The 193,923-nt window shown below is 43.4% G+C and carries 160 protein-coding genes, 2 tRNA genes, 3 pseudogenes and 1 riboswitch (1 of these 166 only partly in view); of the genes and pseudogenes, 113 read left to right on the top strand and 52 right to left on the bottom strand.

Annotated elements, in window-relative coordinates; translation table 11 throughout:
- Nucleotides 1–351: 351 nt before the first annotated feature.
- Together CGC64_RS18715 and CGC64_RS18710 are read right to left on the bottom strand one after the other, a co-directional pair.
- Nucleotides 352–1,245, bottom strand: a complete 894-nt coding sequence (locus CGC64_RS18715; RefSeq protein WP_005678739.1) for an MlaD family protein — start codon at nucleotides 1,243–1,245, stop codon at nucleotides 352–354.
- A gap of 9 nt (nucleotides 1,246–1,254) precedes the next feature.
- Nucleotides 1,255–2,463: an N-acetylmuramoyl-L-alanine amidase family protein gene (locus CGC64_RS18710; RefSeq protein ID WP_005678740.1), complete on the bottom strand. Its 1,209-nt coding sequence runs from the start codon at nucleotides 2,461–2,463 to the stop codon at nucleotides 1,255–1,257.
- 141 nt (nucleotides 2,464–2,604) lie between these two features.
- Between CGC64_RS18710 and CGC64_RS18705 the strand changes: the two genes are divergently transcribed.
- The 4 genes and pseudogenes from CGC64_RS18705 to CGC64_RS18695 all read left to right on the top strand — a co-directional run bounded on the left by CGC64_RS18705 (nucleotide 2,605) and on the right by CGC64_RS18695 (nucleotide 4,964).
- Entirely contained in the window at nucleotides 2,605–3,501 is an 897-nt protein-coding gene (locus CGC64_RS18705) for a transporter (protein WP_032855394.1), read from the top strand.
- A 31-nt stretch (nucleotides 3,502–3,532) separates the two neighbouring features.
- Nucleotides 3,533–3,676: pseudogene (locus CGC64_RS19320) on the top strand (site-specific integrase); the annotation flags it as partial.
- Nucleotides 3,667–3,759: pseudogene (locus CGC64_RS19385) on the top strand (toprim domain-containing protein); the annotation flags it as partial. The pseudogenes CGC64_RS19320 and CGC64_RS19385, both read left to right, overlap by 10 nt.
- 101 nt (nucleotides 3,760–3,860) lie before the next feature.
- On the top strand, nucleotides 3,861–4,964 hold the full coding sequence (locus CGC64_RS18695) for a PDDEXK nuclease domain-containing protein (RefSeq protein ID WP_005678743.1): 1,104 nt from the start codon (nucleotides 3,861–3,863) through the stop codon (nucleotides 4,962–4,964).
- Between the two features lie 485 nt (nucleotides 4,965–5,449).
- On the opposite strand, the gene CGC64_RS18690 is transcribed toward CGC64_RS18695, so the two are convergent.
- Nucleotides 5,450–6,058, bottom strand: a complete 609-nt coding sequence (locus CGC64_RS18690; RefSeq protein ID WP_032855432.1) for an HU family DNA-binding protein — start codon at nucleotides 6,056–6,058, stop codon at nucleotides 5,450–5,452.
- A 399-nt stretch (nucleotides 6,059–6,457) separates the two neighbouring features.
- Between CGC64_RS18690 and CGC64_RS18680 the strand changes: the two genes are divergently transcribed.
- Nucleotides 6,458–8,542, top strand: a complete 2,085-nt coding sequence (locus CGC64_RS18680) for a BT4734/BF3469 family protein (protein ID WP_005678747.1) — start codon at nucleotides 6,458–6,460, stop codon at nucleotides 8,540–8,542.
- A 116-nt stretch (nucleotides 8,543–8,658) separates the two neighbouring features.
- Here CGC64_RS18680 and CGC64_RS18675 read toward each other — a convergent pair whose 3' ends face one another.
- Nucleotides 8,659–9,825 carry an exo-beta-N-acetylmuramidase NamZ family protein gene (locus tag CGC64_RS18675; protein WP_005678748.1) on the bottom strand — a complete coding sequence of 389 codons (1,167 nt, stop codon included), beginning with the start codon at nucleotides 9,823–9,825 and terminating at the stop codon, nucleotides 8,659–8,661.
- A 68-nt stretch (nucleotides 9,826–9,893) separates the two neighbouring features.
- Between CGC64_RS18675 and CGC64_RS18670 the strand changes: the two genes are divergently transcribed.
- The gene (locus CGC64_RS18670; protein WP_005678749.1) at nucleotides 9,894–10,430 is read left to right on the top strand and encodes an HDIG domain-containing metalloprotein; all 537 of its coding nucleotides are present in this window, start codon (nucleotides 9,894–9,896) and stop codon (nucleotides 10,428–10,430) included.
- 89 nt (nucleotides 10,431–10,519) lie between these two features.
- Nucleotides 10,520–13,228, top strand: coding sequence for a putative LPS assembly protein LptD (locus tag CGC64_RS18665; RefSeq protein ID WP_005678750.1), 2,709 nt, complete (start codon nucleotides 10,520–10,522; stop codon nucleotides 13,226–13,228).
- 125 nt (nucleotides 13,229–13,353) lie between these two features.
- Here CGC64_RS18665 and ung read toward each other — a convergent pair whose 3' ends face one another.
- The gene (gene ung, locus CGC64_RS18660; RefSeq protein ID WP_005678751.1) at nucleotides 13,354–14,016 is read right to left on the bottom strand and encodes a uracil-DNA glycosylase; all 663 of its coding nucleotides are present in this window, start codon (nucleotides 14,014–14,016) and stop codon (nucleotides 13,354–13,356) included.
- A 5-nt stretch (nucleotides 14,017–14,021) separates the two neighbouring features.
- The gene (asnA, locus tag CGC64_RS18655) at nucleotides 14,022–15,059 is read right to left on the bottom strand and encodes an aspartate--ammonia ligase (protein ID WP_005678753.1); all 1,038 of its coding nucleotides are present in this window, start codon (nucleotides 15,057–15,059) and stop codon (nucleotides 14,022–14,024) included.
- 219 nt (nucleotides 15,060–15,278) lie between these two features.
- Here asnA and CGC64_RS18650 point away from each other — a divergent pair.
- The 42 genes and pseudogenes from CGC64_RS18650 to CGC64_RS18440 all read left to right on the top strand — a co-directional run bounded on the left by CGC64_RS18650 (nucleotide 15,279) and on the right by CGC64_RS18440 (nucleotide 56,430).
- Nucleotides 15,279–15,351, top strand: a tRNA-Arg gene (locus tag CGC64_RS18650).
- A 286-nt stretch (nucleotides 15,352–15,637) separates the two neighbouring features.
- Nucleotides 15,638–16,846, top strand: a complete 1,209-nt coding sequence (locus CGC64_RS18645; RefSeq protein WP_005678757.1) for a tyrosine-type recombinase/integrase — start codon at nucleotides 15,638–15,640, stop codon at nucleotides 16,844–16,846.
- A 650-nt stretch (nucleotides 16,847–17,496) separates the two neighbouring features.
- On the top strand, nucleotides 17,497–18,045 hold the full coding sequence (locus CGC64_RS18640) for a UpxY family transcription antiterminator (RefSeq protein ID WP_005678761.1): 549 nt from the start codon (nucleotides 17,497–17,499) through the stop codon (nucleotides 18,043–18,045).
- Between the two features lie 84 nt (nucleotides 18,046–18,129).
- On the top strand, nucleotides 18,130–20,055 hold the full coding sequence (locus CGC64_RS18635; RefSeq protein WP_005678762.1) for a polysaccharide biosynthesis protein: 1,926 nt from the start codon (nucleotides 18,130–18,132) through the stop codon (nucleotides 20,053–20,055).
- 34 nt (nucleotides 20,056–20,089) lie between these two features.
- Nucleotides 20,090–21,406 carry a nucleotide sugar dehydrogenase gene (locus tag CGC64_RS18630; protein WP_005678763.1) on the top strand — a complete coding sequence of 439 codons (1,317 nt, stop codon included), beginning with the start codon at nucleotides 20,090–20,092 and terminating at the stop codon, nucleotides 21,404–21,406.
- 4 nt (nucleotides 21,407–21,410) lie between these two features.
- Nucleotides 21,411–22,478: an NAD-dependent epimerase/dehydratase family protein gene (locus CGC64_RS18625; RefSeq protein WP_005678764.1), complete on the top strand. Its 1,068-nt coding sequence runs from the start codon at nucleotides 21,411–21,413 to the stop codon at nucleotides 22,476–22,478.
- A gap of 530 nt (nucleotides 22,479–23,008) precedes the next feature.
- On the top strand, nucleotides 23,009–23,281 hold the full coding sequence (locus tag CGC64_RS18620; protein ID WP_412096087.1) for an IS66 family transposase: 273 nt from the start codon (nucleotides 23,009–23,011) through the stop codon (nucleotides 23,279–23,281).
- Between the two features lie 262 nt (nucleotides 23,282–23,543).
- Nucleotides 23,544–23,945 (top strand): IS66 family transposase, encoded by a 402-nt coding sequence (locus CGC64_RS18615; RefSeq protein WP_032855398.1) that lies wholly within the window; start codon nucleotides 23,544–23,546, stop codon nucleotides 23,943–23,945.
- Between the two features lie 53 nt (nucleotides 23,946–23,998).
- A complete protein-coding gene (locus CGC64_RS18610) occupies nucleotides 23,999–24,214 on the top strand; it encodes a transposase domain-containing protein (RefSeq protein ID WP_005678768.1) in 216 nt (71 codons plus the stop codon).
- A gap of 215 nt (nucleotides 24,215–24,429) precedes the next feature.
- A complete protein-coding gene (locus CGC64_RS18605) occupies nucleotides 24,430–25,281 on the top strand; it encodes an acyltransferase family protein (RefSeq protein WP_005678770.1) in 852 nt (283 codons plus the stop codon).
- A 124-nt stretch (nucleotides 25,282–25,405) separates the two neighbouring features.
- Nucleotides 25,406–26,854 carry a lipopolysaccharide biosynthesis protein gene (locus CGC64_RS18600; RefSeq protein ID WP_032855401.1) on the top strand — a complete coding sequence of 483 codons (1,449 nt, stop codon included), beginning with the start codon at nucleotides 25,406–25,408 and terminating at the stop codon, nucleotides 26,852–26,854.
- Nucleotide 26,855: 1 nt separating this feature from the next.
- Complete coding sequence (locus CGC64_RS18595) at nucleotides 26,856–28,028, top strand: O-antigen ligase family protein (protein WP_005678772.1); 1,173 nt, start codon at nucleotides 26,856–26,858, stop codon at nucleotides 28,026–28,028.
- Between the two features lie 5 nt (nucleotides 28,029–28,033).
- Entirely contained in the window at nucleotides 28,034–29,047 is a 1,014-nt protein-coding gene (locus CGC64_RS18590; protein ID WP_005678773.1) for a glycosyltransferase family protein, read from the top strand.
- Nucleotides 29,047–29,874, top strand: coding sequence for a glucose-1-phosphate cytidylyltransferase (gene rfbF, locus CGC64_RS18585; RefSeq protein WP_032855406.1), 828 nt, complete (start codon nucleotides 29,047–29,049; stop codon nucleotides 29,872–29,874). The genes CGC64_RS18590 and rfbF overlap by 1 nt, the downstream gene beginning before the upstream one ends.
- A gap of 1 nt (nucleotide 29,875) precedes the next feature.
- Entirely contained in the window at nucleotides 29,876–30,280 is a 405-nt protein-coding gene (locus CGC64_RS18580) for a polysaccharide biosynthesis C-terminal domain-containing protein (protein WP_005678775.1), read from the top strand.
- 11 nt (nucleotides 30,281–30,291) lie between these two features.
- Nucleotides 30,292–31,368, top strand: a complete 1,077-nt coding sequence (gene rfbG, locus CGC64_RS18575) for a CDP-glucose 4,6-dehydratase (RefSeq protein WP_005678776.1) — start codon at nucleotides 30,292–30,294, stop codon at nucleotides 31,366–31,368.
- Between the two features lie 190 nt (nucleotides 31,369–31,558).
- On the top strand, nucleotides 31,559–32,365 hold the full coding sequence (locus CGC64_RS18565) for an acyltransferase family protein (RefSeq protein WP_317045756.1): 807 nt from the start codon (nucleotides 31,559–31,561) through the stop codon (nucleotides 32,363–32,365).
- Nucleotides 32,362–33,279, top strand: a complete 918-nt coding sequence (locus CGC64_RS18560) for an NAD-dependent epimerase/dehydratase family protein (protein WP_005678779.1) — start codon at nucleotides 32,362–32,364, stop codon at nucleotides 33,277–33,279. The genes CGC64_RS18565 and CGC64_RS18560 overlap by 4 nt, the downstream gene beginning before the upstream one ends.
- A gap of 5 nt (nucleotides 33,280–33,284) precedes the next feature.
- The gene (locus tag CGC64_RS18555) at nucleotides 33,285–34,187 is read left to right on the top strand and encodes a hypothetical protein (protein ID WP_146109160.1); all 903 of its coding nucleotides are present in this window, start codon (nucleotides 33,285–33,287) and stop codon (nucleotides 34,185–34,187) included.
- On the top strand, nucleotides 34,171–35,379 hold the full coding sequence (locus CGC64_RS18550; protein ID WP_005678782.1) for a UDP-N-acetylglucosamine 4,6-dehydratase: 1,209 nt from the start codon (nucleotides 34,171–34,173) through the stop codon (nucleotides 35,377–35,379). The genes CGC64_RS18555 and CGC64_RS18550 overlap by 17 nt, the downstream gene beginning before the upstream one ends.
- The gene (locus CGC64_RS18545; RefSeq protein ID WP_005678783.1) at nucleotides 35,379–35,957 is read left to right on the top strand and encodes an NUDIX hydrolase; all 579 of its coding nucleotides are present in this window, start codon (nucleotides 35,379–35,381) and stop codon (nucleotides 35,955–35,957) included. Before CGC64_RS18550 ends, CGC64_RS18545 begins: the two co-directional genes overlap by 1 nt.
- Nucleotides 35,932–37,074, top strand: coding sequence for a DegT/DnrJ/EryC1/StrS family aminotransferase (locus tag CGC64_RS18540; protein ID WP_005678784.1), 1,143 nt, complete (start codon nucleotides 35,932–35,934; stop codon nucleotides 37,072–37,074). Before CGC64_RS18545 ends, CGC64_RS18540 begins: the two co-directional genes overlap by 26 nt.
- 83 nt (nucleotides 37,075–37,157) lie before the next feature.
- Nucleotides 37,158–38,222, top strand: coding sequence for a sugar phosphate nucleotidyltransferase (locus tag CGC64_RS18535; RefSeq protein WP_005678785.1), 1,065 nt, complete (start codon nucleotides 37,158–37,160; stop codon nucleotides 38,220–38,222).
- Between the two features lie 7 nt (nucleotides 38,223–38,229).
- Complete coding sequence (locus tag CGC64_RS18530) at nucleotides 38,230–39,483, top strand: glycosyltransferase family 4 protein (RefSeq protein ID WP_005678786.1); 1,254 nt, start codon at nucleotides 38,230–38,232, stop codon at nucleotides 39,481–39,483.
- Nucleotides 39,476–40,396: an ATP-grasp fold amidoligase family protein gene (locus CGC64_RS18525; RefSeq protein ID WP_105094970.1), complete on the top strand. Its 921-nt coding sequence runs from the start codon at nucleotides 39,476–39,478 to the stop codon at nucleotides 40,394–40,396. Before CGC64_RS18530 ends, CGC64_RS18525 begins: the two co-directional genes overlap by 8 nt.
- Before the next feature lie 170 nt (nucleotides 40,397–40,566).
- Nucleotides 40,567–40,897, top strand: a pseudogene (locus CGC64_RS19220) (hypothetical protein); the annotation flags it as partial.
- A gap of 253 nt (nucleotides 40,898–41,150) precedes the next feature.
- On the top strand, nucleotides 41,151–41,795 hold the full coding sequence (locus tag CGC64_RS18515) for a WecB/TagA/CpsF family glycosyltransferase (protein ID WP_157448288.1): 645 nt from the start codon (nucleotides 41,151–41,153) through the stop codon (nucleotides 41,793–41,795).
- Nucleotides 41,788–42,927: a CapA family protein gene (locus CGC64_RS18510; RefSeq protein WP_005678790.1), complete on the top strand. Its 1,140-nt coding sequence runs from the start codon at nucleotides 41,788–41,790 to the stop codon at nucleotides 42,925–42,927. The genes CGC64_RS18515 and CGC64_RS18510 overlap by 8 nt, the downstream gene beginning before the upstream one ends.
- Before the next feature lie 12 nt (nucleotides 42,928–42,939).
- Nucleotides 42,940–43,521, top strand: coding sequence for an acyltransferase (locus tag CGC64_RS19315; protein WP_005678792.1), 582 nt, complete (start codon nucleotides 42,940–42,942; stop codon nucleotides 43,519–43,521).
- 30 nt (nucleotides 43,522–43,551) lie between these two features.
- The gene (locus tag CGC64_RS18500; protein WP_005678794.1) at nucleotides 43,552–44,718 is read left to right on the top strand and encodes a carboxylate--amine ligase; all 1,167 of its coding nucleotides are present in this window, start codon (nucleotides 43,552–43,554) and stop codon (nucleotides 44,716–44,718) included.
- Nucleotides 44,719–44,724: 6 nt separating this feature from the next.
- Nucleotides 44,725–45,600 (top strand): NAD-dependent epimerase/dehydratase family protein, encoded by an 876-nt coding sequence (locus CGC64_RS18495; RefSeq protein ID WP_005678795.1) that lies wholly within the window; start codon nucleotides 44,725–44,727, stop codon nucleotides 45,598–45,600.
- A 467-nt stretch (nucleotides 45,601–46,067) separates the two neighbouring features.
- Nucleotides 46,068–46,301, top strand: coding sequence for an endonuclease/exonuclease/phosphatase family protein (locus tag CGC64_RS19380; RefSeq protein ID WP_349897958.1), 234 nt, complete (start codon nucleotides 46,068–46,070; stop codon nucleotides 46,299–46,301).
- Nucleotides 46,302–46,452: 151 nt separating this feature from the next.
- A complete protein-coding gene (locus CGC64_RS18490) occupies nucleotides 46,453–47,130 on the top strand; it encodes a PIG-L deacetylase family protein (RefSeq protein ID WP_005678797.1) in 678 nt (225 codons plus the stop codon).
- A gap of 1 nt (nucleotide 47,131) precedes the next feature.
- Nucleotides 47,132–47,785 carry a sugar transferase gene (locus CGC64_RS18485; protein ID WP_005678798.1) on the top strand — a complete coding sequence of 218 codons (654 nt, stop codon included), beginning with the start codon at nucleotides 47,132–47,134 and terminating at the stop codon, nucleotides 47,783–47,785.
- Nucleotides 47,786–47,791: 6 nt separating this feature from the next.
- Nucleotides 47,792–48,469, top strand: coding sequence for a PIG-L deacetylase family protein (locus CGC64_RS18480; protein WP_005678799.1), 678 nt, complete (start codon nucleotides 47,792–47,794; stop codon nucleotides 48,467–48,469).
- Between the two features lie 103 nt (nucleotides 48,470–48,572).
- Nucleotides 48,573–49,193, top strand: coding sequence for a WbuC family cupin fold metalloprotein (locus CGC64_RS18475; protein ID WP_005678800.1), 621 nt, complete (start codon nucleotides 48,573–48,575; stop codon nucleotides 49,191–49,193).
- 409 nt (nucleotides 49,194–49,602) lie between these two features.
- Nucleotides 49,603–49,947 carry a hypothetical protein gene (locus CGC64_RS18470; protein WP_005678801.1) on the top strand — a complete coding sequence of 115 codons (345 nt, stop codon included), beginning with the start codon at nucleotides 49,603–49,605 and terminating at the stop codon, nucleotides 49,945–49,947.
- A gap of 409 nt (nucleotides 49,948–50,356) precedes the next feature.
- Nucleotides 50,357–51,448, top strand: a complete 1,092-nt coding sequence (gene gmd, locus CGC64_RS18460) for a GDP-mannose 4,6-dehydratase (RefSeq protein WP_032855439.1) — start codon at nucleotides 50,357–50,359, stop codon at nucleotides 51,446–51,448.
- A gap of 2 nt (nucleotides 51,449–51,450) precedes the next feature.
- Complete coding sequence (locus CGC64_RS18455; RefSeq protein WP_005678805.1) at nucleotides 51,451–52,527, top strand: GDP-L-fucose synthase family protein; 1,077 nt, start codon at nucleotides 51,451–51,453, stop codon at nucleotides 52,525–52,527.
- Between the two features lie 18 nt (nucleotides 52,528–52,545).
- Complete coding sequence (locus tag CGC64_RS18450; RefSeq protein WP_005678806.1) at nucleotides 52,546–53,343, top strand: polysaccharide biosynthesis/export family protein; 798 nt, start codon at nucleotides 52,546–52,548, stop codon at nucleotides 53,341–53,343.
- 12 nt (nucleotides 53,344–53,355) lie between these two features.
- Nucleotides 53,356–55,785 (top strand): GumC family protein, encoded by a 2,430-nt coding sequence (locus tag CGC64_RS18445; protein ID WP_005678807.1) that lies wholly within the window; start codon nucleotides 53,356–53,358, stop codon nucleotides 55,783–55,785.
- Nucleotides 55,786–55,803: 18 nt separating this feature from the next.
- Entirely contained in the window at nucleotides 55,804–56,430 is a 627-nt protein-coding gene (locus tag CGC64_RS18440; RefSeq protein ID WP_005678808.1) for a hypothetical protein, read from the top strand.
- Nucleotides 56,431–56,733: 303 nt separating this feature from the next.
- Here CGC64_RS18440 and CGC64_RS18435 read toward each other — a convergent pair whose 3' ends face one another.
- A complete protein-coding gene (locus CGC64_RS18435) occupies nucleotides 56,734–59,586 on the bottom strand; it encodes a bifunctional fucokinase/fucose-1-phosphate guanylyltransferase (protein WP_005678809.1) in 2,853 nt (950 codons plus the stop codon).
- A gap of 30 nt (nucleotides 59,587–59,616) precedes the next feature.
- On the bottom strand, nucleotides 59,617–60,291 hold the full coding sequence (locus CGC64_RS18430; protein WP_005678810.1) for an HAD family hydrolase: 675 nt from the start codon (nucleotides 60,289–60,291) through the stop codon (nucleotides 59,617–59,619).
- Nucleotides 60,292–60,497: 206 nt separating this feature from the next.
- On the opposite strand from CGC64_RS18430, the gene CGC64_RS18425 reads away from it, so the two are divergent.
- Nucleotides 60,498–61,001, top strand: a complete 504-nt coding sequence (locus CGC64_RS18425) for a DUF5035 domain-containing protein (RefSeq protein ID WP_005678811.1) — start codon at nucleotides 60,498–60,500, stop codon at nucleotides 60,999–61,001.
- A 75-nt stretch (nucleotides 61,002–61,076) separates the two neighbouring features.
- Here CGC64_RS18425 and CGC64_RS18420 read toward each other — a convergent pair whose 3' ends face one another.
- Genes CGC64_RS18420 through lysS form a run of 3 tightly spaced genes read right to left on the bottom strand, consistent with a single transcriptional unit; the run spans nucleotide 61,077 to nucleotide 65,182 of the window.
- Entirely contained in the window at nucleotides 61,077–62,414 is a 1,338-nt protein-coding gene (locus CGC64_RS18420; RefSeq protein ID WP_005678812.1) for a glucose-6-phosphate isomerase, read from the bottom strand.
- A gap of 18 nt (nucleotides 62,415–62,432) precedes the next feature.
- A complete protein-coding gene (locus CGC64_RS18415) occupies nucleotides 62,433–63,428 on the bottom strand; it encodes an NAD(P)H-dependent glycerol-3-phosphate dehydrogenase (protein WP_005678814.1) in 996 nt (331 codons plus the stop codon).
- Between the two features lie 23 nt (nucleotides 63,429–63,451).
- Nucleotides 63,452–65,182 (bottom strand): lysine--tRNA ligase, encoded by a 1,731-nt coding sequence (gene lysS, locus CGC64_RS18410; protein ID WP_005678816.1) that lies wholly within the window; start codon nucleotides 65,180–65,182, stop codon nucleotides 63,452–63,454.
- A gap of 75 nt (nucleotides 65,183–65,257) precedes the next feature.
- Here lysS and CGC64_RS18405 point away from each other — a divergent pair, with 75 nt between their 5' ends.
- The 4 genes from CGC64_RS18405 to CGC64_RS18390 all read left to right on the top strand — a co-directional run bounded on the left by CGC64_RS18405 (nucleotide 65,258) and on the right by CGC64_RS18390 (nucleotide 72,515).
- A complete protein-coding gene (locus CGC64_RS18405; protein WP_032855413.1) occupies nucleotides 65,258–66,640 on the top strand; it encodes an MATE family efflux transporter in 1,383 nt (460 codons plus the stop codon).
- 288 nt (nucleotides 66,641–66,928) lie between these two features.
- Entirely contained in the window at nucleotides 66,929–67,999 is a 1,071-nt protein-coding gene (locus CGC64_RS18400) for an efflux RND transporter periplasmic adaptor subunit (protein WP_005678819.1), read from the top strand.
- Nucleotides 67,996–71,136 carry an efflux RND transporter permease subunit gene (locus tag CGC64_RS18395; protein ID WP_005678821.1) on the top strand — a complete coding sequence of 1,047 codons (3,141 nt, stop codon included), beginning with the start codon at nucleotides 67,996–67,998 and terminating at the stop codon, nucleotides 71,134–71,136. The genes CGC64_RS18400 and CGC64_RS18395 overlap by 4 nt, the downstream gene beginning before the upstream one ends.
- On the top strand, nucleotides 71,133–72,515 hold the full coding sequence (locus CGC64_RS18390) for a TolC family protein (RefSeq protein WP_005678822.1): 1,383 nt from the start codon (nucleotides 71,133–71,135) through the stop codon (nucleotides 72,513–72,515). Before CGC64_RS18395 ends, CGC64_RS18390 begins: the two co-directional genes overlap by 4 nt.
- Before the next feature lie 156 nt (nucleotides 72,516–72,671).
- Here the strand turns inward: CGC64_RS18390 and CGC64_RS18385 are convergent, their stop codons facing one another.
- The 4 genes from CGC64_RS18385 to CGC64_RS18370 form a co-directional block, all read right to left on the bottom strand.
- The gene (locus tag CGC64_RS18385) at nucleotides 72,672–73,106 is read right to left on the bottom strand and encodes a DUF6078 family protein (protein WP_005678823.1); all 435 of its coding nucleotides are present in this window, start codon (nucleotides 73,104–73,106) and stop codon (nucleotides 72,672–72,674) included.
- Between the two features lie 184 nt (nucleotides 73,107–73,290).
- A complete protein-coding gene (locus CGC64_RS18380; RefSeq protein ID WP_005678824.1) occupies nucleotides 73,291–74,052 on the bottom strand; it encodes an ABC transporter ATP-binding protein in 762 nt (253 codons plus the stop codon).
- On the bottom strand, nucleotides 74,049–75,065 hold the full coding sequence (locus CGC64_RS18375; protein ID WP_005678825.1) for a FecCD family ABC transporter permease: 1,017 nt from the start codon (nucleotides 75,063–75,065) through the stop codon (nucleotides 74,049–74,051). Before CGC64_RS18375 ends, CGC64_RS18380 begins: the two co-directional genes overlap by 4 nt.
- Nucleotides 75,062–76,195 (bottom strand): ABC transporter substrate-binding protein, encoded by a 1,134-nt coding sequence (locus tag CGC64_RS18370; protein WP_005682716.1) that lies wholly within the window; start codon nucleotides 76,193–76,195, stop codon nucleotides 75,062–75,064. Before CGC64_RS18370 ends, CGC64_RS18375 begins: the two co-directional genes overlap by 4 nt.
- A gap of 127 nt (nucleotides 76,196–76,322) precedes the next feature.
- Nucleotides 76,323–76,534, top strand: a riboswitch (cobalamin riboswitch).
- Between the two features lie 210 nt (nucleotides 76,535–76,744).
- Here CGC64_RS18370 and CGC64_RS18365 point away from each other — a divergent pair.
- From CGC64_RS18365 to CGC64_RS18340, 6 genes are all read left to right on the top strand, one after another.
- Nucleotides 76,745–78,751 (top strand): TonB-dependent receptor plug domain-containing protein, encoded by a 2,007-nt coding sequence (locus tag CGC64_RS18365; RefSeq protein ID WP_005678828.1) that lies wholly within the window; start codon nucleotides 76,745–76,747, stop codon nucleotides 78,749–78,751.
- Nucleotides 78,748–79,908, top strand: coding sequence for a YncE family protein (locus CGC64_RS18360; RefSeq protein ID WP_005678829.1), 1,161 nt, complete (start codon nucleotides 78,748–78,750; stop codon nucleotides 79,906–79,908). Before CGC64_RS18365 ends, CGC64_RS18360 begins: the two co-directional genes overlap by 4 nt.
- Nucleotides 79,909–79,924: 16 nt before the next feature.
- On the top strand, nucleotides 79,925–81,241 hold the full coding sequence (locus CGC64_RS18355; protein WP_005678830.1) for a PKD-like domain-containing protein: 1,317 nt from the start codon (nucleotides 79,925–79,927) through the stop codon (nucleotides 81,239–81,241).
- 31 nt (nucleotides 81,242–81,272) lie between these two features.
- Nucleotides 81,273–82,577 (top strand): DUF5074 domain-containing protein, encoded by a 1,305-nt coding sequence (locus CGC64_RS18350; RefSeq protein ID WP_005678831.1) that lies wholly within the window; start codon nucleotides 81,273–81,275, stop codon nucleotides 82,575–82,577.
- 251 nt (nucleotides 82,578–82,828) lie between these two features.
- Nucleotides 82,829–85,585: an outer membrane beta-barrel protein gene (locus CGC64_RS18345; protein WP_032855415.1), complete on the top strand. Its 2,757-nt coding sequence runs from the start codon at nucleotides 82,829–82,831 to the stop codon at nucleotides 85,583–85,585.
- A gap of 52 nt (nucleotides 85,586–85,637) precedes the next feature.
- Nucleotides 85,638–86,273 carry a cytidylate kinase-like family protein gene (locus tag CGC64_RS18340; RefSeq protein WP_005678833.1) on the top strand — a complete coding sequence of 212 codons (636 nt, stop codon included), beginning with the start codon at nucleotides 85,638–85,640 and terminating at the stop codon, nucleotides 86,271–86,273.
- A 94-nt stretch (nucleotides 86,274–86,367) separates the two neighbouring features.
- Here CGC64_RS18340 and CGC64_RS18335 read toward each other — a convergent pair whose 3' ends face one another.
- Nucleotides 86,368–88,032 (bottom strand): putative transporter, encoded by a 1,665-nt coding sequence (locus CGC64_RS18335; RefSeq protein ID WP_005678834.1) that lies wholly within the window; start codon nucleotides 88,030–88,032, stop codon nucleotides 86,368–86,370.
- 269 nt (nucleotides 88,033–88,301) lie between these two features.
- On the opposite strand from CGC64_RS18335, the gene mutA reads away from it, so the two are divergent.
- The 7 genes from mutA to CGC64_RS18295 all read left to right on the top strand — a co-directional run bounded on the left by mutA (nucleotide 88,302) and on the right by CGC64_RS18295 (nucleotide 103,131).
- Nucleotides 88,302–90,203, top strand: coding sequence for a methylmalonyl-CoA mutase small subunit (gene mutA, locus CGC64_RS18330; RefSeq protein WP_005678835.1), 1,902 nt, complete (start codon nucleotides 88,302–88,304; stop codon nucleotides 90,201–90,203).
- Nucleotide 90,204: 1 nt separating this feature from the next.
- Nucleotides 90,205–92,352 (top strand): methylmalonyl-CoA mutase, encoded by a 2,148-nt coding sequence (gene scpA / locus CGC64_RS18325; protein ID WP_005678836.1) that lies wholly within the window; start codon nucleotides 90,205–90,207, stop codon nucleotides 92,350–92,352.
- 164 nt (nucleotides 92,353–92,516) lie between these two features.
- Nucleotides 92,517–94,691 carry a DNA topoisomerase 3 gene (locus CGC64_RS18320; RefSeq protein ID WP_005678837.1) on the top strand — a complete coding sequence of 725 codons (2,175 nt, stop codon included), beginning with the start codon at nucleotides 92,517–92,519 and terminating at the stop codon, nucleotides 94,689–94,691.
- A 985-nt stretch (nucleotides 94,692–95,676) separates the two neighbouring features.
- Nucleotides 95,677–96,957, top strand: a complete 1,281-nt coding sequence (locus CGC64_RS18310) for an IPT/TIG domain-containing protein (RefSeq protein ID WP_005678839.1) — start codon at nucleotides 95,677–95,679, stop codon at nucleotides 96,955–96,957.
- 21 nt (nucleotides 96,958–96,978) lie between these two features.
- Nucleotides 96,979–100,059 carry a SusC/RagA family TonB-linked outer membrane protein gene (locus tag CGC64_RS18305; protein ID WP_005682725.1) on the top strand — a complete coding sequence of 1,027 codons (3,081 nt, stop codon included), beginning with the start codon at nucleotides 96,979–96,981 and terminating at the stop codon, nucleotides 100,057–100,059.
- A gap of 11 nt (nucleotides 100,060–100,070) precedes the next feature.
- Entirely contained in the window at nucleotides 100,071–102,086 is a 2,016-nt protein-coding gene (locus CGC64_RS18300) for a RagB/SusD family nutrient uptake outer membrane protein (protein WP_032855444.1), read from the top strand.
- A 31-nt stretch (nucleotides 102,087–102,117) separates the two neighbouring features.
- Entirely contained in the window at nucleotides 102,118–103,131 is a 1,014-nt protein-coding gene (locus CGC64_RS18295) for a BT_3987 domain-containing protein (RefSeq protein WP_005678842.1), read from the top strand.
- Between the two features lie 132 nt (nucleotides 103,132–103,263).
- Here CGC64_RS18295 and CGC64_RS18290 read toward each other — a convergent pair whose 3' ends face one another.
- Entirely contained in the window at nucleotides 103,264–104,163 is a 900-nt protein-coding gene (locus CGC64_RS18290) for a formylglycine-generating enzyme family protein (protein WP_050396696.1), read from the bottom strand.
- A 199-nt stretch (nucleotides 104,164–104,362) separates the two neighbouring features.
- On the opposite strand from CGC64_RS18290, the gene CGC64_RS18285 reads away from it, so the two are divergent.
- On the top strand, nucleotides 104,363–105,421 hold the full coding sequence (locus CGC64_RS18285) for a linear amide C-N hydrolase (protein ID WP_005678845.1): 1,059 nt from the start codon (nucleotides 104,363–104,365) through the stop codon (nucleotides 105,419–105,421).
- A gap of 104 nt (nucleotides 105,422–105,525) precedes the next feature.
- Here the strand turns inward: CGC64_RS18285 and CGC64_RS18280 are convergent, their stop codons facing one another.
- Nucleotides 105,526–106,890 carry a dipeptidase gene (locus CGC64_RS18280; protein WP_005678846.1) on the bottom strand — a complete coding sequence of 455 codons (1,365 nt, stop codon included), beginning with the start codon at nucleotides 106,888–106,890 and terminating at the stop codon, nucleotides 105,526–105,528.
- Between the two features lie 13 nt (nucleotides 106,891–106,903).
- Nucleotides 106,904–107,980, bottom strand: a complete 1,077-nt coding sequence (gene aroC / locus CGC64_RS18275) for a chorismate synthase (RefSeq protein ID WP_005678848.1) — start codon at nucleotides 107,978–107,980, stop codon at nucleotides 106,904–106,906.
- Between the two features lie 158 nt (nucleotides 107,981–108,138).
- Here aroC and CGC64_RS18270 point away from each other — a divergent pair, with 158 nt between their 5' ends.
- Nucleotides 108,139–108,699, top strand: coding sequence for a calycin-like domain-containing protein (locus tag CGC64_RS18270; protein ID WP_005678849.1), 561 nt, complete (start codon nucleotides 108,139–108,141; stop codon nucleotides 108,697–108,699).
- A gap of 2 nt (nucleotides 108,700–108,701) precedes the next feature.
- Here CGC64_RS18270 and CGC64_RS18265 read toward each other — a convergent pair whose 3' ends face one another.
- The 3 genes from CGC64_RS18265 to CGC64_RS18255 are packed head-to-tail and all read right to left on the bottom strand — an operon-like array spanning nucleotide 108,702 to nucleotide 110,843.
- Complete coding sequence (locus tag CGC64_RS18265) at nucleotides 108,702–108,947, bottom strand: hypothetical protein (protein WP_005678850.1); 246 nt, start codon at nucleotides 108,945–108,947, stop codon at nucleotides 108,702–108,704.
- Nucleotides 108,937–109,722, bottom strand: coding sequence for a porin family protein (locus tag CGC64_RS18260; protein ID WP_032855445.1), 786 nt, complete (start codon nucleotides 109,720–109,722; stop codon nucleotides 108,937–108,939). The genes CGC64_RS18265 and CGC64_RS18260 overlap by 11 nt, the downstream gene beginning before the upstream one ends.
- 29 nt (nucleotides 109,723–109,751) lie before the next feature.
- Nucleotides 109,752–110,843: a PCMD domain-containing protein gene (locus CGC64_RS18255; RefSeq protein WP_005678852.1), complete on the bottom strand. Its 1,092-nt coding sequence runs from the start codon at nucleotides 110,841–110,843 to the stop codon at nucleotides 109,752–109,754.
- A 134-nt stretch (nucleotides 110,844–110,977) separates the two neighbouring features.
- Here CGC64_RS18255 and CGC64_RS18250 point away from each other — a divergent pair, with 134 nt between their 5' ends.
- A complete protein-coding gene (locus CGC64_RS18250) occupies nucleotides 110,978–112,264 on the top strand; it encodes an L-cysteine desulfidase family protein (protein WP_032855447.1) in 1,287 nt (428 codons plus the stop codon).
- Nucleotides 112,265–112,365: 101 nt separating this feature from the next.
- On the opposite strand, the gene CGC64_RS18245 is transcribed toward CGC64_RS18250, so the two are convergent.
- Nucleotides 112,366–112,956, bottom strand: a complete 591-nt coding sequence (locus CGC64_RS18245) for an FKBP-type peptidyl-prolyl cis-trans isomerase (RefSeq protein WP_005678854.1) — start codon at nucleotides 112,954–112,956, stop codon at nucleotides 112,366–112,368.
- Between the two features lie 481 nt (nucleotides 112,957–113,437).
- Between CGC64_RS18245 and ilvD the strand changes: the two genes are divergently transcribed.
- The 5 genes from ilvD to ilvC all read left to right on the top strand — a co-directional run bounded on the left by ilvD (nucleotide 113,438) and on the right by ilvC (nucleotide 119,414).
- Nucleotides 113,438–115,240 carry a dihydroxy-acid dehydratase gene (ilvD, locus tag CGC64_RS18240; RefSeq protein WP_032855417.1) on the top strand — a complete coding sequence of 601 codons (1,803 nt, stop codon included), beginning with the start codon at nucleotides 113,438–113,440 and terminating at the stop codon, nucleotides 115,238–115,240.
- Between the two features lie 25 nt (nucleotides 115,241–115,265).
- A complete protein-coding gene (ilvB, locus tag CGC64_RS18235; protein WP_005678856.1) occupies nucleotides 115,266–116,963 on the top strand; it encodes a biosynthetic-type acetolactate synthase large subunit in 1,698 nt (565 codons plus the stop codon).
- Nucleotides 116,964–116,998: 35 nt separating this feature from the next.
- Nucleotides 116,999–117,562: an acetolactate synthase small subunit gene (ilvN, locus tag CGC64_RS18230; protein ID WP_005682742.1), complete on the top strand. Its 564-nt coding sequence runs from the start codon at nucleotides 116,999–117,001 to the stop codon at nucleotides 117,560–117,562.
- The gene (locus tag CGC64_RS18225) at nucleotides 117,562–118,305 is read left to right on the top strand and encodes an acyl-[acyl-carrier-protein] thioesterase (RefSeq protein WP_005678859.1); all 744 of its coding nucleotides are present in this window, start codon (nucleotides 117,562–117,564) and stop codon (nucleotides 118,303–118,305) included. Before ilvN ends, CGC64_RS18225 begins: the two co-directional genes overlap by 1 nt.
- A gap of 65 nt (nucleotides 118,306–118,370) precedes the next feature.
- Entirely contained in the window at nucleotides 118,371–119,414 is a 1,044-nt protein-coding gene (ilvC, locus tag CGC64_RS18220) for a ketol-acid reductoisomerase (RefSeq protein ID WP_005678860.1), read from the top strand.
- Between the two features lie 414 nt (nucleotides 119,415–119,828).
- Here ilvC and CGC64_RS18215 read toward each other — a convergent pair whose 3' ends face one another.
- Complete coding sequence (locus CGC64_RS18215) at nucleotides 119,829–121,772, bottom strand: AAA domain-containing protein (RefSeq protein WP_005678861.1); 1,944 nt, start codon at nucleotides 121,770–121,772, stop codon at nucleotides 119,829–119,831.
- Between the two features lie 66 nt (nucleotides 121,773–121,838).
- On the opposite strand from CGC64_RS18215, the gene CGC64_RS18210 reads away from it, so the two are divergent.
- The 9 genes from CGC64_RS18210 (at nucleotide 121,839) to CGC64_RS18170 (ending at nucleotide 135,111) form a co-directional block, all read left to right on the top strand.
- Entirely contained in the window at nucleotides 121,839–124,082 is a 2,244-nt protein-coding gene (locus CGC64_RS18210; protein ID WP_005678862.1) for an aconitate hydratase, read from the top strand.
- 47 nt (nucleotides 124,083–124,129) lie between these two features.
- Nucleotides 124,130–125,320, top strand: coding sequence for an NADP-dependent isocitrate dehydrogenase (icd, locus tag CGC64_RS18205; protein WP_005678863.1), 1,191 nt, complete (start codon nucleotides 124,130–124,132; stop codon nucleotides 125,318–125,320).
- A gap of 25 nt (nucleotides 125,321–125,345) precedes the next feature.
- Entirely contained in the window at nucleotides 125,346–126,689 is a 1,344-nt protein-coding gene (locus tag CGC64_RS18200) for a citrate/2-methylcitrate synthase (protein ID WP_005678864.1), read from the top strand.
- 194 nt (nucleotides 126,690–126,883) lie between these two features.
- The gene (locus CGC64_RS18195; protein WP_005678865.1) at nucleotides 126,884–127,645 is read left to right on the top strand and encodes a DUF1295 domain-containing protein; all 762 of its coding nucleotides are present in this window, start codon (nucleotides 126,884–126,886) and stop codon (nucleotides 127,643–127,645) included.
- 32 nt (nucleotides 127,646–127,677) lie between these two features.
- Nucleotides 127,678–128,901 carry an NADH:flavin oxidoreductase gene (locus CGC64_RS18190; RefSeq protein WP_005678866.1) on the top strand — a complete coding sequence of 408 codons (1,224 nt, stop codon included), beginning with the start codon at nucleotides 127,678–127,680 and terminating at the stop codon, nucleotides 128,899–128,901.
- Nucleotides 128,898–129,749: an SDR family oxidoreductase gene (locus CGC64_RS18185; RefSeq protein ID WP_005678867.1), complete on the top strand. Its 852-nt coding sequence runs from the start codon at nucleotides 128,898–128,900 to the stop codon at nucleotides 129,747–129,749. The genes CGC64_RS18190 and CGC64_RS18185 overlap by 4 nt, the downstream gene beginning before the upstream one ends.
- A gap of 183 nt (nucleotides 129,750–129,932) precedes the next feature.
- Nucleotides 129,933–132,347, top strand: coding sequence for a TonB-dependent receptor (locus CGC64_RS18180; RefSeq protein ID WP_089421599.1), 2,415 nt, complete (start codon nucleotides 129,933–129,935; stop codon nucleotides 132,345–132,347).
- A 40-nt stretch (nucleotides 132,348–132,387) separates the two neighbouring features.
- Entirely contained in the window at nucleotides 132,388–133,779 is a 1,392-nt protein-coding gene (locus CGC64_RS18175) for a DUF4374 domain-containing protein (RefSeq protein ID WP_005678869.1), read from the top strand.
- Between the two features lie 99 nt (nucleotides 133,780–133,878).
- Complete coding sequence (locus CGC64_RS18170; protein WP_005678871.1) at nucleotides 133,879–135,111, top strand: PepSY-associated TM helix domain-containing protein; 1,233 nt, start codon at nucleotides 133,879–133,881, stop codon at nucleotides 135,109–135,111.
- Between the two features lie 124 nt (nucleotides 135,112–135,235).
- Here CGC64_RS18170 and pfkA read toward each other — a convergent pair whose 3' ends face one another.
- The 3 genes from pfkA to cmk form a co-directional block, all read right to left on the bottom strand.
- Nucleotides 135,236–136,216 carry a 6-phosphofructokinase gene (gene pfkA / locus CGC64_RS18165; RefSeq protein WP_005678872.1) on the bottom strand — a complete coding sequence of 327 codons (981 nt, stop codon included), beginning with the start codon at nucleotides 136,214–136,216 and terminating at the stop codon, nucleotides 135,236–135,238.
- A 210-nt stretch (nucleotides 136,217–136,426) separates the two neighbouring features.
- Nucleotides 136,427–137,293: a 4-hydroxy-3-methylbut-2-enyl diphosphate reductase gene (locus CGC64_RS18160; protein ID WP_005678873.1), complete on the bottom strand. Its 867-nt coding sequence runs from the start codon at nucleotides 137,291–137,293 to the stop codon at nucleotides 136,427–136,429.
- Between the two features lie 41 nt (nucleotides 137,294–137,334).
- On the bottom strand, nucleotides 137,335–138,018 hold the full coding sequence (gene cmk, locus CGC64_RS18155) for a (d)CMP kinase (protein WP_005678874.1): 684 nt from the start codon (nucleotides 138,016–138,018) through the stop codon (nucleotides 137,335–137,337).
- Nucleotides 138,019–138,239: 221 nt separating this feature from the next.
- Here cmk and CGC64_RS18150 point away from each other — a divergent pair, with 221 nt between their 5' ends.
- The 9 genes from CGC64_RS18150 to CGC64_RS18110 all read left to right on the top strand — a co-directional run bounded on the left by CGC64_RS18150 (nucleotide 138,240) and on the right by CGC64_RS18110 (nucleotide 144,152).
- Entirely contained in the window at nucleotides 138,240–138,923 is a 684-nt protein-coding gene (locus tag CGC64_RS18150) for an energy transducer TonB (protein ID WP_005678875.1), read from the top strand.
- Between the two features lie 71 nt (nucleotides 138,924–138,994).
- Complete coding sequence (locus CGC64_RS18145) at nucleotides 138,995–139,969, top strand: polyprenyl synthetase family protein (protein ID WP_005678876.1); 975 nt, start codon at nucleotides 138,995–138,997, stop codon at nucleotides 139,967–139,969.
- Nucleotides 139,970–139,986: 17 nt separating this feature from the next.
- Nucleotides 139,987–140,703 carry a hypothetical protein gene (locus tag CGC64_RS18140; RefSeq protein WP_005678877.1) on the top strand — a complete coding sequence of 239 codons (717 nt, stop codon included), beginning with the start codon at nucleotides 139,987–139,989 and terminating at the stop codon, nucleotides 140,701–140,703.
- Nucleotides 140,697–141,473 carry a TatD family hydrolase gene (locus tag CGC64_RS18135; RefSeq protein WP_005678878.1) on the top strand — a complete coding sequence of 259 codons (777 nt, stop codon included), beginning with the start codon at nucleotides 140,697–140,699 and terminating at the stop codon, nucleotides 141,471–141,473. The genes CGC64_RS18140 and CGC64_RS18135 overlap by 7 nt, the downstream gene beginning before the upstream one ends.
- 120 nt (nucleotides 141,474–141,593) lie before the next feature.
- Nucleotides 141,594–141,681, top strand: a tRNA-Ser gene (locus tag CGC64_RS18130).
- 75 nt (nucleotides 141,682–141,756) lie between these two features.
- Nucleotides 141,757–142,557 (top strand): MotA/TolQ/ExbB proton channel family protein, encoded by an 801-nt coding sequence (locus CGC64_RS18125; RefSeq protein ID WP_005678882.1) that lies wholly within the window; start codon nucleotides 141,757–141,759, stop codon nucleotides 142,555–142,557.
- A 6-nt stretch (nucleotides 142,558–142,563) separates the two neighbouring features.
- Nucleotides 142,564–143,049, top strand: a complete 486-nt coding sequence (locus CGC64_RS18120) for a hypothetical protein (RefSeq protein WP_005678884.1) — start codon at nucleotides 142,564–142,566, stop codon at nucleotides 143,047–143,049.
- 35 nt (nucleotides 143,050–143,084) lie between these two features.
- Nucleotides 143,085–143,675, top strand: a complete 591-nt coding sequence (locus tag CGC64_RS18115) for an ExbD/TolR family protein (protein WP_005678885.1) — start codon at nucleotides 143,085–143,087, stop codon at nucleotides 143,673–143,675.
- Nucleotides 143,676–143,681: 6 nt separating this feature from the next.
- Nucleotides 143,682–144,152 carry an ExbD/TolR family protein gene (locus CGC64_RS18110; protein ID WP_005678886.1) on the top strand — a complete coding sequence of 157 codons (471 nt, stop codon included), beginning with the start codon at nucleotides 143,682–143,684 and terminating at the stop codon, nucleotides 144,150–144,152.
- 105 nt (nucleotides 144,153–144,257) lie between these two features.
- On the opposite strand, the gene CGC64_RS19280 is transcribed toward CGC64_RS18110, so the two are convergent.
- The 3 genes from CGC64_RS19280 to CGC64_RS18095 all read right to left on the bottom strand — a co-directional run bounded on the left by CGC64_RS19280 (nucleotide 144,258) and on the right by CGC64_RS18095 (nucleotide 146,446).
- Nucleotides 144,258–144,380, bottom strand: coding sequence for a hypothetical protein (locus CGC64_RS19280; RefSeq protein WP_259301323.1), 123 nt, complete (start codon nucleotides 144,378–144,380; stop codon nucleotides 144,258–144,260).
- Nucleotides 144,381–144,593: 213 nt separating this feature from the next.
- Nucleotides 144,594–145,130, bottom strand: coding sequence for a GNAT family N-acetyltransferase (locus CGC64_RS18100; RefSeq protein WP_032855422.1), 537 nt, complete (start codon nucleotides 145,128–145,130; stop codon nucleotides 144,594–144,596).
- A 38-nt stretch (nucleotides 145,131–145,168) separates the two neighbouring features.
- Entirely contained in the window at nucleotides 145,169–146,446 is a 1,278-nt protein-coding gene (locus CGC64_RS18095; RefSeq protein WP_005678889.1) for an IgA Peptidase M64, read from the bottom strand.
- A 152-nt stretch (nucleotides 146,447–146,598) separates the two neighbouring features.
- Between CGC64_RS18095 and CGC64_RS18090 the strand changes: the two genes are divergently transcribed.
- A complete protein-coding gene (locus tag CGC64_RS18090; RefSeq protein ID WP_005678890.1) occupies nucleotides 146,599–147,078 on the top strand; it encodes an Lrp/AsnC family transcriptional regulator in 480 nt (159 codons plus the stop codon).
- 20 nt (nucleotides 147,079–147,098) lie between these two features.
- Here the strand turns inward: CGC64_RS18090 and CGC64_RS18085 are convergent, their stop codons facing one another.
- From CGC64_RS18085 to CGC64_RS18060, 6 genes are all read right to left on the bottom strand, one after another.
- The gene (locus tag CGC64_RS18085) at nucleotides 147,099–147,593 is read right to left on the bottom strand and encodes a dihydrofolate reductase (RefSeq protein ID WP_005682757.1); all 495 of its coding nucleotides are present in this window, start codon (nucleotides 147,591–147,593) and stop codon (nucleotides 147,099–147,101) included.
- 46 nt (nucleotides 147,594–147,639) lie between these two features.
- On the bottom strand, nucleotides 147,640–148,434 hold the full coding sequence (locus CGC64_RS18080; protein WP_005678892.1) for a thymidylate synthase: 795 nt from the start codon (nucleotides 148,432–148,434) through the stop codon (nucleotides 147,640–147,642).
- A gap of 135 nt (nucleotides 148,435–148,569) precedes the next feature.
- A complete protein-coding gene (gene cls, locus CGC64_RS18075) occupies nucleotides 148,570–149,832 on the bottom strand; it encodes a cardiolipin synthase (RefSeq protein ID WP_032855424.1) in 1,263 nt (420 codons plus the stop codon).
- 190 nt (nucleotides 149,833–150,022) lie between these two features.
- On the bottom strand, nucleotides 150,023–150,352 hold the full coding sequence (locus CGC64_RS18070; RefSeq protein ID WP_005678896.1) for a DUF5056 domain-containing protein: 330 nt from the start codon (nucleotides 150,350–150,352) through the stop codon (nucleotides 150,023–150,025).
- Nucleotides 150,333–150,884 carry an RNA polymerase sigma factor gene (locus CGC64_RS18065; RefSeq protein ID WP_005678897.1) on the bottom strand — a complete coding sequence of 184 codons (552 nt, stop codon included), beginning with the start codon at nucleotides 150,882–150,884 and terminating at the stop codon, nucleotides 150,333–150,335. The genes CGC64_RS18070 and CGC64_RS18065 overlap by 20 nt, the downstream gene beginning before the upstream one ends.
- Complete coding sequence (locus tag CGC64_RS18060; protein ID WP_005678898.1) at nucleotides 150,881–151,708, bottom strand: DUF6249 domain-containing protein; 828 nt, start codon at nucleotides 151,706–151,708, stop codon at nucleotides 150,881–150,883. Before CGC64_RS18060 ends, CGC64_RS18065 begins: the two co-directional genes overlap by 4 nt.
- A gap of 108 nt (nucleotides 151,709–151,816) precedes the next feature.
- On the opposite strand from CGC64_RS18060, the gene CGC64_RS18055 reads away from it, so the two are divergent.
- Entirely contained in the window at nucleotides 151,817–153,271 is a 1,455-nt protein-coding gene (locus CGC64_RS18055) for a methyltransferase RsmF C-terminal domain-like protein (protein WP_032855449.1), read from the top strand.
- A gap of 14 nt (nucleotides 153,272–153,285) precedes the next feature.
- On the opposite strand, the gene CGC64_RS18050 is transcribed toward CGC64_RS18055, so the two are convergent.
- The 5 genes from CGC64_RS18050 to CGC64_RS18025 all read right to left on the bottom strand — a co-directional run bounded on the left by CGC64_RS18050 (nucleotide 153,286) and on the right by CGC64_RS18025 (nucleotide 161,546).
- The gene (locus CGC64_RS18050) at nucleotides 153,286–154,479 is read right to left on the bottom strand and encodes a TolC family protein (protein WP_005678900.1); all 1,194 of its coding nucleotides are present in this window, start codon (nucleotides 154,477–154,479) and stop codon (nucleotides 153,286–153,288) included.
- Nucleotides 154,480–154,522: 43 nt separating this feature from the next.
- Nucleotides 154,523–157,648: an efflux RND transporter permease subunit gene (locus tag CGC64_RS18045; protein ID WP_005678901.1), complete on the bottom strand. Its 3,126-nt coding sequence runs from the start codon at nucleotides 157,646–157,648 to the stop codon at nucleotides 154,523–154,525.
- Between the two features lie 74 nt (nucleotides 157,649–157,722).
- Nucleotides 157,723–159,015: an efflux RND transporter periplasmic adaptor subunit gene (locus tag CGC64_RS18040; RefSeq protein WP_005678902.1), complete on the bottom strand. Its 1,293-nt coding sequence runs from the start codon at nucleotides 159,013–159,015 to the stop codon at nucleotides 157,723–157,725.
- Nucleotides 159,016–159,102: 87 nt separating this feature from the next.
- A complete protein-coding gene (locus CGC64_RS18035) occupies nucleotides 159,103–159,513 on the bottom strand; it encodes a DUF6769 family protein (protein ID WP_005678904.1) in 411 nt (136 codons plus the stop codon).
- Nucleotides 159,514–159,908: 395 nt separating this feature from the next.
- Nucleotides 159,909–161,546 carry an ABC-F family ATP-binding cassette domain-containing protein gene (locus tag CGC64_RS18025; protein WP_005679753.1) on the bottom strand — a complete coding sequence of 546 codons (1,638 nt, stop codon included), beginning with the start codon at nucleotides 161,544–161,546 and terminating at the stop codon, nucleotides 159,909–159,911.
- 119 nt (nucleotides 161,547–161,665) lie between these two features.
- Between CGC64_RS18025 and CGC64_RS18020 the strand changes: the two genes are divergently transcribed.
- Nucleotides 161,666–162,064 carry a response regulator gene (locus CGC64_RS18020; protein ID WP_005679754.1) on the top strand — a complete coding sequence of 133 codons (399 nt, stop codon included), beginning with the start codon at nucleotides 161,666–161,668 and terminating at the stop codon, nucleotides 162,062–162,064.
- A gap of 631 nt (nucleotides 162,065–162,695) precedes the next feature.
- On the opposite strand, the gene CGC64_RS18010 is transcribed toward CGC64_RS18020, so the two are convergent.
- The 4 genes from CGC64_RS18010 to CGC64_RS17990 all read right to left on the bottom strand — a co-directional run bounded on the left by CGC64_RS18010 (nucleotide 162,696) and on the right by CGC64_RS17990 (nucleotide 165,810).
- Nucleotides 162,696–163,901, bottom strand: a complete 1,206-nt coding sequence (locus CGC64_RS18010; RefSeq protein WP_005679755.1) for a DUF4373 domain-containing protein — start codon at nucleotides 163,899–163,901, stop codon at nucleotides 162,696–162,698.
- Between the two features lie 93 nt (nucleotides 163,902–163,994).
- Nucleotides 163,995–164,435: an N-acetylmuramoyl-L-alanine amidase gene (locus CGC64_RS18005; protein ID WP_005679756.1), complete on the bottom strand. Its 441-nt coding sequence runs from the start codon at nucleotides 164,433–164,435 to the stop codon at nucleotides 163,995–163,997.
- Nucleotides 164,436–164,458: 23 nt separating this feature from the next.
- Nucleotides 164,459–165,133, bottom strand: coding sequence for an NUMOD4 domain-containing protein (locus CGC64_RS18000; protein ID WP_005679757.1), 675 nt, complete (start codon nucleotides 165,131–165,133; stop codon nucleotides 164,459–164,461).
- Nucleotides 165,134–165,471: 338 nt separating this feature from the next.
- Nucleotides 165,472–165,810 carry an SH3 beta-barrel fold-containing protein gene (locus CGC64_RS17990; RefSeq protein ID WP_005679763.1) on the bottom strand — a complete coding sequence of 113 codons (339 nt, stop codon included), beginning with the start codon at nucleotides 165,808–165,810 and terminating at the stop codon, nucleotides 165,472–165,474.
- Nucleotides 165,811–165,981: 171 nt separating this feature from the next.
- Between CGC64_RS17990 and CGC64_RS17985 the strand changes: the two genes are divergently transcribed.
- The gene (locus CGC64_RS17985; RefSeq protein ID WP_005679764.1) at nucleotides 165,982–166,548 is read left to right on the top strand and encodes a hypothetical protein; all 567 of its coding nucleotides are present in this window, start codon (nucleotides 165,982–165,984) and stop codon (nucleotides 166,546–166,548) included.
- A 286-nt stretch (nucleotides 166,549–166,834) separates the two neighbouring features.
- Here the strand turns inward: CGC64_RS17985 and CGC64_RS17980 are convergent, their stop codons facing one another.
- Nucleotides 166,835–167,095 carry a DUF4248 domain-containing protein gene (locus CGC64_RS17980; protein WP_022042224.1) on the bottom strand — a complete coding sequence of 87 codons (261 nt, stop codon included), beginning with the start codon at nucleotides 167,093–167,095 and terminating at the stop codon, nucleotides 166,835–166,837.
- Between the two features lie 248 nt (nucleotides 167,096–167,343).
- Between CGC64_RS17980 and CGC64_RS17975 the strand changes: the two genes are divergently transcribed.
- A complete protein-coding gene (locus CGC64_RS17975; protein ID WP_005679767.1) occupies nucleotides 167,344–167,865 on the top strand; it encodes an HU family DNA-binding protein in 522 nt (173 codons plus the stop codon).
- 458 nt (nucleotides 167,866–168,323) lie between these two features.
- Here the strand turns inward: CGC64_RS17975 and CGC64_RS17970 are convergent, their stop codons facing one another.
- A complete protein-coding gene (locus tag CGC64_RS17970) occupies nucleotides 168,324–170,573 on the bottom strand; it encodes an inorganic phosphate transporter (protein ID WP_005679768.1) in 2,250 nt (749 codons plus the stop codon).
- 250 nt (nucleotides 170,574–170,823) lie between these two features.
- Between CGC64_RS17970 and CGC64_RS19275 the strand changes: the two genes are divergently transcribed.
- Entirely contained in the window at nucleotides 170,824–170,946 is a 123-nt protein-coding gene (locus tag CGC64_RS19275; protein ID WP_259888152.1) for a hypothetical protein, read from the top strand.
- A 131-nt stretch (nucleotides 170,947–171,077) separates the two neighbouring features.
- Here CGC64_RS19275 and CGC64_RS17960 read toward each other — a convergent pair whose 3' ends face one another.
- Nucleotides 171,078–173,165, bottom strand: a complete 2,088-nt coding sequence (locus CGC64_RS17960; protein ID WP_005679629.1) for an RNA degradosome polyphosphate kinase — start codon at nucleotides 173,163–173,165, stop codon at nucleotides 171,078–171,080.
- 55 nt (nucleotides 173,166–173,220) lie between these two features.
- Between CGC64_RS17960 and CGC64_RS17955 the strand changes: the two genes are divergently transcribed.
- From CGC64_RS17955 to rfbB, 3 genes are all read left to right on the top strand, one after another.
- Nucleotides 173,221–173,715 (top strand): metallophosphoesterase family protein, encoded by a 495-nt coding sequence (locus CGC64_RS17955; protein ID WP_005679628.1) that lies wholly within the window; start codon nucleotides 173,221–173,223, stop codon nucleotides 173,713–173,715.
- A gap of 72 nt (nucleotides 173,716–173,787) precedes the next feature.
- Nucleotides 173,788–174,657 carry a glucose-1-phosphate thymidylyltransferase RfbA gene (rfbA, locus tag CGC64_RS17950; RefSeq protein ID WP_005679627.1) on the top strand — a complete coding sequence of 290 codons (870 nt, stop codon included), beginning with the start codon at nucleotides 173,788–173,790 and terminating at the stop codon, nucleotides 174,655–174,657.
- 21 nt (nucleotides 174,658–174,678) lie between these two features.
- Complete coding sequence (gene rfbB, locus CGC64_RS17945; protein WP_005679626.1) at nucleotides 174,679–175,815, top strand: dTDP-glucose 4,6-dehydratase; 1,137 nt, start codon at nucleotides 174,679–174,681, stop codon at nucleotides 175,813–175,815.
- A gap of 640 nt (nucleotides 175,816–176,455) precedes the next feature.
- Here rfbB and CGC64_RS17935 read toward each other — a convergent pair.
- Nucleotides 176,456–177,349, bottom strand: a complete 894-nt coding sequence (locus tag CGC64_RS17935) for a 1,4-dihydroxy-2-naphthoate polyprenyltransferase (protein WP_005679625.1) — start codon at nucleotides 177,347–177,349, stop codon at nucleotides 176,456–176,458.
- A 99-nt stretch (nucleotides 177,350–177,448) separates the two neighbouring features.
- On the opposite strand from CGC64_RS17935, the gene CGC64_RS17930 reads away from it, so the two are divergent.
- On the top strand, nucleotides 177,449–178,507 hold the full coding sequence (locus tag CGC64_RS17930; protein ID WP_005679624.1) for a metallophosphoesterase: 1,059 nt from the start codon (nucleotides 177,449–177,451) through the stop codon (nucleotides 178,505–178,507).
- Here CGC64_RS17930 and nadD read toward each other — a convergent pair.
- From nadD to CGC64_RS17915, 3 genes are read right to left on the bottom strand one after another with little or no spacing between them, the layout of a single operon-like run.
- Nucleotides 178,489–179,082, bottom strand: coding sequence for a nicotinate (nicotinamide) nucleotide adenylyltransferase (gene nadD, locus CGC64_RS17925; protein WP_005679623.1), 594 nt, complete (start codon nucleotides 179,080–179,082; stop codon nucleotides 178,489–178,491). The two genes, CGC64_RS17930 and nadD, sit on opposite strands and share 19 nt — an antisense overlap.
- A gap of 32 nt (nucleotides 179,083–179,114) precedes the next feature.
- On the bottom strand, nucleotides 179,115–179,681 hold the full coding sequence (gmk, locus tag CGC64_RS17920) for a guanylate kinase (protein ID WP_005679622.1): 567 nt from the start codon (nucleotides 179,679–179,681) through the stop codon (nucleotides 179,115–179,117).
- A gap of 20 nt (nucleotides 179,682–179,701) precedes the next feature.
- Nucleotides 179,702–180,580, bottom strand: a complete 879-nt coding sequence (locus CGC64_RS17915) for a YicC/YloC family endoribonuclease (RefSeq protein WP_005679620.1) — start codon at nucleotides 180,578–180,580, stop codon at nucleotides 179,702–179,704.
- 334 nt (nucleotides 180,581–180,914) lie between these two features.
- Between CGC64_RS17915 and CGC64_RS17910 the strand changes: the two genes are divergently transcribed.
- The 10 genes from CGC64_RS17910 to CGC64_RS17865 form a co-directional block, all read left to right on the top strand.
- Complete coding sequence (locus CGC64_RS17910; protein ID WP_005679619.1) at nucleotides 180,915–181,769, top strand: helix-turn-helix domain-containing protein; 855 nt, start codon at nucleotides 180,915–180,917, stop codon at nucleotides 181,767–181,769.
- A 44-nt stretch (nucleotides 181,770–181,813) separates the two neighbouring features.
- A complete protein-coding gene (locus tag CGC64_RS17905; protein ID WP_005679618.1) occupies nucleotides 181,814–182,476 on the top strand; it encodes a hypothetical protein in 663 nt (220 codons plus the stop codon).
- Nucleotides 182,477–182,704: 228 nt separating this feature from the next.
- Entirely contained in the window at nucleotides 182,705–183,301 is a 597-nt protein-coding gene (locus tag CGC64_RS17900; protein ID WP_005682777.1) for a DUF3575 domain-containing protein, read from the top strand.
- 48 nt (nucleotides 183,302–183,349) lie between these two features.
- Complete coding sequence (locus tag CGC64_RS17895) at nucleotides 183,350–184,834, top strand: DUF3868 domain-containing protein (protein ID WP_005679616.1); 1,485 nt, start codon at nucleotides 183,350–183,352, stop codon at nucleotides 184,832–184,834.
- Between the two features lie 68 nt (nucleotides 184,835–184,902).
- On the top strand, nucleotides 184,903–186,327 hold the full coding sequence (locus tag CGC64_RS17890) for a hypothetical protein (protein WP_005679615.1): 1,425 nt from the start codon (nucleotides 184,903–184,905) through the stop codon (nucleotides 186,325–186,327).
- A 193-nt stretch (nucleotides 186,328–186,520) separates the two neighbouring features.
- Complete coding sequence (locus CGC64_RS17885; RefSeq protein WP_005679614.1) at nucleotides 186,521–187,438, top strand: FimB/Mfa2 family fimbrial subunit; 918 nt, start codon at nucleotides 186,521–186,523, stop codon at nucleotides 187,436–187,438.
- An 8-nt stretch (nucleotides 187,439–187,446) separates the two neighbouring features.
- On the top strand, nucleotides 187,447–188,853 hold the full coding sequence (locus CGC64_RS17880; protein WP_005679613.1) for a DUF5042 domain-containing protein: 1,407 nt from the start codon (nucleotides 187,447–187,449) through the stop codon (nucleotides 188,851–188,853).
- Nucleotides 188,854–188,890: 37 nt separating this feature from the next.
- Nucleotides 188,891–192,151 carry a fimbrial protein gene (locus tag CGC64_RS17875; RefSeq protein ID WP_005679612.1) on the top strand — a complete coding sequence of 1,087 codons (3,261 nt, stop codon included), beginning with the start codon at nucleotides 188,891–188,893 and terminating at the stop codon, nucleotides 192,149–192,151.
- Between the two features lie 406 nt (nucleotides 192,152–192,557).
- Entirely contained in the window at nucleotides 192,558–193,247 is a 690-nt protein-coding gene (gene tsaB, locus CGC64_RS17870; RefSeq protein WP_005679609.1) for a tRNA (adenosine(37)-N6)-threonylcarbamoyltransferase complex dimerization subunit type 1 TsaB, read from the top strand.
- Nucleotides 193,248–193,304: 57 nt separating this feature from the next.
- On the top strand, nucleotides 193,305–193,923 hold the 5' portion of the coding sequence (locus tag CGC64_RS17865; RefSeq protein WP_032855592.1) for a DUF4290 domain-containing protein. 17 nt of this gene lie beyond the right edge of the window; the window shows 619 of its 636 coding nt (coding positions 1–619); it begins with the start codon at nucleotides 193,305–193,307; its stop codon lies off the right edge, out of view.

Raw genomic sequence — 193,923 nt, 5'->3', positions numbered from 1 at the left:
AGTAACTTTTAATACATTTATTAATTAAGCAAAACTTCTACGCTTGCAAAATTCGGAATCTTATTTGGAAAAAACAAATCTATTTTTTCTTGTTTATTTCATGAAAACAATAATGTGTTTACTTTCAGTGACTTATACATTTCTATAAAAACATGATGCCTCTGAAGGCTATTGCATTTTTATAAGTATCTGTATAGTAGCTTTTTATATCCCTAAATTATGTAGCTTTTCTTTCATTTATCTGTTTGTACGGGAATATTATTTCGGTTTGTAGATAGACATTTGCAGAGTGATCCACATTCTTTTTACGCTCTCTCGTTATTTAGATAAAATCTATATAACGATGAAAACTTACTTATCTTTTTTACCGAATAATGAGAAGTGAACATAACGCTTCGGATGTGCTTTCAGGTCTTCAAGCAAACTGGCGGCATTCTCTGTCGTTGCGTTCAGATTATTGTATAATGACGGATCGTTGAAAAGCAACCCAAGCGTGTTGTCTTTGCTGTTCAATTTCTCTGTAAGTATTTTTACGTTAGCCAAAGTTTCGTCTATTTTTTTGAAAGTAGCTGCATAGTCTATTTCCTTTAAATTACCGCTAATGGCTATGAAGTTGTCTCCGATTGTATTAAGTTTCCCGGTGAGCTGGGGGATGTCTTTGCTCATTAGTCCTTTCATCTGTGAGCTGACTACTGCGAGGTTGGCGGTGGTAGTCTCCATTGAATGCAGGGTGGCGGGGATGCTCTTGTCTCCCAGAATATTGTTCAGGGAGATCAGAATTGAATCCAGCTTGGGCAACATCTCCTGCACTTTAGGCATGAGCTGTGCCACGCTTTCCATCATTCCGTTATTCAGTTTGCCGGGAATCGTATCTCCTACGGCATATTTTTCGCGCGGATTGTTGGCGAGAAGGATGTTCATGCGCACACCTCCCATTAACTCGGATACCAGTTCGGCGCTACTTCCTTTGGGGATACGCAGTTCCGTATCCAGTTCAACTTCGACGATCACATTTCCCGGGTTCACGTAGTCATAATAGATGTCACGTACAATACCTACGCGGACACCGTCTGCAAATACCGGACTTGATTTGGTCAGTCCGTTTACGTTTTGAAATTTGGCATAGAAATAACTGGAAGGCTGGAACATGTGTATACCTTTCAGCCAATTAATTCCATAAATCAGTACGCATAGTGCTATTATACCTGCAATACCTATTCTGACTTCTTTTGTAATGTACTTCATTTTATATTTTTATTTATTTTTTCTTTTCTTGAATTCGGTGATCGCTTCGTTGACGTTCATTTTCTCGCCGTTCCGGAAAGCGATGATAAAGGCATCCTTGAATTGTGCCGTGATGCTACGTTTCGTACGCAATACCTTATTATAGTCGGCAGAGGCACCATACGTATATTTATAGATTCCTTTTTCTTTATAATAGTCCACTCCTTTCAGTCCTTTCAACCTTTTGTCATTTTTAGTGAGAGGCTTGGAAGAGGTGAGTATCTGTATCTTAAACGTAATTTCACTGTCATTGGTTGCACTTTCTACTACAATAGGACGTTTGGGCGTTGTTTTCGCTGTTACGGCAGGCTGGGGAGAAGCTTGTGCGATTACCGGAGCATTTTTCTCCTCCTGTTCTTCAGCAGGAATAATCGTCTTGCTGACTCCTGTCAGGCGCAGTTCATGTTCTCTCTTGTAATTCAGAAAAGCACGGTAAATTCCGTTCGCCATTGTATTGGCACCTGCTTCCGAGTTCAGGTAACGTTCTTCCTCGGGAGTGGAGATAAATCCTAGTTCCACCAGAATGCTGGGCATGGCACTTGCTTTTAATACAAGGAATCCGGCTTGGTGCACGCCCCGGTCCACTCGTTTGCAAGTATGTCGGAATTGTTTCTGTACCAGTGAAGCCAGATGCACGCTCTGCTCCATATATTTATCCTGCATAAATTCGAATATGATATAAGATTCTGCAGAATTCGGATTAAAACCGGCATATCTTGTTTCGTAGTCGCTCTCGTAGAGAATTACGGCATTCTCTCGTTTGGCAACTTCCAGGTTGGCTTCTGATTTGGCCAGACCCAGGGTCCAGGTAGAAGCACCTTTTGCTGTACGGTTGTTTGCCAGTGCGTTGGTGTGAATGGAGATGAAAAGATCGGCTTTCGCGTTGTTTGCGATTTCCGCCCGTCGTGCCAGAGGAATGAACACATCTTTGCTGCGCGTATAAATCAGTTTGACATCATCACAGTTCTTTTTTATCAGATTTCCTACTTTCAGGGCAACGTTCAGGTTGATATTCTTCTCTTTAGAGATTTTGCCGATAGCTCCCGGGTCGTGTCCGCCGTGTCCGGCATCAATGACTACGACAAAATCTTTCCCCCATAAACGGTTGGTGCATGAGGGCAGGAAAAGTAGCCAGAGGCAAATGCATATATATAATATGTATGGTCTATTCAGTTTCATATCTGTAATACGCTGCAAATGTAGTAGAATTTTGTAGAAAACTCATTATTTGCCATTAAGTTTTGTGTTTTTTTCGGTTTAAAGGTAGCTTTTCTCCTGAAATCTCCGTTACTTTGCACCCCGAAGTTAAAATGTACGCCGATGCTTAAGTTTTTAAAGAATTGGACATTACCTATCGCTATGTTGGTAGGCGCTGTGGGGTATCCTTTGTTCATCAGTCTATCTTTCCTGACTCCTTATCTCATATTCACGATGCTGCTGCTCACTTTTTGTAAAGTATCTCCGCATGATTTGAAACCAAAGCCACTTCATGCATGGCTGTTGTTGATCCAGATTGTGGGGGCGCTGGCTGCTTACTTGCTGCTTTATCGTTTCAATAAAATTGTGGCGGAAGGGGTCATGGTTTGCATTATCTGCCCTACGGCTACTGCTGCGGCAGTGATTACTTCCAAATTGGGAGGGAGTGCGGCGAGTCTGACTACTTACACATTGCTGGGGAATATTGGAGCAGCTATTGCCGTCCCTATTTTTTTCCCTTTGGTGGAGGTACATCCCGATGTTAGTTTTTGGGGAGCGTTCTTTGTTATATTGAGTAAAGTATTTCCATTATTGATCTGTCCTTTTCTGGCTGCGTGGCTGTTGGGCAAATGTCTGCCGAAAGTGCATCAGAAGCTGTTGGGCTATCATGAACTTGCTTTCTATTTGTGGGCAGTCTCTCTGGCTATTGTTACAGCCCAAACGTTGTATTCGCTGTTGAATGACCCTGCGGACGGCTTTACCGAAATAATGATTGCAGTCGGGGCTTTGGTTGCTTGTTGTTTACAGTTTTTCTTAGGGAAAACAATCGGCTCTGTCTATAATGACCGTATCAGTGGCGGTCAGGCATTGGGGCAGAAGAATACAATTCTGGCTATTTGGATGGCACATACCTATCTCAATCCGTTGTCTTCTGTTGCTCCGGGATCGTATGTGCTGTGGCAAAACATTATCAATAGCTATCAGCTTTGGAAAAAGAGAAAGAATGAGATGAAAAATTAAATATAAATAACTGAAATATAGTGATTTATAGAATGATGCGCACGGATTTCAGAATACCAATAAATCCAAAGCAAACGTACTTGACTATTTGTTGGATATGAGAGCGCAATCTAAAGAGCGTGGCAGTCTGAATTATGAAAAGATTATTGGCAACACTATCCGTGAATTGAAATTGTGACTTTACGGCAGAAAAGTTGTCCCGATTATCCCGACCTTGACAAGCAAGACTATCTTGTTTTGAACTCTGTTTCCAATCTCCCAGCTTGTGAAAGTCGGGGCTTTGTGCATAAAAAAAAAGAGGTGTGCATTTTGACACACCTCCTTATTTTTGTACTTTTGTCACATATAACAAAACGCAAATGGATATAAATCAGAATTATAGAGAAGCAGTAAAGACCATAAAAGAAGCTATTCTGCGCAGCCAGTACCGTGCAGCCACATCGGTGAACAAAGAACAGCTATCTCTTTATTACGGCATCGGACGTTACGTGTCGAAAAATTCCCGTATAGGCTTTTGGGGTAAAGGAGCAATAGAGCAAATATCTTCTCTGTTGCAAAAAGAATTGCCGGGGCTAAGGGGATTTTCAACTTCGAATATAAAGAATATGCGAGTTTTCTATGAAGAATGGGAACCTGTTCTAAATCGCCAGCCATTGGCTGGCGATTTGGTATTAGATGAAAAATTGCTGTTGAGCGTAATTCGCCAGCCACTGGCTGATGAATTCAATTGGGCTGATTTCCTTTCAATCGGTTTTAGTCATCATACCGAAATAATATCCAAAGCTAAGACTTTGGAAGCAAGGCTATTTTATATACATGAGTGCGCTACTCGCTATTGGAGTAAATACACTTTAAGGGATTATTTAAAAGCAGACCTCTACAGCCATCGGGGAACTTTGCCTAACAATTTCGCACAAACATTGCCTGATACTAAGCAAGCTCTAAAAGCTGTTTGTTCATTTAAAGATGAATACTTGCTTGATTTCATCAATGTGGAGGAACTGGATGAACAAGAAGAGGATTTAGACGAAAAGATAGTAGAAAAGGCGATTGTTGCCAACGTAAAGAAGTTCATTATGACCTTTGGGCAAGATTTCAGCTTTATAGGCAATCAATATCGCATGGAAGTTGCAGGAGAAGAAATGTTCATTGATTTGCTCTTTTTCAATCGGGAGCTTAATTCCTTGGTCGCAGTCGAGCTGAAATCCGGAAAATTCCGTACATCTTATTTGGGGCAGTTGAATACTTATCTATCCGCCTTAGATACATATATCAGAAAGCCGCACGAAAACCCTTCTATCGGAATAATACTTTGTAGAGAGATGAATCAAACCTTTGTAGAGTTTGCCGTTCGTGATTATAACAAGCCGATGGGGGTTGCTACTTACCGTGCATCTAAAGATATGCCGGAACGACTTCGTAACGCTCTGCCGGACGTTGAGGACTTGAAAAAGCTATTGTAAGGCAAAAGCCTTGTTTCTTTTTTGGCAGGTAATTGCCTTTTGTTACCTTTGCACATGAAGTCCACCACTAAGCGAATTTCTTCGTTTTTTTGTTGCTATTTTGTTACCCATTGTTAGTGATAGGTGGGATTCTTCTTTGATAATCAGACTAATATGCTATTTGGTATATAATATGTGGCAGAATATTATTAATTCGTGGCAACTGTGGAAGAAGAGAAAGAAGGAAATGGAATAATGATTGCAGGACATTGTAGTTGCGTCGGTGAATAACTGATATGTAGGAGCTACTGTCACGATTTTCGCCGCTATTTTCCAACTGTACCGTTTCTCAAGGCAAAAAATAACTTTCATGACTCTCATCCTTTTTGCTAATATGCTGGTATACTGATAAATAAGTATGATAGATCATTCCGAACTCCGGTATCTATCATGCTTTCTTCATGAAAAATGAGCATCTGTCATTCCTGTTTTACTGCTTTTATTGCTTAATCTTTCCCAGTATTTGCCCGCACATAAATTATATGGCTACCGCTTCCAATGGTGTCGAGTACCCCTTCTTTCACCCAACCGTTCAACTCATTCAGTGCTTTGTTCTTCAGGAGTCCCGTCAGTTGTGTATATTCCTTGCGTCGTATCATCGGACGTTCATCCAGAAATTTCTCCAACCTGCGACGACGTTCTTCCACCGGAATTTCGGCAGAATGTGCAAATCCCGACTTCGCTTTTTCTACAAATCCGCGAACCTTCTTTCGGAAAGAAGATGAAGGACGAAAATTTACATTGTCGAAATAGATGGACTGCGCATGTATCTCTTTGGCATCCATTACCGGACGTGCTTTCAACTTGGCTGAAAAATATCCGAGGTCGCCCAATTGAACGTGATAACCACTGATTAAATATTCAGATATTTTATTTTCAATAGCCAGCTGAACTCCTTCGATGTCTGCCGGGGTAAAACTGGAAGCCTGGGCGATCTCTTTTACAATGCGTTGAAAGTCGATAGTCCCGTTCGATACGATGCGGGGATACAACGGCTGTTTATCTTCATCTTCTTTTGAAGACGGCTTTTTGCGAAAATCATACTTTGCGTACATCTCTTTTCTTTTATTGGTTAATGTGGGTGAAATGCCTTTCCAAAGGCGCTCTAATGCTTGTTTTGCAGTAAGATAACCTACCTCTGCTGCCTGAATAATCAGCTTGGAGCAGCTGCTTTTTTCGGGCACACATTTGTGGGCTGTACAGCCCGCGAATGTAAACTGCACAGCCCGCATACATGGGCTGTACGGCACACGTATGCGGGCTGAAGTCTTACTGCCTGCAAAGATACATTATCCCGGCTTTATTTGCAAATTTAGTAAGTATTATTTCTGTAAAATAAAGCCGTATGATGCGGCAAATAAAGATACGGAAATTTGTTTGGACGAAGTGCTTGTTGTATCTTTGTATAGTTATAGTGCAGCTTTCCCTTTTACTAGAATGAATAATAAAAAAAGATGAAAATAACATTAGTCAGAGACGATGGCAAGGTAAATACCTTACGGACGTTGAAAATAGAGCTCCTTCTGGAGCAGATGAAAACGGAAGTCAAGGCGCAACCTGTCTCCAAAATGAGGGAAGCTTTGAGATATACTCTTCCGGGAAATTCGATTGAAGGGGTGCGTAAGGTTCCCAAAGTGATTCCTGCCGCAGCTTTTGTCCGTAAAGAAGGAGTGATGACTTTGAACGAATATAACGGCATAGTGATGATGGAAGTCAATCATCTTTCGGGAAGGACGGAAGCCGACGAGATAAAGGAATTAGTCAAAGAGTTTCCGCAAACGTTCCTCGCTTTCACAGGCTCCTCCGGTAAATCAGTCAAAATATGGGTACGGTTCACTTATCCGGACGATCGCTTGCCGGTCTCACGCGAGCAGGTAGAGCTTTTTCATGCGCATGCTTATCAGACGGCCGTGAAATATTATCAGCCGCAACTGCCTTTTGATATTGAACTGAAAGAACCGTTGCTCGAACAATATTGTCGGTTGACGTATGATCCCGAACTTTATTTCAATCCGGAAGCGATGCCCATTTATATGAAGCAGCCCGTCAGTCTTCCCTCCGAAACGGCTTTCATCAGGCGAACGCGGGAAACCGATTCTCCTTTGCAACGAATGGCGCCCGGATATGAGAACTATGAAGCGTTGTCGGTGCTTTTCTCCGCTGCATTCAACAGGGCGCTTGAGGAACTGGACGGATATCGGGAGGGAGACGATATACAACCGTTGCTGGTGTGTCTGGCGGAGCATTGCTTCCGGGCGGGTATTCCCGAAGAAGATACCGTGCGGTGGACGAAGGCGCATTACAGGCTCCCTTCGGACGAGTTGCTGATTCGCGAAACGGTGAAAAGTGTATACCGGACCGCCAAAGGATTCGGAAAGAAGAGCAGTTTGACGGCCGAACAGCTTTTCGCCATGCAGATGGATGAATTTATGAAGCGTCGTTATGAATTCCGATACAATGCGTTGACCACGGAGGTGGAATATCGCGAACGGCATAGTTTCAACTTCTATTTTCGCCCGGTAGACAAGCGGGTATTGGCGAGTATTACGATGAACGCCATGTGTGAAGGAGTGAAAATGTGGGACAGGGATGTCATCCGTTATCTGGATTCCGACCATGTGCCTATCTATCATCCTGTGGAGGATTTCTTGTACCACTTGCCTCGCTGGGATGGTAAAGACCGGATTCTGGAACTGGCTAACCGCGTTCCCTGTGATAATCCGCACTGGGCACCGTTGTTCCGGCGATGGTTCCTGAGCATGACTGCCCATTGGATAGGGATGGATAAAAGACATGCGAACAGCACTTCGCCTTTGCTGATTGGTCCGCAGGCATACCGGAAGTCCACTTTTTGCAGAATGCTTCTTCCTCCTGCTTTACAGGCGTACTATACGGACAGCATTGATTTCAGTCGGAAGCGGGATGCGGAGTTGTATCTGAATCGCTTTTTGCTTATTAATATGGATGAATTCGACCAGATAAGTCCCACCCAGCAGGCTTTTCTGAAGCATATTCTGCAAAAACCGGTGGTGAACACGCGCCGTCCGAATGCTTCGGCGGTGGAAGAACTTCGCCGGTATGCTTCGTTCATCGCTACGAGCAATCATCGGGATTTGTTGACAGATACTTCCGGTAGCCGTCGTTTCATCGGCATTTACATGACGGGAGGCATAGATGTGTCGCGTCCCATTGATTATGAACAATTGTATGCACAGGCGTTGGAACTGCTTTATCATAACGAACGTTATTGGTTTGACTCCGAAGAAGAGGCTATCATGACGGAAAGCAATCGTGAGTTTGAACAATCACCCGCTATTGAACAGCTGTTTATGGTTTATTATCGTGGGGCAGAAGAAGAGGAGGAAGGTGAATGGCTGTTGGCTATCGACATCCTGCGACGGATTCAGAAAGCAAGTAAGATGACATTCTCTGCCAGACAGGCTTCTTATTTCGGACGTATCTTGCAACGGCTTGGGGTGAAATCCAGACGGAAAACGTATGGTACGTATTATCATGTCGTACCTTTGGAGGTAAAATAGATACTTCATTTTAATAGTATAAGTATGATAGATACCGGAGATAATAGTTATCTATCATACTTATAGCTTTAGTTATAAGGGATTTATGAAAAAGAATGAAAGTATGATACTTGTTTTTACTCATAAAGAAGATATTTGTTTCTCATCTTCTTGTAATCCTGTAACTCCTTTTGCCAACTATTCCGGATAGTCTCTTCCGAATCACCTCTGAGGATAGCTTTGCGTACACTATCCGTGCCCATGAGCAAGTCAAACCACCGGGCACGGGAGAAGAAAGCGGCACCTTCGCCGGATAAACGGTAGAAATGCAGGAAATAGCGGAGTGTAAATCCGTTCACATCGTCTGCGTTCCGGAGGTCTTCACCGTAGCAGACTACATTTTTGTGCATCGGATTCTTGTCAAAACCGGGGAGAGAGCGGGGAGTGAAAGTAAAATCTCCGTATTTCTTGTTGGGTGCGCCCAATACTTGGAAAGGAAATGTCGTTCCCCGCCCTACGCTGACGCTGGTAGCCTCAAACGGGCAGAGTGACGCATACAGGCGAATGGACTGATCGTTCGGCAGGTTGGGAGAGGGCTTTATGGGAAGCGAATAGGGTTCTCCGTGTATCCAACCCGTGGCTGGAATTACTTTTAATGAACAAGGATTTTTCTTGTGGGCAATCCAGCCTTCTCCGTTAATCATTCGTGCCAGTTCGCCGATAGTGCATCCGTGGAGTACCGGGATAGGAAGCATACCGACAAAACTCCGGTAGGCCGGTTTGAGTATCGGACCCTCTACGTAGTCGCACGGATTGGGCCGGTCTAGTACAATCATTTCCTTATTGTTTTCTGCACAGGCTTCCATTACGTAGTACATTGTGCTGATATAGGTATAGAAACGTGCTCCCACATCCTGAATATCGAATAAAATAACGTCGATGTCTTTCAGTTGGGCGGCAGTCGGCTTTTTGTTGTTTCCATAAAGAGAGACGATACTGACTCCGGTACGGGAGTCTTTGCCGTCTTTCACAGTCTCCCCCGCGTCTGCATTTCCACGGAAACCATGTTCGGGGGCAAATACCTTGACTACGTTGATATGCTGTTTCAACAGAGTGTCGAGCAAATGAGTCTGCCCCGTTCCTACAACAGAGGTATGATTGACCACCATTCCGACACGTTTGCCTTGAATGAACGGCAGATATTGTTCGAAGCGTCCGGCGCCTGCGACAACTTTGCCGCTAATGCATTCGGGAAAGACTGTAACAAACAGAAAAAAAAGAATGAGGGAAGTTCTATTTCTCATGTCGGTGATTTTTTGTAATATTGCACAAAAATATTAATTTCTCATCAAGAGAACAAAAAATAGAGCACATGAATCCATACGAAATCATTGATAAGTATTATCCGGAAAATACGGAGCAGCGGCAAATCTTAGTAATACACAGTCTTTCTGTGGCCGGAAAGGCCATGAAAATACTGGATGCGCATCCCGAACTACGTTTGAACCGGAGTTTCGTGAAAGAAGCCGCCCTATTACATGATATCGGTATTTTTCAGACCAATGCGCCTACGATTCAGTGTTTCGGTTCGCATCCTTATATAGCTCACGGTTATTTGGGAGCTGAAATCTTGCGTGAAGAAGGTTTCCCGCAGCATGCACTGGTTTGCGAACGCCATACAGGGGCCGGATTATCCTTGCAGGACATTGTCGACCAACAGCTTCCTGTACCCCATCGCGAGATGTTGCCCATAACTCTGGAAGAACAGTTAATCTGCTTTGCCGATAAATTCTTTTCTAAGACTCACCTGGACGAAGAAAAGTCGGTAGAGAAAGCCCGTCATAGTATTGCTAAATATGGTGAAGAAGGCCTAAGCCGTTTTGACAGATGGTGCTCTCTCTTTTTATAGCACTAAAAAATAATTAAATAACGAAGATTCTAACTCATAATTGGTGAAGTTTATGTACTTTTGCCACTTCAAGCGTAAACTATTAGTTAATGGCGCCATTGAAAGCAAAAATACTTATATCATCTATACTGCTGATTGTCTTACTGATGCTTCCCGATGAGGCTACGTCTCAACGTCGAAGAAGAGGAATGATTGCCCCCAATACTGCACAGAATGATTCCCTCCACGGAAATGATTCATTGAAAGCAGATACGGTTACGGTACGCATGGACTCTATCGCACCGGCTAAGAAGAAACAACCGCTCGACGCACCGGTTATTTATGAATCTAACGACTCCACAGTTTTTACTTTGGGCGGAGCCGCTACGTTGTATGGTAGCGGAAAAGTTAATTACCAGAATATAGAGTTGGCAGCGGAAGTTATTTCAATGAATCTGGATAGCAGTACGGTGCACGCCTACGGTATCAAAGACTCTTTGGGAGTGGAAAAAGGTAAACCTGTATTTAAAGAGGGAGATACCGCTTATGATACGGAAACTATCCGGTATAACTTCAAAACTAAAAAAGCGGGAATCACCGAAATCGTAACTCAACAGGGGGAAGGATACGTGACCGGAAGCAAAGCCAAGAAGGGGTCCAATGATGAAATTTTTATGGAGCATGGGCGCTATACGACTTGTGACCACCATGACCATCCTCACTTCTATATGCAGTTGACAAGGGCCAAGGTGCGTCCTAAAAAGAATGTAGTGACGGGACCTGCCTATCTGGTGGTGGAAGATGTACCTTTGCCGTTGGCTGTTCCGTTCTTTTTCTTCCCGTTCTCCAGCAGCTATTCTTCCGGTTTCATCATGCCGACTTATATGGACGACTCCAGTCGCGGTTTCGGTCTGGCAGAAGGCGGATATTATTTTGCTATCAGTGACATCATGGACCTGAAAATGACGGGAGATATCTTTACCAAAGGTTCGTGGAGACTTTCCGGATTGACCAACTATAATAAACGATATAAATACTCCGGTACGCTGCAAGCGGATTATCAGGTCACTAAGACGGGGGACAAAGGGATGCCGGATTATGCAGTTGCCAAGGACTTTAAGATTGTCTGGAATCATCGCCAGGATGCCAAGGCGAGTCCGAACAGTACTTTCTCTGCCAGTGTAAACTTCTCGACCAGTAGCTACGAACGTTCAAATATCAACAACCTTTATAATTCACAGTTGTTGACTCAGAATACCAAAACATCAAGTATCAGTTATTCACGCAGTTTCCCTGATATCGGTCTGACGCTTTCCGGAACGACCAATATCGCACAGACCATGCGTGACTCTTCCATTGCGGTGACGTTGCCCGACTTGAATATATCGTTGAGCCGTCTCTTCCCGTTCAAACGCAAGAAAGCGGCCGGGGAAGAACGCTGGTATGAAAAGATTTCTCTTAGCTATACAGGACGTCTGACAAACAGTATCCGTACGAAAGACGACCGTCTGTTCAAAGCCGGACTGAGCGAATGGGAAAATGCGATGAATCATAATATCCCTATCAGCGCTACTTTTACTCTGTTCAAATATTTGCAGGTTAATCCTTCGGTGAATTATACGGAACGTTGGTATACCCGCAAGGTAAATCAGCAATATAATGAGGAAACACATAGACTGGAAGCATTGCCGGGCGATACGATTAACGGTTTCTACCGGGTATCCAACTATTCGGCAAGTTTGAGTCTGAGCACCAAATTGTATGGTATGTACAAACCTCTTTTCATGAAGAAAAAGGAAATACAGATTCGTCATGTGTTTACGCCACAAGTTAGCCTGAGCGGTGCTCCGGGATTTAGCAAGTATTGGGAGGAGTATACTGATTATAATGGTGATACACAATATTATTCTCCTTTTACCGGACAGCCTTATGGCGTTCCTTCCCGTGAAGGTTCGGGAACAGTCAGTTTCTCGATAGCCAATAACTTGGAAATGAAGTATTACGATGCAAAAGAAGATACGGTCAAGAAAGTGAGCCTTATTGATGACTTGAGTGCAAATATGTCTTATAATATGGCGGCAAAGGAACGGCCGTGGAGTGATTTGAGCATAAATCTTCGTTTGAAGTTGACCAAGAGTTATACCTTTAATATGAATGCGTCATTTGCTACGTATGCTTATACTTTTGATAAAAGCGGTAATGTAGTTACCGGTAACCGGACGGAGTGGTCGTATGGTCGCTTCGGACGTTTCCAGGGATATGGTTCTTCATTTAACTATACTTTCAATAATGATACTTGGAAGAAGTGGTTCGGACCGAAAGAGGATGAAGATAAGGATAAGAAGAAGCCGGAAGGTGATGATGAAGATTCGGAAGGCTCGGAGGAAGACGGAACTGTCACTAAGAAGGTCGAGAATGCGCAAGCGGACTCGGACGGTTATCAGGTATTCAAAATGCCTTGGTCTTTGAGTTTTAGTTATTCGTTCAATATCCGTGAAGATAGAACGAAGCCTATTAACCGCCATTCTATGAGATATCCTTATACGTATACACATAATATCAACGCGAATGGAAACGTGAAAATATCCAATAACTGGTCGCTTTCATTCAACTCCGGTTACGACTTTCAGGCAAAGGAGATCACACAAACTTCTTGTACGATTTCCCGCGATTTGCACTGTTTCAACTTGTCCGCCAGTCTTTCACCTTTCGGACGGTGGAGATATTATAATGTTACTATCCGGGCAAATGCAAGCATTCTTCAGGATTTGAAGTATGAACAGAGAAGCCAGACGCAAAGTAATATCCAGTGGTACTAGGATAAGCGTAGAGTTGAAAGATATATAATTGCATTGTTGCAATATTATGGAAAAAGAAAATGGCTGTGCTATTCATTGGGTAATAGCGCAGCCATTTTCTTTTTCAACTCTCAACCTGTATTCAACTACCAGTTGATTTCCGTTTCTCCATGTGCCTTTAAATAATCATTTGTCCGGCTGAAATGCTTGTTGCCGAAGAAACCGTTATAGGCGGATAGGGGAGAAGGGTGTGCAGAGGTAAGCACTAAATGCTTGTTCCGGTCAATGAAAGCTCCCTTCTTTTGAGCGTACGAGCCCCATAAGATAAACACCAGGTGCTCCTTGCTTTCTGCCAGGGCACGAATAGCGGCGTCGGTAAATGTCTCCCAACCGCGGTTTTGATGAGAACCGGCTTGGTGTGCACGTACAGTCAGTGTTGCGTTGAGCAGCAGTACACCTTGTTCGGCCCAGCGGGTTAAGTTTCCTGTGGTAGGAGCATCTGTTCCTATATCTGCTTTGATCTCTTTGAATATATTCACCAGTGAAGGCGGGAATTGTACTCCGTCGTTAACGGAGAAACAAAGTCCGTGTGCCTGACCCGGTCCGTGATACGGATCCTGTCCGATGATTACGACTTTTACCTTATCGAAAGGACAAAGGTTGAAAGCATTGAATATCAACCTTCCGGGAGGAAATATCTGATATTGGCTATATTCGCTTCTTACAAATTCTGTAAGTGTGCGGAAGTAGTCCTTGTCAAATTCCGGTTGCAAATGTGTTTTCCAACTTTCTTCTATCTGTACGTTCATAGCAATTATATAAGGTGTATATCAAGTTCTTCGCATTCTTTACGCATATCTTCGGGCCAGATGCTGGCCTGTATTTCTCCGATATGTGCTTTCCGAAGGTAGAACATACACAAACGTGACTGTCCGATACCTCCACCGATAGATAACGGGAGAGTGTCATTCATCAGGCGCTTGTGGAAATAGAGTTCCAGTCTTTTTTCTTCGTGCTCCTCTTTCAACTGACGTTGCAGGGCCTCTTTGTCTACACGTATACCCATAGACGAAAGTTCGATAGAACGTTGCAGTACATCGTCCCAAAGCAACAGGTCGCCGTTTAGTCCGGGTAGGCCGTTCAAGCCGTTTGTTGTGTAGTCGTCGTAGTCCGGAGCACGGCCGTCATGTTTCTTGCCGTCGCTCAGTTTGCAGCCTATGCCGATAATGAATACGGCACCGTATTTCTGGCAGATAGCGTGCTCACGACATTTAGGTTCCAGATTCGGATAGAGTTGGCGTAACTCCTCGGAGTGGATGAAATGTAACTTTTGAGGCAGGCACGGCTTGATTTGAGGATACATTTCGTATACCATATATTCTGTGCGAATCATGGCTGCATAAATGCGGTTAACGATTTCTTTCAGGAAGTTTACGTTTCTGTCTTCGTCGGTAATAACACGCTCCCAGTCCCATTGGTCTACATAGAGTGAATGTAGATTACCCAGTTCCTCGTCGGAGCGGATTGCGTTCATGTCGGTATAGATACCGTATCCCGGTTCAATGTGATAATCGGCTAAGGTCAGTCTTTTCCATTTAGCCAGTGAATGAACTACTTCTGCTTGTGCGTCGCCCAAATCTTTTATCGGGAAAGAAACAGGTCGTTCTATTCCATTCAAATCATCGTTGATACCCATGCCTTTCAACACAAACAGGGGGGCTGTCACACGTCGCAGGCGTAGTTCGGATGATAAGTTTAATTGGAAGAACTCTTTTATTTGCTTGATTCCCAGCTCGGTCTGTTTCAGGTCGAGAAGCGGTTTGTAGTTCTTAGGTTTTATCAAGTAACTCATAGGTTTGTTAAATGTTAATTGTCGGCAAAGATAGGAATAAAAATGATATATGTATTGAGATTTCTCTAAAAGATTGTCAAATTGATAAAGTATGTGCTATAAAGCATTTCAAAATAACAGAGTGTTAACAGGTGTGGGTACTTTAATAACTATAAAAAAAGAAGAATCATTAGGAAGATGAGAAGATTTTTTATACTTTTGTCCTCGCATAAAAAGAATGGCCCCGTAGCTTAGTGAATAGAGCGTCAGATTCCGGTTCTGAAGGTCGTGCGTTTGAATCGCACCGGGGTCACATGGATATCCCTTGATAATCAGTAGATTATTGAGGGATTTTTGCATTTAGTGGTGTTGTTTTAAGGGCTGATAGTGTTACATATTGCGTAAAAAATAAGAATTAGTTATTAAAATAAGGTAAAGCGGCAAGTTATTTCGATAATTGTATGTTCTGTAGTGAAGAAATAGTGGAATGTGAATTATGGAGAGTGGTTATTGTAAAATTCGGATAAAACGTTTTATTCGGATCATTCAATATCTATAAGTTTACGTTTGGTTATATTTGTTTTGAGAAATAATTTTGTATGGCAACAGTAAAAGTAAAATTCCGTGCATCTTCCGTCGCTACGAAAGAAGGTACACTTTTCTATCAAGTGATTCATAAGCGTATAGTAAGACAAATACATACCGGATACAAGTTGTTTCCTGCGGAATGGGACGCGGTACATTCGGAGGTTGTTCTGTCTTCGGTAACCAGTGAAAGTCGGAGAGATTATTTGCTTTCTTTGAAAAATTCTCTGTTGGAGGATAGTGTAAGGCTGAAGAATATTATTACCCGTCTTGAGCGTTCAGGCATTGCTTATACTTCAGATAGTTTGGTAGAACTTTATTGTGCATCCACAGAGCATAGTGGTTTCATATCCTTTACTCTTCATCTTATCAAGGAGTTAAATCAAATTGGCAAACACCGTACCGCTGAAACTTATATGACTACATTAAACAGCTTCGTACGTTTCCGGAAAGGGAAAGATGTCCTGCTGGAAGAAGTTGATTCCAGTTTGATGATGAAATATGAGAGTTATTTGAAGTCTACCGGTATTTGTCCGAATACCACCTCTTATTATATGCGGAATCTTCGGGCTATTTATAATCGTGCTGTGGAGAAGGGCTTGACGGTTCAGCGAAGTCCTTTTAAATATGTTTATACAGGGATAGATAAGACGGTCAAACGTGCTATTCCGTTAGAGGAGATTCGCCGTTTAAAGGAACTTGATCTGACAAAGAGTCCTTCTTTGGCTTATGCGAGAGATATTTTCATGTTTTCATTTTATACCCGTGGTATGTCATTCATTGATATGGCTTTTTTGAGAAAGAAAGATTTGCAGAACGGAATTCTGTCTTATCGCCGGCAGAAGACGGGGCAACAATTATTTATCAAATGGGAGAAGCCAATGCAAGAAATAATTGACAGGTATGATACTCAGGGGAGCCCTTACCTGTTACCTATTATACGAGATATGGAGGTAGACGGAAGGAAACAGTACAAGAAAACTGCCCATTTGGTGAATCAAAAACTGAAAAAACTTGGGATGCGGTTGGGGGTATCTATACCTTTAACTACGTATGTTGCCCGCCATGCCTGGGCTAGCATTGCCAAGAGTAAAAATATTTCCTTGTCTGTTATCAGTGAAGCTATGGGACACGACTCGGAGAACACTACCCGCATTTATCTCGCCTCATTGGATACTTCTTTGGTAGATAAGGCAAATAGTCTTATTCTTAAATCATTGTAGAGATAAGATAATCTACCATATAGCCATGAAACTGTAAATCGGAAATATGTATCAAAGGATATGTATGATTTACTGTTACTTTTTTTTGCACATTAAAACTTTCCTAAAGTAAGGATATAACAAAGTAAAACAGGATCCGGATACGATTTAATAGTCATTATGCATCATTCTTAATTCTATAATGATATCGTACTGGTTATTAAAGAGAAATAACTACAAGAAGGGATAATATTGATATAAGCTAAATTTGTTTAGCAAAATATAGTTCTCTCTATAAGAGAAATACTAACGGGCACAAAGGTACGTAATTTATTGGAAATAACAGCATAAAACAGATGTAATTTTGGGTAATTGCTTCTTCTAGAGAAGGATTTACTTAACAAATGTTTAATTATTATTAATTATATAATGATTGTAATTGCTTGATATCTAAATTGTTAAATTAAAACTTACACCCTGTTATTTATCTTATAGAGAGAAATAAGAAGTAAGGTTGTAAATAGACCTTGAATGCATCTTGTATGGTGAAGATGAAACAGTCTGATAATAACGGGGAGGAATCTCTTATTTTTGTGGAATTTGATTGTAACTGCTTGATATATAGTTTTATATATGATCGGGCAGGACTAGGATAATTGTCTTGAGGTTTTATGGCGCTTCTGAAGAATGAACAACGGATGCATTGGTATGTAATGCGTGACCTCAAACGTCCCAATGCTAAATTGCCTGCTTATAAGCAGCTCAGTGATGAACATCTAGAAGTATTTACTCCTATGCAATGGCGGTTAAAGTTGAAAAATGGCAAACGAATTCGTGAAGAAGTACCGTTTATGCAGGACCTGCTTTTTATCCACGATACAAGAGAAGTTCTAGATCTGTTTGTTCGTAAAATACCGACCCTTCAATATCGTTACCAGAAAGGTGGCGGTTATTGTCAGCCTATGATGGTTGCCGATTTGGATATGGAGCGTTTTATACGTGCTGTCCGAGGTTCGGAAAATCCTAAATATTATTTACCTGAAGAGATAAGCGATACAATGTATGGTCGTATGATCCGTATTATTGGAGGTCCTTTTGAAGGTTATGAAGGCCGTCTGCTTACTACCCGTGGCTCTAAAGTCAAACGTCTTCTTGTCGAACTGCCTAATTTCTTTTCGGTGGGTGTAGAAGTAAATCCTGATTTGATAGAAATAATATAATTATGTACGATTATATACTATTATTCTAGTTGTTTATAATCAGCGTTGTAAGAATATATGATAATTAATTGGGGGATTTAAATTATGAAACACGCATTTGACCGTTTTATTCATTATTTACAGAAAAACTACTTTAGCTATTGGGTTGTATTGGGAATCGATACATTCATAGCTTTACTGTGTACTTGGGTGTCATTTATTGGCATTCATTATATTACGGAAACTTCCAAAGAAATAGTTTCACTTTTCCATATCTTGGCGGTTTCAGTTATATCGAGTGTTTTGGGGGCTACTCTATTTCATACTTATCGTAATACGATTCGTTTTTCTCAGTTGAAGGAATTATGGAGGTTGGCGGGAAGTGTGCTCATAAAGGCTGTCTGCATAGCCATTGTCATTTGGTTTCTTCTGCCACAGACGGGATTACATAACAGTCAGAAAATAATTTTTGTACTGTTTGACGCTATGCTTACTTTTATTGTTATGGTCGGGTTTCGTATGCAGTTGATTATTGTTTATGAATTCTTACTGAATGTACTGAATAAAAAGAATATGCGTATTCTGATTTATGGTATTGATGATAAGAGTGTGGCATTGAAAGTCCGGTTACTGAACAGTTCTCATTATAAAGTTGTAGGTTTTTGCATTTATGGAACAGGTAATTCTATTCGGCGTGTGGCTGATCTTCCTGTTTATTCTTTTAAAGATGAAGAGTGCTTCAATAAACTGATTCATAAGAAATGTATCGGAGGTATCTTGTTTGCCCGCTATGAGAATACCCGTGAAGAGGAAGGACGTTTGCTTCAGTATTGTAAAAGAAACGGGTTGAAAACATTGATAGCTCCGAGTATTAGTGAGGCTGACGAAAACGGAAGTTTCCACCAGTGGGTACGTCCTATCAAGATTGAGGATTTGCTGGGTCGCTCAGAAATTCATATTAATATGGAGGAGGTGATGACTGAGTTTTGTGGCAAGGTTGTGTTGGTGACAGGAGCTGCCGGTAGTATTGGTAGCGAGCTTTGCCGGCAATTGGCTCAGATGAATATCAAGAAACTGATCATGTTTGACTCTGCCGAGTCACCTCTGCATAATGTCCGTCTGGAATTTGAGAAGAATTATCCCGGTCTTGATTTTGTTCCTGTCATTGGAGATGTCCGCGTGAAAGAGCGTCTTCGTATGGTGTTCGATATCTATCACCCTCAGGTAATCTTCCATGCTGCTGCTTATAAGCATGTTCCGTTAATGGAGGAAAATCCCTGTGAAGCTGTGCTGGTCAATGTGGTCGGTTCGCGTCAGGTTGCTGATATGGCTGTGGAATACGGAGCTGAGAAAATGATCATGGTTTCTACCGATAAGGCGGTGAATCCGACCAATGTAATGGGATGCTCGAAACGTCTGGCAGAAATCTATGTACAGAGTCTGGGATGTGCTATTCGTGAGGGAAAAGTGAAAGGTCATACCAAATTTATCACTACCCGCTTTGGAAATGTCTTGGGTAGTAACGGCTCTGTAATTCCCCGTTTTAAGGAACAAATCGAGAATGGTGGTCCTGTCACAGTGACTCATCCCGATATCATCCGTTTCTTTATGACTATTCCCGAAGCTTGTCGCCTGGTAATGGAGGCCGCTACTATGGGTGAGGGCAATGAGATTTTTGTCTTTGAGATGGGCAAGGCTGTGAAGATTGTTGACTTGGCTACTCGTATGATCGAACTGGCCGGTTATCGTCCGGGTGAAGATATTGAAATAAAGTTTACGGGATTACGTCCGGGTGAGAAACTTTATGAGGAAGTCCTGAGTGATAAGGAGAATACGATTCCTACAGAGAATAAGAAAATTATGATAGCTAAGGTACGTCATTATGAATATGCTGATATTCTTGACACTTATGCGGAGTTTGAGAAGTTGTCGCGTACAGTAAAAATCATGGATACGGTGAGGTTGATGAAGAAAGTGGTACCGGAGTTTAAATCGAAGAACTCACCGCGGTTTGAGGTTCTGGATAAATAATTAGAATAATCTATAACACTAACATAAATCAACAATGGATATGAAAGATTTAAAGATTGCTGTTGCAGGTACCGGATATGTTGGTCTTAGTATAGCAACGCTTTTGTCGCAACATCATCAGGTGACGGCAGTCGATGTGATTCCCGAGAAAGTAGATATGCTTAATCGTAAACAATCACCTATTCAGGATGAGTATATAGAGAAGTATTTGTCCGAAAAGGCATTGAATCTAACTGCTACGCTTGACGGTGCTCAAGCATACAGTGATGCGGATTTTGTAGTCATAGCAGCTCCTACTAATTATGATCCGGTGAAGAATTATTTTGATACTCATCATATAGAAGATGTCATAGATCTTGTTTTAAGTGTCAATCCTGATGCTGTGATGGTAATCAAGTCTACTATTCCTGTAGGATATTGTCGGGGACTTTATTTGAAATATGCCCGTAAAGGAGTAAAGAAGTTTAATTTGCTTTTTTCTCCGGAGTTTCTTCGTGAGAGTATGGCTCTTTATGATAATTTATATCCAAGTCGTATTATTGTTGGTTATCCAAAATTTATAGAGAGCGAACAATTTAAAGAGGAAAATGAAGCAATCAAGGCTGTTGCGGATATTCCTGCCCTAGAGAAGTCTGCACGTACTTTTGCCGCTTTGCTTCAGGAAGGAGCAATTAAGGAAGATATTCCTACTCTTTTTATGGGTTTGAAGGAGGCGGAAGCTGTTAAATTGTTTGCTAATACCTATCTTGCTTTACGTGTCAGCTATTTTAATGAACTTGATACTTATGCGGAGATGAAGGGGCTAGATTCTCAGTCTATAATACAGGGTGTTGGTTTGGATCCTCGTATTGGCACACATTATAATAATCCTAGTTTTGGTTATGGTGGTTATTGTTTGCCGAAAGACACGAAACAACTATTGGCTAATTATCAGGATGTACCTCAAAACATGATGAGCGCTATTGTAGAGAGTAATCGCACAAGAAAAGACTTCATAGCTGATCAGGTTTTGTCTAAAGCTGGTTATTACACTGCGTCCAGTCAATGGGATGTTCACAAAGAACAAAATATAGTGATCGGTGTATATCGTCTGACCATGAAGTCAAATTCAGATAATTTCCGTCAAAGTGCCATTCAGGGGATTATGAAGCGTATTAAGGCGAAAGGTGCAGAGGTTATTATTTACGAACCAACATTGCAAGACGATGAATCATTCTTTGGTTCAAAAGTAGTAAATAACCTGACTAAGTTCAAGGAGATCAGTCGGGCCATCATCGCTAACCGTTACGACGCATGCCTTGACGATGTGAAGGATAAGGTATATACTCGTGACATTTTCCAAAGGGATTAATTTTATGGTAACATACAACGTCAGTCTGGAGAATAAAGTGGTTTTAGTGACCGGTGCAGCCGGTTTTATTGGAGCCAATCTGGTGAAACGTTTGCTGGCTGAGTTTGACAGCATAAAGGTCATCGGTATTGATAGTATAACCGAATACTATGATGTACGTTTAAAGTATGAACGCTTGGAGGAGTTGTCGGTTTATGGTGACAGATTTGTTTTCATAAAAGACAATATTGCCAAGAAAGAAATCGTAGAGTCAGCCTTCACTAATTACCGTCCGCAAGTAGTGGTGAATCTTGCAGCACAAGCTGGTGTACGCTATAGTATCACTAACCCTGATGCTTATATTGAAAGTAATCTTATTGGTTTTTATAACATTCTAGAGGCTTGTCGTCATTATGGTGTGGAGCACTTAGTATATGCTTCTTCAAGCAGTGTATATGGAAGCAATAAGAAAGTGCCTTATAGCACTGATGATAAGGTAGACAATCCTGTATCACTTTACGCTGCTACTAAAAAAAGCAATGAGTTAATGGCTCATGCATACAGTAAGCTCTACAATATACCAAGTACTGGTTTGCGATTTTTCACTGTCTATGGTCCCTGTGGACGTCCCGATATGGCTTACTTTAGTTTTACTAACAAACTGTTGAAGGGCGAGACCATTCAGGTTTTCAATTATGGTAATTGTAAACGTGACTTCACCTATGTGGATGACATTGTAGAGGGCGTTGTCCGTATCATGCAGCATGCTCCTGAAAAGAAAAATGGTGATGATGGATTACCAATTCCTCCTTATAAAGTATATAATATCGGCAATAATTCTCCAGAAAATCTTTTAGACTTTGTAACAATCCTTCAGGATGAACTTATTCGTGCAGGTGTACTTCCCAACGACTATGACTTTGAATCCCACAAAAAACTAGTACCGATGCAACCCGGAGATGTACCTGTGACATATGCTGATACGACTCCTTTGGAACAAGATTTTGGATTTAAACCGTCAACATCACTACGTGTGGGATTGAGAAAGTTTGCAGAGTGGTATGCTAAGTACTACGGGAATATGAAAAAATAGTGTATGTATTTTATTCTAAACTGTTTATTTTTTTTGCACTACTTTAACGGGCCAGTTGTGGTACTTCATGATAATAACTATATAAAGCAACACAAAAGATAGACTGTCAAAGTCAACATTATATCCATGCATACAAGAATTCTCGCTAAGTAATTCAAATTGGCTATTGTAAAGATCTTTCTGCCCTCAATGGTACGCAGTTTGAGGACCTCTGTAGGGCTATTATGGAGTTACTATTGGACGAGAAGACTCTACATTAAAGGATGTAATCTTAACGGTAAGCCTGTTCCCTATGCAGTTGATATCAAGACGGAGGATTGTCGGTCAAAGTGGTACAGATGAAGACTATTTTACAAAAAATGATCTGGAAAAGCCAATCCATGATATTAATGGACCCCCAAAAAAATAATCCGTTATGTGAAGTACTTCCCCAATATGAGTTAATTCTCTGTTGGGTGCATGTGCGCAATAAGTTTGCTATGACCTAGGAGGTAAACAAGGATGCGAATGCCGAATAGTTTGTCCAGAAAATAGGTGAATTGTATATGGTAGAAGCTGAATGCATCCTGAAACGGTTAAAGCCTCACGAGATAAAGAAACGACGAAGTCAGGATGATGTGACTCGCATTTTAACTTCCATATATGAAAGGGCGATGAAACTGTTGAACAGTAAACGGAAACATTATGGTGAGATGATGAGGAAGTCACTCAGTTATATGATCAACGGCTGGGAAGAGCTTCAAAATTACAGGAAGGATGGTCGGTATACCATAGATAATATGCTTGTTGAAAGAACCATCTGACCTTTTACAATACATCGAAAAAATTCATTGTTTTTTAGTATTGAAGAGGGCGTTGAAACAGCACTGACATTTTTCACTCTTATTGAAACCTGCAAGAATGTAGGTCTTAATGCCCGTGGCTATATCGCAACAACAATTAAGCTTTTGCTGGACGGGAATGAGAATTATGACGACCTTGTTCCTATGTCAATGGCTGTGTAATACATTATAAATTGTTAACTTTTTAATTGCTCAAAAGTTCATCTTCTTGATTTTTAAGAGGGTGGATGCTATTGAGTGCTTACGGAGGGGAAACCTGATTTTATGTGACGGCTGCCAGAGCTATGACTGGATAGCCAAGACAGGCAGAGTGGTGTGTCGCTGCTCCGCCCATGCTAGTCGTGAATTCGAACGGGCAAAGACTGAAAATGTACTTTTATCAAATTTAGGTCTTGCTTCTCTTTCCAGAAGCATTTATGGGGTGGAAGACCAAATCAAGGAATTGTGCCTTATCGGTGCGGATAAGATTGTCTACTGGAAATCGAATGCAGAAATAGTCTGGCAGTCTTTGTTAGCTTGGTGTGTTTTCACTGTAAATGATGTGCCCCCCAACAGCCAGATGCATAAGGCTTGTAATTATATAATCCGTCACTATGATGAACTGACAGCTTATATGGATTATTGATATGGTTCCAGTGGACAATAAACACTACGGAATCGTCTATTCGTGCTTTAGTCATGGGAAAACAGAATCATCTGTCTTGTCAGAACGACGAGCCATGCCATTATGCTGCAGTGATGTACACATTCTTTGCAGCCTGCAAGGTACTTGGTATTAATCCGGAGAAATGGTTATCTGATGTCCTCGATAAGATATCTTTAACTCCAAAAGAAAAATTGAGTGAATTGCTTCCCCAGAACTGGATAAAAAGCAATTCTCAGGCGAAAGTTTAATCAATCAAAATTATAATTTTTCAAATGCATCGGTGTTTTTCAGAGTCGATGCTGTTTGGTGGACCTTATCACCGAACGGTTATTAAGAAAAGTTGCATTGCTAGTGATGCAGGTCTTCTTTTGAATATCATAGAAGGTGCGTGGAACTCTGGTTTAATGATTACTCCGCACATTAACATAAAATCTTGGTAAAGCACATCTTAATATATAGAAAAATGGCAACAGAAAAGAAAATTTTACAGGATGTGGTATTATTAAGACCGTTAGCAATCTTGCTGATAGTCATTTACCATTCCTTTATTATTTATATGCACGAATGGGATGCCCCAGTTGCCTTTCAAGACATAAAGGCTTATTGGTGGATTGCCAAATTTGCTATTAGCTTCTCTCTGGAGCTATTTGTATTCTTTTCCGGATACATATATTATTTACAATGCAGTTCTAAGGGCAACAATACACTAAGCCTAATTAAGAATAAGTTTCGGAGACTATATATTCCGGCGATAGTTTTTAGTGTTGCATATATGTTGTTATTTTACAGAGACAAGTCTTTATCCTGCTTGGAAATTATTCAGTATTTGATCACAGGTGCAGGACATCTATGGTATCTACCGATGTTGTTTGGTGTATTTCTTTTTGCTTCATTACTTCTAAAGCTTCCCGATACCTTATTCAAATGTATGTTTATTGCTTTAGCATGTCTTGCTGCAATAATACAAACTATACACTTACCGCTTAACTTATCTTTTGTTCTATATTATACCCCCTTCTTTTTATTGGGTTACGAAATTAACAAATATAGACATATTGTCCTTAGGAAATGTGTAAACACTCAAAACATTGTGATTACTGTTATCATGTATTTCCTGCTATTTATTATTTGTAATTACACTAAAGAATATATAGACAATAATGAAGTCGAGATGTTTCAATTTGTACTTCCTATTGTGAAGGTCATGGTGAAAGTTGTCCATCTAATAGTTGCTTTTCTTGGCATTATTGTATGCTATATTGTTGTTAATAAATATCTTATAGGGGGGGAGTGCCAGCGTGTTTCAAAAACTTAAACGAAAATTGCTTTGGAGTTACCTCTCATCGCATTGTTAATTACAATTACTAGTTCTTATTTACTAACCTTTTTATTTAGGAAGAGTAAAGTTGGACGTTTATTAATCGGATAAAAAACAGACCGTGGCTCAAGTTGATTCAAATAAGGTAAAGAATGCGACTAAATGGTCGTCAATAACTGAGATTGTAGCTAAGCTAATCAATCCAATTACTTCCATGGTGTTAGCGCGACTGCTAACTCCAGAGGCTTTTGGCGTTGTAGCTACAATTAGTATTGTTATTTCCTTCTCGGAGATATTTGCCGATGCCGGATTTCAAAAATATCTTATTCAACATGAATTTAAAGATGAGAGAGAACATTCTCAGCATACAACTGTTGCATTTTGGTCTAATCTTTTTGTTTCATGTCTTATATGGTTATCAATCGCATTATTCCGTAATGACTTAGCAGAAGTCGTTGGTTGCTCAGGATTAGGTAATGTGTTGATGATAGCATGCATTTCCATACCTCTTACAGGGTTCTCTAGCATTCAGTCTGCATTATTCAAAAGGGACTTCGACTTTAAAACACTGTTCTATGTAAGAATGGCAGCTTTGATGGTACCGCTCTTGATTACCATTCCGCTAGCAGTTATTTACAAAAATTATTGGGCTCTTATTATTGGTACTATCAGTTCCAATATTGTAAATGCGGTAATCTTAACTTCGAAATCCAAATGGAAACCGACTTTATATTATAGCTTCCAACAGCTTAAGGAGATGCTGTCCTTTACAATATGGACTATTGCTGAATCAATATTGGTATGGCTAACCCTGTACTTAGATTTATTTATTGTAGGAAAGGCGCTTGATTCGTACTATTTAGGATTATACAGAACATCAATATCTATAGTAAACCAAGTTACAAACATTGTAGTAGGCATATTGGTACCAGTGCTTTTTTCCGCATTATCACGTTACCAGAATGATAAGCAAAATTTTGATAACACTTACTTCAAATTTCAAAAATCGGCAGCACTCCTAATTTTTCCCATGAGTGTTGGTATTTATGTGTATAGCGATTTAATTACAAGCATAATGTTAGGTGGCCAATGGGGTGAAGCCGCAGGTTTTGTTGGCCTTTGGGGCTTACTTAATGCACCTGTTTTGGTATTTTCTCAGTTCGCGGGTGAAGCATATAGAGCCAAAGGAAAACCCAATATAGCATCATTATCGCAGATACTTCACCTTATTGCAGTCGTACCTGTAGTAATAGTATGTATCAGATATGGCTTTGAAACATTATACATTGGCAGATCTCTTGTCAGAATTGAAGCAGTTTTTGTAAATATAATATTGTTGGCCGTTTATATAGAGATCTCCCCATTAAAGATGCTGAAGAATTTAATGTCTATAACAATAGCATCTCTTCTTATGGGACTTGTAGGTTATTACATTAGAACACTATCTGATGGAGTGGCTTGGCAGTTCGTTTCAATTTTCATCTGCATTGTATTATATTTTGGATTTATATATTTAGTGCCTTCAGAACGAGAAAATCTCTTGGACTTAAAATCAATCATAAAAAAGTAAAATGACTACACCATTACAATATACAAACCAAGATGTGACATTGATGAAGATACTGTGCTTCTTAATTCTAGTTGCACCTTTTTCGCATTTTATTTTTAATTATGGAATACTGCTATTCTTTGCAATAGTTGGTATATCTATATATTATCTCTTCAGATTGATAGGTAGTGGTAATCTCCCAAAATATTCTCATCTATTATGGGTATTTGTTGCCATCTGGTTTCTTGCTTGGTTTTTCAGTCGCAAACAGGTTTTTCAAGAGTCTTCATATTCAACCAGAAATACGACAGAGCTATTAACTCCTGCTATTGTGTTTTTTTTGCTCTTTTATCCGTTCTATTTTTGGTCTCGTTCAGGGTGCTTAACATATAAAAGACTCAAAGTGTTTTTTATAATACTGCTCATTGTTAACTTCATTAACTTTTTAAGTTCATATATTGGATTTTCATTTGATACGGTTCATGGATCTTCTGTAAATGCGGCATATCCCCTAGTTTGCTTAATGCCGCTTGTTGGTGTTGTTTGGGATAGAAAAAATACATTGTTCTACTTATTATTGGCACTTGTCGCAATCTCCTTTTTGTCCGCTAAAAGGGGAGCGATGCTCTCTGCACTCGCATCTTTTTTAATAATGTTATATTATTATTCTAAAGACAAGAACACAGGAAAGATAAAAATCATTCCAATTCTTCTGATGTTGTTAGCCGCAGCTGGTGTGCTATACTATATATACTCAACCAATGTTAATTTGCAGATAAAAATCGACAATACAAGTGAGGGCAATTATTCCGGCCGCGAGAATATATACCTTATTCTTTGGGAGTACTGGCTTTCTCTGGACTTTCATGCTCAACTATTTGGTGAGGAATTCATGAAAGCAGTCGATCTTGTTGGATTTGATGCACACAACGATTGGTTAGAGATATTATTGGATGCAGGTTTAGTTGAAGCTGCTGTTTACTTATTAATTCTTTTGACCTTTTTAAGAAAATCATTGTCGAAACAAACCTGTTTGACTCCTTGTGAAAGATACATGCTATCTAGTGCGATTATTATTTGGATTACACGTTCTTGTATTTCTGATGGATTTACAGGAGCAGATTGTAGGTATTATATGATTGCGATAGCATTTGTACTCGGCCGAGAGGAATATAATAAAATATACTCAATTTAATAAATATGAAAATAATTGTAGCGGGAATATACTTATACCCGATGTACCAAGAGGCACTGGCAAGTGGTCTTGAATCAATCAATCAGGATGCACATAGAGTTGTGTTGCTTAATGGACATTCTTGGGATCAATGCGTTGCATATAAGAATAGTAAAATAGTAAAACAGGCTGTGGATGACATTAAGCCAGATTGTTTGTTCCTGTATCGAGTTGAAATCATATTTGCGGGGGTACTTCGGTACTTAAAACATAAGTACCCTCAAATGAAGATTTTTATCTACCACAACGATGATCCTTTCCGTAAAACTCTTCATAGGAGATTAAAAAGCTTCCATTATTTGCGGTGCGTGAAATATGCTGACATTACATACGTATATCGTCCTGTTAATATTGAAGAGGCAAAGCAATGGGGTGCGAAAGAAGCCAAATTATACATGTCGCACTATTATTCAAAGACAGATTTAAAGGAATATACACAAGATCAACTTAGTAAAAAGAATGGTCAAGTTGTATTTTTAGGCCATTATGAAGACGATCAGAGAATAACTTATTTTAACGAGTTATTTAAGAGGGGTATAAATTTCCACATATATGGACCTGATAACTGGAAGGAAATTTTTATTGCAAATAATTGGCCGATAGAAAAATTACATAATATTATAAGGGGTGAGGAATACGTAAATACCATAAAGTCTGCCTCTATAGCATTAGCATTCTTCTCTACAGCCAACAGAGATGAATATACCAGACGATGTTTTGAAATACCTATCTCTGGAACAGCCTTATTACAGCAAAGGACGAAGATAACATCATCGTTGTTTAGGGATAATGAAAACGCGTTGTTATTCGACACTATTGATGAGTTTATTGAGAAAATTGAGTACTATCTCGGGCATGAAACAGAATTATGCAATATTGCATGGAATGGGTATCAGTATGTGAAGAATGGCCAGTTTTCCGAGATATCAAGAGCTCATATGGTTCTAGAAGATTATGAACAATTAATAAAGACAATATAGTGAAAGTAGTTCTCCTTGCCGGTGGCTTCGGCTCCCGCATCTCTGAGGAATCTCAGTTCAAACCAAAGCCAATGATTGAGATTGGCGGTATGCCTATTCTTTGGCACATAATGAAGGAGTATGCCTACTATGGACATACTGAGTTTATCATCTGCGCTGGTTACAAGCAGGAGTATATCAAGGAGTGGTTTGCTAACTACTTCCTTCATAACTCTGATATCACCTTTGATTACCGAAATGGAAAGAATGAGATGACTGTTCACCAGACAAACATGGATCCATGGAAGGTGACTGTAGTTGATACTGGTTACAACACAATGACAGGTGGTCGTATCAAGCGTATCCAGAAGTATGTAGGTAATGAGTCATTCCTGATGACCTATGGCGACGGTGTGTGCGATGTGGAGATTGACAAGTTGATCGAATTTCACAAGAGCCATGGCAAGCTTGCTACCCTTACAGCCGTCAAGATGGCTCAGGACAAAGGTGTGTTGGACATTGAGGAGGGTGCTGTAAAGTCTTTCCGAGAGAAAAATGCTGCTGATGGTGCTCCTATCAACGCGGGTTATATGGTGCTTGAACCTCAAATTTTTGATTTGCTTGAGGGCGGAGATGCTTGCGTATTTGAGAAGACTGCTCTTGTGAAACTGGCAGAGCAAGGTGAACTGATGTCATATGTCCATACTGGTTTTTGGCAGTGCATGGACAATATTCGTGAGAAGAATATACTTGAGAAATTGCTTGCAGAGGATAAAGCTACATGGAAGCGTTGGGACAGAACTGTTCCTAATCTTGAGTACCGTAATCGTATGACAAAGGGAGAATAATATGAGCCAAATAGATAAAGTACATGTCATCCAGCGTAGATTGATTGCTGATGATAGAGGTTGGTTCTTGAAGGCTATTACAGGAACCGAGGAAGGCATTCCTTTACATACCGGTGAGGTCTATCTTACTATGGGAAAACCAGGACAAGCAAAGGGTGGACACTATCATCCAGAGGCTGTTGAGTGGTTTACTATTATTGGGGGAAGTGCTATCCTCAAACTGGAGGATATGGAGACCCATGAGCGCAAGGACATTGAGATGTCTCTTGAAAAGGCAATTACTGTTTTCATCCCCAATAATGTGGCTCATATTGTGGTGAACAATAGCGATAAGGATTTCATTCTTTTGGCTTACACAGACAAACTTTATAATCCAAAGGATACAATAGCATATACAATAGAATAAATAAGAAAGTTATGATTGACATATATAATGGCCTCTTTAAAGGTAAGAAAGTACTTGTAACAGGTCACACTGGCTTCAAAGGTTCTTGGCTTTGTATCTGGCTTCACGAACTTGGAGCTGAGGTAGTAGGTGTAGGTCTCGACCCATTCTCAGAGCGTGACAACTTTGTTCTTTCGGGCATCGGTAACAAGATCAAGGCAGACATTCGTACAGACATTCGTGATGGCAAGCGCATGAAGGAAATCTTTGCAGAATATCAGCCAGACATTGTCTTCCATTTAGCTGCTCAACCGCTCGTACGCCTATCGTACGAGATTCCAGTGGAGACCTACGAGGTGAACGTCATGGGTACCATCAACATCATGGAGGCTATTCGTGCCACCAAGAGCGTGAAGGTTGGTGTGATGATCACTACCGACAAGTGTTATGACAACTGCGAGCAGTTGGAGGGTTATGTTGAGACCGATCCATTCGGAGGTTACGATCCATATTCTTCTTCAAAGGGTGCTTGTGAGGTGGCAATCCAATCTTGGCGTCGTTCGTTCTTCAATCCTGTAGATTATGGCAAGAAGCATACCGTCAGCCTTGCATCAGTACGGGCTGGTAATGTAATTGGTGGTGGCGATTGGGCTAAGGATCGTATCATTCCAGATTGTATTCGTGCCCTCGAAACGACCAAAGTTATCGACATCCGCTCACCTGAGGCTGTTCGCCCATGGGAGCATGTTCTTGAACCTCTCTCTGGCTACATGTTGCTGGCTCAGAAGATGTGGGAAAACCCAACTGAATATTGCGAAGGTTGGAACTTCGGTCCAGAACAGGAGAGCGTATTAACTGTTTGGGAGATTGCTTCTGCTATCATTGAAAACTTCGGATTTGGTGAACTCAAAGATATATCAGATCCTAACGCGCTCCATGAGGCAAACCTCTTGATGCTGAACATTAACAAGGCAAAGACCCGCCTCGGTTGGTACCCTCGCTTAAATGCCAAGCAGACTGCTGTACTGACCTCAGATTGGTACAAGCGCTATAAGACAGAAAATGTATATGACCTCTGTGTAGAGGAGATTAACAAATTTATTGGTTAATGGCTGATTTCAGACTATCATACGTAGATACGGCAAAGTTTTTAGCAATATGGTTTGTGATTATCTCCCATAGTTGCATGAAATCAGGAATATGTTTCTTTTTGTTTGCTTTCCATGTGCAACTTTTCTTTATGTTGTATGGCTATGTACATAAAACAAAGAGAGAACAGAGTCTGATTCAATATCTAATGTGGGGGGTAAATTACTGGTTTACAGAGTGTTAGTTCCTTATTTTTTACTTGCATTTATATTCGGTGTTCAAATTTCCCCAAATTCCATTGTTCATATAGCGTATGGAAGTATTCAATCATTGGGTTTTATAACATCAACTCATCTTTGGTTTCTTCCTTGCTATTTTGTGGCAGTTTTATTATACAATTCGTTATCGATAGTTGGAGAGAAGGTCAAATGGTTAATGCCTGTAGGAGTTGTAACATTGACAATAATCTCTGTCTATTTCAGCAATGAAAGAGTACCCAAAATGGGAATGCCATTCGGGTTTAATGTAGCGTGTTCTGGTATTACCTTAATGTATATAGGTCATCTGATTCGAGTAATATTAGATAAATCCCACAAACTTATTGGGAATAAAATAGTATTATTAGGAAATACTGTTTTACTCATGTTATTTGGGATGCTTTTCTTTAATCTAAATGGTGGATGCAACCATTTAACTGCTATGTCTTATGGAAATTATGGTAACTATATTTATTTCATCTTGTCATCAGTCTTTCTTGGAAGTGCGACTTTGCTTATAGCAAAAATGATAGATAATTCGTTGTTTGCTAAGTATGGCAAGCTAACATTACCTATTTATGCATTCCACCTCCTTGTGGTAGGTGTAGTTAATATGACATATAATTATATCATAGCGCCTTATTTAGAGTCATATAATCTTCAAGCCATTGTCGTAGGAACCGTTTCTCTGATAGTCACTTGTGCAATAATTCCTGCTATTCGTACGATAGATTCAAATTTAATTGGTGAACATAAATGAAAATTTCTATCATTGGTGCTAACGGAATGCTTTCCGTTGCGCTCACAAAATATTATTATGCCAAAGAGGGCGTTACTGTAGATGTCTATGGTCTTGATGTACCAAAAGGCTACGAGTGTGATAATTTCTATCAAGTGAACCTCTTGAAGGATATACTTGACTACGATACACTTATCGCATCTGATGTAATCGTATATGCATCAGGTGCTGGCGTGCAGGCAGCCTTGCAGACAGACTCGTCTTTGATGTACTCTCTCAACGTGAGTGCGCCTATTGAGATCACACTGCAACTTAAGAAGCATGACTACAAGGGAATCTATGTATCCTTTGGTTCATACATGGAAATTGGTCTAAATAGCGAAGATGGTAAGGTCTTTTCTGAAGATGAGGTAATCTGCTCTACACTTCCTGTAACCAACGACTATGGTTTGAGTAAACGTCTCTATGGACGTTACATGAAGGATTTTTCCGCAGACTATACTTTCTATCACTTCATTCTTCCAAACATGTTCTCTGAGGATGATCTGAAACCAGGAACACGCCTTGTTCCTTATACCCTTCAGTATCTTCAGGATTACAATGCCGATAAGAACCCTCAGTCACCAAACTTTAGTGCAGGTCTCCAGACACGTCAGTTCATTACCCTTGAAGAGATGATAGAGACTGTAGATAAAGCTATCTGCAAACATATTGCTTCAGGTGTTTATAACATGGGTGGTGGTGAGTTTCTGAGCATCCGAAACCTTATCGAGCGACTCTTTGCCATCTATAACGTTCCTTGTAAAGATGAGTTCTTTGGTCAGGAAGTCCGCAGAGATGGTGACATCAAGAGCCTTTACATCGATGGCGGTAAGTTAATGAATGAATTGGGCTCTTTACCTAATTTAAAAATCGAGGACATTTTCAAAATATGATGAATATGGTAGAAACTCCGGTACTATATATCACATTTGCTCGTCCAGAATATGCGAGTCAATCTTTTGCAGCAATCAAAGCAGCAAAACCAAAGAAACTGTATTTCTACAGCAATAAAGCTCGAGATGATAAACCTGATGAAGTGAAGCGAAACCTCGAAATCCGCTCCTATATTAGTCAAATAAACTGGGAATGTGAGGTAATAACATGGTTCCGAGAAGAGTATGTTGATGTTTATACATCCTTATGGGGTGCGATAGACTGGTTATTTGATAATGAGGAGAGAGGAATAGTTATCGAAGAAGATTGTAAAGCTTCTCGTGCTTTTTTCGATTATGTTGATAAACTACTACCCAAATATGAGTGTAATCAACGTGTTTGGTTGATTAGTGGAGATAATTTTACACCTCAATATAACCCTTCTAATTTGGATTATTTCTTTTCTAAGAACATTCATATTTATGGCTGGGGTTCATGGAGAGATAGATGGAAAAGTATGGATAGAGAAATGAAAGATTGGCCTACTATAAAAAATACTGTATTAAAGAAATACTATGCTAATCCTATAGAATACATCTGGAGAAAGAAACTATTAAACAGAGTCTTTTGTAAGATGGACAAGTTCTATCCTTGGGATTTTGTATTTGAATATAATGTAATAGTCAATAATGGTCTTGCTGTCATACCTTGTATAAATATGGTTGAGGATATTGGTGTATCTGGAGTTCATCATACGGTACAATTGTCTATGAGCAATCCTGTAGATTTTGATAAAAAAGAGTTCCCAATTAATAAAGAGCCAATCGCAGTAGAAGCATGTTCAAAGTATGACTTCCTCCATTTCTTTTCGCATATAATGTTTCCGACAATAAAACGTAGATTGAAGAAATATGTTCAATTTAAATAAATTTATAGGTGACCATGTCACCTTCCGTTCAACCTCCATGTTCGAGGTGGACATTCAGGCAAATGCCGAGACTCTCACCCGCGAGATCAAGGGCAAGAAAGTGTGTGTAATTGGTGGTGCCGGCTCCATCGGTTCCAGTTTCATCAAGGCAGTTCTGCGTTTCGAACCAGCTTCGGTTGTTGTCGTTGACCTTAACGAGAACGGTCTTGCAGAACTCGTGCGTGACGTGCGTTCTACCGAAGGTCTCTTTGTTCCGGACGAGTTCCGTTGCTACACCCTCAATTTTGCCGACCCAATCTTCGAGCGCATCTTCCGTGAGGAGAAGGGCTTCGACATCGTTGCCAACTTCTCAGCTCACAAGCACGTTCGTTCCGAGAAGGACAAGTATTCCGTTCAGGCTCTCATCGAGAACAACGATATTAAGGCAAAGAAGCTGATGGACCTCTTGACCGTCTATCCTCCAAAGCACTTCTTCTGTGTTTCAACCGACAAGGCCGCAAATCCAGTCAACATCATGGGAGCCAGCAAGCGCATCATGGAGGATCTCGTGATGGCATACAATACTCACTTCAAGGTTACTACCGCACGTTTCGCCAATGTGGCTTTCTCTAACGGTTCGCTTCCTGACGGATGGATTCATCGTCTCCAGAAGAAGCAGCCACTTGCTGCTCCATCAGACGTAAAGCGCTATTTTGTTTCGCCTGAGGAGAGCGGCCAAATCTGTATGCTCGCATGTATCCTTGGCAATGGTGGCGAAGTCTTCTTCCCAAAACTTGGTGAAGACCAGATGCTCACTTTCTCTGCTATCTGTGATGATTTCGTAAAGGCAGAAGGCCTCACCAAGGTAGAGTGCGGCAACGATCCTGAAGCAAAGAAATATGCTGCCGAGATGGACTATGATACCGAGAACTATCCAGTCGTATACTTCAAGTCGGACACCACTGGAGAAAAGGCATACGAGGAGTTCTATGTCCCTGGCGAGAAGATCAACATGGAGCGGTTCTCTGCACTTGGTGTAGTAGAGCAAACCACCCGCAGAAACATGGAAGAGGTCAATACCTTCTTCACAGAGCTTGAGGGAATCTTCCAGTCAGCAAACTTCACGAAAGCCCAGGTGGTAGAGGCAATAAAGACCTTCATCCCTAACTTCGAACATGAGGAAAAGGGAAAGAACTTAGATCAGAAAATGTAATGAACTGGACCTTACTTAAAAGTGCTTACGCTTTTGTTTGTCCATGGCTCAAGGTTCGAAAAGATCATGTTATAATGCCTTCTGGAGTTGAGATGGATGATTTCTATGTTGTTGAAGCCAATGATTGGGTTAATGTTATTGCAATAACAGATGATGGTAATTTTATCATTGAAGAACAATATAGACATGGGGTACAAAAGGTCTGCTTTGAGCTACCTGCAAGAAATGTATCTGAAAGAGAACAACCTATTGATGCAGCAAAGAGGGAACTCCTTGAAGAGTCTGGATATGCAGGAGGCGAATGGACATATTTCGGTCAATTTATACCCAATACAAGTGGTATGAATAATACTTGCCATTCATTTATTGCAAAAGGTGTCAAGAAGGTTCAAGAAAAACAATTAGAAGAAACTGAAGATATTAAGATTCATTTAGTGACTCTTACAGAATTGAAAGAACTACTTGGTGACGAAAAGATAGTAGAAGCAGTTATGCAAGCGCCACTATACAAGTATTTATTAGAAATATCAACAGATTTAAATAATTACAATTATGGCTTATCAAATTCCTTTATTTAATCTGAACTTCGACGAGCGCGAAGCTCAGGCAGCTTACGACACTATCAAGTCTGGTTGGATCTCTACCGGTCCTAAGAACGCAGAACTCGAACAGATGTTCATCGACATGTGGAAGGTGAAGTATGCTGTCAGCATGTCCAACTGTACTGATTCACTCCATGTCTGCTGTATGGTTTGTGGCTTCGGCCCTGGCGATGAAGTTATCTGCCCATCACTCACTTTTGCTGCCAGCTGCAACTGCATCCGTTATGTAGGTGCAACTCCTATATTTGCTGACATCGTTGGTCCTAACCATATCAACATCGATCCTAAGGATATCGAGGCAAAGATCACTCCTCGCACCAAGGGTATCGTTGTTGTTCACATGGCTGGATTTCCTGCAGATATGGACGCTATCATGGAGATTGCTCGCAAGCACAACCTCAAAGTCATCGAGGATGCTTGCCATGGCCCTCTCTCTGAGTATAAAGGCAAGAAGCTTGGAACTATTGGCGATTGCGCTTCGTTCTCGTTCTTCTCAAACAAGAACATCTCTACCGGTGAGGGTGGTATGTTTATCACCAACAATGAGAAGATGGCAGCTAAGGCCCGTCTTATCCGTTCTCACGGCATGAGCACTATGTCTTACCAGCGAGCATCAGGTCACGCTACTGAGTACGATATCACTTGCCTCGGCTACAACTTCCGTATGGATGATATTCGTGCTGCCATCGCTATAGAGCAGCTCAAAAAGCTCCCGTGCGACTTAGAGACTCGTATTTCTGTCCGTAAGCGCTATGTAGAGCGTCTTACTAAGAATCCACGCATCGCTGTTCCATTTGCTGATTGCGAAGAGTTCACCTCTAACTACATCTTCCCAATCGTAATTCTCAATTCTACCAAAGAGAAGCGTAATACCCTTCGTGAGTATATTCATGCGGCAGGTATCCAAACTTCTGTTCACTATCCTGCAGCACACCACTTCTCTATTTACAAGGAGTTCGGCGCAGTCCTTCCACAGACCGATTACTGTACCGATAACGAGATAACTCTCCCAATGTATGCAGCTCTCACAATGGAGCAGGTTGACTTTATCTGTGATACAGTTGAGAAGGGCATTGTGGAAATCTACGGATAAATTCTATTTAATGTGTTCGAAGCGTTCGAGGGATTTGTGAGTATAACCTTTTGAACCTTCGAATCATTCATGGCAATAATATAATGAGCAATCTCAGAAAAATACAAGACTGGATCATTAGTGCTGACATCACAATGATTTCTGCTCTTAGGAAGATGGATGAGTGCCATACCAAACTCTTGTTTGTTTTTGATGGAGGCAGATTTGATTGTATCCTTACTATTGGCGACATCCAGCGTGCCATCATCAAGAATGTATTGATGACCACCAAAGTGAACAACATCCTTGATCGTGATAAGATTTATGCAAACGAAAGGGATGATATTGAAAACATCAAAGCAATTATGTTCAAGGAGCAGATTGACTGCATGCCTATCCTCAACGATAATGGAGAGATCATCCAGGTTCTCTTTTGGACAGATGTGTTTGAGGGTACTACTCAAGCTGAGGTTCGCGAAAAAATAGACTTGCCTGTAGTTATCATGGCAGGAGGTAAGGGTACTCGTTTAAAGCCAATCACCAACGTAATCCCTAAACCACTTGTACCAGTGGGCGACAAGACTATCCTTGAGGTTATTATGGATCAGTTTGAGGGTATTGGCTGTCATAAGTTCTATATGTCTGTCAACTACAAGGCAGATATGATGGAGTATTACCTTTCTCAGCTTGATCATAAGTACGATATTGAATTCTTCATGGAGGACAAGCCTCTTGGAACTATCGGTAGTGTATCGCTTTTGAAGGGAAAGATAACTACTCCATTCTTCGTGAGCAACTGTGATAGCATCAACGAACAGGACTATCGTGATGTGTACGACTATCATACCAACAACCATAATGATATGACTATTGTAACAATGGTTAAAAGTTTCAAGATTCCTTATGGTGTTATCGAAACAGGTGAAGACGGCTTGATGGTTAATTTGAAGGAAAAGCCAGAACATACCTATATGGTAAACTCTGGTGTATATATTCTCAATCCTGAATTGATTGATGAGATCCCCGAGGGAGAGTTCTTCCACATCACCCATTTGATGGAGAAAGTTAAGGCTTGTGGAGGTCGTGTCGGTTGCTTCCCTGTTAGTGAAGATTCATGGAAAGATATGGGTGAATGGCCCGAATATTTAAAAATGATAAAGGTATTGTAGTAAAATTATGGGAAAGAAGAAAGTCGTACTTTTGAGTATGTATTGGAGTTCGGATACCAAAGAGATGCTAGGGAGTAAACACTATTTCCGAGAACTTCAACCATGGGTTCAAGAAACAATAAATTTGTTTAAAAATAAGAATGATGTTGAATTGCATGTTGTAGCACCAAATTTTGCATCTAATACAGATGTAGATACCCAAAAAGATGGTATTTATTTCCACTTTTTTAATTATGCTCCAAAGTTCTTGTGTAGTTGCGTATTTCCGTTTGTAAGATTGTTCATAAAACACGATGAACCTCACAAAGTGGCAGAACGTACAGTTAACTTATTTACAGATTTTGCATTACCTAAAAAGAAGATTCCTGCAATTATTAACACAATAAATCCTGACTTAATCCATCTGTATGGATCTGAAAACCCAGACTATTCTGTTGGTATTCTTCCATATTTGGACTCAAAAATACCGGTTCTATTAAGTGTTCAAGGATATGCTTATTTGTTGAAGATGTCAACCAGCTATTTTTTAAACCAAAATGCTCGATATCGTATTAGGTATGAGAAAATGATTAATACTAAGGTTAAATATGTCACTAACTATGGTTTGGATTATGGTTTTGAGCCATTTGAAAACGGACAAAAAAAATATGTCCTGTCGGCTATAACCAAGATCCCACCTTTTGATTGCCATCAGATGGACAAGAAATATGATGTAGTATTCTATGCACGAATAAACAAAGACAAGGGTATTGAAGATCTTATTCAAGCTATATCATATCTAAAAAAGCAAGGAAGACACTTAAAAACAATTGTTGTCGGACGAGCTGTCGAAGAATATAAAGAACGTCTTGATAGACTTATAACCAAAGAAGATGTTGCAGATTTAATAGAGTTTACGGGATTCCTAGATAATCATGATGATGTATATAAAATTGCAGCAAGTTCAAAAGTGTTAGCATTTCCTTCACATAATGATGTTTCGCCCAACACAATACGCGAATCAATGTTTATGCATCTTCCAATAGTAGCGTATAGAGTTGGAGGTGTTCCATATTTCAATATCCGGAAAGAATGTCTTGATTTAGTTGAAGATGGCAATGTTGAAGCATTTGCAAATGAACTTGTGAAAATTATTGATAACGAAGAGTATAGAAAACAATTAACGGATAATGCCTACGAAGAAGCGGTAAACAATTATAACCCTGAAAGTATATACAATCAGGCTATCAACATATATAATGATATTTGGCAAAATGAATAATCCCTTTCATAAATATACAGAGAACTTTGGTTATAAAGTGCTTTGGGAACTAATAACAAGGACACATGTTGGCAGGTTACTGTCAGATAAACTGTATCTTAAAATCCAATATAGGCGTATATTGAGAGAGAAATTGAATCTGGATAATCCTCAAAAGTATAACGAGAAGCTTCAGTGGCTTAAACTATATAACAGAAGACCAGAATATACAGCACTGGTTGATAAGTACGAAGTAAAGCCAATAATAGCAAAACAGATAGGCGAAGAGCATATTATCAAAACTCTTGGTGTCTGGGATAATTTTGACGATATTGATTTCAATACGCTTCCAAATCAATTTGTGTTAAAATGCACTCACGATAGTGGAGGACTTGTTATATGCAAGGATAAATCTCAGTTGAATAAAATAGAAGCCAAAAGAAAAATAGAGGCTTCTTTAAAATCAAATTTCTTTTATTTCTCTAGAGAGTGGCCATATAAGGATGTCAAGCCTAGAATCATTGCAGAGGAATATATGGAAGATGAGACTGGAGAGTTGAAGGATTTTAAGTTCTTCTGTTTCAATGGTGAACCAAAGGCTTTATTTATTGCTTCTGATCGACAGGATAAAAACGAAGAGACAAAATTTGATTTCTTCGATATGGATTTCAAACATCTTCCATTCAGAGGAGGACACCCTAATGCAACTAAGCCGATACCATGTCCTAATGGTTTCGAAGAAATGAAAAGACTAGCTAAGATATTGTCTGCCGGCATGCCTCATGTCAGAGTCGACTTTTATGATATAGATGGTCATATTTATTTTGGAGAGATGACATTTTTTCATTGGAGTGGAATGGCTCCATTTGATCCTCAAGATTGGAACTGCAAATTTGGTGAATGGCTGAAACTCCCAGAAAAGTATAATTCATAAAGAATCTATCTAGATAGTATCTTAGATTATTAGATAAAATAATTTTCTTTATTTCGTAGGGTATGTGATAAAGTCCTACAAAACAGAGGATGAGGGCGTGAAGATATATTGACTGAATTGGTCAGCCGGATTTACCTACGCCTCAGAAAGCACTGGATGTGTTGAAGAAAGTGAATCGCATTCAAGGCTGTTATACTCCTATACCAATGAGAGTATTCTATACCGTTGCCAAATTTCCTGTAGATGATGTTGAGAAGTTCTGTGCTTGGTGTTTGTCTGATTTCTGTTATGTAGATGAGAAGACATTTAGTATAAAATCTTCGGGTATCAAAAAGTTACCTATAATGGGGGAGGTAATTATGATGGCTCCTACTAGGTTTCTATGCCAATCCGGAATTAGGAAAGAATCAGATACGACTTGTTTATGTGCTTTGCAAGGAGGACTTGCAGAGGACATTGATGATTTTGGAGAAAGCTATTGAAGAGTACAATAAACTATAATGGATAAGCAGGTATGATTGAATAGAGGAATCCGTCCTTCGGTCCTTCTGCTTGCTCAGGACAGGGGAAACTTAGGATGTATGGAGTGAAATCACTACCTAATTACAATAAACAATTATTAGATATGAATAATCAACAAGATTTCTTTAGAATTGGTTCTACTAAGATTTCAGTAACGAATCCTAAGGAGACCATAAACAAGATAACTGATGCTGTAGTTACAGGTAAAAGTGGTTATATCTGTGTATCTAACATGCGTATGATCCGTTTTGCCGGTAAGGATTACCAATACAAGAAATTGATGGATGGTAGTTTTATGAATCTGCCAGACGGTACTCCTTTGACTTGGCTTGGAAAAATGTGGGGATTGAAGAATATCGAGTGCACTAATGGTCCTGCTTTATTCATGAGTATGCTGAGTGAAGCTAATCCAAAGTGTAAGCATTATTTGCTTGGTGATACGGAGGATGTGATTGCAGATATCCTGAGGCTGAACAATGAGCAGTATCATGCCAACATAGTAGGTGCAGAGGCATTGCCATTCTGTGCAGTTGAGGAATTTGACTACAATGGGATTGCAAAGAGACTTGAAGGGTCCGGAGCTAATATCGTATGGACAGCTATGAGAGCACCTAAACAGGACCAGTTTGATCAGATACTATGCACTCATACCAATAAGGTGGTTGCTATTGGTGTGGGGCGTGCTTTCCGTTTGCTTACTGGTTCTGTACAAGGGGCTCCAAAGTGGGCTCAGAAGATGGGAATTGCTGGTGTTTTTACAAGAAAGGTAAGCTTAGGTAGTGCCCTTTGGTGGTATCTAGAAACATTCTTCTTCCTTGGTGCTTACGTAGTTCAGATTATGTTCAGAAGATTAACCGGCAAGAAGTATTATGAATAAAATATCGTTCATTGGTGATGTAATGTTAGGTCGTGTGATAGGACAACGCTATGGTAAGCAGAAGAATCCTATTGTAGAATCAACATTGCGTGACAAGATAAAAGAAGGAGCTGATTGGGTGTTTGCCAATCTGGAATCGCCTGTTGTTTATAAGTCACAAACCGAGGGAGATCACTTACAGTTTAGGGGTAATCCGGATACATTGGATGAGTTGAAGTGGATTGATGCTTTCATTCTTTCGAATAACCATATTACTGACTGTGGTACAGAGGGAATAACAGAGACTATTGAAATATTGGAGCAGAAAGGCTTCAAACACAATGGTATTTTCAATAGAGAATACGAGCCTTTTGTATTTGAGCAGAATGGTGAGAAGATTGCCGTTGTTGTAGCTACTGATATGCTGAATATCCCATTTGCCGAGGATTGTGAATGGAAAACTCTTCGTGTAGGCGATCAGGCGGTTATGGATGTGCTCCAGAAATATCATAACGAGGATTATTGTGTGATACTGTATGTCCATATAGGTATGTTGTTCACTCGTTACCCGAATCCGTTCACAAAGAATTATTTGCATGAGTGTGTGGATAATGGTGCTGACATTGTGGTAACAGTTCATTCACATTGCCTTGGTGGTATGGAGGTATATAAGGATAAACCAATATTCTACAGTCTGGGTGACTTCGTGATGGACGGTAATTCATTCAGAAGACGACAGTCGGCAGCATTGAAGCTGGAGATTGAAGGAAGAAAGGTTAAGGCATGGGACATCATACCGGCTATGATAGATATGAACTACTTGACTGTTTCCCCTGATTCCAAAACAGATGCAGAGATGCGTAAGAGTTTCGAAAAGGTGTCTGCTGATCTTAAAGTGCATGCTACAGATTATCAGAAGTTCTTCAAGATTCAGTATAAGAAAGAGATGCTCAGCCACACCATGAGTACTCTACATTTCCTGATGAAGCAGAGAGGTGTGAGTGGCATGTTGAAGATGGTGGGAATGCGTTTCGAGGAAGTATTGCGTATGTTTACATGGGTGTCGAAAGACCGCTCTAAAGACAGGCGTGATGATGATGCCATTAAAGCAGACAGAAAGAAATTCAAAGACGAAGATTTATTCAAACAGTAAACAATATACTATATGTTTGAACCACAGAGATATAAATATGTAAAACCATCAAGGGGCGAGCGTGTAAAAGAAATAATTTACACGTTGCTTTCGTCTACTTTCTGGAAATGGCGACTGAACCTTTGGGCTTACCAAGTGATAAACATGGCAAGTGACAGAAGGTATATGAAGGTGGGTAAGAATACCAATGTTCATCCAACGGCTATTATCCGTTACGGTCAGAATGTGAAGATAGGTGATAACTGTCTGATCAACCATAACAACCTGCTTCAGCCAGGAAAAGGTCCCAATGGTAGTATTACCATCGGTAACTATGTGCATACAGGTGTGAACGTGATGTTCATGGCTTTTAATCATGGGCTCTACACAACAGATGTTCCGACCAAGGAGCAGGACTATATGGATGCTCCTATTGTAGTGGAAGATGATGTGTGGGTTGGTGGTGGTAGTATTATACTCTCTGGTGTAACCATCGGTAAAGGTGCTGTCATAGCTGCTGGTGCTGTGGTAAATAAGGATGTGCCTCCATATGCTATTGTTGGTGGTGTGCCTGCAAAAGTGCTGAAGTATAGAGATGGTGCTGATGCAAAGTAAGGAATGTATAGAAAGTAAGAAAGGTTCTATATGAAGAAAGTTTTGATATTAGACGGAGGTGCTGCTCATGCTATGGCGATAGCAGAATGCCTGAAGAAAAGTGGGTATGAGGTAGCAGTAATCTGTGACGATAAGAATGAATATGGTTATCACACGAAGTTTGCCGATGAACGATATCTGGGTGTGAATAGCAACAAGAAGGAATATGCGGAGTTTATGCTCAAGTTTCTAAAGGAACATAAGTTTGATGTGTTGATTCCGACTAGTGATACTTCGGCAGAGTTTATGAGTTTCCATAAAGAGGAACTACAGAAATTGACGGGGGTAATGATGCCTTCGAGGGAGATTTTTGAGAAGGGTTATGATAAGAATAACCTGATGCATGTGTGTCAGAAGAATGGTTTTCCGTGTCCGAAAACTGTTGACTTGAAGGGATGGGATTGTTGTTCGGAAGATATTTTGAAAGATTTTTTTTATCCCGGACTATTGAAGCCAAACTTGACGAGTGGTGGCAGAGGAATGATCTTGGTGAATAACTTTGAGGAACTGAAGAATGTATATCCCGAGATACATGCTGGTTATGGAAACTGTCATCTGCAACAGTTTATAAAGGAGGGGGGCAGACAGGTGAAGGTGCAGATTATGACTGATATAAAAGGTGATGTGGCATATTCATCTGTGATTTGGAAGCAAAGGTATTATCCTGTAAATGGTGGATCGAGTTGCTGTAACGTGACAATTGACGATCCGGAGATTGCTACTATTTGTGGTAAAGTCTTGAAAACGATTGGTTGGGTTGGGTTTGCTGACTTTGACCTGATTGAGGACCCGCAGACGAAGCAGTTACTAATCATGGAAATCAACCCTCGAATTCCGGCATGTGTACGTTCGGCTTTTAAGAGCGGAATGGACTATGCAACTATGATTGCGGATATGACTGTAGGCAAACCATTACGTGAGTATAAGTATGAGAGTGGCAAGAGGTTACGTCATTTGGGCTTTGATGTGCTTTGGTTTCTCAAAAGTCATAACCGTTTCAGAACAACACCATCTTGGTTCAAGTTTTTTGGTAAAGATTTGTATTATCAAGATTGGATTTGTGGTGACTTTAAGGCTTTCCTTATGGGAAGTTGGGGGAACTTCAAGAAGCAGATGGATTCGGAGTTTCGTAAGGCAAAATCGGGTGTAAAAAGATAAACGAATATGAAAAAAGTATTGATTACTGGAGCCAACAGTTTTGTTGGTACTAGTATAGAAAAGTGGTTGATGAAAACACCTGAGGAATTTCAGGTGGATACTGTTGACACGATGAATGGTGTATGGAAGACTACTGATTTTACGAAGTATGATGCAGTTTTTCATGTAGCTGGTATTGCTCACGTTGATCCAAAACCAGAGATGAAGTCTCTTTACTATAGGGTGAATACTGACCTTACAGTAGAGATCGCAATATGGGCAAAAGAACATGGTGTTAAGCAGTTTATCTTTATGAGTAGCGGTATTGTGTATAAGGCTTCTAAATCGCTGAAAGGTGATATAAAAACTATGGACACAAAGCCATGCCCTAATGACTTCTATGGTGACAGCAAGCTGCAAGCTGAAATCGGTTTGAATAAGTTGGATTGTTCCACTTTCAAAGTGTGCATCTTGCGTCCACCAATGATTTATGGTGTTGGAAACAAGGGAAATCTTCCTCGTCTCGGATGGTTGGCTACAAAGACCCCTATCTTCCCAGCTTGGCACAATAAGCGTTCTATGTTGTATGTGGATAATCTTGCAGAATTTGTAAAGCAATGTGTCTTGCGTGAAATGGTAGGAACATTCTTTCCCCAAAATGCGGAATACTCAGATACAGTCGAGATTGTGCGTCAGTTTGCCAAGGAACATGGTCATAAAATTTGGATTAGCCGAATCTTCAATCCATTGGTATGGTTGAGTGCTATGTTCTTAAAGCCGATATGCAAGATGTTCGCAGATTCGTATTACGTTCAAGAAATGAGCAAGTATGATTTCGATTATCAGTTGGTTTCTTTTGAAGAATCAATCAAGGGACTGGATATTAGGAAAACTATGAAGTAACCTCCATGACAAAAATGGATCACATATTTTTACATTACTTAGGCCGTTATTAGTGCTGATGAGGGTACTACGTAGTTACTATGTTTTAGTTGCATATTTGAAAGGAGTGAGAGGGGGATTATGCGGAGAAATGATATGTTTGCTCTTATCTACTGTTGTGCTATTACCTTTTTTCGGTATATCTGAATGCCCATAATGAGGTAATTGCTTTTATCTATTTGCTAGTAATAACGATTATAATCTTAGAGTTCAGACTTTTAATATCCACTCTTTGGTTGGAGTTTGATACACAGATGTGAGATAAAAATTGGAAGTGGGTATGTACGGTTGTTTATGTGCCATTTAGTAAGCAGTAATAAGGTGGACAAAGGTATTGAGGAAACTGAAGAAGAGAGCTCAGAAGATGGAGAAGATATTAGTCAGGATATAAATAAAGCCAAGAGAAAAGTCTGCGAGAGATAAAACTGATGTGTAGCCAACTGGATATAATAAAATTCCCCCCTATTGTAATGGGTGACATGAATGACTTCTTGCACTCGCATATCTTTCTTGGTGGGGAGAATGGCTGTGGTTATGGTGTTACCTACAAGTATAAATGGCTGAGGCTCTGTATAGATCACATCTTCTATTGTTCTGAAACGATTATGACTTCAGAAGAATTACACCTACATCAATTAAGGTTGTGGATAGTAGAAAATTAAGTGGTCATAAAGTGTTGGTAGCTGAGTTCGAAATAAAGAATTTATATGCGGGTATGATGAGCTTTTTGTGAATAAATCCTACCTGCTACAAACTGTAAAAGTCAAAAATGGATGTGTTTGGCTAATTGTTTTTAGTAAATCCAATAAATTTATGAAATATCTTTTAGTAGTAGCTCATTCTGATGATGAAACATTGGGTGCTGGTGCATCTATGTATAAGTGGTCCCATAATGGTAATACTGTTGACGTGTGTATTATGTGCACGGAGGCGAAGGCGCGTGTCTTCCGTCCGGAGGACAATGAGTTGGAAGACGATATGAATACATCGAACAAGTTCCTAGGAGTGAATAAAATTTACAAAGAAACGTTCCCTAATATTGAGATGAATACTGTACCACATCTCAAGTTGGTGCAGTTCATTGAGTCGGCTATTAAAGAGAGTGAGCCAGATATCATTATTACACATCATCCTGCTGATACCAATAATGATCATCTTCAGATTTCTATGGCATGTCAGGAGGCAATCCGTTTATTTCAACGCAGACCTGAGGTTAAGAGGGTTAAAGAGTTTTGGTACATGGAGGTTCCGAGTTGTACAGAGTGGAAGATAAACAATGCTATGAACTCGTTCCGTCCAAATATATACGTTGAGGTAGGCTTGGAAGGTGCTGAGGCTAAGTGCAAGGCATTAAGCATGTATCGTGGTGTGATGCGTCCTTATCCGCATCCTCGTAGCAATGAGTATATTATTGGACTGGCTGCTATCCGTGGGTCGGAATGGGGCTGCAATTATGCTGAGGCGTTTGAAACTGTAGTAAGACTTTATTGATATGGTGTACAGAATTGTTAAGCGCGTGTTCGACTTCACGTGTGCATTGATTGGTATCATCGGTACTTCACCCATTTGGCTGTTCTCGATTATTGCTACATTGATTAGCGATTGGGGACCGCTGTTCTATTTCGCTAACCGTGTGGGTAAGGACAATAAGAAGTTCAAGATGTGGAAGTTCCGATCGATGCGTGTGGCTCGTGGGGCAAATGAGGCTTCACTTCGTCCAGATCAGGATCGAATCTTCTGGTGGGGTAAGATCATGCGCAGGTTGAAGATTGATGAGTTGCCTCAGTTGATGAACATCCTGAATGGAACGATGTCAATTGTGGGCCCTCGTCCTGCAGCTGTTGATCAGGTGGACATTACCCGTGGTGGCGCGAATGCGATTGCTGCTACCGTTCCATGCGGTCTGACTTCTCAGTCTAGTCTGTGGGATTACATCTATGGCGATCAGTTCCCCGATGAGGAGGAATATAACGAGAAGGTGCTGCCTATCCGTCTGAAGTTGGATATGTATTACGTGAAGCACGCTTCGTTCTTTGGTGACATCAAGTTGATTATCTGGACTATATTGGCTATCCTCTATACTGCATGTGGCAAGTATCCACAGTGGATGCATGAAAAATTGGTTGATTATTCAAAAACGGTATAAAATAATATGAAATACTTACTTGTAGTAGCTCATCCTGATGATGAGACTCTTGGCGCTGGCGCGTCGATGTGGAAGTGGGCACGTGAGGGCCATACTGTGGATGTGTGCATCATGTGTACCGAAGCGAAGGCTCGTGCTTTTCGTCCGGAGGATAATGAACTGGAGGATGATACTAATGCCTCTAACAAGTTCCTTGGTGTGAACAGAATCTATGAGGGAACGTTCCCTAACATCCAGATGAATACGGTGCCTCATCTGAAGCTGGTGCAGTTCATCGAGGCTGCCATCAAGGAGAGTGAGCCGGATGTGATCATCACTCACCATCCTGCGGACACGAACAACGACCATCTGCAGACCTCGATGGCATGTCAGGAGGCTATCCGCCTCTTCCAGCGTCGTCCAGAGGTGAAGCGCGTGAAGGAGTTCTGGTATATGGAGGTGCCTTCATGTACGGAATGGAAGATAAACAACGCGATGAATACCTTCAACCCTAACTGTTATGTAGAGGTGGGTAAGGAGGGTGTCGAGGCAAAGATTAAGGCGCTCTCGATGTACCGTGGCGTGATGCGTCCATATCCACATCCTCGTTCGGCTGAGTACATCACTGGTCTCGCTGCTATGCGTGGTGGTCAGTGGGGCATGAACTATGCCGAGGCGTTTGAAGTCGTACTCCGAGCATATTAATTTTCTGAAAACTAACTTTATTTTACCATGAAGATTTTCTTCGGGTCTATTTGGAAATTTGTAAGCTACTTGTTCTGGCCACAAAAGACCGACAAGACAAGATATGACAGAAATTAACAAAGATTTGCTTGATTATCTTTTTATTCAAGCGGAGTCAAGCGAACGCAAGCGCATGAACTATGACTTGCGTACAAGCCCAAATGATGGAGGGCAGCGTATGCTTAATGCTATGTTGCCAGGAACAGTTGTACCTATTCACCGTCATCCAATGAGTAATGAGAATGTTCTCTTACTCGTTGGAAAATTAGACGAGATCTTCTATGACGACCAAGGAAACGAGACTGAACGTACTCATCTTGATCCAACAAAGGGAAATTTCGGTTGCGTAGTTCCTCAGGGTGCTTGGCATACTGTAGAAGTGGTTGAGCCTTGTGTCATTTACGAGGCGAAAGACGGCAAATATGGAGAAGATGGAAGTGAAACTCTTGAAGAGTACCAGACAAGGCAGGCTTCATCCTCATTAGATCAACTTGAATTGGCTTCTTCTAATTCTTCGGCTCCTTTTATCTCAATCGGTGACTTGAAGAAAAATATCGAGTACTTGATTGGCATGGAGCGCCAGTCGGGTTCCATGGATGCTTTCTCCCCTCTGTATGTCTCACGTATGCTCAATGTACCTATTGAGGATGTAGAGAGAGTAATGAAAGAACAGCAAATAATTTAACAATCGTATTATAATCCTTTTAATCAATAGTTTATTATGATCACAGAAGAATTGAAAAAACGTGTCGCAGATTTCGTAGAAATGTAACAACGTTCAGGTTCAATACAGTTAATGACATCAGAGTATGCCGCTCGCTGTATGCAGATTGCAAAGGAAGATGCTGCTGAAGCTCTTGGGGTATTGAAGAAGTAATGTTTATCTGTCAGTATAAGTCGTGCTAATGCCTGCGGTTTTACAGAAGTCTGTTAATATCAGCCCCAATGAATTTCTCCTATATTTCCCATAAAAAGACGATGAGCATAACATCGTTTACATACCGTAGCAATCTGAATCTTGTCTATAAGGAGTCACTTTTCCGGATTTCCGCCTTCCTTAGTGTACCCGTCAGTAAATCAGCGGGTAGCCTGCCATGATTGAGAAGATCGATTCCTACGTCAGGTCAAATCCGGTAGAGGTCTTGGAAAAGTTTTGCGTGAAGGAACTGGAACTGGTCCGTGAGTTCGTCAAGGTGGGGCCCGATACCCCCGTGATAAAAGCTCCCCGCCGGATCTATGATACCCTGAAGATGCTTCTCCTAGTTTCTGTGTGTTATGATAAGAAGACGCGGAAGGAGCATCTGCTGATAGCCGATGAACTGCGGGATTTGTTTGTATTTCACCTCGATTTCGTCCTGAAAAAATCTTGGAAGGAGGAGAGAGATTTGGCGGTAATAGGATATGTCGGTCGTTCAACTCTTAAAAATAGATGGAGATGACTTTGACGGAATGACACCGGATGATATGTTCCAACACTTTTTTGAGCATATCTTGGATGATGACCTGCTGACTGCCGGTTACTTTGATGACGATGAGCCTGACGATCTAGATGATAACCTAAAGCTTTCTCAAATGATAAAATATTCAATGACCTCTGATTCTGATGAAGGCTGTTCGCGACCTTCATTACAATTCCTAAGTTAAAGTGTTTAGGGCTTCTATAAATTCATTAAGAAGGAAGATATGTTCTTGAAGCGTTCTGAGGAGAGTTATGGTAATGTTCGCCTTAATGGTGAGAAAGTTGACTTTTGACTCTTTTGAATGGGACTATTTGCTGTATTAGCTAGGAAAATGGGGGTATGTCTGATAAAATATGTATATACTATAAATGAAATATTAATAAATAAAATGAAAAAGATAGCTTTAATATCAGGAATCACCGGTCAGGATGGTTCATTTTTAGCAGAGCTCTTAATTGAAAAAGGATATGAAGTCCATGGTATTCTTCGTCGTTCTTCTTCTTTTAACACCGCACGCATCGAGCATCTTTATTTGGATGAATGGGTACGTGACATGAAAAAGGAGCGTTTGGTTAATCTTCATTATGGAGATATGACAGATTCCAGTTCTTTGCTCCGTATTATTCAGCAAGTGCAACCGGATGAAATTTATAACCTGGCCGCACAAAGCCATGTGAAAGTTTCTTTTGATGTACCGGAATATACAGCCGAAGCGGATGCTATCGGCACACTTCGCATGCTGGAAGCTGTCCGCATCCTTGGAATGGAGAAGAAGACAAGGATTTATCAGGCTTCTACTTCTGAACTATTCGGTCTGGTACAGGAAGTTCCACAGAAGGAAACTACACCTTTCTATCCTCGTTCCCCGTATGGAGTAGCTAAACAATACGGTTTTTGGATTACCAAGAACTATCGTGAAAGCTATGGAATGTATGCAGTGAACGGAATCCTGTTTAACCATGAAAGTGAACGTAGAGGCGAGACTTTTGTAACCCGTAAGATAACATTAGCTGCTGCCCGTATCGCACAAGGGCTCCAGGATAAACTTTATTTGGGAAACCTGAACTCACTTCGTGACTGGGGATATGCCAAGGACTATGTTGAATGTATGTGGCTGATCCTTCAGCATGATACTCCTGAAGACTTTGTAATTGCTACGGGGGAATATCATACCGTACGTGAGTTTACTACATTAGCTTTTAAAGAGGTTGGCATTGAACTTCGTTGGGAAGGTGAAGGAGTGAATGAAAAAGGTATTGATGTTGCTAGCGGTAAAGTACTGGTTGAAGTCGATTCTAAATATTTTCGTCCTGCTGAAGTTGAACAGTTACTGGGTGATCCCACGAAAGCGCGTACGTTACTTGGCTGGAATTCTACCAAGACTTCTTTCCCCGAACTGGTAAAAATCATGGTATCGCATGATATGAAGTTTGTGAAGAAGCTTCACATGAAAGAACTGATGAATAGAGAAGAAGGATAAGAATGGATAAGAATACGAAAATCTATGTAGCGGGACACCATGGTTTGGTGGGTTCCGCTATTTGGAATAATTTGCAGAGTCGTGGTTACACGAATCTCGTAGGGCGCTCTCATAAAGAGCTGGACCTTCTTGATGGTGTGGCCGTAAAACAATTCTTTGATGAAGAACTGCCTGATGCTGTTGTCCTTGCCGCTGCGCATGTCGGTGGAATTATGGCTAATTTGCAGTATCGTGCTGATTTTATCTATCAGAACCTTCAAATTCAGCAGAATGTGATAGGGGAGAGTTTTCGCCATAATGTAAAGAAGTTGCTTTTTCTGGGTAGTACTTGTATCTATCCCCGTGATGTCGCACAGCCGATGAAGGAAGACGCTTTGCTGACTTCTCCTTTGGAATATACGAACGAACCTTATGCCATTGCCAAGATTGCGGGTTTGAAGATGTGTGAGAGCTTCAATCTTCAGTATGGTACGAACTATATTGCCGTAATGCCTACTAACCTTTATGGTCCGAATGACAATTTCCATTTGGAAAACAGTCATGTTCTTCCTGCCATGATTCGCAAGATTCATTTGGCTAAATGTTTAAACGAAGGTGATTGGAAGGCAGTTCGCAGAGACCTTGACTTGCGTCCTGTGGAAGGTGTGACCGGCAGTAATTCTGATGCTGAAATATTGGATAAATTGGCAAAATTTGGTATTACTCCTGAATTGGTAACTCTTTGGGGTACCGGTACACCTATGCGTGAGTTTTTATGGAGTGAAGAGATGGCTGATGCGAGTGTGCATGTATTATTGAATGTTGATTTCAAGGATACTTATATGGAAGGTAGTAAAGACATTCGTAACTGTCATATCAATGTTGGTACAGGTAAGGAAGTCAGTATTTGTGAAGTTGCCGGGATGATCATGAAAGAAGTTCAATTTAAGGGTGACTTACGTTGGGATAGTTCTAAGCCTGATGGTACGATGCGTAAGTTGACGGATGTATCGAAGTTACACAGTTTAGGCTGGCATCATAAGGTTGAGATTGATGAAGGTATTGAGCGCCTTTATGAATGGTATTTGAAGGGTGTCTAAATTTATAATTTATATGTTATGGAAAAATTAAACGGAAAGAATGTCTTAATATTGTTGTTGCCTCTGCTTCTTACAGCTTGTCAGGCTTATAAGAAAGTACCTTACTTGCAGGATGCTGAAGTTGTATTGTACAATACCCGAGATACAAAGCTTTATGATGCTAAAATCATGCCCAAGGACCTACTAACGATAGTGGTGTCATGTACGAGTCCCGAACTGGCAGCGCCTTTTAATTTGACAGTGGCCACACAGCACAATGCCGCTTTGAACTATACAACTAGCCAGCCTGTATTGCAACAATATCTAGTGGATAATGACGGTAATATCAACTTCCCCGTATTGGGTGAACTTCATGTGGGTGGTCTAACCAAGAAGGCAACCGAACAAATGATCGTTGAAAAACTGAAACCTTATATTACGGAAACTCCTATTGTAACAGTACGTATGGTAAATTATAAGATTTCTGTGATCGGAGAAGTTGCCCGTCCCGGTACATTCACGATTTCCAATGAAAAAGTGAACATTCTGGAAGCTTTGGCTATGGCAGGTGATATGACCGTATATGGTTTGCGTGATGATGTAAAACTAATACGGGAGAATGCTAATGGCAAGCAGGAAATAATTCCATTGGATCTGAATAAGGCTGAGACTATTCTTTCCCCATATTACTATCTGCAGCAGAATGATATCATATACGTTACTCCGAATAAGGCGAAAGCACGAAACTCAGATATCGGAACTAGTACAAGCTTATGGTTCTCTGCTACTTCTATCCTTGTTTCTATTGCCAGCTTGTTGTTTAACATCTTGAAATAAAAAGAAAGAGTCATGAAAGAAGAAAATCAAAACGGGAAGGAACGCCAAATGGCTGAAGAACAAATAGATTTCCGGACATTGCTTTTTAAATATATTATTCATTGGCCTTGGTTTGTAGGGGCAGTGTTGCTCTGCCTTGTTGGTGCATGGTTTTATCTGCATTGGGCTACCCCCATTTATAATATTTCAGCCACCGTTCTAATAAAAGATGAGAAGAAGGGCGGAGGTTCGGGAGTTTCTTCGGAATTGGAGGATATGGGATTAAGTGGTCTGATGACTTCTTCTAAGAATATTGATAACGAGTTGGAAGTCCTACGCTCAAAAACGCTTGTAAAAGAAGTTGTTAATCAATTGAACTTGTATATAACTTATAAAGACGAGGATGAGTTTCCGGCTAAAAGTTTATACAAGACATCTCCGGTACAAGTAAGTTTGACACCTCAGGAGGCTGAGAAACTAAGTTCTCCGATGGTAGTGGAAATGATACTACAGCCTAAAGGAAGTATAGATGTGAATGTGACTGTTGGTGAGAAAGGATATCAGAAGCATTTTGAGAAACTGCCTGCTATCTTCCCGACTGATGAAGGTACATTGGCTTTCTTTCAAGATGTTGACTCGGTAACTTTGCAGGATGGCACGAAAGTACCTCGGTTAGAGAAGAACGTACGTCATATAACTGCGACTATCAACAAACCGATGAGAGTGGCAAAGGGGTATTGTAGCAACTTGTCTATTGCGCCAACCTCCAAGACTACTTCTGTGGCTGTGATATCATTAAAAAATTCCAGTTTGCAGTGTGGACAGGATTTTATCAACCAATTACTGGAGATGTATAATCGTAATACGAATAATGATAAAAACGAAATCGCCCAGAAGACTGCTGAGTTTATTGATGAACGTATTAGTATTATTTCAAAAGAACTGGGAAGTACAGAAGCGGATTTGGAAACCTTTAAGCGTGACGCAGGTATCACGGACTTGACGAGTGAAGCTCAGATAGCCTTAGCCGGTAATGCTGAATATGAAAAGAAGAGTGTGGAGAACCGTACTCAAATCAGTCTGGTGAATGACTTACGTAAATACTTGAAAGGTAATGAATATGAAGTATTACCAAGTAATGTTGGTTTACAGGATGCTGCCTTGATTGGTGCGATTGAACGTTATAATGAAATGTTGGTGGAACGTAAACGTCTGCTACGTACATCAACAGAGAATAACCCGACTATTGTGAATCTGGATACGAGTATCCGTGCTATGAAAGCTAATGTACAGGCTACTCTTGAAGGAACTTTGCAGGGGTTGATGATAACCAAGTCAAATCTGGACCGTGAGGCAAGCCGCTACTCTCGTCGTATCAGTAACGCTCCGGGGCAGGAACGTGCTTATGTAAGCATTGCCCGCCAGCAAGAAATTAAAGCAGGGTTGTATCTGATGTTGTTGCAGAAACGTGAAGAGAATGCAATTGCGTTAGCTGCTACTGCAAATAATGCGAAGATTATTGATGAAGCGATAGCTGATGATACTCCGGTATCTCCCAAACGCTCTATGATTTATTTAATTGCATTGGTGTTGGGTGTTGGGATTCCTGTTGGTATCATTTACCTGATTGAACTGACGAAATTCAAGATAGAAGGTCGTGCCGACGTAGAAAAATTGACGAGTGTTCCTATTATAGGTGATATTCCATTGACTGACGAAAAGAATGATAAGAATGGTTCTATTGCTGTCTTCGAGAACAAGAATAATCTGATGAGTGAAACCTTCCGTAATATTCGTACCAATCTTCAGTTTATGCTCGATAATGATCAGAAGGTTATCCTTGTAACCTCAACAGTCAGTGGAGAAGGAAAATCGTTTGTTTCGGCAAACCTGGCTATCAGTCTTTCTCTTTTGGGAAAGAAGGTCGTGATTGTCGGACTCGATATTCGCAAGCCGGGACTGAATAAAGTATTCCATCTCTCCAATAAAGAGAAAGGCATTACTCAGTATCTTTCTAATCCTGAAACGGATCTAATGGAACTTGTTCAACCTTCTGATATCAATAAGAATCTGTTTATTCTTCCGGGTGGTTCTGTGCCTCCTAATCCAACGGAGTTGTTAGCTCGTAACGGTCTGGATAAAGCCATAGAAATCTTGAAGCAGAACTTCGACTATGTGATAATGGATACTGCCCCTATCGGTATGGTAACCGATACTTTATTGGTAGGTCGTGTGGCTGATTTGTCAGTATACGTATGTCGTGCCGACTATACTCATAAAGCCGAATATACATTGATCAATGAGTTGGCTATTGAGAAGAAGTTGTCTAAGCTTTGTACCGTAATCAACGGTGTGGACTTGAAAAAGAGAAAATACGGTTATTACTACGGCTACGGCAAGTACGGTAAGTACTACGGTTATGGTAAACGTTATGGCTACGGCTATGGATATGGAGAAAAGTGACAGATAAATCTGTGATATATGAAAAAGACGGTAGTCGAATATATCACCAATACGCTTGAAGATATTCCCAAGCAATCTCTTCAAACCAATAAAAGGCGTTTACATGCTTTTTTCTCAGAACAGGAAACAATAGAGAAGCGGGGGGCACATTTTGTATTCAGGTATGCTTTCTATTCTGTTGAAAAATTACGAAGACCTACGAAACAAAGCCTCTTTAAAGAATATAATATGTTGTGTTCTGACTTGAAAAGCACTCCTTCTGGGGAAATATCGGATATGGAATATAAAGATGTTGTTTTATATGGTAATACTTCCTCTCCTATAGTACAAGAACGATTGACTGAATATTTGGAACGGAATAATTCGTTAAAGATTCAATTGTCTTTTTGTGATGAAGAAACCTCAGAATGTAAAACAGGAGAAAATATTGCCTATGCAGAACTGCAGAAAGCATTGTTTTATTGTAAAAGGAAGAAGTATTTGCTTCTGTTCATTTCAGTTCGTGAGTTGATACAGGATATTCGCTTTTACGATCTGCTTAATGAATATCGTGTTGATTTCCGTTGTGTTGACTTTCCTTGGTTTTGCAGGGAGAATCTACAGTTGATAAAAGCAGTTATGTTATATGAGAAGCTATCTTCTTAAATAGTCCTTAAATAGCATATTGATCTGAATATTAGTATTATATGTTACATTTTATATTGAATTGCTATATGTAGGTCCCTAACTTCATACTACAAGATGAAGAACCCTACATTTTTCGTTGGTTAAGAAGAATACAGCGGTATATCTTAACCGACACTTTCATATCGGTTTGATTTCCGATATGCTTTTTTTACCCCATATATCAACTGTCTGTGAAGATCGTTGATATATTTCTTATAAAATAATTACATTTAAAAGAATAGAGGTTGTGTCAAAAATACTGACACAACCTCTATTCTTTTATTAGCTTCGTGAAACTTGCAGCCCTTTGTCGGAAAGAGTCATATCAACAAAACGTGCTCGTGGATTAGGAGCATGCTCTGTCAGTATCCGTCGTATCTGTCCTGCGGCTTGCGGGTCTTTAGCTACCATATACAAATAACCGCCGCCTCCTGCACCGGGCAATTTATATCCTAATGTATAGTCTTTGATTGTCTCGATAATGGCTGCTACCGCCGGAGGGTTTGTACCGCTGTCCAGCGCCTGGTTTTGTGCCCAGGTTTTATTAATCAGACTGGCGAAGTTCTCGAAATTACCACGTAGAATAGCCTCGCTCATGTCCGTTGCGTGTACTTTCATCTCGGCTAATAAGCTGAGGTGCGGACCGGAATTGAGGAACATGGAGCTGACGATTTCGGCTAATATTCCTTTCGCTGTACGGGTGATGCCTGTGTAGTAAAGCAAATGGCAGTCGCGATAGTCGGGATGGGTGAATAGTTGGTCGGGCAGCCAGCGTACTAAAGGATTCTGTTCGAAACCGGCTTCGGACTGAAGCAACTTGACACCGGGAAAAACACCGCCATATTGATCCTGCCAACCACCGCCGGTGGTCAGCAACTGCTCTAATGCCAATGTATAACTGCAAATATCGTTTCTATCCCATGCCAGTCCGCAGAAATCATTGATAGCTCCGAGAACGGTGGAAGCCAGAATGGAACTGGTTCCTAACCCCGAACCCGCAGGAATTGCCGCTAATAAGGTAATTTCGAGTCCTGCACCGAAGGCTTTCAGATGTTCTTCCAGCGAAGCGTAGTTCTCGGCGGAAAATTCCGGTGCAAATCCGGCTAAAGTAAGGGCCGCTTTGGGAATAGAGAAAGGAGAACCGACTTTCTTGTAGTCTTGCAGTTCCTCATAGTTTTCTATGATTTCCACAGCACCCATATCAATGGAGCGAAGTACGATGTGATACTCTTTGCATGGTTTCACATATACTTGCAAGGGTGGCTGTCCGTTCAATTCGATAGCCAGGTTGACAACACTTCCTCCCGAATAGAGAGAGTAGGGAGGGGTATCTGTCCACCCTCCTGCCAGGTCGATGCGGACGGGGCTACGTCCCCATACAATCTGGTCTGAATATACATCGAGACGGGGCTGGTTCTTCCGGCTGGGCATAGCTCCCAATAATCCGTCGCGAAGAAGTTGGAATGCCGATTGTTCTTCTTCTTTATAGTTGCTGTCGCCGTGTAGCTTCATGATACGTCCCCGTAGCATCCGGTTGTGGATTCTGACCATTGGCGCGGCGTCTTCTTTTAATATGTCAGGCGTGGCTAAATCAAAGCGGACAAATTCTTTGGCAGCATCCTGCAAATCGAGTTGATAGAATACGCTCTTTTCGTAATTGTCGGCCAGCCCTTTCCAGTTGCTCCGGCGATAAGCGCTACGCTGCTCATACAGTCGTTTCAGATTCGCGCGTGCGGATATTTCGTCGGCAGAGACTTTTTCTGCTTTTAGCCAAAGTTGTTTTCCTTCTTCCAGTTGGGGTTCGGAGATCATCCAACGTATCAATATACCCAAATCTTCTACGGAAGCTGTTACCGGGAAAATGGAAGCAGACTGTAAATCGTCCGTGCGTCCATTTATGTCTTCCCAAGTAAGGGCTCTTTCCTGCATCCACTGTGAAAAAGGGATATTGAGATATGTGGTCGTTTCATTTTTCAATGCTCCTTTGAATACATCATCCAATCCGTAAGGACGTGCAACGAATGCGTTGTCGCCAAAAGGAACCACGTCAATACAGATACCGTCCGGCAGATTTATATTCCATTGGTTTTCGGGAACACCTGTGATTATCTGGCGTGATCCGAGATGCCAGCCTTCCCCTACATGGCTGTTTTCAATCCATAGGTTAGCGTTATCTGCACAGAGGGAGACTTGTGTACTGGAGTTCTGGATAAAGATTGCCGGATTCGGTTTTACTTTCCGGTGCATGATCTTTCTTTGGTCACGTACCTTGTCCTGTATGGCTAGCGTAGAAGAAATCAGTTCATGACTTGTACCGAAATGGTAAAATTCGCCGCCGGGTAACGGTAATATGGCTACGGATAGTTGGTTGACTTCTTCATCTTCCGTCTTGGGATGTTCTCCCAAAGCCAGCCCATAGTCGGAATATAAGTCATAGTAATTGATGTCATTCGTTCCTTCCTTGAGCGAGCGCTTCATTAAGACCTCTACGGCACGGTCACTTAAAATCCAGATGCCGATGTCCATTAGGAAAAGGTGAGTCTTGGATAAACCTTCCAATTCTTCCAGAGAGGGCTTCTGTAACATGAAGTCGAGTACTTCAGGGCTTTCCCGGTCGGAGACAAAAACTCCGTGATGAGTGGCCAGAGAAGGATTTACCCATAAGCCGTAGCATACGACGTCCACATTGGGAATGTCCTGCAAAGGTTTTTCCGAACGGATATATACATCTCCACTGGCTATCAATGTATTCATGCCGGCCGGCGCTTGCTGCATGATTCTTTCGTATAACGGGAGTTGCAAAGACAGCAGGTTCTGTCCCAGTCTTTGTCCTCTTTCCCAACTGAAGATCGGGATAGGGGTCAGTATCTTACCGGAAGGTCCGTAACTGGGTAAGCGGCGGCTTTGTCCTCCTGCATGAAGTAATATCCTTTTTTCGCGTCCTATCCAATCATTGAAAGACTCTTGTGGGGCAAATGCCTGGTGGCAGGCTTGCAAGAGCCAGGTTGTTCCGCCTCCGGAGCCAAGCTTGCTGCCTATGGGATCGGATGTACAAAACCATTCGTTATGATTAACTTCTTCCAGTTCGTGAAAACAGTGGATCAGGTTTGGGGGTAAAGATAATAACTTTTGCATGATAGAATCGTCGTTTGTTGGTTAGAATTTCTATAGATCAAGTCCATCCCAAGCTTCACAGAGCGCTTGCATGGACGGTAGTAATAAATCGGCTCCGGAGTCCAGCAATACCTGTCCGTCCAGAGGTCCCGTGTTCACAGCGATTGTGAAAATGCCGGCTTTGTGTCCGGCTTCCACCCCGAGAGGTGCGTTCTCCACTACCACCGCTTCATCGGCTTTCAGACCACCTTTTTTCAGGGCCATAAGATACGGTTCCGGGTTTGGCTTTCCGTATTTGACATCGAATGCCGTAACCATTAGTTCTTTGTGAAACATTCCCGGAAAGTTATGCTCCAACCGTTCGAGTAATGAAAGTTGTCCGGAACCTGTTACCACCATTGGAGTGAGTCCTTCACCTTTTACTTTTTGCAACAGTTCCCATGCGCCGGGCATACGTTCAGCTTCTGCATACGAGTTGAATAAGACACTTTTCTCCTGATATATACTTTCTATTTCTTCCTGCGTGGCCTCCCTTCCCAGTTCACGCTGAAATACGATATTAATAGTGGCAGCCCCTGTCCGTCCTTCGTGCATATAGGCTTCTTCACGGCTAAGAGTAAGCCCGTGTGATTTCATCACCTTATGCCAGGCTTCGGAATGATAGGGCATGGAATTAAAAAGCACGCCGTCCATATCGAACAGGACGGCTTTCAGTTTTTTCTTCATACTTTATAAATAGTGAACCATTATCTGTTTAGAGTTTAATCTTCTTATTTCGAAACATATACGAGGCAAAGATAACTATAAAAAATGAGAGATAAGACAAAACGGACGGATAGTTGCAAGCGGGCTCTTTGAGCAATAAAGTATCCAATTATTTGTCATTTAGAAGATTATGTGTATTTTTGTAGCATTATAAACTCAATGATAGCATGAAAAAGAGAGTATTATTGTTGCTACCTTTGTTTTTAGGTGCTTGTTCCGATAGTGGGGAGAGTCCTGTTATCACGATAGAAAGACTGTATGTAAATACTGGTCCGGACAGTGAGGATTCTAAAGGGGAAGACTATACTAATCAGAAAGATAATCTGCCGGCTTTAAAGGTAGGGGATAAGGTGAATGCTTTTTTGCTCTTGGATGGGAATGGAGCTGAACTTAAAACCTTTAAACTTCAGAATGACGAAGCGGTGAAAGCCGAACTTCGTTATGAAAAAGCCGAAGTCTCTACCGAAGGAAACCTGACGGATGAGGAAAAAGGTCAGTTACGTTTTAAGGACGGTGTGACGCAAACCAGGGTCATGGTGAAAGCTACTATTGAACATGTAGATAAGAACGGTGATGTGAAGTTGGCTTTCTATCTTTCCTCCAAGGCTGAATGTGAAGGCGCACAAGAGGAAATCGGCTTGAAAACCAAAGAGGTAGAGGAGGAAGATTAAGAACGGAATGTCGATAGACAACATAAAAAAGAAGCGGTCTTATTAAGACCGCTTCTTTTTTATGTATAGATTCTATTACAATCTTGATTGGATCGCTTTGGATTCTTCCTCGTAACCCGGTTTGTTCAGCAACGCAAACATGTTCTTCTTGTATGCTTCTACACCCGGCTGGTTGAAAGGATTCACGCCCAGCAGATAACCGCTGATACCGCAAGCCTTTTCGAAGAAATAAAGCAGGCTACCGATATTGTATTCGCTCAATGAAGGAAGAACAATACGCATATTAGGTACGCCACCGTCTACGTGAGCCAATTGAGTTCCCAGTTCCGCCATTTTGTTCACTTCATCCACACGTTTGCCGGCTAGGAAATTCAGACCATCCAGGTTGGCTTCGTCAGAAGGAACTTCCAGTTTATGGTCTACCTTATCCAGTGAGATGACAGTTTCGAAGATAGAACGTTCACCTTCCTGAATCCATTGTCCCATAGAGTGAAGGTCGGTAGAGAAGTCTACTGATGCGGGGAAAATACCTTTGTTGTCCTTACCTTCTGATTCTCCGTAAAGCTGTTTCCACCATTCGCTTACATAATGCAGTTTCGGACAGAAGTTGACGAGGATTTCGATCTTCTTTCCATTTCTGTACAGTTCATTACGGGTAGCAGCATAGATAGCAGCAGGGTTTTCTGCAAACGGAACGTCTGCGCCACATGCTTTTTCCATGTCGGCAGCGCCGGCAACCAGTTGCTCAATGTCGAATCCGGCAACAGCAATCGGCAGCAAACCGACCGGAGTCAGTACAGAAAAACGTCCGCCTACATTATCGGGGATGATGAATGTTTTGTAACCTTCCTTGTCGGCAGTAACACGTGCTGCACCTTTCTTGGCGTCTGTTACAGCTACGATTACCTGTTTTGCAGTTTCTTTGCCGCGTTGGTCTTCGCATTGTTTCTTCAACAGGCGGAAGGCAAGCGCAGTTTCGGTAGTAGTTCCCGATTTGGAGATATTGATAACACCGAATTTCTTGTCTTTCAGATACTCAGTCAGTTCGAATAGATAATCTTCGCTGATATTGTGTCCGGCATAAATCATGATCGGAGCTGTCTTTTTTTCTTGCAACCAAGTGAAGCTATTAGATAACGCCTCGATTACGGCACGTGCGCCCAGATAGCTACCGCCGATACCTGCAATGATCACTACTTCACAGTTGTCTCTCAAGACCTTTGCGGTAGCGTTCAAGTCAGCCAAGTGTTCTTTGCTGATAGAAGAAGGCAAGTGCAGCCAGCCTAAAAAGTCGTTCCCTTTTCCAGTTCCTTTTTCCAGCATTTCCTGTGCGGCTTTTACCTCTGCTTCGTAGGCAGAAACCTTTTCTTTGGAGATAAATCCAAAAGTCTTTTCAATGTTCAAGCTAATCATATCTTTCTTGTTTAAAGGTTATCTAAAAGAATCAGTTAGTAATTTAATCTCGATCATAGGCGAGATACGTTCGTATAGAATGTTGTACACAGCGTCCAGTATCGGCATATTGACATGATGATGCTTGTTGATTTCCTTGATACACTTCGTACCGTAGTAACCTTCAGCGATCATTTCCATTTCAATCTGTGCGCTCTTTACGGAATATCCCTTACCGATCATTGTGCCGAATGTCCGGTTACGGCTGAAATTCGAATAGCCGGTCACCAGCAAGTCACCCAGATAAACAGATTCATCTACGTTTCTGTTCAACGGATGTACCGTATTCAGGAAACGGTTCATCTCCTGGATAGCGTTGGAAATCAGTACGGCCTGAAAGTTGTCGCCGTATTTCAGTCCGCTGCAAATACCGGCGGCGATAGCATATACGTTTTTGAGTACCGAACTGTACTCGATACCTGATACGTCGTCACTAACAGATGTTTTGATAAAGCTGCTTCCCAGTCGGCGCGCGAAGATACGTGCTTTGTCTTTGTCCGGGCAGGCGATGGTCAGATAAGAAAGGCGTTCCAAAGCTACTTCTTCTGCGTGGCAGGGACCTGCCAGTACAGCGATATTTTCGGGAGGAACACCGTATTCCTTGGTAAAGTATTCTGATACGATAACGTTGTCGTCGGGTACGATTCCTTTGATAGCGGTGATGATGAACTTATCCTTTATCTTGGTTTTCAGCTTTTTCAGGTGAGCTTTCAGATAAGGGGAAGGAGTGACGAAAATCAGCGTATCCGATTCTTTCACAACATCGTTGATGTTGGAACTGAAAGAGATACGCTTGGTATCGAATTTCACTCCTGTCAGATAAGCCGGATTGTGCCCCAATCTCTTGAAATCAGCGATGCGGTCATCGCGTCGCATATACCAATTGATAGAGTCTTCTTGAGCCAGACACATCTTCGCAATAGCTGTGGCCCAACTTCCACCGCCCATTATCGCTATCTTACCGGGTAATTTCATTTGTATGGATTTGGATGAAGAACTTATTTAATTTTCTGTATCCAATCAGTTACGTCGTTTACCGACGGGTTGGCCAGTTCTAATTTGTATTTCTTATTGATGCCGCAGATGTCCTGGTGTAGCTTCTGCGCATTGACATCTTTCATGTCTTCTACGGTGTTGTAGCCGGCTTTCTGAATAACAGGCACCCAGTCTTCTGCGATACCCAGTTCCATATATTTGGCGGCTGCGTCTTTCTTCACCACCTTTTCCGGGCGCATTTGCGGGAAGAATAACACTTCCTGAATGGTAGTCTGACCGGTCATTAACATAACCAGACGGTCGATACCGATGCCGATACCCGATGTAGGAGGCATACCATATTGTAAAGAACGCAGGAAGTCCTGGTCGATAATCATTGCTTCATCGTCACCCTTGTCAGCCAGACGCATCTGTTCTTTGAAGCGTTCTTCCTGGTCGATCGGGTCGTTCAATTCCGAGTAGGCGTTGGCAAGTTCCTTGCCGTTTACCATTAATTCGAAACGTTCGGTCAGTCCCGGTTTGGAACGGTGCATCTTGGTCAGCGGAGACATTTCAACCGGATAATCGGTGATGAAAGTCGGCTGGATATAAGTACCTTCGCAGAATTCGCCGAAGATTTCGTCAATCAACTTGCCCTTACCCATTGTGTCGTCGATTTCCTCCATTTTCAGTTCCTTGCAGACTTGGCGGATTTCTTCTTCGCTCTTGCCGTTCAGGTCGTAACCGGTCTTTTCCTTGATAGCGTCGAGGATAGGCAGACGGCGGTAAGGAGCTTTGAAGCTGATAGTCTTTCCGTCGACAACGCTTTCCGTACAGCCGTTTACAGCGATACAGATACGTTCCAGCAATTTCTCGGTGAAGTTCATCATCCAGTTGTAATCCTTGTACTGAACATAGAGTTCCATACAGGTAAATTCCGGATTGTGGGTCTTGTCCATACCCTCGTTACGGAAGTTCTTGCCGATTTCATATACACCTTCAAAACCACCTACAATCAGTCGCTTCAGATAAAGTTCCGTTGCGATGCGCAGGTAAAGGTCTATATCCAGTGAGTTATGGTGCGTGATGAACGGGCGGGCGCTTGCTCCACCGGCAATAGATTGCAAGATAGGCGTTTCCACTTCAGTGTATCCGGCTTCATCGAGAGCGTTACGCAGTGTTTTCACTACGGTGGCACGCTTCAGGAATGTCTCTTTCACACCGTCGTTTACCACCAGGTCTACATAACGTTGGCGATAACGGAGTTCGGGATCTTCAAAAGAGTCGTAAGCTACGCCGTCCTTGTATTTTACGATAGGAAGCGGTTTGATGGATTTTGCAAGTACGGTCAGCTTCTTTGCGTGAATACTGATTTCGCCCATTTGGGTGCGGAATACAAAGCCCTCGATACCGATAAAGTCACCTAAGTCGAGCAGGCGTTTGAATACAGCGTTGTACAGTTCCTTGTCTTCTCCCGGACAGATGTCGTCACGGGTGATGTACACCTGGATGCGACCTTTAGAGTCCTGTAATTCGATAAAAGAAGCTTTACCCATTACGCGGCGGCTCATGATACGTCCGGCTACAGAAACCTGGCGCGGCTCGTCCTCGTCCTTGAATTCAGCTTTAATATCTGTAGAGAAAGCATTGGTTACATACTCTGCTGCAGGGTATGGGTCGATACCCATTGCACGAAGCTCATTCAGGCTGTTGCGTCGAATGATTTCCTGTTCACTTAGTTCTAGTATATTCATTTCGTTACGTATTAACTCAATTTTGTGGGCAAAAATACGAAACTTTTCTCATATATCCCGTAATCTGTCTCTTTTTTGTATCTTTGCGCCCTCAAACTAATAGGTATGACAGGACAAAAGACACCCACTGCGTTGGGAACGGAAAAGATCGGGAAGCTTTTAATGCAGTATGCCATTCCGGCAATTATCGCCATGACGGCATCTTCTCTATATAATATGGTGGACAGTATTTTCATCGGTCACGGGGTAGGGGCAATGGCTATCTCCGGATTGGCGCTGACCTTTCCGCTAATGAATCTCGCTGCCGCTTTCGGCTCGCTGGTCGGTGTGGGAGCGGCTACATTGGTCTCGGTGAAACTGGGACAGAAAGATTACGACACCGCACAACGGGTACTCGGCAATGTGCTGGTACTGAATATTATCATCGGACTTGCCTTTACGGTTGTCACACTGATATTTCTCGACCCTATTCTTTATTTCTTCGGTGGTAGTGACGCCACGGTAGGCTATGCCCGTGATTATATGGTCGTTATCTTATTGGGTAACGTCGTCACCCACCTTTATTTAGGTCTGAATGCCGTACTCCGTTCGGCGGGGCATCCGCAGAAAGCGATGGTTGCCACGATTGCCACGGTGGTGATTAATACGATACTCGACCCTGTTTTTATCTATGGCTTCGGCTGGGGAATACAAGGGGCGGCAATCGCTACCATTACCGCACAGGTCATCGCATTGGCATGGCAGTTCAAGCTATTCTCTAACAAAGAAGAACTGTTGCACTTCCATAAAGGAATTTTCCGGTTGAAGAAGAAAATCGTAGTCGATTCTTTAGCAATCGGTATGGCGCCTTTCCTTATGAATCTGGCAGCCTGTTTCATCGTTATTCTTATCAATCAAGGTTTGCAGCATCACGGTGGTGACTTGGCTATCGGAGCGTTCGGTATTGTCAACCGATTGGTATTCCTCTTTGTCATGATTGTAATGGGACTGAACCAGGGTATGCAGCCGATCGCCGGTTACAACTATGGAGCCAAGCAATATCCGCGTGTGACAAAAGTCTTGAAAATAACTATTTATGCAGCAACCATTGTTACCACTACAGGCTTCCTGATGGGAATATTTATTCCCCGGCTAGCAGTCTCGATTTTTACGACACACGAAGAACTGGTACGCATTTCTGCCAAAGGGCTGCGTATTGTTGTGATGTTCTTTCCTATTGTGGGTTTCCAAATGGTGACTTCCAACTTCTTCCAGAGTATCGGCATGGCGAGCAAGGCGATATTTTTGTCTGTCTCCCGCCAGGTTCTTATCCTGATACCTTGTCTGCTGATTCTTCCACAGTTCTACGGACAACTGGGAGTCTGGATAAGTATGCCGATTTCCGATCTTATAGCAAGCTTGATTGCCGGGACAATGCTTTGGTGGCAGTTCAAGCAATTCAGGAAAGTGTCTGTCTGACGGGCTTGTTGCGATACTCCTTGGGAGAGATGCCGACATACACCCTTCACTCATAGATGTATCTTCCGGAGTTATTATAACATAATTGAATGGCATCAGTGGCTCCATGTATCTTTTCGTTTCAAATGGGTTTCACTGCAAATTAACAAACAAATAGCTACAAATAACAAACTATTCCGGCTTTTTATCTCCGATAACCTACAAATAGAACAATATTTCGTCTATATCAACCTTTCCCCACTTGTTTGCTTGGGATACTTTTGTAATAACTAAATAACAAATGAAAATATGAGACGATTAAACTTCTTATTGACAGGACTTCTTGCAGTTTTGCTGGCGTCATGTAATCAGCGTGTGCAGAATATAGAAAATAAGCCGGCAGTGAAGATTGATACCGTACTTTCTGCTGACAAACAGACTGCCTTGCAGTTTCCCGGACGGGTGAAAGCGGCTCAGGACATAAGCCTGGCATTCCGGGTGAGCGGAACTATCCAGCGTATGTATGTGAATGACGGTGCTTATGTGCGCAAAGGACAACTGCTTGCCGAACTTGATCCTACAGATTATCAGATTCAACTGGATGCGGCGGAAGCCGAATACCAGCGTGTCAAGGCGGAAGCGGAGCGCGTAATGGCTCTTTATAAGGAAAATGTAACCACTCCCGACGCAAACGACAAAGCCGTGTACGGACTGAGGCAGATTACCGCCAAATACAACCATGCTAAGGACCAGTTGGAATATACCCGCCTGTATGCCCCTTTCAGCGGATATGTACAGAAACGCCTTTTCGACTCCCATGAGACGGTGGCTGCCGGAATGCCTGTCGTTTCCATAATCAGCGAGGGAACGCCGGAAGTGGAGATTAATCTTCCGGCAGTGGAATATATCCGTCGCCGGCAGTTTACCCGCTATTATTGCACATTCGATGTATATCCGCAGCAGAGATATGTGCTGGATTTGATTAGCGTCACTCCCAAAGCGAATGCCAACCAGCTCTATACCATGCGCCTTCAATTGAAAAGCGGAGACAAGCAGGCGGTTCCTTCTCCGGGGATGAATACAATGGTCACTATCGAATGTGCCGAAGGGGAAATGCGTAACCTGTCCGTTCCCGGCGGAGCGATTCTCCGTCAGAACGGGAATACGGGTGTCTTTCTTTATAATCCGTCCGATAAAACGATTCGTCGTTGCGATGTGACCGTTACTCGCTTGCTTAGTGACGGCAGATGCCTTATAGTTTCGGACGAAGTGAAACCGGGTGACTTGATTGTTGTCTCGGGAGTGCATCATGTGAAAGATGGGCAACAGGTGGAACCTCTTCTTCCGGCTGCCGAAACGAATGTGGGAGGACTGCTATGATAGATATTAGTAAATGGGCATTTGAGAACAAGAAGTTAATCTACTTCCTGATTGCTGTACTGATTGTGGGCGGAGCTTATTCCAGCTACGAGATGAGTAAACTGGAAGACCCAGAAATAACGGTAAAGCTCGCCATGGTGGTTACTACCTATCCCGGTGCATCCGCGCATCAGGTGGAACTGGAAGTGACGGATGTACTCGAAAAGAATATCCGTTCTATGGGGAATATAGATAATGTGGAAAGCTATTCCTACAACGACCTCTCCCTGATTCAGGTAGAACTGAAAACGACTGTCAAGGAAACCGACGTGGAACAGTGCTGGGACTTGCTGCGCCGTAAGGTGGCGAACGCACAGGCGGAACTTCCTGAAGGTGCCAGCCCTTCTATCGTGAAAGATGATTTCGGTAATGTCTACGGAATGTTTTTTGCCTTGACGGGCGACGGACTTTCTGACAGGGAACTTTCCGACTATTCCGAATTAATCAAACGTGAAGTCAGCGAATTGGACGGTGTGGAACGCGTCGATTTATACGGCAACCGTCCGGAATGTATCAACATCTCCCTATTGCAAGACCGAATGGCCAACTTGGGTGTGAAACCTGCCGAAGTGCTTGCCACCCTGAACGGACAGAATAAAACAACCTATACCGGCTATTACGACAACGGTGACAGCCGTATCCGGGTCACGGTCAGCGATAAATTCAAGACGGTGGAAGACATCGGACGTATGCTGATTCAGGGACACGATGCCGACCAGCTGCGTCTGAGCGACATCGCCCGCATTGAAAAAGACTATGAAGACCCCACCCGTAACGAATTGTTCTATGACCGTCAGCGTGCCATGGGAATCATGGTTGCCGCCTCTCCCGATGCCGATATTATCAAAGTCGGCAAACGGGTGGAGCAGAAACTTGAACAACTGAAAGCCGAACGCCTGCCGGCAGGAATGGAATGCCACAAGGTATTCTATCAGCCCGAACGTGTCGGAAGTTCTTTGGGGACATTTATCCTGAATCTGATAGAATCCGTGATTATTGTAGTTGTCATCCTGATGATTGCAATGGGATTCAAGAGCGGGGTGATTATCGGTATCAGTCTGGTAGTGACAGTGTTCGGCACTTTCCTGTTTTTGTATTTTATGGACGGCACGATGCAGCGTGTATCTTTGGCATCCTTTGTACTTGCCATGGGAATGTTGGTGGATAATGCGATTGTCATTATAGACGGTATTCTGGTCGATTTGAAAGCCGGAAAGAGCCGCATGGAAGCCATGACCGCTATTGGGCGGCAGACGGCAATGCCTCTGCTCGGCGCTACCCTGATTGCTATTATCGCTTTCCTTCCTATATTCATGTCTCCCGATACGGCAGGAGTCTACACGCGCGACTTGTTTATTGTGTTGGCGGTCTCCCTGCTGCTTAGTTGGGTACTCGCCTTGGTGCACGTCCCGTTAATGGCGAACCGGATTCTGCATCCGGACGTATCCGCAGCTACTGCCACTACCGGAAAGCGGGTGTACGAAGGAAAAATATATGCAGTGCTGCGTTCATTATTGAGATTCAGCCTGGCACATCGCTGGAGCTTTGTCTTTGCCATGATTGCCTTGGTGGTACTTTCGGGGTTTAGTTACCGGTTTATGAAGCAGGGTTTTTTCCCGGATATGGTCTACGACCAGCTATACATGGAATATAAACTTCCCGAAGGCATTAATTCCACACGGGTGGCACGCGACTTGGAAGAGATAGAGGCTTACTTGAAGAAACGTCCTGAAATCACGCACGTCACCACTTCTATCGGCGGGACGCCTGCCCGTTACAACTTGGTACGTAATATAGCCAACCCTTCTTTATCTTACGGTGAACTGATAATCGACTTTACTTCGCCCGATGCACTGGTCGACAACATGGCAGAGATTCAACAGTATCTTTCTTCCCATTATCCGGACGCCTATGTGAAGCTGAACCGCTATAACCTGATGTTCAAGAAATATCCTATCGAAGCGCAATTTACCGGGCCCGACCCTGCCGTGCTGCATCAATTGGCAGACAGTGCCCGGAAAATCATGGAAAATTGCCCGGACGTCTGTCTGATTACCACCGACTGGGAACCGCAGGTTCCCGTCCTGACGATTGAATACGATCAGCCTACGGCACGTGCTATCGGACTGAGCCGGAATGACGTGAGTCTTTCCCTGCTCACGGCTACGAGTGGTATCCCGATTGGTTCTTTCTACGAAGGAATTCATAAGGATAACATCTACTTGCGCTGTCTCGACGAACATGGAAAACCTATTGAGAATCTGGATAACACGCAGATATTTTCTTCCCTTCCTTCCCTCAACGGCTTGTTGACACAGGAGATGATGATGAAGCTGAAAGCGGGAACACTCTCTAAAGAGGAACTTGTGGAAACTTTAATGGGAACTACTCCGCTGAAACAAATCAGCAAGCGGATAGACGTGAAATGGGAAGACCCGGTTGTCCCCCGCTATAACGGGCAACGTAGCCAGCGCGTGCAATGTTCCCCTGTTCCGGGCGTGGAAACGGAGAAAGCCCGGCAGTCTATTGCCGGGCAGATTGAACGGATTCCGCTTCCCGACGGCTACAAGCTGCAATGGCAAGGCGAAAGAAATGCCAGCACGAAATCCATGCAGTATTTGTTCAAGAACTTCCCGTTTGCTATCATCCTGATGATTTCTATCTTGATTATGCTGTTCAAGGATTATCGGAAGCCGGTTATCATCTTCTGCACGATTCCTTTGGTATTTGTCGGTGTGGTAGCTGTAATGCTGCTGACCGGAAAGACGTTCAACTTTGTTGCTATCGTCGGTACACTGGGACTTATCGGTATGATTATCAAAAACGGTATTGTGCTGATGGATGAAATTACCCTGCAAATCAGTCAGGGAGTGGAACCGGTAACGGCACTGATAGATAGTTCGCAGAGCCGTCTCCGTCCTGTGATGATGGCATCGCTCACTACCATTCTGGGAATGATTCCATTGTTGCCGGATGCCATGTTCGGCTCATTGGCGGCTTCCATTATGGGCGGACTGTTGTTCGGTACGCTGATTACTTTATTGTTTATTCCTATTTTGTATGCACTATTCTTTCATATAAAAAAGACAGACAAATGAAAAAAGAGATTCTTTCAGCCATTGGAATAATAGCGGGCATATTGTTCGGCACAACGCTTTCTCTTTCCGCACAAGAGAAACTAAGCCTGAAACAATGCCGCGAAATGGCGTTGAAATACAATAAGGAAATGGCTGCTGCCGACCGGCAGACAGAAGCAGCGCGGTTGATGTCCCTCAGCTATAAAGCCAATTTTTTCCCGAACTTTACCGCCAACGGAACAGGGATTTACAGCACTGCCGATGGAAGTCTCGGCATTCCGGGCGGTAATCTCCCTGTTTTCATGCCCAACCCCACTACGGGAGAACTGGTATCCAGCGGTTTCGCCTATTTCCCCGGGTTGAACCTGGATTATAAAGTAGGAACCGTTTATTCCGGCGGCATACAAATGGAGCAGCCTCTCTATATGGGCGGCAAAATTCGTGCGGCCTATAAAATGTCTTTGCTGGGTAAAGAGATGGCTCACCTGAACGAAGCGCTGACTACCTCGGAAGTTCTTCTGAATACGGACAAAGCTTACGTCCAACTAGTGAAAGCCAAAGAAATGAAGAAAGTGGCCGAGAAATATCACGCTTTATTGACGGAACTGTCCCGGAACGTGAAAAGTGCCCACCAACATGGCATGAAACCTCAGAATGACGTATTGAAAGTGCAAGTGAAGCTCAACGACAGCGAACTTTCTTTGCGTAAGGCAGACAATGCCCTTCGCCTTGCTTCCATGAATCTTTGCCATTACATCGGACGTCCCTTGACAACGCAAATTGATATTTCCGATGACTTCCCCGAAGTGGAACAGGAGTGGAAAATCCAGGTTTCCGATATTACCGCCCGTCCGGAATATGGAATACTGAACAAACAAGTTGCTATCGCTGAGCAGGAAGTGAAGCTGAACCGTAGTGAATTGCTCCCTCGTATCGGCGTCAGAGGCAGCTACGACTATCTTCACGGGCTGGAAATCAACGACGAAACATTTATGAAAAAAGGAGCTTTCTCCGTTTTTTTGAATGTCTCCGTCCCCCTGTTTCATTTTGGTGAACGTACCAATAAGGTAAAATCCGCCAAAGCGAAACTCGAACAAACCCGTCTTGAACAAGAAAATGCCAGTGAAAAGATGTTGCTGGAATTAATACAGGCAGCCAATAACTTGGATGAGGCGCGTCTTGAAACGGAACTTTCCGATCGTTCACTGGAACAGGCGGAAGAAAATATGAAAGTCAGCGGCAAACAGTATGAGGTCGGACTGGAAACTCTCTCGGATTATTTGGAAGCGCAAATGCTCTGGCAACAGGCTTACCAGACACGTGTAGACGCTCATTTCCAACTGTATGTGAATTATATTGCTTATCTGAAAGCGGCGGGGCAACTGCATCCGACCGACTAATTGCTTCCTTCAAAAAACGATAGTGTTTTTCTCAAAGTATTCTCACCGTGATGAGAAATTTTTCTCATCACGGTGAGAACTTTTTCTCATAGTAATGAGTATTTATTCTCACTATGGTGAGAATAACCCTTTGTCAGAACATTCCGGAACAGCGATTTACCAGTCGTATTTATCAATATACTGGTCAAATTCGGGTTTAGTCTTAATACCATGTTTCAAAAAGATAGCCGCAATCTGTTCTTGCTCGCAAGGATGCAGCAAGCGTTCTTTGTTGCGGATACGGTAATACATATTACGCCCCATTAACGTATACAGTTCTCTACGTATGGCAACAGCAATAGAATATGATATATTGTCTAGCAAATGATCTATACCGGAAGCAAAGTGTGAAGTGCAGAATGGCTTGAAATAATCACATTTGTTTTCGTTTCCTGCTATGTGAAGTGGATTGACTGCCGTGTAATAAGGGATTTCTTGCGGAATAGATAATGTAGCTTGATAACGGAGACATTTGTTACGACGCGGACATTGTTTGTTGTTGCAGTATAGAAAAGTTTTGGGCACATCCTTGTAATTGATTTTTTCATTCATGGCTTTAATCGTTTGTATATGAGTTGTTGTTTCTTTCTGTTATTTTGTTTTGTATACAAAACAAAAGTGCCTATTTTTATATCCTGTATTGTAAAACAGTTAGGCTCTTGTAACCATTTTCTATTTATGTTCTGTTTATAGGAACAAAGGTAGCAATTATTTTGATATAAAGAAAAGTTTGAGACTATACTGATTTGATGCGCACCCTCATCTCCTGAGCGTCGAATGTCACTGATTCATTACGGAAAAGTCTTTCTATATGTCCGCTGGTTATCATTTCCGAAGTGGGCAAAGTGTACATATATGGGTTATCTATCAGCATGATAGAGTCACAAAGCGACAATGCGATGTCAAGGTCATGTGTGGAGAATAAGATACATTTGCCTTCTTCTTGTGCCAGCTTTTTCAGTAGCAGGCAGAGTTCATAACGATTGGGCAAGTCAAGAAAGGCAGTCGGCTCGTCGAGCAGGATAACCGGGGTGTCCTGCGCAAGCGCACGGGCAATCATAATTCGCTGGCATTCGCCGTCGGACATCTTATCCATTGTCTTTTCTGCATAACCGGACATGCCGACCAACTGAATGGCATTATCTACTATTTTCCGGTCTTCCGGTTGAAGCTGACCGAGCCAGTTTGTGTAGGGAGCGCGCCCCAACGCTACCACATCTTTGCAGCGAAGATTGGCAATGCGTACTTTGTCGGTGGTTACGAAACTAATGCTCAGAGCTAATTTTTCCGGTTTCAGTGAAGCAATGTCTTTTCCTTGCAGATTGATTTCTCCCGATTGAGGACTTTCCAGTCCCATTATGGCACGCAGGAGAGTACTTTTTCCTGTTCCGTTGCGTCCTAGCAGTGCAACGAGTTGTCCGCCTGTGATTCGGGCGTTTACCGTTTTCAACAGCGTGCGCTGTCCGTATCCTAATGTCAGTTCCTTAAGTTCAATCATTTGAATCCATGCAAGTTTTTAGCTATTACCCATAAAATGACCGGAACACCGAGCAAGGCGGTGATACAGTTCACCGGAAGCAGGAATTTCTTGGCGATGATGTCGCAAAGAAGCATGCTGATAAGTCCCGTCAGCATAGTGGCGGGGACAAGTATCCGGTGGTCGGCGTTGTTGAACAGCAACCGTGTGACGTGCGGTACTGCCAGCCCGATAAAACCTACCGGGCCGCAGAATGCGGTCACCGTTCCTGTCAGCAGCGCGGTGGAGATGAAGATGAGTGTACGTGAACGCTTGATATTCATTCCCATTGTCCGTGCATAGTTTTCTCCAAGAAGCAACAGGTTCAAAGGTTTGATGCAGACTATGGAAATGAGCAGTCCCAGGCATAACATAGGTGTCATGATTCCCAGTTGGGTGGTGGTGATGTGCCCGAGAGAACCCATTGACCAGAGCGTGAACATTTTTAATTGTTCGGCAGAACTCAGATATTGCAGTATCTGGATAATGGCGCCTGCCACATAACCTATCATGACTCCCATAATCAATACACCGAGGATATTTTTTACTTTCCGGCTGATGACAGCTACTCCCAGTAAAATGACAGCCGTTCCTATCCAACCGGAACCGACGATGCCCAATGACTGGAGCAGTGGAAATTCAGACCAGCCGAGCAGTGGAGCTCCCAGTATAAACAAGGCAACCCCTAATCCTGCACCGGAACTTACTCCCAGCAAATAGGGATCCGCCAATGGGTTTTGGAAAACTGTCTGCATCTGCAAACCGCTTACGGAGAGTGCCACGCCTATCAGTGCCGCCACTATTACCCGTATGAACCGGATAGAAAGAAGAATGTTACGTGTCATTTCATCACATTCGCCTCCGGTGAGCACAGCCCATACCTTGGAGACAGGGATATACGTGTCTCCGGTTGCCATATCTATGACTAGCAATAGCAGGGCGATTATGCCTAGCGCGATAAATAAAAGTGCAGTATGTTTGCGGGGTTGTTTCATTCCAGACGCCTGTAATAATAAAGTGAATCGGATACAAGCTCCGGATGAAAAATATGAATCAAGTCGCGTAACACAACATCGGGACGGACAACTGCCGATTCCCAATAATCGTTTCCGCCTGTCGGCGTCAACCGTAAGTTGTTGTTATAAACAGTCTTTTCGTTCACGGCTTTTGCGTCTGCGAATTTAGGGTTGACAGCTTTCAGCTCCTCAAGTGTAGTTGCCGAACCGACATTAATCCAGTAATCGGCTTTTTGTATCAGGCCATAGGCTGTTTCCAGTCCGATTGGGGTTGAACTGTTGGAACTGTTTTCTTTATAAATGTACTCTGCGCCTGCATCGGCAATCAGTCGTGCCATATAACTTTGGGTGGAAGGCATTACCCAACTGTCGTTCCATGGAGTGTTGAACATAACGGTAGGACGCTGGCTGACGGAATCCGTGAGGGCTTTCAGTGCGTAATAACGTTGGGGAATTTCCCGGAATATTTCTATTCCCTTTTCCCGTTTGTCTGTCAGTTCGGAAAGGACAATCATCCATTCGGCTTTGCCGAGCGGTGATTCTTCCAGATATTCCCCCATATATAGATAAGGTATGGAAAGTTCTTTCAGTTTGTCCGTTACAGCGGTTTGGGCGTCACCTATGCCATAGAGCAAGACTACGTCGGGCTTTAATCCAATCAGCAGTTCGTAGTTCATTTCAGGACCCATATCCTTGATTGAATCTTTGTGGGCAAGGATGTAGGGATTGGCGATATAATCAATGCCCGAAACTCCGACAATCCGGTTGACTTCTCCCAGTTCATCGAGCATGGCAACATAGGAAGAAGACATGCATACAATCTGTTTGGCTCCGGCAGGGATGACGGGACCGTTGAATCCGGCAGGCGCTTGCTCGCCGTTGCGTGTAACAAAATAAGACATTGTTACGTCGTTGGCGCCTTGCCACGGGTTGGTAATCTGTATAAGCGTACTGGCAGCGTTCTCAGCACCCAGGATTTTAAATCCCGAAGCGTATTCAGGGGTATATACATCTTGGTTGAATGCTTCCAGAGATGTCTTATTACGGGTGATACAGCTTGCCAAAAAGAGCAGGCAAAGTAACGTGATAGTCGGAGCAGGAGATTTCACTTTTATAAGATGTTTAATTAGAAAAAAATAATAGTGGGTCCTTTTGAACGGCAAAGATAGGACTTAATTATTAGTTTGTTTTTATTTTAGTTGGATTTTTCTTTCGATTTGTTCCTATTTGTGTATCTTTGTCCCCAGAAATTTTGGTGTCACTTTTCCGATTCTACGGAAAGAGTGGTGAAAAGGGAATCAGGTGTAAATCCTGAACAGACCCGCTGCTGTAAGCTCCGCCAAAAGTTTTCCTACAATACTCAAATCCACTGTTCCGCTTTGGAGGAATGGGAAGGGCGTTAGGAAAATGGAGTAAGTCAGAAGACCTGCCAAAATTGAATTCTTGAAACTTTCCGGGATTAGAGTTTGAAGAGTGCAGTTTTTTATTCAAAATACATCTTTGATTGGTGATGTGAAGTTTCAGGAAGGAGGAATATGCCTTTTTGAGTGTTCCATTATGCGGGGAGAAGCACGTGTATATGTTTGAGTGTATGGAAAATTGCATCCTCACTGTAACCCTATGAAAGTTTATTATTTTAATTAATAAACAGGAGGATTATGTTCGGGCAGATTTATTTTAGGGTATTGGGGATAGGATGCTTTTTGAGTATGGCTTTATTGTCGTCAGCACAAAGCAAACTGGACAGTTTGCATCATCTTAATGAAGTAGTGGTTACTGCCAGAATTAATAAGGAGGTAATTCCGGTGCAATCTTTATCAGGGGATAAGTTGGAGAAACTGGCTGCACATTCGGTAGCGGACGCTATACGTTATTTTTCCGGAGTACAAATAAAAGATTATGGTGGAATAGGCGGGTTGAAGACCGTTAATATCCGAAGTATGGGAACGAATCATGTGGGAGTGTTTTATGACGGTATTGAACTGGGTAATGCGCAGAATGGAGTGATTGATTTGGGACGTTTCTCTTTGGATAATATGGAAGCTGTCACTTTATATAATGGTCAGAAAAGTGCCATTTTCCAACCGGCGAAAGATTTTGGTTCTGCAGGTTCTATTTATCTCCAGTCGAGAACACCCGTTTTTCGGGAGGATAGGGCTTATCATGTGAAAGCGACTTTTAAGACGGGCTCTTTCGGAGTTGTCAATCCTTCTTTGCTTTGGGAACAGAAACTGAGTGAGAATGTGAGTGCGTCACTTAGTACTGAATATATGTATACAACCGGAAAGTATAAATTTACTTATGCGGTGGATGGAGGATATGATACTACGGCAGTACGCCGTAATGGGGATGTCAATGCATTGCGTGCTGAGGGCGGCTTATATGGCAAGATCAAAAGTGGTTACTGGCGTACGAAAGCTTATTTTTATAATTCAGAACGTGGATATCCCGGTGCTGTTGTGCGGAATCGTTTCTCACATGAGGATCGCCAATGGGATACAAATTTCTTTTTCCAATCTTCTTTCAAAAAAGATTTCGGTGATGTGTACAGTCTGTTGTTGAATGCCAAATACGCGTATGATTATCTGCATTATCTGGCAGATCCCCAAAAGGAGGAGGCTACCATGTATGTAAATAATACATATCGCCAACAGGAAGTTTACTTGTCAATGGCTAACAGGGTTACTCTTTTTCCTTTTTGGGATATAAATATTTCAGCGGACTACCAATGGAATAAGCTGAACGCTAATTTGACAGATTTTCCTTATCCCCGGAGAAATACGGCGCTGGTAGCGGCAGCTACCTCTTTACATTTTGAGCGTTTTAAGTTGCAGGCCAGTGTCTTGGGAACTTTTGTAAATGAGAACGTTGCTTCAGATACTACTTCGGCCGGGAATAAAATGGAATTTACTCCTACCGTTATCACTTCCTATAAACCTTTCAAGAATATTGATTTAAGTCTGCGTGCTTTTTACAAACGGATATTTCGTATGCCGACTTTGAACGATTTGTATTATACATTTATAGGGAATATAAAGCTGAAACCTGAGTATACTAATCAGTATAACGTAGGATTCACTTATCAGAAATTATCTTCCGGAACCTGGCTGCAAGCACTGAATGTGCAATTGGATGCGTATTATAATGAGGTGGAAAATAAAATAATAGCTACTCCTACCAATAATTTCTTTCGTTGGACAATGATTAATATGGGACTTGTTAAAATAAAAGGAGTGGATGTCGTTTTGCAAGGACTTTGGAAGTTTGGTAACGATTGGGTATTTGACAGCCGGTTATCATATACGTATCAGAAAGCACAGGATTTTACTGATAAGTCGGATAAAGATACGTATGGGGGACAAATATCGTATATTCCCTGGCATAGTGGCTCGGCTATATTAAATGCCGGATATAAATCATGGGAATTGAATTATAGCTTTATATATACGGGAGAGCGCTATGACGTTTCGGCCAATACTCCGGAGAATTATCGTCTTCCTTGGTATACAAGTGATTTTTCTTTGGCAAAGAAATTCAGTTGGAGAAAGTATGATTTCAAGTTGACCTTGGAAGTAAACAATATTTTTAATCAACAATATGAGGTGGTGAGGTCTTATCCGATGCCCGGAACTAACTTTAAATTCATTTTAAACTTAACGATATGATTGTGAATAATATTCTTTCGCGTGTCTTGCTTGGTATATTAACAGGCTGTTGTTTGCTGGCTTGTCGGGGCGAGCTTCCGGTTCTACCTTCTGACGAGATAGATGTTGGCAAGGATCCTTTAGGGGGCGTCAGTATTAAAGGAATGTATCTTCTCAATGAAGGAAATATGGGAAGTAATAAGTGTACGCTTGATTTTTATGACAGCACTACCGGTAAGTATCATCGTAATATTTATGCCGAGCGGAATCCGTCCGTAGTGAAAGAACTGGGGGATGTTGGAAATGATTTGCAGATTTATGGAGATAAGCTGTATGCCGTAATCAATTGCTCGAATTTTATAGAGGTGATGGATGTGGAAACGGCACAACATCTGGGGCAAATAAATGTGACAAATTGCCGGTATATCACTTTTAATGATGGAAAGGCTTATGTAAGTTCTTATGCAGGCCCTGTCGGAATAGATCCCAATGCGCGTCCGGGAAAAGTGGTTGAAGTGGATACGACAAGTTTGGCTGTAACCCGTGAAGTGGTAGTCGGCTATCAACCGGAAGAAATGGTAATAAAAGATGGAAAACTTTATGTTGCCAATTCCGGCGGTTATCGTTTTCCGGACTATGACCGGACGGTATCGGTGATTGACTTGAAGACTTTTCAAGTTATTAAAACAATTGATGTAGCTATAAATCTTCACCGTATGAAACTGGATAGATACGGCCGTATATATGTGAGTTCGAGAGGAGATTATTATGGAACGGGATCGGATGTTTTTATTATAGATACTCAGACAGATCGTGTGACAGGAAATTTGGGAATTGCTGCCAGTGAAATGTGTTTGAGTGGAGATTCGATTTACATGACAAGTGTAGAATGGAGTTATGTGACGGAAAGTAATACTATTACTTACGCCCTCTATGACGTGAAACAAAATAAAATAGTATCCCGCAATTTTATTACTGATGGAACTGAAACAGAAATAACAATTCCGTATGGGATAGCTGTAAATCCCGAGACCAAAGAAATATTTGTAACGGATGCAAAAAGTTATGTTGTACCCGGTTATCTCTACTGTTTCAGTCCTGAAGGAAAGAAAAGATGGAAAGTCAGGGCGGGGGATATACCGGCTCATTTTGCTTTTACAACGAAAACATTTCAATAACTAATAATGAATAAAAATGGACAGGAAAATTTTAAGACTAGCATTAGTCATTGCAGTTTCTTTGTTTGTAGGAACTGTATTCACAGGATGTAATGATGGAGAAGATGCTTCGGAGCCTTACCTACTGAAAAAGGAAGACATCCGTGTGTCGCAACCGGAGGGTGGCTTTGCGGTTGTTGTTGATCAACTGTTGAAGGTACGGGTTGAAAGTGAGTCGGATGAAGGGATCTCTTATTTATGGTTGCTGGACGGCAGTGAAATTGCCCGGACAAAAGATTTGGAGTATATGTTTGAGGAGGTAGGAGAATACGAACTGATTTTACGTGCGTCACAAGGTGAGAATCATTATGATTATCTTTTTACGGTCACAGTAACTTTTGATAATATCGAACCGGCTCCTGAAGGAGCAACGGCTTATATCACTAAAGTTCTTGATTTTGTTCCGGCCGTGGGACAATTTACTAATGCGTTGCCGGCATATGACGAAGGAGACACACAAGAGGTTATGAACGAAAAAGTATTGGCAGCTATCGGTAACAATAAAAAGGGGATGATTTCTTTAGGAGGGTTCGGAGGATATGTCGTAGTAGGTTTTGACCATACAATAACTAATGTTACCGGAAAACGCGATTTCCGGGTACTTGGCAATGCTTTTTATTCTGCGGCCAATCCGGACTCTGATGCACCGGAGGGAGGAAGTTGTGAGCCGGGAGTGATCATGGTAGCTTATGATAAAAATCAGAATGGTATGCCGGATGAGGACGAATGGTATGAGATTGCCGGTAGTGCTCATGAAGACGCTGCACTGGAATTATGGTATGACAAGGCTGTAGCTGCGGGAAATGATGTGGAGACTTATCGAAACTATGAAATCACTTATTATCGTCCGGAAAAAGAACCGGAAACTTCGGAAGAAAGAGAGAAATATATCCGGTGGGAAGATAACCGGGGAAATTCGGGATATAAAGTGAAAAATACATTTCATAATCAGTGTTATTTTCCGGAATGGATAAAAGAAGATAAGATAACATTTAAAGGGACTTGTTTACCTCAAAATGCTGTTGATGAAAGTGGACAAGGTAATTATTTTGTTTTGTATAAATTCCGTTATGGTTATGCTGATAATGAGGTGAACACTAAAGATGAGTCTGCTATTGATATAGATTGGGCAGTAAATTCAAAAGGTCAGAAGGTACATTTGCCGGGAATTGATTTCATAAAGATATATACCGGTGTCAATCAGGAAAATGGTTGGTTAGGTGAATGTTCCACTGAGATATCAGGGGTTGAGGATTTGCATGTTTTAGGAGTTGATATCGATACCCGCAAATAAGTTAAGAAATAATTGATAATAAGAATTTGAAATGAAAAGGTATTTTGTATTGGCAGTTGTTGCCTTGGGGCTGGTTTTTACAGCATGTGATGAGGAGGAAAATTTGAACTCATCTGTATGGATCGGGAGTGAATCGGAAAGTAATGTGATTGCGCAGTTAGATACATTGTATCTGGATGCCCGGATTGAAAATCTGTCTGGGGCGATGAGATATTTGTGGACAGTAGACGGAAAGGAAGTTTCAACCGCTTCAACATATAAGTTTTCACAGCCTAAGACTGGAGAGTATGTTATAGGACTGGCGGTATCGGATGATAAGGGAGAAAACCTTCAAACGACTATGACAGCCAAGGTGGAAGGGCGGTTTGGCAAAGGTGCCTTTATTTTGAATGAAGGAAATATGGGGAATGAAACCGGAACTTTGACTTTTGTGGATTCAAAAGGCATAGCGGTAGATAGTGCATATTATCGGGTAAATCAAACTTTGCTTGGTAATGTCTGTCAAGACCTGTTTATCAGTGATAATAAGATGTATATACTTTCTCAAAATGGAGCCAAAAATGGTGGTGAAGGGCTGCTGACTATTGCGAATGCTACTAGTTTGGAGAAAGAAAAGGTTTATGATAATACTACTTTGTCCTGGCCGTCCAATTTGGCTGTAGTCGGAGAGAATCTTTATATTCGTGATAATAATGGAGTTTATATGCTGGATACTTCCACCGAAGTTCTGACTTTTGTTGAGGGGACGAAAGGCGCTTTGAAAAATCGTATGGCTGTGGTTGGAGACAAAGCTTTTGTGATGGGCAATAAGCAACTTTTTGTTATTCAAAACGGGACTGTTATACATATTATTTCTTTTGAAAGCGCTTTATCCGGTGTTGCTAAAACATATGATGGAAATTTGTGGGTTTCATGTACAAAGCCTGCGAGTATTATAAAAGTCAGTCCGGTTGATTATAAGACTATTGATTCTCATACTTTGAATGTCAGTATTGGTGCCGGGTGGGGAGTTGCCCCTGCTTTTTCTGCTAAAGATGATATTATCTATTTCAGTAATGCCGGCTTTAAGCTATACCGACATGTTTTTTCTCAGAATGAGACGGAAGAAGTTGCTGATATAAAAGAGTATGTGGAGGATGCAGGGATTTATTATAACAGTTTGGGAGTTGATCCGGTGAGTGGGGAAGTTTATTTTGCCACTCTGAAAGGATATGCAGATTATAAAACCAATGATATTGCTATTTTTGATTTCAATAAAACACCGGCTTTACAGTTTGATATAAAAAATAAGAATAGTTTTCCGGCAGGAGTTTTCTTTACGGAGAATTTTAAGTGATCATGAGTTTCTAATTGATAGTTTTTGTTGATAGGGAGACTTCTTCCTCTATAAAAAGGATATTCTTCTCAAAGAGTATATTTTTATATGTGGAGGAAGTCTTTTTGTTAGTTTATATTGTGACCTTGTGTGATTGGAATGTAATTTGTTTTAATAAAATGAATAAAATAGTAAGCTTTCTAAAGAAACTCCTTAATTTTACATTGTTTACTAAGACTCAAACTAAAATATAGACTTATACTGCTATTGACATGAAAATTTGCAGACTGGGCGGATTACTTTTACTGTTATTTTGTATGCATACAACAGTGTATGCGCAACAGGTGAGGACTGTCAGGGGAAGGGTACAAATGCTGGAAACCGGAAGTGAAAGGAAACAATCTTTGCCTTCTGCCAGTATTGTCGTCTTGGAAAAGATGGACTCTGCTTTTGTAAAAGGTACGGCAAGTGACAAAAACGGTCGATTTACTCTAACTTATCAGCCACAGAAAAAGAAAGAATATCTGTTGAAGGTTTCATTTATGGGAATGCAGTCTTTCTACCGTGCATTGGGAGATTCCGTATCTATAAATGCGGGCACTATCGTACTGAAGGATGATGACCTTCAGATTGATGAGGTGGTAGTGACCGGAAAATTGAGGGAAGTGGTTATGGAAGGAGATACGACTGTTATCAATGCTTCTGCCTACAAAACTCCCGAAGGAGCTTATCTGGAAGACTTGGTGAAACGTATTCCCGGACTGGTGTATAACAAAAAAGACCATTCATTGACTTACAACGGTCAGCCTATCAGCGAAATTAATGTAAATGGGGAGTCTTTCTTTTCAGGAGATAAAAAGACCGCGCTTGAGAATCTGCCGGCAAACTTGATTAGCAAGTTAAAGGTGTACGACAAGAAATCAAAAGAGGAAGAATTTACGGGAATCAGTTCGGGAGAAAAGAAATATGTGCTTGACTTGCAAACCAAGGATGAACTGAATAAGACTTGGCTGACAAATGCGACGGTAGGGTATGGCAATAATAAGAAGAAGGATCTGGAGGCACAAGTGAATTATTTCCGTAAGAATGGGGAAAACCTGTCTTTTATAGCCCGTTCTACTAATAGATATCAGAACAGTACATACAAAGATAATATCAATAATTCGCTGGGATTGAATATGGCACATAAATTTGGTGGAAAGTTTTCTTTGAATGGCCATGTGAATTATAATCTTAACAGGAACGGGAATATATCTTCTATGTATCAGGAGCAGTATTTGACTGGTGGCAACCAATATTCGGCCTCTGCCAACGAAGGAAACTCTAAAGGGCGGTCGGTCAATTCCAGCTTGTTGGGAGAGTGGAAAGTAGATAAAAGCACGCGTGTCAACTTCAGTGGAAATTTCGGGTATACTCCTAATCAAAATGAAAGTAACAGTCAGAGTGCTTCTTTTGACGCTCCTCCCGGCGTAAACCATGAGAACTTGTTCAGTGATTTTGAGTCTGTTCCCCGGGATATAAAGGTGAACCGTAGTGAGAATCGGTCACGGTCGGAAAATGAATCCCACCGCTACCATTGGGCAATGGGAGTGATGAGACGCCTGAACGAAAAAGGAACAACTCTGGGACTGAATATTCAGAATTCCGATTCGTGGGGAAATAATGAAAGTTTCTCTCTTTCCGAGACTACCTATTTTCGCTTGAAGGATAAGAATGGGAATGACTCGGTACTTTATCGTAACCAGTATTTGAAGTCACCCCAGCGCAATAATTCCTGGCGGGTGGGACTTTCGTTTACTCAACCTGTCGGAAAGAAGGTACGTCTGCGGGTGGCATATAACTGGAGTACCCGGTATGAACGGAGTAACCGCGATACTTATGAATTGTCTTCCCTGGCGAGTTCGGATATTTACGGTGAGTTACCTTCCGGTTACGAGGCGGGGTATGTAGATAGTTTGAGCAACCGTAGCCACAGCCGCAGTAATGGGCACGACCTGAATGTAGGAGTCAACTATTCGGATGACACATGGATGTTTAACGCATCACTGGGGGTTACGCCGCAAAGGCGTACCATTGACCGGAAAGTAGGGAAACTTTATGCGGATACTGCCATGAATATGATTGATTTCCAACCTATGATATGGATGAGTTGGCGGAAGAAAGAGATGCGTGTCAGCCTGAATTATAACGGTAATACCCGGCAGCCTTCTTTGTCGGATTTGATGCCGTTGACGGATAATAGCAATCCGCTGTATATCACCCGTGGAAATCCTGACTTGAAGCAGATGTTTAGTCATAATATACGTCTGAATTTTCAGAACTCACCTAAAGGTATATCTGCAAACCTAGGCGGACAGGTGGAGCAAAACAGTGTTACACAAGTCATGATATATGACGTGCAGACCGGTGGACGCGAAACGTATCCGGTCAATATAAACGGTAATTGGAATTTGTCCGCAGGGGCTAGCTGGTGGAAACGTTTTGGACATTTCTCTTTAAGATTGGATATGTCCGGTAATCATAGTAACCGTGTAGGTATGATTAATGAAGATAAAAGCTTACAGCCGGAAAAGAGTACAACCCGTGATACCGGATTGAATTGTGAGGCACAGGCGTCTTATCAACCTTCTTGGGGAGGCATTGACTTATCTACTTCCTGGAATTACCAATACTCGCTTAATTCTTTGAACGATAATGATACCTATACGCGTTATTATAATTTCGGTCTGAATGGTTATGTTGATTTTCCTTTCGGGTTGCAGTTGCGCACAGATGCTACGTATAATCTTCGTAGCGGAACGAATATTCAGAAAGGGGAAGATGATGAAATATTGTGGAATGCCGGTGCTACATGGCGTTTCCTGAAGAAGAAGGAAGCGGAATTGTCGGCTTATTGGGCGGATATTCTGGGAAAGAAAAAAAGTTATGGGCGTATGGCTACTTCTGATGGCTTTTATGAGTATCGTACGCAGGAAATAAAGGGATATTTCATCGTCACTTTTAAATATAACTTTCGTTTGATGATGTGAGTTTTAGAAAAAAGTCGTATGTTTGCTACACAACCATAAAATTAAGTTTACTATGAACGGTAATTATGTCATTAATATCGGTCGCCAACTAGGTAGCGGCGGAAAAGAAATAGGAGAGAAACTGGCTGCTCGTCTGGGCATTGACTTTTACGATAAAGAACTGATTAATCTGGCATCTGAGGAGAGCGGATTATGCAAAGAGTTTTTTGAGAAGGCGGACGAGAAAGCTTCGCAGGGAATTATCGGCGGATTATTTGGTATGCGTTTCCCCTTTATCAGTGAGGGAGCCATGCCTTGTAACAATTGTTTGAGTAATGATGCACTGTTCAAGGTACAGAGTGACGTTATCCGTCGTTTGGCGGCAGAAAAATCCTGTGTGTTTGTAGGGCGCTGTGCTGACTATATTTTAAGGGAACATCCCCGTTGTGCCAATGTTTTTATCTCGGCTTCCAAAGAAGACCGTATCATACGTCTTTGCCGGATTCATAATGTGAATGAAGAAGTGGCAGAAGAGATGATAGAGAAAGCCGATAAAAGACGTTCGGAATATTATAATTATTATAGTTATAAGACATGGGGAGCGGCAGCTACTTATCATCTGTGTATTGATTCGTCTTCTTTAGGGATTGAAGAAACGGTACGGTTTGTAGAAGAATTTGTGGCTAAGAAGTTACAATTAAGGTTTTGATTCGGAGAAACTGACTGGGTAGTAAATAAAATAAAGCCGGCTATTCCTCTTATGGAGTTGGCCGGCTTTATCATTTATATAAGCTAAGCTTGATTTACATCATTGCCAGTAATATCATTTGTCCCGTCAGAATGCGGAGGAACATAGATAATGGATAAACAGTAGAGTAACCTACTGCCGGAGCATCTCCGGATGTTGTCTGATTGGCGTACGCCAATGCGGGAGGGTCGGTATTACTACCGGCAATCAATCCCATGAGGGTAAAGTAGTTTACTTTATAATATAGTCTGGCGATAGCACCGATAATGAGTAACGGAATGACGGTAATTAAGAAACCACAACCTACATAAAGTAATCCATCACCCTCGACAACCGTTTGTACGAAGTTGGCGCCGGCATCTATACCCACACTGGCAAGGAACAGCACAATACCGATTTCACGAAGCATCAGGTTGGCGCTCATGGTGGTATAAGTCACCAGGTGGAGTTTATGACCGAAGCGTCCGATAAGGATTGCAACTACCAGCGGACCACCTGCCAGACCAAGTTTCAATGGTGTCGGCATACCGGGGAATGCGATAGGAAGACTACCCAAAAGGATACCCAGGAAAATACCTACGAAAATAGTTACGATATTCGGAGTATCCAAGCGCTTCAATTGATTACCTAAGACACCTGCTACACGCTCTACTGCATCCTGCTGGCCTACTACCATAACACGGTCGCCTACTTGCAGTATCAGGTTGGGATCAGCAAACAAGTCCATACCGGAACGATTGACACGGGTTACATTAACATCGTACATACTACGGAAGTGCATAGAACCCAGCGTCTTTCCGTTGATTTCCGGTTTGGTGACCAGGATACGGCGGGATACCATTGGGAGATCTTGTTTCTCCCAGTCTATATCTACTTCCTTACCGATGAATACGGTAATGGCGGGTGCATCTTCTTCAGAGCAGACGATAAATAGCTGGTCGCCTACATTGAAAATAGTCTCATGGTTCGGAATGCTTACGTGTCCTTCGTGACGAATGCGGGAGCAAACGAACTGACGTCCTAGAAATTCTTTAATCTCAATCAGTGTCTTTCCACTGATAGACTCGTTGCGTACCTCAAGGCTCAACATATGCGGCTTATGGTGTGCATCTCCGCTCTGCATTTTCAGGCTTTCTTCTTCTTTTGCCATATTGACACGGAAGATGTAGCGGATAGCGATGATAGAACCGATAATACCTACTACGCCGAGCGGATAAGCACAGGCATAACCCAATGCGATCTGCGGGCCGTTGTAGCTCAACTGGTTCAGTGCTTCGTTGGCAGCACCAAGTCCCGGAGTGTTCGTCACAGCTCCGTAGAGAATACCTACCATCATCGGCAATTCAACACGACCGTTCCAAAGGTAATAGAGCCCCAATGCAACAGCAATATTTAACACTACGATGCCTACAGCCAACAGGTTCAATGTCATTCCCCCCTTTTTGAAAGAAGAGAAGAAAGACGGCCCCACCTGAAGACCGATACAGAATACGAACAAAATCAATCCGAACTCACGGATGAAATGTAGGATGTGTGTATCGGCCGTGAAGCCGAAATGTCCCATTAGGATGCCGGCAAACAAAACAAATGTGACGCCCAAAGATACACCGAATATCTTTATCTTACCGAGATACACGCCGGCTGCCACTACGAATGCGTAGAGGAACACGATGTGTGCCACGGAACTGGGGTCCCACAATAAACTTTGTAACCAATCCATAATTTAGTAGTTTTTATAATGTCTTTTCTAAAAACGGGTGCAAAATTAGTCATAACATTGGAGCTAATCAAATAAAAGAAGAACTAAAAATTGCGGGAAAGAAGAATTTCCATACAGATTCTATACAAAGTGGAGGTGTGCGAATTTTCTATAAAAAGAAGTTTCGTTTGAACTTATTAATTATATTTGCAAGTCGAACAACAGACATTTGGAAAGAGACAGATAAAAATAGAGACAATATTAATTCTTGTTTTAATTTTAGATAAACTATGGCAGACAAAAAAGAAAAACTCTTCTCAGACTTTTCTCCTGTCTCCACCGAACAATGGATGGAGAAGGTTACAGCCGACTTGAAAGGTGCTGATTTTGAGAAGAAGCTCGTTTGGAAGACGAACGAAGGATTCAAAGTGAAACCTTTCTACCGGATGGAGGACCTGGAAGGGTTGAAGACGACAGACGCACTTCCCGGAGAATTCCCTTATTTAAGAGGAACCAAGAAGGACAACAATGAATGGCTGGTACGTCAGGAAATCAAAGTGGAATGTCCTAAAGAGGCCAATGAGAAAGCACTGGATATCCTGAACAAAGGTGTCGATTCACTTTCTTTCCATGTAAAGGCAAAAGAACTCAATGCGGAATATCTTGAGACTCTGTTGAATGGTATTCAAGCTGAGTGTGTTGAACTGAACTTCTCTACTTGTCAGGGACACGTTGTTGAACTGGCTAATCTGCTGGTAGCTTATTTCCGGAAGAAGGATTATGACGTGAAGAAGCTGAAAGGCTCTATCAACTATGATTTCTTCAACAAAATGCTGACCCGCGGCAAGGAAAAGGGTGATATGGTGCAAACTGCTAAAGCACTGATTGAAGCTATCCAACCGCTTCCTTTCTACCGCGTACTGAATGTGAACGCATTATCGCTGAACAATGCCGGAGCTTATATTTCTCAGGAATTGGGGTATGCACTGGCTTGGGGTAATGAATACATGAGCCAACTGACCGATGCCGGTGTTCCTGCTGCTATAGTGGCTAAAAAAATCAAATTCAACTTCGGTATCAGTTCCAACTATTTCCTTGAAATTGCTAAATTCCGTGCAGCACGTCTGTTGTGGGCGAATATTGTAGCTTCTTACAATCCGGAATGTTTGCGCGACTGTGATAACAAAGGTGCTAACGGTGAATGTCGTTGCGCGGCAAAAATGGCGGTTCATGCCGAAACTTCCACTTTCAATCTGACTTTGTTTGATGCACACGTGAACCTGCTCCGTACACAGACTGAAGCGATGAGCGCTGCATTAGGTGGTGTGGATTCTATGACAGTGACTCCGTTTGACAAGACATACGAGACTCCGGATGAATTCTCCGAACGTCTGGCACGCAATCAACAACTGTTGCTGAAGGAAGAATCTCATTTCGATAAAGTAATTGACCCAGCTGCCGGCTCTTATTATATTGAAAACCTGACAATTTCTATTGCACAGCAAGCATGGAACTTGTTCCTGTCTGTAGAAGAAGCCGGTGGTTTCTATGTAGCATTGAAGGCGGGGACTGTTCAGGCTGCTGTCAACGAAAGTAATAAAGCCCGTCATAAAGCGGTGGCCCAACGTCGTGAAGTATTGCTGGGTACTAACCAATTCCCGAACTTCAATGAAAAGGCCGGAGATAAGCAACCGGTTGAAGCAAAATGCTGCTGTGGTGGAAAAGACCATACTTGTGAGAAAGACGTGGATACATTGGTATTCGACCGTGCTGCCAGCGAGTTTGAAGCATTGCGTCTCGAAACGGAAGCATCCGGCAAACGTCCGAAAGCATTCATGCTGACTATCGGTAATCTGGCTATGCGTCAGGCACGTGCGCAGTACTCTTGCAACTTCCTGGCTTGTGCCGGTTATGAAGTGGTTGATAATCTCGGATTTGAAACGGTAGAAGCCGGAGTAGAAGCAGCTATGGCTGCCAAAGCTGATATTGTCGTAATCTGTTCAAGTGATGATGAATATGCGGAATATGCAATTCCTGCATTCAAGGCATTGGACGGCCGCGCTATGTTTATCGTTGCCGGTGCTCCTGCTTGTATGGACGAACTGAAAGCAGCGGGTATCGAAAACTTCATCCATGTCCGTGTCAACGTACTGGATACCTTGAAAGAGTTTAACGCCAAACTATTGAAGTAAGATGAGAAAAGATTTTAAAAACTTAGATATATATGCCGCATTTCAGCCTGCTAACGGTGCTGAATGGCAAAAGGCTAACGGTATCTCCGCTGACTGGAAAACGCCGGAACACATTGAAGTGAAGCCTGTTTATACAAAAGAAGACCTCGAAGGAATGGAACACCTCGGCTATGCTGCCGGACTTCCGCCCTATCTGCGTGGTCCGTATTCAGTAATGTACACGCTTCGTCCTTGGACTATCCGCCAGTATGCCGGATTCTCCACTGCTGAAGAATCAAATGCTTTCTATCGCCGTAACCTGGCTTCCGGTCAGAAAGGTCTGTCGGTAGCATTCGACTTGGCTACTCACCGCGGTTATGACCCCGACCACGAACGTGTTGTGGGCGACGTAGGTAAGGCAGGTGTGTCTATCTGTTCCTTAGAGAACATGAAAGTCCTGTTCGATGGCATTCCTTTGAACAAGATGTCCGTGTCTATGACAATGAACGGTGCGGTACTTCCTATTATGGCATTCTATATCAATGCCGGACTGGAACAAGGTGCCAAACTGGAAGAAATGGCAGGTACAATCCAAAACGATATTCTGAAAGAGTTTATGGTGCGTAACACCTATATTTATCCGCCTGCATTCTCTATGAAGATTATTTCCGATATCTTCGAATATACTTCACAGAAGATGCCGAAATTCAATTCTATCTCTATCTCCGGTTACCACATGCAGGAAGCAGGTGCTACGGCGGATATCGAGTTGGCTTATACATTGGCTGACGGTTTGGAATATCTTCGTGCCGGAACTGCCGCAGGCATCGACATTGATGCGTTTGCTCCGCGTCTGTCTTTCTTCTGGGCAATCGGTACAAACCACTTTATGGAAATTGCCAAGATGCGTGCCGCACGTATGTTGTGGGCGAAGATTGTGAAACAGTTCAATCCGAAGAACCCGAAATCACTGGCATTGCGTACTCACTCACAGACTTCCGGTTGGTCACTGACCGAACAAGACCCGTTCAACAACGTGGGACGTACTTGTATCGAAGCTATGGCTGCCGCTTTGGGACATACTCAGTCTCTGCATACCAATGCATTGGATGAGGCTATCGCTCTTCCGACAGATTTCTCCGCACGTATTGCACGTAATACTCAGATTTATATTCAGGAAGAAACTTACATTTGTAAGAATGTTGACCCGTGGGGCGGTTCTTATTATGTAGAGTCTTTGACGAACGAATTGGCTCATAAGGCTTGGGAGCACATTCAGGAAATCGAAAAACTGGGTGGTATGGCGAAAGCTATCGAAACCGGCATTCCGAAGATGCGTATCGAAGAAGCTGCCGCACGTACACAGGCTCGTATCGACAGTGGTCAGCAGACTATTGTGGGTGTGAACAAGTACCGTTTGGATAAAGAAGCTCCGATTGATATTCTTGAAATTGATAATACTGCCGTTCGTCTTGAACAGATTGAAAATCTGAAACGTTTGAAAGAAGGACGCAACCAGGCTGAAGTGGACAAGGCATTGGCTGCAATTACCGAATGTGTGAAGACCGGTAAGGGTAACTTGCTGGAACTGGCTGTGGAAGCGGCTCGTGTTCGTGCGACATTGGGTGAAATCTCATTTGCTTGCGAACAGATAGTAGGACGTTATAAAGCAATAATTAGAACTATATCAGGCGTGTATTCATCAGAAAGTAAAAACGACAGCGACTTCAAGCGTGCTTGTGAACTGGCTGAGAAGTTTGCGAAGAAAGAGGGGCGTCAACCTCGTATTATGGTTGCCAAAATGGGACAGGACGGTCACGACCGTGGTGCTAAAGTGGTAGCAACAGGTTATGCGGACTGTGGTTTCGACGTGGATATGGGACCTCTGTTCCAGACTCCTGCGGAAGCAGCTCGCGAAGCGGTAGAAAACGATGTTCATGTAGTAGGTGTTTCTTCACTGGCTGCCGGACACAAGACATTGGTTCCGCAGATTATCGAAGAGTTGAAGAAACTGGGACGTGAAGACATTGTAGTGATTGCCGGTGGCGTTATCCCTGCACAGGATTATGACTTCTTGTATAAGGCAGGTGTGGCCGCTATTTTCGGTCCGGGTACTCCGGTAGCGAAAGCTGCCTGTCAAATTCTGGAAATTCTTATGGATGAAGAATAATTGTAGTTGATATATCTAGATTAGAACGTTAACGAAGTGATTGTCTTTTATAATAGAGGCAATCACTTTTTTCTTATGATAGACTTTTTTTTATCTTCATGCGGTCAGTGAGAAATAATCATGTAACTTTGTAGACTGATAGTATAAAAACAAGAGGAGAAAGAATGATAGTTTGCATAGCCGAAAAGCCATCTGTTGCACGCGATATAGCCGAGGTACTCGGCGCTCATACAAGGAAAGAGGGATATATAGAAGGGAACGGATACCAGGTGACCTGGACATTCGGGCATCTCTGTACCTTGAAAGAACCGCATGAATACACACCCAATTGGAAATCGTGGAGCTTGGGTAGCTTGCCGATGATCCCCCCACGTTTCGGTATCAAACTGATTGGACATGACCCGGGTATTGAGAAACAGTTTCATATTATCGAACAGTTGATGCAGAATGCAGATGAGATTATCAATTGCGGTGATGCTGGTCAGGAAGGAGAATTGATTCAGCGCTGGGTGATGCAAAAGGCGGGTGCACGCTGTCCGGTGAGGCGTTTGTGGATTTCTTCTTTGACGGAAGAGGCTATTCGTGAAGGTTTTTCCAAGTTAAAAGATCAGTCTGATTTCCAATCGTTGTATGAGGCGGGACTTTCTCGTGCAATAGGTGACTGGCTGCTGGGAATGAACGCCACACGCTTATATACTATTAAATATGGTCAAAACAAACAGGTGCTTTCTATCGGACGTGTGCAGACACCTACTTTGGCATTGATTGTCAACCGTCAGTTGGAAATTGCCAATTTCCAACCCAAGCAATATTGGGAACTAAAAACAAACTATCGAGATACTACTTTCTCCGCACTTATCCGCAAAAGTGATGAAGAAATAGCGGCAGAAGAAGAAAAAAACGGTGGAAAAAAGAAAATAGACAATCCGGGTATCGATCCTATCGCCAATCGTGAAGAAGGTGAAGCCTTGGTACAACGTATCAAAGACCTTCCTTTTGTGGTAACCAGTGTTGGTAAGAAAGACGGAAAGGAATATGCTCCGCGTTTGTTTGACTTGACTTCCCTTCAGGTAGAGTGTAACAAGAAATTCGCCTATTCTGCCGATGAAACACTGAAACTGATCCAATCTCTTTATGAGAAGAAAGTAGCTACATATCCACGTGTTGATACCACTTTTCTGAGCGACGATATTTATCCGAAATGTCCTGGTATTCTGAAAGGGCTTCGTGATTACGAAGTATTGACTGCCCCGTTGAATGGTTCTACGTTGCCTAAATCAAAAAAGGTATTTGATAATTCGAAAGTGACGGACCACCACGCCATTATCCCTACCGGAGTTTATGCTCAAAACCTTACTGATATGGAACGTCGTGTCTATGACTTAATAGCGCGCCGTTTTATAGCAGTGTTCTATCCTGATTGTAAGATTTCGACTACTACCGTGATGGGTGAAGTGGATAAAATAGAATTTAAAGTCACCGGTAAGCAAATCTTAGAACCAGGCTGGCGTGTGGTATTCGCTAAAGATGTGAAAGACACTACTGAAGAAAAGGACGATGACGATGAAAATGTCCTTCCTGCCTTTGCAAAAGGGGAGAGTGGTCCTCACATCCCCGACTTGAATGAAAAATGGACGCAGCCGCCAAGACCTTTTACGGAAGCGACCTTGCTCCGGGCTATGGAAACCGCCGGAAAACTAGTCGATAATGATGAACTTCGCGATGCCTTGAAAGAGAATGGTATCGGTCGCCCATCCACCCGTGCCGCTATTATTGAAACGCTGTTCAAACGAAATTATATCCGCAAGGAGAGAAAGAATCTGATCGCTACACCGACAGGAGTAGAATTGGTGCAGCTAATCCACGAAGAACTTTTGAAATCAGCGGAGTTGACGGGTATTTGGGAAAAGAAGTTGCGTGAGATAGAAAAGAAAACATACGATGCTCGCCAATTTCTTGAAGAACTGAAACAAATGGTTTCGGAAATTGTAATGAGTGTACTTTCTGATAATACCAATCGTCGTATCACTATTCAAGATGCGGTAGCTGCCAAGACCGAAGAGAAGGCAAAGAAGGAACCTAAAAAACGTGAACGGAAAGTAAGTACGCCGCCGAAAGAGAAAAAAAAGAATTCCGAAGCAGGAGAATCAAAAGAGGCAAAAACAGAAGTATCACCGTCTCCTGTTGCTACCCCTGTTTCTTCTCCGAATAATACTCCGGACTCATTAGTAGGACAACCCTGTCCGGTTTGTGGTAAGGGAATTATCATAAAAGGAAAAACAGCCTACGGGTGTTCGGAATGGAAAAATGGATGTACATACCGAAAAACATTTGAATAGTTTTAGTCTTATAAGGTTTAAGTAAAAGACGAGTTTCAGTTGTAGCCAATACTATTATTAAATTATAGTGTGTTGTTGTAAATTTCATCATAATAAGAAAAAAATGTCGCGATAAGGAAAAAAGTTCTCACTACAGTGAGAACTTTTTTTCATAATAGTGGAAGCATTTAGGGAAAATGTAACTAATTTCCGATATTTGTAATTATTAAGATTAAGATGTTCGCGTAATGTATATTGTTGGTATCCAAAAAGATAACGCTATTCTATGAAACTTTGATCGAGAAACTGAATCAAATGCTAAAAAATGCCTAAGTTCTACTTGAACTTAGGTAAAAGGTAATAAATAATAAAAAATAAGTACCTTAAATATTATTTGGATGTTTAAATGTACTTTCTCTGCTTTTATTTTTATATAGCCTTCTTGTATCTTGTGCAAATATTTAATATTCTCGAATGCAAATATACAATATTTTATTATATAACAATATATAATAAATTGTTTTATTATTATTTTTTTTCTTTTGTGAACTTTGCCAGTGATTTTCATGCCTAAAATAGTCCATGACTATATTTCGATCTAATATATCTACCGTATTATTCAAGTGAGAGTAACACAGGGCTTTCTTTTTCAATTTATAACCTAAGTTCAAGTAGAACTTAGTAACAAGCAAAGGATATTCGACTAATTTTTTATTAACTAAATCAAGAAATGCTTATGAAAAGAAAACCTCCGCTTATCTTATGAATTATGAATTTTGGAAATGAAAATTCAAAAACAAAGGCAAACATGTTGATACTTCAAAGGAGTGTTAACAGGCTTATTCTCTAAAATTGATTCCAGTCAGGTCCCCAAAAAACTGATGGATTTCGATTAATCGTTAACCTTTGATCTTGGTTTAAAAGTTTATTTGATCTTCCTTTTATAGGATAAAAAACTGATAAACTATTAAATAGGATCATTAATTTAATAAATGAAATAATAGTAATGAGAAAAACATCTTTGGTAACTATTTTATTTGCAATGCTGATAACCTTTCTTTCAGCATGTAAAAGTGATTCAGAAGAAGGTGGCACAACAGGCAAACCTTATGATCCAAATCAACCGATTAAACTAACCTCTTTTTACCCTGAAAATGGGGGAATGGCAACGAAAGTTATTATTAATGGAGAGAATTTCGGAACTGATCTTTCGCAGATAAAAGTATTCTACAATGAAAAACAAGCGGCAGTGGTACGTTCCATAGGAACTAAAATTTATGTCATTACTCCCCGGCAACCGGGAGATAATTGCACTATTACAGTAGAAGTAGGTAAAGATAAAGCCAGTTTTGAACAGCAGTTTTCGTATAAGACACAGGTTACTGTAAGTACGATTACGGGAACGCCGCGAACGGAAGTAAATGCAGTTGACGGAACATTGGCGGCAGCTCAGTTCGGATTGACTCATTTTGTTTGCGTAGATCGTGAGAAAAATATATTTGTTTGCGAAAGGTCCAGTTATCGTTTACGCCAGATAAATGAGCAACAAAATATGGTAACTACATTAGCTACAAATATTACAGCTCCATTTATTCCAATGGTTGAAACAGAAGGGCAGAAAGTCTTTTTACCGCTTTGGGTACAAGGAGGTAATTTGTTACAATTTGATCCGGAAACACAATGGGCTAAAAAACAGGTGAAACCGCAGAATGTAACATTAGACCAATATATATCCGCTGCTGTTAATCCGGAAGATAAACTGGTGTATATAAAGGCATTAAATGGAAACTTGGCTAAAATGGATCCTAAGAGTAAGGAAGCAGAACTAGTTACTACGGGGCTGGATGCGGGTTGGACTTATGATGCTATCTGTTGTTTTGATAGTCTCGATCCGGATGTGCTCTATATTTGTTATCGGAGCAAGCATTGTATTTATCGCTATGAACTTTCTACCGGAATTTATGAATTGTATGCAGGAGCAAGAGAAGATCCTGGCTATGAGGACGGAAAACGTTTGAACGCACGATTTAATTTCCCTTCACAGATATGTTTCGACTTAGACGGAATCATGTATATTGCAGATTCCAGTAATCATTGTATTCGTTCGATTGACCGGGAAGGAGCAGTAAGTACTGTAATTGGTGTCCCGGGCAGAGCCGGCTATGTAGACGGTACGCCGGATGACGCTTTATTTGATGAGCCTTGGGGAGTAGCTGTGGATGAAGAAGGTACAATTTACATTGCAGATACTAAAAATAAGTGTATTAGAAAACTTGCTATTCAGTAACCTGTTTATCACTAATTCAACATGAGAAAATTATATATTATTCAAATTTTACTTTTATGCTGTTTGGGCGTCATGGCTCAAAAAGCGGGGAAATCGCTGACTATTTCGGGTATAGTTGTCGATAAGTCGTCCGATAAGGAACCGATTATTGGCGCTAATATATTCTTGAAAGACCGTCCGGGCGTAGGTACAACGACCGATTTGGATGGTAGATTTAAAGTTCAGGCACATAAAGGCGATGTACTGATCGTTAATTATATCGGATATGATAAGATAGAGTATTTCGTTACCGATAGCCAGACAAACCTGGTTCTTAAAATGACTCCTTCTGCTACTGCTTTGGACGAAGTAGTAGTGGTGGGTATGGGAACCCAGCGTAAAGTGAGCGTAGTAGGAGCTATCACAAGCGTGGATATTGGTGACCTTGCTGTTCCGGCCACTTCACTGAATAACTCTTTGGGAGGTAGAGTGCCGGGAGTTATTTCTATCCAGTCGAGTGGTGAACCGGGTAAAAATATCTCGGAATTTTGGGTTCGTGGTATAGGAACATTTGGTGCTAACAGTTCGGCTTTGGTATTGATTGACGGTTTGGAAGGCGATTTGAGTCAGGTCGATCCTGCTGACGTAGAGAGCTTTTCTGTTTTAAAAGATGCTTCTGCAACGGCAGTTTACGGTGTTCGTGGTGCTAACGGAGTAATTCTTGTAACGACCAAGCGGGGAACAGTAGAAAAACTCAAAATTACAGCCCGTGCCAATTTTACTATTTCACAGTTGAAGCGGTTACCTAAATATTTGAGAGCTTATGATTACGCCAAGCTGGCCAATGAAGCCAGAGTCGTTTCAGGAGAGAAAGAACTCTATTCTCCTATGGAAATGGATTTAATCCAATATCAATTGGACCCAGATTTGTATCCGGATGTAAACTGGCAAGACGAAATTCTGCACAAGACTTCTTTCCAGCAGACTTATTATGTAAGTGCACAGGGAGGTGGTAGTATTGCCCGTTATTTTGTGAGTATGGGTATGTCGAAAGAATCGGCAGCATATATTCAAGACCCTGACAGCCGTTACAAGGCAGACACAGGATACAACACATATAATTATCGAACCAATTTGGATATCAATGTTACTAAGTCAACCACCCTCTATTTGGGTTTGGACGGATTTATATCCAATAAGAAAGAGCCGGGAATGGCTAACACAGATTTACTTTGGAATGCTCAGTCAATGTTGACACCGTTGACTATTCCTACTAGGTTTTCAACAGGACAACTTCCGGCTTATGGTGTCAATGATGCCTATTCACCTTATGTAATGCTTAATCATACGGGAATGGCTACCCGCGAGACTTACAAAAATATGGTGACTCTCGCTCTGAACCAGGATTTGTCATTTCTTCTGAAAGGATTGAAAGTAAAAGTACAGGGCGCGTTGAATAGCGACGTATATTATGATGAGACTCGTTTTGTAATGCCGGAGATGTATTCGGCTATCGGGCGAACGACTTCCGGAGAACTTCAATTGGCAAAGAAAGTTGACGCTCAAGCAGCTACATTCAGTAAGACATTGAATCATTGGCGTAAATATCATTTCGAGTTTACTGCCAATTACGAAAGGTTATTCAATGATAAACACAGGACAACAGCCTTGCTTTACTATTACATGAGTGACGAGAAGGCGACTAAAGACATCACTGACAGTATGAGCGCTATTCCCAAACGTTATCAGGGAGTATCCGGAAGAATCACTTATAGTTTTAAAGATACCTATTTCATTGATGCAAACTTCGGTTATACAGGTTCCGAAAACTTCGAGCCGGGTAAGCAATTCGGTTTCTTTCCTTCGGGAGCTATCGGTTGGGTACCGACAAACTATGATTTCATGCGGAAAGCGGTGCCTTGGCTGGATTTTCTTAAAATCCGTTTCTCGTATGGACAAGTAGGTAACGACCGTATTTCCAATAAACGCTTCCCTTATCTGACTATTATTAATTCTAATGCGGCTACGGGCTGGGGAAGCGATTCCAATGGTGTGAACGAGTCTATCGTAGGTGCTGACAATCTGGCTTGGGAGAAATCAACCAAAGCGGATGTGGGTATTGAAGCGAAATTCTTCAAAGAAAAACTCTCCTTAGTGGTCGATTATTTCAATGACCAGCGAAATGGTATTTTCCAGCAGAGAACTCAGGTTCCTGATTTCGCGGGTATTATCACCATGCCTTATGGTAATGTGGGAAAGATGCGTAGCTATGGAGCTGACGGAAATATTTCTTATTCGCAGGATATAGGCAAAGACTTCTCATTTACGATCAGAGGAAACTTTACCTATTCGAAGAATGATGTGCAGAACTGGGAACAGGCTGATCCAAAATATCCCTATCAGCAGATAAGCGGTATGCCGTATGGAGTGCAACGTGGTTACATAGCATTGGGATTGTTCAGAGATGACCAAGATGTGGAGAGCAGTCCGTCGCAGTTTGGAACTGTCCGTCCGGGTGATATTAAATATAAAGATGTGAATGGTGATGGACGTATAACGGAAGACGACCAAGTGCCGTTGGCTTACTCTAACTATCCGTTATTGATGTATGGATTCGGTGGAGAGTTCCGTTACAAATCGTTTACACTGGCTTGTCTGTTCAAAGGAACGGGAAATACAACCTATTTTAAAGTCGGTAATGGATATGAAATGGGATATGTTCCTTTCCATGGTGAAAAGACAGGTAATGTACCTGTGGAAGCCGGCGTTCAGGCAAATCGCTGGACTCCAGCCTGGTATTCAGGAGATCCCTCTACGGAAAACCCTAATGCGGCATTCCCTCGATTATCCTATGGTAAGAATGAAAATAATACTAAGAAATCTACTTTCTGGAAAGACAATGCGCGCTATTTACGTTTACAGGAAATTAGCTTAACCTATAACCTGAAGACCAAGGGATTTGTAAAAAGACTGGGTATACAGTCATTCGACTTTCAATTGGTGGGATATAATCTGGCAGTCTGGAGCGGTGTGAAAACAGTAGATCCGGAACAAGCACAGAAAATGGGGCGTGTTTATCCTATTCCTGCCCGTTACGCATTTCAAACCTATATCCATTTCTAAATATGCATGATATGAAATATTTTAAAAGATTAATGATAACGCTATGTACAGCGTTCTACTTTTGCCTGTCCTCCTGCAATTACTTGAATGTGGATGAGTACTTTGCTGATACATTGGGATACGATTCTATTTTTCAGAATAAAATGAATCTTCAGAAATATCTATGGGCTACGGCTGCTTTCTTCCCCGATGAGGGCGCCATCTGGGGTGGTGCTTATACACCGGGTGTTACCGGTTCGGATGAAGCCTTTGTGCAATGGAACACGGGCGAATTTCCCGGAGTAACATTTGTTTTGGGGCACACGACTCCCGATAACTTGGGAACGATGAATAACTGGGCACAGATGTATAAAATCATTCGTAAGGTTAATATTATTTTCAGTAGAATCAATGAATGTAAAGACCTTACAAATATAGAACAACGCGAGATTCTGGGCTATGCACATTTTATGAGAGGCTATGCTTATTATAATTTGCTTCAAAACTTTGGTCCTGTCGTTCTTGTGGGAGATGAGCCGATGAATACGAATGAATCTCCTGCATACTATAATAAGGAAAGAGCAACGTATGATGAATCAGTGGATTATATCTGTAACGAGTTGGAAATTGCTGCAAATTATATTCCTTTGCGGGTTACGGTATCTCAGTTCGGGCGTCCTACACGCGGAGCTGCGTATGCGCTGATTGCTCGCTTACGGTTGCAACAGGCAAGTCCTTTGTTCAATGGAGGAAGTGCAGCGAAAACGACTTTCGGAGGTTGGATACGTAAATCGGACAATGTTCCCTATGTTAGCCAGACTTATGACGAGCAACGTTGGGCGGTAGCTGCGCATGCTGCCAAACGGGTAATTGATATGGATATGTATGAGTTGCATACCGTAAAAAGTGACAAGTACACGCCGGAATTGCCGACCAATGTATCAGACGTAAACTATTATACGAAAACTTTCCCGGAAGGGGCTGTGGGGATTGATCCCTATAAGTCTTATAGCGATATGTTTACGGGCGAATCGACCGCTACTAAGAATCCGGAATATATATGGGGAAGAACATCCGGTAGTCTTCGTAGTTATACCCGGCACGCTTTTCCGGTGGGGCTAATGGGAGGATATAATGGAATGGCTGTCCCTCAGAAGTTTATTGATGCTTACTATATGGTTGATGGTAGAGATCGTACCAATTCGAGCGATGAATATCCATATCTGGAAGACGGATTCACTTCTGAAGTGAAGTCTTTCTCCGGATACCAGTTAAAGAGCGGTGTTTATAATATGTATATAAACCGTGAACCGCGCTTCTATGCATCGATTGGTTTTAGCGGTTGTCTCTGGCCTTGTGCTTCTACAAGTGAAGCTGTGAAGAAAAATGTCTATGTTTATTATTGGAAAGGAGCGAGTGGCTATGGGGCTTCCGGAAAGGATAAAGCGGTAGGTTCCGGTGACGCCAACAATTATCCGGTGACCGGGTATGTGATGAAGAAATATGTCCATAATGATGATGCTTGGAGTGGTACCGATGCAACCGTATTACCTAAATCATTCCCCATTATCCGTTATGCGGAAATATTACTTTCGTATGTAGAAGCATTGAATAATCTGACCGGATCTCATACGGTGACTTTCAGCGATGAAAGCACGGGCACTTATACTCGCGATATGAACGAAATGGCGAAATACTTTAATATGGTTCGCTATCGGGCGGGTTTGCCGGGCTTGACTACCGATGAGTTAAGTTCTGCTGATAAAATGTTTGACATCATTGTGAGAGAACGCATGATTGAGTTCCTTCACGAGAACAGACGTTTTTATGATGTCCGTCGTTGGGGTATTTATTTGGATACGGAAAAAGAACCGATTGTAGGTATGAATACGGACGGGTTTGAAGATGAATTTTTCCAAAGAACAACGGTCAATCATCTTTTTGCACGTACCAGAGTGGCCGATAAGAAAATGGTCTTCTTGCCTATTCCCCGTGCTGAATTGCGGAAAGTGCCATTAATGGATCAGAATCCGGGTTGGGATAATTAACGGGAACTATAAATTAAAATTTGATATGAGAATGAAATCAATAACAAAATATATGATGTATTGTGCCGTGTTAATGGGATTGACAGCGTGCAATGAAAATTCAATATTTGAAGGTGAGCTATACAAGAAGGTGGTGTATGTGTTGAGTGAAACGGACTTGACGTTTCCGGTCACTCATTCGCTGAATACTCCGGTTTCCGTTGGATATATAACCATTTACGCAGGTGGTACACGGGCTATTGACCAGGACGTGACCGTAACGTTGGAAAAAGATCCTGACTTGATTGATAAGTATAATCATGATAACTTTGACTTGGATGAGGATAAGTACGCGAAAGAACTGGATCCTTCCAGATATACGATTAAAAGTTATACTGCGGTGATGAAAGTTGGCGATCAGGACCCCTATGTAAAGTTGCCTATTGAAGTTAGGACCGAGGGATTGTCTCCCGATTCCACTTATCTGATTCCTTTACGGATTGCCAGTTGCACTCCTTATGAAGTGAATAAAGATAAGTCGCGGGTGTTGTATAAGGTGTATATTGAGAATGATTTTACCAGTCAGAAAAGTCCTTTGACATTATTTATGAGGGGCACTCAGCTGCGGGAAGATGATACAAAGCCTACACAGATATCAGCGAATAAGATTCTATATCCCTTGTCGAAACGGGGTGTGAGATTGAATGCCGGCATTGAAAACAGTGCCAATAAAGCAGAAGAGGAATTAATAAACAAGTCGAGCCTTATCATGGAAATCGGTGAGGAGGAACTGACTTATATCGATGGTACCAAATATAATACTCTTATACTAAAACCTTATAAATCAGAATTGATAGAGGTAGTACAATTACCCGGTACAACTGATGATGATGAAGCATTGTCTGTCCAGCAGGCAAACAGATACATCACCGTAGACGGAGTCACCCGTTTTTATCTTTCCTATAAATATCGTACACTGAAAACTGCTGCGACCAATGACGCACCTGCCGAATGGAACTCATGGATTGAGGTTTATGAGAACATGAAAGTTCCTACTGACGATTAAGCTTGTTTATAATGAACGATTAGTTTAAACAAGGTAAAGGCTTGTTCTTTTAAATCCCGTATATGTGATAGTTTGAGTATGTAAAACAACGTATACGGGATTTTTTATGTGTATGATTAGTGTAGAATATTTTTATTGGGCTACTCTCTTTTCCTCCGTGTTATCTTGAAAGGATATTACTAGCCGTAATCCGTAGTCAATATCCCAACGCAGTGGATTGACTCCATAACGGTTGGTGATTTTGCAGTATTTGGCGATAGTATAATAACTTCCTCCGCGTAGCACTTTATGCAGATCAATCCCCTTCAGGTCAGGATCAATATTTCCGGTGAAAGGAACTTTTTTATCATACCAGTCCATGCACCATTCGTAGATGTTTCCGCTCATATCATAAAGTCCGAGTTCGTTGGGTTTTTTGGTTCCTATATCGTTGGATACATATGTGTTTTCATTGGAGTATTTTTCTTTAAACCAAGCGACTTGTGTCGGGTCATCGCTACCGGCATAAATGTAGTTTTGGGTATTCAAGCCTCCACGTGCGGCATATTCCCATTCTGCTTCGAACGGCAGACGGAAGGGGAGGCCGGATAACTGAGAGAGTTTTCGGGTGAATCGTTGAGTGTCATACCAATTAACTTGATCTACGGGATAATTACGTCTGTGTTGGTTGGAAGGATTCTCCCCCATAATGACGTACCATTCATCCTGACTTACCTCATAGCGGTTGATGAAAAAAGAGCCCACATTCACAGGATAATCGTTGTTTTCTCCGAGATTAGCTGTCCCTCCTTCTACGTAAACCATATTCCATAATATGTAACGTATCACTTCTTTTTGCTCATTACTAATGCCGGGCGACCAGCGTAGAGCTTTCTCTAACTGCGAAGGAAGCGCACCGACAATGGTTTTTTCTCTCCGGCATTTATCGCAAAATGCTTTCCATATCTTTTGTTTCTGTGCCATATTGGGTAATATAATACCTAGCAATAGAAGAAGGAATATTATAATCCGCTTAGTTTGTTTTCTTTCCATGATAGTTCTATGTTTATCTTTTTGACGATAGAAGATGAGAATAACTGCAATCATTAGTCTTAAATTTATTTAATATCTCTTTGGGAGTCTTCTTTGGACAAATCCCTTATTTTCATTAAAATCATCTTTATTTTCGGCAATAATCGTTATATATTTGTTATTATAGATAAGAGTATCAATTATTTAATTTGAAAAGAATATGAAAAAGAAACAGACAGGGGTTATATTGATGTTGGCTGCTCTCTCTTTGATGAGTATACAGCCGGTAGAGGCGTGTACACGTGCCGTTTACCTCGGCCCGGAACAGTTGGTGATAACGGGGCGTACAATGGACTGGAAAGAAGACATTATGTCGAATATCTATGTTTTCCCGCGTGGCATTCAGCGTGTTGGGCATAATAAGGAAAAAACGGTGAACTGGACTTCTAAGTATGGAAGTGTGATTGCAACCGGTTATGATATAGGAACTTGCGACGGTATGAATGAAAAGGGCTTGGTGGCTAGTCTACTTTTCTTGCCCGAATCTATTTATTCGCTTCCCGGTGATATCCGTCCAGCAATGGGAATCAGTATTTGGACGCAATACGTGCTTGATAACTTTGCCACTGTACGTGAGGCCGTTGATGAACTGAAAAAGGAGACTTTCCGGATTGACGCTCCCCGTATGCCGAATGGAGGACCGGAATCTACTTTGCACATGGCCATCACCGACGAAACAGGCAATACGGCTGTGCTGGAATATCTGGATGGAAAGTTAAGCATTCACGAAGGGAAAGAATATCAGGTAATGACAAATTCTCCTCGGTATGAATACCAGTTAGCTATCAACGATTACTGGAAAGAAGTCGGCGGATTGCAGATGTTGCCGGGAACGAACCGTTCGAGCGACCGTTTTGTCCGTGCCTCTTTCTACATTCATGCCATTCCGCAGACTGCCGATGCAAAAATTGCTGTTCCCAGTGTGCTGAGTGTGATGCGTAATGTTTCAGTTCCATTTGGCATTAATACTCCGGAGAAACCTCATATTTCTTCTACCCGTTGGCGTTCCGTCTCCGACCAGAAGAATAAGGTCTATTATTTTGAATCCACATTGACGCCGAATTTGTTTTGGCTTGATTTGAAAAAGATAGACTTTAGCCCGAAAGCCGGTATAAAGAAATTGTCTTTGACGAAGGGAGAGATTTATGCAGGAGATGCGGTGAAGGATTTGAAAGATAGTGAGTCATTTACGTTCCTTTTTGAGACTCCGCTCATGTAGTAGTTTCTTGTTATCTATAAAATAAAACGGTGGACAGATGCTTGATTGTAAGCCTGTCCGCCGTTTTGTTTATACCGTTTATAATAATGGTTCTTGTGTCCACTTTACCGTCCGGCATATTCCTGATGAAATTCGGCTACAGCTTCAATGCCTTTCCTGAAAATATCCAGTGAGAAGTTCTCATTCGGCGAATGGATAGCGTCTGATTCCAGACCGAATCCCATGAGTACGGTTTTCACTCCCAGTACCTGTTCAAAAGTAGAAATGATAGGAATGCTGCCGCCACGGCGTACTGCCAACGGCTTTTTTCCGAAAGCTATTTCAAAACCTTTTTCGGCTGCCTGATAGGCTGCAAGTGAAATCGGGCAGACATAACCTTGTCCGCCGTGCATCGGTGTTACTTTCACTTGAACTGTTTCTGGAGCAATACTGAGAATGTAATCAGTGAACATTTGCGAAATCTTATGATGATCCTGATGCGGAACCAGTCGGCAAGATACTTTGGCATAAGCCTTTGAAGGGAGCACGGTCTTTGAACCTTCTCCCGTATACCCGCCCCAAATGCCGCATACATCAAAAGACGGACGGCAGCTATTGCGTTCCAGTGTACTGTATCCTTTCTCTCCGAAAAGTTCTTTTACGCCGATTGCTTCCTTATACTTCTTTTCATCGAAAGGAATATGGGCTATCATTTCACGTTCAGCTTGCGGTACTTCTTCCACGTCATCGTAAAATCCGGGGACGGTGATTCTTCCGTCTGTATCCGTCACCTTACTGATTATCCGGCAAAGCACATTGATAGGATTGGCTACCGCACCTCCGAAGTGTCCGGAATGCAGGTCGCGGTTCGGTCCTGTTACTTCGATTTCCCAATAAGCCAGTCCGCGCAGGCCGGTGGTTAATGACGGAAGGTCGGCACCCAACATACTGGTATCCGAAACAAGGATAACGTCCGCTTTCAGCAACTCTTTATGTTCTTCACAGAATGCCTCTAGGCTGGGAGAACCGATTTCTTCTTCTCCTTCGAAGATAAACTTCACGTTATTCCTCAATAACCCGTTTTTAAGGAGATATTCGAAAGCCTTCACCTGGATGAAAGACTGTCCTTTGTCATCATCTGCTCCGCGTGCCCAGATATATCCGTCCCGTATTTCCGGTTCGAATGGTTGGCTTTTCCATAATTCGAGTGGTTCGGCAGGCATCACGTCATAGTGTGCGTAAACTAATACGGTTTTTGCGTCTGGGTCCACAATCTTCTGTGCAAAGACAATCGGATTGCCTTGGGAGGGCATTACCAATGCTTCATCCACTCCCGCTTCGAGTAATAACTGTGCCCAGCGTTCGGCACATGCCAGCATATCGTCATGATGTTCGGGCAGGGCGCTGATACTGGGAATACGGATGAGGCTGAACAAGTCCTCCATTATTTGAGGTTCGTTTGCTGCGATGTATTTCTGAATTTCGTTCATATAAAGATAATAATTAAAGCTGGGTGGCTTTGTCCAGCAAATAATAATCAAGTATAGTCATAGCGGCCATTGCTTCGACGATAGGCACAGCACGGGGCAGTACGCAGGCGTCATGGCGTCCACGGGCTTTCAGTGTTGTGTCGATTCCATCGATATTGACCGTTTCCTGTTCCATTAGCAGAGTGGCTATCGGTTTGAATACAACACGGAAGTAGATATCCTGTCCGTTGCTGAGTCCTCCTTGAATACCTCCGGAGTGGTTGGTATGTGTTTCAATCCGTCCGTTGTTATTGTAGAAAACATCGTTCTGTTCGGAACCTTTCATTTTCAGTCCTTTGAATCCTTCGCCATATTCGAATGCTTTGGCGGCATTGATACTTAACATAGCATTGCCCAGTGCAGCGTGCAACTTACCGAAAACGGGTTGCCCCAGTCCGATAGGACATCCTTTGATAACGCAGGTCAGCGTACCGCCGATTGTATCACCTTCGCCTTTTACTTTGTATATAAGGTCTGCCATTTCCTTTGCTTTGTCAGGGTCAGGGCAACGCACGTCGTTAGTTTCTATCAGGTCGAGGTTGTAATCTGAATAACTGCCTTCCAACTTGATAGCGCCTACTTGTGAGGTATAAGCGGTAATGCTGACTCCTAATTGACGAAGTGCCAGTTTAGCCAGCGCACCGGCCACCACACGCGAAATCGTTTCGCGTGCCGATGATCGCCCGCCGCCGCGATGATCGCGTATTCCGTATTTTACGGTGTAAGTGTAATCGGCGTGTGAAGGGCGGTATACGTTTTTCAGATTATTATAGTCGTTGGAATGTTGATTTTCATTCCATACGATGAAACCGATGGGACATCCGGTTGATTTTCCTTCAAAAATGCCGGAAAGGAACTCGACTTTATCAGCCTCCTTACGTGGGGTGGTCAGGATAGATTGTCCCGGACGGCGGCGATTCAACTCTTGTTGTACAAATTCTTCGTCGATAGTAATTCCGGAGGGAAATCCGTCAATTACTCCACCAACTCCTTTGCCATGAGACTCACCGAAACTTGTGAGTCGAAAGATATTGCCAAATGAATTAAACATAGTTGTGGCTTTTTTAAAATTACTCTATGCAAATATAACAAAGTTTTCGGTAAGAATGTTGCGATCTCAAAATATCTTCAAAAAACGAACCAAATTGAACCTTTTTTCTCCTTTTTAGTTTATAATTGACGATTATTTAATAACTAAACCAACAATGTATGAAAAAGAATCTATTGTATTTATGGGCATTAATCTGTTCAGTCGCTCTCTTTACAGCTTGTAGCAGTGATGATGATAATGATATAAGTGGTAATAATCCTCCTGAAGAAGAAGCAGTCGTTACAGCTCCTGATGTAGTGGGCACTTATTGGGGTAATCTGGATATATCAATGAAGCCGGATAATTCCGATCAGGAAACAGTGATTGGCAATGGGATAGCCAAGTTTATCACCATTTCCCAGGTCAGCGATACGGAAGTAAAAATGGAACTGAAAGAATTTGAATTGTTTCTCAACGGAACGATCATGAAGTTCGGCGATATTGTAATAGACAAATGTACGGTGAAAAAAGAGACTGACGCCTCGACTTTCACAGGTCAACAGAATTTGACTTTTTCGGGAGATGCTGCCGCTCTCGGCACTTGTGCCACCACAGTAGAAGGAACAGTGGAAAGTGGAGCTCTCACTATGAATATCAATGTAAAAGTAGCTACATTGCAACAGACCGTAAAGGTTACTTATTCCGGAGTGAAGCAGGTGGAAGAATCCGGTAACGACTAATTTTATCCCTGAATATATACTACTGCTTTTCCGCTTCCATATCTATGGATCATTCCTTTTTCGATGAAAGAGTTCAATTGGAGTATGGCATGTGTTTTGTTTACTCCGGTGATACTGCAATAGTTAGTCCGGTTGATGCATAGGTGCTTTCGTCGGAAATCCAGTAGTAACTTCAGGCATTCTTCTTCCGATATATTCTTTTGGGAATGTAATTCAGCAATAATTGTTACTTGTTTATTAAAACGCATATCCGAATCCGATATTGAGGTAAATCGGATACATTGCAAAAGTGATGGTATGAAAATCATTTTTAAAGATATTATTCAGTCCCCAGGTGAGATCAGCATATATATTGAGGTGTTTGAAGGCTCTCCATCCGGCACCTGCCTGTAATCCCCATTGGAAATGTCTCAAATCGTTCGAAAAGTCGTAAGTGGCAACCTTGTTGTCGGTAAACTCTACTTTAGGTCCCGTCGGGTTGTCTTCACGTAAATAACCATCGTATACATGTCCCGAAAATTCTCTTGAAAGGATGTATGAGAAATAAGGACCGGCTTTTATGTTCCAGCGATTGTTCAGTTTATAAGTAGCCATTAGAGGAATGGTGAGTCCGGCAGTGTGTACTTTTGTTTTTACGCCTCCTGTCCATACGCCGCTGATTCTTTCACCTTCCTGTCCCAGAATTTCCATACCGTAGTTCTTTACGGTGGCGTTGGTAGTCATTGCCTTATTTTCGAGCCGTAGTCCTACAATAACACCTAACTTGTTCTGAACGGCAAACCATTTTGTTACTTCTCCTCCGATACTGATAGCAAGTGTCGGATTGTAACCATCGATAGAGCGAATCTCCACCGGAAGAGGGAACGGAGCTGTGCCGCCAATGCTGAATCCCGCTTTTATTTCGTATTCCAGTCCGTGAAGGGCGGAACGGATAAGGGTCTTGTTTCTATCGACCTGTGAATAGCCGGGTAGCGCTATTCCGATACAGGCAAGCAAACTAAATAGGTATGGATAAATTTTCATCTTCATTGTCGGTATAAAGTCGTTATGGTTTAATGGTCCAAGTTCGAGCGGTAAATCAATTCAGCTTCATCAATTAATAAGGTGCTTCCGATAGCTCCGTTGAAGTGGTCTCCTTCCAGACTGGATGTAAATACGATAGATATATTATATTTTCCCATTGTCAATTTCTCCTTGTCGATGAATTTTCCCGGAAGGGTTGTGAACGGGAGTTTAAAGTAAGTCCATTCGTCTGTTTCCTTGGCGTCTTTGATACGTGCCATAGAAACTAGGTTAGGACTGGTGAATGCATTCGTCCCATCGAGAGTGGGGACGGATACGCTCGTTTCGTACATGATAGCATATATATCGCATATATCACGTTTCCCTTCGACAGGTTTGCCGCCTTCGGTGAACTGGTCTCCCGCCTTGTATTTATAGTAACCTGCCAGATAAGTCGGCACGTGCCGGAAAGGAAGGCCGAACTTCGTTGCTTGCAAGGGATTGCTCATGGCATTGTTCACGTCGAATGAACCGATAAACAAGTTGCCGGCGGCAATAGGCATTCCGACCAATCCGCCAAAAAATCCGGTACTGCGTGTCACGAGCGAAAGGCATTTTCCATTTTTTCCGTTTGCTATTTGGAAAGTAGGGTAGTCGTCGGCCGTTTTAGCTACTCCGGTCATGGCGTAACCGGCATTACCGCTGGCCCATTCCATGATGACCTTATCATTTTCCCTTTCCACAAATATGTAGTATTTCTTTCCGCTGATGGTATCTTCGAAATTGTAAATTGTTGCAAGTTCCGTATCAATGACCGATATGGCATAAGTCTTTTTCCAAATTCCGTCAGCGGCTGTCACTTGATATTCCTGCGGCGAATTGAAATTGCGTTCTGTACCACTGGCGGGTGTGATCGTAGCTCCCGAAGTAAGTGTAAATTCCGGTGCAAGGGCGGAGATATTCGTTCCTGGAGTGACAAATAGGGTTACGGAATTATTATTGATGATAGGACTAGTCGTCATTGTTATTCCCGGTAACCGGCAACTTAGAATGTCTGCTTCTGCATTGGGAGCTTCGTCGCGAATGCAAGAAGATGTAACAATAACCAGCAGTAAATAGATAATCACGTGTTTTGCTTTCATTTTTCTACTTATTCTTTCAGTTAAAGTTTGGTTCTCACGAGGAGTAATAACAATATGGAAATTTATTTGTTCATTATTGAATGTATGATAAAAAAGAATTTCCTATTTTTGTAGGAACAAAACTAAAGAAGTGCATGATTGAATCTGAAAGACAGCAAATTATAGAGCTGATAAAAAAAGAAGTAATTCCGGCTATTGGGTGTACGGAACCTATTGCTGTGGCACTTTGTGTAGCCAAAGCAGCAGAGACATTGGGCGTGAAGCCCGAAAAAATTGAAGTGTTATTGAGTGCCAATATCTTAAAAAATGCAATGGGAGTAGGTATTCCTGGCACAGGCATGGTGGGACTTCCTATTGCCGTTGCTTTGGGTGCATTGATCGGTCGGTCAGCTTATCAACTGGAGGTGTTGAGAGACTGTACTCCGGAAGCGGTGGAACAGGGTAAACAATTTATTGCAGAAAAAAGAATTCGTATTTCTTTAAAGGAAGATATTACGGAAAAACTGTATATCGAAGTAATTTGTAAGTCCGGTGACAAAACTGCGAAAGCCGTGATTTCCGGCGGACATACTACCTTTATATATATAGCGATGAACGAAAATGTACTGCTCGACAAGCAGCAGGCTACCGCCGAGGAGGAAGAAGAAACCTCTCCCGAACTGAATCTTTACAAAGTTTATGATTTTGCCCTGACAGCTCCTTTGGATGAAATACGCTTTATCCTCGATACAGCCCGCCTCAATAAAGCGGCAGCCGAACAAGCTTTTAAAGGCAACTACGGACACTCCCTCGGAAAGATGCTGCGTGGAACTTATGAACATAAAGTCATGGGTGACAGTGTTTTCTCCCATATTCTTTCTTATACTTCGGCTGCTTGTGATGCACGTATGGCAGGTGCAATGATCCCTGTAATGAGTAACTCAGGCAGTGGCAATCAGGGAATATCCGCCACACTTCCCGTTGTTGTCTTTGCCGAGGAGAACGGTAAGACAGAAGAAGAACTTATTCGTGCTTTAATGTTAAGTCACCTCACCGTAATTTATATCAAACAAAGTTTGGGACGTCTTTCTGCCCTGTGCGGTTGTGTGGTAGCTGCCACCGGCTCCAGTTGCGGGATTACGTGGCTGATGGGAGGAAACTACAACCAAGTAGCTTTCGCTGTCCAAAATATGATTGCCAATCTGACGGGAATGATTTGTGACGGGGCGAAGCCAAGCTGCGCTCTGAAAGTAACCACAGGAGTTTCAACAGCCGTATTATCAGCAATTATGGCAATGGAAGACCGTTGCGTGACTTCCGTTGAAGGAATTATCGACGAAGATGTAGATCAGAGCATTCGTAATCTAACAAGAATCGGTTCGCAAGCCATGAATGAGACGGATAAAATGGTGTTGGATATCATGACGCATAAGGGATGTTGAATGGAAAATTAGATCATTAGAAAAGAAAAATGGAGAATGAAACTGTATGAGTTCATTCTCCATTTCTTATTTATTTACCATTGGGTAATGGCGGTGAATTCTTACTTATGGCAGTGGCCGCCTTCGCAGCCACAGTCGTCACATTCATTGTCACCACAGCCGCCACCGCAACTGTCGCATCCGCAACCGCAGCCTTCGCCACTCATCAATTTAATCAGTTCCTGAATTTCTTCGTTAGTAGCAGGACGGCTTTCGATGATTTCACCTTCAAAAATCAGGTCGGCACCGGCCAACGGGTGATTGAGGTCAACTACTACAACGTCCGGTTTGATTTCCACTACGCTGGCGTTCACACGCTGGCCATCGCCAGTCTGCAAAGGTACGATGTTACCTTCTTTGATGTGTTCGCTATCGAATTTACCGTCAATTTCGAAGATATGTTTCGGAAGGTCGATAACGTGTTGTTCGTCATATTGTCCGTATGCTTTATCTGCCGGAATGGTAAAATCGAATTTATCACCTTTGGCAAGAGAAGTTATCTGGTTTTCGAAGTCTTCGAGAGTTGTACCTAAGCCTGAAATGAATTGAAAAGGATGTTCAGCTTTTGCTTCTTCGAACAATTCTTTTTCTCCATCTTCCATTGTATATAGTTTGTATGCAACGGTAATGTACTTGTTTTCTGCTGTTTCCATTTGATATTTTTATTTCTAAATTAATAAATTCCTAAAAAGATAGGTGGGCAAAGATACGAATTATTTGCTTGCTCTCCGGTATGGGGAAGGTAAATTTCAGATTATTAAGTGCTTTTGTCAGAAAGACGGGAAGAAGTGTACGGTTGGATAATAGTTGCAAATTCAACTGTTAAGTGATAAAATAGAGAAATAATGCCGCTCTTATCTTACAATTTTTAGTTTTTGAGTGATTTTTTTCTTCGATTTGTTTGGAGATAATAAAAAAGCCCTTACCTTTGCATCACGAAAATAAAGAAAAGAAGATATGAATATGTTACATACATCTATTAACCTAGCAGTTTTGCATATTATTCGCGTCGTGGTGGTCCCATCAAGAGCGTGAGAAAGGTTTTGTGTTGTATGTGTTCGTACCATAAAAGATAGAATTTAGAGCCTTTCTCACTGATGTGAGAGAGGCTCTTTAATTAAAAGATAGATTGAAATGAAAAAGCAATTACGCAGTTCGTTTAGTACGCAAGGTCGTCGGATGGCGGGAGCCCGTGCATTGTGGGCAGCCAACGGTATGAAGAAGAATCAGATGGGAAAACCCATTATAGCGATCGTAAATTCATTCACACAGTTTGTTCCGGGGCATGTACATCTACATGAAATCGGTCAGCAGGTGAAGGCGGAAATTGAAAAGCTGGGATGCTTCGCTGCGGAGTTTAATACAATAGCTATCGATGATGGTATTGCTATGGGGCATGACGGAATGCTTTATTCACTTCCTTCACGTGACATCATTGCGGACAGCGTGGAATATATGGTCAATGCACATAAGGCGGATGCAATGGTATGTATCAGCAACTGTGATAAAATCACTCCGGGTATGTTAATGGCGGCTATGCGTCTGAATATTCCTACCGTGTTCGTATCAGGCGGGCCAATGGAAGCTGGCGAATGGAACGGTCAGCACCTCGATCTGATTGATGCGATGATTAAATCGGCCGATGAAAGCGTAAGCGATCAGGAAGTAGCGAATATCGAACAAAATGCTTGTCCTACTTGCGGATGTTGTTCCGGCATGTTTACTGCTAACTCTATGAACTGTCTCAATGAAGCAATCGGTTTGGCGTTGCCGGGCAACGGAACTATTGTAGCTACTCACGAAAACCGAACACAGCTTTTCAAAGATGCAGCCAAACTGATTGTAGAAAACGCTATGAAATACTATGAAGAAGGAGACGAGAGTATACTTCCCCGTAGCATTGCCACCCGGCAGGCATTCCTGAACGCTATGACATTGGATATAGCAATGGGAGGTTCTACCAATACGGTTCTTCACCTGTTGGCGGTAGCTCACGAAGCGGAAGTTGATTTTAAAATGGATGATATAGATATGCTTTCACGCAAAACTCCCTGTCTCTGCAAAGTAGCTCCGAATACACAGAAATATCATATTCAGGATGTAAACCGTGCCGGTGGTATCATCGCTATTATGGATGAACTGGCGAAAGCCGGTTTGGTGGATACTTCCGTTCGCCGGGTAGATGGAATGACGCTGGGGGAAGCTATCGACGAATATTCAATCACCAGCCCGAATGTGAGCGAAAAAGCAATCAGGAAATATTCGAGTGCAGCTGCAAATAAATTTAATCTTGTACTCGGTTCGCAAGGTATGTACTATAAAGAGTTGGATACAGACCGCACTAATGGGTGTATCCGTGATTTCGAACACGCTTATAGCAAAGATGGCGGACTGGCGGTATTGAAAGGAAACATCGCACAAGATGGTTGCGTAGTAAAAACAGCAGGTGTGGACGAAAGTATCTGGAAATTCACCGGACCTGCCAAAGTCTTTGATTCGCAAGAAGCAGCCTGTGAAGGTATCCTTGAGGGCCGAGTCGTCAGTGGCGATGTTGTCGTCATTACGCACGAAGGTCCGAAGGGTGGCCCCGGTATGCAGGAAATGTTGTATCCTACCTCTTATATAAAATCTCGTCACCTCGGCAAAGAATGTGCTTTGATTACCGATGGACGTTTCAGTGGTGGAACTTCCGGATTGAGTATCGGACATATATCTCCCGAAGCGGCTGCCGGAGGTAATATCGGAAAAATTGTAGACGGAGATATTATCGAAATTGACATTCCCGCCCGGACGATTAACGTGCGATTAACAGATGAAGAACTGGCTGCACGCCCGATGACTCCCGTCACTCGCGACCGTTACGTGCCAAAGAGTCTGAAAGCATACGCCAGCATGGTAAGTTCCGCCGATAAGGGAGCAGTGAGAATCATCGACTGATATTCATCTTCAATATAAATAAAGAATGAGTAAAGACTTAATAACAGGTGCGGAAGCATTGATGCGTTCCTTGGAACATCAGGGAGTGACTACTATCTTCGGTTATCCCGGAGGTTCTATCATGCCGGTATTCGATGCTTTGTACGATCATCAAAATACATTGAACCATATCTTGGTTCGCCACGAACAGGGAGCTGCTCATGCAGCGCAAGGTTTTGCCCGCGTATCGGGTGAGGTAGGTGTTTGTCTGGTGACAAGCGGTCCCGGAGCAACGAATACAATCACCGGTATTGCCGATGCAATGATAGACAGTACACCTATCGTAGTTATTGCCGGACAGGTAGGGACGGGTTTTCTCGGAACAGACGCTTTTCAGGAAGTCGACTTGGTAGGTATCACCCAGCCTATCGCTAAATGGAGTTATCAGATTCGCCGTGCAGAAGATGTAGCTTGGGCGGTGGCACGTGCATTCTATATTGCCCGTAGCGGTCGTCCCGGTCCGGTAGTATTGGACTTCGCCAAAGATGCACAGAATGCAAAGACAAAATACGAGCCGGCGAAGCTGGATTTTATACGCAGTTATGTTCCGGTGCCTGATACCGATGAAGATTCTGTGAAGGAAGCCGCCGAACTGATAAATAATGCCGAACGTCCGCTTGTATTGGTAGGACAGGGGGTAGAACTCGGAAATGCACAAAGTGAACTGAGAGCCTTTATTGAAAAAGCTGATATGCCTGCCGGATGTACATTGCTCGGACTTTCCGCTTTGCCTACCGATCATCCTTTGAATAAAGGTATGCTGGGAATGCATGGTAATTTAGGTCCGAACATCAATACCAACAAATGTGATGTCCTGATTGCTGTCGGTATGCGTTTTGATGATCGTGTGACAGGTAATCTGGCTACTTATGCCAAACAGGCAAAAGTAATCCATTTTGATATAGATCCTGCGGAAGTAAATAAAAACGTGAAAGTAGATATCGCTGTTCTGGGAGATTGCAAAAATACATTAGCTGCCGTAACCGGATTACTAAAAGAGAACAAGCATACCGAATGGAACGATAGTTTTAAAGAATATGAGAAGGTGGAGGAAGAAAAAGTAATTCGTCCCGAACTTTATCCGGCTACGGATTCACTGACCATGGGCGAAGTAGCACGTGCCGTAAGTGAGGCAACCCACCATGAAGCAGTATTGGTGACGGATGTCGGTCAGAACCAGATGATATCTGCTCGTTACTTTAAATATTCGAAAGAACGCAGTATTATTACTTCCGGAGGGCTTGGAACAATGGGGTTCGGACTTCCCGCAGCTATCGGAGCCACTTTCGGTGCACCGGAGCGTACCGTCTGCGTGTTTATGGGAGACGGCGGACTTCAAATGAATATCCAGGAACTCGGAACTATCATGGAACAGAAAGCTCCGGTGAAAATCATCTGCCTGAATAATAACTTCCTCGGAAACGTGCGTCAGTGGCAGGCTATGTTCTTCAACCGCCGTTATTCATTTACTCCGATGTTGAATCCGGACTACATGAAAATAGCTTCCGCATATGACATTCCTTCCAAACGTGTCTATTCCCGTGAAGAATTGAAAGTGGCTATCGATGAAATGCTGGCAACGGACGGACCGTTCCTGCTTGAAGCTTGCGTAATAGAAGAAGGCAACGTATTGCCGATGACTCCTCCGGGCGGTTCGGTGAATCAAATGTTGTTGGAATGTTAGGGGAAGTTGAGAGTTCGTATTTAAAATTTAAAGTTATGAGTGATAAAATATTATATACAATCATTGTTCATTCTGAGAATATTGCCGGATTGCTGAATCAGGTGACGGCTGTATTTACCCGTCGGCAGATCAATATCGAAAGTTTGAATGTTTCTGCTTCATCTATCAAAGGTGTGCATAAATATACAATCACAGCTTGGACAGATAAGGACACTATTGAGAAGGTAGTGAAACAGATAGAGAAGAAAATCGACGTGATTCAGGCGCATTACTTCACGGAAGATGAAATATATTTCCATGAAATCGCATTATATAAGGTGTCTACTCCTGCTTTTCAGGAGAATCCGGAAGCGTCCAAGTTAATCCGTCGATACAATGCTCGTATAGTGGAAGTAAATCCGGTATTTTCCATTGTTGAGAAGAACGGGATGAGTGAAGATATAACCTCGCTTTACGGTGAACTCCGGGTATTGAATTGTGTTTTGCAGTTTGTTCGTTCGGGGCGTGTGGCGATTACCACCAGTTGTTTTGAACGGGTGAATGAGTTCCTCGACGGACGGGAGGCAAAATATAACGAAAGTAAAAACCTACAGGAATAATGAGTGAAGAAAATAAAATAGGAACTTATCAGTTTGTGGCGGAACCTTTCCATGTAGACTTTAACGGTCGCCTGACTATGGGGGTGTTGGGAAATCATCTACTGAATTGTGCAGGTTTTCATGCAAGTGACCGTGGCTTTGGTATTGCGACACTGAACGAAGATAACTACACATGGGTGCTCTCGCGCCTGGCTGTAGAATTAGACGAAATGCCTTATCAATACGAGAATTTCTCGGTTCAGACATGGGTGGAAAATGTCTATCGTCTGTTTACTGACCGTAATTTCGCTATTATTAATAAAGATGGGAAAAAGATCGGATACGCACGTTCTGTATGGGCAATGATTAGTCTCAATACCCGCAAACCGGCAGATTTGCTGACCTTACACGGAGGAAGTATCGTAGACTACGTATGTGACGAACCTTGCCCTATTGAAAAACCTTCGCGCATCAAAGTGACGAGCGACCGGCCGGTAGCTACCCTGACGGCAAAGTACAGTGACATTGACATTAACGGTCATGTAAATAGTATCCGCTATATCGAGCATATCCTTGATTTGTTTCCGATTGACTTGTACAAGACGAAACGAATCCGCCGCTTTGAAATGGCATACGTAGCCGAAAGTTATTTCGGTGATGAACTCTCTTTTTTCTGCGACGAGGCTAATTCAAACGAGTTTCATGTAGAAGTGAAGAAAAACGGTAGTGAAGTCGTTTGCCGTTCGAAAGTGATATTTGAATAACATAGAATATAAAATCAATTAATAACGGGTGGCGTAAGTCCCCAAAACTAAAAACAAAAAAGAAAATGGCACAGTTGAATTTTGGCGGTACTATTGAAAATGTAGTAATCCGTGACGAATTTCCTTTGGAAAAGGCTCGTGAAGTATTGAAAGATGAAACAATCGCTGTAATCGGTTATGGTGTACAAGGTCCCGGTCAGGCATTGAACCTGCGTGATAACGGTTTCAATGTTATCGTTGGTCAACGTCCGGGAAAAACATATGATAAAGCAGTAGCAGACGGCTGGGTTCCGGGCGAGACTTTGTTCGGCATTGAAGAAGCTTGCGAGAAAGGTACTATCGTAATGTGTCTGTTGTCTGACGCAGCAGTAATGTCTGTATGGCCTACTATCAAGCCTTATCTGACTGCAGGAAAAGCTCTTTATTTCTCTCATGGTTTTGCTATCACTTGGAACGATCGTACAGGTGTAGTTCCTCCTGCTGATATCGATGTAATCATGGTCGCACCTAAAGGATCAGGTACTTCATTGCGTACTATGTTTCTCGAAGGTCGTGGCCTGAACTCTTCTTACGCTATCTATCAGGATGCTACGGGCAAAGCTTATGAAAAGACAATCGCTTTGGGCATTGGTATCGGTTCTGGTTATCTGTTCGAAACAACTTTCCAACGAGAAGCTACTTCCGATTTGACAGGTGAACGTGGTTCGCTAATGGGTGCAATCCAAGGTTTGCTGTTGGCACAATACGAAGTATTGCGTGAAAACGGTCACACTCCTTCTGAAGCATTCAACGAAACAGTGGAAGAACTGACTCAGTCCTTGATGCCGTTGTTTGCAAAGAACGGTATGGACTGGATGTACGCTAATTGTTCTACTACTGCTCAACGTGGTGCCCTCGACTGGATGGGGCCCTTCCACGATGCTATCAAACCGGTAGTTGAAAAGTTGTATCACAGCGTTAAGACTGGTAACGAAGCACAGATTTCTATTGATTCCAACTCTAAACCGGATTATCGTGAGAAACTGGAAGTGGAACTGAAAGCATTGCGCGAAAGCGAGATGTGGCAGACTGCTGTAACAGTACGCAAACTTCGCCCTGAAAATAACTAATCAGATTGAATATATATGTCGTAAAAAGACGGGAAGAAACACTCTTTCCGTCTTTTTTTCAAAATATCCCCGTCTTTATAGAGAAATAATGCAAGTTTGTTGTTATCTTTGTGGCAACAAAATAAAACAAGTTGCAATAATGAAGAACTACTATAAAAATGAAATACCGGAATAAGAACGTAAAATATATATATTTCCTATATCCCAATATCTGTTTATAAGTGTTTGTTAGACCAACAGTTCTTTGCTGGTAAGAAAAAGCCGATTGATAGAATATCTCGAATTTTTAATTCCAAGACTTGAGTCTGATGTGGCGAAAGATAAAAAGGGTATATAAGACAGAAAACATTGTTTGTTTTGTTTGTGTTAAAAAAGTTCTTTCTCGTGAGAAAAGGGGCTTTGATAAAAAGAGGATTACTCATAATCCTCTTTTTTTATGAATGACATCAATCTCTTATAAAAAGGATGCTTGGTAAGTGTGACGGCATCTCCGAGAATGACCAGTTTCATACGGGCACGGGTGATAGCCACGTTCATCCTCCTCAGGTCGTTCAGAAATCCTATTTGTCCGTCCTCGTTTGCACGAACAAGGCTGATAAAGATAACATCCCGTTCTTGTCCTTGAAAGCCGTCTACTGTGTTGACCGTGATAAGGCTACGGAAAGGACGTAGAAAGCTGCTTACTTTAATTTTACTCCTTAGATATTGTACTTGTGCTTTATAAGGCGAAATCAATCCGAAATCAATCTTTTCGTCCAATATTCTTGCTTTTCCGATCCGGTTGATGTATGCCTCCAATTCCTGGAGAAGCAGGTTGGCTTCCTGTTTATTGATGCGTCCGAAACTCTCACCTACAAATTCCTCATGAAAATCCATTTCAGAGGTATCTATCCAGTTCATAGGCGTGTCGAAATCGAGAATGCTCCGGTAACGCACTTCCGGTGCAGCTTCCAATTCTCCGTGGTAAAACCATTCGGAAGGAAAACGCATGATTGATTCGTGCATTCGGTATTGCATTTTGAGCAGTGAGACAGCAGAAGGTTTCTTATGTACCACTTTCTCCATTAGTGTGTGATCCAGTCCGCTACGGGCGGCTTCGATACATTTGATAGTAGGAGGGAGTTGACAGTGGTCTCCGGCAAGAATCACTCGGTCAGCTTTGCGAATGGCAATCCAGCAGGCTGCTTCGAGTGCTTGGGCAGCTTCATCTATAAACAGGGTAGGGAAACGTCGGCCGTTGAGTAGGCGGTGGTTACTACTGACCAATGTTGAAGCAATTACACGGGCACTGTCGAAAAGGTCGGTGTTAATTTGTATTTCCAGTTCAGTAGCACGGTCACGGAGGCGGCTCATGCGGCTGCGCATACCCTCCCGTTCGGAATAACTACCTTTGCGCATCCGGCTGCCCGTTTCACGGATTGATTTTCGGATTCCCCAAAGCTCGGGATAGGCGGGATGGCTTTCGAAACGGCGCTCGTAAGTAAATGATAACATTTTATCATTTACTCGTGTAGGGTTGCCGATGCGGAGAACTGGTACGCCACGGTCTACCAGTTTTTCACTTATCCAGTCTACAGCAGTGTTGCTTTGAGCGCAGACAAGTACTTGCGGTTCCCGGTGCAGCGTTTCATAAATCGCTTCGACGAGCGTGGTTGTTTTTCCTGTTCCCGGAGGGCCGTGGACAATGGCGACATCACGCGTGCATAATACTTTGTTGACGGCTGTCTCCTGTGTACTGTTCAGCCATGGAAAACGGACAGGGTATAATTCACGGAATCCGGGATTTTGCGTTCCCAGCAAGATATCACGCAGTTCTGAGAGGCGGTTACCTTTGGCTCGGATTGCATCTTCTAATGCTTCGAACATTGTCCGGTAGGATGTTTCATCAAAATAAAGTTGTATACCTAATGAACTGTCCGCTTGTAACTCTATAACTGCCCCTGCACCAGGTAAAACCACTACCATTCTTTCTTCGTCTGCGTAACTGACGGTAGCAATAAAATTCATATATTTCACTTTTCCGTCGAAAGACTGGTGGAAAAAACAGACGGGGCGACCAAACTCGAAAGAGTGTTCTATCTCTTTATTTTCGGTCCGTGTAATATCTATTACAAGTTGATTCAGAGAATTGTAGTAGCTTCGACCGGGAGAGACGGGATACCAGCACAGACCGCGTTTCACTTTACGGGCAATACCCATTGTTTCGGTTTGTCGCTTGAATTCCTCTTTCTCGTATTCATACTCCATGCGTAGCAGGAGTTGCTGGTACTGAAGGTCGGAGACCGGGCTTTTCGAATTATTATTCATAATAGGTGCAAAGGTAACGAATCTTCTTTTTGGATAGAAAAAATATTTCATTTTGTTAAACAATCCTCGAACGCCGTTCGTTATTTTAATAGATAGACTAAAAAAACAAAAAGTAATATGGTATATGATATGACTATGCTAGAAGCATTCTACAGCGCCTATAAAGGGAAAGTAGAACATGTGCGGGGGATCTTGAAACGCCCCCTGACGTTAGCCGAGAAAATTCTGTATGCGCATCTTTATGATGCCGCCGATGTGAAAGACTACAAGAGAGGAGAAGACTACGTAAACTTTCGTCCTGACCGCGTGGCTATGCAGGATGCAACTGCCCAAATGGCTTTGCTCCAATTTATGAATGCGGGCAAGGAAAAGGTGGCTGTGCCTTCTACCGTACACTGTGACCACTTGATACAGGCTTATAAGGGCGCAAAAGAGGATATACTTACTGCGACTAAAACAAACGAAGAAGTGTATGATTTCCTCCGCGACGTATCCTCCCGTTATGGCATTGGTTTTTGGAAACCGGGAGCGGGTATCATTCACCAGGTAGTACTCGAGAACTATGCTTTTCCTGGCGGCATGATGGTAGGAACAGACTCACATACACCTAATGCCGGTGGTTTGGGTATGGTGGCTATCGGTGTAGGCGGTGCAGACGCCGTAGACGTAATGACAGGTATGGAGTGGGAATTGAAAATGCCGAAAATTATAGGTGTTCATTTGACCGGAAAACTAAGCGGCTGGACATCTCCGAAAGATGTTATTTTGAAGCTGGCAGGAATATTGACCGTAAAGGGAGGCACTAATGCAATCATTGAATATTTCGGTCCGGGAACCGAATCACTTTCCGCTACCGGAAAAGCTACTATCTGTAATATGGGAGCGGAAGTAGGAGCTACTACTTCACTTTTCCCTTTCGACGGGCGTATGGTGACTTATTTACGAGCTACCGGAAGAGATCGTATTGTCGATTTGGCAGAGTCTGTGGAAGCTGATCTCCGTGCCGACGAAGTTGTGACGGATGAACCTTTAAAATATTACGACCGTGTCATTGAAATCGACTTGTCCGAACTTGAACCTTATATTAATGGACCTTTCACGCCGGATGCGGCTACTCCTATCTCCGAGTTTGCGGAAAAAGTATTGTTGAACGGTTATCCTCGTAAAATGGAAGTCGGACTGATTGGTTCGTGTACTAACTCCTCTTATCAGGATTTGAGTCGTGCTGCTTCTTTGGCAAAACAGGTAGCGGAAAAGAATCTGAGTGTTGCTTCTCCGTTGATTGTAAATCCGGGCTCAGAACAGATTCGCGCTACCGCCGAAAGAGACGGAATGATTGAGACTTTTGAACAGATCGGTGCAACGATTATGGCAAATGCCTGTGGTCCTTGCATTGGTCAGTGGAAACGTCATACCGATGACCCGACACGGAAAAATTCAATCGTGACTTCCTTTAACCGTAACTTTGCCAAGCGTGCGGATGGTAATCCGAATACTTATGCCTTTGTTGCTTCTCCTGAATTGACAATGGCACTGACTATTGCCGGCGACCTCTGTTTCAACCCTTTGAAGGACAGATTAGTCAATCATGACGGTGAGAAAGTGAAACTATCCGAACCTGTGGGAAACGAACTCCCGATGAGAGGATTTACGCCGGGTAATGTCGGATATATCGCGCCGGGTGGAGCTAAAACGGAAATCAAGGTGAAGTCGGACTCACAGCGCCTGCAACTTTTAACACCTTTTCCCGCTTGGGACGGGACTGATTTGCTTAATATGCCTCTGTTGATAAAAGCCCAAGGTAAATGTACAACCGACCATATTTCTATGGCGGGACCATGGCTCCGTTTCCGTGGTCATTTGGAAAATATCTCGGATAATATGTTAATGGGAGCTGTCAATGTCTTCAATGGCGAAACGAACAAGGTCTGGAACCGTTCTACAAATACTTATGGAACAGTCTCCGGAACGGCAAAGATGTATAAGTCCGAAGGGATTTCTTCTATTGTAGTCGCTGAAGAAAACTATGGAGAAGGTTCCAGTCGTGAACACGCAGCAATGGAGCCGCGCTTTCTGAATGTCCGTGTGATCCTAGCCAAGAGTTTCGCCCGTATTCACGAAACGAATCTGAAGAAGCAAGGAATGCTTGCCATTACTTTTGTTGACAAGGCGGATTATGATAAAATTCAGGAACACGATATGCTTTCCGTCACTGGTTTGGTAGACTTTATGCCGGGACATAATCTGACAGTCGTTCTTCACCACGAAGACGGAACAAAAGAAAGTTTTGAAGTGCAACATACATACAACGAACAACAGATAGGCTGGTTCCGTGCTGGTTCCGCCTTGAATGCGAGATAAAATTGAAGTAAATCTTTTTAAAACTGTTATTTATAAAGAAAAAAGAAATGAGCAAAATAACCATACAAAAAGATAGTACGCTATTAGTGCCTGATGTGCCTACCGTACCTTACATTACAGGAGACGGGGTAGGGGCTGAGGTGACTCCTTCCATGCAGATTATAGTAGATGCAGCCGTTCGGAAAGCTTATGGGGGTAAACGTCATATTGAATGGCTGGAAGTGCTGGCTGGAGAACGTGCTTTCAATGAAACAGGTTCGTGGCTTCCGGAAGAAACGATGCAGGCATTTCAGGAATATCTGGTAGGAATCAAAGGTCCGTTGACTACACCTGTTGGCGGTGGAATCCGTTCGTTGAATGTTGCTTTGCGACAGACACTTGATTTATATGTCTGCCTTCGTCCTGTTCGTTGGTATCAGGGAGTACAGTCTCCGGTGAAAGCTCCCGAGAAGGTGAATATGTGTGTGTTTCGTGAGAATACGGAAGATATTTATGCAGGTATTGAGTGGGAAGCAGGTACTCCGGAGGCAAAGAAGTTTTATAAGTTTTTGAAAGATGAAATGGGTGTGACGAAAGTCCGTTTTCCCGAAACGTCTTCTTTCGGTGTGAAACCTGTTTCACGCGAAGGTACGGAACGTCTTGTGCGTGCTGCATGTCAATATGCGCTCGATCATCATCTGCCTTCTGTGACATTGGTACATAAGGGAAACATTATGAAATATACTGAAGGAGGATTTAAAAAGTGGGGTTATGAGTTGGCGCAACGTGAGTTTGGTGACGCTTTGGCGGACGGCAGGCTAGTGATAAAGGACTGCATTGCCGACGCATTTTTGCAAAATACACTGCTCATTCCCGAAGAATATTCGGTAATAGCCACTTTGAACCTGAACGGAGATTATGTTTCTGACCAGTTGGCTGCAATGGTAGGTGGCATAGGCATTGCTCCGGGAGCAAATATCAATTATAAAACCGGCCATGCTATCTTTGAGGCAACGCATGGGACTGCTCCTAACATTGCAGGTAAAAACGTTGTGAATCCTTGTTCGATCATTCTTTCGGCAGTGATGATGCTCGGATATTTCGGTTGGACGGAAGCTGCCGCTCTTATCGAAAAAGCTCTTGAAAATAGTTTTCTGGAAGCCCGTGCCACTCATGATCTTGCCCGTTTTATGCCGAATGGAACCTCTCTCTCAACCACAGATTTCACCCGTGAAATAGTGGAAAGAATCGAAAAATAAGAATAATGATTAAAAACATACGAATATGAAGAAAGAGTACCTGATTTACAAGCTGTCCGAAGAAATGAAGGAAGCTACCCGGATTGACACAGCATTGTTCCCCAAGTTCGACGTGAAACGCGGGCTACGTAATGAAGATGGCACAGGTGTACTGGTAGGTCTGACCAGAATTGGTAATGTAGTAGGCTACGAACGTATTCCGGGCGGCGGACTGAAACCGATTCCTGGCAAACTGTTCTATCGCGGTTATGATGTGGAAGATATTTCTCATGCAATCATCAAAGAGAAACGTTTCGGTTTTGAGGAAGTGGCGTACCTGTTACTTTCCGGTCGTCTGCCGGACAAGGAGGAACTAGCTTCATTCTGCGAACTGATTAATGATAATATGGCACTGGAGCAGAAAACGAAGATGAATATCATCGAGTTGGAAGGTAATAACATTATGAATATCCTTGCACGCAGCGTACTCGAAATGTATCGCTTCGATCCGGATGCGGACGACACTTCCCGTGATAACCTGATGCGTCAAAGTATCGACCTTATTTCAAAATTCCCTACCATTATTGCTTATGCTTATAATATGCTGCGTCATGCTACTTTCGGACGTTCGCTGCATATCCGACATCCGCAGGAGAAACTCTCTATCGCTGAAAACTTCCTGTATATGCTGAAAAAAGACTATACCGAACTGGATGCACGTACTCTTGACCTGCTTCTGATTCTTCAGGCAGAACACGGTGGTGGTAATAACTCGACTTTTACTGTCCGTGTCACTTCTTCTACCGGAACAGATACTTACTCGGCCATTGCCGCAGGTATCGGTTCTCTGAAAGGCCCGCTTCACGGAGGTGCAAATATTCAGGTTGCTGATATGTTCCATCATTTGCAGGAGAACATCAAGGACTGGACAAATGTTGATGAGATTGACACCTACTTTACTCGTATGCTGAATAAAGAGGTTTATAATAAGACCGGATTGATTTATGGTATTGGTCATGCCGTTTACACGATTTCCGACCCGCGTGCACTTTTACTAAAAGAATTGGCACGTGATCTGGCACGTGAAAAAGGCAAGGAACGTGAGTTTGCCTTCCTCGAACTTTTGGAAGAACGGGCGATCGCGACTTTCGGACGCATCAAGAATAACGGCAAGACAGTATCGAGCAACATTGACTTCTATTCGGGCTTTGTGTATGAAATGATCGGATTGCCGCAGGAAATCTTCACTCCTTTGTTTGCAATGGCACGTATCGTAGGCTGGTGTGCCCACCGCAATGAAGAATTGAACTTCGAAGGCAAACGTATTATCCGTCCGGCTTATAAGAACGTGCTTGATGATCTGGCTTATATCCCAATAAAGAAACGCTGACAGGAAACAATCCTTTTATTGAATAGATAAGTGTAGTCCCCAGGTGTATATTCCGATCATTTCCGGAGGTATGCCTGGGGATAAGTGTTTTTTAGAGAAAACTTTCTGTGTGTCATCGAGTTTTTATTTAAGGAGTTTTGCGTTGCAATTTTCCTCTTTTTTGTTACTTTTGCACATTGTAAAAGAATATCTGTATGACTATGAATGCATTTAATCTGTTTTTGGGCATAATGAGCCTGATCGCTCTGATTGTTTTTATTGCCCTTTACTTTGTGAAAGCCGGATATGGTATTTTTCGTACTGCTTCGTGGGGTGTGGCTATTTCCAATAAGTTAGCTTGGATATTAATGGAGGCCCCTGTATTTTTAGTTATGTGTTGGATGTGGGTGCATTCGGAACGCCGTTTTGATCCCGTCATACTGATGTTCTTCATATTCTTCCAGATTCATTATTTCCAGCGTGCATTCGTTTTTCCTCTATTGCTGACCGGAAAGAGTAAAATGCCGTTAGCTATTATGTCAATGGGCATTCTTTTTAATTTGTTGAACGGATATATGCAAGGACAATGGATATTTCATCTTGCGCCTGAAGGAATGTACGGCATTGATTGGTTTATGTCACCATGGTTTATTCTCGGAACTCTGCTTTTTTTTACTGGTATGCTGGTGAACTGGCACTCGGATTATATCATCCGGCATTTGCGAAAGCCGGGAGATACCCGCCACTATCTGCCTCAAAAAGGGATGTACCGCTACGTTACTTCCGCCAATTACTTCGGCGAAATAGTAGAGTGGGCAGGCTGGGCGATACTCACTTGTTCACTTTCCGGACTTGTGTTTCTTTGGTGGACGATCGCTAACCTTGTCCCGCGTGCCAACGCAATCTGGCACCGTTACCGCGAGGAATTCGGTGATGAGGTGGGAAATAGGAAACGTGTATTCCCTTTTCTGTATTAAGGCTATCTTTTGACAAAATATATCATACTACTATGAAATCAAAGTTATTTACCCCGGTCACTTTTGGACCTTTGACACTTCGCAACCGGACCATTCGTTCGGCAGCTTTTGAAAGTATGTGTCCGGGAAACGCCCCTTCACAAATGTTGTTGGATTATCACCGTTCGGTAGCCGCAGGCGGGGTTGGCATGACGACGGTTGCTTATGCTGCCGTGACACAAAGCGGGCTTTCTTTTGACCGCCAATTATGGTTACGATCTTCCATAATTCCCGGTTTACGCGAAGTGACCGACGCCATACACGATGAGGGTGCCGCAGCAGGTATACAAATCGGTCATTGCGGTAATATGTCCCACAAGAACATTTGTGGAGTAACTCCTATCTCTGCTTCTTCCGGTTTCAATCTTTACTCTCCGACCTTTGTGCGCGGAATGAGGAAAGAAGAACTTCCTGAAATGGCGCGTGCTTATGGAAAGGCTGTCAATCTGGCTAGAGAAGCTGGTTTCGATGCTGTTGAGGTTCACGCCGGACATGGATATCTGATTAGCCAGTTCCTTTCCCCTTACACGAATCACCGGAAGGATGAATACGGAGGTTCGTTGGAAAACCGGATGCGTTTTATGGATATAGTGATGAAAGAAGTGATGAAAGCTGCCGGTAGCGATATGGCGGTTCTTGTGAAAATGAATATGCGCGACGGTTTCAAAGGTGGAATGGAGTCGGAGGAAACGATACAAGTAGCCCGACGCCTGCTCGAACTGGGTGCTCACGGGCTGGTATTGAGCGGTGGTTTCGTCAGTCGTGCGCCGATGTATGTGATGCGAGGGGCGATGCCTATCCGTTCTATGGCTTATTATATGAATTGCTGGTGGCTGAAATATGGCGTCCGGATGTTCGGAAAATGGATGATTCCGACTGTTCCTTTCAAAGAGGCATATTTTCTCGAAGATGCGCTGAAGTTCCGTGAGGCCCTTCCGGGTGCTCCGTTAATTTATGTAGGCGGCCTTGTTTCTCGTGAGAAAATTGATGAAGTGCTGGATGCCGGCTTTGATGCTGTTCAAATGGCACGTGCCCTGCTGAATGAACCGGGATTTGTGAACCGTATGGCACGTGAAGACCGTGCACGTTGTAATTGCGGGCATAGCAATTATTGCATTGGCCGTATGTACACGAACGAAATGGCTTGTCATAAACATTTGAATGAAGAACTGCCTCCTTGTCTGCAAAAGGAGATTGAAAAATTGGAAAAACAATGAATGAAGTGAAATGGGCGATCATTACCGGAGCTGACGGAGGCATGGGAACGGAGATAACCCGTGCCGTGGCCACAGCCGGCTATCATGTCATAATGGCTTGTTATAACCCGCAAAAAGCGGAAAACGTGTGCCAACGTTTAATGAAAGAAACCGGAAATCCGAATTTGGAAGTACTCGCTATTGATCTGTCTTCGATGCACTCCGTAGCCTCTTTTACTGATCGGATTTTGGAACGTAAACTTTCCATTTCCTTGTTGATGAATAATGCCGGGACAATGGAAACCGGATTTTCTATTACGAACGATGGATTTGAACGGACGGTCAGTGTAAATTATGTTGGTCCTTACCTGCTGACTCGTAAATTAGTTCCGACTATGGCATCCGGAGCACGTATTGTAAATATGGTTTCGTGTACGTATGCAATCGGCCGTCTTGATTTTCCTGATTTCTTTCACAGGGGGAAAACGGGAAACTTTTGGAGAATACCTGTTTATAGTAACACAAAATTGGCTTTGTTATTATTTACTTTCGAACTATCCGAGCAACTTCGGGAGAAAGGAATCACCGTCAATGCTGCCGATCCGGGAATTGTCTCTACTGATATCATCACGATGCATAAGTGGTTCGACCCTCTGACAGATATATTCTTCCGTCCTTTTATTCGTAAGCCGAAGAAAGGAGCTTCTACGGCAATTGGTCTGTTGCTGGACAAAAAAGAAGCCGGTGTGACAGGGCAACTCTATGTCAATAATCACCGGAAAAGCTTATCCGATAAGTATGTGAACCATGTACAGAAAGAGCAGTTGTGGGAAATAACGGAGCGTTTGCTGGCGCAATGGTTGGAGTAGGATTTTTTTCTCTTTTTATTTAATTTATCTAGTAATTACTTATATATAGGTATTGTGTATATCTATATGTTTAGTTTTTGTTGTCTAATTTTTACCAATAGATAGGGATTGTTTTGCGCTCCTGTTTCTACTTATCTTTGCATCGCTTTTAAAGTAAATGAATAGGTATAAAGTAAAAAGGAGATGATTAATAAATGTTTTTTGGTTTTTCTAGTATTCTTATTTTCTGTATCAGCATATTCACAGCACGAGCGTCATTATACTAGTATGATTTCGGGCAGAGTGATATCTACAGAAAAGGAGGTCGTAGATTTTGCGACGGTCTATCTGAAAGGAACGAACTATGGCAGTTATACGGACGAAAAGGGAATTTATCACTTGAAAACTGTGGAAGGTGAATATATACTTGTCGTTTCGGCTGTAGGTTATCAAACAGTAGAAAAGAAGGTTAAATTAGCTAAAGGAGAAAGGATAAAGGTCAATGTCACCATTGCACCGAAAGTGAAAGAGTTGGGAGAGGTCGTAGTAACAACTTCCGGAGTTGGCCGGGTAAATAAGTCAGCCTTTAATGCGGTAGCCGTTGACGCGAAGAAGTTGCATAACAGTACACAGACCTTAGCCGGCGCACTGACTAAGGTGCCGGGGGTAAAACTCCGTGAGTCAGGCGGAGTAGGATCGGATATGCAGTTGTATATTGACGGTTTTTGCGGGCGGCATGTGAAAATCTTTATTGACGGAATACCGCAAGAAGGGGCCGGTGCTGCATTCGATTTGAATAATGTTCCTATTAATTATGCAGATCGCATAGAGGTGTACAAAGGTGTGGTTCCCGTAGGATTCGGTACGGATGCTATCGGGGGAGTGATTAATATTGTCACTAACAAACAACCCGGGAAGTGGTTTCTGGATGCTTCTTATTCTTACGGTTCATTTAACACTCATAAGTCATACGTACGTTTCGGACAAATATTCAAGAATGGTTTTATGTATGAAGTGAACGCTTTTCAGAATTTTTCGGATAATGATTATTATGTAGATACGTATGTACGTGACTTTGAAATCAGAGAAGATGGAAGTGTGCGTTTTCCGCCACTCGACAAAAGTAAGATTTACCATCTGAAACGTTTCAATGACCAATACCATAATGAAGCTGTGATTGGAAAAATCGGTGTGGTTGGAAAAAAATGGGCGGACAGATTGGCTCTGAGCTTCAATTATTCCTATTTCTATAAAGAGATACAAACTGGTGTTTATCAAGATGTCGTGTTCGGTGAAAAATTCCGCAAAGGACATTCATTGGCCCCTTCGTTGGAATACTACAAAAAGAACTTATTCGTGAAGAATTTGGATTTACTGCTGACTGCCAATTATAACCATAACCTCACTAATAATGTCGATACCGCTTCACGGGCTTACAACTGGCGTGGTGAGTTTTACGAAAGGGGCAGCCGGGGAGAACAGTCTTATCAGAATAGTGAATCTAAAAACAAGAACTGGAATGGAACGCTGAGGATGAATTATCATATCGGAGAGGCGCATACGTTTACTTTTAGCCATGTGGTAAGTGATTTTGAACGTACAAGCCGCTCTATCATAGGTGCTTCTTCCAAATTTACGGATTTTAGTATTCCTAAAATTACGCGTAAGAATGTCAGCGGTCTTTCTTATCGCCTGATGCCGTCGGACAAATGGAATATTTCGGCATTTGCCAAGCATTACCGGCAATACAACAAAGGTCCGGTGTCACAGAGTACGGATGGCATAGGTAATTATATAAATTTATCCAATACGGTAAGTGCTTTCGGATACGGTGCTGCGGGTACATATTTTTTATGGAAAGATTTTCAGGTAAAACTTTCTTATGAAAAGGCTTTTCGGCTTCCTACGACAGACGAACTGTTTGGTGATGAAGACTTGGAAGCCGGTAAAGTAAATCTGAAGCCGGAGAAAAGTGATAATCTGAATCTGAGTTTCAGCTATAATTATCAGTTTGGCAAACACGGGGTGTATGCCGAGGCCGGCTTGATATATCGGGATACGAAAGATTACATAAAAAGAGGATTGGATGTATTGGGGGGAACAAGTTACGGATACTATGAGAATCATGGGCATGTGAGGACTAAAGGATATAATTTATCGCTGCTTTATAGCTTCTCGCACTGGTTCGATGTAGGCGGTACATTTAATTGTATTGATACCCGTGACTATGAAAAGTACCTGGCAGGCACCTCTTTGCAGGAAAGTATGCATTACAAGGTGCGTATGCCGAATCTCCCTTATCGTTACGCCAATATAAATGCTAATTTCCATTGGAATGACCTGTTTATTAAGGGAAATGTACTGACGATAGGCTATGATAGCTACTGGCAACACGATTTCCCTCTTTATTGGGAGAATATCGGCGATAAAGATTCAAAAAACATGGTGCCGGAACAGTTTTCTCATAATTTATCCTTGTCCTATACAATGAAGAACGGACGCTATAACGTATCATTTGAATGTCAGAATTTCACGGATGCGCAACTGTTTGACAATTTCAGCCTACAAAAGGCTGGACGTGCATTTTATGGAAAGTTCAGAGTGTTTTTCGGTAGATAATAAGATTAAGTTTTTAGTATAAATCAATAATAAAGAATATATGAAGAAGAAGTTTTTGCAGTGTGTGTTTGCGGCGGCCTTTTGTTTGAGTGGTGGTGTGTTTGTTGCATCTTGCGATGATGTTGATAATCCGGTGGATAACCCTTCGACTGACGGAGAAACAGCCTATGTAGTGGCTGCTACAGTTGGTGAAGCAAGTTATTTGGTGGCAGTTAGTTCTCTTGATGAAGGAACAGTATCAACAAAAGGAAAAGGTACCGAAGTGATTGGCGGTACGTATTGGGTATATAAAGGGTTGGATTATGTATTTGCTTTAGTTTATAATAAAGGTGGTGCCGGTACGGGAGCTTCTTATTATTTGGGAGCAGATGGTAAAATGAAAGAAAAATATACATATACCTTTAATCGTATCACATCGTATGGAACATGGGGAGACAAGGTGGTGACTGTTTCTACCGGAGACTCAAGTCAGAAAGACGATGAGCAGAATGTAGCTCAGGCTTTGTTGTTTAATTATCTGGACGCAACTGACGGTTCGCAAGAAGAAGGCACATTGATCGCCGAAAATTTCTTGGGTAATGGTGAAAAAGTTACTTGGGCAGGATTGGTAGAAGCTAATAATAAAATTTATACTTCTGTCATTCCGATGGGTATGAGTAAGTACGGTATTAAGGCATGGCCGGACAAAGTAACCGACCAAGAACTTATCACTAAAGCTGAGGGCGGTAGTGGTAGTGGTGCTTATACGGCTGGCGTAATTCCTTCCACACAATATCCGGACAATGCTTATGTAGCAATTTATAGTGGTACTAACTTCAACGGGACACCCGTGATTGCTACGACTGATAAAATCGGTTATGCATGTGGTCGTATGCGTTCACAATATTATCAGACCATTTGGGCCGCTGATAATGGCGATGTGTATGTGTTCTCTCCCGGATATGGGCGTACGGCAGTTTCATCTTCTGATTTGAAGAAAGTGACAGGAAAGAAACCCTCAGGCGTAATGCGTATCAAAGCGGGTGCAACGGATTTCGATCCGGATTACTATGTGAACTTTGAAGAGATAGGCACTAAACATCCTATTTTCCGTTGCTGGCACATCTCTGAAGATTACTTCCTGCTTCAATTGTATAAAAAAGGAGCGGATGATATGATTCATGGCGGTACAAGTGCGGATGTCAGCGAGCTGGCTATTTTTAAGGCAGAAGATAGGACGATTATTCCTGTTACGGGTTTGCCTGCTGAAGGAAAGTTTGGCGGCGAGCCTTATGGAGAAAATGGCTATGCTTATATGGCTGTTACTGTGACTACTGGTGAACACCCTGCTTTCTATAAAATTGATACCAAAACGGGTAAGGCTGTGAAAGGTTTGACGGTAGAGGCTGACGCTATCACTACAGTAGGTAAGATGAAATATCCTTCAAAGTAACAAATACCTGTTAAATAGAAAATAGTTCTTTTTAGATGAAAGCCTGCCGAGCGGAAAGCTTTGCAGGCTTTTTCAAGAAATAGTAGTAATAAATAGATTATGAAAAAAATATTTGAAAAGATACATTTGTGGCTTTCTGTCCCTTTCGGATTGATAATCACCCTTATTTGTTTTTCCGGTGCTATGTTGGTATTCGAGGATGAGGTGAATGAGTTGTTCCGCCACGAACTTTATTATGTGGAAACAGTGGGAGAAGTCCCACTCCCTATCGAACAGTTGCTTGAAAAGGTGACAGCTACATTGCCCGACAGTGTTTCTGTGACTAGTGTCAGCATTTCTTCCGATTCCGAGCGTGCTTATCAGGTTAACCTTTCCAAACCACGTCGTGCGTCATTATATGTAGACCAATATACGGGTGAAGTAAAAGGGAAAAGTGAGCGTAGCGGCTTTTTTATGTTTATGTTTCGGATGCACCGTTGGTTGCTGGATAATATGAATCCGGGTAATGAAGGGATCTTTTGGGGAAAGATGATTGTGGGTGTCAGCACGCTATTATTCGTTTTTGTGCTGATTTCAGGAATTGCTATCTGGTGGCCACGTACACGTAAAACACTGAAGAACAGTCTGAAAATATCAACAAAAAAAGGTTGGAAGAGGTTCTGGTATGATCTGCATGTAGCGGGAGGAATGTATTCCTTAATCTTTCTTTTAGCTATGTCGTTGACGGGGCTGACATGGTCTTTCCCGTGGTATCGGGCCGCTTTCTATAAAGTGTTCGGTGTGGAAGTGCAACAACGGGCTGCTTATGGGCAGGAGCGGAAAGGTGATTCTCAAAAGGGAGATACCAAGCTGGCTTTGCGTGAAGGAAGAAAAGAAGGGAATAAGGAACATTCGGAAAACGGTCACAATTATATACACTCTGTCACTTCACCTTTCGTCTATTGGCAAGAAGTTTACGATAAGCTAAGCCGCCAGAATCCGGAATATAAACAAATCAGTGTTGCTTCCGGTACGGCGAGCGTCTCTTTCAACCGTTTCGGAAATCAGCGTGCAGCTGACCGTTATTCTTTCAACACTGATAATGGTGAATTTACAGAAACAAATCTTTATCAACATCAGGATAAATCAGGAAAAATTCGTGGTTGGATTTACTCTGTACATGTTGGCAACTGGGGAGGAATGTTGACTCGGATTCTTACCTTTATTGCTGCTTTGATTGGTGCCTCATTGCCGTTGACCGGTTATTATTTATGGGTAAAAAAACTTATGAATAAGAGAAAACGTGAGAAAGCTATTTCTTTATCTTCCGTTGAGGCGAGAAAAATAGCATAAAGTGGCCATACGAAAAGTCTGGATATTGAATGATAAAAAAGAGCGGTGGATGAATTGGAGAAACCAATTGTCCACCGCTCTCTATCTTATACTAATATAAAAAAGAATTCTTAAGAAGAATGAGTTAGATAGAAAGCTCTTTCAATACATTGACAAGATCTCTCTTAATAGGCTTGTCGTTCTTGATAGCCTTGCTGAACGGCACGTAAACGATTTCATCATGTTCAATTCCGATCATAACGTTGCGCTGGTCCTCCATGATTGCGTCGATCGCTGCCGCACCCAGACGGCTTGCCAGAATACGGTCATGAGCCGTAGGGCTACCACCACGCTGCAAGTGTCCCAAGATAGTTACGCGCACATCGTATTGCGGATATTCATTCTTTACACGTTCAGCATAATGCATGGCACCTCCGGTCAGTTCACTTTCGGCCACTAATACGATACTGCTGTTCTTTGATTTGCGGAATCCGTTCTTGATAAATTCTTCCAGTTGGTCGACTTCCGTACTGAATTCCGGAATAATGGCAGCTTCTGCTCCTGAAGCAATTGCTCCGTTCAAGGCGAGGAAACCTGCATCACGTCCCATGACTTCGACGAAGAACAGGCGCTCATGTGAAGTGGCTGTGTCGCGAATTTTGTCCACTGCATCCAGAATCGTATTCAATGCGGTATCATATCCGATGGTCGTATCTGTACCGTAGAGGTCGTTGTCAATAGTTCCCGGAAGTCCGATACACGGAACATCAAATTCCTGTGCAAAGATACGGGCACCTGTCAGCGAACCGTCACCACCGATGATAACCAAGGCATCGATGCCCTCTCTTTTCATATTATCGTAAGCCAACTGACGGCCTTCCGGAGTAGTAAACTCCTTACAACGAGCTGTTTTCAGAATCGTTCCACCCAGTTGGATGATATTACTTACATTCTGACTTTTGAACTCTTTGATTTCGCCTGTTACCAGACCTTTGTATCCTCTGTATATACCTTTAACTTGTAATCCATTATAAATAGCTGCTCGTGTCACTGCGCGGATAGCTGCGTTCATCCCCGGAGCATCACCTCCGGAAGTCAAAATACCGATACACTTAACTGTTCCCATAACTTAAATATTTGTTTGACGTGGCAAATGTACAATAAAAAGTTGAAAGCGATGTTCCGGAAGTTCTTTTTCATGTGAAGAAAACATTAAAAATACTCAAATTGGTCTTTCTTACTTTCTTTTTATTCTTTTGTGGCAAGAAAACTGTAAGAATATTGACACATTGTCGCTCTCTAAAATCTTCTTCTTCGGATTGCTTCTGATTAAAAACTAAGATATTAATGCTTGAATGTGTTTGTATATTTTCTCCATTAACCATTTGGGAGTAGAAGTTGCTCCACATACCCCGATAGATGTTACATTTTGAATGAGCGAAGGATCAATCTCCTCCTCATTATCTATCAGATGAGAGTTGGGGTTTACCTTCAAACATTCTTCAAACAGCATTTTTCCGTTCGAACTTTTCTTGCCACTGACGAAAAATATCAAATCGTGCGACGCTGCAAACTCCCGTAGCTTGGGCATACGGTTGGCAACCTGGCGACAGATCGTGTCATAATATTCAAAAGTGGTTTCCGGCGAAATGTTCTGTTTGATGTATTCTACAATTTCCTGAAACTCATCCAATGACTTCGTGGTCTGGGAAAAAAGCCGGATACTCTTACTCAAATCCAGTTTTTTCGCTTCTTCCGCTTTTTCGATGACGATCGCTTTTCCGTCCGTCTGTCCTACCAGCCCCAACACTTCGGCATGACCCGTTTTGCCGTATATGACGATTTGTTTCTCCGGATGTTCGTTTTCCAGAAATTCCTGTTTGATTCGTTTCTGTAATCTGAGCACTACCGGGCAAGTTGCATCAATAATTTCTATATTGTTTTCGCGGGCAATAATGTAAGTCTCCGGCGGTTCCCCATGTGCGCGAAGCAACACCTTGGCATTCCGTAACTTCTTGAATTCCTCGCGGTTAATAGTGATTAGTCCCATTGTTTTCAGCCTGTCTACCTCCCGGCTGTTGTGTACGATATCTCCAAGGCAATAGAGCGTTTCACCCTTTGCCAGTTCCTCCTCTGCTTTGTGAATGGCCGTCACCACACCGAAACAGAATCCGGAACCTTCGTCTATTTCTACTTTAATCATAAAATTTGATTTGAGAGTGATAAGGGGATTCCTACTGAAAACTAGTTGGTAACTTTATTAAATTGATCAAACAGCCATTCTTTCTGTTGTGCAATGGTCAGATCCGTATTATCCAGCAGCAAGGCGTCATCCGCTTTGCGTAACGGACTGACATCACGGTGCTGGTCGATGTAATCCCGTTGTTTCACATTCTCCAGAATTTCGTCGAAACTGGCTTCCTGTCCTTTCGCTTTCAGTTCGTCATAGCGGCGCCGGGCACGGATTTCCGGCGTAGCTGTCACGAATATTTTCAGTTCGGCATTTGGGAAAACTGTTGTTCCGATATCGCGTCCGTCCATTACAATTCCTTTTTTAGCTCCCATAGACTGCTGTTGGGCTACCATTTCTTTGCGTACAAAGTCGAGTGCACTGATCGGACTGACCTTGGAAGACACGCTCATCGAGCGTATCTTATCTTCCACATTAACATCGTTGAGATAGGTTTCGGGGCGTCCTTCCTTGTTCAGTCGGAAAGAGATATGAATATTCCCGATTTCTTTTTTCAGTTTCTCCGTATCGATGATGTCGCCGTCGAAAATACCATTCTCTATGCTGTATAAGGTAACCGCGCGATACATGGCCCCGCTGTCAATGTAAATATACCCCACTTCACGCGCTAAATCCTTTGCCATAGTACTTTTCCCGCAAGAGGAAAAGCCGTCAATTGCTATTGTTATCTTTTTCATATTCAGTTCATCTGATTTGTCCGCCAAAGATACGTTTATTTTGAAAATCAGCCATGCGTTTCCCCTATAAAAGCAGTGGAATAAGTCTGAAAGAATTAAAAAAGTTAAAAAGTCGGATAAAAAGAGGAGGAGAGAAGAAGGGTTATCTGAAAATGTACTATATTTGCCCAGAGACACATAGATAGACACTTTTTTTATTAATCATTATATTAATTATTTTTATGGAAGTTAAAAAATCACCCAAAGCCGACCTGGAAGGCAGAAAGTCTACATGGTTGCTCGTTGGTTACGTGGTAGTATTAGCTTTCATGTTCGTGGCGTTCGAATGGACCCAGCGTGACGTGAAGATTGATACAAGCCAGGCAGTAGCTGACCTTGTGTTTGAAGAGGAAATCATTCCTATTACCGAAACTCCTGAACAACAGGCTCCACCACCACCTGAAGCTCCGAAAGTGGCTGAATTGCTGGAGATCGTCGACGATAAAGCCGAAATTGATGAAACAACAACCATTATCAATGAAGATAATGCTGCTCCGGTAGAAGTAAAATATGTACCGGTACAGGTTGTTGAAGAAGAGCCGGAAGAACAGACTATCTTTGAAGTTGTAGAGAACATGCCGGACTTCCCTGGCGGACAAGCAGCTTTGATGCAGTATTTGGCTAAGAACATCAAATATCCTACTATCGCACAGGAAAACGGAACTCAAGGACGTGTAATCGTACAGTTCGTTGTCAACAGAGACGGTAGTATCGTAGATGCGAAAGTGGTACGTAGCGTTGACCCGTATCTGGATAAAGAAGCTCTCCGCGTGATTAACACCATGCCGAAATGGAAACCTGGTATGCAGCGTGGAAAACCGGTACGTGTTAAATTTACGGTTCCTGTAATGTTCAGATTGCAGTAATTTGTATACACTATAAATTAAGAGGCTGCTTTCGGCAGCCTCTTTTTATTCATTAATCTTTCTAATTCATCATGTTTACAGCTTCTCAACTACTCGATAAGATAAATAATTATATTTCTGAAATTCAGTTTACCCGGGAACCGAAAGGACTTTATGAACCGATTGAATACATCCTTTCACTGGGAGGGAAGCGGATACGACCAGTATTAATGTTGATGGCATATAACTTGTATCGGGAGGATGTTGCTTCTATATATGACCCTGCCGCTGCCATTGAAGTATATCATAATCACACTTTGTTACATGATGATTTAATGGACCGCTCAGATATGCGCCGGGGAAAACCGACCGTGCATAAAGTATGGAATGATAATACCGCTATTCTGTCGGGAGACGCCATGCTTATTCTGGCATTCCGCCTGATGACGGCTGCTCCGTCGGAGCACTTGAAGGAGGTCATGGAATTATTCGGTCTGACTACATTGGAGATTTGTGAGGGGCAACAGCTGGATATGGAATTTGAGTCTCGTGATAACGTCACGGAAGACGAATATATCGAAATGATACGTCTCAAAACGGCTGTGTTGCTTGCCGGCAGTTTGAAGATTGGTGCAATTCTGGCAGGAGCGACTGCCGAAGATGCTGAAAATCTATATAATTTTGGTATGCAGATAGGAGTTGCATTCCAGTTGCAGGATGATTTGCTTGATGTCTATGGTGACCCGGAAGTGTTCGGGAAGAAAATAGGCGGAGATATTCTTTGCAACAAAAAGACGTATATGTTGATAAAAGCTTTGAACCGCGCGGACGAAAAGCAACGGGAAGAATTGGACCGTTGGCTGAATGCGGACGATTGTCAGCCTGCCGAAAAAATAGAAGCGGTGACCGGACTGTATAATCAGTTGAATATACGTAATGTTTGCGAAAATAAAATGCGTGAATACTACACAAGTGCTATGGAAAGTCTGGCAGCAGTTGCCGTAGCCGAGGAACGGAAAAAAGAATTAAAGAACCTGGTGAAGCTGTTGATGTACCGTGAAATGTAGCTAAGTTCTTGAATAATATGCCATATAGAAGACTACCAAATACAGACCAAGCCAGAGTTCGGGCGCTGAAAGCAGCGGTCGAAAAGGGCGATTTGTATAGTGTCCGTGATTTGGCTATTTCATTGAAAACATTGTTCGAAGCACGCAATTTCCTGCAAAGGTTTGAAGCGGCGCAGATTTACTATACACAGTGTTATGACAATCAGGCGAAGGCCAGCCGCAAACATCAGGCTAATGTAAAAACGGCCCGTCTGTATATTTCCCACTTTATTCAGGTACTCAACCTGGCTGTACTGCGGGATGAAATTAAAACATCGCATAAAAATATGTACGGGTTGCCCGAAGCGAATGTAGTGCCCGACCTCTTGAGCGAAGCCGCTTTGGTGGAGTGGGGAAAGAAAATAATCGAAGGCGAACAGCAACGGACTGCCCAAGGTGGCATACCCATTTACAATCCGACCATTGCGCGCGTGAAAGTGCATTACGACATCTTCCTTGACAGCTATGAACGGCAGAAAAACCTTCAGGCACTAACCAATCGCAGCTTGGAAGAACTCGCTTCCATGCGTGGTCGTGCCGACGAATTAATTCTGGACATCTGGAATCAGGTGGAAACTAAATATCAGGACGTCACTCCGAATGAAGTCCGACTGGATAAATGCCGTGATTACGGATTGATCTATTATTACCGTTCCAGCGAAAAAGTAAAAGAAGAAAACGAACTGACATGCTGATAGATACCCATTCTCATCTTTTTTTAGAAGAATTTTCCGAAGATTTGCCACAGGTAATGGAACGTGCACGGAAAGCAGGCGTTTCCCATATTTTCATGCCCAATATTGACAGTATGACAATCGAACCAATGTTGTCTGTCTGCGCCGATTATCCGGACCTTTGTTATCCGATGATCGGTCTGCATCCGACTTCGGTCAACGAGACGTATGAGCGGGAACTGGCAATTGTACGTGAACGTCTGTCGGCCCCGAACAACTTCGTGGCAATCGGCGAAATAGGACTGGACCTTTATTGGGATAAAACCTTCCTGAACGAGCAACTGTTTGTCCTTGAAAAGCAGATCGAGTGGGCGCTTGAATACAATTTTCCTATTGTTATTCATTCCAGGGAGGCGTTCGATTATATATATAAGGTAATGAAAACCTATAAAAACACCCCATTGACCGGTATTTTTCATAGTTTCACCGGGACGCCCGATGAGGCGGCGAAGTTGTTGGAGTTTGAAGGGTTTATGCTGGGTATTAACGGAGTGGTCACTTTTAAAAAGTCAACTTTGCCGGACACTTTGTGGACAGTTCCCTTGGAGCGTATTGTGCTCGAAACCGATTCCCCCTATCTGACTCCCGTCCCAAATCGCGGAAAAAGGAATGAGAGCGCCAATGTGCGGGACACCTTTCTGAAAATAGCTGAGATTTATCAGATGAATCCGGAGTACGTTGCACAAGTCACTACCGAAAACGCGCTAAAAGTGTTTGTAATCCGCAAATAAGCTCCGAAAGGTTTTAAATTATATTAATTTGCAGTATTTATTCAAGATAAAAAACGGATAATGCTTTATGAAAAGAAAAAAAAGGATACATTTGTAGCTGAAAATGCGGGAAACCCATTGGGAGAGATGCTCGAGTGGTTGAAGAGGCACGCCTGGAAAGCGTGTATACGCCAAAAGTGTATCCGGGGTTCGAATCCCCGTCTCTCCGCGTAATGAAAAGAGAAATGTGAAGTAAATACAATAAATAATAATCAATTAATTAATCTTAAAAATTAGACACACAATGAAAAAGTTATTTGCAATTGTTGCTGTGATTGGGGCCTTTACATTTGGCTCAATTCAACTTGCTCAGGCTCAAGACGCTCCTGCAGCAGAACAAACTGAACAACAAGCTGCTCCTGCTGCTGAAGCTACTACAGCTGCCGCTCCTGCTGCAGAAGAAGGTGGTATTCACAAGGAAATCAAAGTTAAATTCATCGAAGGTACTGCATCTTTCATGAGTTTGGTAGCAATCGCTTTGGTGATTGGTTTGGCATTCTGTATCGAACGTATCATCTATTTGAGCTTGGCTGAAATCAACACAAAGAAATTCATGGCATCTATCGAAGCTGCTTTGGAAAAAGGAGATGTTGAAGCTGCTAAAGACATTGCCCGTAACACTAGAGGTCCTGTTGCTTCTATCTACTACCAAGGTCTGATGAGAATCGATCAAGGTATCGATGTAGTTGAGAAGTCAGTTGTATCTTACGGTGGCGTACAGGCTGGTTACCTTGAAAAAGGATGTTCTTGGATCACACTGTTTATCGCAATGGCTCCGTCACTCGGATTCTTGGGTACTGTAATCGGTATGGTGCAGGCATTTGATAAAATCCAGCAGGTAGGTGATATCTCTCCGACGGTTGTAGCAGGTGGTATGAAAGTCGCTTTGATCACAACTATCTTCGGTTTGATCGTTGCTTTGATTCTTCAGGTATTCTACAACTACGTACTTTCTAAGATTGAAGCTCTTACAAGCGAAATGGAAGATTCTTCTATCTCTTTGCTTGACATGGTAATCAAATATGATCTGAAATACAAAAAATAATTTGAAATGAGTAAGTTAACATATAAGGCATCGTACTACGCACTGTATGCGATGTTTGCCATTATCCTCATCGTAATGGGTATCTTCTTCTTTGGAGGAGACGCTACGGGCGATGCAGTGATTCCGGGAGTAGATCCCGAAATGTGGCAGCCGGCTCAAACAGACGCCTTACTCTATTTGATGTATGCTTTGTTTGGTATCGCTATCGCAGCTACTGTGATTGCTGCCGTATTCCAATTTGGTGCAGCTTTAAAAGATAATCCGGCTTCTGCTATCAAATCTTTGCTTGGTTTGGTTCTTTTGGTTGTTGTTTTAATTATAGCTTGGGCTATGGGTAGCGGTACGCCGATGAATATCCCGGGTTATGAAGGTACAGATAACGTTTATTTCTGGCTGAAACTGACTGATATGTTCCTTTATTCTATTTACATTTTGTTGTTTGTGACTGTTGTTGCAATCATTGTGAGTGGTATAAAGAAAAAATTATCGTAATCAATTGAGGATACTCGATTAAATAAGTAATTAAAATGGCAAAAGGAAAAAGAAAAGTTCCTGATATTAACTCAAGTTCTACGGCGGATATCGCTTTCTTGTTGCTGATCTTCTTCTTGATTACGACATCAATGGATACGGACCGTGGTTTGGCAAGACTTTTGCCTCCACCACCCGAAGAACAGAATGATGATACTACCGATAAGATTAAAGAACGTAACATCCTGCAGGTTTATCTGAATAAAGATGATGCTTTGATGTGCGGAAATGATTATATCGGAGTTGATCAGTTGAGACAGAAAGCCAAAGAATTTATTGCTAACGTTAATAACGCAGAGAACATGCCGGAAAAGACACAAAAGAATGTGGAATTCTTCGGTACATATATGGTTAATGACAAGCACGTAATTTCTTTGCAGAACGACCGTGGATCTTCTTATCAGGCATATATTAGTGTGCAGAACGAATTGGTGGCTGCATATAATGAATTGAGAGACGAGTTAGCAACAGAAAAATTCGGAGTTAAATACTCGGAGTTGAGTGACGAACAGCAAAAGGCAGTTCGTGAAATCTATCCGCAACGAATTTCTGAAGCAGAACCTAAAAAATACGGAGAAAAAAAGTAGTAAGTAATGGGAAAATTTAATAAGACTGGTAAACGTGAAATGCCGGCTTTGAATACTTCTTCATTGCCTGACCTTATCTTTACCTTGTTGTTCTTCTTTATGATTGTAACAACAATGCGTGAGGTAACATTAAAGGTGCAGTTTACACTTCCGCAAGGTACTGAACTCGAAAAACTGGAGAAGAAATCATTGGTGACATTCATTTATGTGGGCGAACCGACTCAGGAATATCGTGCGAAAATGGGTACTGAAAGCCGTATTCAGCTCAACGACAGCTATGCTGAAGTGGGCGAAGTACAGGACTTCATCTTCCAGGAACGTGCTAGTATGAGTGAGGGTGACGCTGCCAAAATGACTGTGTCTCTGAAAGTAGACCAGAAGACTAAAATGGGTATTGTTACTGACGTAAAAAATGCTCTTAGAAAGTCATACGCTTTGAAGATTAACTACTCAGCTACTAAACGTGGTGAGAAATAAATAGTTAATTTGATATATAAAAAAGGAGGGCTTCCAATTCTGAATTGGAAGCCCTCCTTTTTTTATTGGGAACAGTTTTTTTTATTTGTATATTTAGATTCTTCTTCAAATTTGGTGGTCATTTAACCAGTCGGTGCTATCTCCATTCCCCTCCTTCGGGAAGGAGGGGTGGCTGAAAGCCGGGGTGGTAGGTGGATACACAATGCTGATAATAACCGACTTACGCATTCACCTACCACCTCCCCCTACGGGTACTCCTCCTTCCTGAAGGAGGAGAGTGGTGGATACTATCAATTATCAAATTGTTATTTTCCCAATCAACCTTACCACTAAAATTGAAGAAGAATATATATTTATAAAGCGACTCCGGTCAATCTCTTAACCGGAGTCTTACTGATTTTTACTTTGATTTGTTTTACTTTACTTTGATTTGCTTTGATTTTACTCCTTTACCCCGTAAACAACAGTGTGGAGCTTATGTCTTATATCTTCGTAATCCTTTTCCGGATTCAAGTCACCGTACACCATTAAATACATCGGAAGAAAATCATCTCCGGGCTTGTAGGGCGGCTGATAATAGTCATTTTTCCACAAGGTGAATCCTTGACGCTCATAGAAACAAATACGGCGTTTTGCCATTTCCTCTACGGGGCGTTCTACTTCCAGTACGATAGGCAATTGCAGGTGGTTGCACAAGTATTCCAACGTCCGTTTCCCGTATCCGCCGTTGCGCAGGGCGGGATTGGTGGCGAAGTGTTCTACATAGTAGAAGCGGCCGAAATCCCAGTACGTGATGAGCCCAATAGGCAGGTCATCATCAAAGATGATATTATTATGAAAGTTGCCCGTCCGGTCGGTATACTCGCGTAACTCTTCCAATTGACGGTATTCTTCCGGTGGAAATGCATCAACGAGGAGTTCTTCCATAAACTTGTAATGTTGTAAATCCGATGTGCTGATCGGTTGAAGCTTAATCATAAAGGCTTGGGTTTTTAAGTTTGACAAACGTTATTTCTTTATGGCACATAAAATTCGATAATCCGGCGGATTGCGCGTTGGCAGACCGGGCAAAATTCGGGATGCTCATTGGTTTTCATGCGGCAGTTGTACGCCGGGCGATAAATACCTTTGAATGAATAACCACCTCCTTCATACACGCCTACCGGGTAATTCTTTTGTTGGGCAACCGGAGTAGGTACCGGTATGTGTGGAGGGAGCATATCTTCCCATTTGGAGGCGAAGTTCACCCGTGTTGTGATATTCTGTTCCCACGGTTCCACATCCAGCGGATAAGTGTCGGTCATCGTATCATCCTCGTAAAAATACTCGTCCGCGAGTCCACCGAAACTGTGTCCGAACTCATGGACGACCACCGGTTTGAACATGGGATGATGCGCAGTGGTCAGCGTGTAGGAATTGTAGATTCCTCCTCCGCCGTATACATCCGTGTTGGCGAGGATAATAATATGCTCATAGGGGATTCCCGCCAGCGCATTGTGGATCGATTTCACCCGGCTGGTAGTCAGATAACGTTCGGAATAGAACGTGTCGAAATGCGAGTGGACGGCAGTTTGCTTCCATTGGTCTGCACGGGGGACACTTACGCCGCTGTCGGTAGACGGGCTGGCTACGGCGACGATATTGAATTTCTGTTTCATCGACCGGAACGGTTCGTGTGAGAACAAGCTTTCGCAGGTACGTTGCGCATCCTGATAGAAAACATCCATTTCCTTTTCCGTATATCCTTCGGCGAGAATGGCGACATCAATGCAGTCTTTCTCGCTGCCGCTTTGCAACATATAACGATGCGGGGTGACGTGCGATGTGCCGCGTTTGTGGATTAAAATATCCTCGGGCGATACAATATGTTTGAAGTTTGCCATAACATCCTTACGGGGCGAATATAACGTAATTTCTACTTCTACCGTTTTCTTGGGAAAAGGCAGGAGAAACGTATTTTCGAATCCTTTGGCGGTTGTCCGGGCTTCATCGGTCGACAGCCATTCCTGAAACAGTGAAGAAAAGGATGTTTTATAAATACATTGTCCGGTGGCAACGTCTTTCACGATAATTTGCCCGTTTCCCGCCAAGGGAAGTTCGGATAAATGGTGTTGTCGTCCGGCCCAGGAAGGCAGTTGTGAGAGTTCGTCCAGATAGATCGCCTGACGGTTGGCGTCTCCGGTGAAAATGTAATCCACTCGTAGTGTTTTATCTTGAAAAAAGTCCGCAAAATTTTGCGCGTAGCTTGTCAGAGTGGCAAGGAAAAAAAGCAGTGTACAGCAAAATTGTTTCATATAAATAGTATATTTATGTTTTCCACAAAGGTACAAACTATTGTTGACTTATCCGCTTTCTGCAAATAAAAGTAATAAATTATAGTATTTGTTGCCGGAAAATCGCTAACTTTGCATAAAAGATTCGTCGATTAAAACAATTTGATTCAAATATGGGACATCATCAATTAGATAGTTTAGATGAGCAGATTCTGAAGTTAATAGCCGGCAATGCGCGTATTCCTTTTCTGGAAGTAGCGAGAGCTTGTAACGTTTCCGGCGCGGCCATTCATCAGCGCATTCAGAAGCTGACTAATCTCGGTATATTAAAGGGTTCGGAATATGTGATCGACCCTGAAAAGATAGGATATGAGACTTGCGCTTATATCGGCATTTATCTGAAGGACCCCGAGTCCTTTGATTCGGTGACAAAAGCCTTGGAAGCGATTCCGGAAGTGGTAGAATGTCATTTCACCACCGGAAAATATGATATGTTTATCAAGATTTATGCTAAGAACAACCACCATTTGCTGAGCATTATCCACGATAAGCTGCAACCGTTGGGGTTGGCGCGTACCGAAACGCTAATCTCCTTCCACGAAGCCATTAAACGGCAGATGCCGATTATGGTCGACGTAGAAGACGAAGATTAATAAGTTGTAATAATTGTTTTTTACGCTTTTACGTAATCAACAAATGCATACGAGCAGAGATGTTTCTCATCCGCAGGATGAGCTTCTCTGTTTTTTTCGTGCCATACGGCGGGCGAGATTTCGGGGAAAAAGGCGTCAGCCTCCGGTGCGGTGTTGTCTATTTCCGTCAGGCAAAGTTCGTCGGCAAAGGGAAGCGCCTGTTGGTAGACACTTGCGCCGCCGATGATATATACGTGTTCATCCTCCTTGCAACTTTGCAGAGCCGCTTCGAGTGAAGGGAATACTTCCGCTCCCGGACATTCCGCAGCCGGATTTGAAGACAGAACGACATTCCTGCGGTTGGGCAGGGCGCCTTTGGGGAGTGATTCGAAAGTTTTTCTTCCCATAACAATCGTATTTCCCGTGGTCAGTGCTTTGAAACGTTTCAAGTCGTTGGGCAACCAGAAAAGGAGTTTGTTCTCGAATCCGATAGCCATGCGGCGGTCTACGGCCGCTATAATAGATATTTTACTCATACAGATTAAGTTCGTTTGATATTCTTCCGTCTGCATCGTGCCGGGGTCAGACTGCTACCACACCTGCGATGTGCGGATGCGGGTCATAATTCACCAGTTCGAAATCCTCGAATTTGAAATCGAAGATACTTTTCACATCCGGGTTGATTTTCATCTGCGGCAACGGACGCGGTTCGCGGGACAGTTGCAGTTTTACCTGTTCCAGATGATTCAGATAGATATGTGCGTCACCGAATGTATGAACGAAGTCTCCGGCCTTCAATCCCGTCACCTGCGCTACCATTTGCAGCAACAGTGCGTATGAAGCAATGTTGAAAGGCACGCCGAGGAAAATGTCGGCGCTGCGTTGGTAAAGTTGGAGGCTCAGTCGTCCGTCCGCTACGTAGAACTGGAAAAAAGCATGACAGGGAGGGAGGTTCATATTATTCAAATCCGCTACGTTCCATGCGCTGACAATAATCCGGCGTGAGTCCGGATTTTGTTTGATCGTCTCTATCGCTTCGCTGATCTGGTCGATGAATCCGCCGTTGTAGTCGGGCCACGAACGCCATTGGTAGCCGTAGATATGTCCCAGATCACCGTTTTCGTCCGCCCATTCGTTCCAGATGCGGACGCCGTGTTCTTGCAGGTATTTCACGTTCGTGTCTCCTTGGAGGAACCACAGCAATTCATATATGATTGATTTCAGATGTAATTTCTTGGTGGTGAGACAGGGAAAGCCGTCGTCGAGGTTGAAGCGCATTTGGTGACCGAACACGCTGATCGTTCCGGTACCGGTGCGGTCGCTTTTCTCCGTGCCTTCAGTCAACACACGGTTCAGTAAATCGAGATATTGTTTCATAATGAGTAAATTATCAAAGCGTTAATGCATTTGCAAGGCTGTGCTTAAAAGTCGGTATCCTCTCCAATCCCCTCTTTCGGGAAGGAGGAGAGTTTGGGATACTATTGGCTTTTTAGTCATCCTCTTTGTGCAAAATTACAAAAATGGCGTGAATAAATTAGCAAACCAGCCGACGAACTTCTTCCATGGCGAGCGCTTTTTCCAAAATTCCGGTGTCAACTGTGTGCAGTGCTCGATGTCGTTGCGGAACATGGTGTTCAGTTCCGCCGTTGTCTTCTTGTCGAAGATGAAAGCGTTCGTCTCGTAGTCGTAACGGAGGCTGCGGCTGTTCAGGTTGGCGGTGCCGACGGTGCAGAACAAGTCGTCGATCATCATTATTTTAGAATGGTGGAATCCTCCGTTGTACATATAAACTGTTGCCCCCCGTTTCATCAACTTATGCAACTTGTAAAGTGCGGCATCCGGCGTGAAAGGGATGTCGGAGGCGGACGAAACCATAATTGTTACGTTCACTCCCCGGTCGATTGTCCGGTTGAGCGCTTTTTTGATAGAAGAAGTCGGCACGAAATAAGGATTGACGATATGTACGTTTTTTTGTGCCGAGTAGATCGACATGGCGTATGCATGGCTCAGCATACGGCTGTTTTTCTTCGGAGTGCGGTCTACGATAGCGACAACGATATTTGTACTGTCTTCATGTTGAGGGAAATAAATTTTCCCACCGATGTTCTGCTTGGTTTCCTTGTTCCAGATTGTAAGGAAAATCTCCTGCAAATCGTTCACCGCATCGCCTTCAATGCGCATGTGCATATCGCGCCATGTACCGATTTTGGGTAGTCCATTGATGTAATAGTCGGCGATGTTCATGCCGCCGGTATAAGCAATTTCTCCGTCGATTACGACAATCTTCCGGTGGTCGCGGTGGGCGGCGTGGTTGATATAAGGGAAAGTGAACGGGTCGAACTTGACGATTTCAATCCCTTGTTCACGGATTTTCTTGAGATGTCTTTTTTTGAGCGGCTGGTTGTTCGACCAGTTGCCGAAAGCGTCGAACATTGCCCGCACTTCGACACCTTCTTTTACTTTTTCGGCGAGAAGGGCGAATAAGGCGTTGGCGATAGAGTCGTTTCGGAAGTTGAAATATTCCAGATGCACGTGGTGCTTGGCCTGACGGATTGCTTCAAACAAGTCGATAAACTTTTCCCGCCCGCTTTTCAGCAGTTTCACTTTATTATTATCGGAGATAGGTATACCCGATTCCTCTAAAAAATGCAGTACAAGGGAATCACTCGTGAGTCCGATAGAATCCCGGGGTTGGGTCATCAAACTGTCGATGACGCTTGCCTGGGCACGCAATAAAGGCAGGAACAGGAATAAAATGAATATACGTAATTTCAAAACTTTTCTCTCTATTTTAGTTTACAGAGCAACAAAGATACAACATCTATGTTTGGGCTAATCGGGGACAAAGGGTAGATTTATTATTGTTTAACACTCGGATAGCTTTATTAGTAAGGGAAAAATTAAGAGGAAAATAATGGGGACTGATTAAACAGTCGATAGTATCATCTTAACATTTCCGTACCGCCTATGCCAATGAAGCTACTTTTCTCGCAGCCATAAACAGTAACACTACACTTGCGATAATGATTGATTTCGGGTCGAGACTTGTTGTTCCATGATTAATCATGCCGATGAATACCTCCCGAATCGTTCCCCATGCAGCTTCCGGTCCGCCTAAGGAGACGAAAAGTACGGCTCCCACAGCCATGACGAAGGCGTTCCAAATGCGTGCCAGCCGATTGCTGCGGTCGGGTAGGTGGTGCATGACACGGCGGCTGAATCCCCTGTCCGCTATCTCCTGCCTGTTTTCGGTAAAGAAGTCGCGCAAGAGTTTATCATTGTCTATTTCTGTCATAACCATTTTGTTTTAAGTACGTTGCTAATTTATCTTTTCCACGCGACAGGTGGCTTTTCACCGTTCCTGCCGGTATTCCGGTAATACCTGCGATCTTGTCAATGCTTAAATCTTCCATATAAAACAAGGTGATGCAGGTTCGTTCCACGTCTTTTAGCGTTTTGAGCGACTGGTAGACATCCATTTTCTGCCCGACGTTTTCTTGTTCGGTACTGTTAATGGCATCTATTTCCGTTGTGTCCAAGCCGGCCATTTCTTTCCGGCTGCGAATATAATCATAAAAAACATTATAGGCAATGCGATAGAGCCACGTTGAGAAACTCGACAGGTTGTGGAAAGAAGAGAGATTGGTATATGCCTTGATGAATGTATCCTGCGCCAAATCGTCACTCAATTCGCTGTCGCCGCAAGTCAGGTTGAGAAAGAACCGCCGCACGGGCGACTGGTATTTCTTCACTAACTGGTCGAAGGCCCTAGTGTTTTTGAACACTACGACCTGTGCGACTAGCGATATATCGTTGATTTGGCTCATTTATTTTCGTCGCTCTTTTCTCCGTTTCTTTCTTCCTGCTGCGTTGCCGAAGGGGCGGCTGCATCGAAATTGTTTCCGGTGGGGGGATCGTTTCGGGTACCGAAATTGTTTCCGGCAGCAGAATTGTTCCGGGTGTCGATGTCCCTTTTCCGGGAAACGTTCATCCGGAAAGGATCAATATCATCTGTTTTCTGTTGTTTGCTGCCTATTATCCATTGGCCGATGCCCATAAACATGATAAGCAGTCCGATTGCTCCGATTCCGAACTCTCCGGTGATCGCCCAGAGGAAGATGAAAAGTCCAATCCCTGTAAAGGTGTTTTTGATGCCTTGTGAGCGTTGGTCGGCCGGCCGGTTTTCGCGGATAAAGTTTTCCGGCAGCGGTTGTCCGGCTGCAATGGCCTGTTCGGCAAGGCGGTAACGGGCTTTCCGGTTCTTGTAGCGGAAGAAAAAGATTACAAACAAGATAAATACGGGCAGTCCGAAGACGGCGACGATTGCGATAATAGAGATCAGGATCCCTCCGCTGATCGTGTCGCTGAGGTTGCCGAAGGGAAGGTCGTTGTCATCCGATTCGAAGGTAAAACCAACTTTTCCGTGGCTGCTTCCGGAGGAGCTGACACTGTTTGCGTCCTTGCCCGCCGTTGTATCTACACCGATCACCGTCACTGTTGTGTTGGATTCATCCGCCTTGGTGTCTGTCTTTTTCGAAAGGGTCACTTTCACATTTTCGGTAGAATCCTTCTCAATGCTACTCTGTTTTTGTGCATTAATTACTGTCGAAGTGGTGAATGCGAGCAATAATGCTATTAGAATTTGTTTCATATTTGTTATTTTTTAATTTGTTTCTTTGTCTGTTAGACGCAGTTAGTATCCGAGAAAGTTGCAAAGAGACGAAATATTTTTGATATTTGCGCAAATTAATAAATGAAAATGAATTTACCCGCTTCTTTTACAGAATATACCCGCGCTTTGTTGGGCGTCGAAGAATACGAAAAACTGGTTTCCGCCTTGCAGCAGGAACCTCCCGTGAGCATTAGGCTGAATCGGTTGAAAGTTCATCGGTTGAAAGTGGAAAATGCTCTATCGGTTCAACCTCCCTGGTCTTCGGAGGGAATCTACCTCGACGAACGGCTCACTTTTACATTCGACCCGTTGTTTCATGCAGGGTGTTATTATGTGCAGGAGGCTTCTTCGATGTTCGTGGAACAGGTGCTCCGGCAGCATGTCACGAAGCCGGTGGTGATGCTCGACCTTTGTGCCGCTCCGGGAGGGAAATCGACCCATGCTCGTAGTGTGTTGCCCGAAGGTAGTTTGCTGGTTGCCAACGAGGTAATCCGGAACCGGTCGCAGATTTTGGCGGAGAACCTGACGAAATGGGGACATCCGGATGTGGTGGTTACGAATAACGACCCGGCTGATTTTTCGGCTTTGCCTTCTTTCTTTGACGTTATTCTGACAGATGTGCCTTGCTCCGGCGAAGGGATGTTCCGTAAAGATCCGGTGGCCGTTGAAGAATGGAGTCCGGAGAATGTGGAAATTTGCTGGCAACGGCAACGGAGGATTATTGCGGACGTTTGGCCGAGTCTGAAGCCCGGAGGCATTCTTATATACAGTACCTGTACATATAACACGAAAGAGGACGAAGAAAATGTCCGTTGGATTCAGCAGGAATTTGGGGCGGAATCGTTGGCGGTAGATATTCGGGAAGAGTGGAATATCACAGGAAATCTGCTGTGCGGCGAATCGGCTTCCGTATATCACTTTTTCCCGCATAAGACGAAGGGTGAAGGCTTTTTCTTGTCCGTACTCCGCAAACCGGAAACGGCAGGGGAGGACAGTTATGCCGATTATTATTCGTTTCCGAAAGGAAAATCCGCCGGAAAAAAAGGTAAGAAAGGTGGGGGAGCCTCTTCTTCGCCTGTCTCCAAGGAAAACATGGCAACGGCCGGAAAATGGCTGAATGATGAGTGTGCCGGAAAGTACGTCTTGTCGGCAGAAGGTGCTGAAATACACGCGTTTCCTCAGCAATGCGTAGCCGAACTGGCTGCCATGAAACAACATTTGCGGGTGGTGCAGGCAGGCGTTTCGGTTGGCGAGGTGAAAGGAAAAGATCTGATTCCCGCCCATGCCTTGGCCATGAGTGCCCTTCTTCTGCGGCAGGATGTTTTTGCAACCGAGGCGGTGAGTTATGAACAAGCAATCGCTTATTTGCGGAAAGAGGCTGTCACTTTGCCGGCGACAGCCCCTCGCGGGTATGTTTTGCTCACTTATCGAAATATTCCTCTGGGTTTTGTGAAGAATATCGGCAACCGGGCTAATAATCTTTATCCGCAGGAATGGCGTATCCGTAGCGGGTATTTGCCGGAAAAGATCCGCGTGTTGTAAAGGCCGGATAAGGCCTACAACTTACTTTTGTAAATCCGTGCCATTGCTTTCTGATATTGGTTTTCGAGTTGCAGATAGTTCTGGTGGCTCTGGTAGATGACGGATACTTCTACGAAATACTCTATCATGCTGATTTGTCCTCCGGTGAGTGCCTGTTTCAGCAATGCCAAGTCCTGTTGCGACCGGAACGTCTTTTTATATTCTTCCATGGAGTTATGCAGTGCTTTGGCTTCACGATAGAGCTGTGACAATTCGGATTCAACTTGCAACGTGGCATTTTCTTTTTGCAGGTCGATGTTCAAAGCTTGTGCTTTCGCAATCTTCACCTTGTTCCGGTTTTCGAAAAGAGGGAAAGAGAAGCCGACTACTACCCCGTTGAAAGGTGTGCCCGTTTCTGTGTTCCGGCGATATCCCAGTTCCAGTTTCGGCAACCACTGCGATTTGTTGACCGCTATTTGTTTCCGGGCAACGAGGCTTTCGTTGCCGAGCGCCATGAGGGTACGGTCGGCAGAGAGCACTTCCGATTTCAAGATCTGGTAATCGGAGGGAAAAGGAGTGAGGGGATACCGGCTTTCTTCAAAGACCACCGGGATATTGCCGTTCAGCGTATTCAGTTCCTGCATTTTGTTGCGGAGCGCCGTTTCGTTGAGTGAGGCTTCTGTGCGGACGTTCAGTAATTCCAGATTGATTTTGTTCGTCTCGAGGGCGTTGGCGTCTCCGGTTTGGAGACGTTTGGCATACATTTCAGCGAGTACTTCCGCGTTGCGGAGCCTTTCTTCGAGAATTTGTTTCTGCTGGCGGAGCATGATAATGTCCAGACAGACTTCTTTCGCCTGCAACAGTTTGTCCTGACGGAATACGTCCGCCTGGCTGTCGTAAGCCCCTGCCTTCAACCGGTTCAGTTTATTGCGCGTGGCATACAGGCTGGGGAAGTCGAAACTCTGCGAAACGACGAGTTCGCCGATTGTTTCGTTTTTGTCCTTTGCTCCCCAGAGGTGAGCGTAGGACAAGGTAGGATCGGGCAGGTTGTTGTCCGTTTTGGATTCCAGTTTCTGCGAGGTAATCAGTTGGGCGTTCGCCTGCAACTCCTTGTTGTTCGTTTCTATATTTTTTAATACCTGTTCTATGCTGTTCTGTGCCTGCACACCCCCCGTCAGGGTGAAGAGTGCAGTGGCAGCAAAAGAACTTATAATGATAATCCGTTTCATACTTTTTCTTTTATTTGTTTCTTCTATTACGTCTGGCTGATGATTAGCAGGGTGTCGCGAGGGATTCTTGCTCCGGTGCAGCGTCGGTAGGCCGGCGGTGCATCATCAGGTAAACAATCGGAACGATGAAACCGTTCAGGAACGTAGAGGTTAAAAGTCCGCCCAAGATAACTTTGGCCATTGGACTTTGAATTTCGTTTCCGGGCAAGTCGCCGCCGAGCGCCAGCGGGATCAGTGCCAGTGCCGACGAAAGCGCTGTCATAAGAATCGGGTTCAGACGGTCGAGCGAGCCTTGCATGACACTGTCGTATACGTTCAGTCCTTCCTCTTTTTGGAGGTGGTTATAGTGGCTGATAAGCAACATACCGTTTCTGGTCGCAATGCCGAACAGGGAGATAAACCCGATAATTGCCGGAATGCTGACCTCACCCGTCGTGATGACCAGTGCGAAAACACCGCCGATCAGTGCAAGCGGCAGGTTCAACAAGATAACGCCGGATTCCTTCACGCTGCGGAACTCGTTGTAAAGCAGCAGGAAGATGACAACAATGCTGATGAATGACGTCAGCGCCAATGTCCGGCTGGCGGCTTGTTCGCTTTCAAACTGTCCACCGTATTCGATGTGATAGCCTTCGGGGAGCTGTATAGACGTATCGATACGCTTTTGGATGTCGTTTACCACACTTCGGAGGTCACGGTCCGCCACGTTGGCGGAAATCACGATTTTGCGCTTCACGTTTTCGCGGTTGATCGTGTTCGGTCCCATGGCCGAAACCACTTCCGCCACGTAGTTCAGAGGCACTTTGCGGCCGTCGTTGGTGTCTACCATTAAGTTGCGGATTTTCTCCATTTCGTCCCGTGCGTCATCCTTCACTTTTACGATGAGGTCGAAGCTCTTTCCCTGTTCATAAACCTGCGAGATCACTTTTCCTGCAAGGGCAACGTTGACATATTCCGAGAATTCCGGCAAGGTAATCCCGAACTTGGCAAGCATCTCCCGTTTCGGTTGAATCTTCAACTGCGGACGCTCGATCTGCTGCTCCACGTTGAGGTCGGCAATGCCCGGTATATCTCCGATAGCGTCCTTTATCCGGTTGCCGAGTGAGAACATCTTGTTCAAGTCATCGCCGAAAAGTTTGATGGCGATATTTGCCTTTGTACCGGACAACATGGCATCGATTCGGTGGCTGATAGGCTGACCGATTTCTATATTTGCACCGGTGATCGTTCCTAGTTTCTCGCGCACTTCGGCAACGAGCTCGTTGCGCGGACGGTCTTTCAGCTCGAACGGAGCTTCGATTTCCGAGACGTTCACGCCAAGCGCGTGCTCGTCCAGTTCGGCACGTCCCGTCTTGCGGGCTACCGTCTGTATCTCTGGAATTGTCAGCAGCAGTTCCTCGGCACGATGTCCCATTTTGTTGCTTTCTTCCAACGAAATGCCCGGCAGCGAACTGATGTTGATTGTGAACGAGCCCTCATTGAAAGAAGGCAGGAAGCTGCGTCCGAGAGTGAAGAACACACCGAGAGCGACCACAAACAGTCCGATTGTACTTCCCAAAGTCACCCGTTTGTGGGCCAGTACCCAAGTCAGTGCCTTCCCGTAAATCCCTTTCATCCAACGGGCTACGAATGACTCTTTCAGTTCCTTGTTCGTCTTGTTACTGCCCAGCAGATACGAGCAAAGTACCGGGGTCAGCGTCAGCGCAACAACCGTCGAAGCGAACAACGCCACGATAAACGCAATGCCCAGCGGGACCAACATTCTTCCTTCCATTCCACTCAGGAAGAACAGGGGGACAAAACTGACTACAATAATCAACGTCGAATTAAGGATAGGCATACGAACTTCCTTCGAGGCGTTGAATACCACCTCCAGTGTACTGAGCCGTTCGGCCTCCGGTTTCTGCCGGTTCTCCCGCAGGCGCTTGTACACGTTTTCGACGTCCACGATCGCGTCGTCCACCAGTGAACCGATAGCAATGGCCATACCACCGAGACTCATTGTGTTGATAGTCAATCCCATATAGTGCAGCGTAAGAATGGAGACGAGCAGTGAGATAGGCAGTGTCACCAGCGAGATCACCGTTGTACGTACATTTGCCAGGAACAGGAACAAGACGATCACCACGAAAATACCGCCTTCAAAAAGCGACTTCTTCACGTTGCCGATCGAACTTTCGATGAAACGGCTTTGGCGGAAAATATCAGTAGACACTTTCACGTCGGCAGGCAGGTTCTTTTGGAGGTCTTTCAGAGAGGCTTCCAGTTTGTCGGTCAGTTCGAGGGTACTAGTGGCAGGCTGTTTGGTGACTGTCATTAGTACGGCAGGTTTGCCGCGTTCGGAAGCGGTTCCCAGTTTCGGAGCTTTGGGGCCGATTTTCACGTCGGCGATGTCCTCCAGTGTGACGGGGAAAGTGTTTACTGTTTTTACGACTGCTTTGCCTAGCTCCTCGACCTTCGGGGTAGAAAGTACCCCACGCACGATATATTCATTTCCGAACTCGTAAAGTACGCCACCGTTGGCGTTTAAGTTCATGTCTTGGGTGACAGCCATTATTTCACCCATTGAAACGCTGTAGTGGCGCATCCGTTCCGGGTCCAGTTGAATCTGGTATTCTTTGATATCTCCGCCCAACACGGCTACCTGTGCCACCCCTCCGGTGGACAGCAGGCGCGGGCGAATCGTCCAGTCCGCAATCGTGCGGAGGTCGAGCATGGAGGTCGAGTCGGCGGTCAGACCGACAATCAGCATTTCGCCCAGGATAGAAGATTGCGGGCCCAGCGTCGGCTTGCCCACGTTGACGGGGAGGGATTCACTGACTACCGCCAGTTTCTCGCTGACAATCTGGCGGGCGAGGTAGATGTCTGTTCCCCAGTCAAATTCCACCCAGACAACGGAGAAGCCGTTGGTGGACGAAGAACGGACACGGCGTACACCGGTAGCACCGTTTACGGCTGTTTCGACAGGAAAGGTAACGAGTTGTTCCACTTCCTCGGCTGCCATACCATTGGCTTCGGTCATGATAACCACCGTCGGGGCGTTGAGGTCGGGGAAGACGTCAACTTCGGTATTCATGGCAGTGTAGGTGCCCGCGATGAGCAGGAGGAAAGCCGCGCAGAGTACGACCAACCTGTTATGCAGGGAGTAATGTATAATTTTGTTAAGCATGATAATTCATCAATTGAGTGATAAAAAATGAGATAGATGCACCGCAAAGCAATCCGGCTGCGGCGCCTTGCCGCTTAGTGTTCGTGGCTGTGTGCGGGAATTGCGTTGCTGGCGCTTGCCAGACGAACCTGATAAGCTCCTTCCGTCACTACGCGGTCGCCTGGTTTTATTCCGGTGAGGATTTGCACATTTTTGCCGTTGTCGGCGCCTAAAGTCACTTCTTGCTTTTTGTATCCCTCTTCGTCAAGTTGCAGATATACAAAGTAGATTCCTTGTTCCTCGGTCAGTGCCGTGCGGGGAAGGGAAAGGACATTCTCCAGTTGGGAGGAAAGCAGGTAGACCTCTACGAACGAACCGGCTATGATGTCGCCTTTGTTGTCAAATTCAAAAGTTACGGGGACATAGAAAGAGTTGTCTCCCGCTGTTTTGCCGAACGAGAGAAGCCGGCCGTTCAATGCTCCCAATTCATATACCTTATTATTATATGGTGTCCGGAAATTGGCGGAATTAATTGTGCGGAGATACGGGTAATACTTTTCCGACACTTCGGCACGGAGGAACAGACGGCGGTTCTGTGTCACGCTGACCAATGGCTGGCCAATTGTGACATAATCCCCTTCTTTCACCAGAATACTTTTCACGTAGCCGGCGATAGGAGCGGTAATGTTCTGTCCGATTGCCGAATGGTTCTTTGCGAGCGCCTCATAGCTGATGCGGGCATTCTCGTAATTCTGCTCTGCCTGTGCAAAATCCTTGTCGGATACGATTTTGTTTTTGACAAGCGCTTTCATCCGTTCGTATTCTTTCTTCGACACTTCGTAAGCGATACGGGCACGTTGCACCGGGTCGCCGTCTGCGATGTTGTGCGAGGAAATGGTCACTAGCGGAGTGCCGCTGCCTACACTCATACCTTCCGTCACCTTTCCGCGGAATGAGACAACACCTGCCACAGTGGCTACCGCGACGGATTCGTCGCCTTGTGCAGCCAATACCTGTCCGCTGGTCTTGATTACTTGTTGGAAAGGGGCGGGTTCTACAATGCTTACTTTCACTCCGGCAGCATCGGCTTTCGCTTTCGGGAGGATGATTTCGTCGCTGTGGGCGGCTTCGGCAGTTTCATCGTGTCCGGCAGCAGTGTCTTGGTGATTGTCGGCCGCATCATGTTTATGATCGCCGTTGCATTCTCCTTCTGTTCCATGGGTATGTCCTTCTGCTTCATGGTCGTGACCTTCCGCTTCATGGTTGTGTTCATCGTTGTTGTGTGTGACGGTACTATGGCCATGTCCTTCATGACCTTGTGTATTCTTGTTATTGCAGGCTCCTAAAGCGAATAAGCCCAGGATTCCCATAAAAATAAGTTTTTTCATAAATGATATTTTCCTACTAAAATTTACTGTTTTTACGTTACAAAGATAGGGTGACGCGGATGCAACAAGTTTGCATTCACGTTGGTCTTACGCGAAAACAGAATAGGGAGGGGCGCGGAGAGAGGTGGTACGGGGGATGTTCGTCCCGTGCAGCGAGTCTCGGTAGACGTAATAGTTCTTGACCCGTCTCTCTTGTGGTTTTAGCAGATGTTCGATGATTCCGTCCGTAAACAGGGTGGCGATGAACACATAGTCCGGTCCGCTATCTGTGTGGAAGGAAGGAATGGGAGAGTGGAAGCGCGTCATACATTCGCTGCTGCAACATGAGTCGCTTGCCGGATGATGATGATGTTTGGGACATTGCTGTTCTACGGGCAAGTCCTGTTTCATGCAAATCGCTCCGTTGGGGTGGTGATGATGAGGAATAACGGCTGCCGTCAACATGATAATGTTGATAAAAAGCAGCAATGTTACTATATATCGTTTCTTCCTTTTCATCCTTTCTTTTGGATATGTATCGGCTTCAGCTTGATTATTTGAACGTTACAAAGATACAAAAACTTTTTCTCCGTTAAAAGCCGATAACATCTTTTATTATTTGTTCTTCTTCAAATTTGGTGGCAATTTAACCAGTCGGTGGTATCTCCATTCTCCTCCTTCGGGAAGGAGGAGTACCCGTAGGGGGAGGTGGTAGGTGAATGCGTAAGTCAGTTATTATCAGCATTGTGTATCCACCTACCACCCCGGCTTTCAGCCACCCCTCCTTCCCGAAGGAGGGGAATGGAAATACTACCGACTGGTTAAATTGCCACCAAATTTGAAGAAGAACCCTCCTCCTTCGGGAAGAAAGAGAAAGGTATACTACCGGCTATAAAGGGATACTACCGGCTATTTTATTTCTTTTCCAGTTCTTGCAGCGAATCCATTTTCTTTTTTTCAAGGAACTCGTAGATGCCGCAAAGATGTTCCGTCACTTTCTGATTGCCAAACTCATACACCTTTGAAACCAGTCCGTCGAGGAAGTCACGGTCGTGGGAGACAACGATCAGAGTGCCGTCGAAGTCGAGTAGCGCCTGTTTCAGAATATCTTTGGTTTTCATGTCGAGGTGATTCGTGGGCTCATCGAGAATGAGGAGATTGACCGGTTCCAGCAACAATTTAATCATTGCCAGACGTGTCCGTTCCCCGCCCGAAAGCACTTTCACCTTCTTCATTGATTCCTCCGGTCCGCCAAACATAAACGCACCCAGCAAATCACGGATTTTGTTCCGGATCTCACCTTTCGCCACATCGTCAATCGTCTGGAAAACCGTCAGGTTTTCGTCCATGAGCGAAGCCTGGTTTTGTGCAAAATATCCTATTTGTACGTTATGGCCCAGCGTCAGTGTCCCCTCGTGTTCGATTTCCTTCATGATACACTTCACGAGCGTAGATTTACCCTCGCCGTTCTTCCCGACAAAGGCAACCTTGTCCCCGCGTTCCACCGTCAGGTTTGCGTTGCGGAACACCACGTGATTGCCATACGTTTTGCCGACACCTTCCATAATCACCGGATAACTTCCCGAACGGGGCGAAGGTGGAAATTTCAACCGCAAAGCGGAAGTATCTTCCTCATCTACCTCCAGCAGTTCCAGCTTTTCCAGCATCTTGACACGGCTCTGCACTTGCAACGTCTTCGAATACGTTCCTTTGAAGCGTTCGATGAACTCTTTCGTCTCAGCGATAAATTTCTGCTGCTCGTCATAAGCCTTCTGTTGCTGTTCGCGACGTTCTTTGCGCAAGGTCAGATATTGGGAGTAATTCACTTTATAATCGTAGATACGTCCCATTGTCACTTCAATAGTGCGGGTGGTGATGTTGTCCACAAACTTGCGGTCGTGGCTGATGACAATCACCGCTTTGCCGTTGTTGATCAGAAAATCTTCGAGCCATTGGATAGATTCGATGTCGAGGTGGTTCGTCGGCTCGTCGAGCAGGAGCACGTCCGGTTTCTGCAACAGCAGCTTTGCCAGCTCGATGCGCATCCGCCAGCCGCCGCTGAAATCGCTCGTCTGCCGTTGGAAATCCTCGCGGGTGAACCCGAGGCCGAGCAGCGACTTTTCCACATCTTCCTCGTAGTTGGTGGCATCGATCGAATAGAACTTCTCGCTTAAGGCGGAAACCTCCTCAATGAGAGCCATATAACTGTCGCTTTCGTAGTCCGTCCGCGTTTCCAGCTCTTTGTTCAGACGGTCGATCTGCGCCTCCATTTCGTGCAGGTGAGCAAAGGCCTGCGCCGTTTCGTCAAACACTGTCCGTCCGTCTTCCGTCATCAAATGTTGGGGCAGGTAGGCCACAACGCAGTCTTTGGGTGCGGAAACCTTGCCGCGCGTCGGTTGCCGTACACCTGCCAGAATTTTGAGCAGCGTACTCTTACCCGCACCGTTTTTTCCCATAAGGGCGATACGGTCTTTTTCATTAATAACGAAAGAAATATCACTAAATAAGGTCGTGCCGCCAAATTCCACGGCCAGTCCGTCAACAGAAATCATATTATTCTTTTATTTTGAGGCGCAAAGATAGCGAAATATATGAATATTTTTTATACCTTGCGGGCTGAAAAGAGATATTAACCAAAAATGACAAATAAAAAAAGCAATATAATAACAATATGGAAAGTGAACAAACGAGTGTACTGAGACCCCTCATTTTAGTGGCTGAGGACGACGACAGCAACTTTAAATTGATTAAAGCTATCATAGGTAAAAAATGTGATATCGAATGGGCGAAGAACGGCGAAGAAATGGTGCAGTTGTTTCAAGAACACCAACATAGAGCGAGTGCCATACTAATGGATATCAAAATGCCGTTGATGAACGGGCTGGAGGCTACGAAGATTATTCGTGAGTCGAATACGGAAATCCCCATTATCATGCAGACAGCTTATGCTTTCAGCTCCGACAAGGAAAACGCGATGAAGGCGGGAGCTACCGAAGTGTTGGTGAAACCGATCACTTTGAGTATTCTCCGTACCACCCTAAGTAAATACTTACCCGACTTGCAATGGTAGAATAGATACTTAAAAAGAATAAATAGGGTAGAACTGCGGGACCGGTACCGTTTAGTAGAAATAGGGTATCACAAGGCGCACTTGAAAAATGAAATAGGCGGACTTTACGGTCGGTCTATTTTTTGTTCTTCCCGTTTATTTTTTTTCGTTCCCGTTTATTGTTAGAGTTTTGTTTCATTATAGGGGTGGATTATTAGAGTTCTTTTTTCATACAGGGGGCAACTATGGAATTTTTTGATTCTTCTTCAAATTTGGTGGTAAAATTAATTGAGAAAATAATAATTTGATAGTCGATAGTATTCAACAATAATTTGATAGTCGATAGTATTCAATAATAATTTGATAGTCGATAGTATTCAATAATAATTTGATAGTCGATAGTATTCTCCATTCTCCTCCTTCGGGAAGGAGGAGTCCCCGTAGGGGGAGGTGGTAGGTGAATGCGTAAGTCAGTTATTATCAGCATTGTGTATCCACCTACCACCCCGGCTTTCAGCCACCCCTCCTTCCCCGAAGGAGGGGAATGGAAATACTACCGACTGGCTAAATAACCACCAAATTTGAAGAAGAACCGATTTTTTCATAGCACAGGGGGCTTCGGAACGTTGAGGTGATTGCGGTTGCACCCGCGTCACCTTCCTCTCACCAGTTTCTTCAATGTCCCGTTGTAGGTGTTCTCAAATTCCGTCGGATGATTAAGGGCCCAGAGGATGTAATCTCCCGGTTCGTTTTTTTTGAGCAGGGTGGGGCGGTATTCGTTGCTGAGAATCTTCCATAAAGTGCCTCCCGGTCCGCCCAGTTCTTTGCGTCGGGCGAGGGCGGTGATTGCGTTCACGGTCTGTTCTTTCCGGATGCCGATTGTTTGAAGGTTCATGTGCAGGAGAGTTTCGGAGCTGCCTCCGGCGGTTACTCCTTGGGGGGGAATGCTGTTTCTTCCGTTATCTCTTTGGGGATTCCCTTTTTCTCCGGAAGGATTTTCTATTACTTCAGGATAAGTTCCCTTTTCTTCAGAATAACATTCTTTTATTTCAGAATAATTTCCGAAATTTCCAAAAGACAAACCACTTACAACGACAGGCGGAGCCTGAAAAACGCCGTTTGACGGCACGGGCGGCATTTCATTCTCTGTCTCTTTTCCGGCTTTCCGCCTATTCTCTGTCTCTTTGTCTTTTTCTATCTCTTTCTCTCTATCTCTATCTCTTTCCTTCTCCGTTTCCTGTTTACCTTTGGTGTCTGTTTCCTCTTTTGTTTGTGGGATTGTTGTAGCAATTTCGGGAGATTTTGCTGCATTAATTCCTGTTTTTGTAGCATAGACATCATTTACTGCTGCATCACTGACAGTTCCGTTTCCGGTTCCCGCTCGGTTTTCGTTTCTATTTTCGTTTTCACTTTTTGCTATGCTGTTTTCCTTTCCGTATTCGTCCTTTTGTTGTTCCGTTTCTCCGTCCGTGATTAGCCAGAAATGTTCCAACGGTAATTTGTATTTTCTCCGGCTGTCGGTGATAATTTTGTGATATTGTTCCTGAATAACTTGTGAAGTGAGTACGCTATACACCTTATATATATGGGGGTCGAATAATCCCACCGCCAGACAGTCGTCGATAATGGCCTGCATTTCCGCCTCCTCGCAACAGGCTTCCTGTGCAACGTCGAACAATGTGTCCTGATTCCACGGGACATAATACCCTTTTTCTTTGTAGATGAGGCAGAACAGTGAAGTGAGCGCGGCAATCCCTGCTGCGTGGTGACGGCTGGAGATACGTCGCACCTTTCTGTCTTGCAGGAAATTGACGTCGAGTGGAAAATAATCTAAACCGGATTTGGAAATACGGGCCATTTGGATTGAATTAAAAATTAATGATTAGTTCGGGTTTCGTGGGTGCGGCACCCTGAATTTCATCGCAGAGGACACCGATGTGTACGACTCAGTTCAGAATCCCTCTTTCTGAACATCGAAGCACGGACAGGCTTTCATGTACTCGTTGGGCGAGATAACGCCGTCGCCGTTGAGGTCGGGGCTGGTGTCACGGTGTCCGAGCACCTGCTTCACACCGGGGAAGACAAGCCGTAGCGCCTTCACCAGTCGGATGAGTGCGGTGCGTTGCGCGTCGGTGCGTGTATCGGCGGGGCGACCGTCCTTGTCCAGTCCGCCGACATAGCAGATGCCGATTGCCCGTTTGTTCCACCCCATGCAATGTGCGCCGTCGAGGGTGACGTCTCTTCCGGGTTCGATTGTTCCGTCGAGGCGGATGACATAGTGGTAACCGATCGTCCAGAATCCGCGGGCACGGTGCCAGCTTTCGATGTCGGCGGCGGTGATGTCCTGTTCCGCACGGGTGGCGGAACAGTGAATGATAATAGCGTCTTTCATCTTGAAAATCTCCTTTCTTTTGTTTATTTTAAATTGCTGATAATTAAGTGAATGCCTTTCTCCCTTCGGACGCTCCGGTAGCTGAACCCCAGCGCGGCGGCCTCTTCGGCGGACAGGAGCCGGTAATATTGCCGGGTGACGGAGTGGCGGACGGGGGTGCAGTCGGGAGGAATGGGCAGATAAGGCAGGTGCCACCGCCGCATCGTATGCAGCCGTACCCGTTCGGGATGCGTGAGTTTCAGTTGCAACCAGCTGTATTGCGCGCTGTTCAGTTTTTCCTCTTTCACCATTGACTTCATGGAAGGGTACGGGTGGAGGATCGTCCCGCTTTCGTCCGTCACGGCGCAGGGAATGGAGCGCGGCACGTTAACGGGACGAAGCCCGGTGCGGATAGCGTGCATCAAGTTGTCGTAGGCGTCGCACCATTCGAGGTTGGACACATGATTGTTGAGCGTATTTCCGTCGAGGTGGTTCACTTGCGGGAGTTTTTTCGGGTTGGGGATAAACGTTTCCGCTACCAGTCGGTGCACATAGCGCGCGGCATGAATCCCTTTCTGATAGATGTATATAGCCTCATAACCATTGTGGAGGAGACTGCTGCTCAATATCTTTTTTTGAGGTTTCTTCAGGCTCATGATCCGCCCGTGGTCCGACACCATATAATCATTGTTTTCTTTGATAAATCTCCAGTTTTCCATACTTGATGTTGTTTATAATGTTAATAAAATTATGCTTTGTTAAAAATAGTCCTCCTCCGCCGGATGCGGAAAGAGAAACGGCGTTTCCTGTCTTCATAAAACGGCGTTTCGTGCACACAGAAACGGCGTGGACTGTATGTGTTAAACGGCGTGGTCTGCAATCGTTGCGCGGCGGGGGCGGAGTGCCGGCGTGTCATCGTCCGGCAGCGGTTCGAGGCGTTCGGCGCAGTGGACGAGGAATTCCAGTTCCTCCCGGCAGCCTTCGATCGCCTCGTAGAGCGAATCTACGTTGTATTGTCGGCAGAGCCTTTCCCACTCTTTGCGTTCTTCGGGCGTCCTCATTCGGCACGGAGGAAATTTTCGGCGTGGAATGTCCGCCAGCCTTTGGCTTCGAGGTCGTAGTAGACGACGAACGTGTTTTCCGGCCGTGGCGTATACGGGCGGTGGAAACAATGTTCGTATCCGGTGAGCGTTCCTACGGCGTGACGGATGCTTCCGTCCTGCTTGGTATAATAAAAACTGACGTTAGCTAAGTACATTTTGCGAATTAAAACGTCTATCTGATGCGCAACGACAAGTGCCTCGCGTTTGTCCATGCCATTGTTTTGACGAATAACGGCGGCCCGCTTCATGAGTCGTATCCGCCGGAGGGAATGATTTTTTTTAATTTCGGTCATTATATTCAATTATTTTTCATTGATTTCGTCGGTAAAGGTAGAGGAAGGGTAACACATAAAGGGTTCATGTTTGAGTTATTTTAGGAGATAAAGTAAGAAAGTGTCACGCGTGACGCATAATGTTAAAAATAATATCCGATATTTGTCGGCATTATTTACGAAATATTAATTATGATGACAAAACAATTATCTAGTGAAACAGTTGATACTGTGGACAATGGAACTAAAACAAGTGTTGAAAATGTAGTTGAAAACGCAGCTAAAAGTAAAGTGGAAACGGGTACAAACAAGCATGAGAGGAATCGGAGAAGATCTAGTGATTTCGACGAAGAAGACTGGCAGGAAAAAGGAAAAGTAATCGACGAGGTGAAAATTTGTTCTTATGAGAACAATTACAAAGAGGTTTATTTTGCCAAACAAACAGACACCTCCATATCAACGGTCAGACGTATATTCTCGTTCAGAACGCAGAAAACGGCGGCTAGCTGGTCGTCGATTTTCAAACTGGTCAAGTGTCTTTCCAATGAGTGTGTCAACGCCAACCATTTGGTCGTCCTCTTGGGAACGATGCTGCTTTATCTGGTCGGAAACGCCGCAAAGGTACATTTCTATCTCGAAGGGAATAGAAAGTTTTTTATCGAAATTAAGTTCAAAAAGGATGTGACGGTATTTAAAAAGGGAGAGAAGGAACCCGTGGGCGACAATGAACGCAGAAATATTGATGATGAGTTCAAATAAGATAAGTACTGTGAGAACTTGGTATAATCTTCTGCCGGGAAAACGCTTGTTGATGCCGATTTACTCGTTCGCAAATCCGTACATTGTGAAATGAAGATATTCCCGACCCGGAGATGAACAGCCGTTCTATCCGGGTTGGGAATATTGTTTTTGGTTAAAAATGGTACGTGATATGGCTGCGCAGGACGCTTGCCGAGGGCAGCACTTTCTGGTTCACGTTGCCTTATGTGTCCCGAATATGAGTATATCAATCTCGATGTGGGTTCGTCCGGTACCGGAGAGCTTTCTAAGGCTCTCCCAAAAATCGAAAGAACAGCCCGACTTGTGCAGGAGTCAACAGGATTGCTTTTCCGGTATACCCCGAACGGGCGAGTGCCGCTTGCAGTTCCGTGTTTTTGGCAATCCAGCTGCGGAGCGTCCGGCGGGCAGAGGCAGGCTGGATGTGGGGTAGGTAGAGGGCGGCCAGTTGACTTTTACTGTATGCTTGTATGCGGGCGGAGGTTGTTTTCTCTTCCGGAATTGAAGTTTCTGTGGTAGTTGTTTTCATTGTTACTGCTTTTTTATTGGATTGTTCGTTTCGGTTATAAAGGTACGTGATTTTTTGTTGTCTGGTACTTCTTTGGACAGAAGTGCTTACAGGCAGCATTTGTGCGAAACGGTTTGAACTTGCTCTCTCCCGTCACGACTTGTCACATCGTGTCTCTCGACTTTCTTTGGCCCGTTTACTTTTGTCGGCGTAATCGGTTACAGAGACAATTGATCCATTAATCATTAAAAAGAAAGGAAAACAGTAGTATGCCATTAATTTACAAACCTTACCAGGCAACGCTTGCCAACAAAGAAGGACAGAAACTCTTTTATCCCCGCCTGGTGAAAATCGGGAGAACGGTCAACACGCAGAAAATGGCGGAATTGATTGCCGAAAAGGCTTCGTTGACGGCGGGCGACGTGCACAACGTGATTCGGAATCTGATGTCCGTGATGCGCGAACAGTTGCTCAATAGCCGCACAGTGCGTCTCGAAGGATTGGGAACATTCACTATGGTTGCCAAAGCCTGCGGAAAAGGCGTGGAACAGGAAAGCAAAGTCAGCAGCTCGCAAATCGTTTCGCTGCGCTGTCAGTTCACGCCGGAGTACACCCGGTCTGCCGGAAACACGACCCGCGCACTGACTGCCGGAGTGGAATTTGTACACGTCAAAGACGTAGCAGCCGGTCTGATTGCCGACGGTGATACGGAAAATCCGGGCGGCGATGACAAACCCGGCGGCGGAAACACACCCGGTGGCGGTGGTGTAACGCCGGACCCGTCTGTCTAAACGAATTATTAACCTTAAAAAAAGAAAAAGATGAAACTATTTCTTGAAAAACTGCTTGATATTCTCGAAGCGCTTCTGCGCTTCCGTCGCCGGAGAAACGGAAAGACGGAGAAGGATTAGCAGCCGGCAGAAAAAAAGAGAGACCGGCAGGAAAAAAGAAAGAAAAGTATGACGTAAAACGAAAACGTGCCACCCGCACGTAGTTCCACCAAGCGAAAGCGGGCAGGTGGAACGGACAAAAAAAGAGGGTGACTAAAAGTCAAGAGTATCTGAAAACTTCCGACTGTTTAGTCACCCTCTGCCTGTTTTTGGGTTTATCTCTCATTGTACATCTATGGTTCCCCAACCTAAAAATGACTTAGTAATTCTGCACTTTGAATAAACCCTCTTTTGTGTGTTTTTATATATTTCATCGTAACATCTCTGTCTGAGACTTCTGTAACATTTCCGTCTGACTTTTACGGCATTTCCGTTTCCACTTGGAATTTCCGGCTTACTTTCATCAGGTTGATTGTATAAGTCACCACGTTCTGTGCCTCCTGAACCATTGTCAGATAAACCATGCTGACCCGGATACTGCCCGCCTGACTTTGGATGCGCTGCAACTCCTTGCGTTTCAGCAACGAAAGCTGTCCGTTGAGGTCGTTGGCACGGCGGACTTCTTCTTCCATATCGTTGTACTCATTATTCTCCATTTTCTTGCGGCATTGCTGAATCAGGTAGGTAATGTCCTCGGACACATCGCTGAATTCTCCTTTTTGGATAGCGTCCAGCGGATTGAAGTTATTGTCGATATGCTCCAGACACGGTTCGCAAAGGCGGGAAATGCTATACACCAGTTCGCTGGCAAAGTCGTTGCCCTGATAGTAGTACAGCCCTTTTTCGAGCACGGTGTTATTGTCGAGGCGGCACATGGCTACCGTTCCCGTGCGCTTCATCTGCTTGACAAGTTGTTTCTCGAACTTTGTGGAACCCATGGCACGGCGCAGTCCCCGCAAGTTTTCGTGGATAAACGAGGTGACGGTCAACTCGAAGTTCGTCTCTGCGTATTCGAGAACTTTGCAAAGCTCTTCGCGGGTATGTTTGCGCATCAGTTGCAGCGCTTCTTCGCTGTCCGATGTTTGCATCAGTTGTTTGAGAGTTTCGTTGCCTTGTTCTTTTGCTTTGCGTTTCTTATACATCACCTGGCTGCGTATCAGGATGAATGCTGCCAGAGCGATGAGGGCAATGATTGAAATATTTCCACCGAAATGCAGCACGAGGGCGACGAAGAAACAGATCGTGAAGGCAGCTCCGGCAGTGATAAACCAACCGCCGATGACGCTCAGTACGCCTGTGATACGGTAAACGGCTGAGTCACGTCCCCAGGCACGGTCGGCGAGCGAAGTACCCATGGCTACCATGAAAGTGACGTAAGTGGTGGACAGCGGGAGTTTCAGCGAAGTTCCCAGTGCGATGAGCAGGCCGGCAAGGACAAGGTTCACGGAGGCGCGGACGAGGTCGAAAGCACCTCCGTCGGCGATGATCGCTTCGTCTTTGCGGAAGCGGGTGTCCAGCCATTTCTTGGTGCTGTCCGGGGTGATGCGTGAGATGCCGTTGGCGAGTGTCATGCTGAAACGGACGATTGTACGGGCTATCGGGGTGCTTCCGAAGGTTTCTTCGCCTTCGTCCTGACGGGAGAGGTCGACGGAAGTTTTGATTACCGCGTGTGCCTTCTTGGAGGTGCAAAGGGCGTAGACCATGATAGCGCCGGCGCCGATGAGGAAGTACCACGGAGTTTTGGCGGGGCCGAGCAGTGAGGTCATCAGAAATCCGTCCGGATTGCCGTTGCCGTTGGCCGTGAAATCCATGAAGGACGAGAAGCCTGCGAGGGGAACGCCGATGAAGTTCACAAGGTCATTGCCGGCAAAGGCGAGGGCGAGGGCGAAAGTACCCATGAGTACTACTACTTTGAAGACATTGATTTTCAGCCAGTGAAGGATCTGCATTAGTATGGTGAAGAATACGAAGAACACACTGATAAGCATCCAAGTGTTGTCCTGTATCCATTGCTTGTTTTCGGGGGTCATGAAGGAACTGTCTTTCAGTCCTTTGATGAGCATGAAATAGATTATGGAGGTGGCGGCCACGCCTCCGAACAGTGCAATGCTGTATTTCATCTTTTTCGTGTAGTTGAACGTGAAGATGACACGGGCCAGCCATTGGACGAGCATACCGAAAAAGAAGGCGATTGCCACGGATACGAATATCGCCATGATGACGGAAAGGGCTTTGTCGGTGTTTATCAGGTCGCCCAACCCGAGGGTGTCGCTGTTACGGACTTTGATGAGGGAGAGGGCGAAGGTTCCTCCCAGCAGCTCGAAGACGAGGGATACGGTGGTGGAGGTAGGCATTCCCATTGAATTGAATACGTCCAGCAGGACAACGTCGGTGAGCATGACGGCAAGCAGGATACACATGATTTCTGCAAAGTAGAAGTGCTCGGGTTGGTAGATGCCGTGCCGGGCAATGTCCATCATGCCGTTAGAGAGCGATGCTCCGATGAATATGCCGATGCCTGCAATAAACAGGATGGTCTTGAAGGAGGCCGCCTTGGCACCTACCGCCGAATTGAGGAAGTTAACCGCATCGTTACTCACACCGACGATCAGGTCGAATATGGCTAGTACGAAGAGGAAAATGATAATGCATAAATAAATTGTCTCCATAAATGTGTGTATGTTATTTCCGCCTGCAAAGGACGGAGTTTGAGGTTGCAGGGGGATGTCATACTTGTTACATTTGTGTTACAACTTTCTTTCTTTTGTCTTGAAACAAAAGAAAGAGACAGAGAAACAAACAAAAAATTTGGTTATAAGGTGAATTAGTGAAATAATGACTTGACAGTTTATAGTCGGTGGTATCTCCATTCTCCTCCTTCGGGAAGGAGGAGTCCCCGTAGGGGGAGGTGGTAGGTGAATGCGTAAGTCTGTTATTATCAGCATTGTGTATCCACCTACCACCCCGGCTTTCAGCCACCCCTCCTTCCTGAAGGAGGGGAATGGAGATACCACCGACTGGCTAAATTACCACCAAACTTGAAGAAAAATCCGCTCCGTTACGGAAGCTCGCTTGACGGATAAAAAAGTAGTCCGGGGAAACCATGCGGGTGGGTGCGGCATGGGGCGTTATATGTGTTATAGTTATATAGGGTTATATAGGGTTATATAGAGTTATGTGGGATTATGTGGAAGCAGGCTGTTTTTTAGTTGCTCGTAAAAATTATATTGTGCGCGGACGCTTGGGGTACCGGGCGTTCTTTTCTTGAATACGTTTTGCAGTTGGGCGTCTACCCAGCAGGCTTTTTGGTTGTCGGCCAGTTGGATGTTCAGCATTTCTATCAGGCTGGCACGCAGGTCGGGGTCGAGTATCGGGGTGACCGCTTCGATACGCCGGTAGAGGTTGCGGCGCATCCAGTCGGGGGAACCCATGAATACTTTCGGGTGGTGGTTGTTGCCGAAGTACCAGATGCGGGCGTGTTCCAGAAAACTGTCGACAATACGGGTGACACGGATGTTACGACTGTATGACTGCCCGGGGATGAGACAGCAGATGCCACGGACGATGAGGTCGATCTGAACGCCGTGTTCGGAGGCGTTATAGAGGCGGTTAATCATTGCAGGGTCTTGGAGGGCGTTCATCTTGAGGATGATACGTCCACCCTTGCCTTGGTCGGCAAGTTCTATTTCACGGTCGATGAGGCGGTTCAGTTCGGGGATGAGGTTGAAACGGGCGACAAGGAGAGTCGTGAATTTGGGGTCTTCTTTACCTTGCAGGGTGCGGAAGAGGTTGTATAGGTCGTTCACGATTTCCTTGCGGCAGGTGAACAGGCCGCAGTCGGCGTAGAGGGTGGCAGTCTTCTCGTTGAAATTGCCGGTGCTGATATAAGCGTAGCTGGGGAGCTTCTCGCCGTTCTGTCCGCGACGGCGGACGAGGGCTACCTTGGCATGCACTTTCAGTCCCGGGATACTATATATTATCTTTATGCCGGCGGCTTGCATCATTTCGGCGGTGGCAAGGTTGTTCTCTTCATCGAAGCGGGCTTTCAGCTCAACGAATACGGTTACTTTCTTGCCGTTTTGGGCGGCGGCTATCAGGGTGTTGATAACGGCGGAGTTTTCTGCCACACGGTATTGTGTGACCATGATTTCCCGCGTTTCCGGGTTATGAACGGCTTCATAAAGGAAATGGATGAAGTGTTCGAAGGAATGATACGGATAATATAAGAGCAGGTCCTTCCGGGCGACGTAGTTGAAAATGGATTCTTTCTCGTCGAGGACGGTTAGCTTCATCGGCTTTGGCTTCTCAAGGCTGTGGAGCGACTTGTTCGGGTTGGGGAGGTGACGCAGGTCTTCCAGATTCAGATGCTTGTCGCCGGGGACAAGCTCGTCACGCTGGATGCGGAAGGCGTCCACCAGAAAATCGAGGAAGTCTTGCGGCATGGCACGGTCGTAGACGAAGCGGCAGACGTCGCCGATCTTGCGTTTCTTTACTTTTTTCTTCAGTTGGGCTACAAGGTCGGCGCTGCTGGCGGTGTCGTCAATCAGGATGTCAGCGTCGCGGGAGATCTTGATGCAGTAGCTGGAGTCGACGTCGTAGCCGGGGAAGATCAGGTTTAAGTTCGCCTTGATGATGTCTTCGGTGAACATCAGATAATGGTCTTTCTCATGTGCGGGAAGTTCGATGAAACGGGGCACTTTGGCATAAGGCTGTTTCATGACGAAGTAATACGGCTGCTGCCGTTGCTCTGCCTCATTCTCTTTTTTCGGATAAACTCGTATGGCCAGATAGAGGCGGTTGTCCCGGAGGAAAGAGACGATTTTGTCCTTCGATACCGGTACGGGTTGCAGGTAAGGGAAGATTTCTTCCCGGAAAAAATCTTTGATAAATTGTTGGTGGAACGGCTCCACGTGTCTGTCCTGATAGAAAATGATATGGTTTCTACGTAGGGCGGGGAGTATTTTCTGTTCGTAGATGTGCACACGGTCGTCCAGCTGCCGGGTGACTTCCCGGTTGATTTCCTCTACCAGTTCACGGGCAGATTGTACGGTTTCTTCATCGCTTTCCGTTGCTCCGGAAGCCACTGCTTTATGGTCGGCCACCCGGATTTTGTAAAACTCCTCCAGATTGGAAGAGTAGATTGAGATGAAGTTAATCCGCTCGTAGAGCGGCAAATGTTCATCCGTTGCCTCCAACAATACGCGGTAATTGAATGAGAGCCAACTGATATCTCGCTTGAAATAATTATATTTGCTTTCCATGTACTTTAAGATTTTTCCAAATATAGTATCTTTGCGGGATTAAACAAAGAAAATTATGACAAGAATAGGATTATTATCAGATACTCACGCTTACTGGGACGAGAAATACCTGGAATATTTTGAACCGTGCGATGAAATCTGGCACGCGGGCGATATCGGTTCGTTGGAGGTAGCGGAAAAATTGGCGGCTTTCCGGCCGTTACGGGCAGTCTACGGGAATATTGATGGGCAGGAAATCCGGAAGTTGTTTCCGCAGGTGAACCGTTTTACGGTGGACGGTGCGGAAGTACTCATAAAACACATCGGAGGCTATCCGGGAAAGTACGATCCTTCCATTGTCGGAAGCCTGATGACGCGGCCGCCGAAACTCTTTATCAGCGGGCATTCTCATATATTAAAGGTGAAATATGACAAAACGTTGGATATGCTGCACATCAACCCGGGAGCGGCGGGAATGTCCGGATTTCATAAAGTACGTACATTGGTGCGGTTTGTCATTGACGAAGGAGCGTTCAAGGATTTGGAAGTTATCGAGCTGGCGGATAAATAACTTCGCATTATTTTTGTCATTTCGGATTTCTTTCCGACCTTTGCAGCCAGTGAATGAATAACAAAGACGAACATGAAAGGAATTATTCTGGCCGGTGGAAGTGCTACCCGCCTCTATCCGCTATCTAAGGCGATTTCTAAACAGATCATGCCTGTGTACGACAAGCCGATGATTTATTATCCGTTGTCTACACTGATGTTGGCGGGAATACGCGAAGTATTGGTTATCTCTACTCCACGTGACTTGCCGATGTTCCGCGATCTGCTGGGAACAGGTGAAGAACTGGGAATGTCCTTCTCTTATCAGGTGCAGGAGCAACCCAACGGTCTGGCACAGGCTTTCGTATTGGGAGCCGATTTCCTGAACGGTGAACCGGGATGTCTGATTTTGGGCGATAATATGTTCTACGGCCAGGGATTTTCCGCCATGCTCCGCCGTGCTGCCAGTGTGGAGAAAGGAGCTTGCATATTCGGTTATTACGTGAAAGATCCCCGCGCTTACGGTGTGGTGGAATTTGACGAGACGGGCAAAGTCGTTTCCCTGGAAGAGAAACCTGCCGTTCCGAAAAGCAATTATGCCGTTCCCGGATTGTATTTCTATGACGCTACCGTGACGGAAAAGGCTGCCGCCCTCCGTCCTTCCGCCCGTGGAGAATATGAAATAACGGACTTAAACCGCCTCTATCTGGAAGAAGACACGCTGAAAGTGGAACTTTTCGGACGTGGATTTGCATGGCTCGATACCGGTAACTGTGACAGTTTGCTGGAAGCCTCCAACTTTGTTGCCACCATTCAGAACCGTCAAGGTTTTTATGTCAGTTGCATCGAAGAAATCGCATGGCGTCAGGGCTGGATTCCGACGGAACAGCTGCTTCTGCTCGGCCGGCAACTCGAAAAGACGGAATACGGCAAATACCTTATTGAACTGGCAAAACAATCCTAAAATCAACATAATAAGAAATATATGAAAACTTATCTGGTGACCGGTGCCGCAGGATTTATCGGCGCAAACTACATTAAGTATATTCTGGCAAAACATAGCGACGTGAAGGTCGTGATTCTGGATGCTTTGACGTATGCAGGAAATTTGGGAACCATTGCCAAGGATATCGACAATGAACGCTGCTTTTTTATCAAGGGAGATATTTGCAGCCGCGAAGTAGTAGACGGTCTGTTTGCTGAGTATCGCTTCGATTACGTGGTGAATTTCGCTGCCGAAAGCCATGTGGACCGTAGCATTGAAAACCCGCAGTTGTTCTTGATTACTAATATTCTCGGCACGCAGAACTTGTTGGACTGTGCACGCCGCGCGTGGGTAATGGGCAAGGACGAACAGGGCTACCCGACTTGGAGGAAAGGTGTGCGCTATCATCAGGTTTCTACCGACGAAGTGTATGGCTCTCTGGGTGCTGAAGGGTTTTTCACGGAGGCTACGCCGCTTTGTCCGCATAGCCCGTACAGCGCTTCCAAGACTAGCGCGGATATGGTCGTTATGGCCTATCACGACACTTATAAAATGCCGGTTACGATTACCCGTTGCTCAAATAACTACGGCCCGTATCATTTCCCGGAAAAACTGATTCCATTGATTATCAAGAATATCCTTGAAGGTAAACATCTGCCTGTCTACGGCGACGGAAGTAACGTGCGTGACTGGTTGTATGTGGAAGATCATTGCAAGGCGATTGACCTCGTTGTGCGCGAAGGCAAAGAGGGAGAGGTCTACAACGTAGGTGGACACAACGAAAAGACAAACCTCGAAATTGTGAAACTGACTATCTCGACCATTCACCGCTTGATGACGGAACATCCCGAATATCGCCAAATGCTTAAAAAGAAAGTGAAAGGTGAAAACGGAGAAATCTCAATCGACTGGATTAACGAGGATTTGATTACTTTTGTCAAAGACCGCCTCGGACACGACCAGCGTTACGCAATCGACCCGACCAAAATTACCAATGCCTTAGGTTGGTATCCCGAAACGAAATTCGAAGTCGGCATTGTGAAGACTATCGAATGGTACTTGAATAACCAGCCGTGGGTGGAAGAAGTAACTAGCGGAGATTATCAAGGCTATTACGAAAAAATGTACGGGAAATAGGAAGATAAGATAGTAGGAGATTGATAATAGGGGAAGATAAGATAGTAGGAGATTGATAATAGAGGAAGATTAAGATAGTAGGAGATTGATAATAGGGGAAGATTAAGATAGTAGGAGATTGATAATAGAGGAAGATAAGATAGTAGGAGAAAATAAGATAATAGAGGATTGATAATAGGAGATAGAAAAAGAACGTTAGAAAAAAGAAGGTTTTTCTTTAGATATAATTATAATGTGCATTTAACAAGTCGGTGGTAACTCCATTCCCCTCCTTCCGGGAAGGAGGGGTGGCTGAAAGCCGGGGTGGTAGGTGCGCCTATTTGTTTTAATAATAGACTTATGTACTCACCTACCACCTCCCCCTACGGGGACTCCTCCTTCCCGAAGGAGGAGAGTATTGGATACTATCGACTATGAACTGTTGAATTATTTTTCCCTAATTTATCTTGTCGTCAAATTTGACAAAGAACCTATAAGAAAACACTTGTGTCGCTAAATAATAAGTCACTAATAACGTATAATAAGTCGTTAATAACGTGTAATAAGTCACTAATAACGTATAATAAGTCGTTAATAACGTATAACTGTTAATGTCTTGTCTTGTTAATAATGCTAACCCGGTAATTTTCACTTTCAACTTTCAACCTAATAATAGCCCTAACGACAAAAGGACTCCCATGAGCAGCATATTACGCGACGTTTCGCCTAATATGTTGTTTAGTTTTTTACCATTATATATACGTACCATTTTTTTCCATGTGAAGAAGTGGGGGATCAGATAAAGTTGCGGAAGCAGTCCCGCATAAAAATGTCCTTCACTCAAGAACCGGAGACAGAGCAAGGACGCTGTTATTCCCAGTGCCAGATAAAAATAGCGTCCGAACTTCTCACCGAAACGGACGATAATGGTTTGTTTTCCGCTTCGTGCATCCGCTTCGCGGTCGCGGTAATTATTGACAACAAGTAAAGTGTCAATGAGTAGTCCGCAAACGAGTGAGGCTACGGTAACATCCGGCGTCCATGTTAGCGCTTGCACATAGTAGGTTCCACCTACGGGGACAAAACCGAAAAAAATGATTACTAAAACATCTCCCCAACCGTTGTAGGATAGGGGATAAGGTCCGGTTGTATAGAGAAAAGCAAAAAGTACACAGAGAACGCCGACGATAATCAGCTCCCACCCCGCATAGAAAAGCAGCGTACAACCGATGAGGCAGGCAAGGGTAACCGTGACGATGATTCCCGTTTTCATTGCCTGAAGAGAAATCCAACCTTGCGCACAGGCGCGTTCAGGCCCCAGGCGGTCTTCCCTGTCCGTCCCTTTGAGGAAGTCAAAAAGGTCATTGATAAAGTTGGCGGCAATCTGCATCAGGCTGGCGAACACGCAACAGATTAGTGCAGGTAACCATTCAAAATGCCCGTCCATGGCGGCAAGTGCAGTACCTATTAAAACGGGAGTAACTGCACCTGTCAGAGTCTTGGGGCGTGCCGCTAATATCCATGCTTGCAGTGAGTTACGCTTTATTTCTTTCATGCTTTAATATATTATAGAGAGTTTTGACGGACAAAGATAGATGATTTTTCGTATCTTTGCACCCCCGAAATACTTCAAAATACTTCAAATTAAGAGAAAATGAAGAAAATAATTTATTCCGTTATCTTGTTGACACTGCTTTCGCTGGCCTCTTGTAAGTCGAAGAAAAATATGGTGTCCACTTTGCCTTCGCCTGTTTTAAATACAGATTCCGTTCATGCGGATACCGCTTCCACTGTCCCGGCAGATGTTTTTGCGCCGGATCATGCCGGACTCAAAGAGCTGGATGTCTCGAAAGAAAAGAAAAGTGAACCGGCAAAGAAACAAACCATTGCCGGAACCGAATCTGCTGATCGTGTACTTCGTGAAGCCAAAATCACTTCATCAACCGAAAGTGTGTCATCCGCTTATGCAGGTGTCGACCGTGTCGTGAAATATGATTTCACTCACCGGGATGTTCCCGAAGCTTTTGAAGGTTTCCGCATTGCCTTCGTCTCCGATTTGCATTATAAAAGCCTGTTGAAAGAACAAGGACTGAACAACCTTGTCCGTCTGTTGATTGCCCAAAAGGCCGATGTCCTGCTAATGGGAGGTGACTATCAGGAAGGTTGCGAATATGTGGAACCTTTGTTCGCTGCCCTTTCCCGTGTGAAAACGCCCATGGGGACATACGGCGTAATGGGAAACAATGATTACGAACGCTGTCACGACGAAATTGTCCGTACAATGAAACATTATGGGATGAGGGTGTTGGAACATGAGGTAGATACTCTTCGGAAAGACGGCCAGCAGATCATTATCGCAGGCGTACGCAATCCTTTCGACTTGACACACAACGGCGTGTCGCCTACATTGGCACTCTCTCCCAAAGATTTTGTCATATTATTAGTACATACACCGGACTATATCGAAGATGTTTCAGTGGCTAACACCGACCTTGCTCTGGCCGGGCATACCCACGGCGGACAAGTCCGTGTCTTTGGAGTCGCCCCGGTGTTAAATTCTCATTACGGAAACCGCTTCTTAACCGGGCTGGCCTACAACACCGCAAAAATTCCCCTTATTATAACAAACGGAATCGGCACTTCACAACTCCCGATTCGCATTGGTGCACCGGCAGAAGTGGTAATGATAACGCTTCATCGGTTGGCGGAGTAGTATTGTAAATTTGTTTTTATATATTCCCAAGCTGCCGGATGCAGAAAATACCGTATATCTTTTCCTGTGTCCAGTGCTTTGCGAATAAATGTAGAACTGATCTCGAATACAGGTGAATGGACGAGGCGTACAGTTTCCGGCAATTCATCTTCTTTTACGGGGTAGTTGGGGCGGGGATAAATCAGAATGTTGTTCTCTTTTAGGATACGCTCCGACTGATACCAACGGTCGAAACGCGCCCAGTTGTCAGAGCCGATAATGAAATAGAAGTCCCGTTCGGGATAAGCAGCGCGTAGCTTTTCCAATGTATGCACGCTGTAAGAGGGACGTGGCAGGTGAAACTCGAAATCCGAAGCTTGAAAATGCGGATAACCGTTGATAGATAACTCCACCAATTTAAGACGCAGCCCGTCACTCCATAATTCGGACTGCGTTTTTAAGGGATTCTGTGGGCTGACCATAAACCAGATTTCGTCCAACCCTTCGTATTCGCAAAGATAATTGGCCAAGGCAAGATGTCCGATATGAATCGGGTTGAATGAGCCGCTAAAGATTCCGGTTTTATGTTTCTTCATTTGTATCTTTCTGTCTGGCAAAAGACAATTAACTAGGCCTCCAAAAACTTTTTAATTACTTTCAAAGCTTCCGCCTTAGCCGTCTCCAGATCGTCATTAACGATCACGCAATCGAACTGCGGAGCAAAGCTCAACTCATATTCCGCTTTGGCGATGCGGCTTTCGATTACTTCCGGCGCATCTGTGCCGCGACCTTCCAGTCGGCAGCGCAGTTCATCTACCGAAGGCGGTTGGATAAATACCGACAATGCACGGTCACCGTAAAACTTCTTGATGTTGCATCCGCCTACTACATCTACATCAAACACCACATTCTGACCTTCTTTTAACTGTTTTTCCACCTGTTCTTTCAGTGTGCCGTAGTAACGGTCTTTATACACCTCCTCGTACTCCAGAAACTCATTGTTCTCGATACGGCAACGAAACTCCTCCGGAGTGAGAAAGAAATACTCAACCCCGTGTTGCTCCGTTCCGCGCGGCGGGCGGCTTGTTGCGGAAATAGAAAACGCAAGATTCAAATGCTGTGTCAGTAGATAGTTGATGATAGTAGATTTGCCCGAGCCTGACGGGGCGGAGAAAATAATTAATTTACCTGTCATGTGATTCTTTCTATTTGAAATTACATTACATTCAGTACCTGTTCCTTGATCTGTTCCAGTTCATCCTTCATCTGGACAACAATCTTCTGCATTTCCGCATGATTGGACTTGCTACCTAATGTGTTGATTTCCCGGCCCATTTCCTGTGCGATAAATCCGAGCTTTTTCCCCTGTCCGTTACCGCTTTCCATAGTACTAATAAAATACTTCAGATGATTGCCAAGGCGTTGTTTTTCTTCGTTTACATCCAATTTTTCGATATAATAAATCAATTCCTGTTCCAGACGGTTCTTGTCATAATCTACGCTCAACGTCTTTTCGAGTGCGTCCGTGATGCGTTCTTTCACCTTTTCTACCCGTTCTTTCTCATAAGGAGCGATCTTTTCGAGCAACAGCGAGATATTCGCAATCTTTTCGCGGAACTTCTTTTCCAGTGCGGCACCTTCCTGTTTGCGGAAATCTACCAGATGATTAATCGCTTCAAGCACCGTGGCGTGCACTACTTTCCATTCCTCTTCCGATAATTCCTGGATTTCCGTTTTCGTCATCACGTCCGGCATACGGAGCAACGTTTGAAACCAATCCGTAGGGACAGGAATGCCGATGTTTTCCGAGATAGCCTGAATCTGTTTGTAATATCCTTCCACCAATGCCTGGTTGATAGGTGTTGCACTCTCGGCGCCCTCTTTTTTCTCGATCCACAGGCTGAAATCTACTTTTCCGCGCTCCAGAACCTTGGAAATCTCGTTACGGATTTCTATTTCTTTTTCACGATAAGCCGGGGCGATGCGAGTGGATAAATCCATTGCCTTGCTGTTGAGCGACTTGATTTCTACGTTTATTTTCTTTTCTGGAAGTTCGGCAGTAGCTTTGCCGTAACCTGTCATTGACTGTATCATATTTTTAAAGTTTTGCGCAAAACTACACGAATATTTTAAGAATTGGAAATAATCATGTAATTTTATATTTATATCTGATTATCAGAAACTTATATGCCGATTTTAATGCTGGCTCATATCTGTCCTAATAAACTAGTCGCAAATATAACTATTTTCAATGATACATCTAAAAATAGCTGCAATAAAAAACTTTGATTGCAGAAAAATCAGGGAAACAGGCGTGAAATTATAAGCATGTTTTAATTGTCTGATATCTGAAAATATATGTCTTTTTTGTTAAAAACAAACATCTTGATTACGATGTTTTCTAAACATAATTATTTTAAGATATAACATGAAACTACTTAATTTGTCTGAGCACCGCTCCTGCTTTAATTATCAGCTTAATTTTGCAAGTGGGTTTACTCGATATAAATTGGCTGCACAAGAATGTGGGCAAGTTGATAATGACAGCTGTTTTTGTATTTTATTCCTGTTGAAAGGAGAATTGTTAGTTGATATAGGGCAGGAACATCATATTTCTCTTCTCAGAAACAGGATGCTCCTTATTCCACAGCGGGAGGAGAACCGGATTAAAAGTGTTGTACCGGCAGAATGTCTTTTATTGTTTTGGAACAAACAGATAACGGCTTGTGACAAAATGTATTTTGATTCTATTTCCCGTGACAAGTTGGGAGAGAGGGATAACTGTATTCTTCTAATTCGCAAACCGCTGCTTCACGTGTTAAGGCAGTTGCTTATTTATCTGGATGCAGGATTATTATGTAGGCATATGCACATTCTCAAACAACAGGAAATAATACTTGTATTGAGGGGATTTTATACCAAGCCCGAGCTTGCTTCCTTCTTTTCAGGAACATCCGGAGTAGGAAGAAAATTTGAAGATTTTGTGCTGGAAAATTATCGGAAAGTGAAATCTGTGAAAGAATTTGCCAGTTTGTGTTGTGTGTCAGAACGCTCTTTCAACCGCAAGTTCCAAGATTGTTTTAACCAGAGCCCCTATCAATGGATGCAGGAACGGAAGGCTGAGATTGTTCGTGAGAAAGTCTGTGATCCGGATGTTGCTTTCCGGGAAATAGCCATGGAATTTGGATTTAGTTCTCCCGCCCATCTCACCTGCTATTGTAAAAGACTGTTTGGGCTAACTCCGACAGAATTGCGGAGCGAAAGCAAAAAAGATAAAATTTGACCGTATGATAAATACCTGTCTTTTTTAATACAATATTAAGCAATATGGAATCTTCTATTCAAAAAGTAAGCAAGAAGGAAAAGACTTTTATTTCTCTTCGTGCACATGGCTTGTCGGTATATTGTTTCCGTCTTTATAAGGATCTTGTCAAAATGATGTCCATGTATGTAAGGGATGAAAAGAGGCAGGATATTTTTTATTCCCTGATGACAGGGACTGATATATCCGATCTGTCCTACAGGTATAATCTTTCCATACGAGAATTAATTTTCATGTATGAGGAAGGCGTAAGGGAAGTAAGTCGTTGTTGGGAAAGTCTGGTTCAAGAACAGCAAAGGCTTCAATCAGTCCATCTCCGGTATAGAAACTATAAGGCTGTTTTACACAGGAACAATGTTGTTTGCGGACAATTTAAAGTCTTTGTTCCACTCAAAGAATATGATATACCTGCGGAATGTGTGGATAAACTTTCTACTCCTTTGGAATATTTGGAGATACAACCGAGAATCTTACGGAACCTTAGGAGGTATAATATCTATCTGTTGGAGGACCTGTTGCGGTTTATCAAGAAAAATGGTTTTGACGCATTGGGCAAATTACATGGTGTAGGCAAGCGGTCCTGTGAAGATTTATATCTAATCTTAAAAGATAAAGATATTTTGACGAGTAAAGATACTTGTTATCTGTTTCGTTATATTCTTATATAGAATAGATATTTTGCATTGCTTTACATTTGATTGACCGGCTTTTTGACTTCACATTGGGTTCTGTGAGTATGATACATTTACACAATAATGACATTTTTTCTAAAATAGTCATGTATTTGTTAATTTCTGTCTTTTTTGTATAATGCCAATGCGATAGCAGCGCAGTACTTTTGCAACATCAAAAAAACGAGAAACAGAGTATTAATAATAATGATAAAAATCTTTAGTATGAAGAGGACTATTTTTCTTTTCTTTTTATTTTTTTGCACCCATTCTTTTGCACAGAAGGTGGCAATAAAAAATAATTTGGCGTATGATGCCCTGAAGACTCCGAATCTTTCCCTTGAGTTTTCAATGGGACGGAAATGGACGCTTGACACCCAAGTGGGGATGAATTTCTTTTTCTACACGCAGGATGCTACCTCCTCCCGGTATAAAACAAAGAAGGCTAGTCATTGGTTGGTACAGCCTGAGCTACGTTACTGGACGTGTGATGTTTTCAATGGCTGGTTCTTCGGGTTGCACGCGCATGGAGGGCAGATGAACATCGGTGGCATTGATGTACCTTTTGTTCTTCAAAAGGGAGACGGGAAAATGAAGGAGCACCGTTATGAAGGATATTTTTGGGGTGGTGGTCTGAGTGCCGGCTATCAGTGGGTCGTTTCCAATCGTTTCAATATAGAGGCCTCCTTGGGCATCGGTTATGTACATACCCGTTATGATAAGTACAAGTGTACTACCTGCGGAAAAAAGGAGGGGAAGGGGGATGCTGATTATATCGGTCCCACCAGAGCGGCGATTTCCATTATTTATATGTTGAAATAGTCTTCTTACGTACCCGGATTTTTTATTTTTTATGCAAAAAAGTATATCATGAAACCGTTACAATATTATAAGAAACAAATTTTTATTATGGGCTGCCTGGGAATGTTTCCCATGTTGGTTTTTGCCCAGGAAACTTTATCGTCAGCTAATGGTCTGCACGGGGATTATTCCGGAAGCCGTGTAGAGAGAAGCGCGGACGGGGATAAATTGGATATAGAATTTTCGATAGGGCTTGTCGAAAAGTTGAAAAGCCAGCAAATGATGTATATTTCTCCCCGTTTTGTTTCAGTGGATGGAAAAAAAAGTGTGGAACTGGAACCTGTATGCATTTCCGGCCGAAGGAGGTATAAGGTTGTTAAACGTCGCAAGACCCTGCATAATGTGAAGAGTGACCAGCTTGGCTACGGTGAGGTGCATTCTGTCAAGGAGCTGAAAGAAACACCCTTGACATTCAAAAGCAGTTTCCCTTTTGAAAGTTGGATGGCAGATGGTCATCTTGTTGTGGATGAAAAGTTATATGGTTGTGCCGAATGTGGTATGAGTAAAAACGATGGTATTGCATTGCAAGCCGGTATTCCGCTCTTTGGAGCGAAAGATTATGCCTACGATTTTATCGAACCGGAAAAGGTGCTGGTCAAGTGCTACAAGGATTCTTTTGATTGTAAAGTGACTTTTCCCGTGGCACAACACGATCTTCGCAAGACCTTTGCGGATAACCGTCAGGAGCTTGCCGGACTCGGCCAATTTGTATCTGAAAACCTATTGATTAAAGGGGCGGAGCTAAAGGATGTGTATATAAAAGGTTACGCTTCTCCCGAAGGAGATTTTAATTATAACAAATCCCTTGCGCAAAGACGGACTCAAACCCTTTCAAATTATATTTCCAGTCAATATCCCGCCCTCAAGAAAGCACCGGTTTATCGTACCGAAGGGGTTGGGGAAGACTGGGAAGGTCTTAAGGCAGCAGTCAGTGGTTCCACTCTTTCCAATAAGGACAAAATCCTTTTTATCATTGAACATAACTCAAATGATACGGAACGTGAGTCGGCTATCCGTGAGTTAGATAATGATAAGACTTACCATATTCTTTTGGAAGAGTTTTACCCGGCTCTGCGGCGTACAACATTCAGTCTCAGCTTTGATGTAAGGCCTTATACGTCGGAGGAACTCCCCGGAGTTTTTGAGACCAAGCCCGAATGTCTTAGCTTGTACGAAATGTACCAGCTGGCCGGATTGTATGCTTCCCGGGGGGAGAATCCTCTGCCGGTATATAAGAAGGCATACGAGCAGTTTCCGGGGGACATTGTGGCGGTTTTGAATTATGCCAATGCCTTGTTGAAATATGGCAAGGATGCGGACGGTGCGTTGCAGGTATTGGAAGTGGTAAGAGAAGACAGTCGTGTCCTGTTCCCAATGGCAATTGCCTATGATATGAAAGGTGATTGGAGGAAGGCAGAGAAACTGTTGGAAGAGGCAGCGGCTCGGGGATGTAACCGTGCGAAAGCATTCAAGGCTGTAAGGGTAAATGAATAAATCGTGGGTTGCGGATGTAACTCAGTTATATATTGTATTAGTAATTTCAATTTAAAACAATTCAAATCATGAAAGTAATGAAGTATTTTGCAGTGGCTTCGCTGGCGTTGTTTGCTGCATGTAACAATGAAGAAAATCTGGTTGTACCGGAGGGTGCTAATCAGCCGGTTGATGTGATGATGTCAGTAGCATTGCCCGGTCCCGGTACACGTGCCGCCATGGGCGATTTGCAGAACACTGCCAACAATGGTGATCCGGCAACGGTTGAAAAACTGCATGTGTACTTGTTAAAGGGAGATGATATTGTCTTTGCGAAGGAGTTTACGAAGGGGTCTGATGATTTTACTAAGTTGACTTCATCTACCGCCGTGGGAGCTGGTGAAGCGACAGGAGGTTATAAATTCCTTAACGTGGACAAAGGCGCAACAAAAGCTCTTGTTATTGCAAACCCTCAAGGTGCATTGGTTGAGAACAAGCCCGTGTCTGATGTTAGCAAACAACTGTTGAAGGCTAAAATTAATGAAGTGATCTATGCAGGTTCCAAAGAACTTACCACTGTTGGTGCCGAATCTTATGGCGTTGATCCCCAGCAGGATAAGCGTACCGTCAAGAAAGCGGAACTCACCTTGGCTGCCAGTATGAACCGTTTCCAAGTGACTGGAACCAAATTTATCAAAGTTACTTGGAAAGACGGAAAAAAGGCCGAGGCGGAACAGTGGTGCAAGACATGGCTGGGTAAGGCTGAAAACAACGGAAAAACCAGTGCTGATGCATGGACGGCTTTCAAAGCTGCTGCCGATGGCTTCAATAACGAAGTGTGGGATGGTAAGTCTGACCTTAGCAAGAAAGCCGCTTTGAGCAAATGGTTGCAGGTTGTTGACGTGACCTCTGCAAACCAGGGTATCCTGATGAACCGTTTCAGCAGAACACTTTCTATTCCTGCACTTACAGTAGAAGAAGAAGCAAACTGGTTCTGGGCCAAGACTTATGCAGGTGACAGATATGATTTTACCAATGGAACATTCAAACCTGATGGCAAGACAGACTTGTCCGATGTATCTTCCTACTTTACAGCAACTGCTTTTGATTTCGGAGCAGGTAAAAAAGCTGCGGCATTTAACTTCTTCTCAAATGGAATTACCGGTTACGGAAAGACTAACAATGCTCCAAAACTCGCTTTCGTTTTCAAAACAGGTGATGCAGGCGTATCTGTAGACAGACGTTTTGTAGTTATATCCGGTTATGCGAAGACAGAAGGTGCAACAGACGGTACGACTGATGTTCCGGCCGGTAAGGGTGGTTACCTGATCAATCTGAATCTTAGCACATTGAACAACGGACAGGGTATCCTGGTGGATACAGATCCGACTATTCCGGAAGGAGTGACTCCAGAACCGGGTGGTCAGGAAGATTTGGAAGATGAAAATGTGAATGTTATTGTTCGTGTTCAAGTACAAGCTTGGACTGCTGTGAACGTCTTCCCTATCCTTTAACAGATAGGAGAATAATAGTCACTTGCCGGAGCGGTTCTCCCGTGTTGGCTCTGACAGGTCAATACCGGAATCCGCCTGACTTTTGGGGAGGGGAAAGGTTATCTCCTCCCTTTTTTATTATTCCCGGGAGAAGTATACGTTATCTCTTCCGGGGAAGTTATCTGCATTTGATTTATAATAATTAGTATAAAGTATGAACATAAGATACATACCCACTTGGCTGGGGCTGCTACTCACTTTATACCTCGTGACCGCCTGTGATCGGGTATATGACGATTTGAGCGGCTGTCTTGGCAACACGATTGTCTTTTCTTATCTGGCTGATGACAATCAGGAACATTTACAGGAATATGTGGATGGTATTGATGTCTTTATTTTTGATGCCAAAGGCGAAGTTCTTATAGAAAAGCATCATCTGGAGAGAGAACGGCTGCTTTCACCACTGGAGGTCACGCTTCCGGAAGGGGATTATAAAGTGGTGGCCGTAGGCAACGCTTTGACAGAAACGATTATCGGTAAAGAGGACAGCTACAAAGGTTCGTCGGTTTCCCGCCCCGAACTAATGGAAAAGGACGGACGAGCATCCGGTACGTTTGACAGGTTATACTTGGGAGAAACAGATATTACATCTAAAGTTATGAACGAGTCCCGTGACGTAGTTCGCCTTTATTCCCAGCATGTGAAAATCCATGCGGTAGTCCTTTCTGATGATGATAACAATTCGCAGACCTGGTTTGAGCAGAACAAGGAGGCAGGTTTTCGCCTGACAATGGAATCACTTTCCGCACGTTTCTATCTTTCCGGACAGCGGGCTGGTGAAACTTCTTTTGACCTTCCGTTTATCGCAGGCGAGGAGAATGATCGCTTCGTGCTTGACTTCAATACCCTGCGCTTTGATGACAAGGACCCGCTAATGATCCGTCTTATGCAGGGTGACAAGGTTCTTTGTACTGTAAATGTGGCACAATATATCGCACAATATCCCGAGCAGATACGGATAACGGGACGGCAAGAAGCGGTTCTTCCACTGTTTTTCCGCCAGAATCCCCTCTCACTGAGTATAAGTGTAAAACCATGGGAAGCTGTTGATGTGGTTCCTATAACTGATTGATTAATGTTATGTTGAAAAATATTAAATATATTCGTATGATGAAGGCTGTGAGGTACTCTATGATAACGATGTCACTGGTTCTTTGCTTTATTTCGGTATCCTGCCGAAATGAAGATACTGTTTCGGAACAGTTTTTCGATGAGGATGCTGTGACTGTCAGACTAAATCTTACAACCAGAGGTGTTGAAACCGGTGACAGCGATCTGCTGGATGAACTTTCCTCTGATCCTTTTCAGTGGTTTAAGACCGGTACTCTGTTTCCTCAGGCTCCCGCCCAGCCAAGGATAGCACTTATGATCTTTAACAGAGATTTGAATCGGTATGTGTATAATCAACTGCTTCCCTTCAATTCAACCGGGGTGGACGGACAATATCAGATCAATATACGTATTCCTAAGGGGGAAACCGAGTTTTATGCATTGTATGCTCCTAACCAGACAGGAAAGGATCTACCTTATTATACTCCTGAAGGCAATCTTCAGAATAAGATTCCATGGGACTTCCTGGGAGCTGGTACGGAGGAAATCTCCAAAGAGGAATTTGCAGGTGCTGCTTTTCCTGCTATTATTAAGGAACAGCAGGATGGAAGTTTGGGATTACCTGTGAATAATCCTTATGACGGTGTAACTCCTTCTCCAGCAGATGAAAAGATTATTGACTGGAAAGGAACTTCTGTTGTCGCTTGGACAGATTTGCCCGGCGTGTCTAACAGACTACATTTGAGTTTGCTTTCGGGGAAAACGGTGGCATCTGTTCTGCCTGCATCAGGAAAGCTGGCGCAAGAGATAACAGTTCCCCTATTCCGTGATTTTGCCCGTATCAGAGTATATCTGGCAAGCGCACCCCGTTACGGTCAGGTTACGTATAATTACCAAAGGATTTCCTTTTTGAACTTTCCTGTATTGATGTCTCCCTCTTTCAGGGAAAATGATTCCGAGAAAACTCAGTTGGCTGCCTCCACCCCAGGAACAGGAAAGGCTATGGAACATACAGGTACATATTCTTATGGGGTAAAAAATGAAGGAGCACAATTGACTGTATACGAGGCTCCCCTTACTGCCGAGGGAGAGATTGATTATGTGGCAATGGAAGCTCGATTATACGAACAGTTTGTTGTGCCCCAGTATCTGGCCCCTTATATTCCGGAAAGTAATTCCTGGCAGAAAAAGCAAAATCACCCGAAAATACAGTTGACATTGGATTATTTTACAGGAGGAGATGAATCACAAACAAAAACGAGGACTTTCCTGCTTGATGTTGGTGAGGAGACTTCTCCCGGAGTATATTCCGGTCCTATTTATCCGAATCGGGATTATAAAGTATTCATAGTCCTGCCGGAATCTTCAGATAAAGAGATTATTTACCGGGTTGAGCCTTGGAATAGTAAAGAGGTAGACCTTCCTCCATTCCAATGATGTATACGAGAATTTATTACGATAATTTTTATTATTTATGAAACGATACAAGCTGAAAATAACTTATTTTATTCTGCTGTTACTACCCCTCTTTGCATCCTGTACGGATGAAGAAATCTTTCAAGGGAGCGGTGTCACGGAGGGAGTTCCCACGACGGTGGATATAAGTGTCGGTACGGCAGCTAATACGGCCAAGACACGTTCCGCCTTACTGGAAAGTGAAGAGAGAAAAATCTATAACCTTTATCTGTGGGTTTTCAATTCTTCCGGTAACGTGGAATGCTCACGTGAGTATTCAAGAGCCGACCTTATTCAGGCTGCAACTGATCTTACAACATCCACAGGTGAAGTGGATGCAGATGCGCCCACCAGCATGGGATTGTTGAAAAATATCAGTCTTACCACAGGGAAAAAGACACTGTTTCTTCTGGCGAACTATAAATCGGATGCTGACGGGTTGTTTCATGTGGAGCCTGAAGTATTAAACGGGATTTCAAAATATTCAGACCTGGAAAAAGTAAGAGCGGCCATGACTGTTCATACCCTGTTTCGTCCGAATGGTAACTTATTGATGTCGCTAACCCAAACAGTAACGGTTTCTACCGCTACAAAACAAATCGAAGTCTCCTTGAAACGCTCGGAAGCCAAAATCACATTGAACCTGCAAACAATTGCCGGACTCACTTTTGAGCCTGGAACATATCGTCTTGGTAATGTGCCGGGATCGACCTTCATTGCGGAACATGCAAAAGGAACCGATCAGACTGCTTCATGGGATGCTGACGGGGTGGACAAAAAATCATACTGGGTTTCGGAATATTTCCAGTTCGAGGGTGATGCCGACAATATTACCACTTCATTCTACATGCCCGAAAACCGAAAGATCGCGAAGAAGGCTATTTCTCCGGCTTCCCCCGGTTATAATGCGGAAAGGAAGGGATATGATCTGAGACAGAAGCAACTGAAGTCTCCCGTTGCAGGTGCAACTGACAAACCTAATCTGCAAAACGGTGAGACGGAATATGCCCCGGATCTGGCTCCCTATATTGAATTTACAGGTGAGTTACGTCAGAATCTTGCAACCGGTGATACTCCTACCGAGCGTTTCGGAAGGGTGACCTACCGCATTTATCTGGGATATACGGCGGAAAACGATCCGGCCAATGATTATGATATAGAACGTAACGTACATTATACCTATAATGTGACCATTAAAGGCATGAATGATCTGGTTGTAGAAGCAAAATCGGACAAGGCGAAAGAGGAGGAACCCGCTCCCGGAGTAGAGGGGCTGGTGTATGACGCACACCGGTCATTCAATTTTGACTGTCATTATGAACAGGGACTGATGCGTTTTAAGAAAGATGAACTTGCTATCTTCAATCCGGACGGTACTCTGAAAGATGATGCCATGATTTCTTTTGCCATACGCACACCGTTCTGTGATAAGATTATCTCTTATACGAAAGCGGAATTGGAACAGTTGAAGAATAACAATTATATTCCTTCTAAAGAAAAAAAGGCTGATACGAACTGGCTCAAATTCTATATCCATCCAAGCACTCTGCCCGACAATGGAAACGAGGATATGCAATATTTCTCCGATACGGGTGCTAATCTGCTTTCGCTGGAGCAGTTTCTTTACAGGCTGATGAATGAACCTGATTATGTATTCAATGCGGCTTCGGGACTTTGTAAAGTAACTGTTTATGCCAATGAATATTTCTACGAACAAAATCCTATGCAGGAGAACGCTCCCAAGGATAAAAATTTGTGGAAAACCTTTGCCAACTCCCCGGATCGTACGTTTGATTTGCTGGTGAACACGTCGCATGAAATTTCTCCTGACGGACAGTCACGTTATCATCAAGCTATTGTAACCATTCGGCAAATGTCCATAAAAACGGTGTTTGTCAACAGTCCTGACGGTATGCGCGTTTGGGGAGTGGAGAATGTGAATGAAACCCCTGATTTGGATTGGTCTGTAAGAGGTCCCAGTGAAGCGGATGCTTTTTATAATAAATACTATTCCAATGGTTGGGCAAACACATGGTCTTTGATGAGCAGACGTACGGGAGGATTAGATGAAACCGATAATATAATGCCTGATCCGATGTTGAGAGGAAAAGAGAAAACTTTATGGCAAGTTATGACAAAAGTCAATAATGCGAAGTTGACACTAAGTAAAGATCACACCAACCTGGCTATGAAGTATTATCATGCTACATACGCCTGCTTCACCCCGTTCCTGAGAAACAGGGACAACAACCGTGACGGACAGATGCAGGCAAATGAAATGCAATGGTATATTCCTTCTATTTGTGAAGCAAACATGTTGTATGTAGCAGAGCGGGTATTGCCGTTAAAGAGCAGGCTTGTTGGGCACGCTCCGTCGGATAATGCTACAGCATTATTTACCTCAAGAGCTTTCATGGGAAGTACCAACTTGACATTGAACAGCCCTAATGCCATTATCTTTGTAGAAGAATCGCATAGTATGACCCCTTTATATAATTTTGATTACCAGAAAACGGCAAGTCCCGGAGAAAGAACTCCTTTTTCGGATGTGAGACTGATCAGGGATTTGGGAATCTTGGAAACCTCGGAGGATCATAGTTATCATCTTGATGAAATAGGTAAGGAACTCAGCAAGACACTGATCAACAAATGGACAGAGCATGAGTATCTGATTTTCAGGGCTGACAATTTACCTGCTAATACTACCAGGGCCTCAAGAGCTATTTATGAACTTCCGGCACATAATGAGACTTCACAGATTAATACGATTTATCACAAAGGGTTCGAAGTTGCCCAATATATTGCGAATACGATAGACAAGCCGAAGGATTTGAAGAATCCTAACAGGAGCAGTGAATACTACTACGAAACCTGGACTACCTTGATGAGCGATATAGAGAAAGGAAACTCTCCGTGTGCTTATTATTATCAGAAACCGGATAAGAGTGATTTGGGGACATGGCGCTTGCCTAATGAGGCTGAACTGATGATAATGGCCGGCAGTTTGTTTGACTGGGATGACCGGGAGAAACCTAAAGTCTATGACTTTGGTGGTAATTTATCTTCTTTGAATATGAAAGATGGACAGGTAATCCATTCTCGGACAGGATTTTCTAAACGGGATATGAACGGAGGAAGATCATTTAGTGCCGGCTATCAGATGTATTTTGATGGTTATCTTAGATTCGTCACGACTGTGGACACGCAGTGGGGAGGCGATAAAGACAGGCTTGTCAATGACAAAAAAGGATACGTGCGTTGCGTAAGGGATCTTGAATAAAGATTCTTTTACCTGTTGGACTTATGCCGAAGAAAAGATAGATATTTCTTTTTCTTCGGCATTTTTTTTATCTCAATGTTCGGGACATACTTTTACTCCTGTCGGCAATTTAACCTGCTTTTGGTTTATGTGTACTATCAAATAACTATTAGTCAGCCTCTCACTTTTTAACTGATTAATATTGAAATTAGTTTTACAATTTTATTGATAAAGACTTCTCTTGTCATCACCTCATTCTTTGAATCGGTTCTTTCATTTGGTGCTTCAAATCCGTCCTTTTGGACTGAATATGATACTTTGTATAGATTAGAAGTGCTCTTATACCCCTTCTGAGAATATCTACGCAAATATTAGGTAGTTTCCGACAAATCATGTAAATTTGCGACAATTTAATAAGCTGATTTTTATGTCGTGTATACTGAATATTGAAACCTCTACCTCTGTTTGCTCGGTAGCGGCCAGTCAAGACGGACAGACGATTTTTGTGAAAGAAGACTTGAAAGGCCCTTCACACGCCGTGTCGTTAGGAGTTTTTGTAGATGAAGCGTTGTCGTTCATTGATAGTCATGCCATACCGTTGGACGCCGTTGCGGTAAGCTGCGGACCGGGTTCGTACACCGGACTTCGGATAGGAGTGTCAATGGCAAAAGGTGTTTGTTACGGGCGGAATATCCCGTTGATCGCTATCCCTACACCGGAGGTTTTAAGTGTTCCTGTGTTGTTGCACCATGATTTGCCGGAAGACGCATTGCTCTGCCCGATGATTGACGCACGCCGCATGGAAGTATATGCAGCCGTTTATGACCGTGCCCTGAACGTGAAGCGGGCTATTGCCGCAGATATTGTGGACGAAAATTCCTATCTGGAATATCTGAATGAGCACCCGGTTTACTTTTTCGGAAACGGAGCCGCCAAATGCCGTGAGAAAATCACGCATCCCAACGCACATTTCATCGACGGCATTCACCCGTTGGCGAAGATGATGTTCCCGTTGGCAGAGAAAGCGGTGGCGACAGAAGATTATAAAGACGTGGCTTATTTCGAACCTTTCTACCTGAAAGAATTCGTAGCTTCCATGCCGAAGAAACTATTATAAGCCGTGTCCGTTATGAATAAATATACATTATCCATTAAAGATTTATCCAGTAAAGAGATGCAATACAATACCCAACAGAAAAGAATGCCGCTTCCCGAATATGGGCGGAGTATTCAGAACATGGTAGATTATGCGTTGACCATTCAAGATCGTGCAGAGCGTCAGCGTTGTGCCAACACCATTATCAATATAATGGGGAATATGTTTCCCCACCTGCGTGATGTACCCGATTTCAAGCATAAGTTGTGGGATCACCTCGCTATTATGTCCGGTTTTGAACTCGATATTGACTATCCTTACGAGATCATCCGCAAGGACAACCTCGTCACCCGTCCGGATCATATCCCTTACAACACTACCCGTATGCGTTACCGTCACTACGGACATACACTGGAAGTGCTGATTAAGAAAGCGATCGAGTTTCCCGAAGGAAACGAAAAACGCAACTTGATTGCTTTGATCTGCAACCACATGAAGAAAGACTACATGGCGTGGAACAAGGACACGGTGGACGATAAGAAAATTGCCGAAGACCTGTACGAACTTTCCGACGGAAAGCTCCAGATGACCGATGATATTGTCCGTCTAATGGCAGAACGTCTCAACCAGAATTACCGTCCGAAGACGAACTATACCAACAATCGTCAGAATAACCAGCGGAGAAACTACCGTCAGA

The organism is Bacteroides caccae (genome assembly GCF_002222615.2).
Lineage (GTDB): Bacteria > Bacteroidota > Bacteroidia > Bacteroidales > Bacteroidaceae > Bacteroides > Bacteroides caccae.
The sequence above is the reverse complement of the archived record's forward strand: the minus strand, read 5'-3'. Positions and strand labels throughout refer to the sequence as shown.

Bases quoted from the DNA above. Each gene is read 5' to 3' on its own strand.
- CGC64_RS18715 (WP_005678739.1), bottom strand. From the start codon at position 1,245: ATGAAGTACATTACAAAAGAAGTCAGAATAGGTATTGCAGGTATAATA.
- CGC64_RS18710 (WP_005678740.1), bottom strand. From the start codon at position 2,463: ATGAAACTGAATAGACCATACATATTATATATATGCATTTGCCTCTGG.
- CGC64_RS18705 (WP_032855394.1), top strand. From the start codon at position 2,605: ATGCTTAAGTTTTTAAAGAATTGGACATTACCTATCGCTATGTTGGTA.
- CGC64_RS18695 (WP_005678743.1), top strand. From the start codon at position 3,861: ATGGATATAAATCAGAATTATAGAGAAGCAGTAAAGACCATAAAAGAA.
- CGC64_RS18690 (WP_032855432.1), bottom strand. From the start codon at position 6,058: ATGTACGCAAAGTATGATTTTCGCAAAAAGCCGTCTTCAAAAGAAGAT.
- CGC64_RS18680 (WP_005678747.1), top strand. From the start codon at position 6,458: ATGAAAATAACATTAGTCAGAGACGATGGCAAGGTAAATACCTTACGG.
- CGC64_RS18675 (WP_005678748.1), bottom strand. From the start codon at position 9,825: ATGAGAAATAGAACTTCCCTCATTCTTTTTTTTCTGTTTGTTACAGTC.
- CGC64_RS18670 (WP_005678749.1), top strand. From the start codon at position 9,894: ATGAATCCATACGAAATCATTGATAAGTATTATCCGGAAAATACGGAG.
- CGC64_RS18665 (WP_005678750.1), top strand. From the start codon at position 10,520: ATGGCGCCATTGAAAGCAAAAATACTTATATCATCTATACTGCTGATT.
- ung (WP_005678751.1), bottom strand. From the start codon at position 14,016: ATGAACGTACAGATAGAAGAAAGTTGGAAAACACATTTGCAACCGGAA.
- asnA (WP_005678753.1), bottom strand. From the start codon at position 15,059: ATGAGTTACTTGATAAAACCTAAGAACTACAAACCGCTTCTCGACCTG.
- CGC64_RS18645 (WP_005678757.1), top strand. From the start codon at position 15,638: ATGGCAACAGTAAAAGTAAAATTCCGTGCATCTTCCGTCGCTACGAAA.
- CGC64_RS18640 (WP_005678761.1), top strand. From the start codon at position 17,497: ATGGCGCTTCTGAAGAATGAACAACGGATGCATTGGTATGTAATGCGT.
- CGC64_RS18635 (WP_005678762.1), top strand. From the start codon at position 18,130: ATGAAACACGCATTTGACCGTTTTATTCATTATTTACAGAAAAACTAC.
- CGC64_RS18630 (WP_005678763.1), top strand. From the start codon at position 20,090: ATGGATATGAAAGATTTAAAGATTGCTGTTGCAGGTACCGGATATGTT.
- CGC64_RS18625 (WP_005678764.1), top strand. From the start codon at position 21,411: ATGGTAACATACAACGTCAGTCTGGAGAATAAAGTGGTTTTAGTGACC.
- CGC64_RS18610 (WP_005678768.1), top strand. From the start codon at position 23,999: ATGGGAAAACAGAATCATCTGTCTTGTCAGAACGACGAGCCATGCCAT.
- CGC64_RS18605 (WP_005678770.1), top strand. From the start codon at position 24,430: ATGGCAACAGAAAAGAAAATTTTACAGGATGTGGTATTATTAAGACCG.
- CGC64_RS18595 (WP_005678772.1), top strand. From the start codon at position 26,856: ATGACTACACCATTACAATATACAAACCAAGATGTGACATTGATGAAG.
- CGC64_RS18590 (WP_005678773.1), top strand. From the start codon at position 28,034: ATGAAAATAATTGTAGCGGGAATATACTTATACCCGATGTACCAAGAG.
- CGC64_RS18580 (WP_005678775.1), top strand. From the start codon at position 29,876: ATGAGCCAAATAGATAAAGTACATGTCATCCAGCGTAGATTGATTGCT.
- rfbG (WP_005678776.1), top strand. From the start codon at position 30,292: ATGATTGACATATATAATGGCCTCTTTAAAGGTAAGAAAGTACTTGTA.
- CGC64_RS18560 (WP_005678779.1), top strand. From the start codon at position 32,362: ATGAAAATTTCTATCATTGGTGCTAACGGAATGCTTTCCGTTGCGCTC.
- CGC64_RS18555 (WP_146109160.1), top strand. From the start codon at position 33,285: ATGGTAGAAACTCCGGTACTATATATCACATTTGCTCGTCCAGAATAT.
- CGC64_RS18550 (WP_005678782.1), top strand. From the start codon at position 34,171: ATGTTCAATTTAAATAAATTTATAGGTGACCATGTCACCTTCCGTTCA.
- CGC64_RS18545 (WP_005678783.1), top strand. From the start codon at position 35,379: ATGAACTGGACCTTACTTAAAAGTGCTTACGCTTTTGTTTGTCCATGG.
- CGC64_RS18540 (WP_005678784.1), top strand. From the start codon at position 35,932: ATGGCTTATCAAATTCCTTTATTTAATCTGAACTTCGACGAGCGCGAA.
- CGC64_RS18535 (WP_005678785.1), top strand. From the start codon at position 37,158: ATGAGCAATCTCAGAAAAATACAAGACTGGATCATTAGTGCTGACATC.
- CGC64_RS18530 (WP_005678786.1), top strand. From the start codon at position 38,230: ATGGGAAAGAAGAAAGTCGTACTTTTGAGTATGTATTGGAGTTCGGAT.
- CGC64_RS18525 (WP_105094970.1), top strand. From the start codon at position 39,476: ATGAATAATCCCTTTCATAAATATACAGAGAACTTTGGTTATAAAGTG.
- CGC64_RS18515 (WP_157448288.1), top strand. From the start codon at position 41,151: ATGCGTATGATCCGTTTTGCCGGTAAGGATTACCAATACAAGAAATTG.
- CGC64_RS18510 (WP_005678790.1), top strand. From the start codon at position 41,788: ATGAATAAAATATCGTTCATTGGTGATGTAATGTTAGGTCGTGTGATA.
- CGC64_RS19315 (WP_005678792.1), top strand. From the start codon at position 42,940: ATGTTTGAACCACAGAGATATAAATATGTAAAACCATCAAGGGGCGAG.
- CGC64_RS18500 (WP_005678794.1), top strand. From the start codon at position 43,552: ATGAAGAAAGTTTTGATATTAGACGGAGGTGCTGCTCATGCTATGGCG.
- CGC64_RS18495 (WP_005678795.1), top strand. From the start codon at position 44,725: ATGAAAAAAGTATTGATTACTGGAGCCAACAGTTTTGTTGGTACTAGT.
- CGC64_RS19380 (WP_349897958.1), top strand. From the start codon at position 46,068: ATGTGTAGCCAACTGGATATAATAAAATTCCCCCCTATTGTAATGGGT.
- CGC64_RS18490 (WP_005678797.1), top strand. From the start codon at position 46,453: ATGAAATATCTTTTAGTAGTAGCTCATTCTGATGATGAAACATTGGGT.
- CGC64_RS18485 (WP_005678798.1), top strand. From the start codon at position 47,132: ATGGTGTACAGAATTGTTAAGCGCGTGTTCGACTTCACGTGTGCATTG.
- CGC64_RS18480 (WP_005678799.1), top strand. From the start codon at position 47,792: ATGAAATACTTACTTGTAGTAGCTCATCCTGATGATGAGACTCTTGGC.
- CGC64_RS18475 (WP_005678800.1), top strand. From the start codon at position 48,573: ATGACAGAAATTAACAAAGATTTGCTTGATTATCTTTTTATTCAAGCG.
- CGC64_RS18470 (WP_005678801.1), top strand. From the start codon at position 49,603: ATGATTGAGAAGATCGATTCCTACGTCAGGTCAAATCCGGTAGAGGTC.
- gmd (WP_032855439.1), top strand. From the start codon at position 50,357: ATGAAAAAGATAGCTTTAATATCAGGAATCACCGGTCAGGATGGTTCA.
- CGC64_RS18455 (WP_005678805.1), top strand. From the start codon at position 51,451: ATGGATAAGAATACGAAAATCTATGTAGCGGGACACCATGGTTTGGTG.
- CGC64_RS18450 (WP_005678806.1), top strand. From the start codon at position 52,546: ATGGAAAAATTAAACGGAAAGAATGTCTTAATATTGTTGTTGCCTCTG.
- CGC64_RS18445 (WP_005678807.1), top strand. From the start codon at position 53,356: ATGAAAGAAGAAAATCAAAACGGGAAGGAACGCCAAATGGCTGAAGAA.
- CGC64_RS18440 (WP_005678808.1), top strand. From the start codon at position 55,804: ATGAAAAAGACGGTAGTCGAATATATCACCAATACGCTTGAAGATATT.
- CGC64_RS18435 (WP_005678809.1), bottom strand. From the start codon at position 59,586: ATGCAAAAGTTATTATCTTTACCCCCAAACCTGATCCACTGTTTTCAC.
- CGC64_RS18430 (WP_005678810.1), bottom strand. From the start codon at position 60,291: ATGAAGAAAAAACTGAAAGCCGTCCTGTTCGATATGGACGGCGTGCTT.
- CGC64_RS18425 (WP_005678811.1), top strand. From the start codon at position 60,498: ATGAAAAAGAGAGTATTATTGTTGCTACCTTTGTTTTTAGGTGCTTGT.
- CGC64_RS18420 (WP_005678812.1), bottom strand. From the start codon at position 62,414: ATGATTAGCTTGAACATTGAAAAGACTTTTGGATTTATCTCCAAAGAA.
- CGC64_RS18415 (WP_005678814.1), bottom strand. From the start codon at position 63,428: ATGAAATTACCCGGTAAGATAGCGATAATGGGCGGTGGAAGTTGGGCC.
- lysS (WP_005678816.1), bottom strand. From the start codon at position 65,182: ATGAATATACTAGAACTAAGTGAACAGGAAATCATTCGACGCAACAGC.
- CGC64_RS18400 (WP_005678819.1), top strand. From the start codon at position 66,929: ATGAGACGATTAAACTTCTTATTGACAGGACTTCTTGCAGTTTTGCTG.
- CGC64_RS18395 (WP_005678821.1), top strand. From the start codon at position 67,996: ATGATAGATATTAGTAAATGGGCATTTGAGAACAAGAAGTTAATCTAC.
- CGC64_RS18390 (WP_005678822.1), top strand. From the start codon at position 71,133: ATGAAAAAAGAGATTCTTTCAGCCATTGGAATAATAGCGGGCATATTG.
- CGC64_RS18385 (WP_005678823.1), bottom strand. From the start codon at position 73,106: ATGAATGAAAAAATCAATTACAAGGATGTGCCCAAAACTTTTCTATAC.
- CGC64_RS18380 (WP_005678824.1), bottom strand. From the start codon at position 74,052: ATGATTGAACTTAAGGAACTGACATTAGGATACGGACAGCGCACGCTG.
- CGC64_RS18375 (WP_005678825.1), bottom strand. From the start codon at position 75,065: ATGAAACAACCCCGCAAACATACTGCACTTTTATTTATCGCGCTAGGC.
- CGC64_RS18365 (WP_005678828.1), top strand. From the start codon at position 76,745: ATGTTCGGGCAGATTTATTTTAGGGTATTGGGGATAGGATGCTTTTTG.
- CGC64_RS18360 (WP_005678829.1), top strand. From the start codon at position 78,748: ATGATTGTGAATAATATTCTTTCGCGTGTCTTGCTTGGTATATTAACA.
- CGC64_RS18355 (WP_005678830.1), top strand. From the start codon at position 79,925: ATGGACAGGAAAATTTTAAGACTAGCATTAGTCATTGCAGTTTCTTTG.
- CGC64_RS18350 (WP_005678831.1), top strand. From the start codon at position 81,273: ATGAAAAGGTATTTTGTATTGGCAGTTGTTGCCTTGGGGCTGGTTTTT.
- CGC64_RS18345 (WP_032855415.1), top strand. From the start codon at position 82,829: ATGAAAATTTGCAGACTGGGCGGATTACTTTTACTGTTATTTTGTATG.
- CGC64_RS18340 (WP_005678833.1), top strand. From the start codon at position 85,638: ATGAACGGTAATTATGTCATTAATATCGGTCGCCAACTAGGTAGCGGC.
- CGC64_RS18335 (WP_005678834.1), bottom strand. From the start codon at position 88,032: ATGGATTGGTTACAAAGTTTATTGTGGGACCCCAGTTCCGTGGCACAC.
- mutA (WP_005678835.1), top strand. From the start codon at position 88,302: ATGGCAGACAAAAAAGAAAAACTCTTCTCAGACTTTTCTCCTGTCTCC.
- scpA (WP_005678836.1), top strand. From the start codon at position 90,205: ATGAGAAAAGATTTTAAAAACTTAGATATATATGCCGCATTTCAGCCT.
- CGC64_RS18320 (WP_005678837.1), top strand. From the start codon at position 92,517: ATGATAGTTTGCATAGCCGAAAAGCCATCTGTTGCACGCGATATAGCC.
- CGC64_RS18310 (WP_005678839.1), top strand. From the start codon at position 95,677: ATGAGAAAAACATCTTTGGTAACTATTTTATTTGCAATGCTGATAACC.
- CGC64_RS18305 (WP_005682725.1), top strand. From the start codon at position 96,979: ATGAGAAAATTATATATTATTCAAATTTTACTTTTATGCTGTTTGGGC.
- CGC64_RS18300 (WP_032855444.1), top strand. From the start codon at position 100,071: ATGAAATATTTTAAAAGATTAATGATAACGCTATGTACAGCGTTCTAC.
- CGC64_RS18295 (WP_005678842.1), top strand. From the start codon at position 102,118: ATGAAATCAATAACAAAATATATGATGTATTGTGCCGTGTTAATGGGA.
- CGC64_RS18290 (WP_050396696.1), bottom strand. From the start codon at position 104,163: ATGGAAAGAAAACAAACTAAGCGGATTATAATATTCCTTCTTCTATTG.
- CGC64_RS18285 (WP_005678845.1), top strand. From the start codon at position 104,363: ATGAAAAAGAAACAGACAGGGGTTATATTGATGTTGGCTGCTCTCTCT.
- CGC64_RS18280 (WP_005678846.1), bottom strand. From the start codon at position 106,890: ATGAACGAAATTCAGAAATACATCGCAGCAAACGAACCTCAAATAATG.
- aroC (WP_005678848.1), bottom strand. From the start codon at position 107,980: ATGTTTAATTCATTTGGCAATATCTTTCGACTCACAAGTTTCGGTGAG.
- CGC64_RS18270 (WP_005678849.1), top strand. From the start codon at position 108,139: ATGAAAAAGAATCTATTGTATTTATGGGCATTAATCTGTTCAGTCGCT.
- CGC64_RS18265 (WP_005678850.1), bottom strand. From the start codon at position 108,947: ATGCGTTTTAATAAACAAGTAACAATTATTGCTGAATTACATTCCCAA.
- CGC64_RS18260 (WP_032855445.1), bottom strand. From the start codon at position 109,722: ATGAAAATTTATCCATACCTATTTAGTTTGCTTGCCTGTATCGGAATA.
- CGC64_RS18255 (WP_005678852.1), bottom strand. From the start codon at position 110,843: ATGAAAGCAAAACACGTGATTATCTATTTACTGCTGGTTATTGTTACA.
- CGC64_RS18250 (WP_032855447.1), top strand. From the start codon at position 110,978: ATGATTGAATCTGAAAGACAGCAAATTATAGAGCTGATAAAAAAAGAA.
- CGC64_RS18245 (WP_005678854.1), bottom strand. From the start codon at position 112,956: ATGGAAACAGCAGAAAACAAGTACATTACCGTTGCATACAAACTATAT.
- ilvD (WP_032855417.1), top strand. From the start codon at position 113,438: ATGAAAAAGCAATTACGCAGTTCGTTTAGTACGCAAGGTCGTCGGATG.
- ilvB (WP_005678856.1), top strand. From the start codon at position 115,266: ATGAGTAAAGACTTAATAACAGGTGCGGAAGCATTGATGCGTTCCTTG.
- ilvN (WP_005682742.1), top strand. From the start codon at position 116,999: ATGAGTGATAAAATATTATATACAATCATTGTTCATTCTGAGAATATT.
- CGC64_RS18225 (WP_005678859.1), top strand. From the start codon at position 117,562: ATGAGTGAAGAAAATAAAATAGGAACTTATCAGTTTGTGGCGGAACCT.
- ilvC (WP_005678860.1), top strand. From the start codon at position 118,371: ATGGCACAGTTGAATTTTGGCGGTACTATTGAAAATGTAGTAATCCGT.
- CGC64_RS18215 (WP_005678861.1), bottom strand. From the start codon at position 121,772: ATGAAATATTTTTTCTATCCAAAAAGAAGATTCGTTACCTTTGCACCT.
- CGC64_RS18210 (WP_005678862.1), top strand. From the start codon at position 121,839: ATGGTATATGATATGACTATGCTAGAAGCATTCTACAGCGCCTATAAA.
- icd (WP_005678863.1), top strand. From the start codon at position 124,130: ATGAGCAAAATAACCATACAAAAAGATAGTACGCTATTAGTGCCTGAT.
- CGC64_RS18200 (WP_005678864.1), top strand. From the start codon at position 125,346: ATGAAGAAAGAGTACCTGATTTACAAGCTGTCCGAAGAAATGAAGGAA.
- CGC64_RS18195 (WP_005678865.1), top strand. From the start codon at position 126,884: ATGACTATGAATGCATTTAATCTGTTTTTGGGCATAATGAGCCTGATC.
- CGC64_RS18190 (WP_005678866.1), top strand. From the start codon at position 127,678: ATGAAATCAAAGTTATTTACCCCGGTCACTTTTGGACCTTTGACACTT.
- CGC64_RS18185 (WP_005678867.1), top strand. From the start codon at position 128,898: ATGAATGAAGTGAAATGGGCGATCATTACCGGAGCTGACGGAGGCATG.
- CGC64_RS18180 (WP_089421599.1), top strand. From the start codon at position 129,933: ATGATTAATAAATGTTTTTTGGTTTTTCTAGTATTCTTATTTTCTGTA.
- CGC64_RS18175 (WP_005678869.1), top strand. From the start codon at position 132,388: ATGAAGAAGAAGTTTTTGCAGTGTGTGTTTGCGGCGGCCTTTTGTTTG.
- CGC64_RS18170 (WP_005678871.1), top strand. From the start codon at position 133,879: ATGAAAAAAATATTTGAAAAGATACATTTGTGGCTTTCTGTCCCTTTC.
- pfkA (WP_005678872.1), bottom strand. From the start codon at position 136,216: ATGGGAACAGTTAAGTGTATCGGTATTTTGACTTCCGGAGGTGATGCT.
- CGC64_RS18160 (WP_005678873.1), bottom strand. From the start codon at position 137,293: ATGATTAAAGTAGAAATAGACGAAGGTTCCGGATTCTGTTTCGGTGTG.
- cmk (WP_005678874.1), bottom strand. From the start codon at position 138,018: ATGAAAAAGATAACAATAGCAATTGACGGCTTTTCCTCTTGCGGGAAA.
- CGC64_RS18150 (WP_005678875.1), top strand. From the start codon at position 138,240: ATGGAAGTTAAAAAATCACCCAAAGCCGACCTGGAAGGCAGAAAGTCT.
- CGC64_RS18145 (WP_005678876.1), top strand. From the start codon at position 138,995: ATGTTTACAGCTTCTCAACTACTCGATAAGATAAATAATTATATTTCT.
- CGC64_RS18140 (WP_005678877.1), top strand. From the start codon at position 139,987: ATGCCATATAGAAGACTACCAAATACAGACCAAGCCAGAGTTCGGGCG.
- CGC64_RS18135 (WP_005678878.1), top strand. From the start codon at position 140,697: ATGCTGATAGATACCCATTCTCATCTTTTTTTAGAAGAATTTTCCGAA.
- CGC64_RS18125 (WP_005678882.1), top strand. From the start codon at position 141,757: ATGAAAAAGTTATTTGCAATTGTTGCTGTGATTGGGGCCTTTACATTT.
- CGC64_RS18120 (WP_005678884.1), top strand. From the start codon at position 142,564: ATGAGTAAGTTAACATATAAGGCATCGTACTACGCACTGTATGCGATG.
- CGC64_RS18115 (WP_005678885.1), top strand. From the start codon at position 143,085: ATGGCAAAAGGAAAAAGAAAAGTTCCTGATATTAACTCAAGTTCTACG.
- CGC64_RS18110 (WP_005678886.1), top strand. From the start codon at position 143,682: ATGGGAAAATTTAATAAGACTGGTAAACGTGAAATGCCGGCTTTGAAT.
- CGC64_RS19280 (WP_259301323.1), bottom strand. From the start codon at position 144,380: ATGCGTAAGTCGGTTATTATCAGCATTGTGTATCCACCTACCACCCCG.
- CGC64_RS18100 (WP_032855422.1), bottom strand. From the start codon at position 145,130: ATGATTAAGCTTCAACCGATCAGCACATCGGATTTACAACATTACAAG.
- CGC64_RS18095 (WP_005678889.1), bottom strand. From the start codon at position 146,446: ATGAAACAATTTTGCTGTACACTGCTTTTTTTCCTTGCCACTCTGACA.
- CGC64_RS18090 (WP_005678890.1), top strand. From the start codon at position 146,599: ATGGGACATCATCAATTAGATAGTTTAGATGAGCAGATTCTGAAGTTA.
- CGC64_RS18085 (WP_005682757.1), bottom strand. From the start codon at position 147,593: ATGAGTAAAATATCTATTATAGCGGCCGTAGACCGCCGCATGGCTATC.
- CGC64_RS18080 (WP_005678892.1), bottom strand. From the start codon at position 148,434: ATGAAACAATATCTCGATTTACTGAACCGTGTGTTGACTGAAGGCACG.
- CGC64_RS18070 (WP_005678896.1), bottom strand. From the start codon at position 150,352: ATGACAGAAATAGACAATGATAAACTCTTGCGCGACTTCTTTACCGAA.
- CGC64_RS18065 (WP_005678897.1), bottom strand. From the start codon at position 150,884: ATGAGCCAAATCAACGATATATCGCTAGTCGCACAGGTCGTAGTGTTC.
- CGC64_RS18060 (WP_005678898.1), bottom strand. From the start codon at position 151,708: ATGAAACAAATTCTAATAGCATTATTGCTCGCATTCACCACTTCGACA.
- CGC64_RS18055 (WP_032855449.1), top strand. From the start codon at position 151,817: ATGAATTTACCCGCTTCTTTTACAGAATATACCCGCGCTTTGTTGGGC.
- CGC64_RS18050 (WP_005678900.1), bottom strand. From the start codon at position 154,479: ATGAAACGGATTATCATTATAAGTTCTTTTGCTGCCACTGCACTCTTC.
- CGC64_RS18045 (WP_005678901.1), bottom strand. From the start codon at position 157,648: ATGCTTAACAAAATTATACATTACTCCCTGCATAACAGGTTGGTCGTA.
- CGC64_RS18040 (WP_005678902.1), bottom strand. From the start codon at position 159,015: ATGAAAAAACTTATTTTTATGGGAATCCTGGGCTTATTCGCTTTAGGA.
- CGC64_RS18035 (WP_005678904.1), bottom strand. From the start codon at position 159,513: ATGAAAAGGAAGAAACGATATATAGTAACATTGCTGCTTTTTATCAAC.
- CGC64_RS18025 (WP_005679753.1), bottom strand. From the start codon at position 161,546: ATGATTTCTGTTGACGGACTGGCCGTGGAATTTGGCGGCACGACCTTA.
- CGC64_RS18020 (WP_005679754.1), top strand. From the start codon at position 161,666: ATGGAAAGTGAACAAACGAGTGTACTGAGACCCCTCATTTTAGTGGCT.
- CGC64_RS18010 (WP_005679755.1), bottom strand. From the start codon at position 163,901: ATGGCCCGTATTTCCAAATCCGGTTTAGATTATTTTCCACTCGACGTC.
- CGC64_RS18005 (WP_005679756.1), bottom strand. From the start codon at position 164,435: ATGAAAGACGCTATTATCATTCACTGTTCCGCCACCCGTGCGGAACAG.
- CGC64_RS18000 (WP_005679757.1), bottom strand. From the start codon at position 165,133: ATGGAAAACTGGAGATTTATCAAAGAAAACAATGATTATATGGTGTCG.
- CGC64_RS17990 (WP_005679763.1), bottom strand. From the start codon at position 165,810: ATGACCGAAATTAAAAAAAATCATTCCCTCCGGCGGATACGACTCATG.
- CGC64_RS17985 (WP_005679764.1), top strand. From the start codon at position 165,982: ATGATGACAAAACAATTATCTAGTGAAACAGTTGATACTGTGGACAAT.
- CGC64_RS17980 (WP_022042224.1), bottom strand. From the start codon at position 167,095: ATGAAAACAACTACCACAGAAACTTCAATTCCGGAAGAGAAAACAACC.
- CGC64_RS17975 (WP_005679767.1), top strand. From the start codon at position 167,344: ATGCCATTAATTTACAAACCTTACCAGGCAACGCTTGCCAACAAAGAA.
- CGC64_RS17970 (WP_005679768.1), bottom strand. From the start codon at position 170,573: ATGGAGACAATTTATTTATGCATTATCATTTTCCTCTTCGTACTAGCC.
- CGC64_RS19275 (WP_259888152.1), top strand. From the start codon at position 170,824: ATGCGTAAGTCTGTTATTATCAGCATTGTGTATCCACCTACCACCCCG.
- CGC64_RS17960 (WP_005679629.1), bottom strand. From the start codon at position 173,165: ATGGAAAGCAAATATAATTATTTCAAGCGAGATATCAGTTGGCTCTCA.
- CGC64_RS17955 (WP_005679628.1), top strand. From the start codon at position 173,221: ATGACAAGAATAGGATTATTATCAGATACTCACGCTTACTGGGACGAG.
- rfbA (WP_005679627.1), top strand. From the start codon at position 173,788: ATGAAAGGAATTATTCTGGCCGGTGGAAGTGCTACCCGCCTCTATCCG.
- rfbB (WP_005679626.1), top strand. From the start codon at position 174,679: ATGAAAACTTATCTGGTGACCGGTGCCGCAGGATTTATCGGCGCAAAC.
- CGC64_RS17935 (WP_005679625.1), bottom strand. From the start codon at position 177,349: ATGAAAGAAATAAAGCGTAACTCACTGCAAGCATGGATATTAGCGGCA.
- CGC64_RS17930 (WP_005679624.1), top strand. From the start codon at position 177,449: ATGAAGAAAATAATTTATTCCGTTATCTTGTTGACACTGCTTTCGCTG.
- nadD (WP_005679623.1), bottom strand. From the start codon at position 179,082: ATGAAGAAACATAAAACCGGAATCTTTAGCGGCTCATTCAACCCGATT.
- gmk (WP_005679622.1), bottom strand. From the start codon at position 179,681: ATGACAGGTAAATTAATTATTTTCTCCGCCCCGTCAGGCTCGGGCAAA.
- CGC64_RS17915 (WP_005679620.1), bottom strand. From the start codon at position 180,580: ATGATACAGTCAATGACAGGTTACGGCAAAGCTACTGCCGAACTTCCA.
- CGC64_RS17910 (WP_005679619.1), top strand. From the start codon at position 180,915: ATGAAACTACTTAATTTGTCTGAGCACCGCTCCTGCTTTAATTATCAG.
- CGC64_RS17905 (WP_005679618.1), top strand. From the start codon at position 181,814: ATGGAATCTTCTATTCAAAAAGTAAGCAAGAAGGAAAAGACTTTTATT.
- CGC64_RS17900 (WP_005682777.1), top strand. From the start codon at position 182,705: ATGAAGAGGACTATTTTTCTTTTCTTTTTATTTTTTTGCACCCATTCT.
- CGC64_RS17895 (WP_005679616.1), top strand. From the start codon at position 183,350: ATGAAACCGTTACAATATTATAAGAAACAAATTTTTATTATGGGCTGC.
- CGC64_RS17890 (WP_005679615.1), top strand. From the start codon at position 184,903: ATGAAAGTAATGAAGTATTTTGCAGTGGCTTCGCTGGCGTTGTTTGCT.
- CGC64_RS17885 (WP_005679614.1), top strand. From the start codon at position 186,521: ATGAACATAAGATACATACCCACTTGGCTGGGGCTGCTACTCACTTTA.
- CGC64_RS17880 (WP_005679613.1), top strand. From the start codon at position 187,447: ATGTTGAAAAATATTAAATATATTCGTATGATGAAGGCTGTGAGGTAC.
- CGC64_RS17875 (WP_005679612.1), top strand. From the start codon at position 188,891: ATGAAACGATACAAGCTGAAAATAACTTATTTTATTCTGCTGTTACTA.
- tsaB (WP_005679609.1), top strand. From the start codon at position 192,558: ATGTCGTGTATACTGAATATTGAAACCTCTACCTCTGTTTGCTCGGTA.